Source organism: Rhodobacter sp. NSM (assembly GCF_052244495.1).
Lineage (GTDB): Bacteria > Pseudomonadota > Alphaproteobacteria > Rhodobacterales > Rhodobacteraceae > Cereibacter_A.
In genome coordinates, this window is record NZ_JBQPXH010000008.1 from 1 (window position 1) to 196,853 (window position 196,853).

General features: G+C 67.7%; 183 protein-coding genes, 3 tRNA genes, 2 pseudogenes and 1 riboswitch. Of the genes and pseudogenes, 97 read left to right on the forward strand and 91 right to left on the reverse strand.

Annotated elements, in window-relative coordinates; translation table 11 throughout:
* Positions 1 to 87: 87 nt before the first annotated feature.
* From ACTVZP_RS15165 to ACTVZP_RS15200, 8 genes are all read right to left on the reverse strand, one after another.
* Positions 88 to 1,107, reverse strand: coding sequence for an endonuclease/exonuclease/phosphatase family protein (locus tag ACTVZP_RS15165; protein WP_443213004.1), 1,020 nt, complete (start codon positions 1,105 to 1,107; stop codon positions 88 to 90).
* Positions 1,108 to 1,791, reverse strand: a complete 684-nt coding sequence (locus ACTVZP_RS15170; protein WP_443213005.1) for a TerB family tellurite resistance protein — start codon at positions 1,789 to 1,791, stop codon at positions 1,108 to 1,110. It abuts the gene before it with no gap.
* Positions 1,792 to 1,822: 31 nt separating this feature from the next.
* The gene (locus ACTVZP_RS15175) at positions 1,823 to 2,299 is read right to left on the reverse strand and encodes a GNAT family N-acetyltransferase (RefSeq protein WP_443213006.1); all 477 of its coding nucleotides are present in this window, start codon (positions 2,297 to 2,299) and stop codon (positions 1,823 to 1,825) included.
* 25 nt (positions 2,300 to 2,324) lie between these two features.
* Positions 2,325 to 2,927 carry a VOC family protein gene (locus ACTVZP_RS15180; RefSeq protein ID WP_443213007.1) on the reverse strand — a complete coding sequence of 201 codons (603 nt, stop codon included), beginning with the start codon at positions 2,925 to 2,927 and terminating at the stop codon, positions 2,325 to 2,327.
* Positions 2,924 to 4,465, reverse strand: a complete 1,542-nt coding sequence (locus tag ACTVZP_RS15185; RefSeq protein ID WP_443213008.1) for a Ppx/GppA family phosphatase — start codon at positions 4,463 to 4,465, stop codon at positions 2,924 to 2,926. Before ACTVZP_RS15185 ends, ACTVZP_RS15180 begins: the two co-directional genes overlap by 4 nt.
* A gap of 190 nt (positions 4,466 to 4,655) precedes the next feature.
* Positions 4,656 to 6,836 carry an RNA degradosome polyphosphate kinase gene (locus ACTVZP_RS15190; protein WP_443213009.1) on the reverse strand — a complete coding sequence of 727 codons (2,181 nt, stop codon included), beginning with the start codon at positions 6,834 to 6,836 and terminating at the stop codon, positions 4,656 to 4,658.
* A 58-nt stretch (positions 6,837 to 6,894) separates the two neighbouring features.
* Positions 6,895 to 7,575 (reverse strand): chromosomal replication initiator DnaA, encoded by a 681-nt coding sequence (locus ACTVZP_RS15195; RefSeq protein ID WP_443213010.1) that lies wholly within the window; start codon positions 7,573 to 7,575, stop codon positions 6,895 to 6,897.
* A complete protein-coding gene (locus tag ACTVZP_RS15200; RefSeq protein WP_443213011.1) occupies positions 7,572 to 8,648 on the reverse strand; it encodes an AI-2E family transporter in 1,077 nt (358 codons plus the stop codon). The genes ACTVZP_RS15195 and ACTVZP_RS15200 overlap by 4 nt, the downstream gene beginning before the upstream one ends.
* Positions 8,649 to 8,916: 268 nt before the next feature.
* Here ACTVZP_RS15200 and proS point away from each other — a divergent pair, with 268 nt between their 5' ends.
* The 5 genes from proS to ACTVZP_RS15225 all read left to right on the forward strand — a co-directional run bounded on the left by proS (position 8,917) and on the right by ACTVZP_RS15225 (position 15,193).
* A complete protein-coding gene (proS, locus tag ACTVZP_RS15205; RefSeq protein ID WP_443213012.1) occupies positions 8,917 to 10,254 on the forward strand; it encodes a proline--tRNA ligase in 1,338 nt (445 codons plus the stop codon).
* 132 nt (positions 10,255 to 10,386) lie between these two features.
* Positions 10,387 to 11,673 (forward strand): lipoprotein-releasing ABC transporter permease subunit, encoded by a 1,287-nt coding sequence (locus ACTVZP_RS15210; protein ID WP_443213013.1) that lies wholly within the window; start codon positions 10,387 to 10,389, stop codon positions 11,671 to 11,673.
* Positions 11,666 to 12,340, forward strand: a complete 675-nt coding sequence (locus ACTVZP_RS15215; protein WP_443213014.1) for an ABC transporter ATP-binding protein — start codon at positions 11,666 to 11,668, stop codon at positions 12,338 to 12,340. The genes ACTVZP_RS15210 and ACTVZP_RS15215 overlap by 8 nt, the downstream gene beginning before the upstream one ends.
* A gap of 58 nt (positions 12,341 to 12,398) precedes the next feature.
* On the forward strand, positions 12,399 to 12,788 hold the full coding sequence (locus ACTVZP_RS15220; RefSeq protein ID WP_443213015.1) for a c-type cytochrome: 390 nt from the start codon (positions 12,399 to 12,401) through the stop codon (positions 12,786 to 12,788).
* A gap of 83 nt (positions 12,789 to 12,871) precedes the next feature.
* Positions 12,872 to 15,193: a Tex family protein gene (locus ACTVZP_RS15225; RefSeq protein ID WP_443213016.1), complete on the forward strand. Its 2,322-nt coding sequence runs from the start codon at positions 12,872 to 12,874 to the stop codon at positions 15,191 to 15,193.
* Between the two features lie 254 nt (positions 15,194 to 15,447).
* On the opposite strand, the gene parE is transcribed toward ACTVZP_RS15225, so the two are convergent.
* Together parE and ACTVZP_RS15235 are read right to left on the reverse strand one after the other, a co-directional pair.
* On the reverse strand, positions 15,448 to 17,403 hold the full coding sequence (gene parE / locus ACTVZP_RS15230) for a DNA topoisomerase IV subunit B (protein ID WP_443213017.1): 1,956 nt from the start codon (positions 17,401 to 17,403) through the stop codon (positions 15,448 to 15,450).
* Between the two features lie 102 nt (positions 17,404 to 17,505).
* A complete protein-coding gene (locus ACTVZP_RS15235; RefSeq protein ID WP_443213018.1) occupies positions 17,506 to 18,165 on the reverse strand; it encodes a glutathione S-transferase family protein in 660 nt (219 codons plus the stop codon).
* A gap of 150 nt (positions 18,166 to 18,315) precedes the next feature.
* Between ACTVZP_RS15235 and ACTVZP_RS15240 the strand changes: the two genes are divergently transcribed.
* The 4 genes from ACTVZP_RS15240 (at position 18,316) to ACTVZP_RS15255 (ending at position 23,358) form a co-directional block, all read left to right on the forward strand.
* Positions 18,316 to 20,028: an alpha/beta fold hydrolase gene (locus ACTVZP_RS15240; RefSeq protein ID WP_443213019.1), complete on the forward strand. Its 1,713-nt coding sequence runs from the start codon at positions 18,316 to 18,318 to the stop codon at positions 20,026 to 20,028.
* 245 nt (positions 20,029 to 20,273) lie between these two features.
* A complete protein-coding gene (gene ppk2 / locus ACTVZP_RS15245; protein ID WP_443213020.1) occupies positions 20,274 to 21,308 on the forward strand; it encodes a polyphosphate kinase 2 in 1,035 nt (344 codons plus the stop codon).
* Positions 21,305 to 21,946, forward strand: a complete 642-nt coding sequence (locus tag ACTVZP_RS15250) for an SAM-dependent methyltransferase (protein WP_443213021.1) — start codon at positions 21,305 to 21,307, stop codon at positions 21,944 to 21,946. Before ppk2 ends, ACTVZP_RS15250 begins: the two co-directional genes overlap by 4 nt.
* A gap of 50 nt (positions 21,947 to 21,996) precedes the next feature.
* Entirely contained in the window at positions 21,997 to 23,358 is a 1,362-nt protein-coding gene (locus tag ACTVZP_RS15255) for an MATE family efflux transporter (RefSeq protein ID WP_443213022.1), read from the forward strand.
* 14 nt (positions 23,359 to 23,372) lie between these two features.
* On the opposite strand, the gene ACTVZP_RS15260 is transcribed toward ACTVZP_RS15255, so the two are convergent.
* Both ACTVZP_RS15260 and ACTVZP_RS15265 read right to left on the reverse strand, forming a co-directional pair.
* Entirely contained in the window at positions 23,373 to 23,786 is a 414-nt protein-coding gene (locus tag ACTVZP_RS15260) for a hypothetical protein (RefSeq protein ID WP_443213023.1), read from the reverse strand.
* Positions 23,787 to 23,788: 2 nt separating this feature from the next.
* Positions 23,789 to 24,991: a pyridoxal phosphate-dependent aminotransferase gene (locus ACTVZP_RS15265; RefSeq protein ID WP_443213024.1), complete on the reverse strand. Its 1,203-nt coding sequence runs from the start codon at positions 24,989 to 24,991 to the stop codon at positions 23,789 to 23,791.
* 113 nt (positions 24,992 to 25,104) lie between these two features.
* Here ACTVZP_RS15265 and ACTVZP_RS15270 point away from each other — a divergent pair, with 113 nt between their 5' ends.
* The 3 genes from ACTVZP_RS15270 (at position 25,105) to ACTVZP_RS15280 (ending at position 26,359) form a co-directional block, all read left to right on the forward strand.
* Positions 25,105 to 25,503, forward strand: a complete 399-nt coding sequence (locus ACTVZP_RS15270; protein WP_443213025.1) for a helix-turn-helix domain-containing protein — start codon at positions 25,105 to 25,107, stop codon at positions 25,501 to 25,503.
* Positions 25,500 to 25,769: an FAD assembly factor SdhE gene (locus tag ACTVZP_RS15275; RefSeq protein WP_443213026.1), complete on the forward strand. Its 270-nt coding sequence runs from the start codon at positions 25,500 to 25,502 to the stop codon at positions 25,767 to 25,769. The genes ACTVZP_RS15270 and ACTVZP_RS15275 overlap by 4 nt, the downstream gene beginning before the upstream one ends.
* A gap of 92 nt (positions 25,770 to 25,861) precedes the next feature.
* The gene (locus ACTVZP_RS15280) at positions 25,862 to 26,359 is read left to right on the forward strand and encodes a MarR family winged helix-turn-helix transcriptional regulator (protein WP_443213027.1); all 498 of its coding nucleotides are present in this window, start codon (positions 25,862 to 25,864) and stop codon (positions 26,357 to 26,359) included.
* A 333-nt stretch (positions 26,360 to 26,692) separates the two neighbouring features.
* Here ACTVZP_RS15280 and ACTVZP_RS15285 read toward each other — a convergent pair whose 3' ends face one another.
* The 3 genes from ACTVZP_RS15285 to ACTVZP_RS15295 form a co-directional block, all read right to left on the reverse strand.
* The gene (locus ACTVZP_RS15285; protein ID WP_443213028.1) at positions 26,693 to 28,720 is read right to left on the reverse strand and encodes a capsular polysaccharide biosynthesis protein; all 2,028 of its coding nucleotides are present in this window, start codon (positions 28,718 to 28,720) and stop codon (positions 26,693 to 26,695) included.
* Between the two features lie 7 nt (positions 28,721 to 28,727).
* Positions 28,728 to 29,861: a polysaccharide biosynthesis/export family protein gene (locus ACTVZP_RS15290; RefSeq protein ID WP_443213029.1), complete on the reverse strand. Its 1,134-nt coding sequence runs from the start codon at positions 29,859 to 29,861 to the stop codon at positions 28,728 to 28,730.
* An 88-nt stretch (positions 29,862 to 29,949) separates the two neighbouring features.
* The gene (locus tag ACTVZP_RS15295) at positions 29,950 to 31,233 is read right to left on the reverse strand and encodes a capsule biosynthesis protein (protein ID WP_443213030.1); all 1,284 of its coding nucleotides are present in this window, start codon (positions 31,231 to 31,233) and stop codon (positions 29,950 to 29,952) included.
* A 224-nt stretch (positions 31,234 to 31,457) separates the two neighbouring features.
* On the opposite strand from ACTVZP_RS15295, the gene ACTVZP_RS15300 reads away from it, so the two are divergent.
* Together ACTVZP_RS15300 and ACTVZP_RS15305 are read left to right on the forward strand one after the other, a co-directional pair.
* The gene (locus ACTVZP_RS15300) at positions 31,458 to 32,054 is read left to right on the forward strand and encodes a riboflavin synthase (protein WP_443213031.1); all 597 of its coding nucleotides are present in this window, start codon (positions 31,458 to 31,460) and stop codon (positions 32,052 to 32,054) included.
* Position 32,055: 1 nt separating this feature from the next.
* On the forward strand, positions 32,056 to 32,619 hold the full coding sequence (locus tag ACTVZP_RS15305) for a hypothetical protein (RefSeq protein ID WP_443213032.1): 564 nt from the start codon (positions 32,056 to 32,058) through the stop codon (positions 32,617 to 32,619).
* Here ACTVZP_RS15305 and ACTVZP_RS15310 read toward each other — a convergent pair.
* Complete coding sequence (locus ACTVZP_RS15310) at positions 32,601 to 33,674, reverse strand: phosphatase PAP2 family protein (protein ID WP_443213033.1); 1,074 nt, start codon at positions 33,672 to 33,674, stop codon at positions 32,601 to 32,603. The genes ACTVZP_RS15305 and ACTVZP_RS15310 overlap by 19 nt on opposite strands.
* Positions 33,675 to 33,838: 164 nt before the next feature.
* Here ACTVZP_RS15310 and ribB point away from each other — a divergent pair, with 164 nt between their 5' ends.
* The 6 genes from ribB (at position 33,839) to ACTVZP_RS15340 (ending at position 38,846) form a co-directional block, all read left to right on the forward strand.
* The gene (ribB, locus tag ACTVZP_RS15315; protein WP_443213034.1) at positions 33,839 to 34,942 is read left to right on the forward strand and encodes a 3,4-dihydroxy-2-butanone-4-phosphate synthase; all 1,104 of its coding nucleotides are present in this window, start codon (positions 33,839 to 33,841) and stop codon (positions 34,940 to 34,942) included.
* A gap of 3 nt (positions 34,943 to 34,945) precedes the next feature.
* The gene (locus ACTVZP_RS15320) at positions 34,946 to 35,482 is read left to right on the forward strand and encodes a 6,7-dimethyl-8-ribityllumazine synthase (RefSeq protein ID WP_443213035.1); all 537 of its coding nucleotides are present in this window, start codon (positions 34,946 to 34,948) and stop codon (positions 35,480 to 35,482) included.
* A complete protein-coding gene (nusB, locus tag ACTVZP_RS15325) occupies positions 35,479 to 35,952 on the forward strand; it encodes a transcription antitermination factor NusB (protein WP_443213036.1) in 474 nt (157 codons plus the stop codon). The genes ACTVZP_RS15320 and nusB overlap by 4 nt, the downstream gene beginning before the upstream one ends.
* Positions 35,953 to 36,271: 319 nt before the next feature.
* A complete protein-coding gene (locus ACTVZP_RS15330) occupies positions 36,272 to 36,595 on the forward strand; it encodes a hypothetical protein (RefSeq protein ID WP_443213037.1) in 324 nt (107 codons plus the stop codon).
* Between the two features lie 206 nt (positions 36,596 to 36,801).
* Entirely contained in the window at positions 36,802 to 37,674 is an 873-nt protein-coding gene (locus tag ACTVZP_RS15335) for a DUF481 domain-containing protein (RefSeq protein ID WP_443213038.1), read from the forward strand.
* Between the two features lie 704 nt (positions 37,675 to 38,378).
* Positions 38,379 to 38,846, forward strand: coding sequence for an MmcB family DNA repair protein (locus ACTVZP_RS15340; protein ID WP_443213039.1), 468 nt, complete (start codon positions 38,379 to 38,381; stop codon positions 38,844 to 38,846).
* A gap of 1 nt (position 38,847) precedes the next feature.
* On the opposite strand, the gene ACTVZP_RS15345 is transcribed toward ACTVZP_RS15340, so the two are convergent.
* Positions 38,848 to 39,075, reverse strand: a complete 228-nt coding sequence (locus tag ACTVZP_RS15345) for a DUF6324 family protein (protein ID WP_443213040.1) — start codon at positions 39,073 to 39,075, stop codon at positions 38,848 to 38,850.
* A gap of 113 nt (positions 39,076 to 39,188) precedes the next feature.
* On the opposite strand from ACTVZP_RS15345, the gene ACTVZP_RS15350 reads away from it, so the two are divergent.
* From ACTVZP_RS15350 to ACTVZP_RS15365, 4 genes are all read left to right on the forward strand, one after another.
* Positions 39,189 to 39,674, forward strand: coding sequence for a GNAT family N-acetyltransferase (locus tag ACTVZP_RS15350; protein WP_443213041.1), 486 nt, complete (start codon positions 39,189 to 39,191; stop codon positions 39,672 to 39,674).
* A gap of 52 nt (positions 39,675 to 39,726) precedes the next feature.
* Positions 39,727 to 39,803, forward strand: a tRNA-His gene (locus ACTVZP_RS15355).
* Positions 39,804 to 40,009: 206 nt separating this feature from the next.
* A complete protein-coding gene (locus ACTVZP_RS15360) occupies positions 40,010 to 40,273 on the forward strand; it encodes a hypothetical protein (RefSeq protein ID WP_443213042.1) in 264 nt (87 codons plus the stop codon).
* A gap of 249 nt (positions 40,274 to 40,522) precedes the next feature.
* The gene (locus ACTVZP_RS15365; protein WP_443213043.1) at positions 40,523 to 41,410 is read left to right on the forward strand and encodes a site-specific integrase; all 888 of its coding nucleotides are present in this window, start codon (positions 40,523 to 40,525) and stop codon (positions 41,408 to 41,410) included.
* A gap of 237 nt (positions 41,411 to 41,647) precedes the next feature.
* On the opposite strand, the gene ACTVZP_RS15370 is transcribed toward ACTVZP_RS15365, so the two are convergent.
* The 5 genes from ACTVZP_RS15370 to ACTVZP_RS15390 form a co-directional block, all read right to left on the reverse strand.
* Positions 41,648 to 42,403, reverse strand: coding sequence for an SDR family NAD(P)-dependent oxidoreductase (locus ACTVZP_RS15370; RefSeq protein WP_443213044.1), 756 nt, complete (start codon positions 42,401 to 42,403; stop codon positions 41,648 to 41,650).
* Positions 42,394 to 43,398 (reverse strand): transketolase family protein, encoded by a 1,005-nt coding sequence (locus tag ACTVZP_RS15375; RefSeq protein ID WP_443213045.1) that lies wholly within the window; start codon positions 43,396 to 43,398, stop codon positions 42,394 to 42,396. Before ACTVZP_RS15375 ends, ACTVZP_RS15370 begins: the two co-directional genes overlap by 10 nt.
* Positions 43,395 to 44,240: a transketolase gene (locus ACTVZP_RS15380; RefSeq protein WP_443213046.1), complete on the reverse strand. Its 846-nt coding sequence runs from the start codon at positions 44,238 to 44,240 to the stop codon at positions 43,395 to 43,397. The genes ACTVZP_RS15375 and ACTVZP_RS15380 overlap by 4 nt, the downstream gene beginning before the upstream one ends.
* 208 nt (positions 44,241 to 44,448) lie before the next feature.
* Positions 44,449 to 46,311, reverse strand: a complete 1,863-nt coding sequence (locus tag ACTVZP_RS15385; RefSeq protein ID WP_443213047.1) for a TRAP transporter large permease — start codon at positions 46,309 to 46,311, stop codon at positions 44,449 to 44,451.
* A 108-nt stretch (positions 46,312 to 46,419) separates the two neighbouring features.
* Positions 46,420 to 47,433: a TRAP transporter substrate-binding protein gene (locus ACTVZP_RS15390; protein ID WP_443213048.1), complete on the reverse strand. Its 1,014-nt coding sequence runs from the start codon at positions 47,431 to 47,433 to the stop codon at positions 46,420 to 46,422.
* A 211-nt stretch (positions 47,434 to 47,644) separates the two neighbouring features.
* On the opposite strand from ACTVZP_RS15390, the gene ACTVZP_RS15395 reads away from it, so the two are divergent.
* From ACTVZP_RS15395 to ACTVZP_RS15405, 3 genes are read left to right on the forward strand one after another with little or no spacing between them, the layout of a single operon-like run.
* Complete coding sequence (locus tag ACTVZP_RS15395; RefSeq protein WP_443213049.1) at positions 47,645 to 48,517, forward strand: IclR family transcriptional regulator; 873 nt, start codon at positions 47,645 to 47,647, stop codon at positions 48,515 to 48,517.
* Positions 48,501 to 49,388 carry a PCC domain-containing protein gene (locus ACTVZP_RS15400; RefSeq protein WP_443213050.1) on the forward strand — a complete coding sequence of 296 codons (888 nt, stop codon included), beginning with the start codon at positions 48,501 to 48,503 and terminating at the stop codon, positions 49,386 to 49,388. Before ACTVZP_RS15395 ends, ACTVZP_RS15400 begins: the two co-directional genes overlap by 17 nt.
* A 3-nt stretch (positions 49,389 to 49,391) precedes the next feature.
* Positions 49,392 to 51,683 (forward strand): molybdopterin-dependent oxidoreductase, encoded by a 2,292-nt coding sequence (locus ACTVZP_RS15405; protein ID WP_443213051.1) that lies wholly within the window; start codon positions 49,392 to 49,394, stop codon positions 51,681 to 51,683.
* A gap of 437 nt (positions 51,684 to 52,120) precedes the next feature.
* On the opposite strand, the pseudogene ACTVZP_RS15410 reads toward ACTVZP_RS15405, so the two are convergent.
* The 8 genes and pseudogenes from ACTVZP_RS15410 to ACTVZP_RS15445 form a co-directional block, all read right to left on the reverse strand.
* Positions 52,121 to 52,288: pseudogene (locus tag ACTVZP_RS15410) on the reverse strand (ATP-binding protein); the annotation flags it as partial.
* A 1,006-nt stretch (positions 52,289 to 53,294) separates the two neighbouring features.
* Entirely contained in the window at positions 53,295 to 53,639 is a 345-nt protein-coding gene (locus ACTVZP_RS15415; RefSeq protein ID WP_443213052.1) for a hypothetical protein, read from the reverse strand.
* A gap of 729 nt (positions 53,640 to 54,368) precedes the next feature.
* Positions 54,369 to 54,941 carry a Tll0287-like domain-containing protein gene (locus tag ACTVZP_RS15420; protein WP_443213053.1) on the reverse strand — a complete coding sequence of 191 codons (573 nt, stop codon included), beginning with the start codon at positions 54,939 to 54,941 and terminating at the stop codon, positions 54,369 to 54,371.
* 270 nt (positions 54,942 to 55,211) lie between these two features.
* A complete protein-coding gene (locus ACTVZP_RS15425) occupies positions 55,212 to 56,672 on the reverse strand; it encodes a PQQ-dependent sugar dehydrogenase (RefSeq protein WP_443213054.1) in 1,461 nt (486 codons plus the stop codon).
* On the reverse strand, positions 56,665 to 57,120 hold the full coding sequence (locus tag ACTVZP_RS15430) for a DUF2231 domain-containing protein (protein ID WP_443213055.1): 456 nt from the start codon (positions 57,118 to 57,120) through the stop codon (positions 56,665 to 56,667). The genes ACTVZP_RS15425 and ACTVZP_RS15430 overlap by 8 nt, the downstream gene beginning before the upstream one ends.
* A 294-nt stretch (positions 57,121 to 57,414) precedes the next feature.
* Entirely contained in the window at positions 57,415 to 57,789 is a 375-nt protein-coding gene (locus ACTVZP_RS15435; RefSeq protein ID WP_443213056.1) for a response regulator, read from the reverse strand.
* A gap of 537 nt (positions 57,790 to 58,326) precedes the next feature.
* Complete coding sequence (locus ACTVZP_RS15440; protein ID WP_443213057.1) at positions 58,327 to 58,653, reverse strand: YnfA family protein; 327 nt, start codon at positions 58,651 to 58,653, stop codon at positions 58,327 to 58,329.
* Positions 58,653 to 59,078, reverse strand: coding sequence for a MerR family transcriptional regulator (locus ACTVZP_RS15445; RefSeq protein WP_443213058.1), 426 nt, complete (start codon positions 59,076 to 59,078; stop codon positions 58,653 to 58,655). The genes ACTVZP_RS15440 and ACTVZP_RS15445 overlap by 1 nt, the downstream gene beginning before the upstream one ends.
* Positions 59,079 to 59,162: 84 nt before the next feature.
* Between ACTVZP_RS15445 and ACTVZP_RS15450 the strand changes: the two genes are divergently transcribed.
* On the forward strand, positions 59,163 to 61,466 hold the full coding sequence (locus tag ACTVZP_RS15450; protein ID WP_443213059.1) for a heavy metal translocating P-type ATPase: 2,304 nt from the start codon (positions 59,163 to 59,165) through the stop codon (positions 61,464 to 61,466).
* Between the two features lie 137 nt (positions 61,467 to 61,603).
* Here the strand turns inward: ACTVZP_RS15450 and ssb are convergent, their stop codons facing one another.
* Positions 61,604 to 62,113, reverse strand: a complete 510-nt coding sequence (gene ssb / locus ACTVZP_RS15455; protein WP_443213061.1) for a single-stranded DNA-binding protein — start codon at positions 62,111 to 62,113, stop codon at positions 61,604 to 61,606.
* A gap of 219 nt (positions 62,114 to 62,332) precedes the next feature.
* Between ssb and ACTVZP_RS15460 the strand changes: the two genes are divergently transcribed.
* Positions 62,333 to 62,947, forward strand: coding sequence for a lytic transglycosylase domain-containing protein (locus ACTVZP_RS15460; RefSeq protein ID WP_443213062.1), 615 nt, complete (start codon positions 62,333 to 62,335; stop codon positions 62,945 to 62,947).
* A 129-nt stretch (positions 62,948 to 63,076) separates the two neighbouring features.
* On the opposite strand, the gene serS is transcribed toward ACTVZP_RS15460, so the two are convergent.
* On the reverse strand, positions 63,077 to 64,369 hold the full coding sequence (gene serS / locus ACTVZP_RS15465; protein ID WP_443213063.1) for a serine--tRNA ligase: 1,293 nt from the start codon (positions 64,367 to 64,369) through the stop codon (positions 63,077 to 63,079).
* Between the two features lie 130 nt (positions 64,370 to 64,499).
* Positions 64,500 to 65,057, reverse strand: a complete 558-nt coding sequence (locus ACTVZP_RS15470; RefSeq protein WP_443213064.1) for a superoxide dismutase family protein — start codon at positions 65,055 to 65,057, stop codon at positions 64,500 to 64,502.
* Between the two features lie 257 nt (positions 65,058 to 65,314).
* Here ACTVZP_RS15470 and yajC point away from each other — a divergent pair, with 257 nt between their 5' ends.
* The 9 genes from yajC (at position 65,315) to ACTVZP_RS15515 (ending at position 71,809) form a co-directional block, all read left to right on the forward strand.
* The gene (yajC, locus tag ACTVZP_RS15475; protein WP_443213065.1) at positions 65,315 to 65,644 is read left to right on the forward strand and encodes a preprotein translocase subunit YajC; all 330 of its coding nucleotides are present in this window, start codon (positions 65,315 to 65,317) and stop codon (positions 65,642 to 65,644) included.
* Between the two features lie 17 nt (positions 65,645 to 65,661).
* Entirely contained in the window at positions 65,662 to 67,326 is a 1,665-nt protein-coding gene (secD, locus tag ACTVZP_RS15480; RefSeq protein WP_443213066.1) for a protein translocase subunit SecD, read from the forward strand.
* A gap of 9 nt (positions 67,327 to 67,335) precedes the next feature.
* On the forward strand, positions 67,336 to 68,310 hold the full coding sequence (secF, locus tag ACTVZP_RS15485) for a protein translocase subunit SecF (protein WP_443213067.1): 975 nt from the start codon (positions 67,336 to 67,338) through the stop codon (positions 68,308 to 68,310).
* A gap of 167 nt (positions 68,311 to 68,477) precedes the next feature.
* The gene (locus tag ACTVZP_RS15490; RefSeq protein ID WP_443213068.1) at positions 68,478 to 68,831 is read left to right on the forward strand and encodes an Mth938-like domain-containing protein; all 354 of its coding nucleotides are present in this window, start codon (positions 68,478 to 68,480) and stop codon (positions 68,829 to 68,831) included.
* Between the two features lie 225 nt (positions 68,832 to 69,056).
* Positions 69,057 to 69,689, forward strand: a complete 633-nt coding sequence (gene ccmA / locus ACTVZP_RS15495) for a heme ABC exporter ATP-binding protein CcmA (protein ID WP_443213069.1) — start codon at positions 69,057 to 69,059, stop codon at positions 69,687 to 69,689.
* On the forward strand, positions 69,686 to 70,342 hold the full coding sequence (gene ccmB / locus ACTVZP_RS15500; RefSeq protein WP_443213070.1) for a heme exporter protein CcmB: 657 nt from the start codon (positions 69,686 to 69,688) through the stop codon (positions 70,340 to 70,342). The genes ccmA and ccmB overlap by 4 nt, the downstream gene beginning before the upstream one ends.
* Positions 70,343 to 70,390: 48 nt before the next feature.
* Positions 70,391 to 71,119, forward strand: a complete 729-nt coding sequence (locus tag ACTVZP_RS15505) for a heme ABC transporter permease (protein ID WP_443213182.1) — start codon at positions 70,391 to 70,393, stop codon at positions 71,117 to 71,119.
* Entirely contained in the window at positions 71,116 to 71,277 is a 162-nt protein-coding gene (gene ccmD / locus ACTVZP_RS15510) for a heme exporter protein CcmD (protein WP_443213071.1), read from the forward strand. The genes ACTVZP_RS15505 and ccmD overlap by 4 nt, the downstream gene beginning before the upstream one ends.
* Positions 71,270 to 71,809 (forward strand): DsbE family thiol:disulfide interchange protein, encoded by a 540-nt coding sequence (locus ACTVZP_RS15515; protein WP_443213072.1) that lies wholly within the window; start codon positions 71,270 to 71,272, stop codon positions 71,807 to 71,809. The genes ccmD and ACTVZP_RS15515 overlap by 8 nt, the downstream gene beginning before the upstream one ends.
* 2 nt (positions 71,810 to 71,811) lie before the next feature.
* On the opposite strand, the gene ACTVZP_RS15520 is transcribed toward ACTVZP_RS15515, so the two are convergent.
* Positions 71,812 to 72,147, reverse strand: coding sequence for a TM2 domain-containing protein (locus ACTVZP_RS15520; RefSeq protein WP_443213073.1), 336 nt, complete (start codon positions 72,145 to 72,147; stop codon positions 71,812 to 71,814).
* Positions 72,148 to 72,282: 135 nt separating this feature from the next.
* Positions 72,283 to 74,967, reverse strand: a complete 2,685-nt coding sequence (acnA, locus tag ACTVZP_RS15525; RefSeq protein WP_443213074.1) for an aconitate hydratase AcnA — start codon at positions 74,965 to 74,967, stop codon at positions 72,283 to 72,285.
* 227 nt (positions 74,968 to 75,194) lie between these two features.
* On the opposite strand from acnA, the gene ACTVZP_RS15530 reads away from it, so the two are divergent.
* Entirely contained in the window at positions 75,195 to 75,896 is a 702-nt protein-coding gene (locus ACTVZP_RS15530) for a DUF1223 domain-containing protein (protein ID WP_443213075.1), read from the forward strand.
* Between the two features lie 138 nt (positions 75,897 to 76,034).
* Here the strand turns inward: ACTVZP_RS15530 and ACTVZP_RS15535 are convergent, their stop codons facing one another.
* The gene (locus ACTVZP_RS15535; protein WP_443213076.1) at positions 76,035 to 77,093 is read right to left on the reverse strand and encodes a hypothetical protein; all 1,059 of its coding nucleotides are present in this window, start codon (positions 77,091 to 77,093) and stop codon (positions 76,035 to 76,037) included.
* Positions 77,090 to 78,133: a tryptophan--tRNA ligase gene (trpS, locus tag ACTVZP_RS15540; RefSeq protein ID WP_443213077.1), complete on the reverse strand. Its 1,044-nt coding sequence runs from the start codon at positions 78,131 to 78,133 to the stop codon at positions 77,090 to 77,092. Before trpS ends, ACTVZP_RS15535 begins: the two co-directional genes overlap by 4 nt.
* Positions 78,134 to 78,224: 91 nt before the next feature.
* Here trpS and ACTVZP_RS15545 point away from each other — a divergent pair, with 91 nt between their 5' ends.
* Entirely contained in the window at positions 78,225 to 78,905 is a 681-nt protein-coding gene (locus ACTVZP_RS15545; RefSeq protein ID WP_443213078.1) for a rhomboid family intramembrane serine protease, read from the forward strand.
* A gap of 55 nt (positions 78,906 to 78,960) precedes the next feature.
* Here the strand turns inward: ACTVZP_RS15545 and murJ are convergent, their stop codons facing one another.
* The 3 genes from murJ to ACTVZP_RS15560 are packed head-to-tail and all read right to left on the reverse strand — an operon-like array spanning position 78,961 to position 84,450.
* The gene (gene murJ, locus ACTVZP_RS15550; RefSeq protein ID WP_443213079.1) at positions 78,961 to 80,502 is read right to left on the reverse strand and encodes a murein biosynthesis integral membrane protein MurJ; all 1,542 of its coding nucleotides are present in this window, start codon (positions 80,500 to 80,502) and stop codon (positions 78,961 to 78,963) included.
* Positions 80,499 to 83,291 carry a [protein-PII] uridylyltransferase gene (locus tag ACTVZP_RS15555; RefSeq protein WP_443213183.1) on the reverse strand — a complete coding sequence of 931 codons (2,793 nt, stop codon included), beginning with the start codon at positions 83,289 to 83,291 and terminating at the stop codon, positions 80,499 to 80,501. Before ACTVZP_RS15555 ends, murJ begins: the two co-directional genes overlap by 4 nt.
* Entirely contained in the window at positions 83,275 to 84,450 is a 1,176-nt protein-coding gene (locus ACTVZP_RS15560; RefSeq protein WP_443213080.1) for a penicillin-binding protein activator, read from the reverse strand. Before ACTVZP_RS15560 ends, ACTVZP_RS15555 begins: the two co-directional genes overlap by 17 nt.
* Positions 84,451 to 84,530: 80 nt before the next feature.
* Between ACTVZP_RS15560 and rsmI the strand changes: the two genes are divergently transcribed.
* The 3 genes from rsmI to gshB are packed head-to-tail and all read left to right on the forward strand — an operon-like array spanning position 84,531 to position 86,771.
* Complete coding sequence (gene rsmI / locus ACTVZP_RS15565) at positions 84,531 to 85,418, forward strand: 16S rRNA (cytidine(1402)-2'-O)-methyltransferase (RefSeq protein WP_443213081.1); 888 nt, start codon at positions 84,531 to 84,533, stop codon at positions 85,416 to 85,418.
* The gene (locus tag ACTVZP_RS15570) at positions 85,415 to 85,768 is read left to right on the forward strand and encodes a YraN family protein (protein ID WP_443213083.1); all 354 of its coding nucleotides are present in this window, start codon (positions 85,415 to 85,417) and stop codon (positions 85,766 to 85,768) included. Before rsmI ends, ACTVZP_RS15570 begins: the two co-directional genes overlap by 4 nt.
* 58 nt (positions 85,769 to 85,826) lie before the next feature.
* Entirely contained in the window at positions 85,827 to 86,771 is a 945-nt protein-coding gene (gene gshB, locus ACTVZP_RS15575; protein ID WP_443213084.1) for a glutathione synthase, read from the forward strand.
* A gap of 187 nt (positions 86,772 to 86,958) precedes the next feature.
* Here the strand turns inward: gshB and ACTVZP_RS15580 are convergent, their stop codons facing one another.
* From ACTVZP_RS15580 to mog, 8 genes are all read right to left on the reverse strand, one after another.
* A complete protein-coding gene (locus ACTVZP_RS15580; protein ID WP_443213085.1) occupies positions 86,959 to 88,503 on the reverse strand; it encodes a YifB family Mg chelatase-like AAA ATPase in 1,545 nt (514 codons plus the stop codon).
* A gap of 81 nt (positions 88,504 to 88,584) precedes the next feature.
* Positions 88,585 to 88,821 carry a FeoC-like transcriptional regulator gene (locus tag ACTVZP_RS15585; RefSeq protein WP_443213086.1) on the reverse strand — a complete coding sequence of 79 codons (237 nt, stop codon included), beginning with the start codon at positions 88,819 to 88,821 and terminating at the stop codon, positions 88,585 to 88,587.
* Between the two features lie 7 nt (positions 88,822 to 88,828).
* On the reverse strand, positions 88,829 to 91,144 hold the full coding sequence (gene feoB / locus ACTVZP_RS15590; protein WP_443213087.1) for a Fe(2+) transporter permease subunit FeoB: 2,316 nt from the start codon (positions 91,142 to 91,144) through the stop codon (positions 88,829 to 88,831).
* Positions 91,141 to 91,380, reverse strand: a complete 240-nt coding sequence (locus ACTVZP_RS15595; RefSeq protein WP_443213088.1) for a FeoA family protein — start codon at positions 91,378 to 91,380, stop codon at positions 91,141 to 91,143. The genes feoB and ACTVZP_RS15595 overlap by 4 nt, the downstream gene beginning before the upstream one ends.
* Positions 91,381 to 91,384: 4 nt before the next feature.
* A complete protein-coding gene (locus tag ACTVZP_RS15600) occupies positions 91,385 to 91,633 on the reverse strand; it encodes a FeoA family protein (RefSeq protein WP_443213089.1) in 249 nt (82 codons plus the stop codon).
* A gap of 519 nt (positions 91,634 to 92,152) precedes the next feature.
* Positions 92,153 to 92,650 (reverse strand): YciE/YciF ferroxidase family protein, encoded by a 498-nt coding sequence (locus ACTVZP_RS15605; protein ID WP_443213090.1) that lies wholly within the window; start codon positions 92,648 to 92,650, stop codon positions 92,153 to 92,155.
* 190 nt (positions 92,651 to 92,840) lie between these two features.
* Positions 92,841 to 95,150 carry an FdhF/YdeP family oxidoreductase gene (locus ACTVZP_RS15610; protein WP_443213091.1) on the reverse strand — a complete coding sequence of 770 codons (2,310 nt, stop codon included), beginning with the start codon at positions 95,148 to 95,150 and terminating at the stop codon, positions 92,841 to 92,843.
* A 240-nt stretch (positions 95,151 to 95,390) separates the two neighbouring features.
* A complete protein-coding gene (gene mog / locus ACTVZP_RS15615) occupies positions 95,391 to 95,939 on the reverse strand; it encodes a molybdopterin adenylyltransferase (RefSeq protein ID WP_443213092.1) in 549 nt (182 codons plus the stop codon).
* Positions 95,940 to 96,367: 428 nt separating this feature from the next.
* Here mog and ACTVZP_RS15620 point away from each other — a divergent pair, with 428 nt between their 5' ends.
* A complete protein-coding gene (locus ACTVZP_RS15620) occupies positions 96,368 to 97,492 on the forward strand; it encodes a zinc-binding dehydrogenase (protein WP_443213093.1) in 1,125 nt (374 codons plus the stop codon).
* A gap of 99 nt (positions 97,493 to 97,591) precedes the next feature.
* Here the strand turns inward: ACTVZP_RS15620 and tldD are convergent, their stop codons facing one another.
* Complete coding sequence (tldD, locus tag ACTVZP_RS15625) at positions 97,592 to 99,013, reverse strand: metalloprotease TldD (RefSeq protein WP_443213094.1); 1,422 nt, start codon at positions 99,011 to 99,013, stop codon at positions 97,592 to 97,594.
* 168 nt (positions 99,014 to 99,181) lie between these two features.
* Here tldD and coxB point away from each other — a divergent pair, with 168 nt between their 5' ends.
* The 11 genes from coxB (at position 99,182) to ACTVZP_RS15680 (ending at position 109,338) form a co-directional block, all read left to right on the forward strand.
* On the forward strand, positions 99,182 to 100,093 hold the full coding sequence (gene coxB / locus ACTVZP_RS15630; RefSeq protein WP_443213095.1) for a cytochrome c oxidase subunit II: 912 nt from the start codon (positions 99,182 to 99,184) through the stop codon (positions 100,091 to 100,093).
* Positions 100,094 to 100,163: 70 nt separating this feature from the next.
* A complete protein-coding gene (gene cyoE, locus ACTVZP_RS15635; RefSeq protein ID WP_443213096.1) occupies positions 100,164 to 101,096 on the forward strand; it encodes a heme o synthase in 933 nt (310 codons plus the stop codon).
* Position 101,097: 1 nt separating this feature from the next.
* Positions 101,098 to 101,274 carry a hypothetical protein gene (locus ACTVZP_RS15640; protein WP_443213097.1) on the forward strand — a complete coding sequence of 59 codons (177 nt, stop codon included), beginning with the start codon at positions 101,098 to 101,100 and terminating at the stop codon, positions 101,272 to 101,274.
* A complete protein-coding gene (locus tag ACTVZP_RS15645) occupies positions 101,271 to 101,849 on the forward strand; it encodes a cytochrome c oxidase assembly protein (RefSeq protein WP_443213098.1) in 579 nt (192 codons plus the stop codon). The genes ACTVZP_RS15640 and ACTVZP_RS15645 overlap by 4 nt, the downstream gene beginning before the upstream one ends.
* A 25-nt stretch (positions 101,850 to 101,874) precedes the next feature.
* The gene (locus ACTVZP_RS15650; protein WP_443213099.1) at positions 101,875 to 102,675 is read left to right on the forward strand and encodes a cytochrome c oxidase subunit 3; all 801 of its coding nucleotides are present in this window, start codon (positions 101,875 to 101,877) and stop codon (positions 102,673 to 102,675) included.
* Positions 102,676 to 102,895: 220 nt separating this feature from the next.
* On the forward strand, positions 102,896 to 103,567 hold the full coding sequence (locus tag ACTVZP_RS15655) for an SURF1 family protein (RefSeq protein WP_443213100.1): 672 nt from the start codon (positions 102,896 to 102,898) through the stop codon (positions 103,565 to 103,567).
* 11 nt (positions 103,568 to 103,578) lie between these two features.
* Positions 103,579 to 104,964, forward strand: a complete 1,386-nt coding sequence (gene thrC / locus ACTVZP_RS15660; RefSeq protein ID WP_443213184.1) for a threonine synthase — start codon at positions 103,579 to 103,581, stop codon at positions 104,962 to 104,964.
* Positions 104,961 to 106,220, forward strand: a complete 1,260-nt coding sequence (locus ACTVZP_RS15665; RefSeq protein ID WP_443213101.1) for a M16 family metallopeptidase — start codon at positions 104,961 to 104,963, stop codon at positions 106,218 to 106,220. The genes thrC and ACTVZP_RS15665 overlap by 4 nt, the downstream gene beginning before the upstream one ends.
* Positions 106,220 to 106,804 carry a GNAT family N-acetyltransferase gene (locus ACTVZP_RS15670; RefSeq protein ID WP_443213102.1) on the forward strand — a complete coding sequence of 195 codons (585 nt, stop codon included), beginning with the start codon at positions 106,220 to 106,222 and terminating at the stop codon, positions 106,802 to 106,804. The genes ACTVZP_RS15665 and ACTVZP_RS15670 overlap by 1 nt, the downstream gene beginning before the upstream one ends.
* A gap of 265 nt (positions 106,805 to 107,069) precedes the next feature.
* Positions 107,070 to 107,879, forward strand: coding sequence for an MBL fold metallo-hydrolase (locus ACTVZP_RS15675; RefSeq protein WP_443213103.1), 810 nt, complete (start codon positions 107,070 to 107,072; stop codon positions 107,877 to 107,879).
* A gap of 37 nt (positions 107,880 to 107,916) precedes the next feature.
* Positions 107,917 to 109,338: an FAD-binding oxidoreductase gene (locus ACTVZP_RS15680; RefSeq protein ID WP_443213104.1), complete on the forward strand. Its 1,422-nt coding sequence runs from the start codon at positions 107,917 to 107,919 to the stop codon at positions 109,336 to 109,338.
* 123 nt (positions 109,339 to 109,461) lie between these two features.
* Here ACTVZP_RS15680 and ACTVZP_RS15685 read toward each other — a convergent pair whose 3' ends face one another.
* The 3 genes from ACTVZP_RS15685 to ACTVZP_RS15695 form a co-directional block, all read right to left on the reverse strand.
* Positions 109,462 to 109,998: an adenine phosphoribosyltransferase gene (locus tag ACTVZP_RS15685; RefSeq protein WP_443213105.1), complete on the reverse strand. Its 537-nt coding sequence runs from the start codon at positions 109,996 to 109,998 to the stop codon at positions 109,462 to 109,464.
* Between the two features lie 4 nt (positions 109,999 to 110,002).
* Positions 110,003 to 110,875: an S-methyl-5'-thioadenosine phosphorylase gene (locus ACTVZP_RS15690; protein WP_443213106.1), complete on the reverse strand. Its 873-nt coding sequence runs from the start codon at positions 110,873 to 110,875 to the stop codon at positions 110,003 to 110,005.
* A gap of 210 nt (positions 110,876 to 111,085) precedes the next feature.
* Positions 111,086 to 111,670 (reverse strand): flavin reductase family protein, encoded by a 585-nt coding sequence (locus ACTVZP_RS15695; RefSeq protein WP_443213107.1) that lies wholly within the window; start codon positions 111,668 to 111,670, stop codon positions 111,086 to 111,088.
* A gap of 80 nt (positions 111,671 to 111,750) precedes the next feature.
* On the opposite strand from ACTVZP_RS15695, the gene ACTVZP_RS15700 reads away from it, so the two are divergent.
* The 3 genes from ACTVZP_RS15700 (at position 111,751) to ACTVZP_RS15710 (ending at position 113,897) form a co-directional block, all read left to right on the forward strand.
* Complete coding sequence (locus ACTVZP_RS15700) at positions 111,751 to 112,236, forward strand: GNAT family N-acetyltransferase (RefSeq protein ID WP_443213108.1); 486 nt, start codon at positions 111,751 to 111,753, stop codon at positions 112,234 to 112,236.
* A gap of 92 nt (positions 112,237 to 112,328) precedes the next feature.
* Positions 112,329 to 113,093, forward strand: coding sequence for an EcsC family protein (locus ACTVZP_RS15705; RefSeq protein ID WP_443213109.1), 765 nt, complete (start codon positions 112,329 to 112,331; stop codon positions 113,091 to 113,093).
* Between the two features lie 108 nt (positions 113,094 to 113,201).
* A complete protein-coding gene (locus ACTVZP_RS15710) occupies positions 113,202 to 113,897 on the forward strand; it encodes a glutathione S-transferase family protein (protein ID WP_443213110.1) in 696 nt (231 codons plus the stop codon).
* Positions 113,898 to 114,036: 139 nt separating this feature from the next.
* Here ACTVZP_RS15710 and ACTVZP_RS15715 read toward each other — a convergent pair whose 3' ends face one another.
* The 3 genes from ACTVZP_RS15715 to ftsY all read right to left on the reverse strand — a co-directional run bounded on the left by ACTVZP_RS15715 (position 114,037) and on the right by ftsY (position 116,993).
* The gene (locus ACTVZP_RS15715) at positions 114,037 to 114,639 is read right to left on the reverse strand and encodes an inner membrane-spanning protein YciB (protein ID WP_443213111.1); all 603 of its coding nucleotides are present in this window, start codon (positions 114,637 to 114,639) and stop codon (positions 114,037 to 114,039) included.
* 11 nt (positions 114,640 to 114,650) lie between these two features.
* Positions 114,651 to 115,556 carry an EamA family transporter gene (locus ACTVZP_RS15720; protein WP_443213112.1) on the reverse strand — a complete coding sequence of 302 codons (906 nt, stop codon included), beginning with the start codon at positions 115,554 to 115,556 and terminating at the stop codon, positions 114,651 to 114,653.
* Between the two features lie 117 nt (positions 115,557 to 115,673).
* A complete protein-coding gene (ftsY, locus tag ACTVZP_RS15725; protein ID WP_443213113.1) occupies positions 115,674 to 116,993 on the reverse strand; it encodes a signal recognition particle-docking protein FtsY in 1,320 nt (439 codons plus the stop codon).
* A 178-nt stretch (positions 116,994 to 117,171) separates the two neighbouring features.
* Here ftsY and ACTVZP_RS15730 point away from each other — a divergent pair, with 178 nt between their 5' ends.
* A complete protein-coding gene (locus tag ACTVZP_RS15730; RefSeq protein ID WP_443213114.1) occupies positions 117,172 to 117,582 on the forward strand; it encodes a hypothetical protein in 411 nt (136 codons plus the stop codon).
* Positions 117,583 to 117,610: 28 nt separating this feature from the next.
* Here ACTVZP_RS15730 and xseA read toward each other — a convergent pair whose 3' ends face one another.
* Together xseA and ACTVZP_RS15740 are read right to left on the reverse strand one after the other, a co-directional pair.
* Positions 117,611 to 119,173, reverse strand: coding sequence for an exodeoxyribonuclease VII large subunit (gene xseA, locus ACTVZP_RS15735; protein WP_443213115.1), 1,563 nt, complete (start codon positions 119,171 to 119,173; stop codon positions 117,611 to 117,613).
* A gap of 260 nt (positions 119,174 to 119,433) precedes the next feature.
* On the reverse strand, positions 119,434 to 119,787 hold the full coding sequence (locus tag ACTVZP_RS15740; protein ID WP_443213116.1) for a hypothetical protein: 354 nt from the start codon (positions 119,785 to 119,787) through the stop codon (positions 119,434 to 119,436).
* A 157-nt stretch (positions 119,788 to 119,944) separates the two neighbouring features.
* Between ACTVZP_RS15740 and purD the strand changes: the two genes are divergently transcribed.
* The gene (purD, locus tag ACTVZP_RS15745) at positions 119,945 to 121,207 is read left to right on the forward strand and encodes a phosphoribosylamine--glycine ligase (RefSeq protein WP_443213117.1); all 1,263 of its coding nucleotides are present in this window, start codon (positions 119,945 to 119,947) and stop codon (positions 121,205 to 121,207) included.
* Between the two features lie 254 nt (positions 121,208 to 121,461).
* Here the strand turns inward: purD and ACTVZP_RS15750 are convergent, their stop codons facing one another.
* The gene (locus ACTVZP_RS15750) at positions 121,462 to 122,988 is read right to left on the reverse strand and encodes a pyruvate kinase (protein ID WP_443213118.1); all 1,527 of its coding nucleotides are present in this window, start codon (positions 122,986 to 122,988) and stop codon (positions 121,462 to 121,464) included.
* A 221-nt stretch (positions 122,989 to 123,209) separates the two neighbouring features.
* On the opposite strand from ACTVZP_RS15750, the gene ACTVZP_RS15755 reads away from it, so the two are divergent.
* The 6 genes from ACTVZP_RS15755 to ACTVZP_RS15780 all read left to right on the forward strand — a co-directional run bounded on the left by ACTVZP_RS15755 (position 123,210) and on the right by ACTVZP_RS15780 (position 132,364).
* Positions 123,210 to 124,469: an aspartate kinase gene (locus ACTVZP_RS15755; RefSeq protein ID WP_443213119.1), complete on the forward strand. Its 1,260-nt coding sequence runs from the start codon at positions 123,210 to 123,212 to the stop codon at positions 124,467 to 124,469.
* Positions 124,470 to 124,493: 24 nt separating this feature from the next.
* The gene (gene ptsP / locus ACTVZP_RS15760) at positions 124,494 to 126,737 is read left to right on the forward strand and encodes a phosphoenolpyruvate--protein phosphotransferase (protein WP_443213120.1); all 2,244 of its coding nucleotides are present in this window, start codon (positions 124,494 to 124,496) and stop codon (positions 126,735 to 126,737) included.
* 157 nt (positions 126,738 to 126,894) lie between these two features.
* Positions 126,895 to 126,972, forward strand: a riboswitch (SAM riboswitch).
* A 41-nt stretch (positions 126,973 to 127,013) separates the two neighbouring features.
* The gene (metZ, locus tag ACTVZP_RS15765; RefSeq protein WP_443213121.1) at positions 127,014 to 128,195 is read left to right on the forward strand and encodes an O-succinylhomoserine sulfhydrylase; all 1,182 of its coding nucleotides are present in this window, start codon (positions 127,014 to 127,016) and stop codon (positions 128,193 to 128,195) included.
* A gap of 93 nt (positions 128,196 to 128,288) precedes the next feature.
* Complete coding sequence (gene folE2 / locus ACTVZP_RS15770; RefSeq protein WP_443213122.1) at positions 128,289 to 129,368, forward strand: GTP cyclohydrolase FolE2; 1,080 nt, start codon at positions 128,289 to 128,291, stop codon at positions 129,366 to 129,368.
* Between the two features lie 50 nt (positions 129,369 to 129,418).
* Complete coding sequence (locus ACTVZP_RS15775; RefSeq protein WP_443213123.1) at positions 129,419 to 130,867, forward strand: TrkH family potassium uptake protein; 1,449 nt, start codon at positions 129,419 to 129,421, stop codon at positions 130,865 to 130,867.
* A gap of 42 nt (positions 130,868 to 130,909) precedes the next feature.
* Positions 130,910 to 132,364 carry a TrkH family potassium uptake protein gene (locus tag ACTVZP_RS15780; protein WP_443213124.1) on the forward strand — a complete coding sequence of 485 codons (1,455 nt, stop codon included), beginning with the start codon at positions 130,910 to 130,912 and terminating at the stop codon, positions 132,362 to 132,364.
* A 115-nt stretch (positions 132,365 to 132,479) separates the two neighbouring features.
* Here ACTVZP_RS15780 and ACTVZP_RS15785 read toward each other — a convergent pair whose 3' ends face one another.
* On the reverse strand, positions 132,480 to 134,261 hold the full coding sequence (locus tag ACTVZP_RS15785) for a serine protease (RefSeq protein WP_443213125.1): 1,782 nt from the start codon (positions 134,259 to 134,261) through the stop codon (positions 132,480 to 132,482).
* Between the two features lie 124 nt (positions 134,262 to 134,385).
* Between ACTVZP_RS15785 and ACTVZP_RS15790 the strand changes: the two genes are divergently transcribed.
* The 9 genes from ACTVZP_RS15790 to ACTVZP_RS15830 all read left to right on the forward strand — a co-directional run bounded on the left by ACTVZP_RS15790 (position 134,386) and on the right by ACTVZP_RS15830 (position 145,242).
* Complete coding sequence (locus tag ACTVZP_RS15790; protein WP_443213126.1) at positions 134,386 to 135,309, forward strand: glycine--tRNA ligase subunit alpha; 924 nt, start codon at positions 134,386 to 134,388, stop codon at positions 135,307 to 135,309.
* A complete protein-coding gene (locus ACTVZP_RS15795) occupies positions 135,306 to 135,776 on the forward strand; it encodes a DUF6446 family protein (RefSeq protein ID WP_443213127.1) in 471 nt (156 codons plus the stop codon). The genes ACTVZP_RS15790 and ACTVZP_RS15795 overlap by 4 nt, the downstream gene beginning before the upstream one ends.
* 50 nt (positions 135,777 to 135,826) lie before the next feature.
* Complete coding sequence (gene glyS, locus ACTVZP_RS15800; protein ID WP_443213185.1) at positions 135,827 to 137,938, forward strand: glycine--tRNA ligase subunit beta; 2,112 nt, start codon at positions 135,827 to 135,829, stop codon at positions 137,936 to 137,938.
* Between the two features lie 118 nt (positions 137,939 to 138,056).
* Positions 138,057 to 140,600 (forward strand): putative PEP-binding protein, encoded by a 2,544-nt coding sequence (locus ACTVZP_RS15805; RefSeq protein WP_443213128.1) that lies wholly within the window; start codon positions 138,057 to 138,059, stop codon positions 140,598 to 140,600.
* 221 nt (positions 140,601 to 140,821) lie between these two features.
* Positions 140,822 to 141,505 (forward strand): cell wall hydrolase, encoded by a 684-nt coding sequence (locus ACTVZP_RS15810; protein ID WP_443213129.1) that lies wholly within the window; start codon positions 140,822 to 140,824, stop codon positions 141,503 to 141,505.
* A 102-nt stretch (positions 141,506 to 141,607) separates the two neighbouring features.
* A complete protein-coding gene (locus ACTVZP_RS15815; RefSeq protein ID WP_443213130.1) occupies positions 141,608 to 142,510 on the forward strand; it encodes a dihydroneopterin aldolase in 903 nt (300 codons plus the stop codon).
* Positions 142,511 to 142,555: 45 nt separating this feature from the next.
* Positions 142,556 to 143,593 carry a dihydropteroate synthase gene (gene folP / locus ACTVZP_RS15820; RefSeq protein WP_443213131.1) on the forward strand — a complete coding sequence of 346 codons (1,038 nt, stop codon included), beginning with the start codon at positions 142,556 to 142,558 and terminating at the stop codon, positions 143,591 to 143,593.
* On the forward strand, positions 143,590 to 144,933 hold the full coding sequence (glmM, locus tag ACTVZP_RS15825) for a phosphoglucosamine mutase (protein WP_443213132.1): 1,344 nt from the start codon (positions 143,590 to 143,592) through the stop codon (positions 144,931 to 144,933). Before folP ends, glmM begins: the two co-directional genes overlap by 4 nt.
* Positions 144,934 to 145,023: 90 nt before the next feature.
* Positions 145,024 to 145,242 carry a hypothetical protein gene (locus ACTVZP_RS15830; protein WP_443213133.1) on the forward strand — a complete coding sequence of 73 codons (219 nt, stop codon included), beginning with the start codon at positions 145,024 to 145,026 and terminating at the stop codon, positions 145,240 to 145,242.
* Between the two features lie 71 nt (positions 145,243 to 145,313).
* On the opposite strand, the gene ilvC is transcribed toward ACTVZP_RS15830, so the two are convergent.
* A complete protein-coding gene (gene ilvC, locus ACTVZP_RS15835) occupies positions 145,314 to 146,336 on the reverse strand; it encodes a ketol-acid reductoisomerase (RefSeq protein WP_443213134.1) in 1,023 nt (340 codons plus the stop codon).
* A gap of 130 nt (positions 146,337 to 146,466) precedes the next feature.
* On the opposite strand from ilvC, the gene ACTVZP_RS15840 reads away from it, so the two are divergent.
* The 3 genes from ACTVZP_RS15840 (at position 146,467) to ACTVZP_RS15850 (ending at position 148,817) form a co-directional block, all read left to right on the forward strand.
* Positions 146,467 to 146,922: an Lrp/AsnC family transcriptional regulator gene (locus ACTVZP_RS15840; protein ID WP_443213135.1), complete on the forward strand. Its 456-nt coding sequence runs from the start codon at positions 146,467 to 146,469 to the stop codon at positions 146,920 to 146,922.
* Positions 146,919 to 147,377, forward strand: a complete 459-nt coding sequence (locus tag ACTVZP_RS15845; protein ID WP_443213136.1) for an Lrp/AsnC family transcriptional regulator — start codon at positions 146,919 to 146,921, stop codon at positions 147,375 to 147,377. Before ACTVZP_RS15840 ends, ACTVZP_RS15845 begins: the two co-directional genes overlap by 4 nt.
* A gap of 312 nt (positions 147,378 to 147,689) precedes the next feature.
* Positions 147,690 to 148,817 (forward strand): aminotransferase class V-fold PLP-dependent enzyme, encoded by a 1,128-nt coding sequence (locus ACTVZP_RS15850; RefSeq protein WP_443213137.1) that lies wholly within the window; start codon positions 147,690 to 147,692, stop codon positions 148,815 to 148,817.
* Positions 148,818 to 148,820: 3 nt separating this feature from the next.
* On the opposite strand, the gene ACTVZP_RS15855 is transcribed toward ACTVZP_RS15850, so the two are convergent.
* From ACTVZP_RS15855 to ACTVZP_RS15865, 3 genes are all read right to left on the reverse strand, one after another.
* Positions 148,821 to 150,020, reverse strand: a complete 1,200-nt coding sequence (locus ACTVZP_RS15855; protein ID WP_443213138.1) for a UbiH/UbiF family hydroxylase — start codon at positions 150,018 to 150,020, stop codon at positions 148,821 to 148,823.
* A gap of 51 nt (positions 150,021 to 150,071) precedes the next feature.
* On the reverse strand, positions 150,072 to 150,302 hold the full coding sequence (locus tag ACTVZP_RS15860) for a hypothetical protein (protein ID WP_443213139.1): 231 nt from the start codon (positions 150,300 to 150,302) through the stop codon (positions 150,072 to 150,074).
* A 79-nt stretch (positions 150,303 to 150,381) separates the two neighbouring features.
* Positions 150,382 to 151,029: a pyrimidine 5'-nucleotidase gene (locus ACTVZP_RS15865; protein WP_443213140.1), complete on the reverse strand. Its 648-nt coding sequence runs from the start codon at positions 151,027 to 151,029 to the stop codon at positions 150,382 to 150,384.
* A gap of 117 nt (positions 151,030 to 151,146) precedes the next feature.
* Here ACTVZP_RS15865 and ACTVZP_RS15870 point away from each other — a divergent pair, with 117 nt between their 5' ends.
* A complete protein-coding gene (locus ACTVZP_RS15870; protein ID WP_443213141.1) occupies positions 151,147 to 151,782 on the forward strand; it encodes a GntR family transcriptional regulator in 636 nt (211 codons plus the stop codon).
* A 64-nt stretch (positions 151,783 to 151,846) separates the two neighbouring features.
* Here ACTVZP_RS15870 and ACTVZP_RS15875 read toward each other — a convergent pair whose 3' ends face one another.
* From ACTVZP_RS15875 to carA, 3 genes are all read right to left on the reverse strand, one after another.
* Positions 151,847 to 153,661, reverse strand: a complete 1,815-nt coding sequence (locus tag ACTVZP_RS15875) for a glycosyltransferase (RefSeq protein ID WP_443213186.1) — start codon at positions 153,659 to 153,661, stop codon at positions 151,847 to 151,849.
* Between the two features lie 283 nt (positions 153,662 to 153,944).
* Positions 153,945 to 154,727, reverse strand: a complete 783-nt coding sequence (locus ACTVZP_RS15880) for a L,D-transpeptidase (RefSeq protein ID WP_443213142.1) — start codon at positions 154,725 to 154,727, stop codon at positions 153,945 to 153,947.
* Positions 154,728 to 155,135: 408 nt separating this feature from the next.
* Complete coding sequence (carA, locus tag ACTVZP_RS15885; RefSeq protein WP_443213143.1) at positions 155,136 to 156,299, reverse strand: glutamine-hydrolyzing carbamoyl-phosphate synthase small subunit; 1,164 nt, start codon at positions 156,297 to 156,299, stop codon at positions 155,136 to 155,138.
* 177 nt (positions 156,300 to 156,476) lie between these two features.
* Between carA and ACTVZP_RS15890 the strand changes: the two genes are divergently transcribed.
* A complete protein-coding gene (locus ACTVZP_RS15890; RefSeq protein WP_443213144.1) occupies positions 156,477 to 156,935 on the forward strand; it encodes a GatB/YqeY domain-containing protein in 459 nt (152 codons plus the stop codon).
* 249 nt (positions 156,936 to 157,184) lie between these two features.
* Here ACTVZP_RS15890 and ACTVZP_RS15895 read toward each other — a convergent pair whose 3' ends face one another.
* From ACTVZP_RS15895 to lipB, 3 genes are all read right to left on the reverse strand, one after another.
* A complete protein-coding gene (locus ACTVZP_RS15895; protein ID WP_443213145.1) occupies positions 157,185 to 157,763 on the reverse strand; it encodes a DUF2244 domain-containing protein in 579 nt (192 codons plus the stop codon).
* 1 nt (position 157,764) lies between these two features.
* Complete coding sequence (ctaD, locus tag ACTVZP_RS15900) at positions 157,765 to 159,465, reverse strand: cytochrome c oxidase subunit I (RefSeq protein ID WP_443213146.1); 1,701 nt, start codon at positions 159,463 to 159,465, stop codon at positions 157,765 to 157,767.
* Positions 159,466 to 159,767: 302 nt separating this feature from the next.
* Complete coding sequence (gene lipB / locus ACTVZP_RS15905; protein ID WP_443213147.1) at positions 159,768 to 160,424, reverse strand: lipoyl(octanoyl) transferase LipB; 657 nt, start codon at positions 160,422 to 160,424, stop codon at positions 159,768 to 159,770.
* Positions 160,425 to 160,521: 97 nt separating this feature from the next.
* Between lipB and ACTVZP_RS15910 the strand changes: the two genes are divergently transcribed.
* The 8 genes from ACTVZP_RS15910 to ACTVZP_RS15945 all read left to right on the forward strand — a co-directional run bounded on the left by ACTVZP_RS15910 (position 160,522) and on the right by ACTVZP_RS15945 (position 168,103).
* On the forward strand, positions 160,522 to 162,126 hold the full coding sequence (locus ACTVZP_RS15910) for a peptidoglycan-binding domain-containing protein (protein WP_443213148.1): 1,605 nt from the start codon (positions 160,522 to 160,524) through the stop codon (positions 162,124 to 162,126).
* A 121-nt stretch (positions 162,127 to 162,247) separates the two neighbouring features.
* A tRNA-Leu gene (locus ACTVZP_RS15915) sits at positions 162,248 to 162,334 on the forward strand.
* Between the two features lie 289 nt (positions 162,335 to 162,623).
* A complete protein-coding gene (locus tag ACTVZP_RS15920) occupies positions 162,624 to 163,727 on the forward strand; it encodes an ABC transporter ATP-binding protein (protein WP_443213149.1) in 1,104 nt (367 codons plus the stop codon).
* 56 nt (positions 163,728 to 163,783) lie between these two features.
* Positions 163,784 to 164,875, forward strand: a complete 1,092-nt coding sequence (locus tag ACTVZP_RS15925; protein WP_443213150.1) for an ABC transporter substrate-binding protein — start codon at positions 163,784 to 163,786, stop codon at positions 164,873 to 164,875.
* 59 nt (positions 164,876 to 164,934) lie between these two features.
* Complete coding sequence (locus ACTVZP_RS15930; RefSeq protein WP_443213151.1) at positions 164,935 to 166,209, forward strand: ABC transporter permease; 1,275 nt, start codon at positions 164,935 to 164,937, stop codon at positions 166,207 to 166,209.
* A 79-nt stretch (positions 166,210 to 166,288) separates the two neighbouring features.
* Positions 166,289 to 167,197: an ABC transporter permease gene (locus ACTVZP_RS15935; protein ID WP_443213152.1), complete on the forward strand. Its 909-nt coding sequence runs from the start codon at positions 166,289 to 166,291 to the stop codon at positions 167,195 to 167,197.
* A 179-nt stretch (positions 167,198 to 167,376) separates the two neighbouring features.
* On the forward strand, positions 167,377 to 167,544 hold the full coding sequence (gene rpmG / locus ACTVZP_RS15940) for a 50S ribosomal protein L33 (RefSeq protein WP_002722806.1): 168 nt from the start codon (positions 167,377 to 167,379) through the stop codon (positions 167,542 to 167,544).
* A 73-nt stretch (positions 167,545 to 167,617) separates the two neighbouring features.
* Entirely contained in the window at positions 167,618 to 168,103 is a 486-nt protein-coding gene (locus tag ACTVZP_RS15945) for a GNAT family N-acetyltransferase (RefSeq protein WP_443213153.1), read from the forward strand.
* A gap of 50 nt (positions 168,104 to 168,153) precedes the next feature.
* Here ACTVZP_RS15945 and ACTVZP_RS15950 read toward each other — a convergent pair whose 3' ends face one another.
* Positions 168,154 to 168,894, reverse strand: a complete 741-nt coding sequence (locus ACTVZP_RS15950; protein WP_443213154.1) for a Bax inhibitor-1/YccA family protein — start codon at positions 168,892 to 168,894, stop codon at positions 168,154 to 168,156.
* Positions 168,895 to 169,027: 133 nt separating this feature from the next.
* Positions 169,028 to 169,258, reverse strand: coding sequence for a DUF1127 domain-containing protein (locus ACTVZP_RS15955; protein ID WP_443213155.1), 231 nt, complete (start codon positions 169,256 to 169,258; stop codon positions 169,028 to 169,030).
* A gap of 123 nt (positions 169,259 to 169,381) precedes the next feature.
* Between ACTVZP_RS15955 and ACTVZP_RS15960 the strand changes: the two genes are divergently transcribed.
* Positions 169,382 to 170,317, forward strand: coding sequence for a LysR family transcriptional regulator (locus ACTVZP_RS15960; protein WP_443213156.1), 936 nt, complete (start codon positions 169,382 to 169,384; stop codon positions 170,315 to 170,317).
* Positions 170,318 to 170,362: 45 nt separating this feature from the next.
* On the opposite strand, the gene ACTVZP_RS15965 is transcribed toward ACTVZP_RS15960, so the two are convergent.
* Positions 170,363 to 171,322 (reverse strand): NADPH:quinone oxidoreductase family protein, encoded by a 960-nt coding sequence (locus ACTVZP_RS15965; protein WP_443213157.1) that lies wholly within the window; start codon positions 171,320 to 171,322, stop codon positions 170,363 to 170,365.
* Positions 171,323 to 171,685: 363 nt separating this feature from the next.
* Between ACTVZP_RS15965 and ACTVZP_RS15970 the strand changes: the two genes are divergently transcribed.
* Both ACTVZP_RS15970 and ACTVZP_RS15975 read left to right on the forward strand, forming a co-directional pair.
* The gene (locus ACTVZP_RS15970; RefSeq protein ID WP_002722818.1) at positions 171,686 to 172,048 is read left to right on the forward strand and encodes a helix-turn-helix domain-containing protein; all 363 of its coding nucleotides are present in this window, start codon (positions 171,686 to 171,688) and stop codon (positions 172,046 to 172,048) included.
* Positions 172,049 to 172,136: 88 nt separating this feature from the next.
* A complete protein-coding gene (locus tag ACTVZP_RS15975) occupies positions 172,137 to 172,964 on the forward strand; it encodes an inositol monophosphatase family protein (protein WP_443213158.1) in 828 nt (275 codons plus the stop codon).
* Between the two features lie 61 nt (positions 172,965 to 173,025).
* Here the strand turns inward: ACTVZP_RS15975 and guaD are convergent, their stop codons facing one another.
* Positions 173,026 to 174,324 (reverse strand): guanine deaminase, encoded by a 1,299-nt coding sequence (guaD, locus tag ACTVZP_RS15980; protein WP_443213159.1) that lies wholly within the window; start codon positions 174,322 to 174,324, stop codon positions 173,026 to 173,028.
* Between the two features lie 130 nt (positions 174,325 to 174,454).
* Between guaD and mgtE the strand changes: the two genes are divergently transcribed.
* The gene (gene mgtE, locus ACTVZP_RS15985) at positions 174,455 to 175,834 is read left to right on the forward strand and encodes a magnesium transporter (protein WP_443213160.1); all 1,380 of its coding nucleotides are present in this window, start codon (positions 174,455 to 174,457) and stop codon (positions 175,832 to 175,834) included.
* Positions 175,831 to 176,385, forward strand: coding sequence for a 5-formyltetrahydrofolate cyclo-ligase (locus tag ACTVZP_RS15990; protein ID WP_443213161.1), 555 nt, complete (start codon positions 175,831 to 175,833; stop codon positions 176,383 to 176,385). The genes mgtE and ACTVZP_RS15990 overlap by 4 nt, the downstream gene beginning before the upstream one ends.
* 11 nt (positions 176,386 to 176,396) lie before the next feature.
* Here the strand turns inward: ACTVZP_RS15990 and ACTVZP_RS15995 are convergent, their stop codons facing one another.
* The 13 genes from ACTVZP_RS15995 to ACTVZP_RS16055 form a co-directional block, all read right to left on the reverse strand.
* On the reverse strand, positions 176,397 to 177,707 hold the full coding sequence (locus tag ACTVZP_RS15995; RefSeq protein WP_443213162.1) for an ATPase: 1,311 nt from the start codon (positions 177,705 to 177,707) through the stop codon (positions 176,397 to 176,399).
* Between the two features lie 21 nt (positions 177,708 to 177,728).
* Positions 177,729 to 178,232, reverse strand: coding sequence for a prepilin peptidase (locus tag ACTVZP_RS16000; RefSeq protein ID WP_443213163.1), 504 nt, complete (start codon positions 178,230 to 178,232; stop codon positions 177,729 to 177,731).
* Positions 178,233 to 178,234: 2 nt separating this feature from the next.
* The gene (locus tag ACTVZP_RS16005) at positions 178,235 to 179,080 is read right to left on the reverse strand and encodes a tetratricopeptide repeat protein (protein WP_443213164.1); all 846 of its coding nucleotides are present in this window, start codon (positions 179,078 to 179,080) and stop codon (positions 178,235 to 178,237) included.
* A 36-nt stretch (positions 179,081 to 179,116) separates the two neighbouring features.
* Positions 179,117 to 179,683 carry a tetratricopeptide repeat protein gene (locus ACTVZP_RS16010; RefSeq protein ID WP_443213165.1) on the reverse strand — a complete coding sequence of 189 codons (567 nt, stop codon included), beginning with the start codon at positions 179,681 to 179,683 and terminating at the stop codon, positions 179,117 to 179,119.
* 6 nt (positions 179,684 to 179,689) lie between these two features.
* Positions 179,690 to 180,667 (reverse strand): type II secretion system F family protein, encoded by a 978-nt coding sequence (locus tag ACTVZP_RS16015; RefSeq protein ID WP_443213166.1) that lies wholly within the window; start codon positions 180,665 to 180,667, stop codon positions 179,690 to 179,692.
* Between the two features lie 4 nt (positions 180,668 to 180,671).
* On the reverse strand, positions 180,672 to 181,640 hold the full coding sequence (locus tag ACTVZP_RS16020) for a type II secretion system F family protein (protein ID WP_443213167.1): 969 nt from the start codon (positions 181,638 to 181,640) through the stop codon (positions 180,672 to 180,674).
* A 7-nt stretch (positions 181,641 to 181,647) separates the two neighbouring features.
* Complete coding sequence (locus ACTVZP_RS16025; RefSeq protein ID WP_443213168.1) at positions 181,648 to 183,108, reverse strand: CpaF family protein; 1,461 nt, start codon at positions 183,106 to 183,108, stop codon at positions 181,648 to 181,650.
* Positions 183,109 to 183,128: 20 nt separating this feature from the next.
* Positions 183,129 to 184,400, reverse strand: a complete 1,272-nt coding sequence (locus ACTVZP_RS16030; protein ID WP_443213169.1) for an AAA family ATPase — start codon at positions 184,398 to 184,400, stop codon at positions 183,129 to 183,131.
* Positions 184,401 to 184,631: 231 nt separating this feature from the next.
* Positions 184,632 to 185,273: an OmpA family protein gene (locus ACTVZP_RS16035; RefSeq protein ID WP_443213170.1), complete on the reverse strand. Its 642-nt coding sequence runs from the start codon at positions 185,271 to 185,273 to the stop codon at positions 184,632 to 184,634.
* A 3-nt stretch (positions 185,274 to 185,276) separates the two neighbouring features.
* Positions 185,277 to 186,665: a type II and III secretion system protein family protein gene (locus ACTVZP_RS16040; RefSeq protein ID WP_443213171.1), complete on the reverse strand. Its 1,389-nt coding sequence runs from the start codon at positions 186,663 to 186,665 to the stop codon at positions 185,277 to 185,279.
* Between the two features lie 220 nt (positions 186,666 to 186,885).
* Positions 186,886 to 187,710, reverse strand: coding sequence for a Flp pilus assembly protein CpaB (gene cpaB, locus ACTVZP_RS16045; protein WP_443213172.1), 825 nt, complete (start codon positions 187,708 to 187,710; stop codon positions 186,886 to 186,888).
* A gap of 129 nt (positions 187,711 to 187,839) precedes the next feature.
* Positions 187,840 to 188,028, reverse strand: coding sequence for a hypothetical protein (locus ACTVZP_RS16050; RefSeq protein WP_443213173.1), 189 nt, complete (start codon positions 188,026 to 188,028; stop codon positions 187,840 to 187,842).
* Positions 188,029 to 188,111: 83 nt separating this feature from the next.
* On the reverse strand, positions 188,112 to 188,306 hold the full coding sequence (locus ACTVZP_RS16055) for a Flp family type IVb pilin (RefSeq protein WP_443213174.1): 195 nt from the start codon (positions 188,304 to 188,306) through the stop codon (positions 188,112 to 188,114).
* Positions 188,307 to 188,655: 349 nt separating this feature from the next.
* On the opposite strand from ACTVZP_RS16055, the gene ACTVZP_RS16060 reads away from it, so the two are divergent.
* The gene (locus ACTVZP_RS16060; protein ID WP_443213175.1) at positions 188,656 to 189,537 is read left to right on the forward strand and encodes a lytic transglycosylase domain-containing protein; all 882 of its coding nucleotides are present in this window, start codon (positions 188,656 to 188,658) and stop codon (positions 189,535 to 189,537) included.
* Between the two features lie 42 nt (positions 189,538 to 189,579).
* Here the strand turns inward: ACTVZP_RS16060 and ACTVZP_RS16065 are convergent, their stop codons facing one another.
* From ACTVZP_RS16065 to ACTVZP_RS16075, 3 genes are all read right to left on the reverse strand, one after another.
* Entirely contained in the window at positions 189,580 to 190,209 is a 630-nt protein-coding gene (locus ACTVZP_RS16065) for a CoA transferase subunit B (protein WP_443213176.1), read from the reverse strand.
* Positions 190,210 to 190,223: 14 nt separating this feature from the next.
* Positions 190,224 to 190,922 (reverse strand): CoA transferase subunit A, encoded by a 699-nt coding sequence (locus ACTVZP_RS16070; RefSeq protein WP_443213177.1) that lies wholly within the window; start codon positions 190,920 to 190,922, stop codon positions 190,224 to 190,226.
* A 73-nt stretch (positions 190,923 to 190,995) separates the two neighbouring features.
* Positions 190,996 to 191,643 carry an META domain-containing protein gene (locus ACTVZP_RS16075; RefSeq protein WP_443213178.1) on the reverse strand — a complete coding sequence of 216 codons (648 nt, stop codon included), beginning with the start codon at positions 191,641 to 191,643 and terminating at the stop codon, positions 190,996 to 190,998.
* 119 nt (positions 191,644 to 191,762) lie between these two features.
* Between ACTVZP_RS16075 and ACTVZP_RS16080 the strand changes: the two genes are divergently transcribed.
* The 3 genes from ACTVZP_RS16080 (at position 191,763) to ACTVZP_RS16090 (ending at position 194,296) form a co-directional block, all read left to right on the forward strand.
* Positions 191,763 to 191,848: transfer RNA gene (locus ACTVZP_RS16080), tRNA-Leu, on the forward strand.
* A 608-nt stretch (positions 191,849 to 192,456) separates the two neighbouring features.
* A complete protein-coding gene (locus tag ACTVZP_RS16085; protein ID WP_443213179.1) occupies positions 192,457 to 193,116 on the forward strand; it encodes a hypothetical protein in 660 nt (219 codons plus the stop codon).
* The gene (locus tag ACTVZP_RS16090) at positions 193,103 to 194,296 is read left to right on the forward strand and encodes a helix-turn-helix domain-containing protein (RefSeq protein WP_443213180.1); all 1,194 of its coding nucleotides are present in this window, start codon (positions 193,103 to 193,105) and stop codon (positions 194,294 to 194,296) included. The genes ACTVZP_RS16085 and ACTVZP_RS16090 overlap by 14 nt, the downstream gene beginning before the upstream one ends.
* A 235-nt stretch (positions 194,297 to 194,531) precedes the next feature.
* On the opposite strand, the gene ACTVZP_RS16095 is transcribed toward ACTVZP_RS16090, so the two are convergent.
* Both ACTVZP_RS16095 and ACTVZP_RS16100 read right to left on the reverse strand, forming a co-directional pair.
* Entirely contained in the window at positions 194,532 to 196,181 is a 1,650-nt protein-coding gene (locus ACTVZP_RS16095) for a hypothetical protein (protein WP_443213181.1), read from the reverse strand.
* A gap of 365 nt (positions 196,182 to 196,546) precedes the next feature.
* A pseudogene (locus ACTVZP_RS16100) lies at positions 196,547 to 196,853 on the reverse strand (hypothetical protein); the annotation flags it as partial.

A 196,853-nucleotide genomic window follows, 5' to 3' on the forward strand; every position in this document is an offset into this window, starting at 1 on the left:
GCTCTCCGCTCTCCGCTCTCCGCTCTCCGGCTCTCCGGCTCTCCGCTCTCCGCTCTCCGCTCTCCGCTCTCCGGCTCTCCGGCTCTCCTACATCTCGATGTCGAGCGTCACCGGGAAATGATCCGATGCGGCGAGCAGCGCCTCCTGCAGTTCGGGCACCTTGAAGCAGTTCGGGTCGTTCAGAGGGTGCCAGATCCGCCAGCGCGGCGCCTTGGCCGCGAGGTCGGGCGAGACCATGATGAAATCGAGCAGCGCCTCGAAATACTGCTGCTCGGTCGCGAGCCAGAAGCGGGCAGAGCTCGGCTGGATGCCGACGCGCTGGGTCAGGGCCATGCGGGCATGGGGCTCGTGCAGCCACCGGTCGGGCGGATCCTCGAGGCCCAGGACGATCTCGATCCCCGAGCGTCCGAAGAGCTTCTCGTATTCGTCGAGGCCGGGGCCATCGTTGAAGTCGCCCATCACCATCACGCTCTGGTGCCGCGCGAGGAGCGCGCTGACCCGGCGGCGGATCCAGACGCATTCGGCGAGCTGCTGGCGGCGGTTCTGGATGGCGATCCGCACCTCCTCGGCTCCGTTGCGCGCCCCGCGCACGGCCTTGGACTTGGCATGGACCCCGATCAGCCGAAGGGGATGGCCATCGGCGCGCACCGCAAGCTCGAGCGGCGGCTTCGAGAAGCGGATTGCCTCGGGCGTGGCGTCCACGTCAACGTCGATGCGGAAAACCTCGTCGAAGCGGGGGGCCTTGGAACTCGACTGCGGATCGTGCCGGGCCTCGATGCGCTCGGGATCGAAGAGGAGCGCGATCTCCTGGTCGGTCTCGTTGGGGAAACCCATCACGGCGCGCGAAGTGCGCAGTCCGGAGGTCCGCGCGAAGGTCTCGAGCGCCTTCACCGTCGAGCGGCGGCGCCCCTGGTTCGGCGCCTCGATCACCATGACCGCGTCGGCATCGAGCGCGCTGAACACGATGCCGAGCGATTCGATCTGGTTCCGGCGCGTGATCTCGTAGCGGCCCGAGAGCTCATTGTCGGCCAGGAGCCGGCCACGGTCGTCGAAGAGCCCGTTGAACCACTCGACGTTGTAGGTCGCGATGCGCAGCCGCCGGGCCATTCAGGCCGCCTGCTTCGCGCTGATCTCCTCCCAGGCGCGGTTGATGTCGATGAGCCGCCGCTCGGCCAGCCTCACCGCCTCTTCGGGCACGCCGCGGGCCACCATCCGGTCGGGGTGGCAGTCGCGCACTGCCTGCTTCCAGGCGATGCGAACCTCCTCGATCGGTGCCTCGTGCGGCACGCCGAGCACGTCGTAGGGATCGCGCGGCGCGTCCTTCACGAAGCGTGCCCGAAGCGCGCGGAAGCACCTGTCCCCGATCCCGAAGATGCGGGCCACCTCGCGCAGGAACGCGTCCTCGCCGGGATGATAATGGCCGTCGGCGACCGAGATGTGGAAGAGCCCCTCCATCAGGTCGATGAGGATGCGGTTGTCATCGCGGAACATGCCCTTGATCTTGCGGGCATAGGCGTCGAAGCCGGCCACGTCCTGCCGCGCGAGGTTGAAGACGCGGGCGGCGTTGGCCTCTTCGGACGGTGGGATCGCGAAGATCTGGCGGAAGGCGGCGACCTCGTTGCGCGTGACCTGCCCGTCGGCCTTGGCCATCTTGGCCCCGAGCGCGATCACGGCGATGGTGAAGGCGACCGAGCGCTCGGGCGCGGTGCGCAGGCGGTCCAGCACGGCCGAAAGACCCTCGCCCGCGGCGAGAGCGGCCAGCGCATCGGTTATTCGGCTCCAGATCGACATGGGTCCAGCATAGCCCCCGCAAGGCCCGCTGTCAGGAGAGGAATTTCTGCATCAGCACAAGGTCGAGCCATCGGCCGAACTTGTAGCCGACCTGAGGCAGCACCGCCGTCTCGGCATAGCCAAGGGCTGCGTGGAAGGCGCGCCCTTCCGGATTGGCCGCGCTGACGCCCGCGAAGATCGAATGCATCCCTGAACCGCGGGCATGGTCCTCCAGCGCGGCCATCAGCGCGCGCCCGAAGCCGCGACCCCGTGCCGCAGGCCCGAGGATGATCGTATGCTCCACCGTGTGCCGGTAGCCCACTCCGCCGCGGAATTGCGCATAGGTGGCAAAGCCGACCGGACCTTCGCCGGGATCGGCCACCAGGAAGGCCGGACGATCGGCGATCATGGAACGGAGTTCGTCGGTCGACTTCTCGGTCGCGTTGAAGGTGACCAGCGTGTCCCGGATGATCGGGTTCCAGATCGCGAGAAGCGCGGGCGCGTCCGCATCCACAGCGTGGCGGATCATGGGGTGCATGCCTCCGGCAGGAACATCATTGGATGATCCGTTCGCCGTCCGGCGTGGCGAGGACGAAACGGAGCAGCGGGCCGTCGGCTTCACGGATGTCGAGCCGCTCGTCCGACAGATGCGGCGCAAGCAGCCCGGCCAGTGCCTTCGCATCCGGATGCCGGATCTCGATACGGGTAAGACGCAGGCCGGAGTCAGGAAGGGCGGGAGGGTCGCCTTGCCATTCGATCAGCGCCGGAAAGAGGTTGTCGAAGGGGAGGCACCCGTTCTCGGGCACCGCCATGCGCCAGCGCAGCGCCCCGCGCGCCAGTTCGAGCGGCCGGCCGGCCTGCGGCAGCGCCGCAAGCGCCGCATCGAGATCGTCGCAGCGCAGGATCCAGTTCGAAGGGCGGGGCGGGCCGGCAAAGCGGTCCAGGTCGAACCAGCGCGGGAAGGGCGGCCTCGAGGTGTCGGGATCGGGCGCGATCACCTCGAGATAGGCGTCCCCGAGGCCCAGCAGCCGGTTGTGCGTCGCCATGAGCGCGTGGCGCCCGCCCGGACCCATCGGATGCCCGATCGCGGTCTCGACCGCCTCCGTGCCTTCGCTCAGCCGGGCGGCCGCCACCGCCACGTGGTCGATCCTCATCATGTGGTGGTCTTGACCGCCGGTGTCGCGTGAAGCGCAGTGGCGAGCGACTTGAAGCGCGCCTGCGCCACCTCGCCGTAGAGCGCGCTTCCCTCGGGAGTGAGTGTCAGCTCCAGGACCTTCTTCTTCGGCATGAGCTTGATGCTTCCCGCCGTGCCGGGATCGTCGATCGAGAACATCGAACCGAAGCGCATCGCCTTGCCCAGCACCTCGGCCTCGTTGATCTGCTCCTCGCTGAGCAGCCGGAACAGCGGCTCAAGCCGCGAGCCCGAGCGCGAGTTCTTGTAGCGGTGCAGAAGCGCAAGCCCGAGGAAGACGCGCCCCGGATGGTCGAGACCGCCGAGGTTCGCGCGGGTCGCGTTGTCGAAGCACATCTCGGCCCGGTAGTCGGGGTGGGCCCGCCAGGTGGTGTCGTGCAGCAGGCAGGCCGCCTTGATCAGGCGCTGCTGCTCGGCGGTGGCGTTCTTGAAGAGCGGCGAGAGGAACTGATAGAGCTTCTTGCCGAAGCCCGGGTTGCGTGCCGAGGTCGCCTCGGCCACCCGTGCGGCCTCGATCAGCGGATCGCGGGCGCGCAGGCGCGGCGGCATCTGTTCGTAGAGCAGCCCCTCCCGGATTCCGTAGGAGGAGACGTCGATCTCCTTCGGCTTGAAGATGCGGATCAGCTCGCGCAGCACCTCGACGGCGAGCGGCACCAGTTCCATCCGCTCGGCCGAGGTGCCGGTGCGGACGCGGAGCGCGGCGAGATCGCTGGCCTCGATCCAGTCCAGCGTCTCGAGCAGCGAGCGCGGCATCATCCGGTATTCGTGGAGCACGGTGAGCGGATAGCCGCGCCGCTCCATGTCGAGCCGCGCGATCACCCGCCATGAGCCGCCCACGAGGTAGATCCGGTCGCGGTCCGGCTGGATCGTCTGCTTGAGGCCCTTGATGATGCGGCTGACATGGGCCTGCCGCTCCTTCGGGCTGCCCTGCACCTGCTGGAGACGGAACGGGCCGAGCGGCGAGGTCACGCGCACACCCACCTTGCCGTCGCCGATCCGGGCCAGTTCCATCGAGTTGCCACCGATGTCGCAGACGATGCCGCGCGCGTTGGGCCAGCCCAGAAGCACGCCCTGCGCCGAAAGACGGGCCTCTTCGTCGCCGTCGATGACCCAGAGCCGGAGGCCCGTCTCGTTCAGGATCTCGGCCTGGAACTCGGGTCCGTCCTCCGCCTCGCGCACCGCGGCGGTGGCGACGACGGTCATCGGCGCGACCTTCATGCCGCGCGCCAGCAAGGAAAAGCGCCTGAGTGCCGCCAGGGCCCGCTCGCGGCCGCGCGGGTTCAGCCGGTTGGTCTCGGCCAGACCCTGACCCAGGCCGCACATGATCTTCTCGTTGAAGAAATAGGCCGGGCTGCGGGCGGCACCGTCGAATACGACCATCCGGACAGAGTTGGAGCCGACGTCCACCACGCCCACACGCGACAACGCACGGGCCGAAGGGTCCTCGAAAAGCGGCCTGCCGAAGGGACCGAACTCGTCATGCGGATCCGGGATGTCGTTCACGGCACATCTCCCGCATTGTTCGGGGTCAGGGTAACCTCTGGTTGCGCCCCGTCAATGCTCAATGCCGCGACGAGCCGGTGGGCGGAGCCCGGAGCCACGGGCGCCCTCAGGCCGAGGACGGTCGGGCGCGGCAGCAGCCCGTGCCGAAGAGGGGCGCAGCCCCGCCGGGCGCCGAAGAGGGCGGCACCGGTCACAAGGGGCCCTCGTCGCGCAGCACCGCGAGGCGCTGGACATCCTTCGCGCCGGCCGTCCCCCTGCCGGAGAGCGAAGGATTTTCCATGAAGAACTCGTGGCAGGAGAACCCGCCCTCGTCGGCCGGCGGCCTCACGTAGCGGCCATCGGGCTGGAGAAGCCAGCTCTGCGCCTCGTCCGCGAGGTTCGCCGCCATGATCTGCCCCACGATCTGCGCCTTGACGGTGGGGTTCAGCGCCTCGACCAGTGTCTCTACCCGGCGGTCCATGTTGCGGCCCATCCAGTCGGCCGAGGAGAAGAACACCCGCGCCTTCTTCGAGGGCAGGCCCGATCCGTTGCCGAAACAGACGATCCGGCTGTGTTCGAGGAAGCGGCCGACGACCGACTTCACGCGGATATTGTCCGACAGCCCCTTCACGCCCGGGCGAAGGCCGCAGATCCCGCGCACGATCAGGCTGATCTTCACGCCGGCCTGGCTCGCGACATAGAGCGCGTCGATCAGCTGCGGGTCGATGATGGAATTGACCTTGAGCCAGATCTCGGCCGGGCGTCCGGCGCGGGCATGGTCGGCCTCGGCCGCGATCAGCTCGTGCAGGCGGCCGCGCAGGGTGATGGGGGCAATCGCCACGTTCTCGAGCCCGACGGGCTGAACGTAGCCCGAGAGGTAGTTGAAGATCTTGGTCGCGTCCCGACCGAGTGCCGGATCGCAGGTGAAGAAGGAGAGGTCCGTGTAGACCCGCGCGGTGATCGGGTGGTAGTTGCCCGTTCCGTAATGGGTGTAGGTCACGAGGTTGTCGCCCTCGCGCCGGACCACCGTCGAGATCTTGGCGTGCGTCTTCAGATGCATGAAGCCGTACACGACATGTGCTCCCGCCCGTTCGAGCCGCCGGGACTGGCGGATGTTGGCGGCCTCGTCGAAGCGGGCTTTGAGTTCCACAAGCGCCGTCACCGACTTGCCCGCCTCGGCCGCCTCGCAGAGCGCCGAGACGATGGGGCTGTCCCAGCTCGTGCGGTAGAGCGTCTGCTTGATCGCCAGCACGTTCGGGTCGCTCGCCGCCTGCTGCAGGAACCGGATCACGAGGTCGAAGGTCTCGTAGGGGTGGTGCAGCAGGATGTCCTTCTGACGGATCGACGAGAACATGTCGCCTTCGTGGTCGCCCACCCGCTCGGGCACCCGCGGGGTGAAGGCGGGCCAGAGCAGATCCGGCCGTGACGGGACCACCAGTTCCTTCAGGTCGGCCACGCCGATCACGCCTCGGACTTCGATCACCTCGTCCGAGGTGACGCCGAGTTCTTCCATGATCAGCGCGTGAAGCTCCTTCGGTGCGCCGGCGCTGATCTTCATCCGGATCACCTCGCCGCGGCGGCGGCGCTTCAGCGCGGTCTCGAACTCGCGCACGAGGTCCTCGGCCTCGTCCTCAACCTCGAGATCGCTGTCGCGCAGGACGCGGAAGGTGCAGTGGCCGCGTTCGGCATATCCTGGGAAGAGCATGCCCAGATGCAGCAGCAGCAGTTCCTCGAGCGGCAGGAAGCGCTGCTCGCCGTCCTTCGCGGGCAGTTCCACGAAGCGGCTGATCTGCTGCGGGATCGGCAGAAGGGCCTGCAGCGGGCGGCGGTCGGACCTGCGTTCAAGCTCGAGCCCCAGCGTGAACCCCGTGTTCGGGATGAAGGGAAAGGGGTGGGCCGGGTCGATGGCGAGCGGCGAAAGGACCGGGAAGACCTTCGACAGGAAGAGGTCCTCGAGATGACGCAGATCGCGCGCGGTGAGCTTCGAGCGGGTGAGGATCGTGATCCCCTGCTCTTCCATCTCGCGGCGCAGCTTGTTCCAGACCGTCTGCTGGGCCTGCATCAGCCGGCGCGCGTCGGCGTTGATCAGCTGGAGCTGCTCGGCCGGGGTGCGCCCGTCCTCGGACAGGAGAAGATTGCCCGCGCGCACGAGCGCCCGCAGGCCAGCCACCCGGACGGTATAGAATTCGTCGAGGTTGGTGGCCGAAATCGACAGGAACCGAAGACGTTCGAGCAGGGGCACGCGCGGATTGCCTGCCTCGTCCAGGACCCTCCAGTTGAAGGCGAGCCAGCTGAGTTCGCGGTTGAAGAAGCGTCTGGGGCCGGCGACCTCTTCCTCCTGCAGCGGGACGGGATCGGGAAAGGGGGCCCTCAGGAAATCTGCCGGTGTCATGTTCTCAGCCTTGGTTCCGGGTCGTTTGCCCGTTTCTTGTAACGGTTGCATGACGCTATCAGTCGACACCCGGCGTTCCGAGGAGATCCGCCGCCATCTGGCGCGAGATCGGCCGACGTTCGGCCAGCGAGCGGGCGTCGAGTTCCGCCACCAGCGCGCGCGCCGCATCGCAGGACCGGTCCATCCGTGCCACGAGCCATGGCACCAGCATGGCCGGCACCGCGATCTGGCGATCGGCGAAGAGCTTGACGAGAATGGCCGAGAGGAGGGCATCGTCCGGAGCCTCGAGCCGGGTCACGGCGGCGGCCTGCATCCGGCTTTCGAGGTCGGGGAGCCGCAAGCCCCAGTCGCGCGGCGGCACGGCCGCGGTGATGAGGAGCGCGCCAGACCGTTCGAGCATGAGGTTGTGGAGGTGGAAGAGCGCCTCTTCGGCGGCCCGTTCGCCGCCCAGCCGCTCGGCATCCTCGACCGCCACGGCGCCATCGGCGGCAAGCGCGGGCAGGTCGGCGCGCGCCAGCGCCTCGGCCGGGATCAGCCGCGCCCCGGACTGCGCCGCCCAGACATGGGCCAGATGGGTCTTGCCCGAGCCGCGCGGGCCCACCAGCACCATCTTGCCTCGCGGCCAGTCGCGCCAGCGGTCGAGGCTCGCCAGTGCCAGCGCATTGGCCGGCGAGACGAAGAAATCCTCGCGGCTGAGCGCCGGACGGACCGGCAGGTCGAAGGCAAGCTGGCCCTTCACCGCTCGTCCTCGGCCGTGATCACATGGGTGCCGCGATAGAGGCGCGAGCCGGTGTATTGCCGGATGCCGAAGCGCGCGAGCACCCCGATGGCCGCCGCCACCGGAACCGCGACCAGCATGCCCACGAAGCCGAAGATCGATCCGAAGGCAGAGAGGGCGAAGAGCAGCCAGAGCGGGTGCAGCCCCACCGATCCGCCAACGAGGCGCGGGGTGATGACGTTGCCCTCGAGGAACTGCCCGAGCGCGAAGATGCCGGCCACGAGCCCGATCGAGAGCCAGTCGCCCCAGAACTGGAAGAGCGCCAGACCGATCGCCAGCGCGCCACCGATCAGCGCGCCAACGTAAGGGATGAAGGTGATCGCGCCGGCGATGGCGCCCACGACTAGGCCGAACTGCAGGCCCACCGCCGCCAGCGCCACCGCATAGAAGGTCCCCAGCACGAGGCAGACCGAGATCTGCCCGCGCACGAAGCCTGCCAGCACCTCGTCGATCTCGCGGGCGAGGCGGCGGAGCGTCGGCGCATGGTCGCGCGGCAGCCAGCTGTCGATCTTGGCCACCATCGGGTCCCAGTCGAGCAGCAGGTAGAAGCTCACGACCGGCACCACGACCATGAAGATCACCGCGTTGATCACGCCATAGGCGGAAGTGAGGACAGTGTTGGCAAGCTCGCCACCCCGCTCCTTGATCGTGTCGCCGATCGACAGGAGGGTCTGGCGCGCGGTGCTCGTCTCGTCCGAAAGCTGCGGGAAGTGATCGAGCAGGAAGGAATGAAGCTGGCGGAAGATCGTGGGCGCGGCGTCGATCAGCGCGGTGAGCTGGCTGACCAGCGTCGGGATCACGGCGAGGACGAGCAGCACGACGACGAGGAGCATGGCGACCGAGATCAGCGTGGTCGCCGCGACCCGGCTCAACCCCGCGCGCTCGAGCCGGTCGGCAATGGGATCGAGGAAATAGGCGATGGCGCCGCCCACGATGAAGGGCAGGATCACGTCCCCCAGCAGCCAGAGGACGAGGAGGAAGATGAGGCTGGACAGCCCCCACCACTTGGCTTGATCGCTGATCGGAAGGGCCATGCCTGAAACCTCGGTGACGTCCTGCAGAAATGGCCCATGGTCCCGCGCCATGCAAGGGAAAGGCGGATCCTCGGCGCCGCGACGCCGCATGAGCCCCCGAAGCGATGAGCGAGGGCCGGTCGAAGCCTCGCCCTCTGGCACTGACGGCGGCGAAAACCTCCATCTGCAGGCGTCTTGGGCGGGTTGCCGCGCGGGCGGCGCTTGCCTGCCCCCGCGGCCTCGCCTAAACCCCTTGCCGAACAGTCCACCGAACAGACACGGGGCCCCCATGCGCCTGAGCCGCTACTTCCTTCCAGTCCTGAAGGAGAACCCTTCCGAGGCGCAGATCGTCAGCCACCGCTACATGCTGCGCGCCGGCATGATCAAGCAGCAGGCGGCGGGGATCTATTCCTGGCTGCCGCTGGGCTTCAAGGTGCTCAAGCGCATCGAGCAGATCGTGCACGAGGAGCAGATCCGCGCGGGTCACATCCCGCTCCTGATGCCGACGCTGCAGCCGGCCGACCTCTGGCGGGAATCGGGCCGCTACGACGATTACGGCGAGGAAATGCTGCGCATCACCGACCGCCACAAGCGCGACATGCTCTACGGGCCTACGAACGAGGAGATGATCACCGACATCTTCCGCAGCCATGTGACGAGCTACAAGGACCTGCCGCTGACGCTCTACCACATCCAGTGGAAGTTCCGCGACGAGATCCGCCCGCGCTTCGGCGTGATGCGGGGCCGCGAGTTCCTGATGAAGGACGGCTACAACTTCGACATCGACTACGACGCGGCGATCCACGCCTACAACCGCCACATGGTGAGCTATCTGCGCACCTACGAGCGGATGGGGCTGCAGGCGATCCCGATGCGCGCGGCCTCGGGCCCCATCGGCGGGGACAACACCCACGAGTTCCTCGTGCTGGCTTCCACAGGCGAGTCCGAGGTCTTCTACGATGCGGCGATCACCGACCTGAAGTTCGGCGACCGCGTGGTGAATTACGACGACCGCGCCGAATGCGAGGCCATCGTCAAGGAATGGACCACGCCCTATGCGCGGACCGACGAGACCCATGACGAGGCGATCTTCGGCCAGATCCCGGAAGAGCGCCGCCGCAGCTCGCGGGGGATCGAGGTCGGGCAGATCTTCTATTTCGGCACCAAGTATTCCGAGCCGATGGGTGCCGCCGTGGTGACGGCCGACGGCAGCCGGGTGCCGGTCCACATGGGCTCGCACGGGATCGGCGTGTCGCGGCTTCTGGGTGCGATCATCGAGGCCAGCCACGACGACAAGGGCATCATCTGGCCCGAGGGCGTCACGCCCTTCCATGTCGGCATCGTCAACCTCAAGCAGGGCGACAGCTCGACCGATCTCGCCTGCGAGGCGCTCTACCGCGACCTCTCGGCGAAGGGGCTCGAGCCGCTCTACGACGACCGCGACGAGCGGGCGGGGGCGAAGTTCGCGACGATGGACCTGATCGGCCTGCCCTGGCGGATCACGGTGGGGCCGCGCGGGATTTCTGCGGGCAAGGTCGAGCTCACCAACCGCCGCACGGGCGAGAGCGAGGAGCTGTCCTCGGGCGCGGCGGTGGACCGCGTGGTGCAGGTCTACGCCGGGATCTGAGCGGCGCGCTTCGGAACCGCCGGGGGTCTGTCTGCCCCCCGGACCCCCCGAGGATATTTGAGCGAGAATGAAAGCGGTTGTTGGCCCGGCGGGCCGGCCGGACCCTGCGGCGGACGCGAAAGGATGGACGGGATGGCTGACCGGACGCGGCCCTTTGCGGCTTTCGAATGGATGATCGCCTGGCGCTACCTGCGCGCCCGCCGCGCCGAGGGCGGGGTGTCGGTCATGACCTGGATCAGCCTCGTGGGGATCACGCTGGCGGTCTTCGCGCTGATTGCGACGCTCTCGGTCCGCGCAGGCTTCAGGGCCGAGTTCGTGGACACGATCCTTGGGGCGAACGCCCATGTCACGGTCTATTCCGCCGGCCGTGTCTCCGAGACGGGCCAGCTGATCCGCGGCTTCGAGGAGTATGACCCGGTGGCCGCGCGCTTGGCGACCGTGCCGGGCGTGCTGCGCGCGGCCCCGGTGGTGAAGGGGCAGGTGATGGCCACCGCCAACGGCGCCTCCTCGGGCGTCGAGGTGTTCGGGATGCGGCAGGCCGATCTTGCCACCATCCCCCGCATCGGCGTCGGGGCCGAGCATGTGGGCGACATCGACCGTTTCGACGCGGGCATCGCGCTGGGCTCGGGCGTGGCGCAGGAGCTGGGGGTGAGCGTGGGCGACCGCGTGCGGCTGATCTCGCCCGACGGGGTGAAGACGGCTTTCGGCACCTCGCCCCGCGTCTCGGCCTACGAGGTGGTCTATGTCTTCACCGCGGGCCGCTACGACATCGACCGCACGCGGGTCTACATGCCGCTCGCCGAGGCGCAGAGCTACTTCAACCGCGAGGGCCGCGCCGACGAGATCGAGGTGATGGTCGAGGATCCCGAGGCGGTCGATGCGATGGCGCCCGCGCTGATGCAGGCGGCGGGCGAGGGCTCGATGCTCTGGACCTGGCGCGATTCGGCGGGCTCGTTCCTGCGCGCCCTGACCATCGAGGACAATGTGATGTTCGTGATCCTGTCGATCCTCGTGCTGATCGCCTCGATGAACATCGTCTCGGGCCTCATCATGCTGGTGAAGAACAAGGGTCGCGACATCGGCATCCTGCGCACCATGGGGCTGACCGAGGGCTCGATCCTGCGGGTCTTCTTCCTCTGCGGCGCCTCGACCGGGCTGATCGGCACGGCGGCGGGCGTGGCGCTGGGCTGTCTCTTCACGATCTACATCGATCCGATCTTCTCGCTCGTGAACTACGTCTCGGGCGGGGGCGTCTGGGATCCCTCGATCCGCGGCATCTATGCGCTGCCCGCGAAGCTGCAATGGGCGGATGTCTTCTCGGCGGTAGCGCTGTCGCTGGGCCTGTCCTTCTTCGTCACGCTGATCCCCGCGCGCCGCGCGGCCCGCATGAACCCGGTCGAGGCGCTGCGCTATGAGTGAGATGCTGGTTCTGGACGGGCTCACCAAGGCCTACAACCGCGGCAAGCCAGGCGAGGTGACGGTGCTGCGTGGCGCCACGCTCTCGGTGGGCACGGGCGAGGTGGTGGCGCTGGTGGCGCCCTCGGGGGCGGGGAAATCCACGCTGCTCCATATCGCGGGGCTGCTAGACACGCCCGACGAAGGCCGCGTGGCCATCGGCGGGACCGAGATCGCGGGTCTCGGCGACCGGGCGCGGACGGAGACGCGGCGGCGCGAGGTGGGCTTCATCTACCAGTTCCACCATCTCCTGCCCGAATTCACCGCGCTCGAGAATGTGGTGCTGCCGCAGCTGGCGAACGGCGTCGCGCGGGGCGCGGCCGTGGCGCGGGCGCGCGACCTTCTGGGCCGCGTGGGGGTGGGCGCGCGCGAGGGCCATCGGCCGGCCGCGCTTTCGGGCGGCGAGCAGCAGCGCGTGGCCTTCTGCCGGGCGCTCGCCAACGCCCCTCGGCTGCTTCTGGCCGACGAGCCCACGGGCAACCTCGATCCCGGCACCTCGGATCAGGTGTTCGGCGTGCTGATGGATCTGGTGCGCGGGACCGGCCTCTCTGCCCTTATCGCCACCCACAATCTGGAGCTGGCCGCGCGTATGGACCGGGTGGTGCGGCTGGACGCCGGTCGGGTCGTCTGATCTGCGTCAATGCCCCCGGCCGGCCGGGGTGGTCATCTGGCCCGAAAGGGAGGATGCCATGAAACGCGCCTTGATCGCCCTCGTAGCCCTGCCGCTCGCGGCCTGTGTGGCGCAGCCCGGCGTGCCCACTGGACGCGCGGATTTCACCGCGCTCTGCGCCGGATGCCACGGGGCCGGGGGCCGCGGCGACGGCGATATGGCGGCGCTGCTCGACCAGAAGCCTGCCGATCTCACCACGCTTTCCGCGCGCAACGGCGGCCGCTTTCCCGGCACGCGCGTCATGGCGCAGATCTGGGGCTATGCGAAGACGGGCGACCGGGTGATGCCCGAGTTCGGCCCGCTTCTCGACAGCGAGATGGTGCCCTTCGACGGCGGCGACGGGATCCTGACGCCCACGCCGATCCGGCTCGTCCAGCTCGAGCAATATCTGCGCACTCTTCAGCAATGAGCCGCGGAGGGCGGGTGCGCGGTGCTTCCCTTGGCGGGCGGGCGGGACTATGGTCCGCCTCCCACCGACCAGAGCCGGACCCCATGAGCACCGACGTCATCCGCCGCATTCCCTCGCTGATCGCCGCCGAGATCGCGGCCCGTCCCGATCAGGTCGCGGCCGCCATCGAGCTTCTCGACGGCGGCGCGACCGTGCCCTTCGTCGCCCGCTACCGCAAGGAGGCGACGGGCGGCCTCGACGACACGCAGCTGCGCACGCTCTCGGAGCGGCTGGCCTATCTGCGCGAGCTCGAGGCGCGGCGCGAGACGATCCTGGGCTCGATCCGCGATCAGGGCAAGCTCACGTCCGAGCTCGAGGCGCAGGTGGTGAAGGCCACGACCAAGTCCGAGCTCGAGGACATCTACCTGCCCTACAAGCCGAAGCGGCGCACCAAGGCCATGATCGCGCGCGAGAACGGCCTCGGGCCCTTGGCCGAGGCGATCCTCGCCGACCGCGCGGCGGTGCCGGCGGAGTTGGCGAAGGCCTATGTCTCCGAGGCCGTGCCGGACGTGAAGGCCGCGCTGGAAGGCGCGCGCGATATCGTGGCCGAGGGACTTGCCGAGAATGCGGATCTGCTGGGCCGGCTCCGCGCCCACATGAAGCAGGTGGGGCGTATTTCGGCCAAGGTCGTCGAAGGGAAGGAGGCGGAAGGCGCCAAGTTCTCGGACTATTTCGCCCATTCCGAGGCCTGGGCCACCGCGGCGGGCCACCGGGTGCTCGCCATGCTGCGGGGGCGCAACGAGGGGGTGCTGACGCTCGATCTCGAGGTCGATGCCGATGCGGCGCGGGGCGAGAGCCCGGCCGAGCGGATGGCCGGCCTCGCGCTTCAGGCGGCGGGCAGGGGGCCGGGCGACCAGTGGCTGCGCGAGGCGGCCTCCTGGGCCTGGCGGGTGAAGCTGCGCACCTCGCTCACGCTCGACCTGATGGCCGAGCTCCGCGAGCGGGCCGAGGCCGAGGCGATCGGTGTCTTCGCGCGGAACCTCAAGGATCTGCTGCTGGCGGCACCTGCCGGCGGCAAGGTCACGATGGGGATCGACCCGGGCATCCGCACTGGCTGCAAGGTTGCGGTGGTGGACGCGACGGGGAAGGTTCTCGCCACCTCGACCGTCTATCCGTTCCAGCCCAAGAACGACCTGCGCGGCGCGCAGATCGAGCTGATGAAGCTGATCCGCGCCCATGGCGTGACGCTGATCGCCATCGGGAACGGCACGGCAAGCCGCGAGAGCGAGAAGATGGTGGCTGACCTTCTGGCGGCGCTCCCGGGAGAGGCGCCGAAGCCCGTCAAGGTGATCGTGAGCGAGGCGGGCGCCTCGGTCTATTCGGCGAGCGCGTTGGCGGCGGCCGAGTTCCCCGATCTCGACGTGTCCCTGCGCGGCGCGGTCTCGATCGCGCGGCGGCTGCAGGATCCGCTGGCGGAACTGGTGAAGATCGAGCCGAAATCCATCGGTGTTGGCCAGTATCAGCATGATGTGGACCAGCACCGTCTGGGGCGCTCGCTGGAGGCCGTGGTCGAGGATGCGGTGAACGCGGTGGGCGTGGATCTGAACACGGCCTCGGCGCCGCTGCTGGCGCGCGTCTCGGGCGTGGGGCCGGGTCTGGCCGAGGCCATCGTGCAGCACCGCAATGCGAACGGTCCCTTCGCCAGGCGCCGCGACCTCCTCAAGGTCGCGCGTCTGGGCCCCCGCGCCTTCGAGCAGGCGGCGGGCTTCCTGCGTATCCCGAACGGGACCGAGCCGCTCGACGCCTCGTCCGTTCACCCCGAGGCCTATGATGTGGCGCGCCGGATCGTGGCCGCCTGCGGGCGCGACCTGCGCAGCCTGATGGCCGAGCCGCAACGGCTGCGGGCGCTCGACCCGCAGGACTTCACCGACGAGCGCTTCGGCCTGCCGACCGTCCGCGATATCCTTGCGGAACTGGAAAAGCCCGGGCGCGACCCGCGCCCGACGTTCAAGACCGCGACCTTCACCGAAGGGGTCGAGGAGATCTCGGACCTGAAGGTGGGCATGATGCTGGAGGGGACCGTGACCAATGTCGCGGCCTTTGGCGCCTTCGTCGATGTGGGGGTGCATCAGGACGGGCTCGTGCATGTGAGCCAGCTTGCCGACCGCTTCGTGAAGGATCCGCACGAGGTGGTGAAGGCGGGCGACGTGGTGAAGGTGCGGGTGGTCGAGGTGGATGTGGCGCGCAAGCGCATCGGCCTGACGATGCGCAAGGACAGCGCCGATGCGCGCGCGCAGGCCGCCGAGCGTCGCACGGCCGAGCCGCCGCGGAAGGGCGGCAAGCCGCTGCCGCGGCAGGCCGCCCCGCGCGAGACTACGTCTGGCAACCCGTTTGCCGATGCGCTGAAGGGGCTGCGGCGGGACTGAGGCGCGGGACGGGCAGGGGGCGCAGGGCGGCCCTTGCCCGGACTGCCGGTTGGGTCGCGAGGCGGGGGCGCCGGTCGGCCTTGCATGTATCGCCACCGGATGTGCGGGGGTGGCGCCGAAGGGCATCGCGCGCTCTTGTCAGCCGATCTGCGCTGCCCGTTGCCGCCGGCGGGGGCGCTGCCCCCGCACCCCCGGGATATTTGGGCGAGAATGAAGAGGCGCGGTCACGAAGGAGCAAGACGAGGCGCAGAGGGTCAGACGTCGAGCTCTTCCACGAACCGCGCGTTCTCCTGGATGTACTGGAAGCGGAGCTCCGGCTTCTTGCCCATCAAGCGCTCGACCAGATCGCCCGTCTCTCCCGGCTCGTCCTCGTCGATCGAGACGCGGATGAGTTTCCGCGTCGCCGGGTTCATCGTCGTGTCCTTGAGGTCCTTGGCGTCCATCTCGCCCAGACCCTTGAAGCGCTGCACGTCGATCTTGCCCTTGCCGCCGAGGCCCTTCGCCAGCCAGATCTCCTTTTCCACGTCGTCAGCGACGTAGAGCCGCTTCGCCCCCTGGGTGAGGCGGTAGAGCGGGGGACAGGCGAGATAGAGATGGCCGCGGTCGATCAGCGGGCGCATCTGGGTGAAGAAGAAGGTCATCAGCAGCGAGGCGATATGGGCGCCGTCCACGTCCGCGTCCGTCATGATGATGATCTTGTCGTAGCGCAGCTCCTCGATGTTGAACCGCGTGCCCATGCCGGTGCCGAGCGCCTGGCAGAGGTCGTTGATCTCGGCGTTGGCGCCCATCTTGCCGGAGGCCGCGCCCAGCACGTTCAGGATCTTGCCCCGGAGCGGCAGGAGCGCCTGGGTGGCGCGGTCGCGCGCCATCTTGGCCGAGCCGCCGGCCGAGTCGCCCTCGACGATGAAGAGCTCGGTCCCGTCGCGGGCGGTGGCGGAGCAGTCGACGAGCTTGCCGGGCAGGCGCAGCTTCTTGGTGGCGGACTTGCGCTGCGTCTCCTTCTCCTGCCGGCGGCGGAGGCGCTCTTCGGCGCGCAGCACGAGGAAGTCGAGGATGGCGCCGGCGGATTTCGTGTTGGCTGCGAGCCAGTTGTCGAAGTGGTCGCGGACCGCGTTCTCGACCAGCTTCGCGGCTTCCTCGGTGGCGAGCCGGTCCTTGGTCTGCCCCACGAACTGCGGTTCGCGGATGAAGACCGAGATCAGCGCCGAGCCGCCCGCCAGCATGTCGTCGCGGGTGATCTGGTCGGCCTTGCGGTTCTTCACGAGCTCGCCATAGGCGCGGATGCCCTTGAGGATCGCCGACCAGAAGCCGCTTTCATGCGTGCCGCCTTCAGGGGTGGGCACGGTGTTGCAGTAGGACTGGATGAAGCCGTCGCGCGCGGGCGTCCAGTTGATCGCCCATTCGACCGAGCCGGGCACGCCGAATTTCTCCTGAAAGCCCACCTTCCCGGCGAAGGGCTTTTCGGCATAGGTCGAGGCGCCGGAGAGTTGCTCGGCCAGGTAGTCGCCCAGGCCTCCGGGGAAGTGGAAGACGGCCTCCTGCGGCATGTCACCATCGGGAACCGCGGATTTCCAGCGGATCTCGACGCCCGAGAAAAGATAGGCCTTGGAGCGCGCCATCTTCATCAGCCGGGCCGGCTTGAACTGGAGATGGCCGAAGATCTCGGGGTCGGGGTGGAAGGTGATCGTGGTGCCGCGGCGGTTCGAGGCGGCGCCCACCATCTTGACCGGCCCCTGCGAGACACCACGCGAGAAGCTCTGCACCCAGAGTTCGCGATTGCGCGCAACCTCGACCCGGAGCGTATCCGAGAGCGCGTTCACCACCGAGGCGCCGACGCCATGCAGACCGCCCGAGGTCTGGTAGGCCTTCCCCGAGAACTTGCCGCCCGCGTGCAGCGTGCAGAGGATGACCTCGAGCGCGGATTTGCCCGGAAACTTCGGATGCGGATCGACCGGGATGCCGCGGCCGTTGTCGCGGACCGTCACCGAATGATCGGCGTGAAGTTCGACCTCGATGCGCGTGGCATGGCCTGCGACCGCCTCGTCCATCGAGTTGTCGAGGATCTCGGCCACGAGGTGATGCAGCGCCCGCTCGTCCGTGCCGCCGATATACATGCCGGGACGCTTGCGCACGGGCTCGAGCCCTTCGAGCACCTCGATCGAGGAGGCGTCATAGGTTTCCGGCTGGCCGGAGAGGAGGTCATTGGCCATGGCTGCTCGATTCTTTCTGGGCGACTGGAATAGGATTAGAGCATCCCGCGATGCAGGTGCGCAAGATCTGGTGGTTCTGACCGGGTGCGCCTCGGATGCGGCCTATTCCGGCTCGGCCTGGCGACGCTCCATCATCACGCGGAAGCTGGGGCGTGCCTGGCAGCGGTCGAGCCAGGCCGTGACGGCGGGGAACGGCTCGAGCAGCGGCGCGTGGCCCTGGCCATAGCGCAGCACCTCGGCGAGGTTGAGATCGGCCACGGTGAAGCGGTTGCCCACCAGCCATTCCTGGGACGAGAAATGCCGCTCGAGCCGTGTCAGCGGACGACGCAGCCGCTCGGCCGCGATCGAAAGGGCGGCCTGACCCTCGGCAGTGGCACCGCCGCCCGTCCGCTGGATGAGCTGGATCTCGAGGGCCGACGGCTCCACCGCGGTCGCGGCGAAGAGCGACCAACTCACCATCAGCGCATCCTCGGACGCGTCGAGGGGGCCGAGCAGGCCGCCGTAGCGGCGTGCGATGTGAAGCGTGATGGCGAGCGACTCGGTCAGGACCAGCCCGTCTTCCTCGAGGCAGGGGATCTGGCCCAGCGGATTGATCCGCAGGAAGGCGGCCGAACTGGTGTTGAGCGGCGCCTCCGGCTCGTGCGGCCGGGCCACGCGGTTCGCCTGGATGACCGGCACATGCTCGAACGGCATATTCAGCTCCGCGAGGAGCCAGAGCGGCCGCGAGGCGCGAGAGCGGTAGACGCCGTAGATCTTCAGCATGGACTTCTCCTTCGGTCGCGCGGGAGCCTAGTCGTTCGGCACCGGAGAGGAAAGACCTGCGACCTGTGCGCCCATGAGGGCCAGCCCGTATTGGCGGCCCTTGCCGCGCGTGCGACCCAGCAGGCGCATTCAGGATAAGGCGCCGGGCGGATGGAGGATCTGTCAGGAGAATTCGAGGACGGCGGCCTGATCCGCAGCGCCGGCTCTTCCGAGCTGGTGCATCTGGCCTATGAGCTCGCGCTCGATCCTGAACGGTTGCCCGAGTTCGCGCAGCTCTGGCGTGAGCACCTCGCCCTGGTGCGCTCCGGTCTGAGGGCGTCCTGCGATCCCGACCTGCGAGAGCATCTCCGCCGGGCCTGCCGCATCCTCGACCGTCTGCCCAGGATCCCCGGCGCAGGATCCGAGGCCGTGCTCGCAGGTATCCAGCGGGTGCCGGCTTTCCTCAGCGACGGAATCGTGCGGATCGGGGCCTGCAATCGGGCGGCGGAATCGGCCTTTCGCATCTCGGCCGGGGCGCCGCTTGCGGCTCTTCCCTTCGATGCAGGCGATGTGGTGATGCTGTCCTCGACCATCCGCCGCGTCTCGCGACGCGCGGACACGGCGCGGAACCTGCGGGTCCGATCGGTGCTCAGCGGGGCGACGGTGGTCCTGCGGGTCTGCGTGCCCGACAGCCGCGAGGATCGCGCCCAGGCGCTCGTGCTCGCGACCGAGCCGGTCTGGCCCGAGGCTTTTGGCGAGCTTCTCCACGAGACCTTCGGCCTCACCGGCGCCGAGACCGAAGTCGTCCACGGCCTGACCCTGGGACTGCCGCTGCGCGAGATCGCGGCGCTTCGGGGACGGTCGGTCGAGACGGTCCGGACGCAGATGCGATCGATCCAGCAGAAGACGGAGACCCATTCGCAGCAGGAACTTCTGCGGCTCGTGATGGGGCTGATGGACCTCGCGCTCGCACCTCCCGGCATGGCCGCCGTGCCCTTCGGCGGCCAGTTGCTCGAGGCGCTGGCGCCGCGGTCGCTGACGCTTCCTGACGGTCGGCGGCTGGACTGGATCGAGTTCGGCGCTCCGGACGGCGCGGCTGTCCTTCACCTCCATGGCGAGTTCGGCCTCGCCCGGTGGGCGCCGGACGCCGAACTTGCGGCTCGGGACAGGGGTCTCCGCGTGATCGTGCCGATCCGGGCGGGATATGGCCGCAGCGACCCGTCGCCCGAAGGCATGAGCGTGGCCGAGGCATCCGCGCTCGACATAGCCGCGCTGGCCGAGCATCTCCGCATCGGGCGAGCAGCCGTGCTGGCACTGGGCTGCGATCTTGCCGCGGCGTGCAGGCTCGCGCGGATGCGGCCGGGACTGGTGTCGGGCATCCTCGCCTGTGCCGCCGATCTGCCTGCAGGACCGTCCGCGCACTGGCCGCGCTTCCTCGACGAGACCGCCCGGCTCGAGCCGGAGGCGCTGGCGCTTCTCGTGCAGGCCGCCTTCGTCCTCGCACGCCGTCGGGGCAAGGAGGGGCTTGTCCTGGCTGCCTGCGGCGGCTCGTCCGCCGATCGCCTCGCCCTGCGGCTGGAGGGTATCCGCGAGGCCGTCGTCTTCGGCAGCGACATCTGCGTCGGTCCGGAGGTGTCGGCGCATGCGGCCTTCTTCAGGGGGCGGCTTGAGGCCGGGCGGCCGCTGCCGCCCCATCCGCCGCACGTGCCTGTCCTCTTCCTTCAGGGCGCGCTGGATCCGCTCGCTCCTCCCGCCAACGTGCGAAGCTTCGCTGCCGCCATCCCCGGCGCACAGGTCGAGGTCCTGCGCGGATCCGCCCGGCTGCTGATTTTCGAGCAGTGGGAGACCGTTCTCGACCGGCTTTGCGGCTTCATTGCGCGATGAGGTCCGGGAGGAATGCTTTTACCACAGTTGGAGTATGCGCAAGATTCTGCTCATCTATAAGCAGCGATCTCGCAAGTCTTTAGCAAAAGTTCTCATTCAATCGTATCATTTGTCCCGGCCAGGGGGCGGTGAAATCACCGCCCCCGACTTTTTCCCGGCATCGCCGGGCGGGTAAATGATGCTGATCAAGGTCACGATTTGTTATGCCTTCTAATTCAGGATCAAGCCGGAATCAGGAGGATCTCATGGCCGATGACCACCCCGTCACCGATCTGACGAGCGATGAGATCCGAGGGCCGGCGGATCCGCAGGCAGCCGGTGATGCGTCCTCGTCCGAACCGCTTTCGGCGGAAGAGGTGTCCCCGGCAACGACTACCGCTCCGATAGAAACGCTGCATGGACCGCGGCATTTTCCCGCGGTGGATCCGAGCTCGATCCGGCAGGCTTTCGAGGGCGGACACTATCCCTACCCGCGCCGTCTGGGCCGGGCGGTCTACGAGGCCGAGAAGGCGCGGCTTCAGGCCGAGCTTCTGAAGGTGCAGATCTGGGCGCAGGAAACCGGCCAGAAGTTCGTGATCCTGATGGAAGGCCGGGACGCGGCCGGCAAGGGCGGCACCATCAAGCGCTTCATGGAACATCTCAACCCGCGCTACGCCCGCGTGGTCGCCCTGACCAAGCCCGGCGAGCGCGAGAAGGGTCAATGGTTCTTCCAGCGCTACATCGAGCATCTGCCGACGACGGGCGAGATCGTGTTCTTCGACCGCAGCTGGTACAACCGGGCGGGCGTCGAGCGGGTGATGGGCTTCTGCTCGCCCTCGGAATACCTCGAGTTCATGCGGCAGGCGCCCGAGCTTGAACGGATGCTCGTCCGGTCCGGGATCAGGCTCTACAAATACTGGTTCTCGGTGACGCGCGACGAGCAGCGCACCCGCTTCCTCGCGCGCGAGACCGATCCGCTGAAGCGCTGGAAGCTGTCGCCGATCGACAAGGCGAGCCTCGACAAGTGGGAGGACTATACCGAGGCCAAGGAGGCGATGTTCTTCTACACCGACACCGCCGATGCGCCCTGGACCATCGTCAAGTCGAACGACAAGAAGCGCGCCCGGCTCAACTGCATGAAGCACTTCCTCGCCTCGATCGACTACCCCGGCAAGGACGCCGAGGTGGTCGGCCAGCCCGATCCGCTGATCGTCGGCCGCGCCTCGCAGGTGATCGGCACCTCGGCGAACATCCTCGGCAGCGCCACCCCGCCGGAGTTGCGCAAGCCGCGCCGCGGATGAGCCCTTGCCTTTCGCCCGACGGACCGCAGTATCGGCTCATGTGGGATGAACGCTACAAGGGTGCAGACTATCTCTTCGGCAAGGAGCCGTCCGCCTTTGCGGTCCGGACCGCCCCGATGCTGGCCGCAGGCTCCGAGGTGCTGTGCCTCGGCGATGGCGAGGGGCGGAACTCGGTGCATCTCGCGGCGCTCGGTCACCGTGTGACGGCAATGGACCTGTCGGCCGTGGCGCTGGACAAGGCGCGAAAGCTGGCTGCGGAACGGGGTGCTGCGGTCGACCTGCATCAGGCCGACATCGAACAGTGGGACTGGGACCGACCCTTCGACGCGGTGTTAGGTATCTTCATCCAGTTCGCGCCGCCTGTGCTGCGCCGGAGGATCCACGCGGGCATCGCTCATGCGGTGCGGCCCGGCGGGCTCGTGATGCTGCACGGATATGCGCCGCGGCAGGTGGAGTATGGCACCGGCGGACCGTCGGCGGCCGAGAACATGTACGAGCTTTCCACCCTCGAACAGGATTTCGCCGGATGGGAGGTGCTGCTCGCCCGCGATGAGGACGAGGAGATCGCCGAGGGCCGCGCCCATGTCGGCGTCTCCGCACTGGTGGATTTCGTGGCACGAAAGCCGCTTGCCGCCTGATATCGCGGCGGTCGCTTGATGCGGAACGCCCGTCGGGCTACTGCTGCCGCATGTTCCGCATCATCGACTTCACCGGACACTCAAGGGCAATCCTCGCGCTGGGGCTTCCCCTTGTCGGCAGCCATCTGGCACAGATGTCGCTGCATGTCACGGATACGGTGATGCTCGGATGGTATGGCGTCGAGGAGCTTGCCGCCGTCGTGCTCGGCGCCTCCATCTTCTTCGTGACGTTCATCCTCGGGTCGGGCTTCGCACAGGCCGTGATGCCGATGGTGGCCGAGGCGCTCGGGCGCGGGGACGAGACGCAGGTGCGGCGCGACACGCGCATGGGCCTCTGGCTGTCCATCGGCTTCGGCGCGCTGATCTACCCGCTCTTCTGGTTCTCGGGGCCGGTGCTGATCGCGCTCCGCCAGCAGCCGGAGCTTGCGATGCTGGCGCAGGACTACCTGCGGATCGCAGGGCTCGGCATGGTGCCGGCGCTGCTGATCATGGTGCTGAAGAGCTATCTCTCGGCGCTCGAGCGGACACAGATCGTGCTCTGGGCCACGCTGGCGGCGGTGGCGGTCAATGCCGGGCTGAACTGGGTGCTGATCTTCGGCAATCTCGGCGCGCCCGAGATGGGCGTCGAGGGCGCGGCCGTGGCCTCGGTGGGCGCACAGTTCATGTCGCTGGCCGCACTCGGCCTCTACGCAGCCCTCCTGCCGCCGCTGCGGCGCTTTCACCTCTTCCAGCGCTTCTGGCGGCCGGACTGGCATGCGCTGGCCCGCGTCTTCGCCCTTGGCTGGCCGATCGGCCTGACGGGTCTGGCCGAGGGCGCGATCTTCCAGGCGGCAGCGCTGATGATGGGATGGATCGGCACGGTGCCGCTTGCGGCGCATGGGATCGCACTCGAGGTGACGGCGCTTGCCTTCATGGTCCATGTCGGGATCTCGAACGCCGCGACGATCCGCACCGGGCGCGCCGACGGGGCCGGCGACACGATCCGCCTGCGCGAGGGCGCCAAGGTCGCGATCCTGCTCTCCATCGGCTTCGGCTTCGCGATGGTCGCCCTCTTCCTCGTGGTGCCCGGTCCCATCGTCGCCCTCTTCCTCGACCGGGCCAATCCCGAGTTCGACGAGATCGTGGCCTTCGGCTCGGTCCTGCTCGCGGTCGCCGCGCTGTTCCAGATCGCGGATGCGATGCAGGTCATCGCGCTGGGATTGCTGCGCGGCTTGCGCGACACCCGCGTGCCGATGTGGCTTGCGATCTTCAGCTACTGGATGGTCGGCATCCCGGCGAGCTATGTCCTCGCCTTCCCGTTGGGGCTCGGAGGGCCGGGGCTCTGGCTCGGCCTCGTCGTCGGGCTGACGCTCGCGGCAACGCTTCTGATGACCCGCTTCTGGATGCGCGTGCCGCGGCTGGCCCTCGCCTGACGGCGTCCTGCGGGTCAGCGGGGATTGCTCTGCTTCAGCAGCCGATCCGCCTTGTGCCGCACGAGCACGCTGCGCAGGTCGTGCATCGCGAGGAGCAGCGCCTCGGCCACCTGGTCCACCTGATCGTCCGTGGCGCGCGACTGCACCCATTGCGCCGTAAGGTTCAGGTGATCGACCGTCCGCAGGATGTCGTCGAGTTCGCGCTTCGCCACCAGCGCTGCGCGCTCGGCCATCCAGCGCCCGATCTCGGCGCGGTCGGCCTCGGTAAGCGCCCGCCCGCCCTGCGGCCGGACCTCGCCCGAGCGCAGGTTCACCGTGGCGATCGGCTCGAGCTCGATCCTCTGCTGCCGGTTGCCGGTATCAACGCGGAAGACGGCGGCGCCGTTCTCCCTCACGCGGAAATAATACTCCGGCAACTCGGCGATCATGTTCAGCTCAGTCCGGCGCAGAAGGCCTGAATGCGCGCACAGGCCTCGCGGAGAACCTCGTCCGAGGTGGCATAGCTGACCCGGAAGTTCGGCGAGAGGCCGAAGGCCGCGCCGAAGACCACGGCCACCCCCGTCTCCTCGAGCAGCGCCGAGGCGAAGGCCTCGTCGTCCGTGATCTTCGTGCCGCCTGCCGAGGTCTTGCCGATGCAGCCCGAGATGTCGGGATAGACGTAGAAGGCACCCTCCGGATTGGGGCAGGTGATCCCCTTGGCCTCGTTCAGCATCGAGACGACGAGGTCGCGGCGGCGCTGGAAGGCCTCGCGGTTCGTGGCGAGGAACTCCTGCGGCCCCGACAGCGCCTCGAGCGCCGCATATTGCGCGATCGAACAGGGGTTCGAGGTGGATTGCGACTGGATCGTGCCCATCGCCTTGATCAGCTCCACCGGACCCGCCGCATAGCCGATCCGCCAGCCGGTCATGCAATAGGCCTTGGACACCCCGTTGCAGGTCAGCGTCCGGTCGTAGAGGCCGGGCTCGATCTGAGCGGGCGTGGTGAAGTCGAAGTCGTCGAAGACCAGATGCTCGTACATGTCGTCGGACATGATCCAGACCTGCGGATGGCGCATCAGCACCTCGCAGAGCGCGGCCAGCTCGGCGCGGGTGTAGGCGGCCCCCGTCGGGTTCGAGGGCGAGTTGAAGATGAACCACTTGGTCTTCGGCGTGATCGCCGCCTCGAGTTGTTCGGGCGTGAGCTTGAAGCCCGTCTCCATCCCGGCGGCCACGCTGACCGGCGTGCCGCCCGCGAGCAGCACCATGTCGGGATAACTCACCCAGTAGGGCGCAGGGATGATCACCTCGTCGCCGGGGTTCAGCGTCGCCACGAGTGCATTGTAGAGCACCTGCTTGCCGCCGGTGCCCACCGTCACCTGCGCGGGCGTGTATTTCAGGCCGTTCTCGCGCTCGAACTTCTCGCAGATCGCCCGCTTCAACTCGGGGATGCCATCCACGGCGGTGTATTTGGTCTTCCCCGCATCGATGGCGCGCTTGGCCGCGACCTTGATGTTGTCGGGCGTATCAAAATCGGGCTCGCCCGCGCCGAGGCCGATCACGTCGCGCCCTGCGGCCGCAAGCTCCCGCGCCTTGTTGGTGACCGCGATCGTCTGGGACGGTTTGACGCGGGCAAGCGTGTCGGAGAGGAAGGCCATGCGGGGGATACTCCGGAGGAGGGGCGGCCAAGGTGTGGCCGGTTTGTAACTTTCGGCCACATGTTCTAGGTTCTGCCCCGCAAGCGATCAAGCGGTATCGAGGGAGAGGCACGATGGCGATGGACAACAAGGGTTGGTTCAGCAACGAGACGGCGACGTTCGGGGATCGTCTGGCGGGGGCGCGCGATGCGGCCGGCCTGACGCAGGAAGAGATGGCGCGGCGGCTCGGCGTGCGGCTGAAGACGCTGCAATCGTGGGAGGACGACCTTGCCGAGCCGCGGGCGAACCGGCTGCAGATGATGGCCGGGATGCTGAACGTCAGCCTGCGCTGGCTGCTGACCGGCGAGGGCGACGGCGTCGAGGGTCCGTCCGAGCCCGCCGTGCTGCCCGCCGAGGGGCGCGAGGCGCTGTCAGAGCTGGCCCGGATGCGCACGCAGATGCTTGCACTTGCGCAGGAGATGGGGCAGCTGGAAAAGCGGATGCGGGCGCTCTTGCGCAAGGAGGCGGAATGACCGAGGCAGCCGAAGCGCGGCTCAAGCGCATGTCGATGCGCTCCTGGCGGCGCGGCACCAAGGAGATGGACCTGATCCTCGGGCCGTGGTCGGACGCGCATCTCGCCGGTCTTCCCGAGGATCGCCTGGCGCTCTACGATTCGCTCCTGAACGAGAACGACCAGGATCTGCTGCCGTGGGTCCTCGGCCAGCGGGAGCCCCCGGCGCACCTGTCCGATCTGATCTCCGACATCGGGACCTTCGCGCGGACGCGCCTCGCCCGCTGATCCGCGGGGCCGAAGGAAAATCGCGCGAGTTTACGTTATGTTTGCGGTTTGTGCCGATTCTGTGCCCGTCAAACGGACGGTGGAGAACAGGAATGACGGTTCACGCAGGCATTCTCGATGGGTCGCAGAAGGCCTTTCTGCTCGGCTATCTGGAAAGCCTCTCGCTGGTGGAGCGTCTTCACCGGCTGTTGCTCGACGTGGTGAAGGACGAGTTCGAACGGATCAGCCTGCTCGAGATCAACTCGGTGCAGGCGCTGCTCCTGTTCAATGTTGGTGACAACGAGGTAACCGCGGGCGAGCTCAAGTCCCGCGGTTACTACCAGGGCTCGAACGTCAGCTACAATCTCAAGAAGCTGGTCGAACTCGGCTACATGCATCACCAGCGGTCCGAGATCGATCGCCGCTCGGTGCGTGTGCGGCTGACCGAGAAGGGGCGGAAGGTGCGCGAGATCCTGTCCGAGCTCTTCGCGCGCCACGCTGACGGGCTGGAGCGGCGGAACGTGCTCGGTGTCGAGGGCATGGAGGACCTGAACCAGGCCCTTCGCCGGATGGAGCGGTACTGGACGGAGCAGATCCGCTACATCTACTGACGCGGACAAACGCCGGGACGCCTGCCCCGCCATCGAGGGTCAGGCTTGCGAACCGACCGATGGTCTTGACGGAGGCAGACCAGTTCGGAAAGTCGCATTCGAGGCATTCGAGGCATTCGAGGCATTCGAGGCATTCGAGGCATTCGAGGCATTCGAGGCATTCGAGGCATTCGAGGCATTCGAGGCATTCGAGGCATTTGAGGCATTCGAGGCATTCGAGGCATTCGACCTGCCGCGGCCCGTGTCGGACTGCCTCTGCCCCCGACGCAGACCCTGCATCATCACTGCACGCCAAAGAACGGTCTTGCCCCATCCCTGCGACGGTCCGGCCCGTCACTTCCTGCGCCAGAGCGGCGCCAGGCTGGCCGCGGCGCCTTGAAGCCTGGACAGGAGCCTGAGGGCGGGGCCACCTGCCCGCAGCCTTCCGTCCGCGAGGCGGTCGAGGACGACCTCGGGGGGGCAGGGCAGGGCACTCACCGGATCGAAATAGCGGGGGTAGGAAATCAGCGCCGCATGGACCAACGCTTCGAGGCCCGGACGCGGGAGGGGGTGGCCGTCGGGCGCCCGCCTGCGCCTGTCCGGCACCGGTCCGCGGTCGCGTGTAAGACCCCACCCGGCATAGAAGGGCACCCCGAGGCAGGTGACCGGCTTGCCGCGGATCAGGGCCTCGAAGCCCAGAAGCGAGGTGACCGTCCAGACCTCGTCGCAGGCGTCGATCAGCCGGAGCGGATCCGCCTCTCGCGCCACGACAGCATCGGCAAGATCCTCTGCCCTGACCGCGCCGGGCCTGAGACCGGCCTCGACATCGGGATGCGGCTTGTAGACCAGCACGGCCGAGGGATTGGCTTCGCGTGCGACCCGCAGGAGCGCGCGATTGGTCTTCACCTCGCCTGCGCCGTAGAGGATGGAGGCGTCATCCTCGACCTGACCCGGCACGAGGATGCGATGCCCCCCGGGCAGTGCAGGGACCGCGCCCCCGAGGTTGTACTTGCCGATCCCCGCCGCGACGAGCCGTTCGCGAAGGCGGAGCGCGCGACCGATGCCCCCGGCGGGCAGCGGCGCGAGGATCAGCCGCTCCAGCCGGCTTTCGCGCGAGAAGTCGAAGTGCAGGCCCAGGTCGTCGGCGATCAGGCTGAGCGGCGGCACCAGTTGCGCGCCAAGGCCACGCGAGCGCAGGAATCCATCCTCGACCCGCCGGATCATCGGCGCGGCGAGCCCCTCCGGCTCTCGTCCCCATACCAGGACCGGGCGCCCGTCGGCCGAGGCCCTGCCGGTCGAGCCGGTGAAGGAAAGCGGGCCGGCCTGGCCGAACATCTGGCGCAGCCGGTGCCGCTTCCACAGCCGCATGCCGAGCGCGATGTGGCCGGTCTGGTCCTCGCGGAAGGCGCGGGCCTCGGCTTCCAGCTGGTCCACCGCCTCCTCGAAGCGGCAGAGCCGGTCGCGGCAGGGGTCGTACCAGACCGGCGCGAGGATCATCGCCGCCGCGAAGAGCTGCGCCCGTGTCAGCCGCCGCCTCCGCCGCGGGAAGGGCGAGCGATCGTCGCTCAGGCCCCAGCCGGCATAGAAGGGCTGACCCATCACGACGGGCCGGTGTCCGGCAAGGATCGCCTCGAAGCCGAGCTGCGACGAGACGGTGTAGACCGCCCGCGCCCCCTCGAGCAGACGCCAGGGCGAAACGGGGTCGGAGCAGAGGGTGACGCGGCCCACAGCGTCCTCCGAACCGTAGTGACCCGGTCGGAAGCCCTGCAGCGTCTCGGGATGCAGTTTCACCACCACCTGAGCGCCGGGATGCTCTTCCTGCGCAAGGACGAGCATTTCGCGGAAGGTCGCCTCCGACCCGCGCACGGCCGCATCTCCGCGTGTCTGGTCCACGACCAGAACGTAGCCCGGCGGGGGCAGCGGAGCCGCAGGGTCATGGTCGCTGTATTTCGAGAGATCCAGCTGTTGCAACCGCTCGAGCCCGTCGCGCGCGCGGGACAGAAGGTCGGACCCGTCGAGCGGGTGGGACGAGAGCAGCACCTCGAGGTCCGATGGAACCGAGGGGTCGAAGTGGACACCTCGTCCGATCATCAGGCCGATCGGCTGCGCGCCTGTCCGGCCGGGACGGATCGAGCGGAGGAAGGCGTCCTCGACCCGGACGACGGGCACTTGCCGGGCCTCGGCAATGCGCTCGCCGCGCGCGGCGGTGGGGCTTCGTCCCCATACCACCACGCCGTCGTCGGGGCCGGGCAATCCGAGGCGCAGGTCGTGCCCGGCGAGCGACAGGATCCGCCGCACCCGCTTCTGACGCAGGAAGCCCAGGTTGTAGAAGAAGAGCCGCCGGGGGGAACCGGCGGCTCGGACAAGGTCGGTTGCGGACAAGGCGCGCTCAGTTGCCGACTTTCGACGCCTGATTGGCGGCGGAGGTCGCACCGGTGATCGCGCCGAGCGTTTTCTGCCACTGGACGAAGGGCGCCTCGGTCACATAGACCGTGTCGCCGTCGCGGATCATGAAGTCCCGGGCCTCGAAAAGGCCGGTGGGCCGCGTCAGGTCGAGCATGTAGACCATGCGCTGGTCGCCCACGAGGTCATTCCGCCCCAGCACCGAGTTGGCGATGTCGGCGGGCTCGTCCCGCAGCACGAAGACGCCTTTCGGGTCGGCGAGCTGGGTGTTGAGGCCGCCGACCTGCGCCAGCGCCTCGATGGCCGAGACGTTCTGCGTCTCGAACTGGATGCGGGTCTGCTGCCCGGTGGCGCCGAGGGCCACGAAGGAGCGGTCGTCCTCCTCCACCACGATCACGTCGTTCGGGCGCAGCGCGATGTCGAGCGATGGGTTGTCGTAGAGATCCTGCAGCCAGATCTGGCTGGTGGTGCCGTTGCGGGTGACGCGGATGATCGCGGTTTCCACCGGCACGTTGGTGCCGCCGGCACGGGCGAGCATGGACGAGAGGGTCCGGGTCGGCCGCTCGATCGGGAAGACGCCCTGGCTGCCGACTGCGCCGGAGACGGTGACCGAGGAGCCGTCGCCCGCAAGGCGCTGGACGGAGACCTGCGGATCGGGCGTCTGCGTGTCGAGCTTGCGGGTGATCGCCTGCCGCAGCCCGTCTGGCGTCTGGCCGGCAGCGCGGATGCGCCCGGCATAGGGCACGTAGATATAGCCCTGGCCGTCGACCTGCACCTGGTCGAGGGACGAGACGCGCTGGCCGCTGTTGCCGAGAAGCGGATCGTCCCGGACGTTCTCGAACACCGTGATGCCGAGCGTATCCCCGGCGGCGATGTTGTCGGATCCGATGAGGCCCGCGTTGCGGAAGCTCGAGCTGAAGCCGAAGGCCGGGGTGACAGCGGTCACGCGGCTGACGAAGCGGTTCACCGGCACGACGAAGGCATCGCCCTGCCGCTCGACCGAACCCGCGAAGATCTCGCTCTTGTGGGGGCCGGAGCGCGGGAGGCCGCAGGCTGCAACCGTGGACACGAGAACGAGAAGAGTGAGCGTTCTCGCTCTCCTGACGGTCGAAAGTCTCACTGCCCCCGCTCCTTTTGGAGTTGCCTCATGATTTGCCGCGAAGCTAGCGGAACGCGTGGCGGATTGCCAGTGTCGCCAGACACATGCGTCAGGCCGTGCGCAACTGTTGCCGGTCGGCCTCTTCCTCGGGGATGAGTGCGGCATAGGGATCGAGCGGATCGGTCATCATCCCGCAGATCCGGTCGAGCAGCCTCTTTCGGCCCGGAACGGAGTAGAAGCCGCCCGGCACTTGGGATGTGCGCAGCAGGAAGCGGCGGTAGATGCGGTAGGCGCCCGGCTCCGGTGGGCGGGGCCGGGCGAAGAAGGCGGGAAGCGGCTGGGATGAGACCAGTTCGGGCAGGCCATAGACCGAGGTGCCAAGGGTCCGCACCGGAAGGTCCCGCCAGAGCGCCTGCTGGCCGGCGGTGGAATTGACGGTCACGGCACTTCTGGCGCGCGACAGGAGCCGCGCGAGCTTGCCGCCGCGCACGAAATGCACGCGGCCGGTAAGGCCGTGCAGATGCGCAAGTCTCCGGATCTCGCGCGGGATCGGCGCGCGGCCATCCTCAAGGGGATGGGCCTTCAGGACGAGGTGATGGTCGGGCGGAGCGCCTTCGGCGAAGGCTCGGATGACCTCGGACAGGAAGTCGGCCATCGAGGCATAGGGGCCGTGCGCGGTGAAGCTCGAGTCGTGCTCGAGTTGCAGCAGGACGAGATGGAACGAGAACCGGCCCAGCAGGATGCGCGCGGTTGCAGCCATCCGCTCGAGCCTGTGGATCGGCGAAAGGACGAGGCGCCGCAGGTGCAGCCGGAACTCGCGCGTGACGGTGAGGCTCCGGTGCGGTTGGAAGCGGGGATAGGCGCGCGCGCCCCCTAGCACCAGTGCGTGGTAGATGGCGCCCCACAGGATGTGCTGCACCAGGTCGCCCCATCTGGCGGGCGCCTCGGGCGGCGACTGCTCCTCGGGCTCGAGCGCGTCACGCATCTCGCAGAGGGTGAGCCGCATCAGCCGCGAATGGCCGTTGGATCCGCCGCGCTCGTAGGTGACCCAGTAGGGCCGGAGATATCCCTCCTCGAAGACGTGGACGGTGAGGCCGCGCGCCTTCGCGATCGCGATGGCCTGTGCATGGACCGGGCGCGTGTCGCCGTAGAGCACGATATCGGTGATGCCGCGGCGGGCGAGAATGCCGCAGAACGTTGCGGGCCAGGTGGCGGGTGCATCGCGGAATGGAATGTAGGTCCGGCGGTCGGGCCAGAAGATGCTGTCGCCGAGGTTGAAGCCCACGCGCAGCACATCGGCCCCGGAGGCCGCGAGGCGTCTTCCGAGCTGGTGGAAGAAAGGGCCGTGCGGGCCCTGCAGGAAAAGGAACCGGCGCCGGGCGGGGGGTGCCATCTGGCCTCTCCTGAAAGCGATTCTGCACAATGACGCGGAGGAGGGCGGATGGGAATGCGGACTTTCGCATGGGGCTGCCGCCGTTGCGCGCAAGCCGCGCTCGGCGCGTGCCGCGGTCCGGGGAAAAGCGGGCGGCGGCGGATCCGGAACAGCCGCGGGATGCCAATTCCGTTGCGCGCTGCCTCGGCCGGAGCTAGGCCTTGGGCGAAGGACAAGGAGAGGTCATGTTCACCGGGATCGTCACCGACATCGGCCGCGTGCTGGAACTCGAGCGCAAGGGCGATCTGCGCGCCCGCATCGCAACCGGCTATGACGTGCAAACCATCGACATCGGCGCCTCGATCGCCTGCGACGGCGTCTGTCTCACGGTCGTCGCCACCTGCAGCGAACCGGAAGGCTGGTTCGAGGTCAGCATCTCGGGCGAGACGCTGTCGAAGACCGTGCTGGGTGGCTGGCAGGTGGGACACCGGATCAACCTGGAACGGGCGCTGAAGGTGGGTGACGAGCTCGGCGGTCACATCGTCTCGGGCCATGTGGACGGCGTGGCCGAAGTCGTGCGCACGTCCCCCGAGGGCGACAGCCTGCGCGTGACCTTCCGCGCCCCGGAGGCCCTGGCGCGGTTCATTGCGCCGAAGGGATCCGTCGCCCTGAACGGCGCCTCGCTGACGGTGAACGAGGTCGACGGGGCGGATTTCGGGATCAACTTCATTCCGCACACGCAGGAGGTGACGACCTTCGGCGGCATCGCGCCCGGGCTGCGCGTGAACCTCGAGATAGACACGCTGGCGCGCTATGTCGCTCGTCTGAACGAGTTCGCCTGAGATGGCCGCCGCCGCAGGACTTGGGCACAACGGCGGGCCGACGCTCGAGCCGGGCGGAAGCTGGCGGCGTCACTGCTGGTCGAAGGCCAGGGCAGATCTTCTGCCGACACTGCCGCTCGAAGTGCTTCGCCGCAGGGTGCGCCGGGCGGCGGAGCTCGGGCTGGACTACCGGACCTATGCCTCGGTCCGCGCTTCGACCGGGCACGACGTCGTGGCCTTCCTCTTCTCCTCGAACGCCTTGCGGGTTCTCCCGGGGAAGCTCTTGCCCGACGACAGGGCGGAGAAGCTGGGTCGGTTGGTGGCCGATCGCATCGGTCTGGCGCAGGGCCGGCTTGCGCCCGCGGCGCTGCTGGCCGCGGCCGAGGGCGTGCTCGACGCCGCCCATTCTGCGCCGCGCCCCTTCGATGTCTGGTCCGAACAGCGGCGCGTGATCCGCTCCGCGCTCGGCCGGATTCCGTCGGATCGGGTGATCCTCGTGGGCTGCGGCTGGAACGAGCGCGAGTGGTCGCAGGCGGCGCATCTCGCCGCCTGTCTCGACGTCGACCGCTACATGGCGGCGGGCTGAGGCGCGGCGTCGACGCGCGGGGCGCGGCCCGTCACCAGCCTGCGCACCCCGAACCAGATCGCCAGCGTCATCGCGATGCTTGCATAGCCGTCCACGGCATAGTGCCAGCCGAGATGCACCGATCCGACAAGGATCATGCCGAGGAAGACGACCATCAGCCAGCCGGCCCAGCGACGCCAGGTGAAGGCATAGAGCGTCATCAGCGTGGTGCTGGCGACGTGCATCGAGGGAAAGGCCGAAATGCCCCGCAATCCCTCGCCCGTCTTGTAGCCGGCCCAGAGCAGGTCCTGCACGCGGAGCGCCCAGACGGGGCTCGTCTCGTGAAATTCGCGCAACGCCTGCATCAACGGCTCGAACCGGTCGCCGAGGCCGAGCGCGGTATAATAGCAGGGGCCCGCCGACGAGAACAGGATGGCCAGCAGGTTCCCCCCGAGCCCCCAGACCAGCGGGAAGGACAGCAGGAAGGTGCGTCGGGCAGGAGGGTTGGCCCCGGTAAAGCACCCGGCCATGACCACGAAATAGACGAGCAGAAGCCAGAAGTGATAGGCGCCGTTCAGCACGGTCGTGGCCAGCGGCGTCCCGAGAAGCAGGAGCGTCACGTGATAGGGATCGACGCCGCCGTGGAGCGAGCGGTCGAGGTTGGCGAAGGTCGTGTCCCACGAGAAGGGGATCACGAGCGGTATGATGTTCTTGATGAAGGAAAAGCTGTCGAAGAAGAAGCTCAGCGCCAGCATCGCGACGATGCCCGACCCGATCCGCCGGCCATCAGTCAGGCTGGCGCGCAGGCGGGAGAGGAAGAGGGGAAGCGGTCGCACCCGGGGGCTCTGCTGCGCGATGCGGACCAGCATCCAGACCGCCATCAGGAAAAGGTAGATGGGCATCATGACGGTCAGGATCATCACGAGGTAGCCGCTTGCCCGGATATCGTAGGGCAGCCCATGCGTCGCGGCGAGAAGATGCGCCGCAGCCACGTTCAGGCCGCAGACGAGGATGAGCCACCGGTTTTCATGGAGGGCGTGCCGCAGCGTGCCCAGTGCCTGCCCGGTAAGTCGCATGGGGTTCTCCGCGTTGAACGCCCTTCTTGTCCCTGCGGAATGGGGCAGCTTCGCGGCGAGTGAATGAAAAAAGTCCGGGCATCTGCCATCTGGCGGATGCGGTGCTGGCTCTGGCCTTTCATGCGGTGTCGCGCTATGGGCAGGGCTGATCCCGGAGCGATGCGATGAGCCAGACGAAAACCGAGTATTCCGACGCAATCTCCTCGATCGAGGAGATCATCGACGACGCGCGCAACGGGCGGATGTTCATCCTCGTGGACCACGAGGACCGCGAGAACGAGGGCGACCTCGTGATCCCCGCGCAGATGTGCACGCCGGCGGCGATCAACTTCATGGCGACCCACGGGCGCGGGCTGATCTGTCTTGCGCTGCCTTCGGCGCGCGTCGACCAGCTGGGCCTGCACCTGATGGCGCCCAAGAACTCCTCGCGTCACGAAACCGCCTTCACCATCTCGATCGAGGCGCGCGAGGGCGTGACCACCGGCATTTCGGCCGCCGATCGCGCGCGGACGGTAGCGGTTGCGATCGACCCGACCAAGGGGCAGGCCGACATCGCGACGCCGGGCCACGTCTTTCCGCTGCGCGCCCGCGACGGCGGCGTCCTCGTTCGCGCGGGCCACACCGAGGCCGCGGTGGACGTGAGCCGCCTTGCCGGCCTCAACGCCTCGGGCGTGATCTGCGAGATCATGAACGACGACGGCACGATGGCGCGCCTGCCGGATCTGGTGGCCTTCGCGCAGAGGCACGGGCTGAAGATCGGCACGATCTCGGACCTGATCGCCTACCGCCGCCGGCACGACAACCTCGTGAAGGAGAAGGCGGTCAGGCACGTCACCTCGTGTTACGGCGGCGACTGGCTGATGCGCATCTTCGCCGACGATACGCAGGGCGCCGAGCATGTGATCCTCTCGAAGGGCAACGTCACGGACGGTGAGCCGGTGCTGGTGCGGATGCACGCGCTGAACCCGCTCGAGGACGTGCTGGGCATCGGCCCGGCTCACTCCGGGGACCTGCATGGCGCGATGCGCCTCATCGCGCAGGAGGGCCGCGGTGTCGTTGTCCTGCTCCGCGACATCAACATGAAACTGGCGATGGACGACGAAGCCTCGCCGCAGACGCTGCGCCAGTATGGCCTCGGGGCCCAGATCCTCTCGGCGCTGGGGCTGTCGCGGATCGTGCTCGTCACCAATTCCCTCGCGCCGAAAGTGGTGGGGCTCGAGGCCTATGGCCTCTCCATCGTCGGCACGCACCACATATCCGAGGTCTGACCGATGGCCGGTTCCGAAACCCACTACAGCCTGCCGCTGCCCGCGTTCGACAAGCCCGTGAAGCTGCTGATCGTGGTCGCGCCCTTCTACCGCGACATCGCGGACGACCTGATCGCGGGAGCGAAGGCCACGCTCGAGGCTTGCGGCGCAAGCTGGGAGCTGATCGAGGTGCCCGGCGCGCTCGAGCTGCCGACTGCCATCGCCATGGCCGAGCGGCAGGCCAATTTCGACGGCTACGTGGCGCTCGGCTGCGTGATCCGCGGCGAGACCACGCATTACGAGACCGTCTGCAACGACTCGAGCCGCGGGCTGATGCTTCTCGGCCTGCAGGGCGCCTGCATCGGCAACGGCATCCTCACGGTCGAGAACCGCGAACAGGCCGTGGTCCGTGCCGCGCCCTCGGATCAGGACAAGGGCGGCGGGGCCGCCGCCGCGGCGCTTCATCTGATCGCGCTTTCGCGCCGGTGGTCGGGCCAGCGGAAGGGCATGGGTTTCAAGCCGGTGGACGAGTTCCGCCTTGCCGGGAAGTCCGAGGCATGAGCGTCAAGCCCGACAGGCGGCAGATGAAGTCTGCCTCGCGCCTTTATGCGGTCCAGGCGCTCTTCCAGATGGAAAGCTCGGGCCAGACGGTCGAGCAGGTCGCCCGCGAATTCGAGACGCACCGGTTCGGCGCCGTCTACGAAGGCGACGAGATGGCCGAGGGCGATGCGAAGAGCTTCCGCACCCTCGTCTCGGGCGCCGTGAACCGTCAGGCGGGGATCGACCAGATGACCGACCGGGCGCTGGTCGCCAAATGGCCGATCGCCCGGATCGACCCGGTGATCCGGGCGCTGTTCCGGGCCGCCGGTTCGGAACTGCTCGAGAGCGACACGCCGCCGAAGGTCGTCATCAACGAGTTCGTGGACATCGCCAAGGCCTTTTTCCCGGAGGGACGCGAGCCGAAGTTCGTCAACGCCGTCCTCGACCACATGGCGCGCGAGGCCAAGCCCGACGCCTTCCCGCAGGGCTGACGGAGGCAGCGGACCGCTTGGCCCTGCCCGCCTGCCGCAGGCGGGCGTCAGGCCTCCTGTCGGCGCCGCGCCCGTTCTTCGGCCTTCGGGTGCCGCGGCGGGGAGGCGTCGCCGCAGCTGTCCTTACGGATAGTCGGGGAACAAAGCCTCGCCTCCTCATGTTGCGCCGTTGGATACCGGAGCGGTGAACCCCGATTTCATGGCGGTGGTCAGGATTCGGGCGAAGCAGGACGGACAGGCAAGAATCATGCATGTGATGTGCAGATTCTTGTGGCTTCATCCGTGGCTGGCGGTATCGTGTGCGCAAGGAGTTCAGATCATGCCCCAGCTCGTCCGTCTCTATATCGTCAACGTCCTCATCGGTTTCGCGATCTCCATTGCCTTCGTGGTGGCGCTGGTCGCGCTGGACGTGGCGGGTCTCGGACATCTGGTGCTCGGGACAGACATGGGATGGCTCGGTGGCGTGATGCTGGTGATGTTCAACGGTGTCGTTTTCGCCGGCGTGCAGTTCGCCATCGCCGTCATGCGGATGGCGGATCCCGAGGACAGAACCCCGCCGGGCGGTCGTTTCGTGCGGCCGATGCAGTCGCGGCTTGTTCCCATTCCGGTCACCGTTTCTCCTCATCACAAAAAGCGGCGCTGAGCGTTACTTCAGGCAAAATCTCTGCGGCTCCGGGAGCTTGAGCGCCCGAGCCTTTGGTTTTGGTTCGTGGGTGTGTTGCCAAAGTGCCACGCCCAGTGCGGTGGACCGTGGCCGCAAGAGGAACGTTCGCTACCACCTTCAGTTGTCTCCCCGGCAGCAGATGCCAGCCGCGTGCGCGTGGCCTACCACTTAAAAGGGGAACAAGCATGAATGAGAACATCCGCATCGCCGGCCTGACCGCACTTGCCCTGCTGATCGGCACCACTGCCGTCCATGCGCAAGTCGGCACCCTGACGGGCACCCGGCAGATCGAGGACCGGATCGAGGACGTCGAAGACGACGTGCAGGACGATCTGGAAGAGGCCGAGGATCCCTACCGTTTCGGCAATCCGGAATTCCGTCCGGGATTCTCGGGCAGCGCCTCGCTCGGCTATAGCGGCACCGACGGCAACACCGAAGAGCAGAACCTGACCATTGGCGCCCGTCTGCGTCACGCGCAGGGCCCGTTCGTCCAGAACCTCGGCGTCGTTCTGGACTATTCCGAGACCGACGGTGACTCGGACCAGGAAGACATCTTCATGGTCTACGAGGGCAACTACTACTTCAACGAAAGCTTCTATGCCTTCGTCCTGGGCCGCGCCGAATTCAACGGCCTGGCCGATGACCCCGATGCCTCGGGCGAACTTGCGGGCGTGCCGCTGGCAGACCGCGTGAAGACGGACGGCTTCATCGGCATCGGCCCGGGCTATCGCGTCGTGAACCGGCAGGACATGACCTGGCGCGTCCAGGCGGGCGTGGGTCTGAGCTATCTCGAGTTCGGCGACGACCGCGACGAGACGGAGACGGGCTACATCGCCTCGTCCCGCTTCTACTACCGGTTCAACGAGAACGTGTTCCTGACGAACGACACCGACGTGCTGAACTCGGACGAGGCGCTTCGCGTGAACAACGACTTCGGCGTGAACTTCAAGATGACCGACGCCTTCTCGACGCGGGTCAGCTACCTCACCGACTACAATGAAGCGCGCGAGATCCGGACCGACAACAAGCTCGGCGTGTCGCTGGTCTACGGCTTCTGATCGCCGATCCGGCTGTCGAGCGTCATCTGCGAGGGGCGGGGAAACCCGCCCCTTCTTCACGAGAGGATCGCGTCGCCGTCGAGGAAATCCGTCCCCTCGCGGCGAGCGTGCGACCTGACGTCAGAACCCGATGTATCAGAGGGACTGCCGGACGCGCCTCTGATTGCCCCGATGTCGGGATGAGGACACGTCTGGTCTTGGAAAGCGGCGGGAACCGCGGCAGCCGTGGTGGCGTGCGTTTCCCGAGAGCCTGAGATTCAGGTGGTCGCCAGATACCAGGGCCACGACCCTGGCAGAGCCAGCTCCCTCGGAGATGCTTATCGGCCACTGGAAAAGGACCACACACGAGAGGGGCAGAACCCGCCACCCGTCTAGATAGGCTTCCCAAGCCGGAGCGGCAAGAGTGCACGGAGGCGTTTGCGGTTCTCCGAGCCCAGAACGGGTGGGCACTGTCGCGCCGGGGACGCCTCCTCAGCCCGCATCGGGTGCGAGACTTACCGGCGCGTCGACAGGGTCTCGGCGGTCGATGGGCAAGGGGGCTCGATATTTGGGGTGCTGAAGGGTCGAACGGGTCTCAGGCGGACGCGCGGGGCAGGGGTGCCGCACCCAGTGGCAAAGCAAATGCCGGCAAGCGAGTGTCGTGCCGTCGCGACTGACAAGGCGGCCGGATGGACAAGCGTTCACTTTCCGTTCATGATCGCGCCATGCAGAGCTTGTCCCTTCCCGACTCCACCCTTTTGGCTCTCGCGCCGGGTCAGCGGCTCGCCCGCGGCGTCTGCCGCCACCTGCGCGGGCACGACTTCGTCTCGGTGGTCGAGCTGGTTCCGACCCCCGGCCTGCGCGTCGATGTCATGGCCGTGGGTCCGAAGGGAGAGATCTGGGTCGTCGAGTGCAAGTCCTCGCGCGCCGACTTCATGTCGGACCGCAAGTGGCAGGGCTATCTCGACTGGTGCGACCGCTTCTTCTTCGCCGTCGACGAGGCCTTCCCGGTGGAGCTTCTGCCCGAGGGGACCGGCCTGATGCTGGCGGATGCCTATGATGCCGAGATCCTGCGCATGGGGCCGGAGGGCAAGCTCGCGCCTGCAAGGCGGAAGGCGATCACCCATGGCTTCGCGCGTCATGCCGCCCTGCGACTGCAGGGTCTGCAGGATCCGGGTGCGCTGCCGCTCTGACCTAGCGGCGTTTCTTGGGATCGGCGCCCCGCGAATCGCCCTGTCCGGCCATCGCCCGTGCGCGCTCGGCCGCGGCCCGCAGTTCCTCGGCAATCTCGTCCGCCTCGTCGGGATCGAAGTCGAGCGGCAGGTCCACGCCGTCGCCCTCGATGTAGATGCGGACCATGCCGACGGAGGTCGGCCCGATCTGCAGGTTCGCCGCGATGTCGCTCTGCTTGTCGATGCCCATCCTGTCCTCCGCCTGCCGGTCGCAAGGGCGTAGCGCCCTTCCGTCGCGCTGGCAAGTCGTCGCCTTGATCGTGGCGCGGCCACGCCCCATGATCGCGTCAGGAGGCTGCGCGCATGCGAGAGGAACCGGAACTGCGCGATCTCGAGATCGGTGATGCGGGCTGGATCATCGCCCGCCACGCCGAGATCTATGCCGCCGAGGCGGGTTTCGACATGAGTTTCGAGGCCCAGGTGGCCGAACTCATGGCCCGGTTCATCCGCACCCGCGATTCTGCCAGAGAACGCGCCTTCATCGCAATGCTCGACGGGCGCCGCGTCGGCAGCCTGATCTGCACCCGGCTGACCGAGGACAGCGCCAAGATCGGCCTCTTCCTCGTCGAACCCGAGATGCGCTGCCAGGGAATCGGGCGACAACTCCTGCTGGCCGCCATGACATTTGCCCGCGACCGCGGCTACCGGAGCATAGGGTTCTGGACGTTCGACGGGCACCGAAACACCGAGGCGCTTTATGTCTCGGCGGGCTTCCGGCTTGTCACATCGCACCCCGCCCATTCCTTCGGGCGCGACGTGATCGAGCAGGAGTGGGAGATCGTGCTGTGACTGCGGAAGCCCCTTGCAATCCGCGTTCCCGGCGTCTAAATGGCCCGCGAGTGCCGGCTTAGCTCAGTTGGTTAGAGCACCAGATTGTGGATCTGGGGGTCCCCCGTTCGAGCCGGGGAGTCGGTACCACTCTTCGCGCTTGTTTTGTTGAGGCCGCGCCCGCAGGTGCCTCCACGCGGGGATCCGAATCCCGATTTTTCGCTACGGTTTCCGCTGGCACGCCCGCGTCAACCCGCCGCAGCCCGGGATTGCGTGGCCGTTTCTGTCTTTGGACCAGCGCGTCCACTTCCCGCTCCGCGCGGCAATTCGACCGCGCTGGACCGGGACTGCGCACGATGCGGAAGAAGCCATTTCGATATTCCGACCTGCCCGGCTGGCCGGCGCTGCTCGGAGCGCACCTTGCTGCGGCCTATCTCGGACTCGATCCTGCCGACTTCGACCGTCTCGCGCGGCTGCTCGATCTGCCCCCGCCAAGGCTCCTCGCAGGCGAACAGCGTTGGCCGCGCGCCGCGCTTGACACCTGGATCTCGGGCGACGATACACCGGAACCCGCAGGCGCCGACAGGATCGCCGACGCGATCGCGCGCACGGCGGTGTGACGTGACGAAAGTTACCATCTCCCTGCCCGGCATTGACACGCAGCGCTATCGCTCGAGCAAGACCGGCCTCGAGCGGGTCAACTACTATCACAAGACTACGCGCACGCGGCTGCCCGACGATCCGACGAGCCCGGAGTTCCTCGCCATCATGAGGCAACTGGACGCCAAAGGTACGCGCAAACCCCTTCCCGCTGACCGCGCCCTCGGCCAACTGATCAACTTTACAAGGAATCGCCCGGGTGCCTCGAGTTGCGAGCGACCACGCGGTCCGAGTATGATCGCCACCTGAAGTATCTCGAAGCCCTGCGCGATCAGCCCGCCGCCGGCTTCGCGCAGGTCCATGCCGACGCGCTCAAGACGAAGTACATCGCCAAGGGACACAAGGAACCTGGCCATGTGGTCGTCCGGACGTTGTCGGTGCTCCTCAGCTACGCTGTCTTCCTGAAGTGGTTCGACCGCAATCCTCTGTTCGGCCTGACTGTCGGCGAGAAGCGCCGAAAGTCCGAGGTTGGACAACGTCCCTACGAGGAACACGAGATCGCCGCGTTCCGCGACGCGAACCCGCTCGGCGCCGGAGCCCGCCTGTCGTTCGAACTCGCCTTGTCGACAGGCTTCAGGATCGAGGATCTCCCGGAGGTATCTCGAGAGAGCGTCATCGCGGGACAGGTCACGATCATCACGCACAAGAGCGGGAGCCTCGTCGTGGCGCCGATCACGGAAATGGCGCGGGCAGCGCTCCTCGCGCTCGAGGATACCCGCCGTGCCCACATGGGCGCCGCTTTCGAACCATCGCGCTATGCGGTGTCGACCCTCGATGGCGGGAAGATCGCAAAGCGCCGGCTTTCGGGGGAGCTTCGGGACGCCTACATTGCGGCGGGTTTCGAGGAGGGGCAGCGGACGCATGGGCTCTCATACACTGCCGCTGTCCGCCTCTTCGAACTGGGCTTTCACTTCGACGACATCGCCGAACTTGTCGGTCATGCCGGAGCGGACATGACGCGCAAGTATCTCGTCAAGAAGCATCAGGCGAAGCTGGTCGGGGGTACCCGATCGATCCGAGATCCCGCCGCAAGACGCGCTGCTGGGCGATCGCAGCGGGCTAGCCTTGCCGTCCGAGAGGACGAGCAGGGAGCCTAGGATGAGACGATTGCCGATGCGCAAGATTGCAGAAGCCCTTCGCCTGAAGGTGGCCGGGTTGGCGACCCGGAAGATCGCGGCGAGCCTGAACTTGGGCCAGTCCACGGTCAGCGGGTTATCTCAAGCGCGCCGAGCGGGCCTGCTGCGCCGGGCCCTTCCGGATCGGCAGGCTCACAGAGCACCTCACCCATGCAGGGACCGGCGGAGAGGCGGCGTGGGTCCCTGGCCTTCAGGCGGTCAGTCCGCCTCCATCAGCCCAGCGCTGCTGAAGCCGCCGTCCACCGCGATGACCTGACCGTTCACATAGCCCGAAATCCGGTCGTCGATCAGGGTCAGGGCCATTGCGGCGATCTCGTCCACCGTGCCGTAGCGCCCCATCGGCACGCGCGAGACCCAGGTTCGGCGCGTGGCCTCGTCGTGCCAGCGGGCTGCCATCGGCGTCTCGACCGGGCCGGGGGCGATGGCGTTGACGCGGATGCCCTGTGGCGCGAGCTCGGTCGCGAGGATACGGGTCAGCGTGTTGACCGCGCCCTTGGAGGTGCCGTAGGCCGCCCGCCCGGTGCTGCCCTGAATGCCCGAGACGGAGGTGATGTTGACGATGGCCCCGCCCTTCATCCGGGCAGCGGCGGCGCGGGCCACGAGGAAGCTGCCGATCACGTTCACATCGAGGATGCGTCGGAACTGCGCGACCGTGGTCTCGGCGAAGGGCGTGTTCTGGCCGATGCCCGCGCAGTTGATGACGCCCCAGGGCGCGCCGAAGGCGGCGTCGAGCGCGGAGAAGGCCTCCTCGACCGCCGCCTCGTCGGTGATGTCGGTGGCCGCGAAATGGACGGCCGCGCCCGCGAACTCGGACGCCACCGCCTCGAGGGCGGGGCCCGCCAGATCCAGCACCCCCACGCGGTAGCCCTGCGCCACCGCCATCTCGAGGATGCCGCGGCCGATGCCCGAGGCCCCGCCGGTCAGGACGAGGCAGCGCCCTTCGCTCACAGCCATCGGCGGATGCTCTCGCACATGGCGCTCCGGGTGATGCCGTAGCGCTCCTGCAGTACGGGCAGGGTGCCCGCGTCGAGGAACCGGTCGGGCAGGGCGATCTGGCGCAGCTCGGTCGCAAGGCCCGAGCGGCCGATGAGGCTTGCCACCGCATCGCCGAGCCCGCCCACGATCGAGTGGTTCTCGGCCGTGACGATCAGCCGGCCGCCGCGGCGCACCTCGCGCAGGATGCCCATCTCGTCGAGCGGCTTGATCGTTGGCACATGGAGCACAGCCACGTCGATCCCGTCCGCTTTCAGGTCGCGCGCGGCATCGAGGGCGCGCATCGTCATGAAGCCGGTCGAGACGATCAGCACGTCATTGCCGCCGCGCAGGAGCGCGCTCTTGCCGATCTCGAACCGGTAGCCGTATTCGTCGAGCACCGAGGCCACATTGCCGCGCAGGATCCGGGCATAGACCGGGCCCGGGTGATCGGCGATGGCGGGCACCATCTGCTCGATCTCGCAGGCGTCGCAGGGGTCGATGATCGTGAGGTTCGGCATGGCGCGGAAGATCGCGATGTCGTCGGTGGCCTGATGGCTCGGGCCGTAGCCGGTCGTGAGCCCCGGCAGGCCGCCGATGAGCTTCACGCTGGCATGCTGCTCGGCCGCGGCCTGGGACATGAAGTCGTAGCAGCGGCGCGAGGCGAAGGTCGCATAGGTGGTGGCGAAGGGGATGAACCCCTCCTTGGCGAGACCGCCCGCCGCCGTCACCATGAGTTGCTCGGACATGCCCATCTGGTAGAAGCGGTCGGGAAACCGCTCGGCGAAGACATGGATGTCGGTATATTTGGCGAGATCGGCGCTCATGCCCACGATCTCGGGCCGCGTCTCGGCCAGCCTGATGAGGGCGCGGCCGAAGGGCATCGAGACGGTGCGGTGGCCCTCGTCGATCGAGGAGGCCGCGATGTCCGGCGCCTTCAGGGCAGGCGTGAGGTTTCCGAGGGCGGCCGTGGTCATTGGGCTCTCCTTGCGTCCAGCGCGGCATGGGCCTGCGCCCAGTCTTCGGGGTTCAGGCGGATGAAATGGCTCTTTTCGCGGCCTTCGAGAAAGTCCACGCCGGATCCCATCCGCGTGTCGCAGATGATGATCCGCGGCTGTGGCCCGGGATGTTCGCGCGCGCGGTCGAAGGCCGCGACGAGCTTAGGCAGGTCGTTGCCGTCCACCCGCTGCACGAAGAAGCCGAAGGCCTCGAACTTGGCCGAGACGGGCTCGGTGTTCATCACCTTCATGGAGGGACCGTCGGCTTGCACCTGATTGAAGTCGACGAGCGCGATGATGTTGTCGAGCCCGTAGTTCGCGGCCGAGATCGCCGCCTCCCAGGTCGGGCCTTCGGCCAGCTCGCCATCGCCCATCAGCGTGTAGATGAAGGATTTCGAGCCCTTGCGCTTCAGCCCGAGGCCCATGCCCACGGCCATCGGCAGGCCGAGGCCGATGGAGCCGCCCGACATCTCGGCGCCGGGCGTGTAGGAGGTCATGCCCGACATCGGCAGCCGGCTGTCGTCGGCGGCATAGGTGGTCAGTTCCTCCTCGGGGAAGTAGCCGGCCTCGGCCAGCACCGCGTAATGGGCGATGCCGTAGTGGCCCACCGACAGGAGGAAGCGGTCGCGCTCTTCCCAGTCGGGCTGGGCAGGGCGGACCTTCATCGCGTGGAAGTAGGCCACCGACAGCACATCGGCCACGCCGAGCGCCTGGGCGATGTAGCCCTGTCCTTGCGTCTCGGCCATGATCAGCGCATTGCGCCGCACCCGGTGCGCGCGCTCAGCCAGCCCGCTGTTGTGGAGGTGAGCCTCCTCGGTCATGTCGGTCTCCTTTCGTGTCAGCCGGCGACCGCCGCCGCGACGGGCAGGGTGGCCATATGTGATTTGGTGGCGGCGCCGGTTGCGCTTGCGCTCTGGCCGCTGTCGGCAGGCGGCCAGACGTTTGCCTCGGCAGAGGCGTCGAGGCGTGCAGCGGCGGCTCCGGGCCCGGGCTGGAGGCCGGGGCGGGGAATCATCTCCTCCGGCACGATCAGAGGAACCCGGTGGAGATCGCCGGCACCGCCGCGATCACGATCAGGCCCGCCATGAGGGCCGCCACGTAGGGCCAGACCGCGTGGATCGCGCTGTCGGGCGAGACATTGCCGATGCGGCAGGCGAGGTAGAAGCCGATGCCGATGGGCGGGGTCATGAGGCCGATGTTCATCGCGACCACGATCACCATGGCGTAGTGCACCTCGTTGATGCCCATCTGATGCGCGATGGGGAACATGAGCGGCGACATCAGCACGAGTGCGGGCAGCCCCTCGAGCACGCAGCCGAGCACGAGGAAGATCGCGATGGAGAGGACGAGGAAGGTGGGCGCGCCGCCCGGCAGGCTGATCGCGAAATCCGCAAGCGTCTGGCCCACGCCCGCCTGGGTGATGGCCCAGGCCATCGAGAGGGCGGTGCCGAGAATGAGCAGGATCGCCCCGCTCATGGCCGCGGTCTCGACCAGCATCCGGTAGAGTGCGCGGAGGCTGAAGCCGCCATACATCAGGCCGCCGATCACCAGCGAATAGACCACCGCGATGGTCGAGACCTCGGTTGCGGTGGCGGCCCCCTCGGCCACGGCGGCGCGGATCAGGAAGGGCAGGACCAGCGCAGGGGCGGCGAAGACCAGCAGGCGGATCACGTCGCCGAAGCGCGCGCGGCGCACCCCTTCCATGTTCTCGTGCCGCGCCCGCCAGCGCGCCAGCGCCATCAGCGACAAGAGGAGCACGATGGCCACCACGAAGCCCGCCGAGAAGAGCGCGGCGATCGAGATGCCCGCGACCGATCCGAGCACGATCAGCACGATCGAGGGCGGCACGGTGTCGGCCATCGCGGCGCCGGTGGCGAGCTGCGCCACCATCTCGTTCGGCTTGTTGCCGCGGCGTTTCATCTCGGGAAAGAGCGCGGGCGCAACGGCCGCCATGTCCGAGACCTTCGAGCCCGAGATCCCCGACACGATGAAGAGCGAGACGAGGAGCACATGCGACAGGCCCGCCTTCACATGGCCGAGGAGCGAGGAGAGAAAGCCCACGATGGCCTTGCCCATGCCGGTGGCATCGAGCACGCAGCCCAGCAGCACGAAGACCGGCACCGACAGGAGGATCACCCCCGACATGCCCTCGTCCATGCGCCCGACCATGACATAGGTGGGGATGTGGGTGGCAAAGAGCAGATAGCTCAGCGTGCCGAGCCCGAAGCAGAAGGCAATGGGCACGCCGGCAAAGAGGCAGGCGCCCACGATCACCACGAGGAAGAGCGGCAGCGCGGTTGCACCCATCGCGATGAACTGGGGCGAGAGGGCCCAGAGGCCGAGCGAGATCAGCACGATCGCCCCCACCGAGATCGCCACATCGGCAAGCCGACTCGAGCGGAAGAGATGCATGACCAGAAGCCCCAGCATGGCCAGCATGCCCACGGGGATCGCGGCGACGCGGTAGGTGTTCGGAATATGCAGCGCCGCGGTGGTGATGAACCACTCCTCGTAGGCATATTCGAAACTGTCGCGCATCAGCGCCACGAGGAAGGTGCCGACGATGACCATGGCGAAGGTCTCGACGAATTCCTCGGCGCGCCGCGGCAGCATCCGGACGAAGAGCGTGAGCCGCAGATGCTCGTTGCGGTCGAGCGAGATCGCCGCTCCCAGCATCGCGAGCCAGATGAAGCAGATCGAGGCCGCTTCCTCGATCCAGATGATGGGCAGGTTGACGAGATAGCGCGAGACCACCCCGGTCAGCAGCAGGCCGATCACCGCCACCAGAAGCAGGGCCGCGATCGCCTCGACCGGCCGCATGAAGCGCGAACCCGGCCGCGCCGAGTCGTTCTCGCTGAGGTCTCCCACGTGGAACTCTTCTGCTGTTGTCATGTATCTGCCCGGTCTGGTGTCATCGGGAAAAATGCGCGCGGCCCGTTCCGGCCGAGGGGGCCGGACCGGTCGGTCCTGCGCGATGGGCGTCTTCGCCCGGGCGGAGAATCAGGCCAGCGAGCCCGAGACCTGCTCGAGGAGCGCCCAGGCCTCGTCGCCGTAGGTGCTGCGCCATTCGTTGTAGAAGCCGGCCTCACGCAGCTTGTCGCGGATGGCGGCGGTGTCGGGCTTGTTGAAGATCAGCCCGTCCTTTTCCAGCTCGGTCTGGAGCGTCGCATTGAGCCGGGTCAGATCCTCGCGCTGGTCGAGCGCGGCCTGGTTGATGTTGCGGGCGACGATCTCCTGGAGGTCGTCGGGCAGCGCCCGCCAGGCCCGCGGGTTGGCGAGCATCCAGAAGCCGTCCCACATGTGGTTCGTCATCGAGCAGTAGGTCTGCACCTCGTAGAGCTTGCCAACGTCGATGGTCGACAGCGGGTTCTCCTGAGCATCCACTACGCCCGTCTGCAGCGAGGTGTAGACCTCGTTCCAGTTGATGCTGACCGGGGCACAGCCGAGCGCTTGGAACATCGAGGTCCAGAGCGGGCTGACCGGCACGCGGATCTTCAGCCCTGCGAGATCGTCCGGACCCTCGATCGGGCGGCTGGAGGTGGTGATCTGGCGGAAGCCGTTGTTGAAGATCCGGTCCATCACCTCGAGGCGGTTGGCGCGGATCTGCTCGCGCACATAGGCGCCGAGCTCGCCGTCCATCGCCTGCCAGACCTGCTCGATGTCCTTGAAGGCAAAGCCCATGCCGTTGATCGAGGCCACCGGCACCAGCGACGACAGGATCAGACCCGACAGCGTGAAGAATTCCACCGCACCCGACCGCACCTGGTTCAGCGTGTCGGTGTCGGAGCCGAGCTGGTTGTTCGGGAAGATCTTCAGCTCGAACCGGCCGTCGGTCTCTTCGGAGATCCGCTTCGCCGCGGCCTCCATCTGGGTGTTCATCGGATGGCCGACGGGGAAGTTGTTGGCATATTTGTAGGAATATTCGGCGGCATGGGCCATGCCCGGCCGAAGGAAGGGGGCGGCGAGCAGCACGCCACCTGCGGTCGCGACGAAACGGCGACGGTTGATCGTCATGTGGATCCTCCCGGTGATGTTGCGCGCCCCCTTTTGGTCCTCCGGGCGCGGTGGTCGCTCGACCGACGGGTGGTCCCGCCGCGGCTTTACTATCCATATCATGGGCATGAAATTCGTATCAATGCGAGAAAGCAAAATAATATTGTTGTTTAACAGTGCCTTTAGAGTATCATATGCTCCACAATGTGGAGTTATTTAGCGGGAATCGGTGATGGATGAATCCTCCGGCAGCCAGAGCATCGACCGGGCGGCGGCGCTTCTCGCGCTCGTGGCCGAGCGCCACGAAGAAGGTGCGACGCTGGCAGAGCTGGTGCGGCGCACCGGGCTCAAGCAGCCCACCGCGCGGCGGCTGCTGGTGGCGCTGATCCGGGCGGGGCTGATCGAGCAGTCCGAGGCCAGCCGGCGCTACCACCTCGGCGTCTCGACCTACCTTTACGGCACCATCGCCGCGGACCGCTTCGCCGCCCACAGCCTCGCGGACGAATCCGTGCGCCGTCTGGCCGAGCGGTCGGGCGACACCGCCTTCTTCTCGGTCCGGCAGGGCTACAGCACCCTCTGCCTGCTGCGCGAGGAGGGGCCGCATCCGATCCGCTCGCATGTGCTCAACATCGGGCAGCGACACCCGCTGGGTGTCGCCGCGCACGGGATCGCGATCCTCGCCTGTCTGGGTGATGCGGACGTCGATGCGGTGATCGAGGCGAACCGGGGCTATTACGCCAGCCACTATCCGATGCTGACCGAGCAGGTGCTGCGCGCCCTCGTGGCCGAGACGCGCAAGCGCGGCTTCGCGATCAACCGCGGGATCTTCCACCAGGGGGCCTGGGCCATCGGCATCGCGGTGCGCGGGCCGACCGGCGCGGTGATCGGGGCGCTCTCGATCGGTGCCATCGAAAGCCGGCTGAACGACGAGCGCCAGCCCGAGATCATGGCCATGCTGAAGGCCGAGGCCCGCAAGCTCGAGGCGCGCGTGGCCGCGGTGGACATGCAGGGACGCACAGGCGCCTCGTCCGCGGGCGAGGCGAAGGAGGGGCCCCGGACCGGCCGGGGCCGCGAGAGGAGTCAACGACATGCAGCATCAACGTGACGCCCGCGGGCGCCAGCTCGTCCATCCCGGTCCGCCGCACCCGGACCGGATCGAGAGCTTCGCCGACGGGCTCCTGCGCGGCGAGATCGTGCTGCCCGCGGGCGCGGTGCTGATCGAGGCGGTGGCGGCGGGCCTCGCGCCCCTGGGCCTGCGGAGCGCGGCGCTCGATCTTCGGGGCCTCGTGCTCGGACCGATGAACTTCGTGATGCCCACCTATTCCCGCACGCCCGATCACGTCGCCTATTACAGCGAGACGCACCATCGCCCCGGGCCGGTGCGGGTCGGCACAGGCACGGCCACCTACGGCGCCCGCGACGGCGCGCCCTTCCTGCATGGCCATGTGCTCTGGCAGGATGCGGACGGCACGGCCATGGGCGGACATGTGCTGCCGCTCGATTGCCGGATCGCCGAGGACGGCACCATCGGCTTCGCCGGGGCCCGCGAGGTGGCGATGGAGGCGCGCCCCGACGCCGAGACGAACTTCACGCTCTTCGGGCCGGTGGCGGGCGCGCCCTCCGGGGGCGATCTGATCGTCGCCCGCGTGCGGCCGAACGAGGATCTGGTCGAGGCGCTGGAGACCGTCGCCGCCCGCCACGGCATCCGAGAGGGGCGGATTCTCAGCCTGATCGGCAGCACGGTCGGCGCGCGCTTCGAGGACGGGCTTGCAATCGACGAAGTGCCGACGGAAATTCTCGGTCTGAACGGCCACTTCGGCGGGGACGCCGCGGCCGGCACGCGCCTCGACCTCGAGATCGCGTTGATCGACGCGCTGGGGCGGATCCATCGCGGCCGTCCGAGCCGCGGCGAAAACCCTGTCCTGATCTGCGCCGAGGTCTTCATCGAGCGGCTGAAGGCCGCCCAGGAGGAATGACGGATGACCCGCTACACCGCCTCGCACTGGGGCATTTACGAGGTCCATGCCGATGAGGCCGGAGAGCCCCGGCTCGCCGCGCTGACGGGCGACCCCGATCCGTCCGAGATCGGGCTGCATCAGCTCGACCCCGCGATCCTCGACACCCGCGTGGCCCGGCCCGCCGTGCGCAAGAGCTGGCTCGAGAAGGGCCCGGGGGCGGATCCGCATCTGCGCGGCAAGGAGCCCTTCGTCGAAGTGTCGTGGGAAACGGCGCTCGATCTGGTCGCGGCCGAGGTCGAGCGGGTGCGCCGCACCCATGGCAACGAGGCGATCTTCGGCGGCTCCTACGGCTGGGCCAGCGCGGGGCGCTTCCACCATGCGCAAAGCCAGGTGCACCGCTTCCTGAACACGGCCGGAGGCTATGTCTGGCATACGGCCTCCTATTCGCTGGGGGCGGCCCATGTCATCATGCCGCGCATCGTCGCGCGAATGGACGAGCTCATGTCGCAGCACACGACCTGGGACGTGATGGCTGAGCATACCGAGCTGTTTGTCACCTTCGGCGGCGTGCCGCGCAAGAATGCGCAGAGCTCGCCCGGCGGGGCGGGCTTCCACCGCGTGACGCCGGGCCTGTATGCCATGGCCGAGGCAGGCGTGCGCTTCATCAACATCGGCCCCTGCGAGGACAATCTCGATCCCGTCTGCCAAGCGGAATGGATCCGGTGCCGGCCGAACAGCGACACGGCACTGATGCTGGCGCTGGCGTGGCAACTGGTGGCCGACGGGCGGCACGACACGGGCTTCCTCGCCACCCATTGCACGGGGTTCGACCGGTTCCTGCCCTACCTTACCGGCGAGGCGGACGGGGTGGCCAAGACGCCGGACTGGGCCGCGCCGCTGACGGGCGTGCCGGCCGAGCGGATCGTGCGCCTCGCCCGCGAGATGGCCGATCACCGCACCATGCTCAACATCGCCTGGTCGCTGCAACGGGCCGAGTTCGGCGAGCAGCCCTTCTGGATGTTCGTGACGCTCGCGGCCATGCTGGGCCAGATCGGCCTGCCGGGCGGCGGCTTCGGCGCGGGCTACGGGCCCGCCAACACGATGGGCACGCCGCACCGCAAGCTGCCGGGCCCGACCCTCTCGCAAGGAATGAACCCGGTCGCGCGCTACATCCCCGTGGCGCGGATCGCCGACATGCTGCTGAACCCCGGGGCGGAGTTCCTGCACGACGGCGCGCGGCGCACCTATGCCGACATCCGCATGATCTACTGGGCGGGCGGCAATCCCTACCACCATCATCAGGACCTGAACCGGCTCGAGACCGCGTGGCAGAAGCCCGAGACCATCGTGATCCACGAGCCCTTCTGGACCGCCTCGGCCAAGCGGGCCGACATCGTGCTGCCCGTCACCACCGCGATGGAGCGGAACGATCTCGGCTATTCCTCGCAGGAGGGGTTCCTCGTGGCCATGCGCCAGATCCGGCCGCCCTTCGCCGAGGCGCGCAACGATTACGACATCTTCCTCGCGCTGGCCGAGCGGCTGGGCCTTGCGGAGCCCTTCGGCGAGGGGCGCGACGAGATGGGCTGGCTGCGCCATCTCTACGGCCAGATGCGGGGCCGCTGGGCGGAGAAGGGCGTGACGATCCCCGAATTCGAGACCTTCTGGGAGGAGGGGCTCGTGGATCTCTCCTCCGAGGCGGCGCCCGTGGTGATGTTCGAGGCGTTCCGCGCCGATCCCGAGGCGCATCCGCTCTCCACCCCCTCGGGGAAGATCGAGATCTTCTCGGAGGCCATCGCCTCCTTCGATCTCCCGGACTGCTCGGGCCACCCGGAATGGCGTGCGCCGCGGGAATGGCTGGGCGCGCCCGGGCGGGCGGAGGGCATGCTGCACCTGATCTCGGACCAGCCGTCGCAGAAGCTGCACAGCCAGCTCGACATGAGCCCGCACAGCCGCGGCGCCAAGCAGGACGACCGCGAGCTCGTGCATGTGAACCCGGTCGACGCGGCCCGGCGCGGCCTTTCGGACGGCGACGTGGTGGAGCTGTTCAACAGCCGCGGCCGCTGCCTCGGGGCCGTGCGGGTGAACCCGGCCGTCATGGAGGGCGTGGTGCGGATGGCGACCGGCTCCTGGTATGATCCGCAGCCCGACGGCCTTGAGAAGCACGGCAATCCCAACGTGCTGACGCAGGACGTGGGAACCTCCTCGCTCGCTCAGGGCTGCGCGGCTCAGTCCTGTCTCATCGAGCTGCGGGGTCCGATCAATGCCGAGGTGCGGGTCACGGCCTTCGACCGCCCGGAGCTGCTGACCGCCTGACCTGCAGATCGAATGGCTCTACGGAAAGCATGCAAGCCTCCGCGGTCCGCGCACCATACGATCACTCTCGGGGGCCAGATCGAAGACCGAAGAGATACAGGGTCGTGGCCAACCTCCCTCAGGACGAGGCCTTCGCCGCCTTTCCTTTTCCTCAGGATTTTCTCGGTGAGGACTAGGCTTGCTGCGCCTCGCCGGCAAGTCCTTACCTTGGATATCCCACGCCGCGGAATGCGTCGGAACAGATGTTCCTTTCATGGGCAAAAGGAAGGGCGAACAGCAAGGGAACTGGAAGCCCCGCTCGGGCGGACCTGATCGAATGAGCCAAGGGTCTTGACGAAGACGACCCCGTTACCCGAAGTCAGACCCCAATTTTCACCCCCCTCGGCTCCGCGAGATCAGGCCCTGAGCCGACGAAACGGTCAGGGTGTGGAGGCGGCTCAGGCCCTGATCGGGCTGTCGCGTTGAGCGTCAGCGCGGTTCTTGAAGCGCCAGCTCTCGTTGCCGGTCTCGATGATCTCGCAGTGGTGTGTGGGCCGGTCGAGGAGCGCCGTGGTCATTTTGGAGTCACCGAAGACGGTCGGCCATTCGCCCAAGGCGAGGTTGGTGCGAGGTGCGCTCGTAGAGCCCGAGCCGATTGCCGCTGGTTTCGGAAGGGTTCTCGCGACGCTGGAGACTGTGTCTTCGGTGCGACTGGACGAGGCGGGAGCCATGGGATTGCCGCGAGATGTCCATGCCGCCGTCCCGTGGTACGGCGTCCGCATTGCGGACGTGATCAGTCAGTTCGGCCGACCCTGATCCGAATGCATCGCGGCGGGTCAGGAGACCCGCCGCGGGTCGCGCCCCGGCCGGGTTTCGCCCATCACGTTCCGGGTCAGCCTGGATCTTCCGATTGTCCTCCTTGGCATTCCCGGAATCCCGTCGTGGCAAGGAGAACGCGGGGCCGGGACGGAGATTCCGTTGCGATCATCTCGCGTGCGACCCGGATCCCGCGCGCCAAGGCAGGCCGCGGCGGGGGCCAGGCTCGCGACAGGGGCGAGCGTGATGCGTCGTCGCGCCGGGCACCGGCGGCCTACCGGCGCCTGCTCAGGGATGTACGAGATGCGCTTCTCAGCGCCCCCATGCCGACACGTCCGGTTGACGAGTCGGCCGGTGACACGGCTGAATGCCGAAGAGGAGGAAGACGAATGCCAGTCCCGCTAAGCAACCATTTCCTTTCGCAGGAGTTTTCGCTCACGACGTTTTTTTTGCCAGCAAGTGATTGAAATTCATAGAGAGCACCGGATTCTGGATCTGGGGTCCCCCGTTCGAGCCGGGGAGTCGGTACCACTCTTCGAAAAGTGCTCTGCGTCATGAGCCTTAGCCGGTTCTAGCCTCCGGCCAAGCTTGGGCAACCATCAAGCTGTAGTCCCTTTGCGCATCATGGCGCTGCAGATAGGCGTCGCGATACGGACCCTGCGCCGCATACTGAGCCGCTCACCGCTTCGAGCCGAGAATGGGCCTCCGGAAGATCCGTCGTGTCTCCGGCGACGGACCTCCCTGCGTCGCACTGACCCTCGGCCGCGGGGCCGCAAGACCTTGCCCTCCGCCGTCCGACGATCACGTGGCCTTCAATTACCCGTTCTTCTTCTTGCCTGCCCTGGGCTTGGCAGCCTTGGGGGCGGGCTCGGACGTGTCAGGCGCGCCGTCCGGCTGCGAGCCCTCGGCTGCGGTCTCGGTTGGGTCATTCTCCGCTGCCGCGCCCTCCGTTGCCTCGTCGCTCGATGGGTCCGGCTGCGCAACGGTCGACTGCGCCGAGTGTTCGGCGACGAAGCCCCGCATGAACCGCCGGATCTCCCGTGCGGCGCTGGTGTCCATCTCGTCGCAGAGGGAGACGAACGCGTCCCGCTCTGCCTTGATCACGCGGATGACCAACTGACCAGACTTCTTCCCGGACTTTTCCCTCTTTTGCTTGCTCATGACTGCCTCGTGAAATGCCTGTGCAATGTATATACATCGGCATTCCCGGTCACAAGCGCTGCGTGGTCAGTGTTGCTCCGGATGCGCAAACCAGTCTCGCACGGCGTTGGCAGATGCTCCATGCACGGTCGCGCCCGTGCCGAGGTCGGCATCCCGAGCCGGATTCACGGGGCGGGCCGCCGAACGACCGTCCCATTTCCAGATCCAGGCCACGCCGCCGTCCTCGTCGCATTCGGCTATCAGATGTGTCTCTTGCATCCTGTCCCCCACATCCATGCAGTGACTTCCATATTGAGCCAAGCTTGCTCGATTCGGAGAAGCTGCATGACGACCGGCCAAGGGATCGCCGCGATGAGGCGGCAATAGGACGCCGGGCAACCGACACGGTCGCCCTTATCAGCGGCAGGAAGGCATCCTCCTGCGCGATCCTTGGACGGCGGTTGGATGCCGCTGCCCGCGCCCGCAGCGGTTGCGGCGGTCGCCGTCACGCCCGAGGCCATGGCGCTCAGGGTATTGCGCTGAGGTCACCAAGTCGCGTCCGGACGCACGACGGCCCGACGTCGGGCCGATGCCGTGGCCGCCTTGTTGCACGATGAAAGAGCCAATTCGGATGCCGTCCCGGAATGGAGCCATGCCCACAGCCTGTCGCTGTGGGCGCGGAATCGCGAGCGCGCAAGACGTCCATAGCCGAAGGCTGCCGCTGCGGGTCGCGCCGGGACCGGCGTGCCCTCACTCGCGCGGGATCATCACCGTGAAGGCTCCGCGCAGTTCGCCCGGCTCGAACCCTGTCGCCCGATCAGATGGATAGAGCGCGACGATCTTCTCGCGCAGGGTCGCGTCGACATCGGTGCCGTGGCAGACGGCGCAGGGGGCCTGCATCGGGATTGCCTGCATGAGGTGGAACCCCTCCTCGTCCTCGCGAACCGCTGCGACCGTGGAGGCGGGTTCTCCCGCCGCGAGGCGCTGGCGGAACGACCGGAGCTGCTCCTCTTCCCAGGCATCGGGCGCGTTTGCCGGGTTGCGCAGGCGAAGCGCCGTCCGGCCGATGTCGGCGCCCATGGCTTGCGAAATCTCGTGCGTGATCGGCAAGGCCTTGAGATTGCAGGTTTCGATGGCGCCCTCCGGACCGGCCTCCTGCATGGCATAGCCAAGCGCAAGCTGCAGAGAGAGCTGCAACTGCTTGATGGCCGCCCGCGCCTGCGCCTCGGGCGACGTGTCGGCCACGGCGCTTGTGGCCAGAGCGCTCATGATCCCGAAAACCGGAGCCATGCGCGCGAAGGCCGGTGGAATTGCGTTCATCATCATTATCTCCCTCACAATCCGGCTGAAAGCCTGCCGGTCTGTCGGAGAGGCGCAGGACCCGCACCTGCCGGTGCGTAATCCCGCCTCTCGCGACGCCCGGCCGGGCCTCTCGTCCGCCATGAATAGCGGAGAAGACGGAAAGGGGACGTGATCAGGTCACACGGCCGCAGCGCGTCGGGGCGCCCCGGGGACAAGGACGCGCCTGCCCCGGGGCGCAGGCGCGGAAAGGTGATTGGGCGGCCCGACGCCCGCCGGAACGGAGGGAGCCGACTACTGGCCGCCGCCGGACGGTGCCGCGGTAGAGGCAGGCAGCGTCGCCGGTGCGATCTCGGTCTGGGCGGGTTCGCCGGTGCCGGTATCCGGAGGGGCCTCGGCCGAGGCCGAAGCGACCTGATCGGTCCCCATGGGCGACGGGCTGATCGAGCCGTCCGCGGCGGCAACCCTCCACACGGTGTTGCCCGCGTCGTCGGCGACGAGAAGGGCACCCGTTCCGTCGATGCCAAGACCCACCGGGCGGCCGCGCGCGCTGTCGCCGTCAAGGAAGCCGGTGACCACGTCCTGTGTCTTCTCCGAGGGGCGGCCGTCGACGAACGGCACGTAGACGACCTTGTATCCGTTGAAGGCGTCGCGGTTCCAGCTGCCGTGTTCGCCCACGAAGGCGCCCGAACGCCAGGCCTCGGGCAAGGCGGACTGGTAGGAGAAGGTCAGCCCGAGGGCCGCAACATGGCTCGAGAGCGCGTAGTCCGGCGCGATGGCGGTTTCCACCATGTCCGGCCGCTGCGGATGGACGCGCCGGTCCACATGATCGCCGTAATAGCTCCAGGGCCAACCGTAGAAGGCGCCTTCCTCCACCGAAGTCATGTAGTCCGGCACGAGGTTCGGACCCAGTTCGTCGCGTTCGTTCACCACCGTCCAGAGCGCCCCCGTCTCGGGATGGAAGGTCAGGCCGTTCGGATTGCGCAGCCCGGACGCATGGACGCGGGAGGCGCCCGTCTCGCGGTCCACCTGCCAGATCGCCGCGCGCCCCTTCTCGGCCTCGAGGCCGTTCTCGGCGATGTTGGAATTCGAGCCGACCGAGACATAGAGGCTCTCGCCATCTGGCGAGAGCGCCAGATCCTTGGTCCAGTGATGGTTGATCGGCCCGCCCGGCAGCGGCGTCAGCACCTCCGGCTCAACCACCATCTCGGTCTGGCCGAGCGTATAGGGGTAGACGAGGATCGCATCCGTCGCGGCGACATAGAGCATGTCGTCGATCCAGGCCACGCCGAAGGGTGAATTCAGGTCCGTCAGCAGGTCGTGGCGCTCGTCCACCGCGCCATCGCGATTCGTGTCACGCAGGAGCGTGATCAGGTTGCTGGCCTTCTGTTCGCCGCCGCCATGCGCGATGGACATGATCCATCCGCGGATGAGGTCCTTCGGCCGCGAGACGGGTTTCCCCTCGGGTCCGCGCGACTGCACGACGAGGACATCGCCGTTGGGCAGGGTGTGGACGGTTCTCGGATTGGCGAGGTCCCGCGCATAGGCGGTGACGACCAGGCCCTCGGGCACGACGGGCACCTCGTCCTGCTGCCAGCCTATGACCTCGGCGACCTTGAGATCCGGAAGCAGTGACATCTCCGGTTCCGGAAGCACCGGATCCGGTCCGATCTGGGTGCTCGTATCGAAGTTCTCGGCCGCCGAGGCCGGTGATGCGAGCGCGAAGAGCAGGGGGAGGATTCTGACATCAGTCATGGCGGGTCACTCCCGCGCCGTGCCGGAAGACCATGGAAATGCCGAGCCAGCCCGTGACCGCGAGGACAATCACGGTCAGGGCCGAGAGCACGAGGCCCCATGGCACCACTCCGGTCCATCCGTCGCGCGCATGGACGAGGCTGTTCAGGAAGGCGAGGCCCAGCACCACGAGATTGCCGACGCCGTGGATCCAGCCTATCCGGAGGCGCCGCAGCGGCCTGCGCACGAGCAGGTCGATCGCACCGACGAGAGCGGCGAAGGTGCCGAAGATGAGCGCTGCCAGCAGCAGCCATTCCGCGAAATGCTGCCACATCAGGTTGCTGGTCATCCAGTAGGCGATGTCGGCGAAGAGGGTCAGCGTAAGACAGGCGATCGGAAACGGCACGAGCACCGCGTGGAGGGGTCTGCCACCGATGGCCGCGACCGCTGGAGCTGAAGGAGTCTGCATCTCATTCTCCCTTGGGGTGACGCTATGACTACTTCCGTAACCGCTGCGTGTTCCCGACGGCGCTGTCTGGGGCGATGCAGAGCCCACCGCTGGCGCTGTGAAAAGGAAGGTCGGGAAGGCGCGCCTGTCCCGAGGCGGCGATGTCCGCCCTTCAGCGCGTCACGACGCGCTTCACTGGGCGGCGGTCTACCACCGCCCAGGCAATACGGGATGCCATGATGTGAAAATATTTTTTCATTGAACGCTTCGCAGTCCCGTCAGCGCCCATTACCTGATCGTCGGCGGTTTCCGTCCTCAACTGCAGCCGGCGAGGGATGCCAGGAGTGCGGCCTCATCGATCGGCTTCCGCACAAGGGGCAGGCCTCGCATGGTCACGGGCAGCGAGTCCTCTGCTGCACCGGTCAGAAGCAGCAGCGGCACGCCACGACGCTCCAGCACGTCCACCACCGGCTGCACCGTCAGATGCCGCAGGTTCACGTCCAGCAGCGCCGCATCCATCTCGGCTGTGCTGGCAAGATCCAGCGCTTCCGTCAGTGTGCCAGCGGGACCCAGGACCCGTGCTCCCTCGGCTTCGAGAATGGCGGCGAGCTGATGAGCCAGGAAGTAGTCGTCCTCCACGACCAGCACGGCTCGGCCTGTCAGCTGACCTGCGTGCATGCTGGTATTCATCGCGTTCTCCCTTCCGAGGATGAACCCCGCACGAGCGGCGGTGTTCCTTCGCCGCCCTGCGGCGCATTGTCAGCTACTCACAAGAATGTGGCAGCCATGCGCCCCGACGGAGGAGAAAAGCAGTTTCGTCAGTCGGAGAGCCGCCCGTTCGGCCAGGGCGAGGGCCGGCAACGAAGGTCCGGCCACGACATGGCCTCGTGCACTTTCAATACGGCCAGACGTTCACACTGATGCCGGCCGACGTGGCGCTCAGCGTGACGAGAAGGAGCAGGAAGAGGCCCTTGTCCTTCGGTTCCATGGCTGCCTCGCAGGTTGCTGCTGCACCCGGGAACCCGGGGGTCCGGTGCCTGTTCCAACCTTCCGTTGCGGCAGGGGCGAACTGCCCATGCGCGTCTGGCGCAGGATCGGCCCTGCTCGGATGAGGCGGCGCAGGAGAGAGACGCTCGGGCGTCGAGAGGTCCATCCCCATGGGCGTACGAAAAATCATTTCCTTTCAACGTTGGGACAGGGCGACCTGATCGCCCCGGATCGTTTACGTCAGCTTCGCGGCGCGAGGAGGATGACGCCTGAACCGATCAGCACGAGCAGCGCCCCCGCCATGTCCCACCGGTCCGGCCTCATCCCCTCCACGGCCCAGAGCCAGAGAAGCGATGCCGCGACGTAGATCCCGCCATAGACGGCATAGGATCGCCCCGCAAACTCGACCGGCGTGAGCGCAAGAATCCAGGCAAAGGCCGCCAGCGAGAGCGCTCCGGGCACGAGCCAGAGCGGAGATGCGCCCAGCCGCCACCATGCCCAGACCGCGAAGCAGCCGCCGATCTCGGCCAATGCAGCGCTCGCATAGGCTGCCAGCGGCAGGATCATCAAGGAGTCTCCCGATGGTCTCGGGCGCAGAGGGAGTGGTCGCCCAGCACCTCGATCACCCGGCAATCCGCGATGGTGCCGTGCGCGCATTGACCGATCATCCGTTCCAGTTCGGACTCGAGAGCCCGGAGGCGCGCGAGGCGTTCCTGCACTGCCGCAAGCTGCGCCCGCGCGATGGTGTCGGCGGCATCGCAAGGCTGATCGGGTCGGTCCGAGAGGCTCAGCAGGTCGCGGATCGCCTCGAGCGGGAACCCCAGATCCCGGGCGTGACGGATGAAGGCCAGCCGCTCCTGTGCCTTCTGCCCATAGAGGCGCTGATTGCCCGCACTCCGCTCCGGCTCGGGCAGAAGGCCGATCTGCTCGTAGTAGCGGATGGTGGGCACCTTGACGCCCGCAGCTTCCGAGAGCTTTCCGATGGTGAGCATGAGAAACCTCTTGAACCTATAGTTGCTGGAGACATTAGGGTCCAGAATCGATGGTAACAAGCGCCCGACGGGCGGGAGACGGTGATGACGAGCGAAGCGGTGGCCTCGGTGCTGGAATGGCGCGTCAGTGGAATGGACTGCGCGTCCTGCGCGCGGAAGGTGCGCGATGCGGTGGACCGACTGCCGGGGGTGAGCGACGTCGAGGTCACGATCATGTCCGAGCGCCTGAAGCTGACGCTCGACCGGGCGTGCGGTGCGCCGGAGGCCGTCGAGGACACGGTGCGCCGGCTCGGCTTCGGCATCGCCCCGCGCGAGCGCGCCCCGAAGTCCTTCGTCCTGCCGATGCTGGCCACCGAAGGCGAAGCGGCCTGCGGATGCGGCGGCGCCTGCAGTTCGACGGCAGGCCATGCGCCACACGGAGCCGAGGCGATGGCTTCCGCCGTGACCGGCGACCGCGCCACGGATCCGGACCAGCCGTCCCGCAGTCAGGAGGCCACGCAGACGCGTCTGCCGTGGCATGCGACGGCGAAAGGGCGGCTCGTCCTCCTGACCGGGACGCTGCTCGTCCTCGCCTGGGGCACGGGCCTTGCCGCGCCGGACCCGGTGGGCGATGCCGCCTTCATCCTGGCCTGCCTCGTCGGTCTCGTTCCGGTGGCCCGCCGCGCCTGGGCAGCAACGCGTCTGGGCCAGCCCTTCACCATCGAGTCCCTCATGACCGTCGCCGCCACCGGCGCGCTCTTCATCGGTGCGGCGGAAGAGGCGGCGGTCGTCATCTTCCTCTTCGCCGTCGGGGAGGTGCTGGAGGGTGTCGCGGCCGATCGGGCGCGCGATGGTATCCGCGCACTGGCCCGCCTCGTCCCCGAGACGGCGCGGCTCGAGCGGGGCGACCGGATTGTGGAGGTGCCGGCGGAGAGCCTCGTGCCGGGCCATGTGCTGCACGTCCGGCCGGGTGACCGAATTCCGGTCGACGGCGAGATCCTGGACGGGCGGGGAAGCATCGACGAGAGCCCCGTCACGGGCGAGAGCATTCCCGTCGATCGCGGTCCGGGCGAGGCGGTCTTCGCGGGCGCCGTCGCCACGGATGCCGCCTTCCGCATTCGCGCGACGCGCGCGGCGGGTGACAGCACGATTGCCCGCATCATCCGCCTCGTCGAGGAGGCCGAGGCGGCGCGCTCGCCGACCGAGCGCTACATCGACCGGTTCAGCCGCTGGTACATGCCGCTGATCGTGGGGTTGGCGGTGGCGGTGGCGCTGGTGCCGCCGCTCGCCATGGGCGCCGACTGGCAGACCTGGATCTATCGCGCCCTCGCTCTTCTGCTGATCGGCTGCCCCTGCGCGCTGGTGATCTCGGTGCCGGCTGCCATCGCCTCGGCCCTTGCGTCGGGCGCGCGGCGCGGCCTGCTGCTGAAGGGCGGCGCGGTGGTCGAGGCAATGGCGACCGTCCGGCAGGTGGCCTTCGACAAGACCGGAACCCTGACGCGTGGCAGGCCCGAGGTGACGGACATGATCGCGCTCGGCGGCGGGGACGAGACGCGCGTCCTGGCTCTCGCGGCGGCGGTGGAAGGGGCGTCAAGCCATCCGCTTGCGCAGGCGATCCTGCGGAAGGCCAGCGATTCCGGTGTGCTCCCGCTGACGGCGCTGGATGCGCGCAGCCTTGCCGGCCACGGTGCCGAGGCGCGGATCGACGGCCTGCGAACCTGGGTCGGCAGCCCGTCCTTTGCCGCCGATCGGGGGGCGCTGGACGCGGCCTCAGGCACACGGGTCGAGATGCTCGAGGCCGAGGGCAAGACGGTCGCCGTCCTCTTCCGCGAAGGGGAGGCATTGGGACTGATCGCGCTGCGCGACGAGCCACGTGCGGATGCCGCCGAAGCGATCCGCCAACTGGCAGGACTGGGTGTCGGTGCGACGATGCTCACGGGAGACAACCCGGGCACGGCCGAGGCCATCGCCACGCGGCTCGGACTGGCGTTCCGTGCCCGGATGCGCCCCGAGGACAAGCTCGCGGCCGTCCGTGACATGGCTGCGGCCGGCGGTGTCATGATGATCGGCGACGGCATAAACGATGCGCCCGCCCTGAAGGCCGCGACCGTGGGCGTGGCCATGGGATCGGGGACCGACGTCGCGCTCGAGACGGCCGATGCGGCCATCCTGCGCGACCGGGTGACGGATGTGGCGGCGCAGATCCGTCTCGCCCGCGCCACGATGCGCAACATCCGCCAGAACATCGTCGTGGCGCTGGGACTGAAGGGCGTGTTCCTCGTGACCTCGATCCTCGGGATCACCGGGCTCTGGCTCGCCATCCTCGCCGATACGGGCGCGACCGTCCTTGTGACGCTCAACGCGCTCCGCCTGCTGCGCTTCGAGCCGGACGCCGAGGCCCGACGATGAGAGCCCGCGTTGCGGCCGCTGACCTCTGCGACCGCTGGCGACAGCCTGTGTCCTCTGCCTCCGGACGCAAAAACCCTCAACCGCGCTGGCGGTAGAGGGTTTCCTCGTTCGACTTTTCGGATGCTGAGGCTAATGCCTCAGAACGGGATCTCGTCGTCCAGATCGTTGCGCCGGCCGCCGGCCGCGGGACTCGACGAGCCGCTGCGCGCACCGCCGCCATAGCTGTCGTAGCTGTCTGAGCCGCCACGGTCCTCGTAGCCGCCGCCCATGCCACCCCCGGCGCCGGCGCCTTCGCCCCGGCCGCCGAGCATCGTCAGCGCGCTGCGGAACGGGCGCAGGACGACTTCGGTCGAGTAGCGGTCCTGCCCGGACTGGTCCTGCCACTTGCGGGTCTCGAGCTGGCCCTCGATGTAGACCGTCGACCCCTTGCGCAGATATTGTTCGGCCACTCGGGCCAGGTTCTCGTCGAAGATGGCGACGGAGTGCCACTCCGTCCGCTCCTTCCGCTCGCCCGAGGCGCGGTCCCGCCACTGCTCGGACGTGGCGATCCGCAGGTTCACCACCTTGCCGCCGTTCTGGAAGCTGCGCACCTCGGGATCGCGTCCGAGGTTGCCGATGATGATGACCTTGTTGACCGAGCCCGCCATGCTTCCTCCGATTCTTCTGGCCGGGGCAGGGTGCCCCGGATCTGGTTAATGGAATGCCTATACCGCCCCGGGTCCCCCCGCAACGCTGCAGGCTGCCCCGAAGGGAGTGCGTTCAGGACCGGAATCGCCCGAAACACCTCCACAGGTTGTGTTCAAAACTGTGGCGAAGGCTTCAGGATTCCGTGTATCGTTCGGGCGGGACAGATGAAGGTTGTTTTCATGCGGCATTTGATCGGCGCATTGGGCGTGGCGACGCTTTTCTGCGGCCTCGCCGGCGGAACGTCCGAGGCTTTCGCCGACGGGCTGAAGCTCCAGCGATCCACGATGAACCGGGCCGGGATCTTCAGGTCCCAGACGAAGCTCCTCGATGGCCGGCTCTCGCAGCAGTACGAGGGCTCCGTCCGGCTGAAGCCGAAGGTCGAGCAGATCCCGGCCGCGCTGCCGACGGCGCGCTACAGCGGGCGCTACAAGGGCGAGTATCTCGAGGTCGCCAAATCCGTCGCCCGCAAGCATGGCGTGCCGGAGCAACTCTTCCTGCGCCTGGTCCAGCAGGAGTCAGGCTGGAACCCCGGCGCCGTGTCGGTCAAGGGCGCCACGGGCCTCGCGCAGCTGATGCCGGGCACGGCGCAGCTTCTGCGCGTGAACATCAACGATCCGCACCAGAACCTCGAGGGCGGGGCGCGTTACCTCAAGATGATGTACACGAAGTTCGGAACCTGGCAGCTTGCACTCGCCGCCTACAACGCAGGACCTAAGGCGGTCGAGAAGCATTCCGGCATCCCGCCCTATCGCGAGACGCAGAACTACGTGAAGGTCATCTGGGGCAACGGCTGAGGCCAGGCCGAAGCAGGGCTTCGCGCGCGGCCGCCGCGCCAGAAGCCTTCGCCGCCTCGAAGCAGGTGCGCTGGCCGCGTCCGCCCCGAGCCGGGAGAAGCGGCCCCGTGAGGCCGCCCACGTTCCGCTTCATTCCAGCGTGCCGTCCGCCGAGATGCGGGTCTTGCCGCCGAGATAGGGATGCAGCGCCTCGGGCAGTTCGACCGAGCCGTCCTCCTGCTGCCCGTTCTCGATCACGGCGATCAGGCAGCGGCCCACCGCGAGGCCCGAACCGTTCAGCGTGTGGACGAACTCGGGCTTGCCGCCGCCGGCGGGACGGAAACGGGCGTTCATCCGCCGGGCCTGGAAGTCGCCGCAGACCGAGACCGAGCTGATCTCGCGGTAGGTGTTCTGTCCCGGCAGCCAGACCTCAAGGTCGTGGGTCTTGGTCGCGCCGAAGCCCATGTCGCCGGTGCAGAGGACGATGGTGCGGTAGGGCAGGCCCAGCTTCTGCAGGATCGCCTCGGCGCAGCGGGTCATGCGCTCGTGTTCGGCCAGCGAGGTCTCGGGCGTCGTGATCGAGACCATCTCGACCTTCTCGAACTGGTGCTGGCGCAGCATGCCGGACGTGTCCTTGCCCGCGCTGCCCGCCTCCGAGCGGAAGCACTGGGTATGGGCCGTCATGCGGATCGGAAGCTGCGCCTCGTCGAGGATCTCGCCCGCGACGGTGTTGGTCAGCGTCACCTCCGCGGTGGGGATCAGCCACCAGCCGTTCGTGGTCTGGTAGCTGTCCTCGGCGAACTTCGGGAGTTGCCCGGTGCCGAACATGGCGTCGTCCTTGACCAGAACCGGCGTCCAGGTTTCGGTCAGCCCGTGCTCGGTCACATGGGTGTCGAGCATGAACTGCGCGAGCGCCCGATGGACGCGGATCACCGCGCCCTTCAGCATCACGAAGCGGCTGCCCGAAAGCTTGGCGGCCGTGGCGAAATCCATGCCCGGCTTCACGCCCGCGATCTCGAAATGCTCCTTCGGCGCGAAGTTGAAGCTGCGCGGCGTGCCCCAGCGGCGGATCTCGACGTTGGCGCTTTCGTCCGGGCCGTCGGGCACCTCGTCGAGGGGGGCATTCGGCAGCGCCACCAGCATTTCGCGCAGGCGAGCGTCTTCGGCAGACGCTTCCTCGTTCAGGCGCGCCACCTCGGCCTTCTTCTCGGCGACGAGCGCGCGCAGGCGCTCGAATTCGGCCTCGTCGCCCCGCGCCTTGGCCGCGCCCACTTCCTTGGAGGCCCGGTTCTGCTCGGCCTGTGCCGTCTCGGCCGCAAGGATCTTCGACCGCCGCGCCTCGTCGATGGCGAGGATCTCGCCCGAGAGCGCCGAGAGGCCGCGCCGCGACAGGGCGGCGTCGAACCGTTCGGGGAACTCGCGGATGATGCGGATGTCGTGCATGGGATCACCTTCGCTGAAGAACCGAGCCCCGGGGCCCGAACCGTCGGACGCCTGAGGATCGGGCTTCTAATGCCCGATCCGACAGGTCAGGTGAACCGGAATCTTCCGCGGACCCGCGGGTGCGACCGTCCTACTCGATCACGGCGCAGGCGATGCGGTCGCCCGCGGCGCCGGAAGGCTGGCTGACGTAATCGTCCGGGCCGGAGTGCAGCATCAGCGCCCGCCCGGCCAGATCCGACGCAATGTCGCCCCCGAGCTGGACAAAGGTGTTGAAGACCTGCGCGCGCAGGATCCCGTCGGCGCCGACATACTGGTTCGGCATGTCGCCCGAATGCGGTCCGGTCTCGACCATCAACCCATGGTCCGTGCCCGAGATCGAGAAGTGCCCGCCGGCGGACTCAAATCCGCCCTGGGCATCGCACTCGCCATTCTCGTGGATATGGAAGCCGAGCCAGCTGTCTGCCGGCAGACCTTGCAGGTCTAGAGTGAAGAGGACGCCGTGCGGCAGCGGCGCGATCGTGGCCTTTCCGATGGGCGTCCCATCCACCGAGGTGAAGGTGGCGGTGCGTTCGGCATAGCCCGGCTGTCCAGGCGCATCCTCCGGGTTCTGGGCGCTGCGCGGCACGTCCTGGGCGAAGGCGGGGGCGGCCAGCAGGGCTGCGACGGCAACGGCGATGGTCCTCGACATGGGTTTCCTCCTCGTCATGGGCGGCGCCGGGCTCGTGGCCCGGCAACCGGCGGGATCAACGAATGCAACGGGGACCGACCGGCCCTGTTCCCGACGGGACGACCGGCAGCGGCCATCCTCTTCCATTGCGGTCTTGGATCGGCCGGGATCGCGCATATATGGCCCGGCATGGCTTGTTGCCATCGCGGCACCCCGCGGATAGGGTGCGCCCCGCCGAAGTCCGGGCCTGATCCCCGGGTGAATCCAAGAGGACGTCCATGTTCGTGACCCCCGCCTTCGCCCAGGCCGCCGCCCCCGGCGGCGCTGCCGGCGCCTTCACCAGTTTCGTGCCGCTGATCCTGATCTTCGTGATCATGTATTTCCTGCTGATCCGTCCGCAGCAGAAGAAACTCAAGGAACACAAGGCGATGGTCGAGGCCTTGCGCCGCGGCGACCAGGTGCTCACCGGCGGCGGCATCCTCGGCAAGGTGGTCAAGGTCCATGAGGACGGCATCGTCGACGTGGAGATCTCCGAAGGCGTGAAAGTCCGCGTGATGAAGTCCACCATCGTTCAGGTCATGTCCAAGACCGAACCTGCTGCCGCCTGATCCGGGGTCCGGTCCAGATGCTCCACTTCCCCGTTTGGAAACGCGTTCTGATCTGGGGCATCTGTGCCCTCGCCATTCTCTACGCCTCCCCCAACTTCTTCTACGGCCGCGTCGAAACGCACAATGACGCGGTTGCCGCGGTCGAGAAGGCCGGCGGAACCGCATCGCCCGCGCAGACCGAGGCGGTGGGGCTCTGGCCCGAATGGATGCCCTCGAGCATCGTCAACCTGGGGCTCGACCTCCGGGGCGGCGCCCATCTCCTGGCCGAGGTCCAGGTCGAGGACGTCTATGCCGCGCGGATGGACGCGCTCTGGCCGGACGTGCGCGACGCGCTGCGCGGCCTTCGTGACGAGGTCGGCTCGATCCGCCGCCAGACCGCCCCTCCGGGCGAGTTGCGCGTGGCGGTCTCGCGGCCCGAGGGCCTCTCCGCTGCCGTCGAGGCCGTGCGCCAGCTTGCCCAGCCAGTCATTTCCTTCACCGGCATGGGCCAGAGCGACATCGAGGTCTCGGGGCAGGGCGACGTGGTCTCCGTGCGGCTGACCGATGCCGAGCGCACGGCGATGGACAGCCGGACCGTGCAGCAGAGCCTCGAGATCATCCGCCGCCGCGTGGACGAGGTCGGCACCCGCGAGCCCACGATCCAGCGCCAGGGCGAGGACCGCATCCTGATCCAGGTGCCCGGGATCGGCTCGGCGGCCGAACTGAAGTCGCTGATCGGCACGACTGCCAAGCTGACCTTCCACCCGGTGCTCGGCCGCACGGCCGAAGCCCAGCCCGCCGCGAATGGCGACCTCGTGCTGCCCTCGGCCAACGAGCAGGGGATCTTTTACGTCCTCGATCGCTCGCCCGTCGTCACCGGCGAGGAACTCGTCGACGCGCAGCCGTCCTTCGACCAGAACAACCGCCCGGCGGTCAGCTTCCGCTTCAATCCGACCGGGGCGCGCGCCTTCGGCGACTACACCGCCGAGAACATCGGCAAGCCCTTCGCCATCGTCCTCGACGACGAGGTGATCTCGGCGCCGGTGATCCAGGCGCATATCGCCGGCGGCTCGGGCATCATCACCGGCAACTTCTCGGTGGAGGAGTCGACCGAACTCGCCGTGCTCCTGCGCGCAGGCGCCCTTCCGGCAGAGATGACCTTCCTCGAGGAACGCACCATCGGCCCGGAACTCGGTCAGGACTCGATCGATGCGGGGCGTCTTGCCGCCATCGTCGGCATGATCGCCGTCGTGACCTTCATGATCGCGAGCTACGGCTGGTTCGGCGTGCTGGCGAACGTCGCGCTTGCCATCAACATGCTGGCGATCCTCGCGCTGCTCTCGGTCATCGGGGCGACGCTGACCCTGCCGGGTATCGCGGGCATCGTGCTCACCATCGGTGTCGCGGTCGATGCCAACGTGCTGATCTTCGAGCGGATCCGCGAGGAGTTGCGGCAAGGCAAGCAGCCCGGCCGCGCCATCGAGCTCGGCTTCGAGAAGGCGCTCTCGGCCATCGTGGACGCCAACGCGACGACCTTCCTCGTCGCGGTCATCATGTTCCTCGTGGGCGCGGGGCCGGTCCGCGGCTTCGCCGTCACGCTGACCATCGGCATCTTCACCTCGGTCTTCACGGCCGTCTACGTCACCCGGATCCTGATCGCCACCTGGTTCGCCCGGCGGCGTCCGCGCACGATCGTCGTCTGAGGACATTCCATGGCCTTCCGCCTCAAGCTCTGCCCCGAAAAGACGAACATCGACTTCTTCCGGTTCGCGCCGGTCACATTCGGCTTCTCGATCTTCCTGATGGCCGCCTCACTCGTGGCCTGGCTCACGCTCGGGCTCAACTTCGGCATCGACTTCCGTGGCGGCACGACGATCCGCACGGAATCCACGCAGCCCGTCGATGTCGGCGCCTACCGTGACGCGCTGCAGGGGCTGCAACTTGGCGACATCTCGATCACCGAAGTCTTCGACCCGGGCTTCCGCGAGGATCAGCACGTGGCCATGGTCCGGATCGGGGCGCAGGACGCCACGCAGTCGATCACGCCCGAGCAGATCGGCCAGGTCGAGGCCGCGCTGCAGACGGTGGATCCCGGGATCGCCTTCCCGTCCGTGGAATCGGTCGGGCCCAAGGTTTCGGGAGAGCTGATCTGGTCTGCGGTCATGGCGGTCGCGGCCGCCTGCGCCGGGATCGCGTTCTACATCTGGCTGCGGTTCGAGTGGCAGTTCGCGATCGGTTCGGTTGCGGCACTGATCCACGACGTGCTGGTGACGATCGGCGTCTTCGCGCTCTTCCAGATCAAGTTCGACCTGACAACGGTGGCGGCGCTGCTGACCGTGCTGGGCTATTCGATCAACGACACCGTGGTCGTCTTCGACCGACTCCGCGAGAACCTCGTGAAGTACAAGACCATGGCTCTGCGCGACGTGATGAACCTCTCGGTGAACGAGACCTTGAGCCGGACGATCATGACGCTGATGACGACGCTGATCGCGCTCGTCTCGCTGCTCGTCTTCGGCGGCGACGTGATCCGCGGCTTCGTCTTCGCCATCACCTTCGGCGTGGTGATCGGGACCTATTCCTCGATCTACATGGCCAAGAACATCGTGCTCTACCTCGGCGTGGACCGGGGCGGTCCGAAGAAGGACAGCAAGGCGGGCACGCAGTTCGCCAATATCGACGCCTGACCGGCGGGCGGCGCGCCGCCCGCACCGGTTCCGTGCCCGTCGCGGTCGCCTGTGTTCCCTGACCGCCTCCCTCGCCGGGGCCTTCGGCCGCGCATCGTCCGGCCTTCCCCGGCAGCCCACGCCGGCCGGTGCCCGATCACCGGTCCGGCCGAACCGGAGGATCCGACATGCGCCTGACCGAGATCACCTATGACAGCGCCCAGCCGGTCGAGGGCTACGGCCCCGGCTATTTCCGCATCGGGGGGCAAGTGCTCGAGGGCGCCTGCCTGATCTCGCCCTGGAGCGCGGGCCCCTGGGGCGGGCTGGGCGACACCGAGGCGCCGCTCGCGCTGGCGGGCCGGATCGACGTGCTCTTCGTCGGGACGGGCGGCGACGTGGCTCATGTGCCGCCCGACTTCCGGGCCGCGCTGGAAGAGGCCGGCATCGGGGTCGAGGTCATGGCCTCGCCCGCAGCCTGCCGCACCTACAACGTGCTCCTGTCGGAAGGCAGGCGGGTCGCCATCGCCCTCCTGCCGGTCTGAGACGCCTGCGCCGGACGGCCCTCTTCTCCGTTGCAGCGCACCCACCCGCCTGCTTGCCTGCACTCCGGGTGGAGGACCTGATCCTTTTCGCTTCCTTGCGCGGGTCCGAACCGGCCCGCACACCGGCCGCGGCCTCTCGCGACCCGCGGCAGAAGGCTCTCGTCCGTCTGATCGGGTCGGCGTCAGGCCCTTCCGCCGCCGCAAGGGATGCGCTAGGGCAGGGCCATGGACCTGACCGTCACCGATCTCGCCTGCGCCCGCGGCGGCGTCACCGTGCTCGAGCGCGTGAGCTTCCGGCTGTCGTCGGGCGCCGCGCTGATCCTGCGCGGGCCAAACGGCATCGGCAAGACCACGCTCCTGCGCACGGTGGCGGGCCTGCAGCCGGCCGTGGCGGGAGAGATCTCGATGCCGCCCGAGGCGGTGGCCTATGCGGCCCATGCCGACGGCCTGAAGGCCACGTTGACGGTGGCCGAGAACCTCGCCTTCTGGGCGGCGATCTACGGCACCCGCGAGGCAGCCGGCGCGATGGAGCGGATGAACCTTTCCGCGCTTGCCGACCGGCAGGCTCAGAACCTCTCGGCCGGGCAGAAGCGGCGGCTCGGGCTCGCGCGGCTGCTCGTGACCGGCCGGCCGCTCTGGGTCCTCGACGAGCCTACCGTCTCGCTGGATACCGCCTCGGTCGCGCTGTTCGGGACCGTGGTGCGAGAGCATCTGGCAGGGGGCGGCTCGGCCCTGATGGCGACGCATATCGACCTCGGGCTTGACGAGGCGGCGCTGCTCGACCTCGCCGCCTTCCGGGCCGACCGGCCCGGACTTGCCGCCGCGCAGGACGATCCCTTTGCGGGGGTGACGGCATGATCGCGCTCCTGCTTCGCGACCTGCGGCTCGCGCTGCGGGCCGGCGGCGGCTTCGGCCTCGGCCTCGCCTTCTTCCTGCTGGTGGCGGTGCTCGTGCCGCTGGGCGTCGGGCCCGAGCCCGCGACGCTGGCGAAGATCGCGCCCGGCATCCTCTGGGTCGGCGCGCTGCTGGCCTGCCTCCTCTCGCTCGACCGGATCTTCGCGCTCGACCACGAGGACGGGTCGCTCGACCTGCTGGCCACGGCCCCGATCCCGCTCGAGGGCGTCGTGGCGGTCAAGGCCGCCGCGCACTGGATCGTGACCGGGCTGCCGCTGACGCTCGCCTCGCCGCTCCTCGGGCTGCTGATGAACTTGCCGCCCGAGGGCTATCCGCTGCTTCTGGCGTCACTCGCCATCGGCACGCCCGCGCTCTCGGTGATCGGCACCTTCGGCGCGGCGCTCACGGTGGGACTGAAGCGGGGCGGGCTGCTGCTGAGCCTTCTGGTCCTGCCACTCTATGTGCCGACGCTGGTCTTCGGAGCCGAGGCGGTGCGCCGGGGAGCGGCCGGGATGGATGTCTCGACGCCCTTCCTCCTCCTTGGCGGCATCACGGCGGGCGTCGCGGCCCTGCTACCTTTCGCCTCAGCGGCGGCCGTACGGATAAATCTACGGTAACGAAGTCGCGGCTTGCATCGCGAGAGGGAACCGCCTAGCTCCATGGCCATGTCGATCTGGGAATACGCCAACCCGAAGAAGTTCATGGAGACCTCCTCCATCGCGCTGCCATGGGCGGCGGCAGGCGCGTTCCTGTGCCTGCTGGTCGGGCTGGTCTGGGGGTTCTTCTTCACCCCTGACGACTACAAGCAGGGATCGACCGTCAAGATCATCTACCTGCACGTTCCATCGGCCCTGATGGCAATCAACGCCTGGCTGATGATGCTGGCTGCCTCGCTGATCTGGCTGGTGCGGCGGCACCATGTCTCGGCGCTGGCCGCCAAGGCCGCAGGACCTGTCGGGCTGACCTTCACGGTCGTGGCGCTCGTCACCGGTGCGGTCTGGGGCCAGCCGATGTGGGGCACCTGGTGGGCCTGGGATCCGCGACTGACCTCGTTCCTGATCCTCGCGCTATTCTACCTCGGCTATATCGCGCTCTGGCAGGCGATCGAGAACCCGGATACCGCGGCAGACCTGACATCGGTGCTCTGCATCGTGGGCTCGGTCTTCGCCGTGCTCAGCCGCTATGCCGTGAACTTCTGGAACCAGGGCCTGCATCAGGGCGCGTCTCTCTCGCTCGACAAGGAGGAGAACGTGGCCGACGCGTTCTACTTCCCGCTCCTCGTCTGCATCGGCGGCTTCGTCCTTCTGTTCCTGACGCTGGTGCTGCTGCGCACCCGGACCGAGATCCGCGTCCGGCGCGTGCAGGCGCTGCTCGCGCGGGAGCGGATGGCATGATCCCGGACCTCGGCAAATATGCCTTCTCCGTGCTGACGGCCTATGGCGCTTCGATCACGCTGCTGGCGGGTCTGGTGGTGATGTCGCTGTGGCGTGGGGCACGGGTGCGCAGGATGCTGCGCGAGGTCGAACGGCGGCAGGGGCGCACCGATGGCTAAAGCGCTCATGTTCGTGCCGCCCGTGCTCTTCGGCGGACTTGCCGTGATGTTCTTCGTCGGAATGCAGCGCGGGAATCCGGACGAGCTTCCTTCGGCGCTGGCCGGCAAGCCGGCTCCGGCGGTGGTGACGACGGCCATGGCGGATGCTCCGCCCTTCACCGATGCGGTCCTCCGCGAGCCGGGCGTGAAGCTCGTGAACTACTGGGCGAGCTGGTGCGCCCCGTGCCGGGTCGAGGCGCCGACGCTGGAGGCGCTGGCGGCCGAGGGCGTGAAGATCCACGGCGTCAACTACAAGGACAAACCCGAGAACGCGCAGGCCTTTCTGGACGAGCTCGGCAATCCCTACGCGACGCTCGGTGCCGATGCGAACGGCCGGATGGCGCTCGACTGGGGCGTCTACGGCGTGCCTGAGACCTACGTGATTGACGGCGAGGGACGGATTGTCCTTCGCTTCCCGGGACCGCTGACCGAGCGGGTAGTCGAAGAGACGATCCGCCCGGCGATGGAAAAGGCGGCCTCTGCCGCGCCCTGAGCTCAGTCCGCCAGCCTAAGCCCCTCGATCTCCCGCGATATCCGTGCGCGCGCCGTACGAGTGCTGTCCTCGATCCAGCCGGGGATGAGGAACGCGTCGACGAGCGCCCAGACGGCCACGATCAGCAGCAGGATGCCTCCGATGTAGATGATGAGCGTCAGGAAGCCGAGGATCGTCAGGATCAGCATGGCGACGGCCGAGCCGGTCTTGCCCATGTAGAACCGGTGTCCGCCAAGGCCGGCAGTGAAGAACCAGAGAACATAGGCGACGAGCGTCGATTTCTTGTCGTTCGTCAGACGCTGCTCGACAAGAAGCTGCTGCTGGGTGGTCAGGGTCATGAGTGCACTCTGTAAAGGTTTCAACCGGAAACGGAGTCCCATTCCAATGGGGCGGAATGATGGTCGAGCGGCAGCCGCGAAAAGGAAAGACCCCGGATCCTCTCCGGGGTCTTCTGCGTCAAGATGTCAATGCGTTCAGGCCGAGGCGAGGTCGCGCAGCACGTAGTGCAGCACGCCGCCGTGCTCGACGTATTCGACCTCTATCTCGGTATCGATCCGGCACTTGAGCTGGATCGTCTTCACCGTGCCGTCGCCGTAGGTGATGGTGCAGGGCACCAGCGAGAGCGGCTTGAGATCGCCCGAGAGACCCTCGATCGTCACGGTCTCGTCGCCCTTCAGCCCCAGCGTCTTGCGGGTCTCGCCTTCGGTGAACTCGAACGGGATCACGCCCATGCCGACGAGGTTCGACCGGTGGATGCGCTCGAAGCTCTCCGCGATCACCGCCTTGACGCCAAGGAGCGCCGTGCCCTTGGCCGCCCAGTCGCGGCTCGAGCCCGCGCCGTATTCGATACCGCCGAAGATCACGAGCGGCGTCCCGGCAGCCTGATAGGCCATCGAGGCGTCGAAGATCGAGGTCTGCTGCCCGTCCGGCCCGAGCGTGTAGCCGCCTTCCACCCCGTCCAGCATCTCGTTCTTGATGCGGATGTTCGCGAAGGTGCCGCGCATCATCACCTCGTGGTTGCCGCGGCGCGAGCCGTAGGAGTTGAACTCCCGCGGGGCCACCTGCCGCTCCACCAGATACTTGCCGGCCGGGGTCGTGTCCTTGAAGGACCCGGCGGGCGAGATGTGGTCGGTGGTGATCATGTCGCCCAAGAGCGCCAGCACGCGCGCACCGATGATGTCGGTGATGACGCCCGGCTCCTTCGACATGTTCTGGAAGTAGGGCGGGTTCTGGATGTAGGTCGAGCTCGGCGGCCAGTCGTAGGTTTCGCTGTCCGTGGTCTCCACACCCTGCCACTTCGCGTCGCCCTTGAAGACGTCGGCGTATTTCCTCTGGAACGCCTCGCGGGTGACGGTCTTTTCGACCAGCGTCGCGATCTCCTCGTTGGTCGGCCAGATGTCCTTGAGGTAGACCGGACCATTGGTGCCCATGCCGAGCGGTTCCGAGGTCAGGTCGATGTTCATGTCACCGGCCAGCGCATAGGCCACCACCAGCGGCGGCGAGGCGAGGTAGTTCGCCCGCACGTCCGGGCTGATCCGGCCCTCGAAGTTGCGGTTGCCCGAGAGCACCGCGGTCGCGACAAGGTCGCCCTCGTTGATCGCGGTCGAGATTTCCGGCGCCAGCGGGCCGGAGTTGCCGATGCAGGTGGTGCAGCCGTAGCCCACGAGGTTGAAGCCGATGGCGTCGAGGTCTTCCTGCAGGCCCGCGGCCTCCAGATATTCCGACACCACCTGCGATCCGGGGGCGAGCGAGGTCTTGACCCAGGGCTTGCTGTTAAGTCCCAGCGCGCGGGCCTTGCGCGCCACCAGCCCCGCGCCGATCAGCACCGAGGGGTTGGAGGTGTTGGTGCAGGAGGTGATCGAGGCGATCACCACCTTGCCCGAGGACATGGTCCAGTCCTGCCCGGCAACGGCCACTTCCTTGCCCAGCGGGCGCTTGAAGGTCGCCTCCATCTCCTTCGCAAAGCCGGCTTTGGCTTCGGTCAGCGGCAGGTAATCCTGCGGGCGTTTCGGGCCGGAGACGGCGGGCACGATCTCGCCCATGTCGAGGTGCAGCGTGTCGGTGTAGATCGGCTCGTAATCCGCGTCGCGCCACATGCCGTTGGCCTTGGCATAGGCTTCGACCAACGCGATGCGCGCCTCGTCGCGACCCGTCTGGCGCAGGTAGCGCAGCGTCTCGCCGTCGATCGGGAAGAAGCCGCAGGTCGCGCCGTATTCCGGGGCCATGTTGGCGATGGTGGCGCGGTCCGCCAGCGGCAGCCGGTCGAGGCCCTCGCCGTAGAACTCCACGAACTTGCCCACCACGCCCTTCTTGCGCAGCATCTGCACGACCTTCAGCACGAGGTCGGTGGCCGTCGTGCCTTCCATCATGGTGCCGGTGAGCTTGAAGCCCACCACTTCGGGGATCAGCATCGAGACCGGCTGGCCCAGCATCGCGGCCTCGGCCTCGATCCCGCCCACGCCCCAGCCCAGCACGGCGAGGCCGTTGACCATGGTGGTGTGCGAATCGGTGCCGACCAGCGTGTCCGGATAGGCCACTTCCATGCCGTCCTGGTCCTTGTCGGTCCAGACCGTCTGCGCGAGATATTCGAGGTTCACCTGGTGGCAGATGCCGGTTCCCGGCGGCACCACGCGGAAATTGTCGAACGCCTTCTGACCCCACTTGAGGAAGGTGTAGCGCTCCATGTTCCGCTCGTATTCGCGGTCCACGTTCATCTGGAAGGCGCGCGGGTTGCCGAACTCGTCGATCATCACGCTGTGGTCGATCACCAGATCCACCGGGTTCAGCGGGTTGATCTTCTGCGCGTCCCCGCCGAGGCCGAGGATGCCGTCGCGCATCGCGGCAAGGTCCACCACGGCGGGAACGCCGGTGAAGTCCTGCATCAGCACGCGGGCCGGGCGATAGGCGATCTCGCGCGGGTTCTTGCCGCCATTCGCGCCCCAGTCCGAGAAGGCGCGGATGTCGTCCACCGAGACCGTCTTGCCGTCCTCGAAGCGCAGCATGTTCTCCAGAACCACCTTCAGCGAGGCAGGCAGGCGCGCGAACTGGCCGAGACCGGCTTCCTCCGCCGCCGGAATCGAATAGTAGGCATAGCTCGAGCCGCCGACATTAAGGGTCTTGCGGGTCTTCTGGCTGTCGTGTCCGACGGTGACGGTCATGCGTTCCTCCTGGCGCCGTGGCGAGGGTTGGGCTTGTGCTCCGCGCGCGTTTTGCCCCACCGGCTGTGGTCGCGCAAGGGAGATGGCGGACTTGTATACCGAGGTATGCCGAAAATCCAGAGCCATCCTGCGGCTTTTTTGCAGCGCGGCCTCGCAAAACCTTGATTGGAACGCCTGCGGCAGGCACGGCTAGAACAGGGGAAGGACAATACGAGGATCTCAGGCAGATGCGATGGACGCTCGGCGCCGCTTGCGCCCTTTTTCTGGGCATTGCAGGCACCGCTCAGGCCCAGTCGCAACCTGCCGTGGTGGTCGAGCTCTTCACGTCGCAAGGTTGCTCGTCCTGCCCGCCGGCCGATGCGTTCCTGGCCGCGCTCACGGCGGATCCTCGTGTGATCCCGCTCGCGCTTCACGTGGATTACTGGGATTACATCGGCTGGGAGGACCAGTTCGCCGATCCGAGGTTCACCCAACGTCAGAAATCTTATGCCCGCGCCGTCGGCAGCCGGACGATCTACACGCCGCAGATGATCGTGGGCGGGGTTGACCGTGTCGAGGGCCATGCGCCCGAGAAGGTGGCGGCCCTGATCCTCAAGCACATGCAGTCGGCCGAGCGCGTGGGATTGTGGCTAGAGCGGCACGGGGACGTCCTGCGCATCCATGCGGAGGCCGACCCGCCGCTCGACGAATCGGTGCGGGTGCAAGTCGTGCGCTTCCGGCCCGAGGAGACCGTGGAGATCGGTCACGGCGAGAACGAGGGCCGGACAGTCACCTACCGCAACATCGTTACCTCCTGGGAGGTGGTGGGAGACTGGGGCGGACAGGCACCCCTCGCGATGGAAGCGAAGGCGGAGGGCGAGGAGCCTCTGGCCGTCATCCTGCAGAACGAGGGCCCCGGCGCCATTCTGGCTGCCGCCAGCCTGCGCTAGATCTGCAACGCAGCCGCCCGCAGCGACGTCCTGCCGGCGCCGGGAATCGCAGCCATCGCGCATTCCCCGGCCCTGATGCCGAATTAGTGATCGCTTGTCCCGGGCGTGCTGGCTGCAGTCTTCCCTCTTGCCTTTACGTCAGGCCAGCCTGCGCAGAAGACGGAGGCCCATGCTCTGAAGTGCGCTGCTCAGCAGGGCCGCGGCCGATGCGAGGAGCGCGGCAAGGCTCGCCATGAGCTGGCGGGTGACGTCAGACCAGCGCAATGTGGCTCTGAGGAACCGCGCCTTGCCCAGCATCTCGACCCGCGCCACCGCCTGCGGCCCGAGGGCGTCGCTGGCGGCGGCGAAACGGCGAGCGTCCGCGGGGTCGTCGATGTGGCGCAGCAGGTGCAGGGTCTGGGCGGGCGACAGATGAGTGCCCATGCGGCCCACGCTCCGGGCGACTTCGGCCAGAGGCCGCAGCGCCTCGGGCCGCAGCAGCCCGGCCGCATCCGCCGTCGATCGGACCGAGGGCAACCGCGTCCAGTCCACGGCCGTGGCCGCGCTGCGCGAGACAAGACGCGTCAAGGGCGGCGAAAGGAGCCGCATCCGATGCGCCATCCGCAGGACGCCGGCGCCCAGCTTGACCGTCGCCGAACTTCCCCCCGAAACAAGGACAGCCGCCGTCGCTCCGATCCCGGCGACCGAGAGCACAAGGTCCAGCCGATCCACCTCTTCACCGCCTGCCCAGGCCTGTCCCGCCCGCGCAAGGCCCGCCACGTCGCCCGCCGGCGTCAGAACCATGGGCGCCTGGCACAGAAGCTCGGCCGAAAGAGCGCAGGAGGCCGCGTCCCAGAGACAGGCGAGACAGCCCGCGGCCTCCTCCCAGGGGCTTGCCTCACGCGCATGGGCGAGCCGGGTCGCGATGTCGGGGGGAAGGGCGATCCCCTGATCGGCCGCCAGCTCTGCCAGCGCCTCGACGGCGACCGGGTTGGGTGGCTCCTCGGCCAGGTGCTCGGCGAGCCGCGCAAGGATCGCGTCGGGCGTGGCATGCCGGGCCATGGCCCGGTCTGTGGCGGCGCGGATCTCGTGCGCCGCCGCCTCGGTGAAGGGCGCAAGTGCGGGGTCGTGGGCGATCCGCGCCGCCGTGAAGCCGGTCGCCACGAGCGAGCCCACCAGCGCGAGGCCGAGGACCGCCCGGGCGAGCCGACGGATCATCTGCGCCGGGAGCGGATCATGCCGACGATGTCGTAGACCTCGTCGAGGATCGGCCGCGCCACGGCCTCGGCCCGGTCGGCGCCATCGCCGAGGATGCGGTCGATCTCGGCCGGATCCGCCATCAGGCGGTTCATCTCGGAGGTGATCGGCGACATCACCGACACCGCAAGCTCGGCGAGCTTCGGCTTGAAGGTTCCGAACTGCGCGCCCGCGAATTCGGCCACCACCGCTTCGGGCGTGGATCCCGAGAGCGCGGCGTAGATGTTCACGAGGTTGCGCGCTTCCGGGCGCTCCTTCAGCCCCTCGAGGGTCTCCGGCAGCGGCTCGGGATCGGTCTTGGCCTTGCGGATCTTCTGCGTGATCGCGTCGGCATCGTCCGTCATGTTGATCCGGCTCTGATCCGACGGATCGGACTTCGACATCTTCTTCGTGCCGTCCCGAAGGCTCATCACGCGGGTCGCCACGCCCTCGATCACCGGCTCGGTCACCGGGAAGAAGGTGACGCCGTAGTCGTTGTTGAACTTGATCGCGATGTCGCGGGTCAGTTCCACATGCTGCTTCTGGTCCTCGCCCACAGGCACATGCGTCGCCTTGTAGGCGAGGATGTCCGCCGCCATCAGCGCGGGATAGGCAAAGAGGCCGAGCGAGGCGGCTTCGGCATTCTTGCCCGCCTTGTCCTTCCACTGCGTCATGCGGTTCATCCAGCCCATGCGGGCCACGCAGTTGAAGATCCAGGCCAGTTCGACATGGGCTGTGACCTGGCTCTGGTTGAAGAGGATCGACCGTGCCGGATCGACGCCCGCGGCGAGGAAGGCGGCGGCGATCTCGCGGGTCTGCTGGCGCAGCTTCTCGGGGTCCTGCCAGACGGTAATCGCATGCATGTCGACGACACAATAGATGGTCTCGACCCCGTCCTTCTGCATCTCGGCAAAGCGCTTCAGCGCGCCGAGATAGTTGCCCAGCGTCAGCCCGCCGGAGGGCTGGATGCCGGAGAAGACCCGGGTGGGGAAGACCTGAGGCGTTTGGACCGGCTCGGTCATGGTTGGCTCCGTCTGGTAAATGAGTGGCTTTCGCCTTATCCCCCGGGGCAGGGGTCGTCAATGCGGCGGCCAGCGCCAGACGGGGTGCCCCATGCGTGACGATTACAATGCTTCGCCGATCAATCCGCTGCCGGCGGTGGTTTGGTTTCTGGCCCTGCCCATCATCGCGATGGAGGCGGTGATCGGCCTCGGGCAGAGCGGCGTCACAGGCGGGGGCGAGGGCTGGCGGCTCGACGCCTGGCAGCGGTTCGCCTTCTCGCCCGACCTGATGCGGGCCATGCTCGAGACCCACACCTACCCCTGGCAGGGGATGATCCGGCTCGTGACCTATCCGCTGGTTCACGCGACCTTCCTGCATGCGCTGATGGCCGTGGTGATCCTGCTCGCGCTCGGGAAGATGGTGGGCGAGGTGTTCCGGCCCTGGGCGGTGGCGGCGGTCTTTCTCGGCGCGGCCGTGGTCGGGGCGCTGGCCTATGCGGCGATCCCGGGCGTGCGGGCGCCGCTGATCGGGGCCTATCCGGCGGATTACGGGCTGGTCGGCGCCTTCACCTTCCTGATCTGGACGCGCCTTGCGGCGACCGGCTCGAACCAGTTCCGGGCCTTCACCCTGATCGGGATGCTGCTCGGCATCCAGCTTTTCTTCGGGCTCTTCTTCGGTGGTGGCTACGACTGGGTGGCCGACCTTGCGGGCTTCGCGACCGGCTTCCTTCTGTCCTTTGCCGTCAGCCCCGGCGGCTGGGCGCGGGTGATGGAGAAGCTGCGCCGGCGCTGAGAGCCACTGGCTCCGCTGGCAAGGCGCAGATGCGGAAGAAGCCCGTCCGCCGCCCTCAGGCCCGGCGGCGGAGCGATCGCAGGTCCGACAGGCGGAAGGCGCCGATCGCCGCTCCCGCGCCGAAGTAGCTCGCCATCCCCACGGACACGAGCGCCGCGAGGACCGGATAGCGCCAGCCCGGCTCGGCGAGGAGCGGGCCGAGCAGCCGGTTCGCCCCGTAAAGCACCAGCCCCATGAAGAGCGCGGCCGCGATGATGCGCGGCAGCCGCGCGCGCAGCCGCTCGTCGAGGCGGCTGGCAGCACCCATCCCGCGAGACCCCGCCCAGAGCTGCCAGACCATGACCCAGCCCGAGACGGTGGTGGCGAGGGCCGCCGCGAGGAAGCCCATGACCGGCATCAGCCCGAGCGCGAAGGCGAGGTTCACCCCCATCGAGACGAGCGCATAGTGGAAGGGGCGCCGCGTATCCTCGCGCGCGTAGTAGAGCGGCTGCAGCACCTTGTGGAGCACGAAGGCCGGCAATCCCAGACCGTAGGCGCCGAGCACGAGCGCCGTGTTCCGGGCATCCTCGGCCCCGAAAGCGCCGCGCTGGAACAGGACCTGCGTCAGCGGCAGGGCGATCACCACGAGCGCCACGGCGGCAGGCAGCGTCAGCATCAGCGCGAACTCGGTTCCGCGGTTGAACGAGGCGCGGCTGCCGGCCTCGTCGCCCGCCCGCAGCCGGCGCGCGAGGTCCGGCAGAAGCACGGTGCCGATGGCGATGCCCACGACACCCAGTGGCAGCTGGTAAAGCCGGTCGGCATAGGAGAGCCAGGCCACCGCGCCCTCGGTGAAGCTTGCCACCTGCCGGCCGACGAGCAGGTTCACCTGCACCACGCCGCCCGCCAGCACGGCGGGGGCCGCGATCACGGCGAGGCGCTTCAGGTCCGGCGTCAGCCGCGGCAGGTGCGGCCAGAGCGTGAAGCCCAGCCTGCGCGCCGCGAACCAGGTGAAAAGGAACTGCGCCACGCCCGTCACCGGCACCGTCCAGGCGAGCGTCAGGCCCATGTCCCAGCCCATGCGGTCCGCCACCAGCATGGCCGCGATGAACATGAGGTTCATCAGCACCGGCACGAAGCTCGCCTCGGTGAAGCGGCCGAAGGCGTTCAGCACCCCCGAGAGCAGCGCCACCAGCGAGATGAAGAGGATGTAGGAGAAGGCGATGCGCCCGAACTCGACCGCGAGTTCGAAGCGCGCGTCGCCCACGAAGCCCGAAGCCATGGCGAGGACGAGCCAGGGCATGAGCAGCGTGCCCAGCAGCGTGAAGACCACGAGAAGCCCCGCGAGCCCCGAGAAGGCGTCGCGGGCAAAGGCCTTCGCATCCTCGCCGCCCTCGAGCTTCTTGGCGAACATCGGCACGAAGGCCATGTTGAACGCACCCTCGGCGAAGAAGCGGCGGAACATGTTGGGCAGCGAGAAGGCGACGAGGAAGGCCTCGGCCACCGGGCCCGCGCCCAGATAGGCCGCCATCATCACGTCGCGGGCAAAGCCCGCGCCGCGGCTCATCAGCGTCCAGCCGCCGACCGTCAGGAACCCGCGCGCGAGAGAGATCGGCTTCACCGCTGTGCCCGCTCCGCGCCCTCGAGGATCGCCTGGCGCAGCTTCTTTTCCAGCGTCTCCTGCCGCGTCTTCTGGTGCAGCTTCAGCCCGAACATGTCCTTCACGTAGAAGCTGTCCACGACCTGCGCCCCGTAGGTCGCGATCACGGCAGAGGCGATGTAGATGTTGTTGGCGGCCAGCGTCCGCGTCAGGTCATAGAGCAGGCCCGGCCTGTCACGCGTATCCACCTCGATGATCGTGTAGATGTCCGATCCGTCGTTGTCGAAGACGATGTGGGTCGGGAAGCGGAACTGCGCCTCGCGTTTCTTCAGCTTGTCGCGGTCACGGAAGGCCTCGCGCGCCACGACCTCGCCCTTCAGCGTCTTGTCGATCATGCTGGTCAGGCGCGGCAGGCGGCTGATCTCGTAGGGCGAGCCCTCGGCATCCTGGATCCAGAAGACGGCCGTCGCATAGCCGTCCTTGGTGGTGTAGGTCCGCGCGTCCACCACGTTCGCCCCCACCAGCGCAAGCGCGCCGGCGAGGCGCGAGAAGATGCCCGGATGGTCGGCCAGCGCGAAACAGGCGCGGGTGGCGTCGCGGTCGGGATCGGGATCGAGGTCGATCCGGATCTCGTCCTCGCCAAGGCCCCGCAGCATCCGCGCGAAAACCGCATGCGTCGCGTTCGACAGCGCCTGCCAGTAGGGCGGGTAGTGACGGGCGAGTTCGGCCCTCAGCTCCTTCGGGTCCCAGTCCTCGAGCATCTCGCGCAGTGCGCGCTTGGCCTCGTCGGCCCGGTTCTCGCGGTTCAGGCTCTCGAGCCCCGCGTCCAGCGCCGTCACCGTGTCGCGGTAGAGCTTGCGGAGAAGCTGGGCCTTCCAGTTGTTCCAGGTGCCCGGCCCCACGCCGCGGATGTCGCAGACAGTAAGCACGGTCAGCAGGTCAAGCCGCTTCTTCGACTTCACCGCCTTGGCGAAGTCCCGCAGCGTGCGCGGATCGCCGATGTCGCGCTTCTGCGCCATGTCGGACATGAGCAGGTGGTAGCGGACCAGCCATTCGACCGTCTCGCATTCCTCGGCGTTCAGCCCGAAGCGGGGGGCGACGCGGCGGGCGATCTGCGCGCCGAGGATCGAATGGTCCTCGGGGCGGCCCTTTCCGATGTCGTGAAGCAGCAGCGCCACATAGATGACGCGACGGTTGATCCCCTCGGTCAGGATCCGGTTGGCGATCGGCAGTTCCTCGTCCAGCTCGTGCCGCTCGATCTGCGCCAGCGTCGAGATGCACTGGATGGTGTGCTCGTCCACCGTGTAGTGGTGGTAGACGTTGAACTGCATCATGGCCACGATGCGCTCGAACTCGGGGATGAAGGCCCCGAGGACGCCCAGCTCGTTCATCCGGCGCAGCGCGCGTTCCGGGTTGCCGTGCTTCAGCAGCGTGTCGAGGAAGATCCGGTTGGCCTCGCGGTCGTGCTGCATCTCTTCGTCGATCAGGTGCAGGTTGGCCGCGATGAGACGCATCGCGCCCGGATGGATCAGCAGGCCCGTGCGGAGCGCTTCCTCGAAGATGCGCAGGATGTTCAGCTTGTCGGCGAGGAAGGCCTTGGCGTCGACCACGTCGATCCGCCCGTTCACCAGCCGGTAGCCCGCCTTCAGCCGCTTCTTGCGGCGGAAGAGGCCCATGAGCTTCGGTTCCCGCTTCTCGTGCCGCGCCTCGAGCTGGGCGAGGAAGACACGGGTCAGCTCGCCCACGCGGGTGGCGTGGCGGAAGTAGTCCTGCATGAAGATCTCGACGCCCCGGCGGCCGCGCGTGTCGGCATAGCCCATGCGGGCGGCCACCTCGACCTGAAGGTCGAAGGTGAGCTGGTCGGTTGCCCGGCCGGTGATGTAGTGCAGGTGGCTGCGCACCGCCCAGAGAAAGGCCTCGGCGCGCTCGAAGGTGTCGAATTCCTCGCGCGTGAGAAGCCCCGCCGCCACCAGCCCCGCGGGAGAGGCCACGCGATTGAGATACTTGCCGATCCAGTAGAGCGTCTGGAGGTCGCGCAGCCCGCCCTTGCCCTCCTTCACGTTGGGTTCGAGAACGTAGCGCTGCCCGCCTTGCCGCTTGTGGCGCTGTGCGCGCTCCTCGAGCTTGGCCTCGATGAACTCGGGACCGGTGCCGCGGAAGAGGTCGGTCCAGAGCTTGTCGTCGAACTCGGCGGCGAGCGGCTCGTGCCCGGCGAGGAAGCGGTGCTCGAGCAGAGCGGTGCGGATCGTGATGTCCTCGCGTGCGAGGCGCACGCAGTCCTTCACCGTGCGGCTGGAATGGCCCACCTTCAGCCGCAGGTCCCAGAGCATGTAGAGCATGCTCTCGATCACCATCTCGGCCCAGGGCGTGATCTTCCACGGCGTGAGGAAGAGCAGGTCCACGTCGGAATGGGGCGCCATCTCGGCCCGGCCGTAGCCTCCGACGGCGAGGACGGCGATGCGCTCTGCCTCGGTCGGATTGGCCAGCGGATGCAGCCGCTCGCAGGCGATGCGGAGCGCGGTGGTCACAAGCCCATCGGTCAGGACCGCCTGCGCGCGGAACAGGCCGCGCGCCTCGCGCGGCCGCGCCTCGAATGCCTCGGAAAGGGCGCGGTTGCCCGCAGCCTTCGCCTCCGTCATCTGGCGGACGGCGATGGCGCGGGAGGCCCTCGGATCGGTAGGAGAGGTCGCGTCGATCTCGGCGAGGATGCTGCGCGTCAGTGCCTCGGGATCGATGATGCGGGAACGGGGCAGGATCAGCCCCTGAAAGAGCGGATCCTGCGCGGCGCCGGGCTCAGAAGCCGGCGCCACCGAAGCTTCGCGGCGCGGGGTCAATCACTACCACCTGGTTGTTGCGGATCTGGGCGACGGCCAATCCGCGTTCGTTGGTGCCGTCGCTGCGCAGCCGGAATATGCCGTTCACGCCGACGAATCCAGAGCCTTGGGTGAGCGCGCGCCCACTCAGCCCGTCCGATGCACCCCGCTTGAGCAGCGCGCCCACCGCGGCGACACCGTCATAGGCCAGACCCGAGATGGGATGCGGCGCTTCGCCATAGGCCGCACGGTAGCGCTGCTCGTACTGGCCGTAGACGCCGGGATCGGGAAGAGCGAACCAGCCGCCCTGAACGCCCGGAAGCGAAAGCGTGGCCGAGGGAATGTCCCAGCGCGTCAGGCCGATGAAGCGCGCCGTATCGGAGGGCAGGCCGTTCTCGCGCAGGAGCTGCGTGATCAGCGGCAGCGCGCCCGCGGTATCGGCCGTGAGGAAGAGGGCCTGCGCATTCGTCGACCGCGCCCGCTCGACGATGCCCGGCGCGGCCGAGACGATGCCGTTCTGCGAGAACTCGTAGTCCATCGCGGCGACCAGCGTGCCGCCGGCCTGCGCCACGCCGCGCTCGATCGCCGTCCGGCCCGACTGGCCCGCGGGAGTCCGGTCGTTGACCACCATGATCCGGCCGCTGCCCTGGCTCACGGCATAGCGCGAGAGGCGGTTCGCGGTGTTCTGGAAGGTCGGCCCGAGCACGAAGACGTTGCCGCCCGCGATGTCGGGATTGTTCGAGAAGCTGAGCACGTTCACGCCGCTCGGCGCGACGGCGGCACCCACGGCGTTCGCTTCCTGCGCGAAGACCGGGCCGAGGATGATCCGCGCGCCCTCGGCCACCGCCTGCGAGGCCACGGTCGCGGCTTGCGACGGCTGGGCCGCGGTGTTGTAGACCCGCAGGTCGATCTGGACATTGCCGAGGTCGGCCGCGGCGAGCCGGGCGGCGTTCTGCAGGCTGCGCGCGATGAGCTCGTCGCTGGCCTGACCCGAACCGCCGGGCACGAGGAGGGCCACCGGCACGGGTTTCGAGCTGTCGACAGCGGGACCGCCGCCGCCCATGGCGACCGGCTCGCAGGCGGCCAGGGCAAGCGCTGCAAACGCCAATGCCGTGCGGCCCAGCGACTTGCGGGCTCGGCTGAGAACGGACAACATGCTGGCTCCTCATCCCATGTCGATGCGGGCCGAGCCTAAGCGGTCGCGTCCGGGATGGCAACTTTGCAAGGAGCACCCCCATGTCCATCGGCGATGCCGAGCCGGAACAGGCCCCCGTCGGCGTCCGCCCGCTCGCGCCGGGTCTGCACTTCATCGCCACGCCCATCGGCGCTGCGCGCGACATCACGCTCCGGGCGCTGGACATCCTCAGGTCGGCGGACGTGCTGGCTGCCGAGGACACGCGCACGCTCCGTCACCTGATGGAGATCCACGGGATCCCGCTCGGCGGACGGCCACTGGTGGCCTACCACGACCACAACGGCGAGGCGGCGCGGCCCAGGCTCCTTCGCGCGCTCGCCGAGGGACGCAGCGTCGCCTATGCCTCGGAGGCGGGCACCCCCCTGGTCGCGGACCCCGGGTTCCAGCTCGGGCGTGCCGCGATCGCGGCGGGTCATCCGGTGCTCGCGGCGCCGGGCCCGTCCGCGGTGCTGGCGGCGCTGACCGTCTCGGGTCTGCCGACCGACCGCTTCCTCTTTGCAGGGTTCCCTCCCGCCACGGCCTCCGCCCGGCGGAAGTTCCTCGCCGAACTCGCCACGGTGCCCGCGACGCTTGTCGTCTACGAATCTCCGAAGCGCATTAGCCAAACATTAGTGGATATGGCGGTAGCACTGGGAAACCGGGAAGCGGCCGTCTGCCGGGAACTGACGAAGCGATTCGAGGAAGTGTCGCGCGGGAAGCTGGAAGACCTCTCGGGCGCCTTCCGCGACCGCGCCGTCAAGGGCGAGATCGTGGTCGTCGTGGATCGGGCGCCGCCGGTGCAGGCGGGGCCCGAGGATCTTGAGGCGGCGCTGTCTGCCGCGCTCGAGACCATGACGGTCAAGGAGGCCGCGGCCTCGGTGGCGGGGCAACTCGGGCTGCCCCGACGGGACGTCTATCAGGCCGCGCTGCGGCTGGCGGAGGAAAAATGAGCGGAGAGGTCTCCTATCACGCGGGGCAATCGGCGGAAGAGGCCGTTGCCCGGATCTACGACCGGTCGGGCCGGCCGGTGACCGCGCGTCGCTGGAGGGGCGCTTCGGGCGAGATCGACCTGATCGCACGGGACGGGGCCGAGGTCGTCTTCATCGAGGTCAAGAAGAGCAAGAGCCACGCGGCGGCGGCCGCGAGGCTGTCGCGCCGGCAGATGGACCGCATCTACGGCGCCGCATCGGAGTTTCTGGCCGGAGAGCCGCGCGGACAGTTGACGGCCAGCCGCTTCGACGTGGCGCTCGTCGATGCAATGGGCAGGATCGAGATCATCAGCAACGCCTTCGCCGCCTGACCCTGTTGCAACCGCCAGGGCACTGCGCCATCAAGGGCCGAACCGGCAGGAGATGCGCATGAGCCTGAACGTCGCCCTTCAGATGGATCCGATCGCATCGGTCAACATCGACGCTGACAGCACCTTCCGGATCGCCATCGAGGCCCAGGCGCGCGGCCACCGTCTGTTCTTCTACACGCCAGAGCACCTGGCCTATGACGACGGGCGGGTCACGGCTCGCGGCTCGTGGATCGAACTTCGCCGCGAGAAGGGCAATCACGTCAGCTTCGGCGAAGAGACCCTGGTCGATCTGGGCCAGTTCGACGTCGTCTGGCTGCGGCAGGATCCGCCCTTCGACATGGGCTATATCACCACGACGCACATACTCGAACTGCTGATGCCGAAGGTGCTCGTGGTGAACGATCCCTTCTGGGTCCGCAACTCGCCCGAGAAGCTGCTGGTGCTGCGCTTCCCGGAGCTGATCCCGCCCACCACGATCGCGCGCGATCTCGCCACGATCCGCGCCTTCAAGGAACGCCACGGGGACATCATCCTCAAGCCGCTCTACGGCAACGGCGGCGCGGGCGTCTTCCGGCTCGACCCGAACGACCGCAACCTGTCGTCGCTGCACGAACTCTTCACCTCGATGAGCCGCGAGCCGCTGATCGCGCAGCAGTTCCTTCCTGCGGTCGAGCGCGGCGACAAGCGGATCATCCTCGTCGAGGGCGAGCCGATCGGAGCGATCAACCGCGTTCCGCAGCTGGGCGAGACCCGCTCGAACATGCATGCGGGAGGACGGCCCGAGAAGGTCGGCCTGACCGACCGCGACCGGGAGATCTGCGCGGCCCTCGGCCCAGTGCTGCGCGAGAAGGGTCAGATCTTCGTCGGCATCGACGTGATCGGCGACTGGCTGACCGAGATCAACGTGACTTCTCCCACCGGGCTGCAGGAGCTCGAGCGGTTCGACGGCACCAATGGCGCGGCGCTCATCTGGGACGCCATCGAGGCCAGACGCACGGCCTGATCCGCCATGGCGCGGCGCGCAGGCGGTTTGCGGCGGCGGCGCGCCGGGCGCTGCGGCCCTCAGGTGACGTCGCGGCTCGATTTGTCCGCGCCGCCGGGCCGACGCCTCCTCTTTCGCGTTCCGCGAGCACCACGCCGCGTCGCGCGGACCTGCCGGCCGGGGGCACCGGCGGGCGAATCACACCGCCTCAGCCTGAGGTGAGAGCGGAGCCGTCACGCCGGGCGGTCGTGGCGGCGAGGCGGTAGCTCACCGCCTCGGCGAGATGGGGGTAGCGCAGGTCGCGCGAGTGGTCGAGGTCCGCGATGGTTCGCGCCACACGGAGGATCCGATGGTAGGCGCGGGCCGAGAGGCCGAACCGCTGGGCCACTCGGCCGAGCAGCGCCCGGCCCTCGGCGTCCGGAGCGGCGATCTCCTCGAGCAGCTGACCATCCGCATCGGCATTGACCCGCACCTCGGGGCGGTCCGCATAGCGCCGAGCCTGGATCTCGCGCGCCGCGGCGACGCGGGCGGCGACAGCCGCGGAATTCTCGGTTGCCGTGGGCAGGCCGCCATCCACCCAGTCGACCGGCGGCACCTCGATCCGGAGGTCGAACCGGTCCATCAGCGGGCCGGAGATGCGGCCAAGGTAGTCTTCCCCACAGGAGGGCGCGCGACTGCAGGCTCTCGCCGCGTCGGCCAGGTGACCGCATCGGCAGGGGTTCGCCGCGGCGATCAGCAGGAAGCGGCAGGGATAGCGGTAGCGGGCCTCGGCCCGAGGCACCATGATCTCGCCGGTCTCGAGCGGCTGGCGCAACGTGTCGAGCACGCGCGGCGGGAACTCGGGCAGTTCGTCGAGGAAGAGGACGCCGTTGTGCGCGATGCTGACCTCGCCGGGCTCGGCACGCCGGCCGCCACCGACGATGGAGGCGGGCGAGGCCGTATGGTGCGGGTCGCTGAACGGCCGCGTCCGGCTGATGCCGCCATCGCCGAGCTTGCCGGCCAGCGAGTGGATCATCGAGGTTTCAAGCGCCTCGACCGGCGTCATCGGGGGCAGGATGCCGGGCATGCAGCGCGCCAGCATCGACTTGCCCGACCCCGGCGCGCCGATCATCAGCAGGTGGTGACGCCCTGCGGCCGATATCTCCAGCGCGCGCTTCGCCCGTTCCTGGCCGCTGACCCGGCCGAGGTCGGTCCAGTGCTTCGGTCCCTCCGACACCTCGCCGGCTTCCGCCGGCGTGATGGGAGCCTGACCGGTGAAATGCCGGACCACCTCGTCCAGCGTCGCGGCGGCGAGGACCTGCGTCGCGCCGACCCAGGCCGCCTCAGCGCCGCAGGCGCGGGGGCAGAGGAGGGCGCGATCCTGTTCGGCGGCTGCGACCGCGGCAGGCAATGCTCCCGCCACCGGAACCAGCCGCCCGTCGAGCGAAAGCTCGCCGATGGCGAGTGCGTGCTCCACCTCGTCCGCCGGCACGATCTCGAGCGCCGCCAGCAGCGCGAGGGCGATGGCGAGGTCGAAATGGGATCCTTCCTTGGGCAGGTCGGCGGGCGAGAGGTTCACCGTGATCCGGCGCGAGGGGAGGGCGATGGACATGGCGGCCAGCGCCGTCCGCACCCTTTCGCGCGCCTCCGAGACGGCCTTGTCGGGCAGGCCCACGATGGCGAAGGCGGGCAGGCCGGGCGACACGGCGCATTGCACCTCGACGCTGCGGGGCTCGATGCCTTCGAAGGCGACGGTGAAGGCTCGGGCGATCATGGCACTCCCTCTCTCCCGAGGCTTAGCGCCAATTCCTTGATCGAGTGTTAACCAAGTTGAACCGCCCGTGGAAACAGCACCTCAGCTGGTGGGTGCCTCGAGCCATTCGTAGACCGACTCGGGAAGCTTCGCGCAGCCGCAACAGGACTTGCCGCAGGCCAGGGGCTCGCGCGGCAGTTCGCGCGCCTTTCCCTTCCCAATCCAGTGCTCGACCATGCCACGCATCGCGGCGGGATCGCAGCGGAAGCGGAAGGCGAGGTCCGTGAGGCTCGCCTGGTGACGCTCTCGCAGGTAGTCGCGGACGGCGATCAGCAGCATGGTGACCTCATGCGTCGGCCGTGGCGGGACGGGAGCCTCCGACGCCGCCGATGCGTTTCAGGACGAGGATGACCAGCGCGAAGGCCGCCAGCACGCCGCCGATCCAGAAGGCCGACGCTTCCGGATGACGCGCGAAGGTCGCCGCCTGATAGAACACCACCGCCGAGCCCCAGCCCATCATCAACGTCCAGACCGAGACGAAGCCGGTCCAGGCGCCGCCCGCCTCGCGCCAGATCGCCGCGATGGCCGCGGTGCAGGGAACGTAGAGCAGCACCATGAGCAGATAGGCGAAGGCGCCGGCCTGCCCGTCGAAGAGCGCCCGCATCGCGCCGAAGGTGCCGGTCGAGACTGCGAGCTCCTCCGCGGCCGCGTCGGTCGAGGACATGTCCCCGATCTCGATCCCGAGCGGGTCGGTCAGGCTGTCGGCAAGGCCCGCGAAATTCTCGCCGATGGTGGCGACCGCGAGGGCGAGGCCACCCGCGAGGCTGTAGCCCGTCTCCTCGTCAGGCGCCGCGGCTCCGTCCTCGGCCAGGCCGGAGTAGAGCGCGTTCAAGGTGCCGACCACCGCCTCCTTGGCGAGAAGTCCGGTGAAGACGCCGACCGTGGCGGGCCAGTTCTCCTCGCGGATGCCCATCGGCTCGAAGGCGGGCACGATGGTCTGGCCGATGGCTGCGAGCATAGAGTTGTCGGTGTCCTCGTTGCCGAAGCTGCCGTCGCGTCCCCAAGAGTTGAGGACCGCGATCACCGCCACGACCGGCACCAGCACGCGACCTGCCCGGATCACGAAGGACTTGAGGCGGTCCCAGGTGCGCAGCAGCACGCCGCGGAGCGTCGGAATGTGGTAGGGCGGCAGTTCCATCACGAAGGGCGTCGTGGCGCCCGGAAGCAGCGTGTTCTTCAGCACGAGGCCGGTGAAGACCGCCGCGAGGATGCCGAGAAGATAGAGCAGGAAGACGAGGTTCTGCCCGTTGGTGGGGAAGAAGGCCGCGGCGAAGAGCGCGTAGACCGGCAGGCGCGCGCCGCAGGACATGAAGGGCGCCATGGCGATCGTCATGGTCCGGTCGCGCTCGTTCTCGAGCGTGCGCGTCGCCATCACGGCCGGCACGTTGCAGCCGAAGCCCACGATCAGCGGCACGAAGCTCTTGCCGGGCAGGCCGACCAATCGCATGAAGCGGTCCATCACGAAGGCGGCCCGCGCCATGTAGCCCGAATCCTCGAGCGCCGAAAGGAACAGGAACAGGCAGGCGATGACGGGGATGAAGGTGGCGACCGTCTGAATGCCGCCGCCTACGCCCGAGGCGAGAACCGTCGTCAGCCAGTCCGGGCTGCCCGCCCGCCCGAGGATCTCGGCCGCGCCGTCGACGAAGATCGTCGCTGCCGCGATGTCGAAGAAGTCGATGAAGGCGCTGCCCACGTTGATCGTGAACATGAACATCAAATACATGACGACGAGGAAGATCGGGATCCCCATCGCGCGGTTGAGCACCACCCGGTCGATCCTGTCCGACAGGGTCCGGCCGAGTTCCGACCGGCGGGTCACGGCTTCCGAGGTCACCTCGGCCACGGCGTCGTATCGGCCGCTGGCGATGGCCGTGTCCGGATCGTAGCCGAGCGCCTCTTCCAGCGCCTGACGTGCGCGGGCGACGTCGCCTGCGAGGGCGGGGACCCGCGCGATCAGGGTCCGGCTGCCCTCCAGCAGTTCCAGCGCCAGCCAGCGCGGCGCGCGCGTCTCGCCGGCCGCCTCGATCAGCGGCACGAGTTCGGCGACGGCGGCCTCGATCTCGGGCACATAGGTCAGCGGCCGCGCCTGCTGAACCCCGGTGTCCAGCGCAAGGGCGACGGTCTCCTTCAGCGCGTCGATGCCCTTGCCGCTGGCCGCGACGATCGGGACCACCGGGCAGCCGAGACGCTCGGCGAGGCGCTCCAGGTCGATCTCGATCCGGTGAGTCGCCGCGATGTCCATCATGTTCAGCGCGACCACGACGGGCACGCCCATCTCGATGATCTGCAGCGTGAGGTAGAGGTTGCGCTCGATGTTCGAGGCGTCGACGATGTTCACGACGATCTGCGCCTCGCCCGACAGGGCGAAGTCGCGCGCGATCCGCTCGTCGGTCGAGACCGCATGGCCCGAGCCCAGCGAATAGGTGCCGGGCAGGTCCACGAGCGTGACGCTGCGGGCGCCGAGGCGGATCTCGCCCGTCTTCTTCTCGACGGTCACGCCCGGCCAGTTGCCGACCATCTGCCGCGTCCCGGTCAGCGCGTTGAAGAGCGTGGTCTTGCCGCAGTTCGGGTTGCCGAGCAGGGCGATGGTGGCGGTCGTCATGCTGCGGTCTCCTCGATGGACAGGGCGTCGGCCTCGGCCTTGCGCAGCGAGAGCTGATAGCCGCGAACCTCGATCACGATCGGATCCCCCAGAGGCGCGATGCGCAGGACCCGCAGGGCGGTTCCGGGCGTGAGCCCCATCGAGAGGAGTTTCTGCCGGTAGGCCGCGCCGCCCGGCGCATAGCCCGTGACCCGGGCGGTCGCGCCCGCGACCATGTCCTTCAGCGTCCGGACCATGGGCTTACCTGTCGTGGATCGCGGTGACGAAGATCTTGCGGGACATCTCCTGCCCGAGCGCAAGCCGCGACTTGCCGACGGCCACCAAAAGTGGCCCGCAACTGCAGCTGCGCACCACCTTGACCTCGCCGCCGACGTGGAGGCCCATTTCGGAGAGCCGTTTCTGCATCTCGCGGCAGCCGGCCAGACCCGTTACCGCCATGCGCGCGCCTTCCTGCGCCAGGACGAGGGGCATCTGCCTCGCATTGATCATCGTCTCGACTCCTTTGCGCACGGCGCATCTGCTCGGTGGCCTGTCCCGGATGGTTTACGATTTTGATAAGGATTGGTGAGTGAGGCACCTTGACGCGGATCAAACATGGGGCCGATGAACCGGCTTTATCGCATTCGAGCACGGGTGCTTTGCGCGCGGATTAGGCGCTTGGCTTATGAATTAGGCAATCATATTGGGCTGAAGGCCGGCTGACTGCACCGGCGCGAGGGCTCCGACGGTTCAGAGGAGCTGCGGACAGCCTTTCGCCACGATGCGAATGAAAGTGAGTCGCAGAGGGAAAGCAGGTGCCGGCGTCCCGCATTTGCCACGCAGGACGCTTCGCACACGAGGAAGACAGGCGGGATGACGAACGCTTCTTGATCCCGCGCGTCAGGCGCGATGTGCACCACCTGACGCTTTGCCTGTCCACCGTTTGAGGGGTGACGGAGCGGCCCCACGCTACCTTAGGGCAGTCGCAAGGAGGCCGGGCCGCGGGAAGCCGCAGCCCGGCCAGTCGGATCAGGCGGCCGCGATCGCGGTCTTGTTGACTTCGGCGCCTGCGAGGTCGTTCAGCAGGCCGTCGGTCTTCTTCTCTTCTTCGAGCGTTTCCGAGAGGAGTGCCGCAGCCTCCTCCATCCCGAGCGCCTTAGCCCAGGCGACGAGCGTGCCGTAGCGGGCCATCTCGTAATGCTCCACCGCCTGCGCCGCAGCCAGCAAGGCCGCATCCAGCGCCGGGCTGTCCTTGTACTCGTCCATCACCTCGGAGCCTTCCTCGATGATGCCGTCGATCGCCGGGCAGGTCTTGCCCTGCGCCCGCTTGCCCAGCAGCTCGAAGACCTTATCGAGCCGTTCCTTCTGACCCTCCGTCTCCTCGCGATGGGTCTTGAAGGCTTCCTTCAGCTGCTCGGACTTGGCGGCCCGGGCCATCTTCGGCAAAGCCTTCAGGATCTGCCGCTCGGCATAGTAGATGTCCTTCAGCATATCGTGGAAAGCCGTGTCGAGTTCCTTGGTCTTCATGTCCGTCTCCTTGACGATGATGGCCTTGAACGGACATCCCGCAGCGTTGTTCCGGCCGAGGTCCTGTTAGATGGGGAGGTCGGTCGGATGCCGCCGGTCCTGCGCGACCCGATGCCAGCGGTTGCTTCGTGAATCGATGGCGCGTGCCGGAAGCCTTGGCGCCCGCAGAACCTGCGACAGCGGGCGGCGCTTACGGCAGGCCGGCGGCAGGCGACGGCTCGCCGGTCACGATCCGTACCGGAGTGCCCTTGTAGGCGGGCGTGCCGGACAGCTCGTCGCGCGCCGACAGCGGCACCAGCGCATTCACCTCGGGGTAATAGGCCGCCACGCAGGCATCCGGCAGGTCATAGGCGGTGACGCGGAGATCCCCGACGCGCCGCTCGATCCCGTCGCCGAGCGCACATTCCAGCGTCACCTTCTGGCCCTCGTGCAGGCCATGCCTCGCGATTTCCTCGGGGTTCATCAGCACCACGTTGCGCGGACCTTCCAGTCCGCGCAGACGGTCGGAAAAGCCGTAGATCGTCGTGTTGAACTGGTCGTTCGACCGCAGCGTGACGAGGGTGACCTCGGCGCCCTCGGGCGGCGTGCCCAACGCGCAGAGATGCCTGGGCGTCGTGAACTCTGCCTTGCCGCTCTCGGTCTTCCAGTTCCGCTCGCGGGCCGCATTCCCCCGGTAGAAGCCCCCCGGCGTGAAGAGGCGGGCGTTGAAGGTCGCGAACTGGTCGGGCCAGAAGGTCTCGATCAGGTCGCGGATGTGCCGGTAGTCGCCGATCCACTCGGCCCAGCGGAGCTTCGGATTGTGCGGAAGGGTGGCCATCGCCAGTCCCGCGACGATCGCGGCCTCCGACTTCAGCCAAGCCGACGCCGGCGGACGCTTGCCGACCGAGCCGTGGATGTGGCTCAGGCTGTCCTCCATCGAGACCGCCTGCGGGCCGGTGGCCTGCCTGTCCTCCTCGGCCCGCACGAGGCAGGGCAGCATCCACGCCGACTTCCCGACGAGCGTATGCGACCGGTTGAGCTTCGTCGCCACCTGCACGTTCAGCTCGAGCTCGCTCCAGACCCGGTCGGTGCGCCCCTGATCGGGAATGGCGCGGGCGAAGTTGCCGCCGAGCGACAGGAACGCCTTCATCGTGCCGTCGAGCAGCTTCTCGACCGCGACCGCCGTGTTCCAGCCTTCGTTGCGCGGGATCTTCAGGTCGAAATGCTCCTCCATCCTGTCGAGGGGCACAAGCGAGGGCTTCTCGCTGATCCCGACGGTGCGCTGGCCCTGCACGTTCGAGTGGCCGCGCACCGGCGAGATCCCCGCGCCCTTGCGCCCGATGTTGCCGCGCAGGAGCAGAAGGTTCACGAGCATCCCGATGTTCAGCCAGCCGTGGACGTGCTGCGTGAGGCCCATTCCGTAGATGCCGATGACGCGGCGCGACTGGGCGTAGATCTCGGCCACGCGCTCGAGATCGGGGCGGCGCAGCATCGAGGCGCGCTCGATCTCTTCCCACGAGAGCGACCGGACCCTTTCCTCGAACGCCTCGAGACCCTGGGTGTGCTCGGCCACGAAGGCGCGGTCGATGACGTTGCCGCGCGTGTCTTCCAGCGCGAAGAGATGCTTGCAGATCCCGGCGAGGGCGGCGATGTCCCCGCCGGGGCGGACCTGAAGGTAGATGTCCGAGATCCGCGTGGCACTGCCCATGGTCATCTGCGACGGGTTCTGCGGGTTCACGAATTCCACGAGGCCGCGTTCTCGCACCGGGTTGAAGGTGACGATCTTGCAGCCCCGCTCGACGGCCCTTTGCAGTTCATGGAGGAAGCGCGGGCTGTTGGTGCCGGTGTTCTGCCCGAAGAAGAGGATCATGTCGCAATGCTCGAAATCCTCGAGCACGCAGGTTCCCACCGGCGAACCGATCACCTTCTTCAGTCCGACGCTCGTCGTCTCGTGGCACATGTTCGAGCTGTCGGGCAGGTTGTTGTGCCCGTAGGCCCGCGCGAAGAGCTGCCAGAGGAAGGCCGTCTCGAGGCTCGCCTTCCCGGACGTGTAGAAGACCGTCGACTGCGGATCCAGCGTTTTGAGCTTCGCCCCGATCTCGCGGAAGGCCTCTTCCCACGACACCAGCAGGTAATGATCGGTCGCGGGATCGTAGCGCAGGGGATGGGTGAGCCGCCCGGCCTTCTCCAGCTCGTGATCCGACCAGCGGCGAAGCTCGGAGACCGAGTGCTCGGCGAAGAAGTCGGGTGTGCAGCGGTCGGTCGTGAGGTCCCAGATGGTCGCCTTGGCCCCGTTCTCGCAGAATTCGAACAGGTGGGGCCGCGCAGGCTTTGTCCAGGCGCAGGAGGTGCACATGTGTCCGCCCGGCTTGTTCTGGCGCATCAGCGTCTGTATCACGCCCGGCCCCGGCTTCTGGTCGAGAAGCACCTGCGCGATGCCGCGGACCGACCCCCAGCTTCCCGAGGCCTTGCCGTAATGCGGCGTATCTCCGCGCTGGCGGTTCTCCTTGGGCTGGTTCATCGGGATCCTCCTTGACTGGCGCAAGGCGGGAACCGGCAGGAGCGCTTCATGTTCCGTCACATCCGCATCACCGATCGGCCTGCACCGGTGCGCAGCAGCCCGAAGGAGACGCATTCCAGTCGTGGCGCGGGTGCATCGGGCGGCGACGGCCCGCCTCGCGCATGGATCGGAAGACGGCCGCAGGTCGTCGGGCCGACACGCGCTCCTCTGTCTTTCCATGCAGGCCTTGCGCCACCGGGTCTAGGCGGGTCGCAGATAGTCCGGCAGGCGCGGCGCGGCATGTCCTTCAGCGCCCCACCGGTCCGAGACGGTCATCCGTCCGGCACCGATCAGCTCCAGACATTTCGGGATCGCGCCGAACACCGCCTGCAGCGACAGCGCAATGGCGGCCGGCTGGCCGGGCAGGTTCACGATCAGCGACCGTCCCCGCACCCCCGCCGTCTGGCGCGAGAGGATCGCCGTCGGCGTCTGCTGCAGGCCGATCATCCGCAGAAGCTCGCCGAAGCCCGGCAACTCCTTCTCGATCACCCCGACCATTGCCTCGGGGGTGAGGTCGCGCGGCGAGGGGCCGGTGCCCCCCGTGGTGAAGACGAGCGCCGCTCCTTCCGTATCGCAGAGCTCGATCAGCGCCTCGCGCACCGTCTCGACCCCGTCGGGCACGATCCGGCGGAGGATCTCGTGCGGCGAGGTCACGGCGGTGGCGAGCCAGTCCGCGATGGCAGGACCGCTCAGGTCCTCGTAGTCGCCGCGGCTGGCGCGGTCCGAGGCGGTCACGATGGCGATCTTCACGTCGAGGCTCCTTCCCGTGGTCCCCGCCACTCTGGCGCGGGCGCGCGGCGCGGGAAAGCCCCCTGCGGACCGGTCCCGTCGTCGAGGGGGCAGGTCACCCCGTCGCCCATCGGTCGCCGCCGGACCCACATGCCCACGGGACCCCGCTGACGGAAGGGGCCGTTGCGATGCTGCACGGTCTGTGTGTCGAAGCCCGGAACACGCGCCTTGCCGAGCCTGCAGTGAGGAGGGGGACCATTGCACTCGCCCCGTCGCCCTCGTGCCGTCGCCGGAAGCCGTTGCTCGCCCGAACCCGGGCCGAGCGGGAACCGGCACGGCCGCGTGGTTGCACTCGGTACTTGCGGGCGGCCGCCGGCAGGCGACGCAGCCTTTGACCTGACGCGCGTGCCATTGCACCCTAGCCTCTGGCGCAAGGGGGAGGCCGGGACATGAAGATCACCGCAGCGGTGCTGGAGCGCGACGGGATCGCGGGAAACTATGCCGAGGAGCGGCCGCTCGCGGTGCGCGAGCTGGACCTCGAGGGGCCGGGGCCGGGCGAGGTGCTGATCCGCGTCGCGGCAGCCGGGATCTGCCATTCGGACCTGTCGGTCATCAACGGCACGCGGCGACGGCCCCTGCCGATGGTCCTCGGCCACGAGGCCTCGGGCTACGTCGAGGCGCTGGGGCAGGGTGTCCTTGATCTGGAGCCGGGCGACCACGTCGTCTGCATCTTCGCGCCGGGATGCGGCCATTGCACGCCCTGCGCCGAAGGTCGGCCCGCGCTCTGCGAGAAGGCCGCGCGCCATCATTCCGTGGGAGAGTTGATGACCGGTCACAGGCGCCTGTCGCGGGCGGGGCGTCCGGTCAACCATCACCTCGGCATCTCGGGGTTCGCGACGCATGCGGTGGTGGCGCGGCCCTCGCTCGTGCAGGTCCCGCGCGAGGTGCCGCCGCATGTGTCGGCACTCTTTTCCTGCGCGATGCTGACGGGTGCGGGCGCGGTCTTCAACACGGCGCAGATCCGGCCGGGCGCCAAGGTGGCCGTGGTGGGTCTGGGCGGCGTCGGGCTCTCGGCCATTCTCGGGGCGGCGGCGGCGGGCGCGGGCGAGATCGTGGCGATTGATCCGTTTCCCGCGAAGATGGAGGTAGCGCGCGCGATGGGCGCCACGATGGCGGTGCCCGCCGACGCCGATGCGGTCGCGGCGGTGCGCGACCTGACAGGCGGCGGCGTGGACTATGCCTTCGAACTCGCAGGCTCGGTCCGCGCGCTCGAGACCGCCTTCGCCGTCACTCGCCGCGGCGGCACGACCGTCACCGCGGGTCTGCCCCATCCCGACGACCGCATGGCGCTCGATGCGCTGAAGCTCGTGGCCGAGGAGCGAACGCTGAAGGGCAGCTATATCGGCTCCTGCGTGCCCCAGCGCGATTTGCCGCGGATGCTGTCCCTCCATCGGCGGGGACTGCTGCCGGTCGAGAAGATGCTGACCCACCGGCTGAAGCTCGACGAGATCAACCTCGCCATGGACCGGCTCGCCGAGGGCAGCGCCATCCGTCAGGTGGTGGAACCGGGCTGAGGCGGAAGCCCCCGAGGGATCCCGGAGGCACTGGCAGGTGGAGGAACCCGGCTGAGGCGAGAGGGCGCCCGGCGACCCGACCGCCTCTCCGGAGCCCGATCAGGCCTTGCTGCCGCCGACCGTCAGGCCGCCGATCATCAGCGTGGGCTGGCCCACGCCGACCGGCACCCACTGGCCCTGCTTGCCGCAGTTGCCGATGCCCGGGTCGAGCTTCATGTCGTTGCCGATGGCGCGGATCTGGCGCAGCGCCGTCGCGCCGTCGCCGATCAGCGTGGCGCCCTTGACCGGGGCGCCGACCTTGCCGTCCTTCACCAGATAGGCCTCGGTGCAGGAGAAGACGAACTTGCCGTTGGTGATGTCCACCTGCCCGCCGCCGAAGCCCACGGCATGGATCCCGTCCTTGAGGTCGGCCACGATGTCGGCAGGATCGGCCCCGCCTCCGAGCATGTAAGTGTTGGTCATGCGCGGCATGGGGATATGGGCATAGCTCTCTCGCCGGCCGTTGCCGGTCGAGGCCGCGCCCATCAGCCGGGCGTTCTGCCGGTCCTGCATGTAGCCCACGAGGATGCCGTCCTCGATCAGCACGGTCCGGTTCGACGGGGTGCCCTCGTCATCGACCGAGATCGAGCCTCGCCGGTCGGGGATCGTGCCGTCGTCGAGCACGGTGACGCCGGGCGCGGCGATCCGCTCGCCCATCAGCCCCGCGAAGGCCGAGGTCTTCTTGCGGTTGAAGTCGGCCTCGAGCCCGTGGCCGATGGCTTCATGCAGGAGGATACCGGGCCAGCCCGCGCCGAGCACGACATCCATGACGCCTGCGGGCGCGGGCACCGCCTCGAGGTTCACGGAGGCGATGCGCACCGCCTCGCGCGCGGCGGCCTGCCACCAGCCGGGCTCCATGAGCTTCGAAAGCCCGAAGCGTCCACCGCCGCCGAAGCTGCCCGACTCGCGCCGGCCGTTCTCCTCGACGATGACCGAGACATTCATGCGCACCATCGGCCGCACATCGGCAAGCCGCGCGCCCTCGGGTCGAAGGATCTCGACCTCCTGGATCCCCGCGCCGATCGTCGCCGAGACCTGGATGACCCGGCGATCGAGCGAGCGGGCATAGGCGTCGATCTCGCGCAAAAGCTCGATCTTCACCGGGAAGGCCGCATCGGTCATCGGGTCGGCATCGGCGTAGAGCTTCCGGTTCGTTCCTGCAGGGGGCGCTGCAAGAACGCCGCCCCCATCGCCCACGGCAAGGCGCGCCGTCTCGCAGGCCCGGTTCAACGCCCTTTCCGAGATCTCCGTCGAGTGGGCATACCCCGCCACCTCACCGCGCACGGCGCGCAGGCCGAAGCCTTCGGAGGCGTCGTAGCTGGCCGTCTTGACGCGGCCATCGTCGAGCACGAGCGACTCCGACCGGGACCGCTCGAGGAAGAGCTCGCCATCGTCCGCGCCCCGCGTCGCCTCGCGCAGAAGCGAAAGGGCGCGGGCCTCGTCCAGATGCGTCTCAAAGGGCCGGAAGGCCGAATCGGTCATGAATACTGTCCTTGATTCAGATCAAATGATGACGCTTTGACGCATCGTTTTCCTTGTCGTCGTGAAACTAATATGGTCTCAATCGGTTCAGGAACAACGGGAATCTGCCCGGTTTCCGGGCGGCGGACAGGCGGCGGCACGGCCGGCGGCAGCCAACGGGATCTGAACATGAGACATTCCACGACCTTGACCGGATGCGCTTCCTGGGCTGCGGGCCTTCTGGCCGCCGGAGCCGCAGCTGCCCAGGAGCAGAGCCTCGAGATCATCGGACGGCCGCTGCAGGGCGGCACGGGCTTCCAGCCGGCGGCGAGCCCGGTCGCCACGCAGGTGCACTGGCTCGACGGATTCATCCTCGTCATCATCAGCGCCATCACCATCTTCGTCACTCTCCTGATCGTCTATGCGGCCTGGCGCTTCCACGAGCGGCGGAACTCCGTCCCCGCGCGCTTCACCCACAATTCGCCGCTCGAGATCGCCTGGACCGTGGTTCCCATCGTGATCCTGGTGGCGATCGGGGCCTTCTCGCTGCCGGTCCTCTTCAACCAGCAGGAGATCCCCGAGGCGGACGTGACCGTGAAGGTCACCGGCTACCAGTGGTACTGGGGATATGAATATCCCGACGAGGAGGTCGCCTTCGAGAGCTACATGATCGGCTCCCCGGCCACGGGCGGCGACAACCGCCTGACGCCCGAGGTCGAGCAGCAGCTGGTCGAGGCGGGCTACAGCCGCGACGAGTTCCTGCTGGCGACGGACACGGCGATGGTCGTGCCGGTGAACAAGACGGTGGTGGTTCAGGTCACGGGCGCCGACGTCATCCACTCCTGGACGGTGCCGGCCTTCGGCGTGAAGCAGGATGCCGTCCCGGGCCGCCTTGCGGAACTGTGGTTCCGGGCCGAGCGCGAGGGGATCTACTTCGGCCAGTGCTCGGAACTCTGCGGCATCTCGCATGCCTACATGCCGATCACGGTGAAGGTCGTGTCCGAGGAGGCCTATGCCGCCTGGCTCGACCAGGCCCGCGGCGGCACCTACGAGCTGTCGGCGCTGAAGGCCTCGGGCGACTCCGGCACCGCAGTCGAATGAGGGCAGGAACACAGGGCGCCGCAGCCACGTTCGCCGTGAGGTCTTTCGAGTTGCCGCAGGGGAGGGTTCCATGACCGACGTCCGCATCACCGGTATCCCGAGGGAGGCGGGCTTCGGCGACTACGTGGCCCTGCTGAAGCCACGGGTCATGTCGCTCGTCGTCTTCACGGCGCTGGTGGGCCTTCTCGTCGCTCCGGTGGCGGTGCATCCGATGATCGCGCTGACGGGCATCCTCTTCATCGCCCTCGGGGCGGGCGCCTCCGGCTCGCTGAACATGTGGTGGGATGCCGATATCGACCGGGTAATGAAGCGTACCCGCAACCGTCCCATCCCCGCGGGCACCGTCGAGCCGGGCGAGGCGCTGGGGATCGGTCTCGCGCTGTCGGGCATCGCCGTGGTGATGCTGGGGCTGGCCGCCAATCTGCTGGCGGCGGGCCTGCTGGCCTTCACCATCTTCTTCTATGCTGTCGTCTATTCGATGTGGCTGAAGCGGACGACGCCGCAGAACATCGTGATCGGCGGCGCCGCCGGGGCCTTCCCACCGATGATCGGCTGGGCCGTCGCCACGGGGGGCGTCTCGCTCGAGTCGCTCTTCATGTTCGCGCTGATCTTCATGTGGACGCCACCGCACTTCTGGTCGCTCGCGCTCTTTATGAAGACCGACTATTCCGACGCGGGCGTGCCCATGCTGACCGTGACCCACGGACGGCGCGTCACGCGCGGGCATGTGCTGGCCTATGCACTGCTGCTTGCCCCGCTTGCCGTGGCGGGCGCCTTCACCGCGATCGGCGGGCCGCTTTACCTCGCCGTGGCGCTCGCGCTCAACGGCTGGCTCCTGCGGGGCGCGGTCCGCATCTGGCGCCGCGACGAGGCTGAGGCCGAGGCGGATCGCTACCGGGTCGAGAAGGGCTTCTTCCGCTTCTCGCTCTATTACCTCTTCCTGCATTTCGGCGCGATCCTCGCCGAGGCCGCGCTGAAACCCTACGGACTGGGAGGCTGGTGACATGACCATCCGTGCCGAACACGAGATCCACCGCCGCAGGCTGGGCCGGAACCTGGGTGTGGGCCTGACGCTCGTGGCCTTCATCCTCGTGGTCTTCGGGCTGACGGTGGCGAAGGTCTCACAGCTGGGCGAGCAGAATGCCTTCGCGCATGCTCCGCCCGGGGTGATCGCCCGATGAGCCTTTCGCCACAGCAGAAGACGGCGGGCCTGCTGCTCGGTGTGGTCGTGACGATGGGGGCTGCGTCCTTCGCCGCCGTGCCCTTCTACAGCTGGTTCTGTCGCGTGACCGGTTTCGGCGGCACCACCGCCACGGCGACGCAGGCACCGGACGAGGTGCTGGAACGCACCATCAAGGTGCGCTTCGACGCCTCGCGCGAGGCGGGGATGCCGTGGGAGTTCCGCCCCCTCCAGCGCGAGATGGAACTCAGGATCGGCGAGACGGGCCTTGCCTTCTACGAGGCCTACAACCCGACGAACCGCGCTGTTGCCGGCACGGCGAGCTACAACGTCACCCCGGATGCGGCGGGCGGATATTTCGCCAAGATCGCGTGCTTCTGCTTCACCGAGCAGGTGCTGGCGCCGGGCGAGCGGGTCGAGATGCCCGTGACCTTCTATGTCGATCCCGAGATCGTCAATGATCCGGACGGGCGCTATGTCCACCAGATCACCCTCTCCTACACGTTCCACGAGACTGCGCTGACCGAGGAGCAGGCTGCCCTTGCCGCCCGCCCCGCCGAGACCGACGTGAACTGATCCAGAGACGCCAACGGGGGGAACCATGGCCCACGCCAAGAACCACGACTACCACATCCTGCCGCCCTCGATCTGGCCGTTCATGGCCGCGGTCGGTGCCTTCGTCATGTTGTTCGGCGCAGTCCTCTGGATGCACGGCTCGGGTCCGTGGATGGGGCTGATCGGCCTCGTCGTGGTGCTCTACACGATGTTCGGCTGGTGGTCGGACGTCGTGGCCGAGAGCATCGAGGGCGACCACACGCCGGTCGTGCGTCTGGGGCTGCGCTGGGGCTTCATCCTCTTCATCATGTCCGAGGTCATGTTCTTCTCGGCCTGGTTCTGGAGCTTCTTCAAGCACGCGCTCTATCCGATGGGCCCGGAGAGCCCGGCCATCGACGGGATCTTCCCGCCGGAGGGGATCATTCCCTTCGACCCCTGGCACCTGCCGCTGATCAACACGCTGATCCTGCTCTGCTCGGGCTGCGCCGCGACCTGGGCGCACCATGCGCTCGTGCACGAGGACAACCGTCGGGACGTGAAATGGGGCCTGATCCTCGCCATCGGACTGGGCGTGCTATTCACCGCCTTCCAGGCCTATGAATACAGCCACGCGGCCTTCGGCTTCGCGGGCAACATCTATGGCGCTAACTTCTTCATGGCCACCGGCTTCCACGGCTTCCACGTCATCGTGGGGACGATCTTCCTGCTCGTCTGCCTGATCCGCGTCCAGCGCGGCCATTTCACCCCCGAGAAGCACATCGGCTTCGAGGCGGCGATCTGGTACTGGCACTTCGTCGACGTGGTCTGGCTGTTTCTCTTCGCCTCGATCTACGTCTGGGGCCAGTGAGGCCGGCGCGGGCGATCCTGCCGGACCGGTGAGCGGTGCTGTCGGCACGCCGTGCCGCTTGCACGGCGTGACGCGCGGAGGGCCGGGGCCCGAGGGTTGAGCCGCTGGCGGACAGGAAGCTGCGGCCCCGCGTCGGAACCCGGCCCTTGCCAGCCGCATTTCCTCGGATCAGAAAGCGCGGGCCGGGAGGCGCGCGCTTTTTCCATCAAGGACCTGCCCCATGATCCGCCGCATGATCCTGCCTCTCCTGTTCGGCCTGATCGGGGCGGCGATCCTCGTCTCGCTCGGGCTCTGGCAGGTGCAGCGCCTTCACTGGAAGGAGGGCGTGCTGGCCGACATCGAGGCCCGCGTCGTGGCCCCGCCGGTCACGCTCCCCGAGCTGCCCGAGGCCGCGCGCGACCGCTACCTGCCGGTCACCGTCTCGGGGCGCTTCACGGGCGAGCACATCGACGTGCTCACCAGTCGCCGCGAAAGCGGCGCGGGCTACCGCGTGATCTCGGCCTTCGAGACGGAGGAGGGACGGCGCATCCTGATCGACCGTGGCTTCCTTCCGCAGGACGAACGCGGACTGCCGCGCACCGCCGTGGGCGCGGGCATTACCGGCAACTTGAACTGGCCCGAGGAGGTGGACGGCTTCACGCCCTCGCCCGATCCGGTCTCCGGCATCTGGTTCGCCCGCGACGTTCCCGCCATGGCCGAGGCGCTGGATACCGAACCGGTGCTCGTGGTCGCGGGCACGCCGACCGGAGACGGGATCGAGCCCTGGCCCGTCGGGACGGAAGGTATTCCCAACGACCATCTCGGCTATGCGGTGACGTGGTTTTCGCTTGCCGTCCTCTGGCTGGGGATGACAGTTCTGCTGCTCTGGCGTATCAGGCGTCGGACGGAATGAAGGCGGCAATGATGAACTATGTCTCGACACGCGGTGCGGCTCCGGTTCTCGGCTTCGGCGAGGCCATGCTGACGGGCCTCGCCCGGGACGGCGGCCTCTACGTGCCCGAGACGGTGCCGACCCTGACCGAGGCCGAGATCGCCGCCCTCGCGGGCCTGCCCTACGAAGAGGTGGCCTTCCGCATCATGCGGCCCTTCGTGGGCGACACGTTCTCCGACGACGAATTCCGCGGTCTGATCGCCACTGCCTACGAGGGCTTCGGACATGCCGCGCGCGCGCCGCTGGTGCAACTGGCGTCCGGCCACTTCCTGCTCGAGCTGTTCCACGGGCCGACCCTCGCCTTCAAGGACTTCGCCATGCAGCTGATCGGCCAGCTGTTCCAGGCGGCGCTGGCGAAGACGGGGCAACGCATCACCATCGTCGGCGCCACCTCGGGCGACACCGGCTCTGCCGCGATCGAGGCCTTCCGCGGCCTCTCGAATGTCGATGTCTTCATCCTCTTCCCGCACGGCCGTGTGTCCGAGGTGCAGCGCCGGCAGATGACCACGCCGGTTGAGGCGAACGTGCATGCGCTCGCCCTCGACGGCGACTTCGACGACTGCCAGGCGCGGCTGAAGGACATGTTCAACGACTTCGCCTTCCGCGACGCGGTGGGGCTCGCCGGGGTGAACTCGATCAACTGGGCGCGGGTTCTGGCGCAGGTCGTCTATTACTTCACCGCGGCCGTGGCCCTCGGCGCCCCGCACCGCGAGGTGAGCTTCACGGTGCCCACCGGCAATTTCGGCGACATCTTCGCGGGCTACATCGCGCGGCGCATGGGCCTGCCCATCGCCCGCCTCGTGGTGGCCACGAACCAGAACGACATCCTGCACCGTGCCCTCTCGACCGGTGCCTACGAGACCGAGGGGGTCACGCCCTCGATCAGCCCCTCGATGGACATTCAGGTCTCCTCGAACTTCGAGCGGGCGCTCTTCGACGCCTACGGACGTGACGGGGCGGCGGTGGCGGCGCTCATGGCGGAACTGAAGGAGGGCGGCTTCCGCATCTCCGAGAATGCGCTGGGCATGCTGCGCGACACTTTCGCCTCGGGCCGCGCCTCCGAGGAGGAGACGCTTGCCACCATCCGCGCCACCCATGCCGCGACGGGCGAGCTTCTCTGCCCGCATTCCGCCGTCGGCGTGAAGGTCGCGCAGGAGACCATGGGCCCCGAGCCGATGATCACGCTGGCCACCGCCCATCCCGCCAAGTTCCCCGATGCGGTCGAGCAGGCCACGGGCACCCGCCCGCCGCTGCCCGCCCGCATGGCCGATCTCTTCGACCGTCCCGAACGGGTGACGCGGGTCGGAAACGACCTTGTCGCCCTCGAAACCCTCATTCGCGAAAGGACCGGGCGTTGACCGTCCTCCTCGACACACTCCCGAACGGCTTCCGCATCGTCACCGAGGCCATGCCGGGCCTCCACTCGGCCTCCATCGGGATCTGGATTACCGCCGGCGGACGGCACGAGCGGCCGGAGCAGAACGGAATCGCGCATTTCCTTGAGCACATGGCCTTCAAGGGCACGAAGCGGCGCACCGCGTTGCGCATCGCCGAAGAGATCGAGGACGTGGGCGGCTACATCAACGCCTATACCTCGCGCGAGATGACGGCCTATTACGCCCGCGTGCTCGAGGCGGATACCGGCCTCGCGCTGGACGTGATCGCCGACATCGTGCTGAACCCGGTCTTCGATCCGAAGGAGATCGAGATCGAGCGCCACGTCATCCTGCAGGAGATCGGCCAGGCGCTCGATACGCCCGACGACATCATCTTCGACTGGCTGCAGGAGGTCTCCTATCCCGGCCAGTCCTTCGGCCGCACCATCCTCGGCCCCGAGGAGCGGGTGTCGTCCTTCGGGCGCGACGACCTCGTGCGCTTCGTGGGCGAACACTACGGCCCTGACCACATGATCCTCGCCGCCGCGGGCGGCGTGGATCATCAGAAGATCCTCGAGCAGGCGCAGGCGCTCTTCGGCCACCTGAAACCGGTGGGCCAGCCGCCGATGCAGCGGGCCGATTTCCTCGGCGGCGAGCGGCGGGAACTGAAGTCGCTCGAGCAGGTCCATTTCGCCATGGCCTTCGAGGCGCCGAGCTACCGCGCGCCCGACGTCTATGCCGCGCAGGTCTATGCCATGGCGCTGGGCGGTGGCATGTCCTCGCGCCTGTTCCAGAAGGTGCGGGAGGAGAGGGGCCTCTGCTACTCGATCTTCGCGCAGTCCGGGGCCTACGAGGACACGGGGCAGATCACGATCTATGCGGGCACCTCGGCCGAGGAGGTCGCGGATCTCGCGGGTCTGACCATCGACGAGCTGCGCCGCTCCACCGGAGACATGTCCGAGGCCGAGGTCGCGCGCGCCCGCGCGCAGCTCAAGGCGGGATTGCTGATGGGGCTGGAGAGCCCCTCGAGCCGGGCCGAGCGTCTGGCGCGTCTGCTGGCCATCTGGGGACGGGTGCCGGGGCTGGACGAGGCCGTCGAGAAGATCGATGCGGTGACCGTGGGCGCGGTGCGCGACTATGCCGAGCGCATGGCACAGTCCCGTTCGGCGCTCGCGCTCTACGGGCCGGCTGAACATGCCCCCGCGCTTCAACAGATCCGCGAGCGGCTGGCCGCCTGATGCTCGGACTGCGCCGGAAGGTCCGGATCGAGACGGAGCGCATGACGCTGCGCCTTCCTCAGCATTCCGACTGGCGCGACTGGGCGGCGCTCCGGGCAGAGAGCGCCACCTTCCTGACCCCCTGGGAGCCTGTCTGGTCCTCGGATCACCTGAGCCGGAAGGCCTTTACCAACCGCGTCTACTGGGCCACCCGCGCCGAGAGCCAGGGGACGGCGCTGCCGCTGCTCCTCATCCGGCGCGAGGATCAGGCGCTGCTCGGCGCGATCACGCTCGACAACATCCGCCGGGGACCGGCGCAGTCCGGAACGCTCGGTTACTGGGTCGGCCGTCCCCACGCGCGGCAGGGTTACATGCGCGAGGCCATCCAGGGACTGGTGCACCATGCCTTCACCCTGATGGACATGAGCCGCATCGAGGCCGCCTGCCTGCCCGAGAATGCCGCCTCGCGCGGGGTGCTGGAAACATGCGGCTTCAAATACGAGGGTGTGGCGCAGAGCTACCTGCAGATCGCGGGTCGGTGGCGCAACCATGTGCTCTATGCGAACCTCCGCGGTGATCGGCGAGGGCGGACGGGCGCCGGCTGACGGCGCCTGCCGGTCGCACGCGCGGCGGGTGCTGACGGATGCAGGGGAACCGAAGAACGGGGGGCCTTGCGCCCCCCGAACCCCCGCAGGATATTTTCCCGAGAATGAAGGCAGGTATCGGTCTCGCGCAGGTCGGGTGGCGCGACATGTCCGGAAGAGTTGGCGACGCGGGCGCCAAGCCCCGGAAGATCAGGGACGGTTCTGACGCAGGTTTGAACGGCCGCTCGGGTTCGGGCTGCTAGGCTTGCCTCCGGAGGTGCCGCCCATGATCAGAACCGCCCTCGCGACCCTCGCCCTTGCCATGCCCCTTACCGCCGGAGCGCAGGAGCGAAAGCCCAGCCACTGCATCGCCCTGGCCGAGGGGCCCGAGCGGGTGATGCAGGCGGCCTTCGGCGACCCGCTGGAAGAGGACCGGGTCCGCATCCGCTACGTCAACCATGCGACCTTCCTGATCGAGACGCCGGGCGGTCTGGTCGCCGCGACCGACTATACCGGGATGCTCGGCCAACGGGACGTGGTGCCCGACGTCGCCACGATGAACAACGCGCATTCAACCCACTGGACCGACTTTCCGGATCCGCGCATCCCGCACCTGCTGCCCGGGTGGAAGGATGGCGGGCGGGCCGAGCATCATCTCGACCTCGGCGAGATGCTGGTCCGGAACGTCCCGACCGACGTCCGCTCGCGCTGGGGCGAGGAGGGCAGCCGCAAGGACGGCAACTCGATCTTCGTCTTCGAGGTTGCGGGACTCTGCATCGGCCATCTGGGCCACCTCCACCACGAGCCGGATGCCGGCCAGTACGCCACGCTCGGCCGGCTCGACGTGCTGATGGTGCCGGTGGATGGCGGCTACACCGTCAATCTCGAGACGATGCAGAAGGTGGTGCGGCGGTTGCGCTCCTCGGTGGTACTGCCGATGCACTGGTTCTCGGGGCGCTCACTGGAGATCTTCCTGTCCAACATGGAAGCCGAGTTCGAGGTGGTGAGGCTCGAGGGGCCGGAGCTGGAGCTTTCGCTGGCCTCGTTGCCGCGGCGACCGACGATCATGGTGCTTCAGCCTGCCTGGGTGGACTGAGCCGGGACCCGGGGGTAGAGAGGCCCCGGAGGTGCCCATGCTGAACCCCGCCGACGATGCCTTCCTTACCTCTCTCGCCGGACGCCTGCCTCCGGACCGGCTGATCCCGCCCGAACCGCGCCACCTGAGCGAACCGCGCGGCCGTCACCACGGCCAGGCCGGTGCCGTGGCCCTTCCGCGAACGACGCAGGAGGTGGCCGCCATCGTCGCGGCCTGTGCCGAGGCGCGTGTGGGCATCGTGCCGCTGGGCGGCGGGACAGGTCTCGTGGGCGGGCAGGTGGCCGGCGCGGGGCTGCTGCCCCTGCTGCTGTCGCTCGAACGGATGAACGGGCTGCGCGGCATCTTCCCCGACGAGAACGTGATCCTCGTAGAGGCGGGCATGATCCTCGCCGATGTGCAGGCCGCGGCCGAGGCTGCCGGGCGGATGTTCCCGCTGTGGCTTGCCTCGGAAGGCTCCTGCCGGATCGGCGGCAACCTTGCCTGCAATGCCGGGGGCACGGCGGTGCTGCGCTACGGCAATGCCCGCGACCTCTGCCTCGGGATCGAGGCGGTGCTGCCGGACGGATCGGTCCATCACGGGCTGAAGCGGCTGCGGAAGGACAACACCGGCTACGACCTGCGCCACCTGCTGATCGGGGCCGAGGGCACCCTGGGCATCATCACCGCAGCAAGCCTGAAGCTGGTGCGCCCGCCCGCGGCCGAGGGGGCGGCCCTGATGGCCGTGCGCGATCCGGCCGCGGCGCTCGACCTGCTGGGCCGGGCGCAGCGGCGCCTCGGGCCGCTGGTGACGGGATTCGAGCTCATGCACCGGCAGGGTCTCGACTTCCTGGCCGAGACGATGCCCGGCCTGCGCCAGCCCTTCGCCGAGCCGCCCGACTGGATGGTGCTGGTGGATCTGGGCCTTGCCGAGGGTATGGATCCGGCGGCGGAACTGGAGGCGCTCTTCGCCGAGGGGCTGGAGGCCGGGCTGGTCTCGGACGGGCTCGTGGCGCAGTCGGGCACGCAGCGCGAGCAGTTCTGGGCGATCCGCGAGAGCATTCCGGAGGGCAACCGACGGATCGGCTCGATCGCCAGCCACGACATCGCCCTGCCGCTGAGCGAGATCCCGCGGTTCATCCCGGAGGCCCGGACCGCCCTCGGGCAACTGGCCGATGTGCGGATCAACTGCTTCGGCCATCTCGGCGACGGCAACCTGCATTACAACATCTTCCCGGCGCAGGGCCGGACGCGCGAGGATTACGACGCGCTCCGCGGCGAGATCACCCGTACCGTCCATGATCTTGTCCATGCTGCGGGCGGATCGATCAGCGCCGAGCACGGGATCGGGCGGCTGAAGGTGGAGGAGCTGGAGCGTTACGGGGATCCCGCCAAGCTGGCCGCCATGCGGGCCATCAAGACGGCACTCGATCCTCACGGGATCCTGAACCCCGGCGCGGTCCTGAAAGCGCCGCAAAACTAGATGCCCCGCCGGATCCGCCGGCGGGGCGAGGCTGGGGGTTATGGTCACCATGCAAGCAGCAACCGGCTCACCCGGCCTCTCCGCTCTAGCGCGATTCCCCTAACGGCGGGTTAAGGACGAAGCTCAGAGCCCCTCGAAGGAGCAGAGCGCGTGGACCTCCATCCCGAGGTCCTCGAGCTTCCGGCGCCCGCCGAGGTCGGGCAGGTCCACGACGAAGGCACAGCCCACGACCTGTCCGCCCAGCTGCTCTATGAGCTTGATCCCGGCCTCGGCCGTCCCGCCGGTGGCGAGGAGATCGTCCACCAGCAGCACCTTCTCGCCCGGCTGGATCGCGTCGTCGTGCACCTCGACCACCGCCTCGCCGTATTCCAGCTTGTAGCTGACCGAGACCGTGGCGCCCGGCAGCTTGCCCTTCTTGCGGATCGGCACGAAGCCCGTGGAAAGCTGGTGCGCCACCGCGCCCCCGAGGATGAAGCCGCGCGCCTCGAGCCCGGCCACCTTGTCGAAGCGCATCCCGGCATAGGGCGCGAGAAGCTGGTCGATGGCGATGCGGAAGCCGCGCGGATCGGCGAAGAGCGTGGTCACGTCGCGGAAGAGGATCCCCTCGTGCGGGAAGTCGACGATCGTGCGGATGTAGTCGCGGACGGATTTGTGCGTCATCGTCTCAGCCCTTCAGCACGCGGCCGGCGACCGCGTCGAGTTTCGCCAGAAGTTCCGGGTCGCGCCTGGCCGGAGCGGTCATGATCGCATGTTCGAGGGCGCGGTCGCAGCCATGCGGGCAGGCGTCCCGCTCGGCGCCGAGCAGCGCGGGCAGCCCCGCCACCAGCCCGCGGGCGTGGTCGGCATTGGCCCCGAGCGTCGCGATGATCGCGGTGATGTCCACCTCGCCGTGGTGGGGGTGCCAGCTGTCGTAGTCGGTGACCATGGCGACCGAGGCGTAGCAGATCTCGGCCTCGCGGGCGAGCTTGGCCTCGGGCATGTTGGTCATGCCGATGACGTGGCAGCCCCAGCTCTTGTAGAGGAGCGACTCGGCCAGCGTCGAGAATTGCGGGCCTTCCATGCAGAGGTAGGTGCCGCCCTCATGGACCGTGACGCCGGTCGAACGCGCGGCCTCGGCGCAGAGCGCCGAAAGACGCGGGCAGGTCGGGTTGGCGAGCGAGACATGCGCGACGCAGCCCGAGCCGAAGAAGGACTTCTGCCGGGCGAAGCTGCGGTCGATGAACTGGTCGACGACGACGAAATCGCCGGGCGCCATCTCTTCCTTGAACGAGCCGCAGGCCGAGACCGAGACGAGATCCGTGACGCCCAGCCGCTTCAGCGCGTCGATGTTGGCGCGGTAGGGCACGGTCGTCGGGCTGTGGACGTGGCCCCGCCCATGCCGCGGAAGGAAGGCCATCGGCACGCCCTCGAGCGTGCCCACGAGGATCTCGTCCGACGGCTCGCCCCATGGCGTTGCAACCTTCGTCCAGGTCGCGTCCTGCAGTCCCTCGATCTCGTAGACCCCCGAACCGCCGATCACCCCGATCATGGTCTTCATTGCTGTCCCCGGTATCATTGACCGGGGGGACAGTAGGCCCCGCATTCCGTCGAGAAAAGCGCGAACCCCGCTGCTCAGGGTGCGATAAATCGCCGTTGCCGTTCACGAAGCGCGAATTGCCTGCTTGCGACGGACGGAGCAGCGCCGGCAGTCCTTCCTGCGCGGCCCGGTGGAGAAGCGCATGATCACGCGGCCGTTCCGCGCAAGGTCTCAGCCCTCGCCGGGCCGGGCGAGCTCGATCACCTCGCGCACCACCGCATAGTCGCGGTAGCCGAGACGGGCCATCGGCCGGAAGGCCGTCACGTCGAAGCGCCCCTCGCGGAGGCAATCGTCGCGCAGGTGGATGCCCGTCACCTCGCCGAGGATCAGGAAGTTGTCGCGGCCGAGCAGCTCAATCACCTGCGTCACCCGGCATTCGAGCGATGCGGGCGCGTCCGCGACGCGGGGGCAGGGAACGGTGAGGCACTCGGCGCGGGCCACGCCTGCCTCGGTGAACTCGTCCGTGCCGCGCGGGAAGGCTGCCGAGGTGGCGTTCATCCGGGCAAGGGCCGCTTCCTCGACGATGTTGACGCAGAAGACGCCGGTCTCGCGCAGCGCCGCGAGACTGTCCTTCGCGCCGGTCGAGGCGAACATCACCTGCGGCGGCACGTAGGCCACGGCGTTGAAGAAGGAATAGGGCGCGAGGTTGTCGCCCTTCGGGCCGCGGGTCGAGATCCAGCCGATCGGACGCGGTGTGACGATGGCGTTGAACGGGTTGTGCGGCAGACCATGGCCGTCCTCGGGGCGGTAGAACATCGGCTTCCTTTCCGGTTTGATCCCGTTCTGACTGCGTGTTACGCGCCGTTCCAGCCGATTCCGGCGCGGGGGGAGCGGGCGTGTATCGCCTTGAACAGGAACGTGATGCTGACTGGTGGGAAGTCGAGGCGCTCTATGACCTCTGCTTCGCGCCCGGCCGCACTGCGCTCTCCTCCTATCGGCTGCGCGACGGGGTGCCGACCGTAGCCGATCTCTGCGCGCTCCTGCGGGATGCGGACGGCACGCTCGCGGCTGCGATCAGATACTGGCCGGTGACGGTTGCCGAGAAGCCCGTGCTGCTTCTGGGACCCGTGGCCGTCCACCCGACGCGGCAGGGCGAGGGGCTCGGCGCGCTGCTCATCACCGAGACCCTGGCCGAGGCGAAGAAGATCGGCTGGGAGAGGGTGATGCTCGTTGGCGACGCGCCCTACTACCGCCGCTTCGGCTTCCGCAAGCTCGACCGCGTGGTGATGCCGCCGCCCACCAACCCTGAGCGCGTGCTGGGCATGCCGCTCGTGGTCGGCGCCTGGGACGGTGTGGAGGGGCCGGTCGCCAAGGCAGGCTGACCGGTCGCCGACTGCGGGGGCCCCGAAAGGCGGAGCCCACCCCGTGGGGCGGGCCATTGCCGAACGGGCGGGCCGATCCTACCTCTTGTCGCATGACCGCAGATGTCCGCCTTCCCGCCGTCCGCTCAACTCCCGAGGCCGAGATCGCGGCCCTCGCCCTTCGGTTCGACCGGGCAAACGGGCCGGTGATAGCCCTGATGAACCGCCTCGGCGGCTCCGTCGAGGAACGGATGGCCCTGTTGCCCGCGCCGGTGCTGCGCCAGATCGAGGCGGTGACGCGGAACGCGCTGGAGCGCAGCCACAGGATCGCCGCAGCCGGCCGCGCCGCTCCCGACCTTGGCCGGCGCGCCACGCCGGCTCTGGTGGCGCTGACGGGCGCGGCCGGCGGTGCGGGCGGCCTCGCCACCTCGGTCGCCGAGCTTCCCGTGACGATCACCGTCATCATGCATGCGATCCGCCGTGCCGCCGAGGCCGAGGGCTTCGATCCCGATGATCCGGCGATCCGCGTCGAGTGCCTGCGGATTTTCGGCGCGGGCAGCCCCCTCAGGCGCGACGATGGCGTGAACACGAGCTTCATCGGCGCCCGCATCGCGATGAGCGGTGCTGCGGTGAGTCGCGTGGTCGCCTCGGTCGCGCCGAAGCTCGCCGCCGCTTTGGGGCAGAAGCTCATGGCGCAGGCCGTGCCGGTGCTCGGGGCCGTCGCGGGGGCCACGCTGAACACCGCCTACCTCAGCTACTACCGCGAGATCGCCGAGATCCGCTTCGCGCTGCTACGCCTTGCACAGACGCATGGCGCCGAACGTGTGCTCAACGAGTTCCAGTCGGCCGTGAAGCCGATCCCGCTCTATCGCGCCTGACGCCTGCGGCCGGAAGTAAAGCGCGGGTGACGCTGCCCGGCCGCGCGAAAGACCAGATGTCCTGTGGCGACGCGAGTCGCGGCAGGCCCCACCGACGAAGGAGACCCCATGATCGAGCTCTACTACTGGCCTACGCCCAACGGCTGGAAGGTCACGATCGCGCTGGAGGAACTGGGCCTGCCCTATGACTTGCGGCTCGTGAACATCAATGCCGGAGACCAGTTCGACCCGGAGTTCCTGAAGATCTCGCCGAACAACCGGATGCCCGCGATCACGGACAGCGAGGGGCCGGACGGCGCGCCGGTGTCGATCTTCGAATCAGGCGCGATCCTGCAGTATCTCGCGCGGAAGACCGGCAAGCTCTGCGGCCCGACCGAGCGCGACCGGATCGCGGTGGATCAGTGGCTCATGTGGCAGATGGGCGGTGTGGGCCCGATGGCGGGGCAGGCGCACCATTTCCTGAAATACGCCCCGCAGATGGATCCGCCGCAGGTGCTGCCCTATGCGCAGGACCGTTACCGGCGCGAGGTTGGACGGCTCTACGGCGTGCTCGATCGCCAGTTGCAGGGCCGCGAGTTCGTGGCGGGAGATTTCCTCTCGATCGCCGACATCGCAATCTGGCCCTGGGCGCAGAACTGGGAAGCGCAGCAGCAGACGCTGGACGACAAGCCCGATCTTGCGCGCTGGCTCAAGGCCCTGGCCGAGCGGCCGGCCTTCGTGAAAGGGAAGGCCGTGGCCGAAGAAATGCGCAACCAGGGCCCTCTCGACAAGAAGGCGGTCGAGATCCTCTACGGCAGGAAATAGCCGGGGCAGCTGAACCGGCGGGCGCGATGCCGGGTGTCGATCACCACGGCGGTCCGCGCCCGCCCGACCTCGCGGGAAAGGGGGCGGCGGTCGCTGGGGCACGACCGTCCGGATCGGCCGTGCTGCGCTCCGGGACGCGTCAGGCCTTGTCTTCCCGCTCGATCCCGAAGCGCCGGAAGAGCGGCCCCTGCGTCATGAAGAAGGCGAAGATCGCCAGAGGCAGCCCGAAGGTCTTGAAGTTCACCCAGGCGTCGGTGCTCATCAGCCGCCAGACCGCCTCGTTGGCGGCGGCGAGCGCGAAGAAGAAGAACATCACGCGCCGCGTCAGCACCATCCAGCCTTCGGGCTTGAGCGGGATCGCCTCCTCGAGCACGAGCTTCAGCCAGCTCTGCCCGCGGAGGAGGCCGATGCCGAGGAGGCCGCCGAACAGAAGGTAGATCATCGTGGGCTTCATCTTGAAGAAGCGCTCGTCGTTCAGCCAGACCGAGAGGCCGCCGAAGACCACGACCAGCACCACTGTGGCGACCTGCATCTTCGAGAGCTTGCCCGAAAGCCACCAGAGCAGCCCGGTGCAGATCACCATCAGCGGGATGAAGAGCGCCGTCATCACGATGAAGCCCTGGTATTCGGTGCCGCCGAACGTGAAGACCTCGTCCTTCAGCCGGACATAGCCGATGAAGAAGGCCGCGATCGGCCCCCATTCCAGCACCGCCTTGACCACCGGGTTGATGCGTTCCGCCATGTCTCTCCCTTTCAGGCCGCCTGAACCAGTATCGCGCCGAGGGCGATCAGGCCCATCAGCAGTATCTTTCCCGGCCCCGACCGCTCGCCGAGCAGCAGCCAGCCGATGGCCGCGGCAAAGAGCGTCGAGGTCTCGCGCAGCGAGGCCACCTCGGCCACCTTTCCGAGCCGCGTGCCGAGCATCACGCCGCCGAAGCTCACGAAGGCGATGAGGGCGCCCACGAACCCGCGCAGGGCAAGGGCCGCGGCCGCCTCGGGCACCTGCCGCGCCTTCACGAGCCTGTAGCCCAGCATCAGCGGGAAATCGAGCGAGGTCATCAGGAAGAACCAGGCGAGGAAGGTGAAGGGGTCGGGCATGAGCCGGATCGCCCAGGCGTCATAGGTGGTGTAGATCGCGACCATCAGCCCGCCCGCGAAGGCCCAGGCGAGGCCCGCCTGCAGGTCGATGCGCCCGATATGCGGGCTCGAGGTGAAGTTGACTCGCGCGAGGGTGAGGATCGCGGCCGAGAGGATCGCCACGCCGACCCACTGGATGCCCGCATAATGCTCGCCGAGGAAGAGCGCCGCGAAGGCAAGCGTGGCGAGCGGGCCCACGCCGCGCACCACCGGATAGACGACGGTATAGGCCGCGCGCGAATAGGCGCGGGCCATCGCGATCTTGTAGGCGAGGTGGATCGCCATGACGCCCGCCATCACCAGCCATTCGAAGCCGCGCGGCCAAGGCACCACGAAGAGCGCGACGGGCGCCGAGAGGAGCACCATGAAGGCATCCATCGCGCCCCGCGCGAGCCAGGGATCGTGCCGGCCCTTCTGAAGCGCGCCGAAGCAGGCATGTGCGAAGGCGGAGGTGAGCGCGAGGAGAAGCGCGATCCGCGCGCCGGCTTCCGTGCCTTCGAGGGAGAGGATCCAGGCTGTCATGAGGGGCGGGCCGAGCGGCGGGACGCCGGGGGGCTTTCCGCCCCCCGGACCCCCCGAGGATATTTTTCCAGAGTGAAGGGGAGGGGCGCGCGTCCGGGCCTCCGGGCGCGGCGGGCGTCAGTCGTCGAGACCCATCAGGGCGCGCGCGAAATCCTCGGGGTCGAAGGGGGCGAGGTCGTCGATCTGCTCGCCCACGCCGATGGCATGGATCGGAAGACCGAAGCGGTCGGCCAGCGCCACCAGGACGCCGCCCTTCGCGGTGCCGTCGAGCTTCGTCATCACGAGGCCCGAGACATCGGCGAGCTTGCGGAAGATCTCGACCTGGTTCAGCGCGTTCTGCCCCGTGGTGGCGTCGAGCACGAGGAGTGTGTTGTGCGGCGCGTCGGGATCCTTCTTGCGGATCACGCGGACGATCTTGGAGAGCTCCTCCATCAGGTCGGCACGGTTCTGCAGCCGGCCGGCCGTGTCGATCATCAGCAGATCCGCGCCCTCGGCCTGCGCCTTCGTCATCGCGTCGAAGGCGAGCGAGGCGGGATCGGAGCCCTCGGGTGCGGTCAGGACGGGCACGCCTGCGCGGCGGCCCCAGACCTGGAGCTGTTCGACGGCGGCGGCGCGGAACGTGTCGCCCGCGGCGATCACCACCGACTTGCCGGCGGCACGGAACTGCGAGGCGAGCTTGCCGATGGTCGTCGTCTTGCCCGAACCGTTCACGCCCACCACCAGCACCACCTGCGGGCGCGAGGGATAGAGCGGCATCGGCCGGGCCACCGGCTCGAGGATGCGGGCGATCTCGGTCGCCAGCGCCTCCTTGATCTCGCGCGACGAGACGCGGCGGCCGTAGCGTCCCTCGGCGATGTTCGCCGTCACGCGCAGCGCGGTCTCGACGCCCATGTCGGCCTGGATCAGCACCTCCTCGAGGTTCTCGAGCATGGCGTCGTCGAGGATGCGGCGGGGCTCTTCCGTCTGGCCGAACATCCGGCCGAGAAAGCCGGGGCGCCGCTCGGGCTCCGGTTCGCTCGTCGCAGCCGGCACCCTCGCGGCTTCGGGGCGCGGAGTGGACGGGGGGCGCTGCTCCGCGCGCACCGGCTCGGGATCCCGTGCGGCGGGCGCAGGCCGGGCGGGCTCGGCCGCCGGTTGAACGGGCCGGGCGGCTGGCTCCGGGCCTCGTGCGGCCGGCTCCGGTGGGGCGGGATCGCGCGTCGGCGCAGGAGCAGGCGACGGCGGTGGCTCTGGCGTCCGCGGTTCCGCCTGTGCCGGTGCGGGCGCGAGCGGCTGGCCAAGAACCAGCGGCTCCTCTTTCGAGGCCGGAGGGGTCTGCGGCTGCTCGGGCGCCGGCGGTTCCGTCGTCGCACCGTCCTCGACCAGCGCATCCAGTTCCTCCGACAGCCGGTCGGACGAGCGGAACATCTTCTCGCGCATCTTCTTGAAGAACGACATCGGCTCCCGCCTCCCTGCTTGCGGCACCTGACACCTAGTCGCTCGGGCGGCGCGAGGAAAGGGGGAAGGCCGCCGCAGCCGCCCGCGGGCTGGCGCAGGCGTGACTGGCCAAGCCGGCCCGCCTCTGGCAGTCTGGCGGCCCGCGCGGCGGTTCGGCCGCGCATCGGCGGAGGCACTCATGCACAGGATCTGGCACGAGATCGGAACCGCGGCCATTGCCCTCGCTCTTGCCGGGCCGGCCCTTGCGGCGGAGCCGATGAGCGCGGAAGAGTTCGAGGCCTATGCTCAGGGCAAGACGCTCTCCTACGCCGTCGGCGGCGAGATCTACGGCGCCGAGCAGTATCTTCCGCAGCGCCAAGTCGTCTGGGCGTTCCGCGGGCAGGAATGCACGCGTGGACAGTGGTACGAGGACGCGGGTCAGATCTGCTTCGTCTACGAGCACGATTCCACGCCGCAATGCTGGACCTTCTACCGCGAATCCGCCGGCATTCGCGCGCAGTTCGAGGGCGATCCCGAGGGCACCGAACTGTCCGAGGTCGACCAGACCCGCACCCCGCTGATCTGCGCCGGTCCCGACGTGGGCGTCTGACGGACCCGTCAGAACGGCGGGGGACGGCTCAGAGGAGGCTTCCCTGTGCCGGCGGAGGCTCCTCCCTCCCCTTGCGCGACTTTCGGGAAGCGAGCGTGAGACGCCCGTCCTGGAACTCGACCTCGAGGCTGCCGGCCCGCTCGGCTCGCGCCCGCGTTGTGACCACCTCTCCGTCCGCCCGCACCACCGCATAGCCGCGCTTCAGCGTCTCGCGATAGCCGAGGGTCTGGCGCAGCCGGTCCAGCGCCTCGAGCCGGTCAGACAGGCGGGCGAGGCGCGCTTCGGGCGCGAGGTGCAGCCGGACCGCGAGGGCCTCGAGTGCCGCGGCGTTGCGCCGTGTCGTCCGTTCGGTCTCGGCGATGAGCCGGGCGAAGGCCGGGGCAAGGCGGGCCGAGAGGGCCTCGAACCGGTCCCGCGCGCGCTCGTTCCGACGGCCGAGGCAGGTCTCGAGGCCGCGCGACCGGTCGGCCAGCCGGTCCTTCTGCCGCGCCACCAGATCGGCGAGGAGCCGCGGGCGAAGATGCGCGCCCAGCGGCTCGAGCCGGGCCCGGCGGGCGGCGACGATCTGACCGAGCGCGCCCGTGAGGCGGGTGGACCAGAGGTCGAAGCGCTGGCTGGGGCCGGCCGCGAGGCTCTCGGGGCGCGGCAGCGCGCGGGCGAGGTCACGCAGGCGCTGGTCGCGCCGCCGGATCGTTTCGGCTGCGCAGCGCGAGAGCCGTGCGCCCTGTCCGTCGAGGCCGGCCAGCAGGTCGAGCCGGACGGGTACCGCCATCTCGGCTGCGGCGGTGGGGGTCGGCGCGCGGCGGTCGGCGGCATGGTCGATCAGCGTCGTGTCCGTCTCGTGGCCCACGGCCGAGATCAAGGGGATCCGGCTCTCGGCGGCGGCGCGGACGACGATCTCCTCGTTGAAGCCCCAGAGATCCTCGAGGCTGCCGCCGCCGCGCGCGACGATCAGGAGGTCGGGACGCGGGATCGGGCCGTCCTCGGGCAGGGCGTTGAAGCCCCGGATCGCGGCTGCCACCTCGGGTGCGCATTTCTCGCCCTGCACCGCGACGGGCCAGATCAGCACATGGCTCGGGAAGCGGTCGCGCAGCCGGTGGAGGATGTCGCGGATCACCGCGCCCGAGGGCGAGGTCACGACGCCGATCACGCGCGGCAGGAAGGGGAGGGGGCGCTTGCGGGCGGCATCGAACAGCCCCTCTGCGGCCAGCGCGGCACGGCGCTTCTCGAGCATGGCCATCAGCGCGCCCGCACCGGCGGGGGCCATGTCCTCGACGATGATCTGGTATTTCGACTGGCCGGGGAAGGTGGTCATCCGGCCGGTGGCCACCACCTCCATCCCCTCCTCGGGGCGGACGGAGAGCCGGCCCGCCTGACCCTTCCAGCAGATCGCGGCGATCACCGCGCGGTCGTCCTTCAGGTCGAAATAGAGGTGCCCCGAAGCGGGGCGCGAGACGCGCCCGATCTCGGCCCGGACGCGGACGAGGCCGAATTCGCCTTCGATCACCCGCTTCACAGCGCCCGAAAGTTCCGAGACGGTAAATTCCGGCGTGTTACGGCTCGGCGCGGGATCTTCGAAGAGGTCGGACATGCCGCCTTTGTGCCCGAGGCCCGCCCGACAGGCAAGCTGCGGGTTCGGGCGCCGCCTGCCTGCTCGGGAATTCGCCGGACGTGGCTTCCCGGGCCACCGCCCGAGCCGTCGGGACTTCCGGACGCCGCCCGGAGGGACGGCGCCGACGAGGATCGAGGCCTGTGCGAGGCCGCGGGCATCGGAAGACCCATGAATGGGCCTCCTGAGAGCCCCGACCCGCGCCCCTCGGGCCGCTGCAGAGCCACCGCCGCCGCGAGGGGTCAGCCCTCGTCGCCCTCGCCGTAGAGCCAGGAGGAATAGCCGCGCTCGGCCAGGCTTTTCGCGAAGGAGCGCGCCTCCTCGTCGGTGGCAAGCGGCACGACCACCATGCCGGCCGAATTCTCCTCGATGAAGGCCGCGGCATCCTCGAGCGTGCGGCCGTCGCCGGGGCCCGTGCTGCCGTCGACCGGGCCCGCATGGAGGCCCGCGATCTCCAGCTCTTCCTGAACGATCACCCGCTCTTCGGTCGTAAGCGCGGCGAAGGCCGCCTCCAGTCGGGCTGTCGTTGCCTCATCGGCCAGAAGGGGGGTGGCGGCAAGAAGGGCTGCGGGGAGGAGAAGGGTGCGGAGATCCATGACCTGTGCTCGAAACGGAACGGCCGCAGGGGCCGGAGGGCGAGGCTTCTTTTGCATGGCTCCCGGCCCTGCGCAACGGGGCGCGCCGGCCCGGGCGCCTTGTCCCGCGCGGCGCTTTCGGATTAGAGACGCGGCACCGATGGACAAGGGAGCGGCCATGAACATCCTCATTCTCGGCGGCGGCGGGCGCGAGCATGCGCTGGCCTGGGCGATCAAGCAGAACCCGAAATGCGACCGGCTGATCGTCGCGCCGGGCAACGCGGGGATCGCGCAGATCGCCGAATGTTCCGATCTCGACATCCTCGACGGGGCGGCGGTGGTGGCCTTCTGCGAGGCGAACTCGGTCGATTTCGTGGTGGTGGGCCCCGAGGCGCCGCTTGCCGCGGGCGTGGCCGACGCCACCCGCGCCGCGGGCATCCTGACCTTCGGCCCCTCTCAGGCGGCGGCTCGCCTCGAGGCCTCGAAGGGATTCACCAAGGAGATCTGCGACGCCTGCGGCGCGCCCACCGCGGGCTATGCGCGCTTCACCGAGGCCGAGCCCGCCCGCGCGCATGTCCGCGCCACGGGCGCGCCCATCGTCATCAAGGCGGACGGGCTTGCGGCGGGAAAGGGCGTTGTCGTGGCCATGACCGAGGCCGAGGCCCTGGCCGCTATCGACGACATGTTCGGCGGCAGCTTCGGCGAGGCCGGAGCCGAGGTGGTGATCGAGGAGTTCATGACCGGCGAGGAAGCAAGCTTCTTCGTCCTCACCGACGGGCGCACCGTCCTGCCCATCGGCACGGCGCAGGATCACAAGCGCGCCTTCGACGGCGACGAGGGGCCGAACACCGGCGGCATGGGCGCCTATTCGCCTGCCCCGGTGCTGACCACGGCCGTGCAGCGGCAGGCGCTCGACGAGATCGTGAAGCCCACCATCGCCGAGATGGGCCGCCGCGGCGCGCCCTACAGCGGCGTGCTCTATGCCGGGCTGATGATCGAAGGCGGCCGCGCGCGGCTCGTGGAGTACAATGTCCGCTTCGGCGACCCGGAATGTCAGGTGCTGATGCTGCGGCTGGGCGCGCAGGCGCTCGACCTGCTGCTGGCCTGCGCCGAGGGGCGGCTCGATCAGGTGCAGGTCAATTGGGCCGAGGATCATGCGCTGACGGTGGTGATGGCGGCGAAGGGCTATCCGGGCAGCTACCAGAAGGGGACGGAAATCCGCGGCCTCGAGGCGCTGCCCGAGACCAGCCGGCAGGTCGTCTTCCATGCAGGCACGGCCGCGAAGGATAGCCGCATCCTCGCCACCGGCGGGCGGGTGCTGGCCGCCACCGCGCGCGCCGCCAGTCTCGCCGAGGCGCAGGCCGCGGCCTATGCGATGGTCGATGCGATCGACTGGCCCGAGGGCTTCTGCCGCCGCGACATCGGCTGGCGCGCCCTCTGACGGTGTGAGCGGGCGGCACCGCCCGTTTTATCCCGTCGTCGAGGCGCAGGTGGCGGCTCTGCAGTAGTGGGTGCAATCGACCGGCCTAAATGCCTCTGCCGCCGGGACGTCGTTGGCGCATCCTCCTGCGAAGGGGACGCGGCCCGGCCGGCCGTCGGTCCCGGTGACGCCGCGCGAGTCTGGGACGGGAGGTCGCCTTGCGGCGCGGGGTTCCGAACGGGCCGGGAGCGACCGGGCCCGCGTCGCCCCGCGCCTCAGCCCGCCCAGACGCGCAGCGGGCCGAGGCGGGCGCTCTTCTTCGTCTGGTGGCGGTCCATGCGGATCAGGATGTCGCGGAGGAACTCGACGGCCGCCACAACATGCGGCCCCTTGTTCAGCATCACGCATTCCGCGCGCTGGCTCATGGCGGCGTCGGTGACCTCGGCGCGGCTGGCCTGCCCCTCCTTCACCATCCCTTCGAGCACCTGCGTGGCCCAGACCACCGGCACCTGCGCCGCCTCGCAGAGCCAGAGGATCTCTTCCTGGATCTCGGAAAGCCGGTCGAAGCCGATCTCGACCGCGAGATCGCCCCGCGCGATCATCACGCCGACGGGCAGGGCGCCGCCCGCCTCGACGATCAGCTCGGGCAGGAGATGCAGCCCCATCGGGGTCTCGATCTTCAGAAGGATTGCCGGAAGCGGCCGCGGATGGCGCGCGCGCGCCTCCATCGCCGCGATCAGGGCACGCACGTCGGCCGGTGTCTGGACGAAGGAAAAGGCCACGAGGTCGGCCTCGGCCACCACCACATCGAGCGCCGCGAGGTCCTCTTCGGTCAGCGCGGCCACGTCCAGATGCGAGCCGGGCAGGTTCACCCCGCGGCCGGGCTTTAGCTTCAGCCCGCGCTCGCCTGCGCGGATCACCTCGAGCAGCGCGTGACCCCGGCCGGTCTGGAGCACCGTGGCCCAGAGCTTGCCGTCGTCCACCGAGACCTGCACGCCCGGTGAGAGGGCGGCAAGCAGCGCCGGATGGCCGAGCACGGCCCAGCCCTGACCTTCTGGCGCCATCGAGGGTTTCTCGACGAAGGCGAAGCGGTCGCCCGCCCGCAGGCGCTTGGGCAGCGGGCCGCCGGTCTTCGTCACGCGAAACTTCGGCCCGCCGAGATCCATCGAGATCGGCAGCTTGCGGCCGGTCAGGGCCTCGGACTTGCGGATGTGACCGATCATCGCCCGCCAGGCCTCGGGGCTGTCATGGGCGCAGTTGATGCGGAACGCATCCGCCCCCGCCGCCACCAGATCACGCACGATGGCGGGATCCGAGGCCGCCTCGGACGGCAGGGTCACGAGGATGCGCGTCCCGGGTGCCGTGTCCCGCGCGCCGAACAGGGCGTCGCGCCGCGCGCAGAGGCTGTGAAGCTCGGGATCGAAGCCCTGCGGGCCGGGGAAGGCCGGACCGTCGAGGCCCGCGATGGCCGAGAGCGCCGCGATCACCGCCTCGAGCGAGGGCCGCACATGGCCGTCGAGCCGTCCGAGCGTCGAGAGGCCGAGGCGGCTCAGGCGCGGCTGGAGCGTCGTGAGGTCCGCCTCGCGCAGCGCCAGCCAGTCGGCCATGTTGGCGACCGACGGCAGGAACTCGAGCCGGCGCACCCGCGTGGCCCAGTCCGCCATCCGCGCATCCGCACGGCGGAAGAGATCGGCGCGGAGCGAGGTCAGCTCGGCCAGAAGCGCGCGTGCCTCGGCACGGGGATCTTCGCCGCGAGGTGGCGCGTCCTCCACGATCATCTGCCGCTCTGCCACCCCATCCATCGCACCACCCTCCGAACACTTGCCGGAGGTGCAGGCTGGCAGGCTTCTGCAACAGGAACATGTCGGACAGGCTGCGCCACGGCGGCGCGCCGCCGGAGAGGATGTCGCAGGCCCGGCCGCTCCCGAGCGCGGGCCTGCCATACGGCGGGAAGCCCTTGCCCTTCCTTGCGCCCCCGCATAAGAAGCGCCGGATTCCGGGGTCCGGCTGCGGGGGTTGATCCATGCCGCTTCTAGTGATGAAATTCGGCGGCACCTCCGTCGCCGATCTGGCGCGTATCAAGAACGCCGCGCAGAAGGTCAAGCGCGAGGTGGAGCGCGGCTATGACGTCATCGTCATCGTCTCGGCCATGTCGGGCAAGACCAACGAACTCGTGGGCTGGGTCGAGCAGACCTCGCCCCTGTTCGACGCGCGCGAATATGATGCGGTGGTCTCGTCGGGCGAGAACGTGACCGCGGGCCTCATGGCACTGACCCTGCAGGAGATGGAGGTGCCGGCGCGCAGCTGGCAGGGCTGGCAGGTGCCGATCCGCACCACCTCGCAGCATTCGGCCGCGCGCTTCCTCGAGATCCCGCGCGAGAACATCGACGCCAAGTTCGCCGAGGGCTTCAAGGTCGCGGTGGTCGCCGGCTTCCAGGGCATGAGCCCCGAAGGGCGGATCACCACGCTCGGCCGCGGCGGCTCGGATACGACGGCCGTGGCCTTCGCCGCGGCCTTCGGCGCCGAGCGTTGCGACATCTACACCGATGTGGACGGCGTCTACACCACCGACCCGCGCATCGCGTCCAAGGCGCGCAAGCTCGAAAAGATCGCCTACGAGGAGATGCTGGAGCTTGCCTCGCTCGGTGCGAAGGTGCTGCAGACCCGCTCGGTCGAGCTGGCGATGCGCTACAAGGTGAAGCTGCGGGTGCTGTCCTCGTTCGAGGACACCGACGAGACCTCGGGAACCCTGGTCTGCGACGAGGAGGATATCATGGAATCGAAAGTCGTCTCTGGCGTCGCCTATTCGCGCGACGAAGCGAAAATGACCCTCGTCACCGTCGAGGACCGCCCCGGCGTCGCCGCCGCGATCTTCGGGCCGCTGGCCGAGGCCGGCGTGAACGTGGACATGATCGTCCAGAACATCTCGGAAAAGGACTACGGCAGCCATCCGGGCTCGGTCACCGACATGACCTTCTCCTGCCCGATCAACCAGGTGGCCCGCGCGCGCAAGGCGCTCGAGGATGCCAAGGCGGCCGGCACCATCGTTTACGACGATCTGGTGGTGGACACCGAGGTCGCCAAGGTTTCGGTCGTGGGCATCGGGATGCGGAGCCATGCGGGCGTTGCCGCGACCATGTTCAAGGCACTCGCGGCCGATGGCGTGAACATCAAGGTCATCGCAACTTCCGAGATCAAGATTTCGGTGCTGATCGACCGGAAATATATGGAACTCGCGGTGCAGGCACTCCATGATGCCTTCGCATTGGAGACGGCCAACTGAGGCCGGCATTGGCGCCGGGGGGTCATGCCTGATCGCAGCGAAAGCGAAAGCCGCAAGCTTCTCAGGCGATTGCGGGACAGTCTGGCCCTGTCCGGGAAGGGGCAGGACCGGCTGGATCGCATCACGTCCCTCATCGCGGACTCGATGCGGACCGAGGTCTGCTCGATCTATCTCTTCCGCGATCCCGACACGCTCGAGCTTTGCGCGACGCAGGGGCTGAAGCCCGAGTCGGTCCACAAGACGCGGCTGAAGATGGGCGAGGGTCTGGTGGGCCGCGTGGCCCGGATGGCAAGCCCCATCAACACCGGCAACGCCCCCTCCGAGCGGGGGTTCCGCTTCATGCCCGAGACGGGCGAGGAAGTCTTTTCGGCCTTCCTCGGCGTGCCGATCCAGCGGGTGGGCGAGAAGCTCGGCGTGCTCGTCGTGCAGTCTCGCGAGGCACGGGAATATTCCGATGACGAGGTCTATGCCCTCGAGGTGGTGGCTATGGTGCTGGCCGAGATGGCCGAACTGGGGGTTTTCGTCGGCGAGGGCGAGGCGCTGTCGGCGAAGCATGTCCAGCCCGTGCTGATGCGGGGGTCCACCGGGCAGGAAGGCGCGGCCGAGGGTCACGTCTGGCTGCACGAGGCGCGCGTGGTGGTGACCAACCCCGTGGCCGACGATCCGGCGCTCGAGATCGAGCGGATCCGGGCAGCCGTGGCGCAGCTCCGCGTCTCGGTGGACGATCTCCTGTCGGCCTCGACGCTCGACAAGGACCAGCGGCAGGTGCTCGAGGCCTATCGGCTCTTCGCGCATTCCCGCGGCTGGCTGCGGCGGATGGAAGAGGACATCCTGGCCGGCCTCTCGGCCGAGGCCGCGGTGCAGAAGGAGCAGTCGGCGGCCCGCGCGCGGCTCGAGCAGGTGCCAGACGCCTATCTGCGCGACCGGCTGCACGACCTCGACGACCTCTCGCACCGGCTGCTCAGGATCCTGACAGGGCAGGGACGCGACACCGGCGCCGAGATGCCGGAGAACCCGGTGCTGGTGGCGCGCAACATTGGCCCAGCCGAGCTGCTGGAATACGGCCGACAGCTGCGCGGCATCGTGCTCGAGGAAGGATCCGTGGGCTCGCATGCCGCGGTGGTGGCGCGGGCGCTGGCGATCCCGCTGGTCATCCATGCCGAGCGAATTACGACCGAGGCGCTGAACGGCGACCACATCATGGTCGATGGCGACAACGGTCTCGTCCATCTGCGCCCGGAAGCATCGATCGCCGCGGCCTTCCGCGACAAGATGGCGATGCAGGCCAAGGCGCAGGAGCGCTACGCCTCGCTCCGGAACCTGCCCGCGCAGTCGAGATGCGGCACGGTCACGGGTCTCATGATGAACGCGGGCCTGATGGCCGACCTGCCCTCGCTCGATTCCTCGGGCGCCGAGGGCGTGGGCCTCTTCCGCACCGAGCTTCAGTTCCTGATCCGCGCCCAGATGCCGAAGCGGGACGAGCTGGCCAAGCTCTATGCGCGGGTGATGGATGCCGCGCGCGGGCACCGGGTGGTGTTCCGCACGCTCGACATCGGCTCGGACAAGGTGCTGCCCTATCTCAAGCCTCAGGACGAGCCCAACCCGGCGATGGGCTGGCGCGCGATCCGCGTGGGTCTCGACAAGCCGGGCGTGCTCAGGATGCAGCTGCAGGCGCTGATCCGGGCCTCGGCCGGGCGCGACCTGTCGATCATGTTTCCCTTCGTGTCCGAGCACCACGAGTTCATGATGGCGCGCAGCCACCTGCTGCGCGAGCTTCACCGCGAGCGGAGCCTCGGCCATCCGGTCCCGGTGAACATCTCGGTGGGCACCATGCTCGAGACGCCGAGCCTTGCCTATGCGCCGCGCGCCTTCTTCGAGACGACCGACTTCGTCTCGATCGGCGGCAACGACCTCAAGCAGTTCTTCTTCGCCGCCGACCGCGAGAACGAGCGGGTGCGGCGGCGCTACGACGTGCTCAACGTGAGCTTCCTGAGCTTCATCGAGCACATCGTTGCCCGCTGCGCCGAAACGGGCACGCCGCTCTCGTTCTGCGGCGAGGATGCCGGGCGTCCGGTCGAGGCGCTTTGCTTTGCGGCCATAGGCGTCCGGTCGCTGTCGATGCGGCCCGCCTCGATCGGCCCGGTAAAGGCGCTGCTGCGCCGGGTGGACCTGACCGAGGCGCGCAAGGTGATCGAGATGGCCCGTGCCTCCGGTGCCGAGACGGTGCGGCCCGCGATCCTCGAATGGCTGGCGACGCAGGTCGAGTGAGGCCTGCCGCCTGCCGCCTCTGCGTCTGAGGACGCACCCTTCATCCCGTCGGCCCTTCCGGCGGCCGGATGGCTTCGGCGCGGCCGGCCCGCGCATTGCGAGGCCGGCCGAACCTGCACATCGGTCCCGATTGACCTTGGCGGGCGAGAGGCGTAAGGGCGGCACCCGTGGTGAGTTGTTGCCGGATTGCGGGCCACGTTAAAGAAACCGCTAAAGAGGCGAGGGCTGACGGCCCCCGTGCTCTTCCGGCCAAGGCTTCGCGAGGGACGGTCGGGCATGACGAAGGACTGGAAGACACGGACGCAACTCGTCCACGGAGGCAGCCGGCGCAGCCAGTATGGCGAGATGGCCGAGGCGATCTTCCTGACCCAGGGATTCGTCTACGACACGGCCGGGCAGGCCGAGGCGCGCTTCATCGAATCCGGCCCCGACGAGTTCATCTATGCCCGCTACGGCAATCCCACGACCCGCATGTTCGAGGAGCGCATTGCCGCCATTGAAGGGACCGAGGACGCCTTCGCCACCGCCTCGGGCATGGCCGCGATCCATGGCGTGCTGACCTCGATCGTCCGGGCGGGCGACCATCTGGTGGCGGCGCGGGCGCTCTTCGGCTCGTGCATCTACATCCTCGAGGAGGTGCTCGGCCGTTTCGGCGTCGAGGTGACCTTTGTCGACGGTACCGATCTCGACCAGTGGCGGGCAGCGGTGCGGCCGGGCACCAAGGCCGTCTTCTTCGAATCGGTCTCGAACCCGACGCTCGAAGTGGTCGACATCGGCGCCATCGCCGAAATCGCTCATGCGGCGGGTGCCCTCGTGATCGTGGACAACGTCTTCGCGACGCCGGTCTTCTCGACGGCGGTGCGGCAGGGCGCGGATGTGGTGATCTACTCGGCCACCAAGCATATCGACGGGCAGGGCCGCGCGCTCGGCGGCGTGGTCTGCGCCTCGCAGCCCTTCATCCGCAAAGTGCTCGAGCCGTTCATGAAGCACACCGGCGGCTCGATGAGCCCCTTCAATGCCTGGGTGATGCTGAACGGCATGGCGACGCTCGATCTGCGCTGTCGGGCGATGGCGGACACGGCCGAGAAGATCGCCTTCGCGCTCGACGGCGATGCGCGGCTCTCGCGGGTGATCCACCCGTCGCTGCCGAGCCATCCGCAGCACGAGATGGCGAAGGCGCAGATGGAGCGGCCCGGCACGATGATCGCCCTCGACCTCGCAGGCGGCAAGGACGCGGCCTTCCGCTTCCTCGATGCGCTGCAGATCGTGAAGATCTCGAACAACCTCGGCGATGCGCGGACGATCGCCACGCATCCTGCGACGACCACGCACCAGCGGCTCACGGATGCGCAGAAGGCCCATCTCGGCATCACCGCAGGGCTCGTGCGGCTTTCGGTCGGGCTTGAGGATGCCGACGATCTGATCGCGGACCTGAAGCAGGCGCTCGATGTGATCTGAGTAGCCCCGCTCGGCGTATCAGGATCGACTGTTGGGGAAGGGGACGGCACCCTCTATATAGGGACCGACCCGATATGCACGAGGGGAAGCGAGATGAACGTCCTGACGCCCGTGGCCGAGCGCCTGCCGAGCCGCGAGGAAGCCGAGGAGGCGCTGGCCGTGCTTCGCCGCTGGGCGAAGCACACGCCAGCGACCGAGGTGGCGGCGCTCGCGCCGGAGGCGCCGGAGCTCGTCTATCCGGACCTGAACCGTTCCTATCCGCGCGGCTTCGTCGTGGACGAGGCCTACAAGGCCTCTCTGCCCGACCTGCAGAACGGACCGGCCAGCCTGATCGTCGGCGCGAAGGCCGTGATCCAGCACGTCGGCATCTCGAACTTCCGCCTGCCGATCCGCTACCACACGCGCGACAATGGCGACCTGACGCTCGAAACCTCGGTCACCGGCACGGTGAGTCTCGAGGCCGAGAAGAAGGGCATCAACATGAGCCGCATCATGCGGTCCTTCTATGCCCATGCCGAGCAGAGCTTCAGCTTCGAGGTGATCGAACGTGCGCTTGAGGATTACAAGCGCGACCTCGAGAGTTTCGACGCGCGCATCCAGATGCGTTTTTCCTTCCCGGTGAGGATCTCGTCGCTGCGCTCCGGCCTCGCGGGCTGGCAGTATTATGACATCGCGCTCGAACTGGTGGACAAGGCGGGCGTGCGCAAGGAGATCATGCATCTCGACTTCGTCTATTCCTCGACCTGCCCCTGCTCGCTGGAGCTTTCCGAACATGCACGGCGCGAGCGGGGCCAGCTGGCGACACCGCATTCGCAGCGCTCCGTGGCGCGGATCTCGGTCGAGGTGCGGCCGGGCAAGTGCCTCTGGTTCGAGGATCTGATCGAGCTTGCCCGTTCGGCGGTGCCCACCGAGACGCAGGTGATGGTCAAGCGCGAGGACGAGCAGGCTTTTGCCGAACTGAACGCCGCCCATCCGATCTTCGTCGAGGATGCCGCGCGCAGCTTCTGCCAGGCGCTGCAGGCCGAGCCGCGGATCGGGGACTTCCGGGTCGTGGCGAGCCATCAGGAGTCGCTGCATTCCCACGACGCGGTGTCGGTGCTGACGGAAGGGGCGACCTTTGCCGCGGAAAGCCTCGATCCGAGACTCTTCGCCAGCCTCTACCACGTCGGGTGATCCGCCGGGCTTGACAGCGGCCGGGACAGGCCGCACCGCTAACGCCGATCATGCTGGACCTGCGCCCCGTCGGATTCGTCATCGGCCTGCTCGTGGCGGTGCTGGGCCTCGCCATGCTCGTCCCGGCCGGGGTCGACCTGCTGCTCGGCAACGGGAACGGCGCGGCCATCCTCGAGGCCGCGCTGCTGACGGTTCTCGCAGGCGGAGCAGTGTCGCTCGCCTGCGCGAACGCGCCGACGAAGCAGCTCAACATCCGGCAGGCCTTCGTGCTGACGGCGGCAATCTGGTTCGCGCTTCCCGCCTTCGGAAGCCTGCCGCTGATCCTGGGCGAGCCGGACCTGACCTTCACCGAAGCGATGTTCGAGGCGGTTTCCGGCATCACCACCACCGGGTCTACCGTCATCGTGGGCCTCGACGACCTGCCGGCCGGCACGAACCTCTGGCGGGGAATGCTCAACTGGCTCGGCGGCCTCGGCATCGCCTTCATCGCCATGATCTTCCTGCCGGTCATGCGCGTGGGCGGCATGCAGTTCTTCCGCACCGAGGGCTTCGACACGCTGGGCAAGGTCCTTCCGCGCGCGACCGACATCGCGCGGGCGCTGCTCGGGATCTATGCCGGGCTGACGCTTCTTTGCATCGTCACCTATCTCGCCATCGGGATGGAGCCGCTTGACGCGGTCGTGAACGGGGCGGCCACCATAGCGACCGGGGGCTTCTCGCCCTCGGACGCCTCGTTCAACAAGTATCAGGGGGCGGGCGAATACGCCGGCACCGTCTTCATGATCCTCGGCGCCATGCCCTACATCCGCTTCGTGCAGCTGGTGCGGGGGGTGCCGCAGGCCTTCTTCGGCGACAGCCAGATCCGCGCCATGCTGCGCTGGATGGCCTATGTCGTCTGCATCGTCACCTTCTGGCGCTTCGTCACCTCGGACCAGGGGCTTGAGTCGACCTTCCGCGAGACTGTCTTCAACCTCGTCTCGATCTTCACGGGGACGGGGTTCTTCTCGGGCGGTTTCGGCGACTGGGGCGGCTTCGGCCTCGTGGTGGCCTTCTGCGTCGGCATGATTGGCGGCTGCTCCTCGTCCAGCTCGGGCGCGTTGAGCGTCTTCCGCATCCAGGTGGTCCTGACCGCGATCCGCGTGCAGATCGAGAGGATCGGGATGCCGGACCGCACGGTGGCGGTGCGCTACGAGGGCCGGAGGGTCGAGGACGACGTGATGAACGCGCTGATCCTCTATGTCACCGGCTATATCCTCGCCATCGGGGCGCTGAGCGTCGCGGTGACGCTGACGGGCGTCGATCCGACCTCGGCCCTCTTCGGGGTCTGGACCTCGATCGGCAACATCGGCTACGGCTTCGGCCCTCTGGTGGCCCCGACCGGCACCTTCATCGATTTTCCGGAGCTCGCCAAATGGTTGCTCATCCTCGCCATGCTGATGGGCCGCCTCGCCCTCCTCGCGCTGGTGGTGCTGGTGCTGCCGCGCTTCTGGCGGCAATGAGGCGCGCTTGACAGCCCGGCCGCCCGCCGCCAAGCCTCTCGCATGATCGACCCTCGCCCCGTCGGATACATCCTCGGTCTTCTTGTGGCCACCCTGGGGGCGCTGATGCTGCTTCCCCTGGCGCTGGATCTGGCCTCCGGCAATGCGCACTGGCTCGCCTTCGCCGAAAGCGCGACCGTCGTGACCGTGGCGGGCTCGATGCTCGCGCTGGCCTGCGCGAACGGGCGGGGACAGGGCAGGGGCCTCACCCTCCAGCAGAGCTTCCTGCTGACCACGGGCGCCTGGGTCGTGCTGCCGGTGTTCGGCGCGCTGCCCTTCATTCTGGGACAGCCGGACGCAGCCTTCACCGATGCGGTCTTCGAGGCGATGTCCGGCTTCACCACCACCGGCACCACGGTCTTCGTGGGGCTCGACGGGCTGCCGCTCGGCACGAACCTCTGGCGCGGCATGCTGCAGTGGCTGGGGGGGCTGGGGATCGTCATCGTCGCCATGATCTTCCTACCGGTGATGAAGGTGGGCGGGATGCAGTTCTTCCGGTCCGAGGGTTTCGACACGCTGGGCAAGATCCTGCCCCGCGCGCTCGACATCTCGACGGCACTGATCCAGATCTACCTCGTGCTGACGATCGCCTGCGTGATGACCTTCGTCGCGCTCGGCATCCCGCTCTTCGAGGCCGTCGTCCATGCGCTGACCACCGTCTCGACCGGCGGCTTCTCCAGTTCCGACCGGTCCTTCGGCCTCTTTCAGGGGCCTGCCGAATATGCCTGCGCCGTCTACATGGTGCTGGCCTCGCTGCCCTTCGTGCGCTTCGTGCAACTGGCGCAGGGAGAGGTCCTGCCGCTCTGGCGCGACCCGCAGGTCCGGGCCTACCTGCGCTGGAACAGCTATGCCATCGGCCTGATCGTGGCCTATGAGACCTTCACGCTCGACGCGCCGGTGCTGCCCACGCTGCGCGAGACCACCTTCAACGTCGTCTCGACCTTTTCGGGCACCGGCTTCTCCAGCGTCGATCTCAGCCTCTGGGGAACGTTCCCCTTCGTGCTGCTGATCGTCGTGGGGCTGATCGGCGGCTGCACCTCCTCGACCGGCTGCTCGGTCAAGGTGTTCCGCTACCTCATCCTGCTCGAGGCGATCAAGGTGCAGATCCGCCGCCTGCAGAGCCCGAGCGCCGTGATCTTCGTCGATTACGAGGGGCGGCGGGTGAGCGAGGACGTGATCAACTCGGTGATCCTCTTCTTCACCATGTTCATCCTCAGCTTCGGCGTGCTGTCGGTGCTGCTGTCGCTGACCGGGCTGCAGACCAAGACCGCGATCACCGCCGCCTGGACCGCCATCGCGAACGTGGGCCCGGCCTTCGGCCCCGAGGTGAGCCCGTCGGGCGCGGTGGATCAGTTTCCCACGCCGGCGAAATGGCTGATGATCGGCGGGATGCTGGTGGGCCGGCTGGAACTGCTGTCGGTCTACGTGCTGTTCACTCGCCGTTTCTGGCGCGGCTGAGGTCCCGTCGCGCAGGCCCCTCGATTGCGCAACCTGCTCCTTGGCCTGTTGCGCGGGGCCGCTGCTGCCGGGCGGCCCTCCGGTCGGTTGGCGGCGGGCAGAGCTGCCGCCAGCCTCAGTCCCAGCAGGACACGAGCGCCGTCATCCCGTCGCCCAGCCGTGCCAGATCCTCGGGGGCAAGGGTGCTGCCGCCGTCCGAGGTGCGGGGCAGGATGCCCAGCTCGGGCAGGCGGGCGGCGAGCGCCTCGGGCGCCAGCGCGAAGGAGACCCCGGCCGGAAGCTGGCGTGCTCCGTCGGGCGGGGCCACCAGCATCCCGAGCACCGCGCCCGATCCGTCGATGACCGGCCCGCCCTCGTCGCCCTCTTTCGTCGCGACGCTCAGGCGGCGCAGTCCGGCCTCGCCCTCGAGCCCGGACAGCGCATCGAGCACGCCGAAGGTCAGGGTCGGCGCAGGCAGCGCGTCACCGTAGGGATAACCCGCGACTGCGACGGCCGATCCCAGACGCGGCTCATCTGTCCGGAAGCTGGCGGTGACGCGCGGGGCCATCGCGCGGACGGGTTTCAGCACCGCAATGCCGAGGTCGGCATCCGTGAGCACAACCTCCGCCTCATGCTCGCGGTCGAGGGTCACGCGGCCGCAGCCCGCGACGGCTCCCGCACCGGTGACGACCGTGCCCTTCGCATCGACGAAGATGCCCGAGCGGGCGTGGCGCGGCTTGCGCACCTCGAGCCCGGCCAGCATCCCGCGCCGCTGCTCGTCGCTGAGCTCCACCATGCCCGGATCGAGCGCGCGGTCGCCGAAGGGGCGGAAGCTCGACTGCATGGCCGTCAGAACGCGCGCCATGCGCTCGTCGTCGCCGGGGTGCCAGACAAGCATGTAGCCCTTGATCATCCCGCCGCGCAGTTCGGCATGGGTGTAGCTCGCGATCTCGGCCGAGCGGCCCTCGATGGTGAAAGAGGTCTCGCGGCGCTCGCGCGTGCCCTCGCGCGGCACGACTTCCAGCGTCTGCAGGATGTCGTAGAGCCCGAAGAGCGTGTCCTGGTCGCCCGGCTCCGAGAGGAGCATGACCTGCACGCCCGATCCGTCCTTCGGCGCGTAATGCACGAAGGGCGGCTCATAGCGGTCGAAGGTGACGAGGGAAGTCGGCAGGACGATCCGGATGCCGGCTTCCTCCTCGGTGACGGTCTCGAGCCCGAGCTCGGCCTGCGCGCGGCCGTAGGCGTCGAGCAGCGCCGCCCGCTGGCGCGCGGTGAGGATGCCGGTCGCCTCGACGCCCCGGGCCCTCTGCCAGGCGGCCATCGAGGCGCGGGTGCCGGAGCCGAAGGCTCCATCGATGGACGAGCCGTAGAAGCCGAACCATTGCAGCGCCGCCTGAAGCTCCTGCCGTTCGCCGAGGGTCAAGAGCTGCTCGGACTGCCGCGCCTCGGCGGGCGTTTCGTCGGGCAGCAGTGCGGTTTCGGGGGCTTCCTCCGGACCGGGGGCCGCCCCTTCCTCCTCGAGGACCTGTCCGGTCCCGGGACCGGCAGGCTCTCCGGTCACGGGGCTGCGCATCGCCTCGCCCGGCGCGAGAAACGGTTCCCGGAAGTTGCGGCCATCGGCAATGAAGCTGTCGGGCGGCACCATCCCCGCGCCCAGCAGATCCCGCAGCCGCAGCCGCGCCACGTCCGGCCCGTAGGGACCGAGCACGATCCCGTACCACCCCGAGGAGAGCCGATAGCCGGACACGTCGGGGAAGACCTCGGCATAGGCGCGGGCGCGCTCGTCGGCCTCGGCCTCGGTCGGGCGGGCCTCGATCTGCACCCAGACCTGCGCCTGCGCCTCTACCTGCGCCTGCACCGGGGCTGCCGCCGGAACCGCCGCCGCCAGCCACAGAAGGAAGATCGCCTGTCTCATCATCCGCCGTCCCGCCTTGCTCCGGTCGCGGCAGCCGGCCCGTCAAATCCGGTCCGCGCGGCCGCCGCCGATTGACCCTCGCCTGCCTCTTGCCTATGGAGAGGGCGCTTTGCAAGAGGGCCAGCGCATGACCGGCAAACCCGTTCCCCCCCGCAGTTTTCAGGAAATCATCCTGCGCCTGATGAGCTATTGGGGCGGCAAGGGCTGCGCGGTGCTGCAACCCTACGACATGGAGGTCGGCGCGGGAACCTTCCATCCGGCGACGACGCTGCGCTCGCTCGGCGCCCGCCCCTGGGCGGCAGCCTACGTGCAACCCTCGCGCCGCCCGACCGACGGGCGCTACGGCGAGAACCCCAACCGCCTCCAGCACTATTACCAGTATCAGGTCCTCATCAAACCCTCGCCGCCGGATCTCCAGAAGCTCTATCTCGGCTCTCTCGAGGCGATCGGGATCGACATGGATCTCCACGACATCCGCTTCGTCGAGGACGACTGGGAGAGCCCCACGCTCGGCGCCTGGGGCCTCGGCTGGGAAGTCTGGTGTGACGGGATGGAAGTCAGCCAGTTCACCTATTTCCAGCAGGTCGGCGGGCACGACTGCAAGCCCGTCTCGGGCGAGCTCACCTACGGGCTTGAGCGGCTGGCCATGTACGTCCTCGGCATCGACCACGTCATGGACATGCCCTTCAACGATCCCGACGGGCCCACGCCGCTCAGCTACGGCGACGTCTTCCGCCAGACCGAGCAGGAATATTCGCGCTGGAACTTCGACCAGGCCGACACGGACATGCTCCTCCAGCATTTCAGGGACGCCGAGGCCGAATGCGAGCGCATCCTCGCCGCGCCCGAGACCGACAAGGCCGGCCGTCGCATCGTCATGGCCCATCCCGCCTATGACCAGTGCATCAAGGCCAGCCACCTCTTCAACCTGCTCGACGCCCGCGGCGTGATCTCGGTGACCGAGCGGCAGGCCTATATTGGCCGCGTTCGCGCGCTGGCGAAGAAATGCGCCGACGCCTTCGTCACCACCGAGGCGGGGGCTGCGGCTTGAATGGCAAGCTCCTCGCCGGTGGCATCGTGCTGACCGCCCTGATCGCCGGAGCCGCGGTCTGGTGGACGCAGCTCTATGCCTATTACGAGGAGGCCGCGTTCACGCCGGGCGACGAGATCCGCCTGACGCCGATCCTCGGCGACGCGCCCGAGGCCATCGTGGCGAACGAGGTGACGGGGATCGATTCCGGCTCGTCGCCGCTCCGGTTCCGGGCCTGCTTCACCACGCCGCTCAGCCAGGCCATGCTGACCGAGACCTACCGCGTCTACCCCGATCCCACGCCGCTCAACGCGCCGCCCTGGTTCGACTGTTTCGACGCCGAGCGGATCGACACGGCGCTGCAGAAGGGCGAGGCCATCGCCTTCCTGTCCGAACATGACATTGCCCCCGGGGTCGATCGCGTGGTCGCGGTCTTTCCCGACGGCCACGCCTTTGCGTGGCACCAGCTGAACGCCGAGGAACAGTAGCCATGCCCGATCTGCTGATCGAACTCTTCTCGGAAGAGATCCCCGCCCGGATGCAGGCCCGCGCGCGCGAGGACCTGAAGAAGCTCGTGACCGACGGGCTGGTCGAGGCGGGCCTCACCTATGCCTCGGCGGGCGCCTTCTCGACCCCGCGCCGGCTCGTCCTGTCGGTCGAGGGGCTCTCGGCCGAAAGCCCGACGCTCCGCGAGGAGCGCAAGGGTCCCAAGGCCGACGCGCCCGCCGCCGCCATCGAGGGCTTCCTGCGCTCGACGGGCCTCACGCGCGACCAGCTCGAGACCCGCGAGGACAAGAAGGGCGCCGTGCTCTTCGCCGTGGTGGAGAAGCCCGGCCGCCGCGCGCCCGAGATCGTGGCCGAGGTGCTGGAGAGGACGATCCGCACCTTCCCCTGGCCCAAGTCCATGCGCTGGGGCACGGGCAGCTTGCGCTGGGTGCGGCCGCTCCAGTCGATCCTCTGCCTTCTCTCCGATGAGGGCGGCGCCGAGGTCGTGCCAATGACGCTCGACGGGTTGACAGCCGGCAACAGCACCGAGGGCCACCGCTTCATGGCGCCCGCGCGCTTCGCCGTCTCGGGCTTCGAGGATTACCGCGCGAAGCTCGCCCGCGCCTTCGTGATGCTCGACGCCTCCGAGCGCGAGCAGGCGATCTGGCACGAGGCAACCACCCAGGCCTTCGCGCAGGGGCTCGAGATCGTGCCCGACGCGGCGCTCCTCTCCGAGGTTGCGGGCCTCGTCGAATGGCCTGTCGTGCTGATGGGCGCCATCGGCGAGGATTTTCTCGGCCTGCCGCCCGAGGTGCTGCAGACCTCGATGCGCGAGCATCAGAAATTCTTCTCGGTCACGAACCCCGCCACCGGCCGGATCGAGAAATTCGTGACCGTGGCGAACCGCGAGACCGTCGACCACGGCGAGACGATTCTGAAGGGCAACGGCAAGGTGCTGTCGGCCCGCCTCTCGGACGCGCGCTTCTTCTGGGAGAACGACCTGCGCACCGTGAAGACGGCGGGCCTCGAGGGCATGGCCGAGGGGCTGAAACAGGTCACCTTCCACAACAGGCTGGGCAGCCAGGCCGACCGCATCGCCCGGATCGAGGCGCTGGCGCGCGAGATCGCGCCCCTCGTCGGCGCCTCTCCCGACCTCGCCGCCGAGGCCGCGCGGGTGGCCAAGGCCGACCTGCAATCCGCGATGGTGGGCGAATTCCCGGAACTGCAGGGCACGATGGGCAGCTACTACGCCCGCGCGGCCGGCCTGCCCGAGGCCGTGGCGCTGGCCTGCAAGGCCCACCACCAGCCGCTCGGCCCCTCCGACGCGGTGCCCACCGACCCCGTCTCGGTCGCTGTGGCGCTCGCCGACAAGATCGACACGCTCACGGGTTTCTGGGCCATCGACGAGAAGCCCACCGGCTCGAAGGACCCCTTCGCCCTCCGCCGCGCCGCGCTTGGGGTGATCCGGCTGGTGCTGGCGACGGATCGTCAATTACCGCTTCATTCATTGTTCCGCCTTGTTTTCCTGTGGCGTCAGCAACTGTCTGTCGTTGGTCATGCCGACGCCCATGCCGTGCTGGGTGGGGTGCAACTGGCCATCCGGCGCGATGGTGCAGCGGTGACGACGCCGAGCGAAGCAGACGACCTCCTCTCCTTCTTCCACGACCGCCTGAAGGTCCACCTGCGCGAGCAGGGGATCCGGCACGACGTGATCGACGCCTGCCTCGCCATGCCCGGCAACGACGATCTCTCGCTCCTCGTCAAGCGCGCGGAGGCCCTGTCGTCCTTCCTCAAGACCGACGACGGCACCAACCTCCTGCAGGGCTTCAAGCGGGCGAACAATATCCTCGCACAGGCCGAGGCGAAGGACGGGGTCGAATACAGCTTCGGCGCCGATCCGAAATTCGCCGAGACCGACGCCGAGCGCGCGCTCTTCGCGGCCCTCGAGACGGCCGACGCGGCCATCGGCCCCGCCCTGCAGGCTGAGGATTTCGCCGCCGCCATGTCCGCCATTGCCGCCCTCCGCGCGCCCATCGACGCCTTCTTTGAGGCCGTGCAGGTCAATGCCGACAACCCGGTCCTGCGGCGGAACCGGCTCAACATGCTCCATTCCATCCGCGCCACCTGCGCGCGCGTGGCGGATTTCACCCGGATCGAGGGCTGAGCCGCTCATTCTCGCCCAAATATCCCACGGGGGTGCGGGGGTGTGAAACCCCCGCTTCCCACCTCTCCGCTTGCTTGCCCGGCCCCGTTGCGTATCCTGCCCTGAAGGGAGCGCCGCAGTGCAGAAAATCGAGCCCATCAGCGACTTCGACCGTATCACGCCGACCGCGGCGATCAGCCTGAAGACGCATGGCTTCCGCGCCAAGTGCCTGCAGCGGCTTGTCCGGCTCGACCTGCCCGTGCCCGTGACGGTCGCGCTGCCCGCCACCACAGTGCGCGCCATCGCGGCAGGCCATCCTGTCGATTGCGCGGCCATCCTCGCCGATTTCGGCCCTACCCCTCTCGTTTCGGTCCGGCCGAGCCCCGAGCATCCCGACTGGGGCGGCCCCGCGACCGTTCTCAACATCGGCATGAACGCGGCCCGCCACGCGGCCCTCGCCCGGATCCACGGCGAGGAGGCGGCGGACGCGATCTACCTCGGCTTCATCCAGAGCTATGCGATCCACGTCGCCCGCCTCGATCCCGAGATGTTCGAGACCGGCGGCACTTCCTCCGAGGCGCTGCGGTCCGCGCTCCACGCCTGGGCCGACGAGATGGAGGAGCCCTTCCCGCAGGATCCTGCGCAGCAGCTCTCCGAGGTGTTGCGCTCGATGGCGCGGGCCTGGGAGGGGACGACGGCGCGGCTTCTCCGGCAGGCGAAGGGCGCGCCTGCGGATGCGCGGCTCGGCCTCGTCGTGCAGGAGATGGCGCAGGATCTGGGGCAGGGGATCTCCGGCTCGGGCGTGATCCAGTTCGTGGATCCCGCCACCGGCGCGCCGCAGGTGACGGGGCGCTTCTTCAACCGCTCGCGCGCCTGGCACGGCAAGGCTGAAACGCTCTATCTCACGCAGGATCCGCGAGGCCCCTCGCTCGAGGAACGCGCGCCCGAGATCTTCGCGGCGCTCTGCCGCCACGGTTCGGTCTGCCGCGCGCGCCTGCGCGAGGAGATGCAGATCGAGTTCACCATCGAGGACAGCCGCCTTGCGGTGCTCGATGCGGTGAAGGTGCAGCGGTCGTCGCGCGCGGGGCTGCGCATCGCCGTGGCGCTGGCCGAGGACCAGGTCATCACCCGCGCCGAGGCGCTCCTTCGGGTCGAGCCGCGGGCGCTGTCCGAGCTTCTTCATCCGCAGGTCGATCCGCGCGGGCGGCGCGACCGCTTCGCCCGCGGCATCGCGGCCAGCCCCGGCGCCGCGGTCGGGCGGATCGTCTTCTCGTCACAGGCGGCGCAGGCGTCGGCCGCCCGGGGCGAGCCCTGTATCCTCGTCCGGCGCGAGACCTCGCCCGAGGACATCCGCGGCATGAACTGCGCGGCGGGCGTGCTCACCGAGCGCGGCGGCGTGACCAGCCACGCGGCGGTCATCGCGCGCGGCCTCGGCGTGCCCTGCGTCGTCGGCGCCTCGGACATCCGGCTCGACGCCCGCGAACGCCGCCTCGTGGCGCCCGACGGCCGCCTCTTCCGCGAGGGCGACATCATCACCGTGGACGGCACCGCGGGCGAGGCCCTGGCGGGCGAGGCTGCCATGCTCGCGCCTGCGCTCGACAGCTGCTTCCGCAAGCTTCTTTCCTGGGCTGACGAGATGCGCGACATCGGCGTGCGCGCCAATGCCGACACGCCCGCGGACGCGCTGGTCGCGCGGCAGTTCGAGGCGCAGGGCATCGGCCTCTGCCGCACCGAGCACATGTTCTTCACCGACGACCGGCTCGTCGTGATGCGCGAGATGATCTTCGCCGACAGCGCGACCGACCGGGCGGCGGCGCTGGCGCGGCTCCTGCCGATGCAGCGCGCCGATTTCGTGCAGCTCTTCGAGATCATGCAGGGCCATCCGGTCTGCATCCGGCTGCTCGACCCGCCGCTGCACGAATTCCTGCCCCATTCGCGCGAAGGCATGCTGGAACTGGCCGAGGCGCTCGACCGGCCGCTGTCCGAGGTGACGCGGCGTGTCGAGGCCATGGCCGAGTTCAACCCGATGCTGGGCATGCGGGGCGTGCGGCTGGGTGTGGCCATCCCCGAGATCTACGACATGCAGGCGCAGGCGATCTTCGAGGCGACGCTCGAGGTCGCCGGGCGTGGCGATCCGGTGGTGCCCGAGATCATGATCCCGCTCGTCTCGGCCCGGCGCGAGGTCGAACTGGTCAAGACCCGGATCGACGCGGTGGCGGCGGCGGTCCATACGAAGTACGGCCGCGACTTCACCTACCGGCTGGGGGTGATGGTCGAGACGCCACGCGCCGCCTTGCGGGCCGGCGAGATCGCACAGCACGCAGCCTTCCTCTCTTTCGGGACCAATGACCTCACGCAGATGACCTACGGGCTCTCCCGCGACGATGCGGGCCGCTTCATGAACACCTATGTCCAGAGCGGGGTCTTTCCCGAGGATCCGTTCCACATTCTCGATGTCGACGGGGTGGGCGAGTTGCTGCTGATCGGCGCCGAGCGCGGGCGGAAGACACGGCCGGATCTGGTGGTCTCGATCTGCGGCGAGCACGGCGGCGATCCCGAATCGATTGAGTTCTGCCGACGCGCGGGCTTCGACTACGTGTCCTGCTCGCCCTATCGCGTCCCGCTGGCTCGGCTGGCTGCCGCTCATCTTGCGATCCGGGAGCGGGGCGAAGCAAAACGCTGAAAATCAACTGGTTAACGTCGTATTTGTGTAGATTTGTCGCAGTTGCGTGACTGCAACATGAGCGAAATCCCGCGCAAATGCTGCTTTTCTGATCGTTGCGAAAAAGCCACACGGCTGGACTCACCGTAAAGAACTTGGGTAGCCCATTCCCGGCTTCGTGCAGGTCGGGTCTGGGCCGCCTGCTCCCGGCGCGAAGCGGCCAACGACCGGGAACAGAGTAAATGAGCGTGCTTCATGTCTGGATGCGCAGCGCCGTGGCGCTGACGCTTCTGAGCGGGGCGGCCTTCGCCGATGTGACGGTGAGCCAGTCCAACGATCCGACCGCCAACCTTGGCGGACAGCTTTCGGCCCTCCTCGGTGCCGAGCGGAATGCCCTTGGCACCGTCCCCGCGCACAGGCTCGAACAGGTGGCGACGGCCGTAGTGCGGCCCGAGAAGTCGCCGCGGTTGCGGAAATCCGTCGAGAAGCCGGCGCTGCGCTACGACGAGGATTGGCTTGCCTCGCAGCCCGTGGCCGCCAAAGGGTCGGACGAATGGAAATGCCTGGCCACGGCCCTCTATTTCGAGGCGCGGGGCGAGTCGATCCAGGGACAGTTCGCGGTGGCCGAAGTCATCATGAACCGGGTCGACCGTCCGGGCTATCCGGGGTCGATCTGCGGGGTGGTGCATCAGGGCGGCCAGTTCTCCTACACGTTCGACGGCAAGCCGGAGACGATCCACGAGAAGGGGGCCTTCCAGCGCGCCGGCAAGATTGCGGCGCTGATGCTGGCGGGCGCGCCGCGTCAGCTCACGCAGGGGGCCACGCATTTCCATACCCGCGCGGTGCGGCCGGGCTGGGCGCATCGCTTCCCCCGGACGGCGACCATCGGCGGGCACCTGTTCTATCGCCAGCCGGGCGGCTCCTGAGGTCTCGCTCCTGTCGCAAGCCTTGCCTCGCCTGCCGCCTTCGGGCTAGGCGGGATCGGTGCCGGGGCTATCCTTCCCGGGAGCTGACGCCGGGAGGCCGCCTTGACCAACGACATCCGCCTCGCCTTCGCCCACCCCGAGGAACGGGCCGAGGCTTCGGCCGGCGCCGCGCCTCGCGATCGGATCAGTCTGCGCGACCATGTGGCCGAGGTCGAGATCGGCGCCTTCCAGCAGGAACGCGGCACCCGGCAGCGCGTGCGCTTCAACGTGGTGGTCGAGGTCCGGCCACATCCTGCGCCGCTGCAGGACGACGTGGACCGCATCCTTTCCTATGACCGGATTACCGAGGCCATCGCGGCCGAGCTCTCGGCCGAGCGGCTGAACCTGCTCGAGACCCTCGCCGCTCGCATCGCCGAACGTATCCTCGCCGAGCCGCAGGCGATGCGGGTGTTCGTGCGCATCGAGAAGCTCGACCGGGGGCCCGGAGCGCTCGGCGTCGAGATCGTGCGCTCGCGCGCCGAGGCGCCGCTCAGGCGGACGGCCGAGGGCGGCGAGGCGGTGCATCCGCTGGTGGTTTTCCTCGACAATGAGGCCATCGCGGCGCCCGACCTGCCCGCGCGGCTCGATGCGCTCGAGGCGCGAGGCCTGCCGCTGGTGCTGGCCGTGGGCCTGCCCGACGAGCCGCGGCCCGAGACGCACCATCGCCCGACGCAGCGACGGATCGACCTCCTTGCCATCGAGCAGAATGCCTGGGCACTGGCGGCCCGCGATCCGCGCTGCGTCGTGGTCGCGACGCGAACCGAGATCGACTGGGCGATGCGCCGCGGGCAGACCATCGTCTGGGCGCCCTCGAAGCTGGTGCTGGATGCGGTGGACGGCCCCAACTCTCGCGATCCCGTGGCGCTGGCGCTCTGGCTTGCCGAGATGCTGGCGGCCGACCGGCTCGTCGTTCACGGCGATGTGACACTTCCGGCAGGAAGCCGCGTGCCGCTCGAACGCGCCTGACCGCGGCCTCTTGCGCAGGAAGACGACCGGTCGCATGAACGTCGGATGACCTATTTCCGTCCGATCCCCATTGCCGATGCCGCACGTCCCCCGGATGCGCTGCCCCTCGCCGGCGGCCCGCTGTTCTTCGACCGGGTCGAGTGTCTCGAGCGCGGTCGCGCGCCGGAGATCATTCCCGCCGCTGAACTCGACGCTGCGGCACTGGCCCCGCTGACTGCGCCGCGAGAACCCGTTGCGGGGCTGCCGATGGACCGGCCGCAGATCATGGGGATCCTCAACGTGACGCCGGACAGCTTCTCGGACGGTGGGCGCTTTGCCGCCCTGCCGGAGGCGCTCGCGCAGGCGCAGAGGCTTGTGGCCGACGGTGCCGACATGCTGGACATCGGCGGCGAGAGCACGCGGCCCGGCGCGGCCGAGGTCGACCCTGCCGAGGAGATCCGCCGGACGGTCCCGGTGATCGAGATGCTGCGGGGGCAGGGTCTGGAGACGCCGGTGTCGATCGACACGCGCAAGGCCGCCGTGGCCGAGGCCGCGCTGAAGGCCGGGGCCGATCTGGTCAACGATGTCGCCGCCCTGACATGGGACATGGGCCTCGCCGGGGTGGTGGCCGACCGGCAGGCGCCCGTCTGCCTCATGCATGCGCAGGGCACCCCGCAGACGATGCAGGACGATCCGCACTACGAGGACGTGCTGCTCGACGTCTACGACTGGCTGGCCGAGCGGATCGCCGCCGCCGAGGCGGCCGGCATCCCGAAGGCGCGGATCGTGACGGATCCCGGCATCGGCTTCGGCAAGACGGCCGGGCACAACCTGGCCCTCCTGCGCCGGCTGTCGCTCTTCCACGGGCTCGGCTGTCCGATCCTGCTCGGAGCGTCGCGCAAGCGTTTCATCGGCACCCTTTCGGGGGAACCCGTGGCCGACCGGCGGATCGCCGGGTCCATCGCCGTCGCGCTTGCCGGAGCGGCGCAAGGAGCGCAGATTCTACGGGTGCACGACGTGCGCGAGACACGGCAGGCACTGGTTCTGTGGCAGGCAGTCACACGCGAGGCGGCAGAGACCGCGGGAGAACGGAGGCAGGCATGACGAGGAAGCTCTTCGGCACCGACGGGGTGCGCGGCAAGGCGAACACCCATCCGATGACCGCCGAGATGGCGCTGAGGCTCGGTGCGGCGGCGGGACGCTACTTCCGCCCGGTGGGCGCGGGCTCGCCCCGGGTGGTGATCGGCAAGGACACGCGGCTGTCGGGCTACATGCTCGAGAACGCGCTGACGGCGGGCCTCACATCGACCGGCATGAACGTGCTGCTGCTGGGCCCGGTGCCGACGCCGGCCGTCGGCTTCCTCACCCGCTCGATGCGGGCGGATCTCGGCGTGATGATCTCGGCCAGCCACAACCCGCACGAGGACAACGGCATCAAGTTCTTCGGTCCGGACGGCTTCAAGCTCTCGGACGAGGCCGAGGCCGAGATCGAGACGATCCTCGCGGGCGAGATCCAGCCGGCGCAGCCCGGCAACATCGGCCGCGCCAAGCGGATCGAGGATGGCCGCGGGCGCTATCAGGAATATTGCAAGACGACGTTCCCATCGGGGCTCAGGCTCGACGGGCTGAAGGTGGTGATCGACTGCGCCAACGGCGCCGCCTATCGCGCAGCGCCCGAGGTGCTCTGGGAACTCGGGGCCGAGGTCGTCGCGGTGGGCGTTCAGCCGAACGGCACCAACATCAACCTGCGCTGCGGCTCGACCCATACCCAGACCGCGGCCGAGGCGGTGGTGAGCCACGGCGCGGATGTCGGCATCTGCCTCGACGGCGACGCAGACCGCGTCATCATCCTCGACGAGACGGGGCGCGAGGCGGACGGCGACCAGATCATGGCGCTCTTCGCCGCCCGCTGGGCCGAGGAGGGTCGGCTGCGCGACGGAACCCTCGTCGCCACCGTGATGTCGAACCTCGGGCTCGAACGGTTCCTGTCGGGGCGCGGCCTGCGGCTCGAGCGGACGCCGGTGGGCGACCGCTACGTCGTCGAGGCGATGCGCAAGGGAGGATGGAACCTCGGGGGCGAGCAATCGGGCCATATCGTGATGACCGACTTCGCCACCACCGGCGACGGGCTGCTGGCCGGCCTGCAGTTTCTCGCGGCGATGGCGCAGACCGGGCAGCGTGCCTCGGACCTCGCCCGCAGTTTCGAGACCGTACCGCAGCTTCTGAAGAACGTCCGCTACGAGGCCGGGCAGGAGCCGCTGAAGGCACCGCGGGTGCAGGCGGTGATCCGTGACGCCGAGGTGCGGCTGAACGGGGCGGGGAGGCTTCTGATCCGCAAGTCGGGGACCGAGCCGCTGATCCGGGTCATGGCCGAATGCGAGGACGAAGCCCTGCTGCGCGACGTGGTGGACGGCATCGTCGCTGCAGTCAACGACGCAGCGTAAGGCGGGAACAACGCGCATCCCGGCGCATTGTCGAGGAACCGCGGAGGGTGGCGAACCCGCTCTCCAGCCTCACACTGCAAGGAGACGCCGATGGACTTCGCCTGGATCGTCCCGTTCCTTTTCTTGTTCACGCTGCTCTGCGGCATCATCTTCGCCCTCGTCAGCAAGGACCGTGTCGAGGCGCGCCGCCACGACCCCAACGCACCGAAGTCGACACTGGCCAAGGACGGACCGCAGGGGGGCGTCGCTTTCCTGCGCAAGGACGGCCCGACCGACGCCAAGCCGGGAGCCGAGCCGGTTCTGGAGTGATCGCCTGAAACGGGCTCAACGAAAAAAGGCGCCCCTCGGGGCGCCTTTCCTGTCTTCGGGTCCGGTCAGGATCAGTTGCGGGCGCGGTCGACCATCTTGCCCTTCGAGATCCAGGGCATCATGCCGCGCAGTTTCTCGCCGACCTTCTCGATCTGGTGCTCGTCGTTGATGCGGCGGGTCGCCTTGAAGAACGGCTGGCCGACGGCGTTCTCCTGCATGAAGTCGCGCACGAACTTGCCGGTCTGGATGTCGCGGAGGACCGCCTTCATCCGGGCCTTCGTCTCGTCATAGGGCAGGATGCGCGGACCCGAGACGTACTCGCCGTATTCGGCGGTGTTCGAGATCGAGTAGTTCATGTTCGCGATGCCGCCTTCGTAGATCAGGTCCACGATCAGCTTCACCTCGTGGAGGCACTCGAAATAGGCCATCTCGGGCTCGTAGCCGGCTTCCACCAGCGTCTCGAAGCCCATGCGGATCAGTTCCACGAGGCCGCCGCAGAGAACCGCCTGCTCGCCGAACAGGTCGGTTTCGCATTCCTGACGGAAATTGGTCTCGATGATGCCCGAGCGGCCGCCGCCGATGGCCGAGCAGTAGGAAAGGCCGATCTCCATCGCCTTGCCGGTCGCGTCGTTGTGGACAGCCACGAGGCAGGGCACGCCGCCGCCCTTCACGTATTCGCCGCGGACGGTGTGGCCCGGGCCCTTCGGCGCCATCATGATGACGTCGACGCCCGGCTTCGGCTCGATCAGGCCGAAGTGCACGTTCAGGCCGTGGGCGAAGGCAATCGCCGCGCCTTCCTTCAGGTTGTCGTGGACGTATTTCTTGTAGGTCTCGGCCTGCAGCTCGTCGGGCATGGTGAACATGATCAGGTCGCACCAGGCGGCGGCCTCGGCGATGCCCATGACCTTCAGGCCCTCGGCCTCGGCCTTCTTGGCCGAGGGCGAGCCCTCGCGGAGCGCCACGACCACGTTCTTCGCACCCGAGTCGCGCAGGTTCAGCGCATGGGCGTGGCCCTGGCTGCCATAGCCGAGGATGGCGACCTTCTTGTCCTTGATCAGGTTGATGTCGCAGTCGCGATCGTAATAGACGCGCATGGGGCGCTCCTTCCGTGATGAACTGTTGCGCACCATAGGGACGTGGGGGGCGAGAGCGGCTGCAAAGTTTGACGATCCTGGCTCGATCTGGCAAAGGTCATGCGCAGAAGCCGCCTATCGTGAAAAGATCATGCTCGACGACACCGACCGCCGCCTGTTGCGCCACCTGCTGGCCGAGCCGTCGCTGGCCACGGCGGATCTTGCCGAGCGCGCGGGCCTGACCACCGCCACCTGCTGGCGGCGGCTGGAGCGGTTGTCGGAGCGGGGCGTGATCGGGGCGCGGCAGGTGGTGATCGACTGGCGGAAGCTGGGCTACTCGGTGGAGGTCTCGTTGCGCTTCACGCTGGACAAGACCGATCCGCGCGCCTTTGACGAATTCCTTGCCGCGGCGCGGCTGGTGCCCGAGGTGATCGGGATCGAGACCTTCCTCGGCCGGGTCGATGTGCGGCTGAACGTGATCGCCCGCGACATGAAGCACTACCAGGAACTCTACCGTGCCCGCATCCTCACGCTGCCCCATATCGCGGACATCGAGGCCCTGATGCTGGTCGCCACCATCCGCGAGGCGGAGGCGCTGCCGCTGTGATCGACCTCGACGACACCGACCGCGCCCTTCTGCGCGCCCTGGCCGAGGACGCCACGCAAAGCGCGGGCGCGCTCGGGCGCCGTTTCGGCCTGTCGCAGCCGGCGGCCTGGCGGCGGATCCGGCGGCTCGAGGAGGCGGGCGTGATTGCCGGGCGCCGGCTCGAGGTGGACCGCGAGGCCCTGGGATTCGGCGTGACCGTCTTCCTTGGCGTCAAGCTCGCGACCAAGGGGCGCGTCAGCCTCGAGGATTTCGAGCGTGCGGTGACGGCGATCCCGGAGGTGCAGGTGGTGCAGCATGTGCTGGGCCTCTTCGACTACCGGTTGCGGGTGGTGGCCCGCGACATCGCGGATTTCGAGCGGGTGCTCAGGCGGCGGATCATGACGCTGCCGGGGGTGGGCCAGGTCGAGGCGAACGTGCTGCTGACCGAGGAGCGTCGCATCGGGCCGCTCGGCTAGCGAAGAGGCCGGGGGCTGTCTGCCCCCGGACCCCCGAGGACATCTGGGCAGAGTGAAGAACGGGGGAGTATTGCCGGGTGACGGCGCCGGAGGACTGGCGCCGCGCCCGCGTGAAGCCCTGCCGGGTCGCAGCCAAGCTTGGCGGGCCGGGGACGTTCTGCGGAGGCTGTTGCGATCGCCCGCCCGCCGTGGCCTGCAGCCTGCCGGAATGGGGAGGAGGCCGATCGGGTGACCAGCGACTGCGACGTTTTTCGGGTGGCGCGGGGCTGGCGGCGAGCGCTATCTGTCGGGTAACAAGGAAGGAGCCTGCCCATGCCCGCGCTGCGCCCGGATGTCGATCCCGATGGCCTGATGGAATTTTCCGTGGTCTTCACGGACCGCTCCCTGAACCACATGTCCGCGAAATTCCAGCAGGTGATGCGCGACATCTCGGGCATGCTGCGCGAGGTCTATGCCGCGGAGGCGGTGGCGGTGGTGCCCGGCGGTGGCACCTTCGCCATGGAGGCGGTGGCGCGGCAATTCGCGACCGGCGCGCAGGCGCTGGTGGTGCGGAACGGCTGGTTCTCCTACCGCTGGACGCAGATCCTCGAGGCGGGCGGCTTCGCGGCCGGGCAGACGGTGGTGATGGCGCGGGCCTCGGGCAACGGGGCGCGCGCGCCCTTCGCGCCGCCGCCGATCGAGGAGGTGGAGGCGAAGATCGCCGAGGTGAAGCCCGACGTCGTCTTCGCACCCCATGTCGAGACCTCGGCCGGGATCATCCTGCCCGACGACTACATCACGCGGATGGCGGAAGCGGCGCATAAGGCGGGGGCGCTGATGGTGCTCGACTGCATCGCCTCGGGCTGCATCTGGGTTGACATGGCCGCGACCGGCGTCGACGTGCTGATTTCGGCGCCGCAGAAGGGCTGGTCGGCCTCGCCGGCCGCGGGGCTTGTGATGCTCTCGGCGCGGGCGGCGGAGCGGCTGGAGGCGACAACCTCGAACAGCTTCGCGATGGATCTGAAGAAGTGGCGCGCGATCATGGCGGCCTATGAAGGCGGCGGGCATGCCTATCACACTACGATGCCGACCGATGCGCTGCTGGGCTTCCGCGACGCCATGGCCGAGACCAAGGCGCTGGGATTTGACACGGTAAAGGCGGCGCAGTGGCGCCTCGGGCGCGAGGTGCGCGCCCTGCTGGCGGAGAAGGGTGTGGTCTCGGTCGCGGCCGAGGGCTTCGCCGCGCCGGGCGTGGTCGTCAGCTACACCGAGGATCCCGAGGTGCAGAGCGGGCGGAAGTTCCTGGCCGAGGGCATGCAGATCGCGGCGGGCGTGCCGCTTCAGGTCGGCGAGGGGGCGGAGTTCCGCACCTTCCGGCTCGGCCTCTTCGGGCTCGACAAGCTGGCGGACGTGGATGGGACGGTGGCGCGGCTGAAGGCCGTGGTCGACCGGGTGATCTGAGGCTCAGGCGACGCCGAGGCCCGCGCGCATCAGCGTGCGGCGCACCGGCGCCGAGCCGTAGAGCGCGTCGAGCAGCTTCGCCCGCAGGTCACGCCAGGCCGGATCGCCGGCCATCGAGGCACGGTTCAGCAGGTCGATGCCGAGGATGCGTGCCTGCACCTCCCAGTGCCGGCGGCGGTGGTAGGCGTCGAGCATCGTGGGTCCGCCAAGGCCGTCGCGGTTGTCGGCGGCAAGCTCCAGCAGGGCGCGGAGGTCGGCGAGGCTCATGTTCAGGCCCTGCGCCCCGATGGGCGGCATGACATGGGCGGCCTCGGCCATCAGGGCCGTGCGCTCGCCCGACATGCGTTCGGCCACCTGGCTGATGATTGGCCAGACGTTGACCTGCGAGGCGAGCGTGAGCGGACCGAGCAGCCCGCAGGAACGCGTCGTCATCTCGTCCTCGAACGCCTCGCGCGGCAGCCCCTTCAGCCGCAGCGCCTCCTCGCCGCGCTCCATCCAGACGATGGCCGAGGCGGGCCGCCCTCCGGTGTCGGGCAGGGGGACGAGCGTGAAGGGCCCGCCGGAGCGGTGGATTTCGGTCGAGACATTCCCGTGCGGAATGGGATGGGTCACGGTGAAGGCCAGAGCCTTCTGCCCGTAACGCGTCGTGCGGACGCCGATGCCCAGCGCCTCGCGCACCGGCGAGTTGCGCCCGTCCGCCCCGACCAGCAGCCTCGCCGAGACGCGGGTGCCGTCGGAGAGCGTGACCAGCGCCTCGCTCTCGCGGGTGAGGACGGCCTTCGTGGCAACGCCCGGGCGGAAGTCGACGCGCTTCAGGGTCTTCAGATGCGCCACCATCTCGCGCCGCAGGAGCCAGTTCGGGAGGTTCCAGCCGAAGGGCTGCTCCGAGATGTCGGCCGCGTCGAAATCCTTCACCACGCGAGGCTCTGGCACCGGGCCACCCGCATCGACGATGCGCATGACCTGCAAGGGCGCGGCATGAGGCGCGAGGCGGGGCCAGAGGCCCGCGGCTTGCAGGAGAGGGATCGAGGGCTGCAAGAGCGCGGTCGAGCGCAGGTCGGCCCCCTCGGCCTCGGCCGAGGTCACGGGGGGCTGGGGATCGACACAGATCACGGACCAGCCGGCCGATGCGAAGGCGGCGGCGGCCGTGAGGCCGGCGACTCCTCCGCCGGAGACGAGAATGTCGGTTGCGATCCGGGCCATGGTTCCCTCCGTTTCCGGGGAAGCTAGAGGCCCGGGCGCGGGTCGTCCAGATCAGCCCAGCGTGATCATCACGATAATGCCCAACATCACCGGCACAAAGAAGAGCGCCGTGAGCCCGAGCATGACCGGGCCGAAGGCCCAGGTGCCGACAGCCACGATCGATATGAGCGCCGCGGCAAAGGCGAAGAGGACGAGGTCGCCGCGACCCGTCTTGCGCGTGTAGCGTTCCGTCGGCGGAATGACGTGGTTCGGCAGGTCGGTGATGTCGGCGTAAGCGTTCATGCAGGATCTCCGTTAACTACGCCGGACAGATAGTCGCATTTCGGTCATGTGGCTAGGGCATTTTGCCACGTTGGCCGCTTCACGGCTGCAGAAGCGCCAGAAAATCCGAGAGATCGAGCGTGTGGTGGTGGATGTGCGGCGCAGGCAGCGCCTCTGGGGCGACGTGCACCGTGCGCATTCCCATCGCATGGGGCTCGACGAGATTGCGCGAATCATCCTCGAACATCGCCGCGGCCTCTGGCGCGAGCCGGTCCGCGGCGAAGACGGTCTCGAAGGCCGCGCGCTCGGGCTTCGGGCGGAAGCCTGCGTGTTCGACCCCGTAGACCGCGTCGAAGAGGTTTGCGAGCCCGCGTGCCTCGAGCACGCGCTCGGCGTAGGGGGCGCAGCCGTTGGTGTAGACGATCTTGCGCCCGGGGAGGGCGCGGATGCGGGCGGCCAGGATCATGTCGCGTTCGAGATGGTCGAGCGAGATGTCGTGGACATGGCTGAGGTAGGGCGCGGGATCCACCCCGTGCTCGGCCATGAGTCCGGCGAGAGTCGTGCCATAGGTCGACCAGTAGTGGCGCCGCAGCCGGTCGGCCTCGGCGCGCACCACCCTCAGCTCCGTCATCACCCAGTCCGTCATGCGCCGCTCGATCTGGTCGAAGAGCCGCGCAGAGGGAGGATAGAGCGTGTTGTCGAGGTCGAAGACCCAACCCCGGACATGCGAGAAGCGATCGGCCACCATGGGCGGACGCTACGCCCCGTTCCGCGACGGCGCAACGGTTTGCCGTTGATCTGCGCCGCCGCTCGCGGCTAACGTCGCGCCGGTCCGTCGGGTTGCTGTGAAAGGGGTCGCGTCGTCGTGCAGAAAGATGCCTATACGTTGATCCTCGAGGCCATCGAGGGAGGCGTCTACAAGCCCGGCGATCGTCTGGTCGAATCCGAACTCGCCGAGCGGCTGGGCGTGTCGCGCACCCCGGTTCGCGAGGCGCTGCAGCGGCTCGAGACGCAGTCGATGCTGACGCGGGACGGACGCAGCCTGATCGTCGCCTCGCTCGACCACAACCAGCTGGCGGAACTTTACGTGGTGCGGACCGAGCTTGAGGGACTGGCCGCGCGGCTTGCGGCGCGCCATGCGACCGAGGAGGAGATCCGGGTGCTGCGCGGCATGGTCGAGGACGACCGGGCGCTGCTCGGCGGCGATCCGCGGGCGCTTTCGCGGGCCAACAAGCGGTTCCACAAGCAGATCCATCTCGCCTCGCACAACCGCTTCCTCGTGCAGCAGCTTGACCTCGTGCACAGGTCGATGGCCCTGATGGCGACGACCTCCTTCGCGGCGGAGGGGCGCGACGAGGTGGCGATCGCCGAGCACGAGCAGATCGTCCACGCCATTGAGGAGCGGGACGGAGAGGCCGCCTATTCCGCGCTGCGCAACCACATCTCGAAAGCCTTCGAAACGCGGCTCCGCGTCGATGCGGGCGAATTGCGGATGCGGTAAGGCCGCGCCGGAGGATGCGGGGGGTGCGGCTGGCCGGGCGCCGGGACGGCAAGCGCCCGGAGCTTCACCCGGTCCCGCCCCGCCGCAGCATCGACCACCCGCGGGATGGTGCGTCGAAGAGGCCGTGGCGGGTCTTGTCCCAGTAGAAGGGCGCGCGGAGAAGTTCCCACAAGGCCTTGTAGGCGGCCAGCGTCGCGAGCGGATTGTAGAGGTGCATCGTCGGCACCCACAGCGGGCTTAGGCGGTGTCGGGTGAAGCGCAGCGCGATCACGCCCATGGCGATCGACGTCCCTTCGGCCCCGATCATGAGCCCGATCATGGTCCAGAGCAGCGGCGTGGGCACGAGGGGCACCACGGGATGCCTCAACCCGAAGGCCAGCAGCCAGAAGGACCAGAGCACCGGCGCGAGCAGGGTCTGCGACAGTGAGCCGAGGAACATCACTTGGAAGCCCGCGAAACGCCACGCGCCGAGCTGGCGCCAGAGCAGCGCCGGATCGCGCATGTGGACCGCCCAGGTCATCATGAAGCCCTTGATCCAGCGCGATCTCTGCTTGATCCACGGAAGGGCGCGGCAGTTTGCTTCCTCTCCCGTGACCGTGTTGATCAGGTCGGTGCGGTAGCCGTGGCGGGCAAGCCGGATGCCGAGGTCGGCATCCTCGGTCACATTATGGGCGTCCCAGGCGCCCAGGTCCTCGAGGGCGGCCCGGCGGAAGAAGAGCGTGGTCCCGCCGAGCGGAACCGCGAGCCCGAGCCGGTCGAGGCCCGGCAGCATCAGGCGGAACCAGGCCGCGTATTCGATGGTGAAGCAGCGCGAGAGCCAGTTGGTCCGGGGATTGTAGTAGTCGAGCCGTCCCTGCAGGCAGGCGACCTGCGGCCCGCGGCGGCTGAATCCCTCGACCACGCGGCGGATCTGGTCGGGCTCCGGCGCGTCCTCGGCATCGTAGACGCCGACGATGGAGCCGCGGCAATGGTCGAGCGCCACGTTGAGCGCCCGCGGCTTCGTGCGGATCGAGCCGGCGGGCGAAATGACGATCCGCATCCAGGGCGGGAGTCGCGCCTCGAGCAGCGCCATGCGCGTGCGTCGGTCGGCCTCTTCGACCACCAGCAGGATCTCGAGCTTGTCGCGCGGGTAGTCGATCCGTCCCAGCCGCGAGACGAGGCGGCCGGCGATGTCCTCCTCGTCGTAGAGCGCCACGATCACCGAGACGATGGGCAGGCGGAGGATCGGCAGGCTGTCGGGTTCCGGCGGGCGGCGGCGCAGCGTTGCTGCGGCAGTGGCGATGCGCAGCGCCGCACCCAGCGTCATCGCCAGGAGCGCCCAGAACGTGAAGGCGAGCAGCACGAGGCCCGGCGAGAGCACGAGACCTGTGGCAACGGCGAGCCCCGCGGCGACGGCCAGCCGCGTCATCCGACCCGTGCGCCAGCCCCTGCAGCTTTCCTCCGGCGCGACACGGGTTTCCGCGGCCGCCCCGATGGCGGAGGCGCGGGCGACGTGAAGCGCGGTCTCGATCGACGAGCGGGTGGCCAGGATCGGGATTACCCGGCCGAAAAGCTCGGCAAGGAGCGGGCCATGACGCAGGAAGCTGTCGGGCGAGGCGGCAGCGACGAGGACGGCTCCGCCGAGGTCATGGACGGGCAGCAGCGTCTCGCGCAGGCACGTGCGCACCCCGAGCCGGTCGATCAGCCTCGGATCGGGCGGCTCGACAGCCGGGTCGAGGACAGCCAGTCCGCCTTGCCGAGCGGTTATGGCCAGGATCTCGTCCTCCGACAGCGCGCCTTCGGCAAGCAGCACGTCCGCAAGCCGGGTTGCGCCGCGCGCGCTGCGGGCCAGGGCGCCCATGATCCGGTGCGGAGCCACATGGCCTTCGCGCAGGAGCATCACGCCAAGCGGCTCGGACGGATCGGGGGCGGGCGGAAGCCGGGGGCGGCGCCGTGCAGCGACCTCCGCTTCCCCGGCAACGCGCCGGTCGAGGGACAGGACGAGGGGAGGAGCGGCCACGGTCAAGCCTTTCGATGGACGCCGCACACTCGCTCGAACTGGTTAAGAAGGCGTAAAGCACGATTGCAGGCAGACTCTCGTTCCGACACGGGAAAAGGGCGCCGGACCGTGTCCAGCGCCCTCGCGCCAGAAAGGCCGTGGGGGATTGTGCCCCGGCGCCGTGTCAGAATGTCTCGGTGAAGAACATGGTCGCGGCGGTCTCTCCGGGGGGCGCCACGCTGTCGAGGCCCGATATCAGAGGCGGCAGCGAGGCCCCGGAGGGCACGGTTCCGCGGCCCGATTCGTTGGCAGGCAGCACGACAACACGCGTCCCCGGCTGGACACGGGCATAGAGGTCCAGGATGTCCTGGTTCCAGAGCCGGATGCAGCCGGCCGACGTGGCGCGTCCGATCGAGGAGACATCGTTCGTGCCGTGAATCCGGTAGTAGGTGTCCTTGCCGTTCTTGTGCAGATAGAGGGCGCGTGCTCCGAGCGGGTTCGACAGGCCGCCGTCCATCCCGTCCTTCCAGGGGCCGTATTGCTCGGGATCCTCTTCGATCATGCTCTTGGTCGGGATCCAGCGCGGCCACTCGCGCTTGATCGGAATGACGGCATCGCCGGAGAAGCCGCGTCCCTCGCGGCCCACGGCGACCGCATAGCGGACGGCGCGCTGGCCGGGCAGGACGTAGTACAGGTAGCGGGCGTAGGGATCGACCACGATGGTGCCGGGCAGTTCCGCGGTCCAGTAATCCACCTCCTGTCGAACCTTGTAATCGGTCAGGTATTGCGGAGGCACGGCCGGGATGAGCCGCTCGCCATCCTGTACCGGGCCATACATGGCGGCCACCTGCGGCGCGATGCCGGTCGGCATGGCGCTGCGGCTCGGCGGGGGCTCGGGCGCGCAGGCGGCGACGAGGGTGAGCGCCGCGAGGGCAGGCAGGAAGCTACGGGAGATAAGTCCGGTCATCGGATGGTCCTTGTTTCGGGGCAGGGCGAGCCGCGGACGGGCTGGCGCCCGGTGCCGCAGGCCGTCGCCCTCCGTCGTTGACACAAGGGGGATGAGCGGGACTTGGTTCCGGATCAGCGCGCCGCAATGGCCATGTGGCACGGGCGGCCGGATCGGAGGAGGCGAAAGCGCAGCGAGCCATACTCCTGCAGGACAAACGCCCTTGTGCGGTTGCACAGGGTCCCGGCAGCGCTCCGACTGGCGTGCCTGCCCGCGGGATCCAAAGGCGGGCTCGCCCGGATGCGGCTGCGCGGGACTCGGGCGATGCGCTTGCCGGGAAGCTGGCCGCCCGGGTTCAGGCGGCGCGTCCGTCGATACGGACGCGCAGGCGCCAGCCGGTGCGACCGCCGGGGCGTGGATTCACGGGGGTCAGGCGGCGCGCCGGGCCTTCATGGCTGCGGCGAAGCGCTCGAACAGGTAATAGCTGTCCTGCGGTCCCGGGCTCGCCTCGGGGTGATACTGCACGGAGAACACGGGACGATCCTCGACGCGGATCCCGCAGTTCGAGCCGTCGAAGAGGCTGACGTGAGTCTCCTTCACGCCCTGCGGCAGGGTCTGGCTGTCCACCGTGAAGCCGTGGTTCATCGAAGTGATCTCGACCTTGCCGGTCTCGAGATCCTTCACCGGATGGTTCGCGCCATGATGCCCATGGTTCATCTTCACCGTCTTCGCGCCGAGGGCGAGCGCGAGCATCTGGTGGCCGAGGCAGATCCCGAAGAGAGGCAGGTCCCGGTCGAGGACACCCTGGATCATCGGCACGGCATAGACCCCGGTGGCCGCCGGGTCGCCGGGGCCGTTCGAGAGGAACACTCCCTCGGGGTTCAGCGCCAGCACGTCCTCGGCCGTCGCCGTCGCCGGCAGCACCGTCACGTCGCAGCCCGCCGAGGCAAGGCAACGAAGGATGTTCCGCTTGGCGCCATAGTCGATCGCGACAACCTTCATGCCCGGCTCTGTCCGCGCACGATAGCCTTCGGGCCAGGCCCACCGCATCTCGTCCCAGCGGTAGCTCTGCGCGCAGGTCACGTCGCGGGCAAGGTCGAGCCCGACGAGGCCGCGCCAGCCGCGCGCCTTGGCGACCAGGGCCTCGATGTCGAACCGCCCCTCGGGATCATGGGCGAGCGCCACATGCGGGGCGCCCTGCTGGCGGATCGCGCGGGTGAGGCGGCGCGTGTCGATCCCGCCGATGCCGATGCGCCCCTTCGCGAGAAGCCAGGCGGTCAGCTCGGAGGTCGCGCGCCAGTTCGAGGGCCCGGTCGGGTCCCACTTGACCACCATGCCGGCGGCCACCGGCTCGGCCGTCTCGTCGTCCTCGGGAGTGACGCCCACGTTGCCCACATGCGGGAAGGTGAAGGTCACGATCTGCCCGGCATAGGAGGGGTCGGTCATGATCTCCTGATAGCCGGTCATCGCGGTGTTGAAGACCAGTTCGGCCACGGTGTCGCCCCGGGCACCGAAGCCCTTGCCGTAGAAGATGGTGCCGTCGGCAAGTGCCAGACAGGCAGTGGGTTTTTCGGCGGGGCTGGCGGCGGCCATGGCGCGACTCCTTGGCAAAATCTGGCGGACACTAAGGGTTGGTGCCCGCACGGTCAAGGCCGCGACAGAAATGACTTATCCTTTTGGATCAATGGTTTGTTCTAAGGTGGCGTGGTTGTGTCGGGGCGGGCTTGCCTGTAAGGTGCGGGTTTCGCACAGCCATGGAGGCGGATGAGGATGACCCTGCGCGAGCGGCTTCAGGACGCGATGAAAGAGGCGATGCGCGCCAAGCAGCCGGATCGGCTCTCGACCCTGCGCCTGATCAATGCCGCCATCAAGGATCGCGACATCGCTGCCCGCGTCGACGGAGCGGACGGGATGGTGTCCGACGAGGAGATCACCGCCATCCTCGGCCGCATGGTCCGCCAGCGCCTCGAGAGCGCGCGTGCCTATGAGGAGGGCGGACGGCTGGAGCTGGCCGAGAAGGAACGCGCCGAGATCGCGGTGATCGAGGAGTTCCTGCCGCGGCAGCTGGATGCCGAAGAGGTCGAGGCCGCCATTTCCGCAGCCATCGCCGAAGTGGGCGCCACGACGATCCGCGACATGGGAAAGGTGATGGCCGAGCTGAAGGGGCGCTACACGGGCCAGATGGATTTCGGGGCCGTGGGGCCGATGGTCAAGGACCGTCTCGGCTGAACCTGCCGCAGGGCTGAGGCGACCGCTTGTCGGCCCGGCGGTGTGACCGACGGTCCGGCGTGGCTCCCGCTCTGCCCGCGGGCAATGGCAGGAGAGCCAGACCTGCTCTTCCGGCGATGACGTGCAGCCAGCAACTCCGTCATCTGCGACCCCGACGAGCTTGCCCTCTGGCAAAGGTCCAGAGTCCGGTCCGTGGCAACGCGGCGCGAGGGGCCTCAATGGCGCCGAAGCGGCGCAGCCCCCGCTCAGTCACTCTGCCGGTCGGCGCAGCCGTGCCAGCGCGCCCTCCAGCTCGGGCAGCAGGGCCAGCCGCTCGTCCTCGCTCAGGAAGGCGCCGATCTCGACCTCGCGCGGCCCGCCACCGAGCGTCAGGTAGTTGCTGACCGGCCCTCCCGAAGCATGCAGCGTCACGCGCACCCAGTGGGGATTTGCCTGCCAGCTCTGCCGCCGCCCACGCGGCCCGTGGCGGTCGAGTGTCGCCCGGTCGCGCCAGAGGGTGAACTCCTCGAGGATCTCGCCGTCGGAATAGCTTCGGTTCAGCGCGAGCCAGATGCCGGTCGCGGCGAGGACGAGGAAGGGCAGCAGCCCCCAGAGGACCGGTGAACCCAGCACTCCCACCAGCGGCACTGCGAGCAGCAGGCAGGTCGCGGCCATGAAGCCGGCAAACCCTCTCCGGGGCAGCGACCGGTAGGGCCAGAGATGCAGGCGGAACGCGGGCCCGTTGTTCCCTGCGCAGCCGTCCGCAGCCTCACGGATCGCGTCGTGGGATGGAGCGAAGGCCCCGGATTGCTCCGGGGCCCTCGGCACGATGACCCATTCATAGGGCATATCAATGCGCGGTCGTGCGTTCCCAGTCCTCGCGCTTGGGAAGCTGCTCGAACGTGTGCTCTGGCGGTGGCGAACTGAGCGTCCATTCCAGCGTGTCGGCATGCTCGTTCCAGTAGTTGTTCGCTGTCACGCGGGCACCCCGCGTCAGGGTGTAGAACACCACGCCGAGGAAGAAGAGGAACGAGGCGAAGGACAGGAAGGCACCGAGCGACGAGACGAAGTTCCAGGTGGCGAAGGCCTCCGGATAGTCGATGTAGCGCCGGGGCATGCCCTGTCGGCCGAGGAAGTGCTGCGGGAAGAAGGTCAGGTTCGCGCCCACGAACATCATCCAGAAATGCAGTTTGCCGGCCCATTCCGGGTACTGCCGGCCCGACATCTTGCCGATCCAGAAGTAGATGCCCGCGAAGATCCCGAAGACGGCGCCGAGGCTCATGACGTAATGGAAATGCGCCACGACATAATAGGTGTCGTGATAGTAGCGGTCGACACTGGCCTGGCTGAGCACGATGCCGGTGACGCCGCCGACGGTGAACAGGAAGAGGAAGCCGAGCGCCCAGAGCATCGGCGTCTTGAGCTCGATCGAACCGCCCCACATGGTCGCGATCCAGGAGAAGATCTTGATGCCCGTCGGGACAGCGATGACCATCGTGGCCATCATGAAGTAGCTCTGTTGGGTGAGGCTCAGGCCCGCCGTGTACATGTGGTGGGCCCAGACCACGAAGCCCAGGACGCCGATCGCCACCATCGCGTAGACCATCGGAAGATAGCCGAAGATCGGCTTCTTCGCGAAGGTCGCGATGACATGGCTGACGATGCCGAAGGCGGGCAGGACGATGATGTAGACCTCGGGATGGCCGAAGAACCACAGGATGTGCTGGTAGAGCACCGGGTCTCCGCCGCCCGAGGGCTGGAAGAAGGTCGTGCCGAAGTTGCGGTCGGTCAGCAGCATGGTGATGGCGCCGGCCAGCACCGGCAGCGCCAGCAGGATCAGCCAGGCGGTGACGAAGATCGACCAGGCGAAGAGCGGCACCTTGTGCATGGTCATGCCGGGCGCGCGCATGTTGAGGAAGGTGGTGATCATGTTGATCGCGCCGAGGATCGAGGAGGCGCCCGACAGGTGCACCGCGAAGATTGCAAGGTCGGTCGAATAGCCGGCCTCGGAGGTCGACAGTGGCGGATAGAGCACCCAGCCGATGCCGGACCCGCTCTGCCCGTTACCTCCCGGCGCGAAGAGCGAGGCCACGGCAAGCGAGGTCCCCGCCACGTAGAGCCAGTAGGACAGGTTGTTCATCCGCGGGAAGGCCATGTCCGGCGCGCCGATGTGCAGCGGCATGAAGTAGTTGCCGAAGCCGCCGAAGAGCGCGGGAATGACGACGAAGAACATCATCAGGATGCCGTGGGCGGTGATCATCACGTTCCACAGGTGGCCGTTCGGGGTGCAGTTCTCGACCGCCGAGGGCCAGAGCGAGGTGAAGAACCCCTTCACGAAACCCGAGTCCAGATGCTCTGCGCACATGAACTGGACGCCCGGCGCCATCAGTTCCATCCGCATGTAGACGGTGAAGGCGACCGAGATCAGACCGACGAGACCGCCGGTGAAGAGATAGAGGATGCCGATATCCTTGTGGTTCGTCGACATGAACCAGCGGGTGAAGAACCCCCTCCGGTCGTGCTCATGGCCATGGATGGCTGCGTCGGCCATTGGCTCGCCTCCCCGCGTGCTGTTTCCGATCCCGCAGACGCGGACAGAGCTCAAGCCCGACGCCTCAGGTGTATGTGTAGAGCGCCGGTCAGGGTCCGGCAACTTCGCACTTTGATCTGGATCAAGAAAATCGGCCACTCCTCCCTTCGTGGGGGTGGCACGTCGCCGCAGGCTTCGGAGGGCGAAAAGGTCTGTTCCGGGCGCGCGGCGATCGGAAACGGCGGCCCGGATGGGGCGTCGCGCTCTTCTTCAGGTCCGCTGAGGACGTGCCGCCTGCGGGCGTCCTTTTGCCCGCCGCTGGCTCAGTCCGGAAAGTGCCGGGGGAACGTGCGCAGCAGCGCCGCGTCGAGATCCTGCATCGTGACGGGCAACCCGAGGTCGACGAGGCTCGTCACGCCGTGATCGCGGATGCCGCAGGGAACGATGCCGCCGAAATGCGACAGGTCCGGCTCGACGTTGATCGACAGACCGTGGAAGCTGACCCAGCGCCGGAGCTTCACTCCGATGGCCGCGATCTTGTCCTCGGCCGGATCGCCGGCCGGGGACGGCGCGCGGTCCGGGCGGACGACCCAGACGCCCACGCGCCCCTCGCGCCGTTCCCCCCTCACGTTGAACTCGGACAGGGTGTCGATCACCCAGTCCTCGAGCGCCGAGACGAAGCGGCGCACGTCGCGTCCGCGACGCTCGAGATCCAGCATCACGTAAGCCACGCGCTGCCCCGGGCCATGATAGGTGTATTGCCCGCCACGGCCTGCGACATGGACCGGGAAGCGCCCCGGCTGGACGAGATCCTCGGGCCGGGCCGATGTGCCGGCGGTGTAGAGCGGCGGATGTTCGAGAAGCCAGATCGCCTCGGAGGCCTCGCCGCCGCGAATGGCCGCGACGCGGTCCTCCATCGCGGCGAGGGTCTCCGCATAGGGGCTCAGACCCGGAAGAATGGCCCATTCCACGCCAGACATCGCCTTTTGATCCCCCGATCGACCGCAAAAAACATGCCGGGCTGTTCACGCAGCCGTGTTACGCTTCCCGAGTCCTTCGCTATCCGGGAGATGTCCGATGTATGGTAAATTCCTCGTCACCGCCAGCCTTGCGGCGCTGGTGGGACTGGCTCCGGCCGAGCAGGTCCAGGCGGATGCAGGCGACGCGATCGCGGGCGCGCTGGTCGGTGGCATCATCGGACATGCGATCGCCAACGATCAGAACCGCCGCCGCGCGCAGCAGCAGCAGCGGGTCTACCGGCGCGCGGCGCCGGCGAAGTCCACGATGTCCGCCGCGCAGCGCGAGCAGAACAAGGAGGTCCAGACGGCCCTCAACTACTTCGGCTACCCGGTCGGCACGGTCGACGGCGTGCTCGGATCGCGCTCGCGCGCCGCGGTCTCGCAGTATCAGGTGCTTCTCGGCTATCAGCCGACGGGACAGCTCTCGGAATACGAGCGGACGATCCTGACCACGGCCTATCACCGCGGCATTGCCGGCGGGCCGATGGTGCAGCAGTCGATCGCCACGCATCCGCAGGGGATGCGGGGGCTTCTGATCATGCAGCGCGACGAGATGGCGGGCCTGCCCTCGACGCAATCCGTCGGCATGCCGATGATGCAGCAGGCGCCGATGCCCCAGATGCCGACGGTCGCCGCGGCGCCCGTCCTGCCGATGGCCGTGATGCCGATGGCGCCCGCGGTGGCGGGCGCGGCCGCCGCCGCCGCTCCCGTCCTGCCGGAACTGCCGATGCCGGCCGCAGAGCCGCCGCAGCCTGCCGCGCCCGAACTGCCGTCGTTCCTCGGATCCGGCGCGACGATGGCGTCGCTCGCCTCGCACTGCAACTCGGTCGGGCTCAAGACCAACGCGAACGGCGGCTACACCACCTCGGCGGCGATGACCGATGCGACCTTCGCGCTCGGCGAGCAGTTCTGCCTCGCCCGCAGTTATGCGATTTCGGGCAGCGAGGATCTGACGAAGCAGGTGCAGGGCTTCACGGCGCAGCAGATCGCGGAGCAGTGCCAGGCGCTCGGCCCGGCCCTGCAGGATCAGGTCTCGGCGCTGTCGCTCGAGCCGCGGGACGACGTGCTGAAGGATGTGTCCGCCTTCGTGCTGGCGAGCGGGCGGCCTCCGGCGCAGCTGGCGGGTTCGGCGCGCATCTGTCTCGGCACCGGCTATGCCGAGGACCGGATGGACGTGGCCATCGCCTCGGCCCTGCTCCTGACCGCGCTCGGCCAGAAGGGCTATGCCGAGCTTCTGGGCCATCACCTCGCCCAGGGCTTCGGGGCGAGCCAGCGGCCCGATCTCTCGCTCGACTGGTATCAGATGGGGCTGGATGCGGCGCAGAGCGGAAGCGCCGTCTTCGGGCGGGAAATGCCTGACCGGAATGAGGTGATTCGGAAGGCCGCCTACACGGTGGGTGGACGCGTCGACCTTATCGCGCCCGCGGCCCCGGCGCCGCTGCCCGTCTTCGCGCCGGCGGCTCCGGCACCGATCGAGGTGGCCGCTCCCGCGGCGGAGCCCGCCGTTCCCGCGCCGTCCGTCGAAGCCTCGGCCATGCCTGAGCCCGCGGCCGGTGAGCCGAGCATGGCCTTCGTCGCGCAGCCCCCGGGCGACGTTGCAGAGGCCGGAGCCAAGGCGGTCTCGGCCGCCGCGCGCTTGCCGTTCCTTCTGCTCGGACAATGACTTGAGGCCGGGGTGCCGGATGCTCGTCCGGCGCCCCGACCGCATTTTTGACGCGGCGCGAAATTACCCCTTTTCTTCCCCTGCGAGCTTGGCTAAGAACCCGCCACCAAGCCAAGACAGTGCGGTCGTGGCGGAATTGGTAGACGCGCAGCGTTGAGGTCGCTGTGGGGTAACTCCCGTGGAAGTTCGAGTCTTCTCGACCGCACCATTCTTCTGACGAAACGCCGAAGGGCGGCCCCAACGGGCCGCCTTTTGGCATTCCGTGCCGCCACGCCGCCTGTGTCCGACGCTTTCGTCACGGATCGGTCGCATTTGGTGGCCGTCGGTTCGCATCCCGTCGCTTGGGCACGCGCCCGGTCGTGCTAGCTGCCCATCAAGGCAGCAGATGCCGCCCCTCCCGCGGCCTGTGCACAACAAGATTGCAATGGGGGGACCGTTCAGCTTTAAACAATGACAACGAGTGCAGGAAACCTGCCGGACCAAGATGGGGAGATGGGGTGGTGGCTTCTACCCAGGACGACGGTTTCGTCGTGTTCGAACACGTGCAGAAGAGCTACGATGGCGAGACGCTCGTCGTTAAGGACCTCAACCTGACGATTGGCCAGGGCGAGTTCCTGACCATGCTTGGGCCCTCCGGCTCGGGCAAGACGACTTGCCTGATGATGCTGGCCGGCTTCGAGACCGCGACGCACGGCGAGATCCGCCTCGACGGTCGTCCCATCAATACCGTGCCCCCGCACAAGCGCGGCATCGGCATGGTGTTCCAGAACTACGCGCTTTTCCCTCACATGACAGTCGGAGAGAACCTCTCCTTCCCTCTCGAGGTCCGCGGCATGTCCCGGTCTGATCGCGAGCGCAAGATCAAGCGCGCGCTCGACATGGTCCAGATGGGCGCCTTTGCGAACCGCCGTCCCGCGCAGCTCTCCGGTGGCCAGCAGCAGCGGATCGCGCTGGCCCGTGCGCTGGTCTTCGACCCGCAGCTGGTCCTGATGGACGAGCCCCTCGGCGCGCTCGACAAGCAGCTGCGCGAGCACATGCAGTTCGAGATCAAGCACCTGCACGAGAGCCTCGGCATCACCGTGGTCTACGTCACCCACGACCAGGGCGAGGCGCTGACCATGTCTGACCGGATCGCCGTCTTCAACGATGGGCGCATCCAGCAGCTCGCCCCGCCGTCCGAGCTTTACGAGCGGCCGAAGAACAGCTTCGTGGCCAGCTTCATCGGCGAGAACAACCGCCTGCCGGGCACGGTCGAGGAGATTGCCGACGGCCGTGCGCTCGTGCGGCTGGAAACGGGCGAGCTGATCGACGCGACGCCCGTCAACGTCGCGCGGCAGGGGCAGAAGACGCTCGTCTCGATCCGTCCCGAGCGGGTGGAGTTCAAGCCCGAGATGCTGCCGCCCAACGCCCATCTCATCGATGCCGACGTGCTCGAGTTCATCTACATGGGCGACATCTTCCGCACGCGCCTGCGCGTTGCCGGATCCGAGGATTTCGTGGTCAAGTGCCGCAACACCCTCGGTCAGCGTGTCCTGCGCCCCGGCGAAAGGATCCGGATCGGCTGGGCTCCCGAGGATGCCCGGGCCCTCGATCCGCTCTGACTCCGTTGCGACGGACCAGCCGCGCATGCGTGGCCAAAAAAGACAAACTGCACAACATGGGAGACCAAACGATGAAGAAGGCCCTCATTCTTTCCACTGCCCTGACAGCCGTGGCTTTCGCTGCTTCGGCGGAGCAGGTGACGGTGATGTCCTGGGGCGGGTCCTACACGACCAGCCAGGTCGAGGCCTACCACAAGCCCTTCACGGCCGAGACCGGCATCACGGTGGTGTCGGTGGATGCCGACAATCCGGCCACGCCGCTGAAGGCCATGGTCGAAGCGAACAACGTCAGCGTCGATATCGCCGACGTGGAATATGCCGACGCCATCCGCCTCTGCGATGAGGGGATGCTCGAGGAGATCGACCCGGAGATCCTGGCCGCTGCGCCCGACGGCACGCCCGCGACCGAGGACTTCCTGCCCGGCGCCCTGACCGACTGCGCCGTGGCCACGATCGTCTTCTCGACCGTCTTCGCCTATGACGACACGAAGTTCCCGAACGAGAAGCCGACCACGATGGCGGACTTCTTCAACCTCGAGAAGTTCCCCGGCAAGCGCGCCATGCGCAAGGGCGCCAAGGCCAACCTCGAGATGGCGCTGATGGGCGATGGCGTCCCGGCCGAAGAGGTCTACGCCTTGCTCGAGACGCCCGAGGGCGTCGACCGTGCCTTCGCCAAGCTCGACACGATCAAGAACGACGTGATCTGGTGGGAGGCCGGCGCCCAGCCGCCGCAGCTGCTGGCCGACGGCGAGGTGGCGATGACCACCGCCTACAACGGCCGGATCTTCGCGGCCGCGGTGTCCGAGAACAAGCCCTTCGTCACCGTGTGGGACGGGCAGGTCTACGAATACGACCTCTTCGTGATCCCGAAGGGTGCCCCGAACCTCGAGACGGCGAAGCAGTTCCTGACGTTCTCGACCGACACCCAGCGCCTCGCCGACCAGGCGAAATGGATCAGCTACGGTCCCGCGCGGAAATCCTCGGGTGAACTCGTCGGTCTCTTCATGGACGGCAAGACCGAGATGGGCCCGCACATGCCCACGTCGGAAGCCAACCTCGAGAACGCGCTGGCCTCGTCCTACGAGTTCTGGGTCGACCGCGACTCCGAACTGAACGAGCGCTTCAACGCCTGGCTCGCCTCGAACTGATCCCTTGCGGGGCGCGCTCCCTCGCGGGGCGCGCCTCCCCCTGAGACGTGAGGCCCAAGATGGCAGACGCAACAGCAGATCTTGCCGCTCCGGGCGCCGAGCGCCTGACCACGGCGGACGGGCGCCCGTTGAAGGTAGCCCTTGCCCGCGCCCAGTCCCGTGCGCGCCGCCGCGCCTTTCTTCTGGTGCTGCCGCTCCTCCTCTTCATCGTCGTCACCTTCATCGTGCCGATCGGCCAGATGCTGCACAGGTCGGTCCACAACGACGGCTTCTCGAAGAACATGCCGCAGCTTTCGCAGTGGTTCGCCGACACCCCTCCGGGAACCGAGCCGGATGAAGCCGCCTTCGCAGCGCTTGCCGCCGACCTCAAGGCATCCGCCGAAGCGAAGACGGTGGGTGTCGTCGGCACGCGGGTGAACTACGAGATGCCGGGCACCCGGTCGCTCTTCACCTCCACCGGCCGGAAGGCAAAGAACTTCGAGCCGCCCTACAAGCAGGCAATCCTCGAGGCGGACCAGAAATGGGCCAATCCGAAGCTCTGGGGCACCATGCGCCAGGTCTCGAGTGCCTATTCGCCGAACTTCTTCCTCGCCGCGGTGGACCTCGCGCGCGACAACGAAGGCAACATCGTCCAGGCCCCCGAAGGTCGCCGCGTCTACGTGATGCTGTTCGAGAGGACCTTCCTGATCGCGGGCCTGATCACCTTCCTCTGCCTGCTCCTCGGCTACCCGATCGCCCATCTTCTGGCGATCCTTCCGCTGCGCACCTCGAACCTGCTCATGATCCTCGTGCTGCTGCCGTTCTGGACCTCGCTCCTCGTGCGAACCACGTCCTGGATCGTGCTCCTGCAGGGGCAGGGGGTGGTCAACAACTCGCTCGTTGCCACCGGCATCATCTCCGATTCGAACCGGATCCCGATGATCTACAACCAGGCGGGCACGATCATCGCAATGACGCATATCCTGCTGCCCTTCATGATCCTGCCGCTCTATTCGGTGATGCGTCCGATCCCGCCGTCCTATGTCCGCGCGGCTCGTTCGCTCGGCGCCTCGAGCTGGACGGCCTTCCGCAGGGTCTACCTGCCGCAGACCCTTCCGGGCATCGGCGCCGGCGCGCTCCTCGTGTTCATCCTGGGCGTGGGCTACTACATCACGCCGGCCCTCGTCGGCGGCGCCTCGGGGCAGTTGATCTCGAACCTCATCGCCTTCCACATGCAGGACAGCCTGAACTGGTCGCTCGCCGCCGCGCTCGCGGCCGTGCTGCTCGGCGCGGTGCTCATCCTCTACTGGCTCTACGATCGTCTGGTCGGCATCGACAATCTGAAGCTGGGCTGACCGGCCCCTTCATTCTCGCCCAAATATCCCGGGGGTCCGGGGGCAGCGCCCCCGGCCTCTGCCTCAGGAGACTCGCCCGATGGCTCTTCCCGTCTATGCCAGCCCGCTCGAGCGCATCTGGTACTATGCCTATCGCGTGATCTGCGCGCTGATCTTCCTGTTCCTGATCGCGCCGATCCTGATCGTCATCCCGCTCAGCTTCAACGTCGAGCCGTACTTCACCTTCACCGAGAAGATGCTGGCGCTCGACCCCGAAGGCTATTCGCTGCGGTGGTATGACACGCTGCTGACCTTCGGCATGTCTGCCCCCGATGCCCCGCGCACCACCTCGTGGTGGATGGACGTCTGGAACAACGCAGCCTGGGTCCGGGCCGCGAAGAACTCCGTCATCATCGGTGTCTCCTCGACCATAGTGGCCACAGTGCTCGGCACGGTCGCGGCCCTCGGTCTCTCGCGGCCCGAGATGCCCTACCGCCGCGCCATCATGGCGATCCTGATCTCCCCGATGATCGTGCCGATCATCATCACCGCCACCGGGCTCTTCTTCTTCTATTCGGCCACCGGCCTCGCGGGCAGCTATGTGGGTGTGGTGCTGGCCCATGCCACGCTCGGCATTCCCTTCGTCATCATCACCGTGACGGCCACGCTCGTCGGCTTCGACAAGTCGCTGACCCGCGCCGCGGCCTCGCTCGGCGCGAGCCCGACCACGACCTTCTTCAAGGTGACGATGCCGCTCATCCTGCCGGGCGTGATCTCCGGCGGCCTCTTCGCCTTCGTCACCTCCTTCGACGAGGTGGTGGTGGTGCTCTTCGTGGCCGCACATGACCAGCAGACGATCCCGCGCCAGATGTGGAACGGCATCCGCGAGCAGATCAGCCCGGCGATCCTGTCGGTTGCCACGATCCTCGTCATCGTCTCGGTGGCGCTGCTCGCCACGGTCGAGCTGCTGCGGCGGCGCTCGGAGCGGTTGCGCGGCATCTCTGGCTGACACCTTCGCGCAGGCTTTCTGACGGCCCGCCCGGCCCCGAGCCGGGCGGGCCTTTCCATCTGCCGGAGCCTGCATTTTCAGGGGTGTTTTGCGGTTGACTCTCGCCTCAGCGTCGCTAAAAGGCGGGGCTCAGGGATTTTTGCGGAGGGCGTCTGCCCGCCGACTGCAGGAGACGAACCATGGCGAAGCCGACGACGATCAAGATCCGGCTGAACTCGACGGCGGGCACCGGGCACTTCTACGTGACCAAGAAGAACGCCCGCACCATGACCGACAAGATGGTCGTGCGGAAGTACGATCCGGTCAAGCGCGAGCATGTCGAATACAAGGAAGGCAAGATCAAGTAAGATCGGCCTCTCTTGTTTGCGGACAAGGCCGTGCCTTCGGGCGCGGCCTTCGGCATTTCAGGAGCCTGCTTCCGTGACCGTGCCCGGCCTGCATCTGCGCCTCGCACGTCCCGAGGATCTTGCGGCGGTGGACGCGCTCTTCGCCCACAGCTATGGCCGCCTCCTCAGGGCCGACTACCCGCCATCGGTGCTGGTGACGGCGGTCCCGCTGCTCGCCCGCGCGCAGCCCGTGCTGCTTGCCTCGGGCCGCTACTGGATAGCCGAGCCGGAGGGGAGGATCCTCGCCGCTGGCGGCTGGAGCCTGCGCGGTGTGGGGGAGGGTGAGATCCGGCACCTTGTGACCCATGCCTCCCATGTGCGGAAGGGGATCGCCACGGCGCTCCTCGGTCGCGCGATCGCGCAGGCCTCCGCCGAGGGCGTCCTCCGCTTCCATTGTCTCGCTACCCGCACCGCCATCCCCTTCTATGAGAGGATGGGGTTCCGGCGGCTGGGCGAAGTCTCGGTGAGGCTTGGCCCCGGCGTGACCTTTCCGGGGGAACGGATGCTGCGCGGGCCATGAAAAAGGGCCGGTCCGAAGACCGGCCCCATCCCGTGCCGTCGTTGCTGCGGTTACTCGCGGTTGCCCATGAATTGCAGCAGGAACATGAAGAGGTTGATGAAATCGAGGTAGAGCTGAAGCGCGCCCATGATCGCGGCCTTGCCCAGCCACTCCGCATCGCCCGTGTGGGCGTGCTGGAGGTAGGTGTTCTTGATGTTCTGCGTGTCGTAGGCGGTCAAGCCGGCGAAGATCAGAACGCCGATGACCGAGATCGCGAAGGCCAGCGCCGACGAAGCGAGGAAGATGTTCACGATCATCGCGACGATCAGGCCGACCACGCCCATGATCAGGAAGGTGCCGAAGCCCGAAAGGTCCTTCTTCGTCGTGTAGCCGAAGAGCGACAGGCTCGCGAAGGCGATCGCCGTGATCAGGAAGGTCTGCGCGATCGACACGCCCGTGAAGGCCACGAAGATCCAGCTGAGCGACAGGCCCATGACCGCCGCGTAGGCGTAGAAGAAGAGCTGCGCCGCTGCCTGGCTCAGGCGGTTGAGCACCGCGCCGAAGGCAAAGACCATGATGAGCGGGGCGAACATCACGATCCAGCCGAGGATATTGGGGCTCATCGTCACCGGGTCGCGCAGCAGCGAGAACAGTTGCTCGCTCGTCCCGAAGGCCCAGGCCACGCCGCCGGTCAGCAGCATGCCGACCGACATCAGGCCGTAGACCTTGTTCATGTGGGCGCGAAGGCCCTCGTCGATCCTGGCCGCCCGGGCGCCTGCGCCGACCGAACGCACCGTCTGATATTCAGCCATATCGTGCTCTCCTTGTTGTTCCGTCCGCATGTCCGGTCAGCCCGGACACCTTTGACGCCAATATCGGAAAGCTGGCCTCCCAGTTCAAGGAGTTCCGGCCCTCACTCGGGGCCAAAACCCCTGTCGATACGTCTCAGCGACGCCAGTTCGAAGGAACGTCCCATAGCGGGCGGGCCGCTTCGGCGCGGGCTTCGTCCGCCGTCAGGCCGACGTCGCTGAGCAAATGCGGGTCGAGCTGCGCGAGGGCGCGGCGCTGGCGATGCGCGGCAACGGCAAGTTGGAGATGGGCGACGAGGCGCTGAAGGCTCCCGCCCGCCTGCACGCCGCTGGTCGCGAGGCGGGCTGTGTGAAGCGAGGCAAACATTGGTCCGTCCTTTCCATGATCGGATATCGTGCAAGGGGTCGCTCCCCTCGCTTGATCCTTATGCCAGAATCGTTCACATTTGGAAAATGAATGCTTTTGACGCCCAGCATCAGGATTCGTGATATGCCGCGCAACCTCGATCTGACTGCCCTCCGGTCCTTCGTGGCCGTCGCCGATGCGGGCGGCGTCACGCGGGCGGCCGGGTTCCTGAACCTCACGCAATCGGCTGTCTCCATGCAGATCAAGCGGCTCGAGGAGACCCTCGATCTCGCGCTGCTCGACAGGTCGGCCCGGCGGGTGAGCCTGACGGCCGCGGGTGAGCAGCTGCTCGGCTATGCGCGGCGGATGCTCGCGCTGAACGACGAGGTCTTCGGCCGACTTACCCATGACGACTTCGAGGGAGAGGTCGTGCTGGGGGTGCCGCATGACATCGTCTATCCCGCAATCCCGCAGGTGCTGCAGCGCTTCGCGGCCGAATTCCCGCGCATGCGCGTCACTCTGCTTTCCTCCTACACCCGGAAGCTCAAGTCGCAGTTTGCGCGAGGCGAGTGCGACGTGATCATGACCACCGAGGATGCGGTGGAGCCGGGAGGCGAGACGCTGGTCGAACTGCCGCTCGTCTGGGTCGGCGCGCCTGGCGGGCAGGCCTGGAAGCAGCGACCGCTGCGCCTCGCCTTCGAGCCGAACTGCATCTTCCGCATGGGGGTTCAGTCGGCGCTCGACGAGATGGGGATTCCGTGGACGATGGCCGTCGAATCCGACAGCTCGCGCACGATCGAGGCCAGCGTCTCGGCCGATCTCGCCGTGCATGTGTCCCTCGCCGGGGCCGAACCACGCTACATGGAGCGCATCCCCCATTGCGGATCGCTGCCGGACCTCGAGACGAGCAAGGTCAACCTCTACGTCGCCGATCCCGTCCACAGCCCTGCGGTCGAGGTGCTGGCCGAGCTGATCCGCCGGGCCTATGCCGCACAGGCTGCCGGTGGCTCGGCGCCGCGCCCCGTGTTGACCAGCGAGCCTGTGGCCGAGGACGGGCCGCGCTTTGCCTTCAGGGCATGAGGCCGCGCGGGCCGCGGGGCCGGCCGGCAGGCGGTCCCGAACGGATCAGGGAAGAATCACCACCTTGCCGGTGGCCTTCCGGCTGCGCAGCAGGTCCAGTCCCTCGGCGGCCTCTTCCAGTGGGAATTCGTGGCTGACATGAAGGTCGAGGCTTCCCTCCGCCATCCATCCGAGAAGCGTCTCGAGGCTTTGCGTCAGCACCCGCGGCGCGAAGGTCATGTAGCCTCCCCAATAGAGACCGATGACGCTGAGGTTCTTGACCAGAAGGAGGTTGGCGGGCACCTGCGGAACCTCGCCTCCTGCGAAGCCGATCGCGAGCAGCCGGCCCTCGGGACGGGACGCCCGAAGTGCTGCGTCAAAGCCCGCGCCCCCCACCGTGTCATAAGTGACGTCGATCCCGCCGAGCGCCTTCAGCCTGCCCTTGAGTTCGTCCGCATCGCTGTCGATCACCTCATGCGCACCCGCGGCCCGCGCGATGTCGAGCCGGTCCTCGCCCCGTGCGCTCGCGATCACCCGCGCGCCCATGCGGTGCCCGATCTGCACGGCGGCGAGACCCACGCCTCCCGCGGCGCCGGTGACGAAAAGCGTCTCTCCGGCTCGCAACCGCGCCCGGTGGTCGAGCGCGAGATGGCCGGTGCCGTAGGCGATCTGGAACGCGGCCGCATCGCGGAAGCTCACGCCCTCGGGCAGGGTGATGCAGCGCTCGGCGGACCAGCAGCCGAACTCTGCCAGTCCCCCGCAGGAGCCGAAGGCCGCGACCCGCGTTCCGGGCTCGAGACCCTCCACGCCCGGCCCGAGCGCATCGACGATTCCGGCCACTTCCATGCCGAGGGTGAGGGGGAGGGCAGGGCGCTCCTGATAGCGGCCCTGGATCATCAGGAGGTCCGCGAAATTGAGGGCGCAGGCGGCGATGCGGAGCCGCACCTCGCCCGGAGCGGGCTCGGGCAGGGGCACATCCGCGAGCTGCGGATCCTGTCCGGTTCTGGTCAGTCTGAAGGCACGCATGAGGCGAATGATGACCTTTCGGTGGCGGGAAAAGCGCCGAATTTGACCATCGGAACGTCGGATTTGCCAGCCAGACGCGCAAGATTCGCACTATGCAACGGAATTGCCTCGCTCTCGTTGCAAGATGCGTCGCATTTTGCAAAATCACCTATGGGCGAGTGAGTGGGTGATGGTGCGCCCGAGGGGCGATCCGAGCGCCCTTCTACCGAACGGGGCCGAGTCTGTATGATTAGACATATCCAAAAAGACAGGTTTGTTTCAAGTGAACTTTTTCTGGAAAGAAAAGCATCTGCAGGGCGGTTTTGGCACACAATTTGCTTGTAAGTGGTGCAGGGACAGCTGGAAGATTTACGGAGACATTTCATGAAACATCCCGTCGACGCCCACGTTGGGAAACGCATCCGCCACCGCCGGTGGATGGTGGGCATGACGCAGCAGCAATTGGCTGACTGTGTGGGTATCAAGTTCCAGCAGATCCAGAAATACGAGACTGGCATGAACCGCGTCAGCGCTTCCCGTCTCTGGGACATCGCCGAAGCGCTGGGCGTGTCGATCAGCTTCTTCTTCGAGGGTCTGGAAGGCGCCGGCGATCAGGCGCGTCAGGCCGAAGGCGACCGCATCACCGACAAGGAAGCGCTGGAGCTCGTCCGCTCCTACTACGCGATCCCGGAGGCGCAGCGTCGCCGCCTGTTCGATCTGGCCCGGGTGCTGTCCGAAGCCGCCTAGCTCGATGGATGAGCGGGCGTCCGCGCCGGGACGCCGCGCTTGACCCTGATCGCCCCGCAGGCTACCCGCGGGGCGCAGGAGGGCCAGGATGCAGATGCTTACCGTCAGCGAGACAGCGGAACTCATCGATACCGCGGCCGAGATGGCCGAGGCCGCACGGGAAGCCACGCTGCTGCATTTCCGCAGCATGGCCCTTCTGGCCGAAACGAAGGAGACCGACCGGTTCGATCCGGTCACGGTTGCCGATCGGCTCTGCGAGGAGCGCATGAGGGCGATCCTCGCGCGGCGGCGCCCGCAGGATGCCATCCTCGGCGAGGAGATGGGCCGGACCAGGGGAGACAGCGGTCTTACCTGGGTGCTGGACCCGATCGACGGCACGCGCTCCTACCTCTGCGGCACGCCGACCTGGGGCGTGCTGATCTCGGTCGCCGATGAGACAGGACCCATCTACGGCCTGATCGACCAGCCCTACATCAAGGAACGGTTCGAGGGCGGCTTCGGCCGCGCCCGCGTCATCGGCCCCATGGGCGAGCGTGGTCTCGCCACGCGATCCGCCCGGCCGCTATCCGAGGCGATCCTGATGTCCACCTTCCCCGAAGTGGGGACGGCCGAGGAAGGGGCCGCCTTCCGCCGCCTGGCCGGGCAGGTCAAGCTGACCCGATACGGCACCGACTGCTACGGTTACGCGTTGCTTGCCGCAGGGCAGATCGATCTCGTCGTCGAGGCTGGCCTTCAACCTTACGACGTGCAGGCGCCGATGGCGGTGATCGAGGCTGCGGGAGGGATCGTGACGGACTGGGAAGGCCGGCGGAACCCGAATGGCGGCCGAGTCATCGCTGCCGCATCGCCAGAGGTTCACGCGCTTGCCCTGCGGATCCTGAGGGATGAAGCGCCCATCTCCGACGCTGTCGGCTGAAGCAACGACTGGCCGCCTTGCGGGCGAGGGCGCGTCGCTCGCGTCAGCGGCCCGCCTCTCTTCAGGCCGTGCCCGGGCCGGCGAAAGCGGGTTTCCCGCCCACCCACACCGCGCGTACGGCACGGTCGTCGCCCATAATGATGCTGGGAAAGATCTGCTGCCAGATCGACTCCGCGCGGCGGGTAGCCTGCTCGATCGCCGGCGTGGAGGCGAGATCCAGGACGACGAGATCCGCCTCCAACCCCGGTGCGATGTTGCCGATCCGGTCCTCGGCCCGCAGCGCGCGGGCGGAGCCGGCCGTTGCCAGCCACCAGAGCTGGGCCGGATGCAGCGCCTGTCCGCGCAGCTGGCCGATCTCGTAGGCCGCGGCCATGGTCCGCAGCATCGAGAAGGACGAGCCGCCGCCCGTATCCGTCGCAAGCCCGACGCGGATGCCCTGCGCGACAAGCCCCATGTCGAAGAGACCCGACCCGATGAAGGTGTTGGACGTCGGGCAATGCACGAGGCTCGCGCCCGCTTCGACAAGCCGGTCCCGCTCGCGGTCGGCGAGGTGGATCGCATGGCCGAAGACGGCGCCTTCGCGCAGCAGGCCCTGCGCCTCGTAGGTGTCGAGATAGTCCCTCGCCTGCGGATGAAGCTCCTTCACCCACTCGATCTCGTCGAGCTGCTCGGAAAGATGCGTCTGCATCAGGCAGTCGGGATGCTCGCGCCAGAGCGCGCCGAGCGCGGCCAGCTGCTCGGGCGTGGAGGTGGGCGAGAAGCGGGGCGTGATGACGTAGGACAGCCGGTCGCGCCCGTGCCATTTGCCGAGCAGGCGCTTGCTGTCGTCATAGGCGCTCTGCGCCGTGTCCCGCAGGCCTTCGGGCGCGTTGCGGTCCATGCAGGTCTTGCCCGCGTAGGCGCGCAGGCCACGAGCCGCGGCTGCCCCGAAGAAGGCGTCGACGCTCTCGGGATGGATGGTGCAGTAGCTGCAGACCGTGGTCGTGCCATGCGCCAGCGTCAGGTCGAGATATCTGCCCGCAACTTCGTTGGCATATGCGGCGTCGCCGAAGCGCATCTCTTCCGGGAAGGTGTAGGTTTCGAGCCAGTCGATCAGGCGCTTTCCCCAGCTCGCGATGATCGTGGTCTGGGGATAATGCACATGGGCGTCGACGAAGCCTGCCGAGATCAGCCCAGTTCCGTAATCCGTGACGCGCGCTTGCGGATGCGAGGCGCGGAGCGCCGCGGCCTTGCCGACCTCGACGATCCTCCCGTCCGACACGAGCACGCCGCCATGAGGCTCGTGGCGGGCCGCCGCCTCGCCTTCGAGGAAGGGGTCGCCCGCGAAGGAGAGCACCTGTCCCAGCAGCAGGTCGGTCATGTCGGATCTCCGTCGGGGGTGAAGCGCCTCAACCTAGCCCGTTTCCTCGGCAGGGTAAATTTCCCGCCGCCCCTGTTTCTGTGCGCCATCCTTGGATAAGGTCGATGAAAAGCGAAACGGGGGCGCCATATTGCAGGCAGAGACGGGCGACAAGCGCGAGGAAGAACGGTCGGGCGTGCCGGACCGGATCGTGGATTCGGTGCTCGAGGCGGTCGAGGAGCGCGACGAGGCGCGTCTGTCCGACCTGCTCGAACCGCTCCACGCCGCAGATATCGCCGACGTTCTGGAGCAGATCGGCCCGTCGGAGCGGCGAGAGCTGCTGACGCTGTGGTCCGACGGGATCGATGGCGAGATCCTGTCCGAGATCAGCGATGCGATCCGCGAGGAGGTGATCGAGAACCTGCCGCCCGAGGTGATTGCCGAGGCGGTGCGGGAACTCCACACGGACGACGTGGTGGACATCCTCGAGGATCTCGAGGAGCCGCAGCAGGAGGCGATCCTCGGCGCGCTGGACCGGGCCGACCGGGTGGCCGTCGAGCAGGCGATGGCCTATCCGGAGTATTCTGCGGGCCGCCTGATGCAGCGCGAAGTCGTCGTGGCGCCGATGCACTGGACGGTGGGCGAGGCCATCGACTTCCTGCGCCGGGCCGAAGAGCTGCCCGACCAGTTCTACCACGTCATCCTCGTCGACCCGCGCATGAAGCCGCGCAGCTACGTCACGCTCGGCCGGCTCCTGTCGTCGCGCCGCGACGTGAAGCTGACCGAAATCGAGGAAGAGAGCTTCCGCACCATCCGCGCCACGGTCGAGGAGGCCGAGGTCGCCTATATCTTCAACCAGTATCACCTCATCTCCTGCCCGGTGGTGGACGAGAACGACCGGCTGGTCGGCGTCATCACCATCGACGACGCCATGAACGTGCTCGACGAAGAACACGAGGAGGACATCCTCCGTCTCGCCGGGGTCGGTGACGAAAGCTCGATTTCGGACACGGCGATCGAGACCACCCGGCAGCGGCTGCCGTGGCTGTTCGTGAACCTGCTGACGGCGATCCTCGCGAGCCTCGTGATCGCGCAGTTCGAGGACAGCATCGCGCAGCTGGTGGCATTGGCCGTGCTGATGCCGATCGTCGCCTCGATGGGCGGCAACGCCGGAACGCAGTCTCTGACCGTGGCGGTTCGGGCGCTGGCCACGCGTGACCTGACCGGTTCTAACGTGGCACGCGTCATCCGGCGCGAGGCGATCGTGGGCCTCGTCAACGGGCTCATCTTCGCGCTGGTCATGGGGCTTGTCAGCTGGTTCTGGTTCGAGAACCCCATGCTCGGGCTGGTCATCGGTGCCGCCATGATCGTCAACCTGCTGGTGGCGGGCCTCGCCGGCATCCTCGTGCCCGTCGTGCTGCAGAAGGCGCGCGTCGATCCGGCCCTCGCCTCGGGAACCTTCGTCACGACCGTGACGGATGTCGTCGGCTTCTTCGCCTTCCTCGGCCTCGCCGGGGCGGTGCTGCTGTGACGCTGGCCGCGCGAAAGGCGGACGCCCGCCGTGCCGCAGGTGCCGCCCGCGCGCTTGCGCACGAGGCCGGGCAGGGGCAGGCGGCCGAGCTTCTGGCGGACTGGCTGTCGCGGCACCGGGGGCGCGTCCTGTCCGGCTACATGCCGATCCGGTCCGAGATCGACCCGCTTCCGGCCATGGCTGCCCATGATGGCCCGGTCTGCGTCCCCGTGATCATGGCGCCGGGCGAGCCGCTGCGTTTCCGCGAGTGGAGCCCCGGCTGCCGCATGACCGAGGGCCCGTTTGGCGCTTGCGTGCCCGAAGAGGGCGCATGGCTCGAGCCAGAGGTCCTGGTCGTGCCGCTGCTCGCCTTCGACCGACGCGGCTTCCGGCTGGGCTATGGCGGCGGATTCTACGACCGCACGCTGGAGCGGCTGCGTGCGCGCCATCCGGTAACGGCCGTGGGCTTCGCCTTCGCGGCGCAGGAACTGCCCGAGGTGCCCATCGAGCCGACGGACCAGCCGCTGGATGCTATCCTGACCGAGACCGGCCCCGTCCCGCTGCGCCGCTGAAGCCGTCGAGCCTATCGGGCGATCACCTCGTCGCGCACGAACATGTTCGCCCAGGCACGGTCGATCAGCGCCGGACTCATCTGATAGGGCAGCCCCTCGAACTCGCAGACGGCGATCATCTGGTCGATGAGGTAGACCGGCATGTAGTTCGCATAGCGGTTGTCGATGGTCGGGAACTTCACCTTCATCAGGTGCAGCAGCGCAGCCTCGTCCAGCGGAACCTTCCGCTTTTTCGCGACCATGGCGAAGATCTTCAGGAAGTTCTCCTGGTTCGGCCCGTCAATCTTGATCTTGAAGAAGATCCGCCGCAGGGCCGCGCCGTCGAAGATCTCGTTGGGGTGGAAGTTGGTCGAGAAGATCACCAGCGTGTCGAACGGAACGGTGAACTTTTCGCCCGACTGCAGGGCAAGGATGTCGCGGCTCTCCTCGAGCGGCACGATCCAGCGGTTGACGAGCTTCTGCGGCGGTTCTGCCTGACGTCCGAGGTCGTCCACGATGAAGATCCCGCCGGTGGACTTGAGCTGCAGCGGCGCCTGATAGGTGCGCGCCACCGGGTTGTAGGTCAGGTCGAGCATGTCGAGCGTGAGCTCGCCCCCGGTGATGACCGTGGGACGCTCGCACCAGACGTAGCGGTTGTCGAAGCGGTTCGAGGTGCGGCGCAGGCTGTTCGGATCGTCGACAGCGGCCTCGGCCGCACGGTGCACGATCGGGTCGTAGACGGTGATCACCTGGCCCGAGTATTCAAGCGCGCGTGGGACGTAGATCCGGTCGCCGAGCGCGTCGCGGATCCCGTTCGAGATCGAGGACTTCCCGTTGCCGGGCGGGCCGTACATCAGGATCGAGCGGCCGGACGTGACGGCCGGCCCGAGGTGGCCCAGAAGCTCGTCCGGCAGGATCAGGTGGCCCATGGCCGACACAAGCTGCTCGCGGGTGAGCTTGATGTTGCGGATCGACTGGCGCTCGACCTGCTTGCGGTACTCGTCGAGAGGGACGGGCATCGCGCCGTAATATTCCGACTGGCTCAGCGCGTCGAGCGCGCGGGCCTTGCCGGCATCGGTCAGCTGATAGCCCATCTCGTTGCCCGAGGTGGCATGCAGCGTCCCCGTGGCCTCGACCAGCCGCTGGCTTCGCGCGAGGTCCACCAGCTCCTGCGTAAGCTGCGCGGGCAGGCACACCATCTGCGAGATCTGCGACACGAGGTCGAGGTTCATGCGGAACATGGTCTTGATCAGGATGTCCCTCAGCATGACCAGCCCGAGGCCCGTTTCGGCCAGCGTGCGTGGCGAGGAAGGCGCGATGACGTCGGAATTGTGCATGTTCATGGGATCACCGGGACGAGGGTTTCAGCCGTCCAAGACTGCCGCAAGAAGGTAAAGGATCAGCATGCCCGACAGGGCCAGGCCCATCGGGAAGTCGCGCCGGTGCCAGCTCTGCCAGTCGGCGGTGGCGCTGCGGAAGGGCCCCACGAAGCTCAGGCCGCGGTGGCTCGCGAAGGCCCCCAGCAGCGAGGCGGCGAGGAGCGCCATGGCGAGGCGCAGGTCCGCCGTCGCGAAGAAGGGGGCCATGGCGGCGACGAATTTTGCGTCGCCGGCCCCGATCAGGCGGCGCATGTTCATGAGGAACGTCACGAGCAGGACGACCGGCAGATGCAGCCAGCGCCACAGCCAGTCCTCGAGCGGCAGCGCGATGGGGCCAATTGCGAGGAAGACCACGGTCAGGGCGATGACCGCCTTGTTCGGGATCTTCATGAACTTCATGTCGCTCCACGCCACCCAGAGCGCGATCGGCACGGCGAATGGCAGGAACCACAGCGCCGCCCAGGGTGACGTTGCAACCACGCCCTGCATCGTCAGCCCGCGTCCAACGCCTCGAGACTGCGAACCGCGGCCTCGAAATACTGCGGGTGGGTGTCGATGGCCGACTGCAGCAGGCCCTTCCCCACGAGCACGTCGCCCTTCTTGATGGCCGCGAGAGCCAGAGTGTAGGTCAGCTCGGCGCGCTCCTTCTGGGTGGACTGGATCACCGGCAGTTCGTATTTCCGCTGCGCGCCGCGGGCGAGCACGAGGTTGTTCTTCGTGGTGAACGACGTGGGATCATAGGTCAACGCCTCGTAGAAGAGACGCTCCGCACCGGCGGCATCGCCGCGTGTCAGCTTCGAGAATCCCCAGTTGTTCAGCACCCCCGCCGGCTGCGTCGTCATGCCGACGGCGGTTTCGTAGAAGCTGTCCGACTTCTTCCATTGCTTCTTGCTGTCGGCCACCATCGCCTCGAGACGGTAGCGCTGGAAGGTCTCGTAGGTCGGGGGGATCCGCGACAGTTCGGCCTCGGCGCGCGTCCAGTCGTTGGACCGGATGAGCGCATCGGCGAGGGCCACGCGATCCTCGTTCGTGCCTTCGTGGGTATTCGCGACATCGCTCCAGACGGTCGCGGCCTCCGCGGGACGTTGCGCGCGGACCAGCGACTTGGCGAGCCCGCGCTTCAGGTCGATGCGGTCGGGTGCCTTGTCCACGGCGCCGCGGAAGTAGGCCACGGCCTCGTCGGGCGCGCCCACCGTCAGCATGATGTCGTTGAGGTTGCTTTCGTCGATGACGTTGACGCTCTTAAGCGCCCGATCAACGTCGGCGTCTTGGTCCCCGCAGGCGCTCAGGGTCGCCGTGCCCAGCAGGCACAGCGCGGTCAGGACAGGGTGGCGCATGTTTTGCGTCCTCTTGCTGCTCGATCCCGGTCGTCCCTAGAGCTGCGAAAGCAGCACGTATTGCCCTTGCCCACGCCGCACGAGGGAGAACTCATGTCGCTCTTCCTCTTCCGCATATACCGTGGATTCGCTTTTCGCGATAGCGCGGCGCAGATTTTCCCGGATCGAGTCCGTCGCGCCACTGTCGAGTGCAAAGGCTTGCTGGAACACGAGCTTCGCCTCTGCCGTCCGTCCGCGCTCCATCAGCACGACGCCGAGGTTGTTGACGGCCGGCACGAAGGAGGGATCCATCTCGATCGCCTTGCGCAGCAGTTGCTCCGCCTGGTTGAGCCGGCCGAGATGCAGGTTCGCCGAGCCCAGAGCCGAGAGCACGTCGGCGTTGATCCCCTGTTCGGACGCCGCCCGAAGATAGGCCCGCAGCGCCAGCTCGTCCTCTCCCGCCGCGAGGAGCCGATGACCCACCAGAAGACCGTCGACCCCGTCCCGTCCCGGATCCACCGCGAAGGGCGCATTCCGTGCTGCCGCCTGCCTCGAAAGAGCATCCGGACCGCTGCAGGCGGCAAGGGTCACGCAGAGGAGGAGGATCGGCAGGCCTCGGGTCACGTCGTCTCACTGTCCGCCCAGCTGCGTCGCGATGCCATAGACCGAGGGGCCGATCAGGATCAGCATCAGCGGTGGCACCGTCAGCATCATAGTGCCGAGGGTGAGCTTGGTCGGCAAGGTGTTTGCCTTCTCCTCGGCGCGCATCACGCGTTTGTCGCGCATCTCCGAGGAGTAGACGCGCAGCGCCTCGGCGATCGAGGTGCCGAAGGTGGCGGACTGGATCAGCGTGGTCACGAACGACGCAACGTCGGGAATGCCCACCCGCTCGGCCATGTCCTTTAGCACGGCGACGCGTTCCTTCCCGGCCTTGACCTCCTGGGACACGATCTCGAACTCTTCGGACAGGGCAGGATAACCGGCGGCCGACTCGCGCGCGACGCGCAGGATCGACTGGTCGAGCGACTGGCCGGCCTCGACACAGACCAGCATCATGTCGAGCGCGTCGGGAAAGCCCGCCACGATCTGGTCGTGCCGTTCCTGTTCGCGGCGCTTCACCCAGTAGATGGGCAGGTAGTAGCCGATCGCCCCGGGCAGCAGCGTGTAACTGACCATCTGCTGCATGCTGAGCGGCTCGGCAGCCGAGACGATCAGCGCGTAGAGCACACCGATCACGAGAAAGCCGATGCCGAAGGCGAACTGAGCGGCGTGGAAGGCGCGCACGGCACCCTTGGACCGGTAGCCTGCCCGCATCAGCTTGAGCCGCGAGGCCGAAAGTTCCTCGGCGGTCTTGGGTTCGAGAAGGTTCGCGAACCGGTCGAGCTTCTTCGAGCCGGACGACCGGCGCAGAGCCTGGGTCGCGGGGGCCTGAGCGGGTGTCGAGGTGCGCTGCGCCTTGATCCGGTCGAAGGGCTCGTCGCGCTTCTTCAGCATGGCGGGCAGGGTGACGGCGATGAGAAGGATGCCCAGGATCCCCACCGCCGCCAGCGGTCCCAAGGGGCCGAGGGCGTCGGTCAGGGCCATCTCGATGCGATTGAGGAGTTCCATCGGCTCACACCTTGATGTTGACCATGATCTTCATGAAGACGACGTTCGCGACAAGGAACGCACCCACCACCAGCGCCGCGGGCACGAACAGCGGCGTGTCCTTGACCCCGTCATAATAGTCGGGCTTGAGGACCGAGATCGCCACCAGCGCCACGATGGGGAAGGCCGAAAGGAAGGTGCCGGACCACTTCGCTTCGGCGGTGATCGCCTTGACGCGGCGGAAGAGCTTGAAGCGCGAGCGGATGACCTTGGCGAGGCCCTCGAGGATCTCGGCGAGGTTGCCGCCGGACTGCTGCTGGATGTTCACGGCCACCGCGAGGAAGCGCAGGTCCTGGCTCTCCATGCGCTCGGCGAAGGCACGGATGCACTCGGCCACGTCCCGCCCATAGGCGGCCTCGTCCGCGATGACGCCGAACTCCGTCCCCAGCGGATCGGGTACCTCCTTCGCGACGATCTGGATGGCCGAGGAGAACGGGTGCCCCACGCGCAGCGAGCGCACCATCAGCTCGACCGCGTCGGGGAGTTGCTCCTCGATCAGGGCCATGCGCTTCTTGGCCTTGTTGTTCACCCACACGTAGACCGCGCCGACCCCCATGACGATTGCCACGGCAACGCGCACGGGCAGGGCGGCGCTGGTCCCGACCGTCAGGCCCATGTAGGCCACGCCGGAGAGCAGCACCATCACGGCCACCAGCGCCTTGGGCGAAAAGGCGATGTTGGCCTTCTGTGCCTTCGAGGCGAGGATCGCGTAGAGCGGGATGCCCTTCGCGTTCATGTGCTGGCTCATCTCCTTGCGGAGCTGTTCGAGCACCTGTTCCCGGTTCTGGTTCTTCTCGAGAAGCGCGAGCCTGCGGCTGACCTTGGAGTTCAGGCTGATCGACTTGCCGAAGACGGTCAGATAGATCCCCTCGACCAGCAGGAGCACGGCGAGGAAGATCAGGATGTAGATGATGGGTGCCGCGCTCAGCTGCATGGGGCCCTCAGACGATCGGTTCGTAGATGGAGGCGGGCAGGTTGTAGCCCCATTGCCGGAAGCGGTCGGAATAGTGCGAGCGCACCCCTGTCGCATTGAAGCGGCCGATGATCTTGCCGGAGGGCTCGATGCCCAGACGCTCGTAGCGGAAGATCTCCTGCATCGAGATCACATCGCCTTCCATCCCGGTGATCTCGGTGATCGAGACCATGCGGCGCGACCCGTCCTGCAGGCGGCTGGCCTGCACGATCAGGTTGACGGCCGAGGCGATCTGCGCGCGCACCGCCTTGATCGGCATCTCGATCCCGGCCATGGCGATCATGTTCTCGAGCCGGCTGATGCCGTCGCGGGCGGAGTTGGCGTGGATGGTGGTCATCGAGCCGTCGTGGCCGGTGTTCATGGCCTGCAGCATGTCGATCACTTCCTCGCCGCGGGTCTCGCCGACGATGATGCGGTCGGGGCGCATCCGCAGCGCGTTGCGCAGACAGTCCCTCTGCGTCACCGCACCCTTTCCCTCGACGTTGGCCGGCCGGCTCTCCATCCGTCCGACATGGACCTGCTGGAGCTGGAGTTCCGCCGTATCCTCGATCGTGAGGATCCGTTCCTTGTTGTCGATGAAGGACGAGAGCGCGTTGAGCGTCGTGGTCTTGCCCGAGCCCGTGCCGCCCGAGACGATGACGTTCAGCCGCGTCGCCACCGCAGCCTGCAGATACGCCGCCATTTCTTCAGTGAAGGCGCCGAAGCGCACGAGATCGGCGATGCCGAGCTTGTCCTTCTTGAATTTCCGGATCGAGACCAGCGAGCCGTCCACGGCGATCGGCGGCACCATGGCGTTGAAGCGCGAGCCGTCGGCAAGGCGGGCGTCGACATAGGGCGTCGATTCATCCACCCGCCGGCCCACGGCCGACACGATCTTGTCGATGATCCGCAGCAGGTGCCGCTCGTCCTTGAAGGTCGTGTCGGTCAGTTCCAGCTTGCCGCCCCGCTCGACGAAGATCCGGTAGGGGCCGTTCACGAGGATGTCGTTGATGCTCTCGTCCTTCAGCAGCGGCTCGAGCGGGCCGAGGCCCATGACCTCGTCATAAAGCTCCTGGTTGAGGATCGTGCGCTCTTCCTTGTTCAGGACGACGCTCATCTCCTCGAGGGCCTCGCCGCAGATGGCGGCGATCTCGGTCCGCAAGCTCGACTCGGAAGCCTTCTCGAGCGCGGCCAGGTTGAGGTTGTCGAGGAGACGGCGGTGAAGCTCGACCTTGAGCTCCATCAGCCGTTCCTTGCGCTTCTTCTCCTTGTCGGTGGCGATCGCCTCCGCGCCGGGCCGGTGCACCGGCGAGGTCGGGCGGGGCTGTGCGACCGGGGCCTTCGCCGGCGCAGGAGCCGCGGGCGCCGTCATGGTCGGAGTGGCCGCGCCCACCGCCGCCGAGGGTGCGGGCTTCTGGCCGTCCGTTGACTTGCGATAGCGCGAGAACATTCAGGACACCTTCCGGATCATCAGGTCTTGGCGGCTTCCACGGACTTGCTGTGGTCGTAGAGCGACTTCGCGAGCTTCTGCAGCTCGCGGCGCAGCGGATTCTTGGCCGCCGACTCCGAAAGCGGCAGGCCGTGGTCGTTCGCCTGTGTCACGCCCATGCCGCCATCGGGAAGTTGCAGCTCGATCTCGATGTCGAGGCTTTCGGACATGCGCTTGACGCGGCTCTTGGCCGAGAGGTCGGTGAAGCGCGGGGCGCGGTTCAGCACGAAGCGCAGTTTCTCGTGTGGGAGGCTCTCGGCCTTCAATGCGCGCACGAGCCGGAGCACGTTCTGCGCCGAGCGAAGGTCGAGTTCCATCATCGCGAAATACGCATGCGAGCGGGCGAGGACGGCTTCGGTCCAGGACGTGACGGTCGTCGGCATGTCCACGACCACGAAGTCGAAGTTGGCGTGCGCCATGTCGAGCAGCCGGCCGATGTCCTCGGCCGTCACGATGTCGAGGGGCAGCATGTCCGGAGGCGCGGTGAAGACGTGCAGCTTCTCGTTGAAGGTGAGCATCGCCTGCAGGAAACCGTCGCTGTCGGCGGACTCGGTGTCGGAAAGGATATCGAACACCGACTCGCGCCGCGGCAGGTCGAGGTAGGTCGAAATGGCGCCGAACTGGAAATCGAGGTCGATCAGGCAGACCCGCGGAGCATCTGTCTTCGAGACGGTGGCGAGTTCCCACGCGAGGTTGCAGGCGAAGGTCGAGGCGCCTACGCCGCCGGCCATGCCGTGAACGGGCAGAAGGATGGCGTCGCGGTCGCCGCGCGCCTTGAACGTGGGCGCATGGACCGCGCCCGGCGCAGCGGGTGCGGCCGTCGGATCGTTCGCCGCGGATGCCGATGCCGTGCGAATCCGTTCGATGGCTTCGTGGAGCGCGCCCTCGGGCAGGGGGTAGGGAACGAAATCGTCGGCGCCGAGTCGAAGCAGCTGGTGCAGCGCGATCGGGCTCACCTGATCCGCGATCAGGATGACCTTGATGCCCTTGTCCTTCGCGGTGCGGATGATGTCCGTCAGCTGGGCAAGATCGCCCTCATCCTCGCCGTCCACGGCCAGCGCCACGAATTCCAGCGTCCGCGATTCGGGCTGGCGGAGGAACAACTCGGCATCCTCAAACGACAGATCGCCCCAGCTTTCGCCCAGTTCGATTTCCATGTCGTTGATCAGGATCTCGAAATTCTGGACGTCGCGCGAGATCGTGCAGGCCACGATTGGCGCAGGATCCGGTTGAAGCGTCGCCACGCTGTTCATCCCAACATGTCCTTCCCCTGGCGGGCGCCGGAACGGGTCAAAGATCGCAAACCGATTTTGGACCCGAACGGTCCTGAACACCCAAATATCCACGGAAATGCCGACGCGCCGAATCCGGCCACGCCGACTGTTTCCCATTGGGCACAAGGTGCTGACCAATGGTGGCAGGATTTGGGCTAAAAAAACGTTATTGTTGGATTTGTGGGAGCGGCCCTGCCGCTCCCTTCGCGATCAGCCGCCGGGTGCGACCTGGGTCGCAATCACGCGGTTGGACGGGTGGACGCGCTTTGCTCCGGCGACGTATTCTCGGAACACGATCGCCGCATATTTGCCGTTGAGGGTCATCCGGTTGCCCCCGACGAAGCCCGAAACCTCGGTGACGGTGCGCCGGTTGCGCTCCTCGGGCGTGGAAACCGGGATCACCGGCCTTGTTTCCCCGTAGGAAACAAGGGCCTCGAGACGGCTCGGGTTGATGCCCTGCGAGGCGAAGTATGCCACGACGGCCTTGGCCCGGCGCAGGCCCAGAGCCTTGTTGTAGGCCGTGGAGCCAACGAGGTCGGTATGGCCGTAGACGCGGAAGCGCACCTCGGGGAATTGGCGGATCCAGTCCGCCTGTGCACTCAGCACCATCTGCGACTCGGGCGTCAGGGCCGCGCTGTCGAAGGGGAAGGTGATCGTCGGCTCGACCTCTGCCGCGAAGCGTTGTCCAAGCGCCTGCGTTGCGCTCACTGCCCCCATATGGACGAGGGAGTTGTTCATCGTGGCATTACCGAAACTGCCGTCGTTAATCTCGGACGAGGCCATCCTGTCGCTGCAACCGGCCAGCGCCAGCACCAGCGGGGCGACGAGGATCGTGGAACGCATCTTCGTCATCCCTTACTCCATCACATAGCCATAGGAGCCGCTGAAGTCCTGCCGGGCGACCTCGCCCGCGGCTCCGCGCCCGGTCACGCGCCCGAAGAGGAACTGCTCCTTCTCCGAGGGCAGCTTGACCCGATCCGTCGGCAGGGCCAGCGCCTCGCCGCGGGTGGGAGTCACGAGATGCGGTGTCACGATGATGACGAGCTCGCTCTGGGCGCGCTGATATTCCGCGCTCCGGAAAAGCGCGCCGAGGATCGGGATGTCGCCCAGCCACGGCACCTGCCCGTTCAGATTGCGGAAGTCGTCCTGCAGAAGGCCGGCGATGGCGAAGCTCTCGCCGTCGCGCATCTCGACGGTGGTCGAGGTCTCGCGCCGCTTGAAGGCGTTGATGGTAAATCCGGCGCTTTCCAGCGAGACCGTGTTGTCGATCGAGGAGACGGCGGCATTGATCATGAGATTGATCTGGTTGCCGTCGACCACGACCGGGGTGAAGTTCAGCTCCACGCCGAAGGGCTTGTACTCGATGGCGATCTTTTCGTCGCCACTGGCGACGGGGATCGGGTATTCGCCGCCGGCGAGGAACTTCGCCTCCTGTCCCGACAGGGCGGTCAGGTTCGGCTCCGCCAGCGTCCGGACCACGCCTTTGGATTCAAGGGCCTCAAGAAGCACCGAGAATTCAAGCGCACCAACGGAGAAGCCCAGCTCAAGAGCGCCATTGACGGCGCCATCGATGTTCAGCGGATAGGAGGTCGGAATCCCGTTCTGCAGATAGGTGCCGGTGCCGCCGCGGACCGATCCTGTCCCGTTGGTGGCGGTGAGCGACGAGCCGAGGGTCTTCGCGACCGAGCGCTGCATCTCGGCGAAGCGGACCTTGAGCATGACCTGTTGCGTGCCGCCGACGCTCATGAGGTTCGACACCCGATCGGGCGCATAGCGATTCGCGAGGTCGAGCGCCCGATCCAGCCGTTCCGTGCTGGTGACGGTGCCCGACAGCACGATCCCGTCGTTCGCCGTGCGGACCTCGATGTTCTCGCCGGGCAGGATCTGGCGGAGCCGTTCCTTGAACTCGGCCACGTCGGGCGTGACATGCACGTCCACGTTCGAGATCAGCCGTCCGTCCGGCCCGAGGAGAGTGAGAGTCGTGCGGCCCGGCGCCTTGCCCAGGACGTAGATCGAGCTTTCCGAGAGCGTCGAGATGTCGGCGATGCCCGGATTGGCGATGGAAAGTTCCGCGAAGGGCCGGTCGCTCTCCACGACGACGGCACGGTTCATCGGCACGTTCAGGGCACTGGAGGCCGAGCCTTCCATCACCCGGAGCGTCTGCGCCGCTGCCGGCGTCACGGCCGTGGAGGCCGCGAGCGCAAGCGCAGCCAGCCCGGCCCGAAGGGAGTAGTTCATGCTCATCTGGCCTGCCTTTCGGATCACGCCTCACTCACAGGTCTTAACTGCCCGCTCAGCCGGCACGATGCAGGATCCGACATTTCATTGCAACATTCATGGGGTTGCAGGTGAAGATGAATGTGGATAACCGGCAACACCGCAGGCTTTTCGGCATATGCGAAGAAGCCGGACGACTTTGCCGTCCGGCTCCCGAATGTTGTCCCGGCGCGATGGCGCGCCGCTATCAGTTGGTGCAGGGAGTGCTTTCCACCACCTCTGCGCCGCGGCGCGTGCGGATGATGCAGGCAGGTTCCTCCTCGATCTCGACGACCTTGTCAGGCTCGCCGATGAGGATGCGGGTGTCCACCGGCGCCGCGTCCGCTTCTGTGTCATCGTTCCGACCGACGAGGGAAAGCGAAAGACGGCCGGTCGCTTGCGCCTGCGCAAGACGCGCCACCTGCTGGGGTAGCACCTCGACCGTGACGGTGCGGGCGATCATCGCCGAAGTGGCGACGTCGGCATTGGCGGTCTGGTCGATGGCAATAATCGGAATGGTCTTCTCGATGAGGCGCGTGGTCTCGCCGCCGCTGCCTGTTCCGGTCCAGTAGACGTCCACGCGGTCGCCCGGCTGGAGGAAGCCCGACACGCCCGAGGCCACATCGACCTTGATGGCGAAGGCGCGCATGCCGCTGGCGAGCCGAAGACCGGCCTCGACGCCCGGCTCGGTGACCTTCACGGCCAGAACCGGTTCGAACTTTTCCATCTGGCGCAGCACGTAACGGGGTTTCGACGGATCGGAGAAGAGCACGTCTTCCTCCTTGAAGATCGTGTCGGGCAAGGCGTTGGCGGGCCACATGATCTTGCGGACGTCATCCTTCGTCAGAGGAGCGCCGTAGTTCAGCGCCTTGTTGGTGACGAAGACCTCGACCATGGGCCCGAGCTTCTTGCGGGCGTCCCGCTCCTTCTCGAGCGCGGTCTGGGTCTGGCTGATGTAGCCCTGCGCCATGTAAACGGCAAAGCTCGCCAGAGCGAGCCCGACCATCAGCACGAGTCCGAATACGAAGCGCATGTTCATTCCCCTTGTCGCGTGCCACTCCGGAAGATCTGGATCGGAGGCGGCTGATCGTCGTGATGGGGCTTGATTGGGGCCTTTTCGGGGCGATGGCCGATCCGGAACGCGAAGTTGCGGTGGTTGTGTTTACGGTTGACCCGCATTCGCCACCGACGAGGCGACGTAGGATGCGAGATGCTCGGTGGCTTCCCGGAGACCTCCGAAGGTCGCCAGGCTGATGAGGATGCCGAGCAGAAGGATCGCCGCCGTCAGGACCACCCAATCAACGGTAATGGCGCCGTCGTCCGAGCGAAGGAGATGGAGCAGCTTTTCCATGACGTTCTCCCTGAAGGAACGGCGCAGGTGCATGAGGAGCCGCAAGCGTCGCTCTTGCGGCTCCTCTGCTGTGTGGAGATGGATCAGAGGTTGTCCGGGTCCGAAGCGGCTTCGATGTTCGACGAGATCGTCGAGGCAGCGGTTTCGAGAGCGCCCTTGACGGTGCCCATCACGAGCAGGCCGAGGCCGACGATGGCGGCGGTCAGCACGACCCAGTCAACGGTGACCGCACCGTCTTCGTCGTTGCGGAAGTTTTTGAAGATGTTCAGCATTTTCATGGTTACAGCCTTTGCTTGAAGTAATCGTCTCGCCGCCGTTTCGCTGATTTCTTCCCGGTCCGCCCGTTCCGATCTCCGCCTCGGCATGGGTTCAATAAGCCCCCGGAATGTGGCGGCACTTTGGTCACTGGTGGGTTTTTTGCGGAACGGAAGATGGGGCCTGCCATCCTTTCGCAATGCGTTGCATCCGAAAGATAATTCGCGGATCCGGCACCGGCCGGAGGACCGGGACTGTGGGAAATGGGTCCTATTTTCGGCAAATCCGGACGGCCGGAGGAGGGATTCGTGGCCCGGATGGCCGCCTTGCCCTAGAATCGCGGGAAAACAACGACGAGCGGGCAGTCTTCCGATGCGAACCTGGAGTGGCGTGCTGATTCTCGCGCTGATGCTTGCCGCGCCCGCTCCGGCGGCGGCCGAGCTGAGCCCGGAGACCGACTTCACCTTCCGACGGGTAAAGCCGCCGACTATGGGCGCGTCGAAGCGCATCACGGTGCAGATCGATCCTGCCGAGCAGGCGCGGCGGCTTGCAGCCCTTCCCAAGGTCCAGCCGCGCAAGCCGGACGCGGCGAAGGAGGCCCCGGCTTCGCTGCCGCCCGAGGCAGGCGGCGTCGAGCCAGGACCCACGCCGAAGGGCACTTCTTATGCCTGGTTCTGGGACAAGGTTCCCGTGGCGATCGGTGCCGTGCAGGACCGATTCCCGCTTGCCCTTGCCAGCCTGTCACAGGGCCCCGAGGGAGCCTCGGTACGGGCGCCGCGGATGCAGCACATGCAGCAGATCGCCGAACGCTACGGGCTCGACATCCTTAAGGCCACGCTTGGCACGCGGGTGTCGCCGGCGCTGGTCCTCGCCGTCATCGGGATCGAGAGCGGCGGTCGCGTCAGCGCGGTCAGCTCGGCCGGGGCGCAGGGCCTGATGCAGCTGATTCCCGCGACGGCCAAGCGCTTCGGCGTCGCGGATTCGCTCGACCCGGTGCAGAATATTGCAGGAGGCGTTGCCTATCTCGACTGGCTCATGGGCGAGTTCGGGGGCGACCCGCTGATGGTGCTGGCCGCCTACAACGCCGGCGAAGGGGCCGTGCGCGCCAACGGAGGCGTGCCGCCCTATGCCGAGACGAGGGATTACGTCCCGAAGGTGCTGGCGGCCTGGCAGGTGGCGCAGGGGCTTTGCCTCACGCCACCCGAACTGGTCTCGGATCCCTGTGTCTTCCGGATCGTGTCGGCGGGCCTCTGAGGCCCGCGGTGGAGCGGCCGTTACCAGCCGCTCCGTGAGGTGTCATCCGACGATGGTCGCCTCGGTTGCGGCGCGGAGCTCGTCCTCGGTCACGCCCTCGGCGCATTCGACGATCTTCAGCCCGCCCGGCACCACGTCGAGCACGCCGAGATTGGTCACGATGCGATTGACCACTCCCTTGCCGGTCAGGGGCAGGGTGCATTCCTTCAGCACCTTCGACTCGCCGTGCTTCGAGGTGTGGTCCATCACCACCACCACGCGCTGCACGCCCGCCACCAGGTCCATCGCCCCGCCCATGCCCTTCACGAGCTTGCCCGGGATCATCCAGTTCGCAAGGTCGCCGTTCTCGGCCACTTCCATCGCGCCGAGGATCGCCATGGCAATCTTGCCGCCGCGGATCATCGCGAAGCTCTGCGCGCTGTCGAAATAGGCGGTCTTGGGCAGCTCGGTGATGGTCTGCTTGCCGGCATTGATCAGGTCGGCGTCCTCCTCGCCCTCCCAGGGGAAGGGGCCCATCCCGAGCATCCCGTTTTCGGATTGCAGCGTCACTTCGATCCCTTCGGGGATGTAGTTGGCCACCAGCGTCGGGATGCCGATCCCGAGGTTGACGTACCAGCCGTCCTGAAGCTCCTGCGCGGCGCGCGCCGCCATCTGGTTGCGGTCCCAGGCCATGATCTCTCTCCCCCTCAGGCGCGCTTGCGCACGGTGCGCTGTTCGATGCGTTTCTCGTGCTGGCCCTGGATCAGGCGGTGCACGTAGATCCCCGGCAGGTGGATCGAGTCGGGGTCGAGGCTGCCCATCGGCACGATCTCCTCGACCTCGACGACGCAGACCTTGCCGCAGGTCGCGGCCGGCGGGTTGAAGTTGCGCGCGGTCTTGCGGAAGACGAGGTTGCCGCTCGGATCCGCCTTCCAGGCCTTCACGATCGACAGGTCCGCCACGATCCCGCGCTCGAGGATGTAGGTCTCGCCATCGAACTCCTTGTGCTCCTTGCCTTCGGCGATGACGGTGCCCACGCCGGTCTTCGTATAGAAGCCCGGGATGCCTGCGCCGCCCGCCCGCATCCTCTCGGCGAGCGTGCCCTGCGGGTTGAACTCGAGCTCGAGCTCGCCCGAGAGATACTGCCGCATGAACTCGGCGTTCTCGCCGACATAGGAGGAGATCATCTTCTTGACCTGCCGCGTCTCGAGCAGCACGCCAAGTCCGAAGCCGTCCACGCCCGCATTGTTCGACGCGATGGTGAGATCCTTCGTTTCGGCGTCGCGGATCGCCTGGATCAGCAGCTCGGGAATGCCGCAGAGGCCGAAGCCACCTGCAGCGATCAGCATTCCGTCGAACAGCAGCCCGTCCAGCGCGGCGGCGGCGCTGTCGTAGACCTTCTTCATGGAGACCTCCCGAAAATTCTCGCAGGAATTTGTGGCGGACGCTCCGCAGCCTGTCAATCGCCGCGCCGCGGCGTCAGCGCCGGGCAACGACCACCGGGCTGTCGCCTTCGAACAGCAGCAGTGTCCCGCCCTCGGCGATGTCGAACCGGCTGACCCGCTCGAGAGCGGAGAGGAACCGGCTCTCGAACCCCCTGCCGGGGCAGGCCATGCGCGTACCGGCAAGCGGGCCGATGTCCAGACCTTCTCCGGTCGTCGCGTAGCTGCCGAGGAAGCGGTTGCAGCCTCCGTTGCCGGTGATCCGGTCGCCCTCGATCGAGAACGTCACGCCGAACGGGGCAGGGGCGCCCGCGACGCGCTCGACGATCCAGTTCCCCTGCAGGAGCGCCGAGGGCTCGCCGCCGCAGCCCTGCAGCGGCGGCTCTTCCAGCAACGTGACGGAAAGCGGATAGGGCATCCCGGACATGATGTCGTGGCAGAGGCCGGGCCGGATCTCGAAGGCAATCGAGGGGGTGACGTAGCGAACGGCTCCGCGCCGACGTCGGGGATCGGGCAGGGGGGCGGTGAGGGTCTCGCCGGACTGACGCAGCAGGCTCATGCCCTCGGGTCCAGCCTTGAGGAGCCATCCGGGCTCCTGTCCGCGCGCCGTCAGGGGCAGGTAGGTCTCTCCCCCTGCCGGCAGAGTGCAGGCGGCAAGCAGGACGGCGAGACCGAGGATGCGCATGTGGACCTCCCTTTCCGTCGGGACCTTCCCTCCGGTGCGGCATGTAACTTCGGAAGCCCGGCGCGCGTCAACCGCGTCCCTTGTCCGCGCTGCCGGGGCCGCTATTGTCGCGCGGCGAAGCCCGCGTGGTGAAATGGTAGACACTGGGGACTTAAACTCCCCTGGCCGGAAGGCCGTGCCGGTTCGAGCCCGGCCGCGGGCACCACCCTGCACATGCGCGACGCCGGACGCCGGCCAGAGACCTGCGGCTTCGCTACCGAGGTCATCCGCGAGACGACCAGTGCGCGGGGCGCGTCCACCCCGATCGGGGGACCACTACGGGAGAAGAGGGGATCTGGTAGGCCCGGAGGGCGGCCCAAGAGTTGCCCGAGGCCCAGCAATATCAGGCGCGCAGTGTCCCATGCCCGGCAGGACCGTCTCTAACAGGATCAAGGGGTTAGGAGGCCGGTGTCCCACGCCGTCTTGATCAGTCGTCGTGCGGGCGTGCGTCCGTATGCGTTTCTCTGCGAGCCGGTCGTGCTTGACCAGTGTGGCCGGCTTGCAAGGCAGGGAGCGTCTGCAGCCAGCCCTAAGCGGACTCACGAAACTCATGCATCATCGCCTGAGGGCAATGCGCGCGTCCTGCCACAGACCACACGAAGCATAGTATGTGCAGCGCGTAGAACATCTGTTAGCAGGGTGCGCTTGTCACCTCTGCCTGAGCAAAGACCCCGCCGGCCTCACGAGGGCGGAAATGCAAGTTGGTTGACAAATGTAGCAAATTTTCGTATATAGTTGCTCAACGCGTATCGCGTCCAAGTGGGAGACACGTCTGTGCTCAAGGCCGATGTATTTGTGAGGGATCAGATCAAGCCAAACCTTTGGCCGAAGTTCTCGACCCTATTGCGTACTGCCTATGCGGCAGCTGATGAATTGGTTCGAGACATCCCGATCCTTCAAGTGAAGAGCGCGCAGGATAACAAGGGGCGCATCATTAGTTGGGCGGTGGACTTCGCTCTCGAGCGGGCCGTTGAGATGGGGACGATACCATGCGAATGCCGGTGGCGTCCGTTTGACGAGCCTACCGGGCGTTACTTGGAGCTACGTTTTGCTCATTCCCGCCTTACCATCAGCCAAGTTGCTAATCCAAGCAGGCAGCCAAGGAACGTTGGGTTCAGAGAGAATGCTCGCTTAGGCAACGGCCAGTGGGCTTTCGACTTCTCAGGCGAGGTGATTGAAAAGGAGGAAGAAGTTATCGATCTCCCGCACATCCTTTTTCTTCATGGTCATCAAAGCTTGCAGTTCGCTTATCTGGCGGTGCCCTCGCATATCTCCAAGTGCTCCTTCCTTTGGCGAAGCCAGAACTTGATGCATCTGCCGCATGAGGTTCCCCAAGAAGGTCCGGCGCCGGAGGATACGGATTATGATCTAAACGAAATGGAACTTCTGAAAGAGCGGATTGAAAGGTGGCGGAAAGATAATGGTCAGGACTGACAACGTCGTCGGCTTCCCGGGACCCAAGGTTCGCCGGACAGCTGGCCGACTACTTGTAGCTGAACGACTGACCGAGGCGAGGCTTGCTGCCCGGCTGACGCAAACCGAATTGGCTCTTGCGATCGGTGTTAGCCGGCAAGCAGTATCTACCTATGAATTGGGTACAAAGAGCCCGGAGCCCGCGACCATGCACGCAATCTCTCATGTTTTGGGGCAGCCTATTTCGTTCTTCACTAAGACCGAACATACCGCATTCGGCGCGTTCAGTCCTAATTTCTTTCGGAAAGTTGGGGCCGATACCAAGCGGCGCAATTTGGCATGTGAAGTATATGCCAAGTGGTTTGCGGCGTCTGTTCACGCTTTCGATGAAATTGCAAATCTTCCCGCGGTGGATGTGCCTCAGTTTGAACCTGAGGACGGACTGGAAAGCGCTTACACTGAGGAAGAAATTGAAACTATTGCGGAGAAGGTCAGGCAGCATTTCGGCCTCGGATGGGGCCCCATCACCAATGTTATACGTCTTCTGGAAGTGAAGGGCGTTTCCATTTGTCGCTTGGAAATTGAAGGGGAGAATATCGAAGCGTTCTCTTATTGGTCGGGAGAACGGCCCTTCATCTTCCTGGCGTCAGACAAAGGAAGTGCGGCTCGTGCGCGTTTCGATGTAGCTCATGAGTTGGGGCATCTCTGCTTGCATGGTTGGGTCTCCGCAGTAGAGATCGAGGACGCTGCTCGACTGAAGCAAATGGAGGCAGAGGCTAACCGTTTTGCGGGGGCGTTCCTTCTGCCGCGCAAGTCGTTCCCGAATGAGGTTTATTCGCCTCGAGCGGAAGCGTTCATCCCGCTTAAAGAACGGTGGAAGGTGGCTATCCAGGCGATGGTCTATCGCTGCAAAGATCTTGGATTGTTTGATGAGCGGCAGGTCACGAACATCTATAAGCAAATTTCTTTCAAGAAATGGAGAACAAAGGAGCCGCTAGATGGCGCATGCGGCATACCATTAGAGCGCCCGACTCTGCTTAGAACGATAGCTGAGCTAATCCTGTCAAAGGGTCAGACCACTATTGAAGAAATCTGCAATGGCCTCGCGTTCGCGCCGTCAGTGATCGAGCAGATGTGGGGACTTGAAGCAGGAGTTTTGCGGATGCCACATGAGACGGAGTTTTTGCCAACACTTAAATAAGGCCTTTTGCATTATGTTTCGCACGGGATGTGAAGATGTCGGCACATTAACAAGGTCTGTTGCGATGGCCGCCTGAGCCGACTGCTCAGCAGGCGGCCAAAGCCGATTAATGGGCGGTTGTGCCTTGCCTTCAACTAGGCTCTGCTGCTCGCCGCAAGCAATATACGAGCCATCGCTCTTTAAGGCAGGGGCAGCGGAACGGGCTGCCTCCGACGTGAAGATCCCTAATTTCAATTCATTTGTGCGCGAAGAATAACCCCATAGGTGACCTCTTCAGTTCGTGGTGCGCATCGCGAAGCTCCCGGAACCGTTCCGGAATTTCTTTTAACTTGGGCGCATCGACCACTTGATTGATGGCGAATGCGGCAGCGCCAAAGGCGGGTGTTCCAGTTGCAATAGCCGCAAGTTCTACTGCTCCAGAGACTATCCACGAACCCAAGTCTTGGCCCGCAAATCTCATCCCTTTCTTTCTTAAATCTGCAATGTTCTCTTGGTGCTTGTGGAAGGCTGCCTGCACATTGTCAACTATTTGATCGCTGGAGCGAAAGAACGCTTCCGGCTTTGCAGCGGCGATCTCCCTCACGCCGGCCGATAGCATTTCACGTATCTCATGGAATGCTCCTTGCTGCCGCATCTCTATGAGCGCGTTTGGAGGGATAGTTCCCAGCCACTGCATGTCCGTGTCCGCAACGCGCTGCAAGCCCCTAACCATATGCAAGTGTGTGACGTCGTCATCCGCTAGAGCGGAGTTGTATTCCAGTTTCCAGTTGAAGTACTTCCAAGAAGTTGGGGCATCTATCAGCGGCGTGCCTTGCAGGTAGCGGCTCTTTAGCAAAATGTCAGTCGCTTGCATCATGCGACCTATACACTGGCTGGCGATCACGTCTCCGGCTCCATTTCCGGCCGAAAACATACTCTGAACGTGCGTACTGGATCGTCTAATTTGATCTTCTAAGGTACCTGTCCAACCGGTGTCAAAGAGTAATCGCTCCCGGTCGACGATCTCCCGTACGGCTCTGTCCGGCGTATCGAGCTTCGCTGTAAATCCGAACAACTCTTCAGTAGACTCAAATTTCCTGCCAAAGATCTTCCCGGCATGAATGAGCCCGTCTCTTTCCGCCACCCTCTTAAGGAATTCCACCTCCTCGGCATCCACTGAAGATTTAAAGGGTGTGACTACAACGATTGGGTTTTCGAGTTTGGCTAAGGCTAGGTCCTTGTACTGCATCAGATTGATGGCATGCTTCACAAGGTAGTAGGCTTGAATCTCTGGGGCGGCGCGCTCAAAAATCTGTCGGGTGTGCCAAAAAGGGTCGGACAATATTATCGTGTCCAAATACAATCCGGTGCTGCTGGCAATGTTGCGCTGGTAGGAAGGAAAGAGATCCCCCCCGTACACTGCCTTCGTTCCTGCCAAGTCCTGCACATGGTAATGCGAACAATCTGCAATTGCCGACCAGAACTCCTGAAGCCCTTCGAGAAACCTTGGGATTTGAGGATGTATGTCAGCCACTGCCGAAGGTTGTCGAGCTACTGCCTTAGCAAAGATATGCGCATCATAACCCTTTTCACCCGCCTCTTTAACAAAGAAATCCAAATTCTCTTCGATGTATTTAAAATACGTGTTGGTTATGTCTTCGAGCGAAGTCGCGCCCTTTACTTCTTCACGCTGTTTTGCAGCTGCCGCCATCATGGCCATTGCGCGAACTCGGCCATCAACAGTCGACAAGTCAATCTTCCCGTCGGCTCCGTAACGGACAGCACTTAGGCTCTTCTCGAGGTCGGCAGCGAGATGCTTCGCGACGTGAATCTTGCCTTCTTCAAATTTAGCTCGAAGGACCTCCAACCGCCAACGGAGTTCTTCGTCGTAATCTTCTGGGGTCATCTCACGTCCCGCTGTGTTGGTGAGCCTGAATTATAGGAAAGACGTTCGGTATCTCGGGCCTTTCCGCCCTATGCAGCGTTGACGTTATTGCCCTGAGCAGCATCCCGCAATTGCAATATAGAGCCTCAATCAGATATTCATCTGTCCCCAATAACAGACCCGGGCTCTTCACGGCATCAGTCAGGCGACCGACTTTCGGGGCGGATCTAGCGCAGGCAGCCTTCCGCCAACTCGTGGAACTGGTGCAGCGAAAGACCGGAAGCTGCGCCGCGCTATAGATCGTGCAGCAGGTGCTCGGGTCCGCTTCCTGCGCATTGCGGTCATAGGAGCGCGGCTAGTTGCCGCGCCCCGGACAAGCGAGATGCTCAGAGCTCGGCGGCTTGAGCCAGCCTGGACCGGACCAGCGCATCGAGCGTGTCCGCCGGCGGCGCCAGCTGCTTCAACGCATCCGGCACCGAATACCGGACATAGCTCGAGACAAACTCCGTAGCCGCATCGGGGGCAAGCTTGCGGGCTACCGCGAGGCGCGCAGCGGTCATGATCGCCGAGTGCAGCGCCTCGCGATGCCGGGCCTCGATCTGGATCCCGGTCCAGTGCTGGAAGCGGACGGCGACGAGGCCGATCAGTGCGGTCAACACCACGCCCGCGAGATCGAGCAGGCTTGGCGTCAGC

What these genes read in the sequence shown, in the direction of transcription:
- ACTVZP_RS15165 (WP_443213004.1), bottom strand. Translation starts at nt 1,107, where the DNA reads ATGGCCCGGCGGCTGCGCATCGCGACCTACAACGTCGAGTGGTTCAAC.
- ACTVZP_RS15170 (WP_443213005.1), bottom strand. Translation starts at nt 1,791, where the DNA reads ATGTCGATCTGGAGCCGAATAACCGATGCGCTGGCCGCTCTCGCCGCG.
- ACTVZP_RS15175 (WP_443213006.1), bottom strand. Translation starts at nt 2,299, where the DNA reads ATGATCCGCCACGCTGTGGATGCGGACGCGCCCGCGCTTCTCGCGATC.
- ACTVZP_RS15180 (WP_443213007.1), bottom strand. Translation starts at nt 2,927, where the DNA reads ATGATGAGGATCGACCACGTGGCGGTGGCGGCCGCCCGGCTGAGCGAA.
- ACTVZP_RS15190 (WP_443213009.1), bottom strand. Translation starts at nt 6,836, where the DNA reads ATGACACCGGCAGATTTCCTGAGGGCCCCCTTTCCCGATCCCGTCCCG.
- ACTVZP_RS15200 (WP_443213011.1), bottom strand. Translation starts at nt 8,648, where the DNA reads ATGGCCCTTCCGATCAGCGATCAAGCCAAGTGGTGGGGGCTGTCCAGC.
- proS (WP_443213012.1), top strand. Translation starts at nt 8,917, where the DNA reads ATGCGCCTGAGCCGCTACTTCCTTCCAGTCCTGAAGGAGAACCCTTCC.
- ACTVZP_RS15210 (WP_443213013.1), top strand. Translation starts at nt 10,387, where the DNA reads ATGGCTGACCGGACGCGGCCCTTTGCGGCTTTCGAATGGATGATCGCC.
- ACTVZP_RS15215 (WP_443213014.1), top strand. Translation starts at nt 11,666, where the DNA reads ATGAGTGAGATGCTGGTTCTGGACGGGCTCACCAAGGCCTACAACCGC.
- ACTVZP_RS15220 (WP_443213015.1), top strand. Translation starts at nt 12,399, where the DNA reads ATGAAACGCGCCTTGATCGCCCTCGTAGCCCTGCCGCTCGCGGCCTGT.
- ACTVZP_RS15225 (WP_443213016.1), top strand. Translation starts at nt 12,872, where the DNA reads ATGAGCACCGACGTCATCCGCCGCATTCCCTCGCTGATCGCCGCCGAG.
- parE (WP_443213017.1), bottom strand. Translation starts at nt 17,403, where the DNA reads ATGGCCAATGACCTCCTCTCCGGCCAGCCGGAAACCTATGACGCCTCC.
- ACTVZP_RS15235 (WP_443213018.1), bottom strand. Translation starts at nt 18,165, where the DNA reads ATGCTGAAGATCTACGGCGTCTACCGCTCTCGCGCCTCGCGGCCGCTC.
- ACTVZP_RS15240 (WP_443213019.1), top strand. Translation starts at nt 18,316, where the DNA reads ATGGAGGATCTGTCAGGAGAATTCGAGGACGGCGGCCTGATCCGCAGC.
- ppk2 (WP_443213020.1), top strand. Translation starts at nt 20,274, where the DNA reads ATGGCCGATGACCACCCCGTCACCGATCTGACGAGCGATGAGATCCGA.
- ACTVZP_RS15250 (WP_443213021.1), top strand. Translation starts at nt 21,305, where the DNA reads ATGAGCCCTTGCCTTTCGCCCGACGGACCGCAGTATCGGCTCATGTGG.
- ACTVZP_RS15255 (WP_443213022.1), top strand. Translation starts at nt 21,997, where the DNA reads ATGTTCCGCATCATCGACTTCACCGGACACTCAAGGGCAATCCTCGCG.
- ACTVZP_RS15260 (WP_443213023.1), bottom strand. Translation starts at nt 23,786, where the DNA reads ATGATCGCCGAGTTGCCGGAGTATTATTTCCGCGTGAGGGAGAACGGC.
- ACTVZP_RS15265 (WP_443213024.1), bottom strand. Translation starts at nt 24,991, where the DNA reads ATGGCCTTCCTCTCCGACACGCTTGCCCGCGTCAAACCGTCCCAGACG.
- ACTVZP_RS15270 (WP_443213025.1), top strand. Translation starts at nt 25,105, where the DNA reads ATGGCGATGGACAACAAGGGTTGGTTCAGCAACGAGACGGCGACGTTC.
- ACTVZP_RS15275 (WP_443213026.1), top strand. Translation starts at nt 25,500, where the DNA reads ATGACCGAGGCAGCCGAAGCGCGGCTCAAGCGCATGTCGATGCGCTCC.
- ACTVZP_RS15280 (WP_443213027.1), top strand. Translation starts at nt 25,862, where the DNA reads ATGACGGTTCACGCAGGCATTCTCGATGGGTCGCAGAAGGCCTTTCTG.
- ACTVZP_RS15295 (WP_443213030.1), bottom strand. Translation starts at nt 31,233, where the DNA reads ATGGCACCCCCCGCCCGGCGCCGGTTCCTTTTCCTGCAGGGCCCGCAC.
- ACTVZP_RS15300 (WP_443213031.1), top strand. Translation starts at nt 31,458, where the DNA reads ATGTTCACCGGGATCGTCACCGACATCGGCCGCGTGCTGGAACTCGAG.
- ACTVZP_RS15305 (WP_443213032.1), top strand. Translation starts at nt 32,056, where the DNA reads ATGGCCGCCGCCGCAGGACTTGGGCACAACGGCGGGCCGACGCTCGAG.
- ACTVZP_RS15310 (WP_443213033.1), bottom strand. Translation starts at nt 33,674, where the DNA reads ATGCGACTTACCGGGCAGGCACTGGGCACGCTGCGGCACGCCCTCCAT.
- ribB (WP_443213034.1), top strand. Translation starts at nt 33,839, where the DNA reads ATGAGCCAGACGAAAACCGAGTATTCCGACGCAATCTCCTCGATCGAG.
- ACTVZP_RS15320 (WP_443213035.1), top strand. Translation starts at nt 34,946, where the DNA reads ATGGCCGGTTCCGAAACCCACTACAGCCTGCCGCTGCCCGCGTTCGAC.
- nusB (WP_443213036.1), top strand. Translation starts at nt 35,479, where the DNA reads ATGAGCGTCAAGCCCGACAGGCGGCAGATGAAGTCTGCCTCGCGCCTT.
- ACTVZP_RS15330 (WP_443213037.1), top strand. Translation starts at nt 36,272, where the DNA reads ATGCCCCAGCTCGTCCGTCTCTATATCGTCAACGTCCTCATCGGTTTC.
- ACTVZP_RS15335 (WP_443213038.1), top strand. Translation starts at nt 36,802, where the DNA reads ATGAATGAGAACATCCGCATCGCCGGCCTGACCGCACTTGCCCTGCTG.
- ACTVZP_RS15340 (WP_443213039.1), top strand. Translation starts at nt 38,379, where the DNA reads ATGCAGAGCTTGTCCCTTCCCGACTCCACCCTTTTGGCTCTCGCGCCG.
- ACTVZP_RS15345 (WP_443213040.1), bottom strand. Translation starts at nt 39,075, where the DNA reads ATGGGCATCGACAAGCAGAGCGACATCGCGGCGAACCTGCAGATCGGG.
- ACTVZP_RS15350 (WP_443213041.1), top strand. Translation starts at nt 39,189, where the DNA reads ATGCGAGAGGAACCGGAACTGCGCGATCTCGAGATCGGTGATGCGGGC.
- ACTVZP_RS15360 (WP_443213042.1), top strand. Translation starts at nt 40,010, where the DNA reads ATGCGGAAGAAGCCATTTCGATATTCCGACCTGCCCGGCTGGCCGGCG.
- ACTVZP_RS15370 (WP_443213044.1), bottom strand. Translation starts at nt 42,403, where the DNA reads ATGGCTGTGAGCGAAGGGCGCTGCCTCGTCCTGACCGGCGGGGCCTCG.
- ACTVZP_RS15375 (WP_443213045.1), bottom strand. Translation starts at nt 43,398, where the DNA reads ATGACCACGGCCGCCCTCGGAAACCTCACGCCTGCCCTGAAGGCGCCG.
- ACTVZP_RS15380 (WP_443213046.1), bottom strand. Translation starts at nt 44,240, where the DNA reads ATGACCGAGGAGGCTCACCTCCACAACAGCGGGCTGGCTGAGCGCGCG.
- ACTVZP_RS15385 (WP_443213047.1), bottom strand. Translation starts at nt 46,311, where the DNA reads ATGACAACAGCAGAAGAGTTCCACGTGGGAGACCTCAGCGAGAACGAC.
- ACTVZP_RS15390 (WP_443213048.1), bottom strand. Translation starts at nt 47,433, where the DNA reads ATGACGATCAACCGTCGCCGTTTCGTCGCGACCGCAGGTGGCGTGCTG.
- ACTVZP_RS15395 (WP_443213049.1), top strand. Translation starts at nt 47,645, where the DNA reads ATGGATGAATCCTCCGGCAGCCAGAGCATCGACCGGGCGGCGGCGCTT.
- ACTVZP_RS15400 (WP_443213050.1), top strand. Translation starts at nt 48,501, where the DNA reads ATGCAGCATCAACGTGACGCCCGCGGGCGCCAGCTCGTCCATCCCGGT.
- ACTVZP_RS15405 (WP_443213051.1), top strand. Translation starts at nt 49,392, where the DNA reads ATGACCCGCTACACCGCCTCGCACTGGGGCATTTACGAGGTCCATGCC.
- ACTVZP_RS15415 (WP_443213052.1), bottom strand. Translation starts at nt 53,639, where the DNA reads ATGAGCAAGCAAAAGAGGGAAAAGTCCGGGAAGAAGTCTGGTCAGTTG.
- ACTVZP_RS15420 (WP_443213053.1), bottom strand. Translation starts at nt 54,941, where the DNA reads ATGATGAACGCAATTCCACCGGCCTTCGCGCGCATGGCTCCGGTTTTC.
- ACTVZP_RS15425 (WP_443213054.1), bottom strand. Translation starts at nt 56,672, where the DNA reads ATGACTGATGTCAGAATCCTCCCCCTGCTCTTCGCGCTCGCATCACCG.
- ACTVZP_RS15430 (WP_443213055.1), bottom strand. Translation starts at nt 57,120, where the DNA reads ATGCAGACTCCTTCAGCTCCAGCGGTCGCGGCCATCGGTGGCAGACCC.
- ACTVZP_RS15435 (WP_443213056.1), bottom strand. Translation starts at nt 57,789, where the DNA reads ATGAATACCAGCATGCACGCAGGTCAGCTGACAGGCCGAGCCGTGCTG.
- ACTVZP_RS15440 (WP_443213057.1), bottom strand. Translation starts at nt 58,653, where the DNA reads ATGATCCTGCCGCTGGCAGCCTATGCGAGCGCTGCATTGGCCGAGATC.
- ACTVZP_RS15445 (WP_443213058.1), bottom strand. Translation starts at nt 59,078, where the DNA reads ATGCTCACCATCGGAAAGCTCTCGGAAGCTGCGGGCGTCAAGGTGCCC.
- ACTVZP_RS15450 (WP_443213059.1), top strand. Translation starts at nt 59,163, where the DNA reads ATGACGAGCGAAGCGGTGGCCTCGGTGCTGGAATGGCGCGTCAGTGGA.
- ssb (WP_443213061.1), bottom strand. Translation starts at nt 62,113, where the DNA reads ATGGCGGGCTCGGTCAACAAGGTCATCATCATCGGCAACCTCGGACGC.
- ACTVZP_RS15460 (WP_443213062.1), top strand. Translation starts at nt 62,333, where the DNA reads ATGCGGCATTTGATCGGCGCATTGGGCGTGGCGACGCTTTTCTGCGGC.
- serS (WP_443213063.1), bottom strand. Translation starts at nt 64,369, where the DNA reads ATGCACGACATCCGCATCATCCGCGAGTTCCCCGAACGGTTCGACGCC.
- ACTVZP_RS15470 (WP_443213064.1), bottom strand. Translation starts at nt 65,057, where the DNA reads ATGTCGAGGACCATCGCCGTTGCCGTCGCAGCCCTGCTGGCCGCCCCC.
- yajC (WP_443213065.1), top strand. Translation starts at nt 65,315, where the DNA reads ATGTTCGTGACCCCCGCCTTCGCCCAGGCCGCCGCCCCCGGCGGCGCT.
- secD (WP_443213066.1), top strand. Translation starts at nt 65,662, where the DNA reads ATGCTCCACTTCCCCGTTTGGAAACGCGTTCTGATCTGGGGCATCTGT.
- secF (WP_443213067.1), top strand. Translation starts at nt 67,336, where the DNA reads ATGGCCTTCCGCCTCAAGCTCTGCCCCGAAAAGACGAACATCGACTTC.
- ACTVZP_RS15490 (WP_443213068.1), top strand. Translation starts at nt 68,478, where the DNA reads ATGCGCCTGACCGAGATCACCTATGACAGCGCCCAGCCGGTCGAGGGC.
- ccmA (WP_443213069.1), top strand. Translation starts at nt 69,057, where the DNA reads ATGGACCTGACCGTCACCGATCTCGCCTGCGCCCGCGGCGGCGTCACC.
- ccmB (WP_443213070.1), top strand. Translation starts at nt 69,686, where the DNA reads ATGATCGCGCTCCTGCTTCGCGACCTGCGGCTCGCGCTGCGGGCCGGC.
- ACTVZP_RS15505 (WP_443213182.1), top strand. Translation starts at nt 70,391, where the DNA reads ATGTCGATCTGGGAATACGCCAACCCGAAGAAGTTCATGGAGACCTCC.
- ccmD (WP_443213071.1), top strand. Translation starts at nt 71,116, where the DNA reads ATGATCCCGGACCTCGGCAAATATGCCTTCTCCGTGCTGACGGCCTAT.
- ACTVZP_RS15515 (WP_443213072.1), top strand. Translation starts at nt 71,270, where the DNA reads ATGGCTAAAGCGCTCATGTTCGTGCCGCCCGTGCTCTTCGGCGGACTT.
- ACTVZP_RS15520 (WP_443213073.1), bottom strand. Translation starts at nt 72,147, where the DNA reads ATGACCCTGACCACCCAGCAGCAGCTTCTTGTCGAGCAGCGTCTGACG.
- acnA (WP_443213074.1), bottom strand. Translation starts at nt 74,967, where the DNA reads ATGACCGTCACCGTCGGACACGACAGCCAGAAGACCCGCAAGACCCTT.
- ACTVZP_RS15530 (WP_443213075.1), top strand. Translation starts at nt 75,195, where the DNA reads ATGCGATGGACGCTCGGCGCCGCTTGCGCCCTTTTTCTGGGCATTGCA.
- ACTVZP_RS15535 (WP_443213076.1), bottom strand. Translation starts at nt 77,093, where the DNA reads ATGATCCGTCGGCTCGCCCGGGCGGTCCTCGGCCTCGCGCTGGTGGGC.
- trpS (WP_443213077.1), bottom strand. Translation starts at nt 78,133, where the DNA reads ATGACCGAGCCGGTCCAAACGCCTCAGGTCTTCCCCACCCGGGTCTTC.
- ACTVZP_RS15545 (WP_443213078.1), top strand. Translation starts at nt 78,225, where the DNA reads ATGCGTGACGATTACAATGCTTCGCCGATCAATCCGCTGCCGGCGGTG.
- ACTVZP_RS15560 (WP_443213080.1), bottom strand. Translation starts at nt 84,450, where the DNA reads ATGTTGTCCGTTCTCAGCCGAGCCCGCAAGTCGCTGGGCCGCACGGCA.
- rsmI (WP_443213081.1), top strand. Translation starts at nt 84,531, where the DNA reads ATGTCCATCGGCGATGCCGAGCCGGAACAGGCCCCCGTCGGCGTCCGC.
- ACTVZP_RS15570 (WP_443213083.1), top strand. Translation starts at nt 85,415, where the DNA reads ATGAGCGGAGAGGTCTCCTATCACGCGGGGCAATCGGCGGAAGAGGCC.
- gshB (WP_443213084.1), top strand. Translation starts at nt 85,827, where the DNA reads ATGAGCCTGAACGTCGCCCTTCAGATGGATCCGATCGCATCGGTCAAC.
- ACTVZP_RS15580 (WP_443213085.1), bottom strand. Translation starts at nt 88,503, where the DNA reads ATGATCGCCCGAGCCTTCACCGTCGCCTTCGAAGGCATCGAGCCCCGC.
- ACTVZP_RS15585 (WP_443213086.1), bottom strand. Translation starts at nt 88,821, where the DNA reads ATGCTGCTGATCGCCGTCCGCGACTACCTGCGAGAGCGTCACCAGGCG.
- feoB (WP_443213087.1), bottom strand. Translation starts at nt 91,144, where the DNA reads ATGACGACCGCCACCATCGCCCTGCTCGGCAACCCGAACTGCGGCAAG.
- ACTVZP_RS15595 (WP_443213088.1), bottom strand. Translation starts at nt 91,380, where the DNA reads ATGGTCCGGACGCTGAAGGACATGGTCGCGGGCGCGACCGCCCGGGTC.
- ACTVZP_RS15600 (WP_443213089.1), bottom strand. Translation starts at nt 91,633, where the DNA reads ATGATCAATGCGAGGCAGATGCCCCTCGTCCTGGCGCAGGAAGGCGCG.
- ACTVZP_RS15605 (WP_443213090.1), bottom strand. Translation starts at nt 92,650, where the DNA reads ATGAAGACCAAGGAACTCGACACGGCTTTCCACGATATGCTGAAGGAC.
- ACTVZP_RS15610 (WP_443213091.1), bottom strand. Translation starts at nt 95,150, where the DNA reads ATGAACCAGCCCAAGGAGAACCGCCAGCGCGGAGATACGCCGCATTAC.
- ACTVZP_RS15620 (WP_443213093.1), top strand. Translation starts at nt 96,368, where the DNA reads ATGAAGATCACCGCAGCGGTGCTGGAGCGCGACGGGATCGCGGGAAAC.
- tldD (WP_443213094.1), bottom strand. Translation starts at nt 99,013, where the DNA reads ATGACCGATTCGGCCTTCCGGCCCTTTGAGACGCATCTGGACGAGGCC.
- coxB (WP_443213095.1), top strand. Translation starts at nt 99,182, where the DNA reads ATGAGACATTCCACGACCTTGACCGGATGCGCTTCCTGGGCTGCGGGC.
- cyoE (WP_443213096.1), top strand. Translation starts at nt 100,164, where the DNA reads ATGACCGACGTCCGCATCACCGGTATCCCGAGGGAGGCGGGCTTCGGC.
- ACTVZP_RS15640 (WP_443213097.1), top strand. Translation starts at nt 101,098, where the DNA reads ATGACCATCCGTGCCGAACACGAGATCCACCGCCGCAGGCTGGGCCGG.
- ACTVZP_RS15645 (WP_443213098.1), top strand. Translation starts at nt 101,271, where the DNA reads ATGAGCCTTTCGCCACAGCAGAAGACGGCGGGCCTGCTGCTCGGTGTG.
- ACTVZP_RS15650 (WP_443213099.1), top strand. Translation starts at nt 101,875, where the DNA reads ATGGCCCACGCCAAGAACCACGACTACCACATCCTGCCGCCCTCGATC.
- ACTVZP_RS15655 (WP_443213100.1), top strand. Translation starts at nt 102,896, where the DNA reads ATGATCCGCCGCATGATCCTGCCTCTCCTGTTCGGCCTGATCGGGGCG.
- thrC (WP_443213184.1), top strand. Translation starts at nt 103,579, where the DNA reads ATGAACTATGTCTCGACACGCGGTGCGGCTCCGGTTCTCGGCTTCGGC.
- ACTVZP_RS15670 (WP_443213102.1), top strand. Translation starts at nt 106,220, where the DNA reads ATGCTCGGACTGCGCCGGAAGGTCCGGATCGAGACGGAGCGCATGACG.
- ACTVZP_RS15675 (WP_443213103.1), top strand. Translation starts at nt 107,070, where the DNA reads ATGATCAGAACCGCCCTCGCGACCCTCGCCCTTGCCATGCCCCTTACC.
- ACTVZP_RS15680 (WP_443213104.1), top strand. Translation starts at nt 107,917, where the DNA reads ATGCTGAACCCCGCCGACGATGCCTTCCTTACCTCTCTCGCCGGACGC.
- ACTVZP_RS15685 (WP_443213105.1), bottom strand. Translation starts at nt 109,998, where the DNA reads ATGACGCACAAATCCGTCCGCGACTACATCCGCACGATCGTCGACTTC.
- ACTVZP_RS15690 (WP_443213106.1), bottom strand. Translation starts at nt 110,875, where the DNA reads ATGAAGACCATGATCGGGGTGATCGGCGGTTCGGGGGTCTACGAGATC.
- ACTVZP_RS15695 (WP_443213107.1), bottom strand. Translation starts at nt 111,670, where the DNA reads ATGTTCTACCGCCCCGAGGACGGCCATGGTCTGCCGCACAACCCGTTC.
- ACTVZP_RS15705 (WP_443213109.1), top strand. Translation starts at nt 112,329, where the DNA reads ATGACCGCAGATGTCCGCCTTCCCGCCGTCCGCTCAACTCCCGAGGCC.
- ACTVZP_RS15710 (WP_443213110.1), top strand. Translation starts at nt 113,202, where the DNA reads ATGATCGAGCTCTACTACTGGCCTACGCCCAACGGCTGGAAGGTCACG.
- ACTVZP_RS15715 (WP_443213111.1), bottom strand. Translation starts at nt 114,639, where the DNA reads ATGGCGGAACGCATCAACCCGGTGGTCAAGGCGGTGCTGGAATGGGGG.
- ACTVZP_RS15720 (WP_443213112.1), bottom strand. Translation starts at nt 115,556, where the DNA reads ATGACAGCCTGGATCCTCTCCCTCGAAGGCACGGAAGCCGGCGCGCGG.
- ftsY (WP_443213113.1), bottom strand. Translation starts at nt 116,993, where the DNA reads ATGTCGTTCTTCAAGAAGATGCGCGAGAAGATGTTCCGCTCGTCCGAC.
- ACTVZP_RS15730 (WP_443213114.1), top strand. Translation starts at nt 117,172, where the DNA reads ATGCACAGGATCTGGCACGAGATCGGAACCGCGGCCATTGCCCTCGCT.
- xseA (WP_443213115.1), bottom strand. Translation starts at nt 119,173, where the DNA reads ATGTCCGACCTCTTCGAAGATCCCGCGCCGAGCCGTAACACGCCGGAA.
- ACTVZP_RS15740 (WP_443213116.1), bottom strand. Translation starts at nt 119,787, where the DNA reads ATGGATCTCCGCACCCTTCTCCTCCCCGCAGCCCTTCTTGCCGCCACC.
- purD (WP_443213117.1), top strand. Translation starts at nt 119,945, where the DNA reads ATGAACATCCTCATTCTCGGCGGCGGCGGGCGCGAGCATGCGCTGGCC.
- ACTVZP_RS15750 (WP_443213118.1), bottom strand. Translation starts at nt 122,988, where the DNA reads ATGGATGGGGTGGCAGAGCGGCAGATGATCGTGGAGGACGCGCCACCT.
- ACTVZP_RS15755 (WP_443213119.1), top strand. Translation starts at nt 123,210, where the DNA reads ATGCCGCTTCTAGTGATGAAATTCGGCGGCACCTCCGTCGCCGATCTG.
- ptsP (WP_443213120.1), top strand. Translation starts at nt 124,494, where the DNA reads ATGCCTGATCGCAGCGAAAGCGAAAGCCGCAAGCTTCTCAGGCGATTG.
- metZ (WP_443213121.1), top strand. Translation starts at nt 127,014, where the DNA reads ATGACGAAGGACTGGAAGACACGGACGCAACTCGTCCACGGAGGCAGC.
- folE2 (WP_443213122.1), top strand. Translation starts at nt 128,289, where the DNA reads ATGAACGTCCTGACGCCCGTGGCCGAGCGCCTGCCGAGCCGCGAGGAA.
- ACTVZP_RS15775 (WP_443213123.1), top strand. Translation starts at nt 129,419, where the DNA reads ATGCTGGACCTGCGCCCCGTCGGATTCGTCATCGGCCTGCTCGTGGCG.
- ACTVZP_RS15780 (WP_443213124.1), top strand. Translation starts at nt 130,910, where the DNA reads ATGATCGACCCTCGCCCCGTCGGATACATCCTCGGTCTTCTTGTGGCC.
- ACTVZP_RS15785 (WP_443213125.1), bottom strand. Translation starts at nt 134,261, where the DNA reads ATGATGAGACAGGCGATCTTCCTTCTGTGGCTGGCGGCGGCGGTTCCG.
- ACTVZP_RS15790 (WP_443213126.1), top strand. Translation starts at nt 134,386, where the DNA reads ATGACCGGCAAACCCGTTCCCCCCCGCAGTTTTCAGGAAATCATCCTG.
- glyS (WP_443213185.1), top strand. Translation starts at nt 135,827, where the DNA reads ATGCAGGCCCGCGCGCGCGAGGACCTGAAGAAGCTCGTGACCGACGGG.
- ACTVZP_RS15810 (WP_443213129.1), top strand. Translation starts at nt 140,822, where the DNA reads ATGAGCGTGCTTCATGTCTGGATGCGCAGCGCCGTGGCGCTGACGCTT.
- folP (WP_443213131.1), top strand. Translation starts at nt 142,556, where the DNA reads ATGACCTATTTCCGTCCGATCCCCATTGCCGATGCCGCACGTCCCCCG.
- glmM (WP_443213132.1), top strand. Translation starts at nt 143,590, where the DNA reads ATGACGAGGAAGCTCTTCGGCACCGACGGGGTGCGCGGCAAGGCGAAC.
- ACTVZP_RS15830 (WP_443213133.1), top strand. Translation starts at nt 145,024, where the DNA reads ATGGACTTCGCCTGGATCGTCCCGTTCCTTTTCTTGTTCACGCTGCTC.
- ilvC (WP_443213134.1), bottom strand. Translation starts at nt 146,336, where the DNA reads ATGCGCGTCTATTACGATCGCGACTGCGACATCAACCTGATCAAGGAC.
- ACTVZP_RS15840 (WP_443213135.1), top strand. Translation starts at nt 146,467, where the DNA reads ATGCTCGACGACACCGACCGCCGCCTGTTGCGCCACCTGCTGGCCGAG.
- ACTVZP_RS15850 (WP_443213137.1), top strand. Translation starts at nt 147,690, where the DNA reads ATGCCCGCGCTGCGCCCGGATGTCGATCCCGATGGCCTGATGGAATTT.
- ACTVZP_RS15855 (WP_443213138.1), bottom strand. Translation starts at nt 150,020, where the DNA reads ATGGCCCGGATCGCAACCGACATTCTCGTCTCCGGCGGAGGAGTCGCC.
- ACTVZP_RS15860 (WP_443213139.1), bottom strand. Translation starts at nt 150,302, where the DNA reads ATGAACGCTTACGCCGACATCACCGACCTGCCGAACCACGTCATTCCG.
- ACTVZP_RS15865 (WP_443213140.1), bottom strand. Translation starts at nt 151,029, where the DNA reads ATGGTGGCCGATCGCTTCTCGCATGTCCGGGGTTGGGTCTTCGACCTC.
- ACTVZP_RS15875 (WP_443213186.1), bottom strand. Translation starts at nt 153,661, where the DNA reads ATGCTCCTGCGCGAAGGCCATGTGGCTCCGCACCGGATCATGGGCGCC.
- ACTVZP_RS15880 (WP_443213142.1), bottom strand. Translation starts at nt 154,727, where the DNA reads ATGACCGGACTTATCTCCCGTAGCTTCCTGCCTGCCCTCGCGGCGCTC.
- carA (WP_443213143.1), bottom strand. Translation starts at nt 156,299, where the DNA reads ATGGCCGCCGCCAGCCCCGCCGAAAAACCCACTGCCTGTCTGGCACTT.
- ACTVZP_RS15890 (WP_443213144.1), top strand. Translation starts at nt 156,477, where the DNA reads ATGACCCTGCGCGAGCGGCTTCAGGACGCGATGAAAGAGGCGATGCGC.
- ACTVZP_RS15895 (WP_443213145.1), bottom strand. Translation starts at nt 157,763, where the DNA reads ATGCCCTATGAATGGGTCATCGTGCCGAGGGCCCCGGAGCAATCCGGG.
- ctaD (WP_443213146.1), bottom strand. Translation starts at nt 159,465, where the DNA reads ATGGCCGACGCAGCCATCCATGGCCATGAGCACGACCGGAGGGGGTTC.
- lipB (WP_443213147.1), bottom strand. Translation starts at nt 160,424, where the DNA reads ATGTCTGGCGTGGAATGGGCCATTCTTCCGGGTCTGAGCCCCTATGCG.
- ACTVZP_RS15910 (WP_443213148.1), top strand. Translation starts at nt 160,522, where the DNA reads ATGTATGGTAAATTCCTCGTCACCGCCAGCCTTGCGGCGCTGGTGGGA.
- ACTVZP_RS15925 (WP_443213150.1), top strand. Translation starts at nt 163,784, where the DNA reads ATGGGAGACCAAACGATGAAGAAGGCCCTCATTCTTTCCACTGCCCTG.
- ACTVZP_RS15930 (WP_443213151.1), top strand. Translation starts at nt 164,935, where the DNA reads ATGGCAGACGCAACAGCAGATCTTGCCGCTCCGGGCGCCGAGCGCCTG.
- ACTVZP_RS15935 (WP_443213152.1), top strand. Translation starts at nt 166,289, where the DNA reads ATGGCTCTTCCCGTCTATGCCAGCCCGCTCGAGCGCATCTGGTACTAT.
- rpmG (WP_002722806.1), top strand. Translation starts at nt 167,377, where the DNA reads ATGGCGAAGCCGACGACGATCAAGATCCGGCTGAACTCGACGGCGGGC.
- ACTVZP_RS15950 (WP_443213154.1), bottom strand. Translation starts at nt 168,894, where the DNA reads ATGGCTGAATATCAGACGGTGCGTTCGGTCGGCGCAGGCGCCCGGGCG.
- ACTVZP_RS15955 (WP_443213155.1), bottom strand. Translation starts at nt 169,258, where the DNA reads ATGTTTGCCTCGCTTCACACAGCCCGCCTCGCGACCAGCGGCGTGCAG.
- ACTVZP_RS15960 (WP_443213156.1), top strand. Translation starts at nt 169,382, where the DNA reads ATGCCGCGCAACCTCGATCTGACTGCCCTCCGGTCCTTCGTGGCCGTC.
- ACTVZP_RS15965 (WP_443213157.1), bottom strand. Translation starts at nt 171,322, where the DNA reads ATGCGTGCCTTCAGACTGACCAGAACCGGACAGGATCCGCAGCTCGCG.
- ACTVZP_RS15970 (WP_002722818.1), top strand. Translation starts at nt 171,686, where the DNA reads ATGAAACATCCCGTCGACGCCCACGTTGGGAAACGCATCCGCCACCGC.
- ACTVZP_RS15975 (WP_443213158.1), top strand. Translation starts at nt 172,137, where the DNA reads ATGCAGATGCTTACCGTCAGCGAGACAGCGGAACTCATCGATACCGCG.
- guaD (WP_443213159.1), bottom strand. Translation starts at nt 174,324, where the DNA reads ATGACCGACCTGCTGCTGGGACAGGTGCTCTCCTTCGCGGGCGACCCC.
- ACTVZP_RS15995 (WP_443213162.1), bottom strand. Translation starts at nt 177,707, where the DNA reads ATGAACATGCACAATTCCGACGTCATCGCGCCTTCCTCGCCACGCACG.
- ACTVZP_RS16000 (WP_443213163.1), bottom strand. Translation starts at nt 178,232, where the DNA reads ATGCAGGGCGTGGTTGCAACGTCACCCTGGGCGGCGCTGTGGTTCCTG.
- ACTVZP_RS16005 (WP_443213164.1), bottom strand. Translation starts at nt 179,080, where the DNA reads ATGCGCCACCCTGTCCTGACCGCGCTGTGCCTGCTGGGCACGGCGACC.
- ACTVZP_RS16015 (WP_443213166.1), bottom strand. Translation starts at nt 180,667, where the DNA reads ATGGAACTCCTCAATCGCATCGAGATGGCCCTGACCGACGCCCTCGGC.
- ACTVZP_RS16020 (WP_443213167.1), bottom strand. Translation starts at nt 181,640, where the DNA reads ATGCAGCTGAGCGCGGCACCCATCATCTACATCCTGATCTTCCTCGCC.
- ACTVZP_RS16025 (WP_443213168.1), bottom strand. Translation starts at nt 183,108, where the DNA reads ATGTTCTCGCGCTATCGCAAGTCAACGGACGGCCAGAAGCCCGCACCC.
- ACTVZP_RS16030 (WP_443213169.1), bottom strand. Translation starts at nt 184,400, where the DNA reads ATGAACAGCGTGGCGACGCTTCAACCGGATCCTGCGCCAATCGTGGCC.
- ACTVZP_RS16035 (WP_443213170.1), bottom strand. Translation starts at nt 185,273, where the DNA reads ATGACGAAGATGCGTTCCACGATCCTCGTCGCCCCGCTGGTGCTGGCG.
- ACTVZP_RS16040 (WP_443213171.1), bottom strand. Translation starts at nt 186,665, where the DNA reads ATGAGCATGAACTACTCCCTTCGGGCCGGGCTGGCTGCGCTTGCGCTC.
- cpaB (WP_443213172.1), bottom strand. Translation starts at nt 187,710, where the DNA reads ATGCGCTTCGTATTCGGACTCGTGCTGATGGTCGGGCTCGCTCTGGCG.
- ACTVZP_RS16050 (WP_443213173.1), bottom strand. Translation starts at nt 188,028, where the DNA reads ATGGAAAAGCTGCTCCATCTCCTTCGCTCGGACGACGGCGCCATTACC.
- ACTVZP_RS16055 (WP_443213174.1), bottom strand. Translation starts at nt 188,306, where the DNA reads ATGAAAATGCTGAACATCTTCAAAAACTTCCGCAACGACGAAGACGGT.
- ACTVZP_RS16060 (WP_443213175.1), top strand. Translation starts at nt 188,656, where the DNA reads ATGCGAACCTGGAGTGGCGTGCTGATTCTCGCGCTGATGCTTGCCGCG.
- ACTVZP_RS16065 (WP_443213176.1), bottom strand. Translation starts at nt 190,209, where the DNA reads ATGGCCTGGGACCGCAACCAGATGGCGGCGCGCGCCGCGCAGGAGCTT.
- ACTVZP_RS16070 (WP_443213177.1), bottom strand. Translation starts at nt 190,922, where the DNA reads ATGAAGAAGGTCTACGACAGCGCCGCCGCCGCGCTGGACGGGCTGCTG.
- ACTVZP_RS16075 (WP_443213178.1), bottom strand. Translation starts at nt 191,643, where the DNA reads ATGCGCATCCTCGGTCTCGCCGTCCTGCTTGCCGCCTGCACTCTGCCG.
- ACTVZP_RS16090 (WP_443213180.1), top strand. Translation starts at nt 193,103, where the DNA reads ATGGTCAGGACTGACAACGTCGTCGGCTTCCCGGGACCCAAGGTTCGC.
- ACTVZP_RS16095 (WP_443213181.1), bottom strand. Translation starts at nt 196,181, where the DNA reads ATGACCCCAGAAGATTACGACGAAGAACTCCGTTGGCGGTTGGAGGTC.